The organism is Kitasatospora sp. SC0581, assembly GCF_048159585.1.
Taxonomy (GTDB): domain Bacteria; phylum Actinomycetota; class Actinomycetes; order Streptomycetales; family Streptomycetaceae; genus Kitasatospora.
The window spans coordinates 1-193,622 of record NZ_JBLRWA010000012.1 but is presented as its reverse complement, the minus strand read 5'-3'; the positions used below and the strand labels follow the sequence as shown (position 1 = coordinate 193,622).

Annotated in this window: 176 protein-coding genes, 2 tRNA genes, 2 rRNA genes, 1 other RNA gene, 1 pseudogene and 1 riboswitch; of the genes and pseudogenes, 59 read left to right on the top strand and 123 right to left on the bottom strand. The window is 73.3% G+C overall.

Features of this window, described 5'->3' with window-relative positions:
• Window positions 1–163: 163 nt before the first annotated feature.
• From ACLWS4_RS20685 to ACLWS4_RS20660, 6 genes are all read right to left on the bottom strand, one after another.
• Window positions 164–1,069: an alpha/beta fold hydrolase gene (locus tag ACLWS4_RS20685; RefSeq protein WP_416874860.1), complete on the bottom strand. Its 906-nt coding sequence runs from the start codon at window positions 1,067–1,069 to the stop codon at window positions 164–166.
• Complete coding sequence (locus tag ACLWS4_RS20680; protein WP_049649689.1) at window positions 1,066–2,193, bottom strand: branched-chain amino acid ABC transporter permease; 1,128 nt, start codon at window positions 2,191–2,193, stop codon at window positions 1,066–1,068. The genes ACLWS4_RS20685 and ACLWS4_RS20680 overlap by 4 nt, the downstream gene beginning before the upstream one ends.
• 209 nt (window positions 2,194–2,402) lie before the next feature.
• Window positions 2,403–3,269 carry a branched-chain amino acid ABC transporter permease gene (locus ACLWS4_RS20675; protein WP_074005092.1) on the bottom strand — a complete coding sequence of 289 codons (867 nt, stop codon included), beginning with the start codon at window positions 3,267–3,269 and terminating at the stop codon, window positions 2,403–2,405.
• A complete protein-coding gene (locus ACLWS4_RS20670; protein WP_416874869.1) occupies window positions 3,269–4,060 on the bottom strand; it encodes an ABC transporter ATP-binding protein in 792 nt (263 codons plus the stop codon). Before ACLWS4_RS20670 ends, ACLWS4_RS20675 begins: the two co-directional genes overlap by 1 nt.
• Window positions 4,061–4,173: 113 nt before the next feature.
• Window positions 4,174–4,914, bottom strand: coding sequence for an ABC transporter ATP-binding protein (locus ACLWS4_RS20665; RefSeq protein ID WP_074005091.1), 741 nt, complete (start codon window positions 4,912–4,914; stop codon window positions 4,174–4,176).
• Window positions 4,915–5,012: 98 nt separating this feature from the next.
• Entirely contained in the window at window positions 5,013–6,284 is a 1,272-nt protein-coding gene (locus ACLWS4_RS20660) for a substrate-binding domain-containing protein (RefSeq protein ID WP_416874859.1), read from the bottom strand.
• A gap of 479 nt (window positions 6,285–6,763) precedes the next feature.
• Here ACLWS4_RS20660 and ACLWS4_RS20655 point away from each other — a divergent pair, with 479 nt between their 5' ends.
• From ACLWS4_RS20655 to ACLWS4_RS20640, 4 genes are all read left to right on the top strand, one after another.
• Window positions 6,764–7,525: a CoA transferase subunit A gene (locus ACLWS4_RS20655; RefSeq protein ID WP_416874858.1), complete on the top strand. Its 762-nt coding sequence runs from the start codon at window positions 6,764–6,766 to the stop codon at window positions 7,523–7,525.
• Window positions 7,526–7,529: 4 nt separating this feature from the next.
• The gene (locus ACLWS4_RS20650) at window positions 7,530–8,249 is read left to right on the top strand and encodes a 3-oxoacid CoA-transferase subunit B (protein ID WP_416874857.1); all 720 of its coding nucleotides are present in this window, start codon (window positions 7,530–7,532) and stop codon (window positions 8,247–8,249) included.
• Window positions 8,250–8,892: 643 nt separating this feature from the next.
• The gene (locus ACLWS4_RS20645) at window positions 8,893–11,007 is read left to right on the top strand and encodes a glycosyltransferase family 2 protein (protein ID WP_416874856.1); all 2,115 of its coding nucleotides are present in this window, start codon (window positions 8,893–8,895) and stop codon (window positions 11,005–11,007) included.
• Window positions 11,008–11,149: 142 nt separating this feature from the next.
• Window positions 11,150–13,081: a kelch motif-containing protein gene (locus ACLWS4_RS20640; protein ID WP_074005088.1), complete on the top strand. Its 1,932-nt coding sequence runs from the start codon at window positions 11,150–11,152 to the stop codon at window positions 13,079–13,081.
• A gap of 57 nt (window positions 13,082–13,138) precedes the next feature.
• Here ACLWS4_RS20640 and ACLWS4_RS20635 read toward each other — a convergent pair whose 3' ends face one another.
• The 4 genes from ACLWS4_RS20635 to ACLWS4_RS20620 all read right to left on the bottom strand — a co-directional run bounded on the left by ACLWS4_RS20635 (window position 13,139) and on the right by ACLWS4_RS20620 (window position 17,441).
• A complete protein-coding gene (locus ACLWS4_RS20635) occupies window positions 13,139–14,239 on the bottom strand; it encodes a glycoside hydrolase family 6 protein (protein ID WP_387827468.1) in 1,101 nt (366 codons plus the stop codon).
• Window positions 14,240–14,399: 160 nt separating this feature from the next.
• Window positions 14,400–15,128: a uracil-DNA glycosylase gene (locus ACLWS4_RS20630; RefSeq protein WP_234348220.1), complete on the bottom strand. Its 729-nt coding sequence runs from the start codon at window positions 15,126–15,128 to the stop codon at window positions 14,400–14,402.
• Between the two features lie 192 nt (window positions 15,129–15,320).
• Window positions 15,321–16,100, bottom strand: a complete 780-nt coding sequence (locus tag ACLWS4_RS20625; protein WP_049649696.1) for an HAD-IIA family hydrolase — start codon at window positions 16,098–16,100, stop codon at window positions 15,321–15,323.
• A 225-nt stretch (window positions 16,101–16,325) separates the two neighbouring features.
• A complete protein-coding gene (locus tag ACLWS4_RS20620) occupies window positions 16,326–17,441 on the bottom strand; it encodes an oxygenase MpaB family protein (RefSeq protein WP_416874855.1) in 1,116 nt (371 codons plus the stop codon).
• 172 nt (window positions 17,442–17,613) lie between these two features.
• On the opposite strand from ACLWS4_RS20620, the gene ACLWS4_RS20615 reads away from it, so the two are divergent.
• Complete coding sequence (locus tag ACLWS4_RS20615; RefSeq protein ID WP_049649698.1) at window positions 17,614–18,690, top strand: Gfo/Idh/MocA family oxidoreductase; 1,077 nt, start codon at window positions 17,614–17,616, stop codon at window positions 18,688–18,690.
• A 54-nt stretch (window positions 18,691–18,744) separates the two neighbouring features.
• Window positions 18,745–19,269 carry a hypothetical protein gene (locus tag ACLWS4_RS20610; RefSeq protein ID WP_416874854.1) on the top strand — a complete coding sequence of 175 codons (525 nt, stop codon included), beginning with the start codon at window positions 18,745–18,747 and terminating at the stop codon, window positions 19,267–19,269.
• 39 nt (window positions 19,270–19,308) lie between these two features.
• On the opposite strand, the gene ACLWS4_RS20605 is transcribed toward ACLWS4_RS20610, so the two are convergent.
• Both ACLWS4_RS20605 and ACLWS4_RS20600 read right to left on the bottom strand, forming a co-directional pair.
• On the bottom strand, window positions 19,309–19,731 hold the full coding sequence (locus tag ACLWS4_RS20605) for a type II toxin-antitoxin system VapC family toxin (RefSeq protein WP_049649700.1): 423 nt from the start codon (window positions 19,729–19,731) through the stop codon (window positions 19,309–19,311).
• Entirely contained in the window at window positions 19,724–20,008 is a 285-nt protein-coding gene (locus ACLWS4_RS20600) for a type II toxin-antitoxin system Phd/YefM family antitoxin (RefSeq protein ID WP_049649701.1), read from the bottom strand. Before ACLWS4_RS20600 ends, ACLWS4_RS20605 begins: the two co-directional genes overlap by 8 nt.
• A 218-nt stretch (window positions 20,009–20,226) precedes the next feature.
• Here ACLWS4_RS20600 and ACLWS4_RS20595 point away from each other — a divergent pair, with 218 nt between their 5' ends.
• Both ACLWS4_RS20595 and ACLWS4_RS20590 read left to right on the top strand, forming a co-directional pair.
• Window positions 20,227–20,520 carry a DUF6412 domain-containing protein gene (locus ACLWS4_RS20595; protein WP_234348221.1) on the top strand — a complete coding sequence of 98 codons (294 nt, stop codon included), beginning with the start codon at window positions 20,227–20,229 and terminating at the stop codon, window positions 20,518–20,520.
• 123 nt (window positions 20,521–20,643) lie between these two features.
• Window positions 20,644–21,360, top strand: coding sequence for a YidC/Oxa1 family membrane protein insertase (locus ACLWS4_RS20590; RefSeq protein WP_388047462.1), 717 nt, complete (start codon window positions 20,644–20,646; stop codon window positions 21,358–21,360).
• A 16-nt stretch (window positions 21,361–21,376) separates the two neighbouring features.
• On the opposite strand, the gene ACLWS4_RS20585 is transcribed toward ACLWS4_RS20590, so the two are convergent.
• Both ACLWS4_RS20585 and ACLWS4_RS20580 read right to left on the bottom strand, forming a co-directional pair.
• Complete coding sequence (locus ACLWS4_RS20585; RefSeq protein WP_416874853.1) at window positions 21,377–22,060, bottom strand: HAD family hydrolase; 684 nt, start codon at window positions 22,058–22,060, stop codon at window positions 21,377–21,379.
• A gap of 22 nt (window positions 22,061–22,082) precedes the next feature.
• A complete protein-coding gene (locus ACLWS4_RS20580) occupies window positions 22,083–22,658 on the bottom strand; it encodes an NUDIX hydrolase (protein WP_416874852.1) in 576 nt (191 codons plus the stop codon).
• Window positions 22,659–22,969: 311 nt separating this feature from the next.
• Here ACLWS4_RS20580 and ACLWS4_RS20575 point away from each other — a divergent pair, with 311 nt between their 5' ends.
• The 5 genes from ACLWS4_RS20575 (at window position 22,970) to ACLWS4_RS20555 (ending at window position 27,936) form a co-directional block, all read left to right on the top strand.
• On the top strand, window positions 22,970–23,737 hold the full coding sequence (locus tag ACLWS4_RS20575; protein ID WP_388047458.1) for a CDP-alcohol phosphatidyltransferase family protein: 768 nt from the start codon (window positions 22,970–22,972) through the stop codon (window positions 23,735–23,737).
• 149 nt (window positions 23,738–23,886) lie between these two features.
• Window positions 23,887–24,441: a hypothetical protein gene (locus ACLWS4_RS20570; protein ID WP_416874851.1), complete on the top strand. Its 555-nt coding sequence runs from the start codon at window positions 23,887–23,889 to the stop codon at window positions 24,439–24,441.
• A gap of 66 nt (window positions 24,442–24,507) precedes the next feature.
• On the top strand, window positions 24,508–25,242 hold the full coding sequence (locus ACLWS4_RS20565) for an RNA polymerase sigma factor (protein WP_416874850.1): 735 nt from the start codon (window positions 24,508–24,510) through the stop codon (window positions 25,240–25,242).
• Window positions 25,239–25,994, top strand: coding sequence for a hypothetical protein (locus tag ACLWS4_RS20560; protein ID WP_416874849.1), 756 nt, complete (start codon window positions 25,239–25,241; stop codon window positions 25,992–25,994). The genes ACLWS4_RS20565 and ACLWS4_RS20560 overlap by 4 nt, the downstream gene beginning before the upstream one ends.
• Before the next feature lie 208 nt (window positions 25,995–26,202).
• Window positions 26,203–27,936 (top strand): hypothetical protein, encoded by a 1,734-nt coding sequence (locus tag ACLWS4_RS20555; RefSeq protein ID WP_416874848.1) that lies wholly within the window; start codon window positions 26,203–26,205, stop codon window positions 27,934–27,936.
• A gap of 15 nt (window positions 27,937–27,951) precedes the next feature.
• Here ACLWS4_RS20555 and ACLWS4_RS20550 read toward each other — a convergent pair whose 3' ends face one another.
• Window positions 27,952–28,305, bottom strand: coding sequence for an ArsR/SmtB family transcription factor (locus ACLWS4_RS20550; RefSeq protein ID WP_387968119.1), 354 nt, complete (start codon window positions 28,303–28,305; stop codon window positions 27,952–27,954).
• A 109-nt stretch (window positions 28,306–28,414) separates the two neighbouring features.
• On the opposite strand from ACLWS4_RS20550, the gene ACLWS4_RS20545 reads away from it, so the two are divergent.
• The gene (locus tag ACLWS4_RS20545) at window positions 28,415–29,470 is read left to right on the top strand and encodes a quinone oxidoreductase family protein (protein ID WP_416874847.1); all 1,056 of its coding nucleotides are present in this window, start codon (window positions 28,415–28,417) and stop codon (window positions 29,468–29,470) included.
• 261 nt (window positions 29,471–29,731) lie between these two features.
• Here ACLWS4_RS20545 and ACLWS4_RS20540 read toward each other — a convergent pair whose 3' ends face one another.
• Complete coding sequence (locus tag ACLWS4_RS20540) at window positions 29,732–29,929, bottom strand: hypothetical protein (protein ID WP_143204680.1); 198 nt, start codon at window positions 29,927–29,929, stop codon at window positions 29,732–29,734.
• 165 nt (window positions 29,930–30,094) lie between these two features.
• Here ACLWS4_RS20540 and ACLWS4_RS20535 point away from each other — a divergent pair, with 165 nt between their 5' ends.
• The gene (locus ACLWS4_RS20535) at window positions 30,095–31,381 is read left to right on the top strand and encodes a helix-turn-helix transcriptional regulator (protein ID WP_416874846.1); all 1,287 of its coding nucleotides are present in this window, start codon (window positions 30,095–30,097) and stop codon (window positions 31,379–31,381) included.
• 137 nt (window positions 31,382–31,518) lie between these two features.
• Window positions 31,519–32,355 (top strand): NAD(P)H-binding protein, encoded by an 837-nt coding sequence (locus tag ACLWS4_RS20530; protein WP_416874845.1) that lies wholly within the window; start codon window positions 31,519–31,521, stop codon window positions 32,353–32,355.
• Between the two features lie 8 nt (window positions 32,356–32,363).
• Here ACLWS4_RS20530 and ACLWS4_RS20525 read toward each other — a convergent pair whose 3' ends face one another.
• Window positions 32,364–33,026 carry a hypothetical protein gene (locus ACLWS4_RS20525; protein ID WP_416874844.1) on the bottom strand — a complete coding sequence of 221 codons (663 nt, stop codon included), beginning with the start codon at window positions 33,024–33,026 and terminating at the stop codon, window positions 32,364–32,366.
• 202 nt (window positions 33,027–33,228) lie between these two features.
• Window positions 33,229–34,710, bottom strand: a complete 1,482-nt coding sequence (locus tag ACLWS4_RS20520; protein WP_416874868.1) for an MFS transporter — start codon at window positions 34,708–34,710, stop codon at window positions 33,229–33,231.
• 220 nt (window positions 34,711–34,930) lie between these two features.
• Here ACLWS4_RS20520 and ACLWS4_RS20515 point away from each other — a divergent pair, with 220 nt between their 5' ends.
• Both ACLWS4_RS20515 and ACLWS4_RS20510 read left to right on the top strand, forming a co-directional pair.
• A complete protein-coding gene (locus tag ACLWS4_RS20515) occupies window positions 34,931–35,386 on the top strand; it encodes a MarR family winged helix-turn-helix transcriptional regulator (RefSeq protein ID WP_049650286.1) in 456 nt (151 codons plus the stop codon).
• 100 nt (window positions 35,387–35,486) lie between these two features.
• Window positions 35,487–36,131 (top strand): hypothetical protein, encoded by a 645-nt coding sequence (locus ACLWS4_RS20510; protein WP_416874843.1) that lies wholly within the window; start codon window positions 35,487–35,489, stop codon window positions 36,129–36,131.
• A 67-nt stretch (window positions 36,132–36,198) separates the two neighbouring features.
• On the opposite strand, the gene ACLWS4_RS20505 is transcribed toward ACLWS4_RS20510, so the two are convergent.
• The 6 genes from ACLWS4_RS20505 to ACLWS4_RS20480 are packed head-to-tail and all read right to left on the bottom strand — an operon-like array spanning window position 36,199 to window position 39,974.
• Window positions 36,199–36,936, bottom strand: coding sequence for a hypothetical protein (locus tag ACLWS4_RS20505; RefSeq protein WP_416874842.1), 738 nt, complete (start codon window positions 36,934–36,936; stop codon window positions 36,199–36,201).
• A gap of 34 nt (window positions 36,937–36,970) precedes the next feature.
• Window positions 36,971–38,005 (bottom strand): 2-dehydropantoate 2-reductase, encoded by a 1,035-nt coding sequence (locus tag ACLWS4_RS20500; protein WP_416874841.1) that lies wholly within the window; start codon window positions 38,003–38,005, stop codon window positions 36,971–36,973.
• Between the two features lie 45 nt (window positions 38,006–38,050).
• Complete coding sequence (locus ACLWS4_RS20495; RefSeq protein WP_416874840.1) at window positions 38,051–38,872, bottom strand: class II aldolase/adducin family protein; 822 nt, start codon at window positions 38,870–38,872, stop codon at window positions 38,051–38,053.
• Window positions 38,873–38,915: 43 nt separating this feature from the next.
• Window positions 38,916–39,302, bottom strand: a complete 387-nt coding sequence (locus ACLWS4_RS20490) for a hypothetical protein (protein WP_416874839.1) — start codon at window positions 39,300–39,302, stop codon at window positions 38,916–38,918.
• A gap of 43 nt (window positions 39,303–39,345) precedes the next feature.
• A complete protein-coding gene (locus tag ACLWS4_RS20485) occupies window positions 39,346–39,609 on the bottom strand; it encodes a hypothetical protein (RefSeq protein WP_074005068.1) in 264 nt (87 codons plus the stop codon).
• Entirely contained in the window at window positions 39,606–39,974 is a 369-nt protein-coding gene (locus ACLWS4_RS20480; protein WP_416874838.1) for an ATP-binding protein, read from the bottom strand. The genes ACLWS4_RS20485 and ACLWS4_RS20480 overlap by 4 nt, the downstream gene beginning before the upstream one ends.
• A 229-nt stretch (window positions 39,975–40,203) precedes the next feature.
• Between ACLWS4_RS20480 and ACLWS4_RS20475 the strand changes: the two genes are divergently transcribed.
• The 4 genes from ACLWS4_RS20475 (at window position 40,204) to ACLWS4_RS20460 (ending at window position 44,518) form a co-directional block, all read left to right on the top strand.
• Window positions 40,204–41,055 (top strand): helix-turn-helix domain-containing protein, encoded by an 852-nt coding sequence (locus ACLWS4_RS20475; RefSeq protein ID WP_416874837.1) that lies wholly within the window; start codon window positions 40,204–40,206, stop codon window positions 41,053–41,055.
• A gap of 3 nt (window positions 41,056–41,058) precedes the next feature.
• Entirely contained in the window at window positions 41,059–41,244 is a 186-nt protein-coding gene (locus tag ACLWS4_RS20470) for a DUF397 domain-containing protein (RefSeq protein ID WP_416874836.1), read from the top strand.
• Window positions 41,245–41,586: 342 nt separating this feature from the next.
• Window positions 41,587–42,351, top strand: coding sequence for a GNAT family N-acetyltransferase (locus ACLWS4_RS20465; RefSeq protein WP_416874867.1), 765 nt, complete (start codon window positions 41,587–41,589; stop codon window positions 42,349–42,351).
• A 631-nt stretch (window positions 42,352–42,982) separates the two neighbouring features.
• Window positions 42,983–44,518, top strand: a complete 1,536-nt coding sequence (locus tag ACLWS4_RS20460; protein WP_388047431.1) for a ricin-type beta-trefoil lectin domain protein — start codon at window positions 42,983–42,985, stop codon at window positions 44,516–44,518.
• A gap of 108 nt (window positions 44,519–44,626) precedes the next feature.
• On the opposite strand, the gene ACLWS4_RS20455 is transcribed toward ACLWS4_RS20460, so the two are convergent.
• On the bottom strand, window positions 44,627–45,127 hold the full coding sequence (locus tag ACLWS4_RS20455; RefSeq protein WP_416874835.1) for an RICIN domain-containing protein: 501 nt from the start codon (window positions 45,125–45,127) through the stop codon (window positions 44,627–44,629).
• Between the two features lie 388 nt (window positions 45,128–45,515).
• On the opposite strand from ACLWS4_RS20455, the gene ACLWS4_RS20450 reads away from it, so the two are divergent.
• Window positions 45,516–45,914, top strand: coding sequence for a hypothetical protein (locus ACLWS4_RS20450; RefSeq protein WP_198959475.1), 399 nt, complete (start codon window positions 45,516–45,518; stop codon window positions 45,912–45,914).
• A 65-nt stretch (window positions 45,915–45,979) separates the two neighbouring features.
• On the opposite strand, the gene ACLWS4_RS20445 is transcribed toward ACLWS4_RS20450, so the two are convergent.
• The 14 genes from ACLWS4_RS20445 to ACLWS4_RS20380 all read right to left on the bottom strand — a co-directional run bounded on the left by ACLWS4_RS20445 (window position 45,980) and on the right by ACLWS4_RS20380 (window position 59,379).
• Window positions 45,980–46,543, bottom strand: coding sequence for a hypothetical protein (locus ACLWS4_RS20445; RefSeq protein ID WP_049650297.1), 564 nt, complete (start codon window positions 46,541–46,543; stop codon window positions 45,980–45,982).
• 83 nt (window positions 46,544–46,626) lie between these two features.
• Window positions 46,627–47,172 carry a hypothetical protein gene (locus ACLWS4_RS20440; protein ID WP_416874834.1) on the bottom strand — a complete coding sequence of 182 codons (546 nt, stop codon included), beginning with the start codon at window positions 47,170–47,172 and terminating at the stop codon, window positions 46,627–46,629.
• A 101-nt stretch (window positions 47,173–47,273) separates the two neighbouring features.
• Window positions 47,274–47,864: a hypothetical protein gene (locus ACLWS4_RS20435; RefSeq protein ID WP_416874833.1), complete on the bottom strand. Its 591-nt coding sequence runs from the start codon at window positions 47,862–47,864 to the stop codon at window positions 47,274–47,276.
• 140 nt (window positions 47,865–48,004) lie between these two features.
• Window positions 48,005–48,796: an ABC transporter permease gene (locus tag ACLWS4_RS20430; RefSeq protein ID WP_416874832.1), complete on the bottom strand. Its 792-nt coding sequence runs from the start codon at window positions 48,794–48,796 to the stop codon at window positions 48,005–48,007.
• The gene (locus tag ACLWS4_RS20425; protein WP_416874866.1) at window positions 48,793–49,764 is read right to left on the bottom strand and encodes an ATP-binding cassette domain-containing protein; all 972 of its coding nucleotides are present in this window, start codon (window positions 49,762–49,764) and stop codon (window positions 48,793–48,795) included. The genes ACLWS4_RS20430 and ACLWS4_RS20425 overlap by 4 nt, the downstream gene beginning before the upstream one ends.
• Window positions 49,764–50,603, bottom strand: coding sequence for a DUF4097 family beta strand repeat-containing protein (locus tag ACLWS4_RS20420; RefSeq protein ID WP_049650301.1), 840 nt, complete (start codon window positions 50,601–50,603; stop codon window positions 49,764–49,766). Before ACLWS4_RS20420 ends, ACLWS4_RS20425 begins: the two co-directional genes overlap by 1 nt.
• 108 nt (window positions 50,604–50,711) lie before the next feature.
• Complete coding sequence (locus ACLWS4_RS20415) at window positions 50,712–51,284, bottom strand: toxin-antitoxin system HicB family antitoxin (RefSeq protein WP_416874831.1); 573 nt, start codon at window positions 51,282–51,284, stop codon at window positions 50,712–50,714.
• A gap of 178 nt (window positions 51,285–51,462) precedes the next feature.
• Window positions 51,463–52,503, bottom strand: coding sequence for an adenosine deaminase (locus tag ACLWS4_RS20410; RefSeq protein WP_375874793.1), 1,041 nt, complete (start codon window positions 52,501–52,503; stop codon window positions 51,463–51,465).
• A 135-nt stretch (window positions 52,504–52,638) separates the two neighbouring features.
• Complete coding sequence (locus ACLWS4_RS20405; RefSeq protein ID WP_259316613.1) at window positions 52,639–53,934, bottom strand: DUF445 domain-containing protein; 1,296 nt, start codon at window positions 53,932–53,934, stop codon at window positions 52,639–52,641.
• 91 nt (window positions 53,935–54,025) lie between these two features.
• Window positions 54,026–55,321, bottom strand: a complete 1,296-nt coding sequence (locus ACLWS4_RS20400; protein ID WP_049650311.1) for a nucleotide sugar dehydrogenase — start codon at window positions 55,319–55,321, stop codon at window positions 54,026–54,028.
• A 2-nt stretch (window positions 55,322–55,323) separates the two neighbouring features.
• Entirely contained in the window at window positions 55,324–56,562 is a 1,239-nt protein-coding gene (locus ACLWS4_RS20395; protein WP_053111993.1) for a glycosyltransferase family 2 protein, read from the bottom strand.
• A 169-nt stretch (window positions 56,563–56,731) separates the two neighbouring features.
• Entirely contained in the window at window positions 56,732–57,694 is a 963-nt protein-coding gene (locus ACLWS4_RS20390) for an ABC transporter ATP-binding protein (protein ID WP_049650304.1), read from the bottom strand.
• A 34-nt stretch (window positions 57,695–57,728) separates the two neighbouring features.
• Entirely contained in the window at window positions 57,729–58,589 is an 861-nt protein-coding gene (locus ACLWS4_RS20385) for an ABC transporter permease (RefSeq protein ID WP_380742002.1), read from the bottom strand.
• On the bottom strand, window positions 58,582–59,379 hold the full coding sequence (locus ACLWS4_RS20380) for an ABC transporter permease (RefSeq protein ID WP_074005053.1): 798 nt from the start codon (window positions 59,377–59,379) through the stop codon (window positions 58,582–58,584). The genes ACLWS4_RS20385 and ACLWS4_RS20380 overlap by 8 nt, the downstream gene beginning before the upstream one ends.
• A gap of 273 nt (window positions 59,380–59,652) precedes the next feature.
• Between ACLWS4_RS20380 and ACLWS4_RS20375 the strand changes: the two genes are divergently transcribed.
• Window positions 59,653–62,001, top strand: a complete 2,349-nt coding sequence (locus ACLWS4_RS20375) for a transglycosylase domain-containing protein (RefSeq protein WP_416874830.1) — start codon at window positions 59,653–59,655, stop codon at window positions 61,999–62,001.
• Window positions 62,002–62,020: 19 nt separating this feature from the next.
• Here the strand turns inward: ACLWS4_RS20375 and ACLWS4_RS20370 are convergent, their stop codons facing one another.
• From ACLWS4_RS20370 to ACLWS4_RS20360, 3 genes are all read right to left on the bottom strand, one after another.
• Window positions 62,021–63,190, bottom strand: a complete 1,170-nt coding sequence (locus ACLWS4_RS20370; RefSeq protein WP_387827385.1) for a winged helix DNA-binding domain-containing protein — start codon at window positions 63,188–63,190, stop codon at window positions 62,021–62,023.
• A gap of 137 nt (window positions 63,191–63,327) precedes the next feature.
• On the bottom strand, window positions 63,328–63,630 hold the full coding sequence (locus tag ACLWS4_RS20365; RefSeq protein WP_049655715.1) for a GroES family chaperonin: 303 nt from the start codon (window positions 63,628–63,630) through the stop codon (window positions 63,328–63,330).
• Window positions 63,631–63,865: 235 nt separating this feature from the next.
• Window positions 63,866–64,207 (bottom strand): DUF3618 domain-containing protein, encoded by a 342-nt coding sequence (locus ACLWS4_RS20360; RefSeq protein ID WP_049655697.1) that lies wholly within the window; start codon window positions 64,205–64,207, stop codon window positions 63,866–63,868.
• 166 nt (window positions 64,208–64,373) lie between these two features.
• On the opposite strand from ACLWS4_RS20360, the gene bcp reads away from it, so the two are divergent.
• On the top strand, window positions 64,374–64,847 hold the full coding sequence (gene bcp / locus ACLWS4_RS20355; RefSeq protein WP_049655699.1) for a thioredoxin-dependent thiol peroxidase: 474 nt from the start codon (window positions 64,374–64,376) through the stop codon (window positions 64,845–64,847).
• Between the two features lie 101 nt (window positions 64,848–64,948).
• Here the strand turns inward: bcp and ACLWS4_RS20350 are convergent, their stop codons facing one another.
• Window positions 64,949–67,306 (bottom strand): chitinase C-terminal domain-containing protein, encoded by a 2,358-nt coding sequence (locus ACLWS4_RS20350; protein ID WP_416874865.1) that lies wholly within the window; start codon window positions 67,304–67,306, stop codon window positions 64,949–64,951.
• A 431-nt stretch (window positions 67,307–67,737) separates the two neighbouring features.
• On the opposite strand from ACLWS4_RS20350, the gene ACLWS4_RS20345 reads away from it, so the two are divergent.
• A tRNA-Leu gene (locus tag ACLWS4_RS20345) sits at window positions 67,738–67,821 on the top strand.
• Window positions 67,822–67,895: 74 nt separating this feature from the next.
• Here ACLWS4_RS20345 and rdgB read toward each other — a convergent pair.
• The 4 genes from rdgB to ACLWS4_RS20325 all read right to left on the bottom strand — a co-directional run bounded on the left by rdgB (window position 67,896) and on the right by ACLWS4_RS20325 (window position 70,280).
• Complete coding sequence (gene rdgB, locus ACLWS4_RS20340; RefSeq protein WP_074005051.1) at window positions 67,896–68,501, bottom strand: RdgB/HAM1 family non-canonical purine NTP pyrophosphatase; 606 nt, start codon at window positions 68,499–68,501, stop codon at window positions 67,896–67,898.
• A gap of 31 nt (window positions 68,502–68,532) precedes the next feature.
• Complete coding sequence (locus ACLWS4_RS20335; protein WP_049655703.1) at window positions 68,533–68,922, bottom strand: hypothetical protein; 390 nt, start codon at window positions 68,920–68,922, stop codon at window positions 68,533–68,535.
• Between the two features lie 269 nt (window positions 68,923–69,191).
• The gene (gene rph / locus ACLWS4_RS20330; protein ID WP_049655704.1) at window positions 69,192–69,917 is read right to left on the bottom strand and encodes a ribonuclease PH; all 726 of its coding nucleotides are present in this window, start codon (window positions 69,915–69,917) and stop codon (window positions 69,192–69,194) included.
• 129 nt (window positions 69,918–70,046) lie between these two features.
• The gene (locus ACLWS4_RS20325; RefSeq protein ID WP_030060521.1) at window positions 70,047–70,280 is read right to left on the bottom strand and encodes a glucose PTS transporter subunit EIIB; all 234 of its coding nucleotides are present in this window, start codon (window positions 70,278–70,280) and stop codon (window positions 70,047–70,049) included.
• A gap of 397 nt (window positions 70,281–70,677) precedes the next feature.
• Here ACLWS4_RS20325 and ACLWS4_RS20320 point away from each other — a divergent pair, with 397 nt between their 5' ends.
• From ACLWS4_RS20320 to ACLWS4_RS20305, 4 genes are all read left to right on the top strand, one after another.
• Complete coding sequence (locus ACLWS4_RS20320) at window positions 70,678–71,967, top strand: PTS transporter subunit EIIC (RefSeq protein WP_049655706.1); 1,290 nt, start codon at window positions 70,678–70,680, stop codon at window positions 71,965–71,967.
• A gap of 386 nt (window positions 71,968–72,353) precedes the next feature.
• On the top strand, window positions 72,354–73,625 hold the full coding sequence (locus ACLWS4_RS20315) for a PTS transporter subunit EIIC (RefSeq protein WP_375874756.1): 1,272 nt from the start codon (window positions 72,354–72,356) through the stop codon (window positions 73,623–73,625).
• 455 nt (window positions 73,626–74,080) lie between these two features.
• Complete coding sequence (locus ACLWS4_RS20310; protein ID WP_416874829.1) at window positions 74,081–75,154, top strand: LLM class flavin-dependent oxidoreductase; 1,074 nt, start codon at window positions 74,081–74,083, stop codon at window positions 75,152–75,154.
• On the top strand, window positions 75,151–76,437 hold the full coding sequence (locus ACLWS4_RS20305) for an LLM class flavin-dependent oxidoreductase (protein ID WP_416874828.1): 1,287 nt from the start codon (window positions 75,151–75,153) through the stop codon (window positions 76,435–76,437). Before ACLWS4_RS20310 ends, ACLWS4_RS20305 begins: the two co-directional genes overlap by 4 nt.
• A 33-nt stretch (window positions 76,438–76,470) precedes the next feature.
• Here ACLWS4_RS20305 and ACLWS4_RS20300 read toward each other — a convergent pair whose 3' ends face one another.
• The 3 genes from ACLWS4_RS20300 to ACLWS4_RS20290 form a co-directional block, all read right to left on the bottom strand.
• Entirely contained in the window at window positions 76,471–77,793 is a 1,323-nt protein-coding gene (locus tag ACLWS4_RS20300) for an LAETG motif-containing sortase-dependent surface protein (protein ID WP_416874827.1), read from the bottom strand.
• A gap of 256 nt (window positions 77,794–78,049) precedes the next feature.
• A complete protein-coding gene (locus ACLWS4_RS20295) occupies window positions 78,050–78,796 on the bottom strand; it encodes an MBL fold metallo-hydrolase (RefSeq protein WP_074005047.1) in 747 nt (248 codons plus the stop codon).
• 246 nt (window positions 78,797–79,042) lie between these two features.
• Window positions 79,043–79,234 carry a MarR family transcriptional regulator gene (locus ACLWS4_RS20290; RefSeq protein ID WP_079272642.1) on the bottom strand — a complete coding sequence of 64 codons (192 nt, stop codon included), beginning with the start codon at window positions 79,232–79,234 and terminating at the stop codon, window positions 79,043–79,045.
• Between the two features lie 198 nt (window positions 79,235–79,432).
• Between ACLWS4_RS20290 and ACLWS4_RS20285 the strand changes: the two genes are divergently transcribed.
• Window positions 79,433–79,882 (top strand): type II toxin-antitoxin system PemK/MazF family toxin, encoded by a 450-nt coding sequence (locus tag ACLWS4_RS20285; protein WP_416874864.1) that lies wholly within the window; start codon window positions 79,433–79,435, stop codon window positions 79,880–79,882.
• Window positions 79,883–79,885: 3 nt separating this feature from the next.
• Here the strand turns inward: ACLWS4_RS20285 and ACLWS4_RS20280 are convergent, their stop codons facing one another.
• The 7 genes from ACLWS4_RS20280 to clpS form a co-directional block, all read right to left on the bottom strand.
• Window positions 79,886–80,854 carry a PLP-dependent cysteine synthase family protein gene (locus ACLWS4_RS20280; protein ID WP_049654320.1) on the bottom strand — a complete coding sequence of 323 codons (969 nt, stop codon included), beginning with the start codon at window positions 80,852–80,854 and terminating at the stop codon, window positions 79,886–79,888.
• A gap of 76 nt (window positions 80,855–80,930) precedes the next feature.
• A complete protein-coding gene (locus ACLWS4_RS20275) occupies window positions 80,931–81,209 on the bottom strand; it encodes a MoaD/ThiS family protein (protein ID WP_030242903.1) in 279 nt (92 codons plus the stop codon).
• A 118-nt stretch (window positions 81,210–81,327) separates the two neighbouring features.
• Window positions 81,328–81,447 (bottom strand): putative leader peptide, encoded by a 120-nt coding sequence (locus tag ACLWS4_RS20270; RefSeq protein ID WP_310593142.1) that lies wholly within the window; start codon window positions 81,445–81,447, stop codon window positions 81,328–81,330.
• A 138-nt stretch (window positions 81,448–81,585) separates the two neighbouring features.
• The gene (locus ACLWS4_RS20265; protein ID WP_074005046.1) at window positions 81,586–82,017 is read right to left on the bottom strand and encodes a Mov34/MPN/PAD-1 family protein; all 432 of its coding nucleotides are present in this window, start codon (window positions 82,015–82,017) and stop codon (window positions 81,586–81,588) included.
• A 53-nt stretch (window positions 82,018–82,070) separates the two neighbouring features.
• Entirely contained in the window at window positions 82,071–83,570 is a 1,500-nt protein-coding gene (locus ACLWS4_RS20260) for an amino acid permease (RefSeq protein ID WP_241853104.1), read from the bottom strand.
• Between the two features lie 255 nt (window positions 83,571–83,825).
• The gene (locus ACLWS4_RS20255; protein ID WP_375874761.1) at window positions 83,826–84,398 is read right to left on the bottom strand and encodes a DUF2017 domain-containing protein; all 573 of its coding nucleotides are present in this window, start codon (window positions 84,396–84,398) and stop codon (window positions 83,826–83,828) included.
• A gap of 92 nt (window positions 84,399–84,490) precedes the next feature.
• Complete coding sequence (gene clpS / locus ACLWS4_RS20250; protein ID WP_049654313.1) at window positions 84,491–84,784, bottom strand: ATP-dependent Clp protease adapter ClpS; 294 nt, start codon at window positions 84,782–84,784, stop codon at window positions 84,491–84,493.
• A 139-nt stretch (window positions 84,785–84,923) separates the two neighbouring features.
• Here clpS and ACLWS4_RS20245 point away from each other — a divergent pair, with 139 nt between their 5' ends.
• Together ACLWS4_RS20245 and ACLWS4_RS20240 are read left to right on the top strand one after the other, a co-directional pair.
• Window positions 84,924–86,258, top strand: coding sequence for a nicotinate phosphoribosyltransferase (locus tag ACLWS4_RS20245; protein ID WP_416874826.1), 1,335 nt, complete (start codon window positions 84,924–84,926; stop codon window positions 86,256–86,258).
• Window positions 86,259–86,506: 248 nt separating this feature from the next.
• Window positions 86,507–87,097 (top strand): isochorismatase family protein, encoded by a 591-nt coding sequence (locus ACLWS4_RS20240; protein WP_074005044.1) that lies wholly within the window; start codon window positions 86,507–86,509, stop codon window positions 87,095–87,097.
• Window positions 87,098–87,188: 91 nt separating this feature from the next.
• Here the strand turns inward: ACLWS4_RS20240 and ACLWS4_RS20235 are convergent, their stop codons facing one another.
• Window positions 87,189–88,193 carry a hypothetical protein gene (locus tag ACLWS4_RS20235; RefSeq protein ID WP_049654308.1) on the bottom strand — a complete coding sequence of 335 codons (1,005 nt, stop codon included), beginning with the start codon at window positions 88,191–88,193 and terminating at the stop codon, window positions 87,189–87,191.
• A gap of 256 nt (window positions 88,194–88,449) precedes the next feature.
• Here ACLWS4_RS20235 and ACLWS4_RS20230 point away from each other — a divergent pair, with 256 nt between their 5' ends.
• Complete coding sequence (locus ACLWS4_RS20230) at window positions 88,450–89,124, top strand: hypothetical protein (RefSeq protein WP_416874825.1); 675 nt, start codon at window positions 88,450–88,452, stop codon at window positions 89,122–89,124.
• 654 nt (window positions 89,125–89,778) lie between these two features.
• Complete coding sequence (locus ACLWS4_RS20225; RefSeq protein WP_049657761.1) at window positions 89,779–90,219, top strand: hypothetical protein; 441 nt, start codon at window positions 89,779–89,781, stop codon at window positions 90,217–90,219.
• A 102-nt stretch (window positions 90,220–90,321) separates the two neighbouring features.
• Here the strand turns inward: ACLWS4_RS20225 and ACLWS4_RS20220 are convergent, their stop codons facing one another.
• Entirely contained in the window at window positions 90,322–90,918 is a 597-nt protein-coding gene (locus tag ACLWS4_RS20220) for a DinB family protein (RefSeq protein WP_079272640.1), read from the bottom strand.
• Between the two features lie 205 nt (window positions 90,919–91,123).
• Here ACLWS4_RS20220 and ACLWS4_RS20215 point away from each other — a divergent pair, with 205 nt between their 5' ends.
• Entirely contained in the window at window positions 91,124–91,693 is a 570-nt protein-coding gene (locus ACLWS4_RS20215; RefSeq protein ID WP_416874824.1) for a GNAT family N-acetyltransferase, read from the top strand.
• On the opposite strand, the gene mycP is transcribed toward ACLWS4_RS20215, so the two are convergent.
• From mycP to ACLWS4_RS20195, 4 genes are all read right to left on the bottom strand, one after another.
• Window positions 91,687–92,889, bottom strand: a complete 1,203-nt coding sequence (gene mycP, locus ACLWS4_RS20210) for a type VII secretion-associated serine protease mycosin (protein WP_063780332.1) — start codon at window positions 92,887–92,889, stop codon at window positions 91,687–91,689. The genes ACLWS4_RS20215 and mycP overlap by 7 nt on opposite strands.
• Before the next feature lie 86 nt (window positions 92,890–92,975).
• Window positions 92,976–94,406, bottom strand: a complete 1,431-nt coding sequence (locus ACLWS4_RS20205; protein ID WP_375874767.1) for a WXG100 family type VII secretion target — start codon at window positions 94,404–94,406, stop codon at window positions 92,976–92,978.
• A gap of 37 nt (window positions 94,407–94,443) precedes the next feature.
• Entirely contained in the window at window positions 94,444–94,893 is a 450-nt protein-coding gene (locus tag ACLWS4_RS20200) for a hypothetical protein (protein ID WP_049657753.1), read from the bottom strand.
• Between the two features lie 99 nt (window positions 94,894–94,992).
• Complete coding sequence (locus ACLWS4_RS20195; protein WP_416874823.1) at window positions 94,993–95,706, bottom strand: endonuclease V; 714 nt, start codon at window positions 95,704–95,706, stop codon at window positions 94,993–94,995.
• A 233-nt stretch (window positions 95,707–95,939) separates the two neighbouring features.
• Between ACLWS4_RS20195 and ACLWS4_RS20190 the strand changes: the two genes are divergently transcribed.
• Window positions 95,940–96,212: a hypothetical protein gene (locus ACLWS4_RS20190; protein WP_074005038.1), complete on the top strand. Its 273-nt coding sequence runs from the start codon at window positions 95,940–95,942 to the stop codon at window positions 96,210–96,212.
• A 36-nt stretch (window positions 96,213–96,248) separates the two neighbouring features.
• Here ACLWS4_RS20190 and ACLWS4_RS20185 read toward each other — a convergent pair whose 3' ends face one another.
• Complete coding sequence (locus ACLWS4_RS20185; protein ID WP_416874822.1) at window positions 96,249–97,001, bottom strand: RDD family protein; 753 nt, start codon at window positions 96,999–97,001, stop codon at window positions 96,249–96,251.
• 74 nt (window positions 97,002–97,075) lie between these two features.
• Window positions 97,076–98,764: an RDD family protein gene (locus tag ACLWS4_RS20180; protein ID WP_416874821.1), complete on the bottom strand. Its 1,689-nt coding sequence runs from the start codon at window positions 98,762–98,764 to the stop codon at window positions 97,076–97,078.
• A gap of 406 nt (window positions 98,765–99,170) precedes the next feature.
• Here ACLWS4_RS20180 and ACLWS4_RS20175 point away from each other — a divergent pair, with 406 nt between their 5' ends.
• Window positions 99,171–99,587 (top strand): SsgA family sporulation/cell division regulator, encoded by a 417-nt coding sequence (locus tag ACLWS4_RS20175; protein WP_049658875.1) that lies wholly within the window; start codon window positions 99,171–99,173, stop codon window positions 99,585–99,587.
• Between the two features lie 158 nt (window positions 99,588–99,745).
• On the opposite strand, the gene ACLWS4_RS20170 is transcribed toward ACLWS4_RS20175, so the two are convergent.
• The 4 genes from ACLWS4_RS20170 to ACLWS4_RS20155 form a co-directional block, all read right to left on the bottom strand.
• Window positions 99,746–101,146, bottom strand: a complete 1,401-nt coding sequence (locus tag ACLWS4_RS20170; protein WP_107418900.1) for a glycosyltransferase 87 family protein — start codon at window positions 101,144–101,146, stop codon at window positions 99,746–99,748.
• Between the two features lie 174 nt (window positions 101,147–101,320).
• Complete coding sequence (locus ACLWS4_RS20165) at window positions 101,321–101,449, bottom strand: hypothetical protein (RefSeq protein WP_416874820.1); 129 nt, start codon at window positions 101,447–101,449, stop codon at window positions 101,321–101,323.
• A 238-nt stretch (window positions 101,450–101,687) separates the two neighbouring features.
• Window positions 101,688–103,220, bottom strand: a complete 1,533-nt coding sequence (locus ACLWS4_RS20160) for a sensor histidine kinase (RefSeq protein ID WP_416874819.1) — start codon at window positions 103,218–103,220, stop codon at window positions 101,688–101,690.
• Window positions 103,217–103,921, bottom strand: a complete 705-nt coding sequence (locus ACLWS4_RS20155) for a response regulator transcription factor (RefSeq protein WP_416874818.1) — start codon at window positions 103,919–103,921, stop codon at window positions 103,217–103,219. Before ACLWS4_RS20155 ends, ACLWS4_RS20160 begins: the two co-directional genes overlap by 4 nt.
• 134 nt (window positions 103,922–104,055) lie before the next feature.
• On the opposite strand from ACLWS4_RS20155, the gene ACLWS4_RS20150 reads away from it, so the two are divergent.
• Entirely contained in the window at window positions 104,056–104,613 is a 558-nt protein-coding gene (locus tag ACLWS4_RS20150; protein ID WP_416874817.1) for a hypothetical protein, read from the top strand.
• A 48-nt stretch (window positions 104,614–104,661) separates the two neighbouring features.
• Here the strand turns inward: ACLWS4_RS20150 and ACLWS4_RS20145 are convergent, their stop codons facing one another.
• The gene (locus ACLWS4_RS20145; RefSeq protein ID WP_416874816.1) at window positions 104,662–105,267 is read right to left on the bottom strand and encodes a VOC family protein; all 606 of its coding nucleotides are present in this window, start codon (window positions 105,265–105,267) and stop codon (window positions 104,662–104,664) included.
• A 273-nt stretch (window positions 105,268–105,540) separates the two neighbouring features.
• On the opposite strand from ACLWS4_RS20145, the gene ACLWS4_RS20140 reads away from it, so the two are divergent.
• The gene (locus ACLWS4_RS20140) at window positions 105,541–106,023 is read left to right on the top strand and encodes an Lrp/AsnC family transcriptional regulator (RefSeq protein ID WP_181970601.1); all 483 of its coding nucleotides are present in this window, start codon (window positions 105,541–105,543) and stop codon (window positions 106,021–106,023) included.
• A 152-nt stretch (window positions 106,024–106,175) separates the two neighbouring features.
• Window positions 106,176–106,946 carry a helix-turn-helix domain-containing protein gene (locus tag ACLWS4_RS20135; protein ID WP_049654774.1) on the top strand — a complete coding sequence of 257 codons (771 nt, stop codon included), beginning with the start codon at window positions 106,176–106,178 and terminating at the stop codon, window positions 106,944–106,946.
• Between the two features lie 73 nt (window positions 106,947–107,019).
• Here ACLWS4_RS20135 and ACLWS4_RS20130 read toward each other — a convergent pair whose 3' ends face one another.
• The 3 genes from ACLWS4_RS20130 to ACLWS4_RS20120 all read right to left on the bottom strand — a co-directional run bounded on the left by ACLWS4_RS20130 (window position 107,020) and on the right by ACLWS4_RS20120 (window position 110,715).
• Entirely contained in the window at window positions 107,020–107,826 is an 807-nt protein-coding gene (locus ACLWS4_RS20130; RefSeq protein WP_074005030.1) for a S16 family serine protease, read from the bottom strand.
• A 38-nt stretch (window positions 107,827–107,864) separates the two neighbouring features.
• Window positions 107,865–108,515: an IclR family transcriptional regulator gene (locus ACLWS4_RS20125; RefSeq protein ID WP_049654777.1), complete on the bottom strand. Its 651-nt coding sequence runs from the start codon at window positions 108,513–108,515 to the stop codon at window positions 107,865–107,867.
• A gap of 367 nt (window positions 108,516–108,882) precedes the next feature.
• Window positions 108,883–110,715: a DEAD/DEAH box helicase gene (locus tag ACLWS4_RS20120; RefSeq protein WP_074005029.1), complete on the bottom strand. Its 1,833-nt coding sequence runs from the start codon at window positions 110,713–110,715 to the stop codon at window positions 108,883–108,885.
• A gap of 312 nt (window positions 110,716–111,027) precedes the next feature.
• Here ACLWS4_RS20120 and ACLWS4_RS20115 point away from each other — a divergent pair, with 312 nt between their 5' ends.
• The gene (locus ACLWS4_RS20115; RefSeq protein WP_049654781.1) at window positions 111,028–111,453 is read left to right on the top strand and encodes an SsgA family sporulation/cell division regulator; all 426 of its coding nucleotides are present in this window, start codon (window positions 111,028–111,030) and stop codon (window positions 111,451–111,453) included.
• Window positions 111,454–111,598: 145 nt separating this feature from the next.
• Here ACLWS4_RS20115 and ACLWS4_RS20110 read toward each other — a convergent pair whose 3' ends face one another.
• Genes ACLWS4_RS20110 through ACLWS4_RS20100 form a run of 3 tightly spaced genes read right to left on the bottom strand, consistent with a single transcriptional unit; the run spans window position 111,599 to window position 116,141 of the window.
• Window positions 111,599–114,211 carry a rhomboid family intramembrane serine protease gene (locus ACLWS4_RS20110; protein ID WP_147409113.1) on the bottom strand — a complete coding sequence of 871 codons (2,613 nt, stop codon included), beginning with the start codon at window positions 114,209–114,211 and terminating at the stop codon, window positions 111,599–111,601.
• Entirely contained in the window at window positions 114,178–115,503 is a 1,326-nt protein-coding gene (locus tag ACLWS4_RS20105; protein ID WP_380740342.1) for an alpha/beta hydrolase, read from the bottom strand. Before ACLWS4_RS20105 ends, ACLWS4_RS20110 begins: the two co-directional genes overlap by 34 nt.
• The gene (locus ACLWS4_RS20100) at window positions 115,500–116,141 is read right to left on the bottom strand and encodes a class F sortase (RefSeq protein WP_049656930.1); all 642 of its coding nucleotides are present in this window, start codon (window positions 116,139–116,141) and stop codon (window positions 115,500–115,502) included. Before ACLWS4_RS20100 ends, ACLWS4_RS20105 begins: the two co-directional genes overlap by 4 nt.
• A 405-nt stretch (window positions 116,142–116,546) precedes the next feature.
• On the opposite strand from ACLWS4_RS20100, the gene ACLWS4_RS20095 reads away from it, so the two are divergent.
• On the top strand, window positions 116,547–117,836 hold the full coding sequence (locus ACLWS4_RS20095; RefSeq protein WP_416874815.1) for a hypothetical protein: 1,290 nt from the start codon (window positions 116,547–116,549) through the stop codon (window positions 117,834–117,836).
• A gap of 3 nt (window positions 117,837–117,839) precedes the next feature.
• Here the strand turns inward: ACLWS4_RS20095 and ACLWS4_RS20090 are convergent, their stop codons facing one another.
• Both ACLWS4_RS20090 and ACLWS4_RS20085 read right to left on the bottom strand, forming a co-directional pair.
• The gene (locus ACLWS4_RS20090) at window positions 117,840–119,279 is read right to left on the bottom strand and encodes an MFS transporter (RefSeq protein ID WP_380775127.1); all 1,440 of its coding nucleotides are present in this window, start codon (window positions 119,277–119,279) and stop codon (window positions 117,840–117,842) included.
• A 94-nt stretch (window positions 119,280–119,373) separates the two neighbouring features.
• Window positions 119,374–119,688: a DMT family transporter gene (locus ACLWS4_RS20085; protein ID WP_049656934.1), complete on the bottom strand. Its 315-nt coding sequence runs from the start codon at window positions 119,686–119,688 to the stop codon at window positions 119,374–119,376.
• A 44-nt stretch (window positions 119,689–119,732) separates the two neighbouring features.
• A riboswitch (guanidine-III (ykkC-III) riboswitch) is annotated at window positions 119,733–119,798 on the bottom strand.
• Between the two features lie 84 nt (window positions 119,799–119,882).
• On the opposite strand from ACLWS4_RS20085, the gene ACLWS4_RS20080 reads away from it, so the two are divergent.
• A tRNA-Cys gene (locus ACLWS4_RS20080) sits at window positions 119,883–119,954 on the top strand.
• 96 nt (window positions 119,955–120,050) lie between these two features.
• On the opposite strand, the gene ACLWS4_RS20075 is transcribed toward ACLWS4_RS20080, so the two are convergent.
• The 6 genes and pseudogenes from ACLWS4_RS20075 to ACLWS4_RS20050 all read right to left on the bottom strand — a co-directional run bounded on the left by ACLWS4_RS20075 (window position 120,051) and on the right by ACLWS4_RS20050 (window position 127,504).
• The gene (locus tag ACLWS4_RS20075) at window positions 120,051–122,378 is read right to left on the bottom strand and encodes a xanthine dehydrogenase family protein molybdopterin-binding subunit (RefSeq protein ID WP_079272634.1); all 2,328 of its coding nucleotides are present in this window, start codon (window positions 122,376–122,378) and stop codon (window positions 120,051–120,053) included.
• A 745-nt stretch (window positions 122,379–123,123) separates the two neighbouring features.
• Window positions 123,124–123,580 (bottom strand): annotated as a pseudogene (locus tag ACLWS4_RS20070) ((2Fe-2S)-binding protein); the annotation flags it as partial.
• A 71-nt stretch (window positions 123,581–123,651) separates the two neighbouring features.
• Window positions 123,652–124,518: an FAD binding domain-containing protein gene (locus ACLWS4_RS20065; protein ID WP_049659370.1), complete on the bottom strand. Its 867-nt coding sequence runs from the start codon at window positions 124,516–124,518 to the stop codon at window positions 123,652–123,654.
• Window positions 124,519–124,875: 357 nt separating this feature from the next.
• Window positions 124,876–126,486, bottom strand: coding sequence for a beta-N-acetylhexosaminidase (locus tag ACLWS4_RS20060; RefSeq protein ID WP_416874814.1), 1,611 nt, complete (start codon window positions 126,484–126,486; stop codon window positions 124,876–124,878).
• Window positions 126,487–126,577: 91 nt separating this feature from the next.
• Entirely contained in the window at window positions 126,578–126,856 is a 279-nt protein-coding gene (locus tag ACLWS4_RS20055) for a DUF3039 domain-containing protein (RefSeq protein ID WP_049653451.1), read from the bottom strand.
• Between the two features lie 63 nt (window positions 126,857–126,919).
• Complete coding sequence (locus ACLWS4_RS20050) at window positions 126,920–127,504, bottom strand: YqgE/AlgH family protein (RefSeq protein ID WP_049653449.1); 585 nt, start codon at window positions 127,502–127,504, stop codon at window positions 126,920–126,922.
• A 300-nt stretch (window positions 127,505–127,804) separates the two neighbouring features.
• On the opposite strand from ACLWS4_RS20050, the gene murA reads away from it, so the two are divergent.
• Window positions 127,805–129,145, top strand: coding sequence for a UDP-N-acetylglucosamine 1-carboxyvinyltransferase (gene murA, locus ACLWS4_RS20045; protein WP_049653446.1), 1,341 nt, complete (start codon window positions 127,805–127,807; stop codon window positions 129,143–129,145).
• Window positions 129,146–129,220: 75 nt separating this feature from the next.
• Here the strand turns inward: murA and ACLWS4_RS20040 are convergent, their stop codons facing one another.
• The 8 genes from ACLWS4_RS20040 to ftsE all read right to left on the bottom strand — a co-directional run bounded on the left by ACLWS4_RS20040 (window position 129,221) and on the right by ftsE (window position 138,220).
• Window positions 129,221–129,505 carry an HU family DNA-binding protein gene (locus ACLWS4_RS20040; protein WP_030242980.1) on the bottom strand — a complete coding sequence of 95 codons (285 nt, stop codon included), beginning with the start codon at window positions 129,503–129,505 and terminating at the stop codon, window positions 129,221–129,223.
• Between the two features lie 508 nt (window positions 129,506–130,013).
• Window positions 130,014–131,486 carry an NAD-dependent malic enzyme gene (locus ACLWS4_RS20035; protein WP_049653443.1) on the bottom strand — a complete coding sequence of 491 codons (1,473 nt, stop codon included), beginning with the start codon at window positions 131,484–131,486 and terminating at the stop codon, window positions 130,014–130,016.
• Window positions 131,487–131,847: 361 nt separating this feature from the next.
• Window positions 131,848–134,151 (bottom strand): HelD family protein, encoded by a 2,304-nt coding sequence (locus tag ACLWS4_RS20030; RefSeq protein WP_380745343.1) that lies wholly within the window; start codon window positions 134,149–134,151, stop codon window positions 131,848–131,850.
• Between the two features lie 150 nt (window positions 134,152–134,301).
• Window positions 134,302–134,683: a transfer-messenger RNA gene (gene ssrA, locus ACLWS4_RS20025) on the bottom strand.
• Window positions 134,684–134,769: 86 nt separating this feature from the next.
• Window positions 134,770–135,246 (bottom strand): SsrA-binding protein SmpB, encoded by a 477-nt coding sequence (gene smpB / locus ACLWS4_RS20020; RefSeq protein ID WP_049653438.1) that lies wholly within the window; start codon window positions 135,244–135,246, stop codon window positions 134,770–134,772.
• A gap of 44 nt (window positions 135,247–135,290) precedes the next feature.
• The gene (locus ACLWS4_RS20015) at window positions 135,291–136,427 is read right to left on the bottom strand and encodes a S41 family peptidase (protein WP_416874813.1); all 1,137 of its coding nucleotides are present in this window, start codon (window positions 136,425–136,427) and stop codon (window positions 135,291–135,293) included.
• Between the two features lie 112 nt (window positions 136,428–136,539).
• Window positions 136,540–137,451 (bottom strand): permease-like cell division protein FtsX, encoded by a 912-nt coding sequence (gene ftsX, locus ACLWS4_RS20010; protein ID WP_049653435.1) that lies wholly within the window; start codon window positions 137,449–137,451, stop codon window positions 136,540–136,542.
• A 79-nt stretch (window positions 137,452–137,530) separates the two neighbouring features.
• Window positions 137,531–138,220, bottom strand: a complete 690-nt coding sequence (gene ftsE, locus ACLWS4_RS20005) for a cell division ATP-binding protein FtsE (RefSeq protein ID WP_049653434.1) — start codon at window positions 138,218–138,220, stop codon at window positions 137,531–137,533.
• 351 nt (window positions 138,221–138,571) lie between these two features.
• Between ftsE and ACLWS4_RS20000 the strand changes: the two genes are divergently transcribed.
• Window positions 138,572–138,766, top strand: coding sequence for a hypothetical protein (locus tag ACLWS4_RS20000; RefSeq protein ID WP_049653432.1), 195 nt, complete (start codon window positions 138,572–138,574; stop codon window positions 138,764–138,766).
• Window positions 138,767–138,830: 64 nt separating this feature from the next.
• Here ACLWS4_RS20000 and prfB read toward each other — a convergent pair whose 3' ends face one another.
• From prfB to ACLWS4_RS19985, 3 genes are all read right to left on the bottom strand, one after another.
• Complete coding sequence (prfB, locus tag ACLWS4_RS19995) at window positions 138,831–139,943, bottom strand: peptide chain release factor 2 (protein WP_049653430.1); 1,113 nt, start codon at window positions 139,941–139,943, stop codon at window positions 138,831–138,833.
• An 81-nt stretch (window positions 139,944–140,024) separates the two neighbouring features.
• Window positions 140,025–141,278 carry a serine/threonine-protein kinase gene (locus ACLWS4_RS19990; protein WP_117488036.1) on the bottom strand — a complete coding sequence of 418 codons (1,254 nt, stop codon included), beginning with the start codon at window positions 141,276–141,278 and terminating at the stop codon, window positions 140,025–140,027.
• 253 nt (window positions 141,279–141,531) lie between these two features.
• Window positions 141,532–143,460, bottom strand: a complete 1,929-nt coding sequence (locus ACLWS4_RS19985) for a protein kinase domain-containing protein (RefSeq protein WP_416874812.1) — start codon at window positions 143,458–143,460, stop codon at window positions 141,532–141,534.
• A 380-nt stretch (window positions 143,461–143,840) separates the two neighbouring features.
• Here ACLWS4_RS19985 and ACLWS4_RS19980 point away from each other — a divergent pair, with 380 nt between their 5' ends.
• On the top strand, window positions 143,841–146,678 hold the full coding sequence (locus ACLWS4_RS19980) for an FHA domain-containing protein (protein ID WP_388047389.1): 2,838 nt from the start codon (window positions 143,841–143,843) through the stop codon (window positions 146,676–146,678).
• Between the two features lie 382 nt (window positions 146,679–147,060).
• Here the strand turns inward: ACLWS4_RS19980 and ACLWS4_RS19975 are convergent, their stop codons facing one another.
• Window positions 147,061–147,612, bottom strand: a complete 552-nt coding sequence (locus ACLWS4_RS19975; protein ID WP_049650826.1) for a hypothetical protein — start codon at window positions 147,610–147,612, stop codon at window positions 147,061–147,063.
• 14 nt (window positions 147,613–147,626) lie between these two features.
• The gene (locus tag ACLWS4_RS19970) at window positions 147,627–148,049 is read right to left on the bottom strand and encodes an ATP-binding protein (protein ID WP_416874811.1); all 423 of its coding nucleotides are present in this window, start codon (window positions 148,047–148,049) and stop codon (window positions 147,627–147,629) included.
• Window positions 148,050–148,248: 199 nt separating this feature from the next.
• Between ACLWS4_RS19970 and ACLWS4_RS19965 the strand changes: the two genes are divergently transcribed.
• The 3 genes from ACLWS4_RS19965 (at window position 148,249) to ACLWS4_RS19955 (ending at window position 151,213) form a co-directional block, all read left to right on the top strand.
• Window positions 148,249–149,574 carry a tetratricopeptide repeat protein gene (locus ACLWS4_RS19965; RefSeq protein WP_416874863.1) on the top strand — a complete coding sequence of 442 codons (1,326 nt, stop codon included), beginning with the start codon at window positions 148,249–148,251 and terminating at the stop codon, window positions 149,572–149,574.
• A gap of 88 nt (window positions 149,575–149,662) precedes the next feature.
• Window positions 149,663–150,208 (top strand): NUDIX hydrolase, encoded by a 546-nt coding sequence (locus ACLWS4_RS19960; protein WP_416874810.1) that lies wholly within the window; start codon window positions 149,663–149,665, stop codon window positions 150,206–150,208.
• A gap of 243 nt (window positions 150,209–150,451) precedes the next feature.
• Window positions 150,452–151,213, top strand: coding sequence for a hypothetical protein (locus ACLWS4_RS19955; protein WP_380782159.1), 762 nt, complete (start codon window positions 150,452–150,454; stop codon window positions 151,211–151,213).
• 42 nt (window positions 151,214–151,255) lie between these two features.
• Here the strand turns inward: ACLWS4_RS19955 and ACLWS4_RS19950 are convergent, their stop codons facing one another.
• From ACLWS4_RS19950 to ACLWS4_RS19875, 16 genes are all read right to left on the bottom strand, one after another.
• Window positions 151,256–152,194 carry a CU044_5270 family protein gene (locus tag ACLWS4_RS19950; protein ID WP_416874809.1) on the bottom strand — a complete coding sequence of 313 codons (939 nt, stop codon included), beginning with the start codon at window positions 152,192–152,194 and terminating at the stop codon, window positions 151,256–151,258.
• Complete coding sequence (locus ACLWS4_RS19945; RefSeq protein WP_380745455.1) at window positions 152,191–152,823, bottom strand: RNA polymerase sigma factor; 633 nt, start codon at window positions 152,821–152,823, stop codon at window positions 152,191–152,193. The genes ACLWS4_RS19950 and ACLWS4_RS19945 overlap by 4 nt, the downstream gene beginning before the upstream one ends.
• Window positions 152,824–152,934: 111 nt before the next feature.
• Window positions 152,935–153,768, bottom strand: a complete 834-nt coding sequence (locus ACLWS4_RS19940; protein ID WP_380780881.1) for a hypothetical protein — start codon at window positions 153,766–153,768, stop codon at window positions 152,935–152,937.
• Between the two features lie 71 nt (window positions 153,769–153,839).
• Window positions 153,840–154,646: a hypothetical protein gene (locus ACLWS4_RS19935; protein ID WP_416874808.1), complete on the bottom strand. Its 807-nt coding sequence runs from the start codon at window positions 154,644–154,646 to the stop codon at window positions 153,840–153,842.
• A gap of 122 nt (window positions 154,647–154,768) precedes the next feature.
• Window positions 154,769–155,743, bottom strand: coding sequence for an enoyl-CoA hydratase/isomerase family protein (locus ACLWS4_RS19930; protein WP_416874807.1), 975 nt, complete (start codon window positions 155,741–155,743; stop codon window positions 154,769–154,771).
• Entirely contained in the window at window positions 155,740–157,011 is a 1,272-nt protein-coding gene (locus ACLWS4_RS19925) for a cytochrome P450 (protein ID WP_416874862.1), read from the bottom strand. Before ACLWS4_RS19925 ends, ACLWS4_RS19930 begins: the two co-directional genes overlap by 4 nt.
• Window positions 157,012–157,321: 310 nt before the next feature.
• Entirely contained in the window at window positions 157,322–158,710 is a 1,389-nt protein-coding gene (locus ACLWS4_RS19920; protein ID WP_074005014.1) for a cytochrome P450, read from the bottom strand.
• A 91-nt stretch (window positions 158,711–158,801) separates the two neighbouring features.
• Entirely contained in the window at window positions 158,802–159,392 is a 591-nt protein-coding gene (locus ACLWS4_RS19915) for a GTP-binding protein (protein ID WP_074005013.1), read from the bottom strand.
• Window positions 159,367–159,741, bottom strand: coding sequence for a DUF742 domain-containing protein (locus ACLWS4_RS19910; RefSeq protein WP_049653843.1), 375 nt, complete (start codon window positions 159,739–159,741; stop codon window positions 159,367–159,369). Before ACLWS4_RS19910 ends, ACLWS4_RS19915 begins: the two co-directional genes overlap by 26 nt.
• A complete protein-coding gene (locus ACLWS4_RS19905; RefSeq protein WP_049653846.1) occupies window positions 159,738–160,139 on the bottom strand; it encodes a roadblock/LC7 domain-containing protein in 402 nt (133 codons plus the stop codon). Before ACLWS4_RS19905 ends, ACLWS4_RS19910 begins: the two co-directional genes overlap by 4 nt.
• The gene (locus ACLWS4_RS19900; protein ID WP_049653847.1) at window positions 160,136–161,419 is read right to left on the bottom strand and encodes an ATP-binding protein; all 1,284 of its coding nucleotides are present in this window, start codon (window positions 161,417–161,419) and stop codon (window positions 160,136–160,138) included. Before ACLWS4_RS19900 ends, ACLWS4_RS19905 begins: the two co-directional genes overlap by 4 nt.
• Before the next feature lie 467 nt (window positions 161,420–161,886).
• The gene (locus ACLWS4_RS19895; RefSeq protein ID WP_416874806.1) at window positions 161,887–166,833 is read right to left on the bottom strand and encodes an NAD-glutamate dehydrogenase; all 4,947 of its coding nucleotides are present in this window, start codon (window positions 166,831–166,833) and stop codon (window positions 161,887–161,889) included.
• 284 nt (window positions 166,834–167,117) lie between these two features.
• Window positions 167,118–168,743, bottom strand: a complete 1,626-nt coding sequence (gene pruA / locus ACLWS4_RS19890; protein ID WP_117491750.1) for an L-glutamate gamma-semialdehyde dehydrogenase — start codon at window positions 168,741–168,743, stop codon at window positions 167,118–167,120.
• 154 nt (window positions 168,744–168,897) lie between these two features.
• Entirely contained in the window at window positions 168,898–169,554 is a 657-nt protein-coding gene (locus ACLWS4_RS19885; protein ID WP_416874805.1) for an HAD family hydrolase, read from the bottom strand.
• Window positions 169,555–169,601: 47 nt separating this feature from the next.
• Window positions 169,602–170,111, bottom strand: a complete 510-nt coding sequence (locus ACLWS4_RS19880; RefSeq protein WP_049653861.1) for a DUF6912 family protein — start codon at window positions 170,109–170,111, stop codon at window positions 169,602–169,604.
• A gap of 175 nt (window positions 170,112–170,286) precedes the next feature.
• The gene (locus ACLWS4_RS19875) at window positions 170,287–171,417 is read right to left on the bottom strand and encodes a patatin-like phospholipase family protein (protein ID WP_416874804.1); all 1,131 of its coding nucleotides are present in this window, start codon (window positions 171,415–171,417) and stop codon (window positions 170,287–170,289) included.
• A 334-nt stretch (window positions 171,418–171,751) separates the two neighbouring features.
• On the opposite strand from ACLWS4_RS19875, the gene ACLWS4_RS19870 reads away from it, so the two are divergent.
• Complete coding sequence (locus tag ACLWS4_RS19870; protein WP_416874803.1) at window positions 171,752–172,228, top strand: Rv3235 family protein; 477 nt, start codon at window positions 171,752–171,754, stop codon at window positions 172,226–172,228.
• Between the two features lie 122 nt (window positions 172,229–172,350).
• Here the strand turns inward: ACLWS4_RS19870 and secA are convergent, their stop codons facing one another.
• Window positions 172,351–175,113, bottom strand: a complete 2,763-nt coding sequence (gene secA / locus ACLWS4_RS19865; RefSeq protein WP_049657305.1) for a preprotein translocase subunit SecA — start codon at window positions 175,111–175,113, stop codon at window positions 172,351–172,353.
• Between the two features lie 255 nt (window positions 175,114–175,368).
• Here secA and ACLWS4_RS19860 point away from each other — a divergent pair, with 255 nt between their 5' ends.
• Together ACLWS4_RS19860 and ACLWS4_RS19855 are read left to right on the top strand one after the other, a co-directional pair.
• Window positions 175,369–175,926, top strand: coding sequence for a GNAT family N-acetyltransferase (locus tag ACLWS4_RS19860; protein ID WP_416874802.1), 558 nt, complete (start codon window positions 175,369–175,371; stop codon window positions 175,924–175,926).
• Window positions 175,927–176,001: 75 nt separating this feature from the next.
• Window positions 176,002–177,210, top strand: coding sequence for a winged helix-turn-helix domain-containing protein (locus ACLWS4_RS19855; protein WP_416874801.1), 1,209 nt, complete (start codon window positions 176,002–176,004; stop codon window positions 177,208–177,210).
• Between the two features lie 12 nt (window positions 177,211–177,222).
• Here the strand turns inward: ACLWS4_RS19855 and ACLWS4_RS19850 are convergent, their stop codons facing one another.
• Both ACLWS4_RS19850 and hpf read right to left on the bottom strand, forming a co-directional pair.
• The gene (locus ACLWS4_RS19850; RefSeq protein ID WP_082346073.1) at window positions 177,223–177,975 is read right to left on the bottom strand and encodes a response regulator; all 753 of its coding nucleotides are present in this window, start codon (window positions 177,973–177,975) and stop codon (window positions 177,223–177,225) included.
• Window positions 177,976–178,245: 270 nt separating this feature from the next.
• Window positions 178,246–178,941: a ribosome hibernation-promoting factor, HPF/YfiA family gene (gene hpf / locus ACLWS4_RS19845; RefSeq protein WP_049657308.1), complete on the bottom strand. Its 696-nt coding sequence runs from the start codon at window positions 178,939–178,941 to the stop codon at window positions 178,246–178,248.
• A gap of 368 nt (window positions 178,942–179,309) precedes the next feature.
• On the opposite strand from hpf, the gene ACLWS4_RS19840 reads away from it, so the two are divergent.
• On the top strand, window positions 179,310–180,065 hold the full coding sequence (locus tag ACLWS4_RS19840; RefSeq protein ID WP_416874800.1) for a ComF family protein: 756 nt from the start codon (window positions 179,310–179,312) through the stop codon (window positions 180,063–180,065).
• A 67-nt stretch (window positions 180,066–180,132) separates the two neighbouring features.
• On the opposite strand, the gene ACLWS4_RS19835 is transcribed toward ACLWS4_RS19840, so the two are convergent.
• Genes ACLWS4_RS19835 through mtrA form a run of 3 tightly spaced genes read right to left on the bottom strand, consistent with a single transcriptional unit; the run spans window position 180,133 to window position 184,784 of the window.
• On the bottom strand, window positions 180,133–182,025 hold the full coding sequence (locus tag ACLWS4_RS19835; protein WP_416874799.1) for an LpqB family beta-propeller domain-containing protein: 1,893 nt from the start codon (window positions 182,023–182,025) through the stop codon (window positions 180,133–180,135).
• Entirely contained in the window at window positions 182,000–184,105 is a 2,106-nt protein-coding gene (gene mtrB / locus ACLWS4_RS19830; RefSeq protein ID WP_074005004.1) for an MtrAB system histidine kinase MtrB, read from the bottom strand. Before mtrB ends, ACLWS4_RS19835 begins: the two co-directional genes overlap by 26 nt.
• 1 nt (window position 184,106) lies before the next feature.
• Entirely contained in the window at window positions 184,107–184,784 is a 678-nt protein-coding gene (gene mtrA, locus ACLWS4_RS19825) for an MtrAB system response regulator MtrA (RefSeq protein ID WP_030247322.1), read from the bottom strand.
• 297 nt (window positions 184,785–185,081) lie between these two features.
• On the opposite strand from mtrA, the gene ACLWS4_RS19820 reads away from it, so the two are divergent.
• The 5 genes from ACLWS4_RS19820 to ACLWS4_RS19800 all read left to right on the top strand — a co-directional run bounded on the left by ACLWS4_RS19820 (window position 185,082) and on the right by ACLWS4_RS19800 (window position 190,602).
• Window positions 185,082–186,269 carry a hypothetical protein gene (locus tag ACLWS4_RS19820; protein ID WP_181970603.1) on the top strand — a complete coding sequence of 396 codons (1,188 nt, stop codon included), beginning with the start codon at window positions 185,082–185,084 and terminating at the stop codon, window positions 186,267–186,269.
• A gap of 5 nt (window positions 186,270–186,274) precedes the next feature.
• Window positions 186,275–186,967 (top strand): DUF4129 domain-containing protein, encoded by a 693-nt coding sequence (locus ACLWS4_RS19815; RefSeq protein WP_375877375.1) that lies wholly within the window; start codon window positions 186,275–186,277, stop codon window positions 186,965–186,967.
• Window positions 186,964–188,205 (top strand): DUF4350 domain-containing protein, encoded by a 1,242-nt coding sequence (locus ACLWS4_RS19810; protein WP_416874798.1) that lies wholly within the window; start codon window positions 186,964–186,966, stop codon window positions 188,203–188,205. Before ACLWS4_RS19815 ends, ACLWS4_RS19810 begins: the two co-directional genes overlap by 4 nt.
• The gene (locus ACLWS4_RS19805) at window positions 188,202–189,212 is read left to right on the top strand and encodes an AAA family ATPase (protein WP_049659237.1); all 1,011 of its coding nucleotides are present in this window, start codon (window positions 188,202–188,204) and stop codon (window positions 189,210–189,212) included. Before ACLWS4_RS19810 ends, ACLWS4_RS19805 begins: the two co-directional genes overlap by 4 nt.
• Window positions 189,213–189,291: 79 nt before the next feature.
• Window positions 189,292–190,602: a DUF58 domain-containing protein gene (locus tag ACLWS4_RS19800; RefSeq protein WP_416874797.1), complete on the top strand. Its 1,311-nt coding sequence runs from the start codon at window positions 189,292–189,294 to the stop codon at window positions 190,600–190,602.
• Window positions 190,603–190,623: 21 nt separating this feature from the next.
• Here the strand turns inward: ACLWS4_RS19800 and ACLWS4_RS19795 are convergent, their stop codons facing one another.
• From ACLWS4_RS19795 to ACLWS4_RS19780, 4 genes are all read right to left on the bottom strand, one after another.
• The gene (locus ACLWS4_RS19795; RefSeq protein ID WP_416874861.1) at window positions 190,624–191,781 is read right to left on the bottom strand and encodes an RNA polymerase sigma factor; all 1,158 of its coding nucleotides are present in this window, start codon (window positions 191,779–191,781) and stop codon (window positions 190,624–190,626) included.
• 8 nt (window positions 191,782–191,789) lie between these two features.
• Window positions 191,790–192,197 carry a YciI family protein gene (locus tag ACLWS4_RS19790; RefSeq protein ID WP_049659240.1) on the bottom strand — a complete coding sequence of 136 codons (408 nt, stop codon included), beginning with the start codon at window positions 192,195–192,197 and terminating at the stop codon, window positions 191,790–191,792.
• A 200-nt stretch (window positions 192,198–192,397) separates the two neighbouring features.
• Window positions 192,398–192,514, bottom strand: a 5S ribosomal RNA gene (gene rrf / locus ACLWS4_RS19785).
• 80 nt (window positions 192,515–192,594) lie between these two features.
• Window positions 192,595–193,622 (bottom strand): 23S ribosomal RNA (locus ACLWS4_RS19780); the annotation flags it as partial.

The following is a 193,622-nucleotide window of genomic DNA, read 5'->3' as shown; positions in this document are numbered from 1 at the left end:
ACGGCGGTGAGCAGCGCGGCGTCGTCGGTGCCCGGCTTGGACCTGACGTCCAGCTCGGCGTAGCGGCCCGGGGTCAGCCGGCGGGGGTGCGGGCCCCCGCCGGCCGCCGGCGTTCCGGTCTGCGTCCTGATCGGTTCCCGGTCGGCGTTCCGGGGCGGACCGGCTACCCGGCGGTGAGGGCGTCCGCGAGCAGGATGCGGACGATGCGGTCCGCCCCGGCCTCGCCCCAGAGGATCGAGTAGTGGTTGGTGTCCGGCACCGGCGAGGCCGGCACCCGCTCCCGGTCCAGCCCGGCCAGCCCGATCCGCTCGTGGTCGTAGAGGCCCTGCGGCTCGTCGAACAGGCCGCGCTCGGCCCAGATCAGGTCGGCCGGGCAGGGCAGCCGGTGCACGGCGGTAGCCGCGTCCTCGTCCAGCAGGACCTGGGCGCCGTCGGCCTGCACGGCCTCCAGCACGCAGGAGGAGCGCAGTTCGGGCTCCGCGCCGACCAGGTCGCGCTGGGTGTAGGCGTCGATCCCCTCGGTCCACTCGCCGGCGAAGGCGGGGTGCCCGCGCCAGAACTCCCGGTAGGCCTCCCGGTCCGGGAAGGTCGTGGACAGCCGGGCCAGCGCGGGGCCGAGCACCGCGGCCAGGGCGTCCTCCTCGCGGACGCCCTGCGGCAGCGGGAAGGTCACCGCCCCGTCGACCAGCAGGACGCGGCGGACCAGGTCGGGGTGCCGGACGGCGGCCAGGGCGGTGACCCAGGCCCCCATCGAGTGGCCGACCACCGTGACGGGCCCCGAGCCGAGCGCGCCGATCAGCGCGGCCACGTCGTCGGCGTGCCGGGCCAGGCCGTACGGTCCGGTGACCGAGCGGCTGGCGCCGCGGCCCCGCAGGTCGGGCGCGAGCAGGGTGACCCGGCCGGCGAGCCGGCGGGCGACCTCGTACCAGGCGAGGCCGTTGGCGGTGATGCCGTGCACCGCCACGACCGTCGGGGCCTGCGGGTCCTCGGCGGGCCAGCGCAGGACGGCCAGGTCCCCACCGGGCACGGGGACGGTCAACTCCTCGGGCTTCAGCGGCGACTGGCTCACGCGGGGGTACCTCCGGTGGGGTGGGCGGTTCCGGGGCCGGCCGGCGCCGGGGCGGAACGGCCGGTGCGGGCGGATCGGATGCGGGCAGGCAGTCTAGCCAGGCCGCCGGGCAGCAGGTAGACCACGGCGACGAACAGGGCGCCCAGCAGGAACAGGGGTTGGGAGAGCGGCACGCGCAGCACCGCCGGAAGGTCGGCGACGGCCGACGAGTTGGCGAGGTCGCCGAGCCGGTGGCTCGCCCAGGTGTAGAGGACACCGCCGAGCAGCGGCCCCCAGCGGGTGCCGGAGCCGCCGAGGACGACCATGACCAGGAGCGCGAGCGTGGCGTCCGAGGTGGCGGCCTGCGGGGTGGCGCCACCGGTCAGCAGCAGGTAGACCACCCCGCCCAGCCCCGCGAGTCCGCCGGCCAGCACGAAGGCGACCAACTTGTAGCCGTACGGCCGCAGTCCGAGCACCTCGACCCGGCGCTCGTTCTCCTTGATGCCCTCCCAGACCCGGCCGATCGGGGACTTGACGGCCCAGTGGACCGCGGCGACCGTCAGCACCAGGTAGCCGACGGCGATCCAGTAGAGGTTGGCGGTGTTCTCGATCCCGAGCAGGCCGGAGGGCAGCAGGTCGGCCGGGGCGGACCGGCCCTCCTCGCCACCGGTGGCGCCACCGGGGTTGCGCTGGACGAGGATCGAGCCGGCCTGGGCGAAGGCGAGGGTGACCATGGAGAAGCCGATGCCGGTGACGCGCAGGCTGACCGAGCCGAGCAGCAGGGCCAGCAGGACGGAGCAGGAGACGCCGAACACCGCGGCGGCGGCGAACGGCAGTCGCAGCTCCAGCATGCCGAGGTCGGTGGCGTAGAGGCCGGTCGCGAAGTAGAGCGCGTGGCCGAAGGAGAGCAGTCCGGTCCGACCGAGCAGGAGGTCGTAACCGGTGGCGAGCCCGCCGTAGAGGAGGCACAGGGCGAGCAGTTGGAGGCTTCCGGGGCTGCCGAGCGGGCCGTCGAGCAGTCCCGGGACGGGAAGCGCACTGTATGGGGCGACAAGGAGCGTGATCAGCAGAGCGATCGGCCACCAGCGTAGCGCTCTGTGCACGCCAGTCCAGCGATTAGTGACTGGATCACCCGTTCGAGGGATGGCGCCGGACTCGGCCCTGTGTTCACAATGGGTCTCGGCAAGGCCGGTGTCAGTCCCCCTTGCCACAGTGGCGGTGTCGGTGGAGCTGGTGTCAGTCCCCTCTGCTGACATGGTGGTCACGGCAGGGCTGGTGTCAGTCCCCCCTGCCAGAGCGGCGGCGCTGCGGCCGGCCGCGGGGCCACCGGTGCTCGTGATCGGTGTTTCGGCGCTCACGCGAGCCTCCCGGTGAGTCCACGGGGTCGGACGAGAAGCAGCACGGCGAGCAGGACGACGACCGAGAGGTCGCCGAGCCCGGCGCCGGTGTAGTAGTTGGCGAACTGCTGGACGAGGCCGACGCCCACCGAGGCGACGGCGGCTCCGGTCACGGAGCCCATGCCGCCCATCACCACGACGACGAAGGCGAAGATGAGCAGGCCGGTCCCCTGGCCGGGATTGACCGAACCGAAGTAGAGGCCGCCGAGGGCGCCACCGAGGGCGGCGGCCGCCCCGCCGAGGGCGAAGACGAGGGTGAACGCCTTCCGGACGTCGATGCCGAGCGCCGTGACCATCGCCCGGTCCTCGACGCCGGCCCGGACGATCAGCCCGTAGCGGGTGCGGGCGAGGAACAACCGAAGAGCGAGCAGCAGCAGGGCGGCGGCGGCCACCAGCACGAAGCGGTTGACCGGGACGGTCGCCCCGAGCACGTGCCAGGTGCCGGACAGCAGCTCCGGCTGCGGGAAGGGGCGGGAGTCCGCGCCCCAGATCCCCATCAGCAGGGCGGGTACGGCGAGCCCGACCCCGACGGTGGCAAGGATCTGGTCGCGCGGCCGGCTGTAGAGCGGCCGGATCAGGAAGAGCTCCAGCAGGACGGCGGCGGCCGTTCCGACCAGGGTGCCGAACGGCACCGCGAGCCAGAAGGAGAGACCAGCCTCGGCACCGGCCCACCAGGTGGCGTAGGCGCCGATCGAGAGCAGGGCGCCGTGCGCGAAGTTGAGCACGTCCATCAGACCGAAGATCAGCGACAGACCGGAGGCGACCAGGAAGTACAGCGCACCGAGACCGAGTCCGGTACAGAAAAGGAGGACGACAGTGTCCATCAGGGCTTCACCTCGGCGGTGACGACAGGGGCGGCCGGGGAGGCCGGGGCGGCGGCGGGCCGGGGCCCGCCGGCGAGCGGGTGACGGGAGCCGACGCCGAGCAGGCGGCGGGCAGCCTCCTCGTCGGCCAACAGCTCGGCGGTGTCTCCGCGGTGGGCGGTACGGCCGTCGGCCAGGACGGCGCAGGTGCCGGCCAGCCGGCGGACGAGGGCGAGGTTCTGCTCGACCAGGAGGACGGGCACGGCCTCGGCCGCACGCGCCAGCACCTCGGCCACCTCGGCGACGATCTTCGGGGCCAGGCCCTTGGTGGGCTCGTCGGCGATGATCAACCGGTTGCGGTTGAGCAGCGTCCGGCCGATCGCCACCATCTGCTGCTGGCCGCCGGAGAGCGTCCCGGCCAATTGCCCGGCCCGCTGCTTGAGTTCGGGGAAGAGCTCGTGGACGAGTGCGTAGTTGGGCTCACCGGCCTCGCCGCCACTCCCACTCCCGCTCCCGCTCCCGGCAGCGCGCTCGGCGAGGCGGAGGTTCTCGGCGACCGTGAGGCCGGCGAAGATCCCCCGGTCCTCGGGCGCGTAGCCGATGCCATGACGAACGACCAGATGCGTGGGAAGGGAGGAGAGTTCGGAGCCGGACAGCCGGATGCTTCCGGTGCGCGGCACCAGGCCCATGACGGCCCTGACGGTGGTGGTCTTCCCGGCGCCGTTGCGGCCGAGGAGCGCGGTCACCCCGACGGGGGCCACGTCGAAGTCGACGCCGTGCAGGATGTGCAGCCCGTCGATGACCACCCGCAGATCGCGGACGGAGAGGAGGGGTTCGGCAGCGGACGACGGCGAGGACGCGGACGACGGAGAGGAGGCGGAGTGCGCCGAAGGAACGGGGCGCTGAGCGGAGAACGGAAAGGAGGTCACAACGCCTCACCCAGGTAGGCCTGTTGCACGGTCGGGTCGGCCATCACGGCCTCGGGGGTGTCCAGGGCGAGCAGCGTGCCGTGGTGCATCACCGCGAGCCGGTCGGCGAGGCCGAGCAGGACGTCCATGTGGTGCTCGACCATCAGGACGGTCCGGCCCAGGTCACGGTGCACGGAACGGATCAGCTCGGTGAGGGCGGGCACCTCCTCCGCGCTGACTCCGGCCATCGGCTCGTCCAGCAGGATCAGCCGGGGCTCCGAGACCAGCAGGACGGCCAGCTCCAGCTTGCGCTTCTCCCCGTGCGAGAGCGCACTGGCCAGGGTGTCCGCGCGGTGGGTGAGATCGGTGCGTTCCAGGGTGTCGGCCAGCTGCTGCTCGTAGCGGTCGGCGCGGCGCCAGAGCCGGTACGAGGCACCCGGTCCGGCTGCCGCCTGAGCGGCCAGGCGGACGTGGTCGGCGACGGTCATCCCCGGCCAGAGCGAGGAGGTCTGGAAGGTGCGGCCGAGCCCGCGGCGGGCCCTGGCGTGCACCGTCTCGGCGGTGATGTCCGCGCCGTCGAGGTGGAGGCTGCCGTGGGTCGCCGGGTAGATGCCCGAGATCAGGTTGAAGAGGGAGGTCTTGCCGGCGCCGTTGGGCCCGATGAAGGCGATGAACTCGCCTTCGCCGACCGAGAAGGAGACGTCCTCGACGATCGGCACGCCGCGGACGGCCCAGCCGAGCCCGTCCAGACGCAGCACCGGAGAGGAGGACGCGGAGGACCGCGCGGACGAGGTGGACGCGGCGGAGGCAGCCGAGGAGGCGGAAGGAGTCGACGTGGTGCGGGCGGGCATCGGGATCAGCCCGCCATCGGGGTGACCGGGGGTGCCGCCTCGTCCGCGGTCAGGGTCTTCTCCACCGAGGGCTTGGCGGCGGCACCGCTGCCGGTCAGCCGCACCTGGAACATCGGCTGGAGCAGGGCGTGGTCCTCGGCGCGGACTGTGGTCTTCCCCTTCACCCCGTCGAAGCTCCAGCCCTCCAGGGCCTTGACCAGGGCCGAGGTGTCGTCGGCGGAGCCGTGGTTGGACTCGACGGCGTGCACGATCATCTGGGCGGCGGTGAAGCCGTCCGGGGTGAAGATGTCCGTCTTCCCTCCGGCGGCGGTGACGGCATCGGTCATGGCCTTCTCCACCGGGGTGCCGGCGGCGCCGTCGAAGTAGTGGTTCAGGAAGGAGATCTTCTCGGCGGCCGGGCCGAACAGCGGGTAGGAGGCGGCCAGGTCGAGGCCGGTCACGACCTTGGTGTCGGCGAACACGTCCTGCTGGTTGAGCGCGGTCCACAGGGCCGAGGCGGTGTCGCCGGCCCAGGCGACGAACAGCAGGTCGGGCTTGGCGGTCTTGGCCTGGGTGGCGAAGGGGGTGAGGTCGGTGGCGCTCGGCGGGGCGAGCACCTGGTCGACCGTCGCGCCCTCGGCGCCGAGCAGCGCCTTCACGGCGGCCACGTTGGCCTGGCCGAAGGCGTTGTCCTGGGCGAGCACGGTGACCTTCTTGCCCTTGGCGTCACCGATGAACGAGGCCGCGGTCTTGATGTCCTGGTAGGACTGGCGGCCGGAACGGAAGGTGTACTTGTTCAGACCGGTGGCCTTGTCGGCGGCGGCCGGGCCGCTGATGAAGAGCACCTTGTTCTGGGCGGCGATCGGACCGACCTGGAGGGCCACACCGGAGGCGGTGGAACCGGCCAGCACCTTGTAGCCCTTGCCGATCAGGTCCTTGGCGGCGGACACCGCCTTGGCCGGGTCGCCGGCGTCGTCCTGCTCCTCGAACTCGATCTTGTGCCCGTCGACCGCGCTGGTGCCCTTGGTCGCATAGCTCAGGCCGGCCTTGAAGCCCTCCAGGTACTGCTTGCCGTAGGCGGCCAGCGGCCCGGTCTTGGAGTACACCAGGCCGACCTTGATCGGGCCCTTCGATCCACCGTCCGCCGCGCTCGTCCCGGCCGTGCCGGCCTTGGCGCAGCCCGAGGCCAGCAGGACGCAGGCCGCGAGGGCGGCGAGCTTCCGGGCCGGGCCGCCGGTCAGGGAGTCGCCCAGGCGAACGCCGGAGGCGGTCCTGGAGGGGTTTGTCGAGCTGCGCATGGTGACCGACTCCTGAAGTGCGGCGGGTGGATGCGGGAACCGTAGGTGTGCGGTGGGAACGGCGACATGTGCCCGGTCGACGTATCAGCCGGTCGGGATGTGGCTCCGGTCGACATACCGTCGGCCCGCCGCCGTCCCCCGGGCGCCCGGGTGTGGCCCGCCGACACGGCTCCGCGCCCACCCATGGGGGTGGCCGCCATGGCTGCGCCCACCCCTGCCCGGTGACGGTGGAGGGGCGCGGAGCCCGTCCGACGGCAGCCAACCCCAGCGGCGTGCCCGACCCCGGTCCGGCCCAGGCAGGACCCCAGCCCGGCCTGGTACGGCCACGGGCTCCGCGCGGCGGCCGAGCCCGCCGGCCGCCCCTCCCACAAGCCCGTCCCACCTGCCCGTCCCACCTGCCCCGTCCGCTGCACCACCCCGGCCGCGCTCCGCCCCTTCCTCTTCCACCCCCTCCGCCCACTCCCTCACGAGGTGACCCCTTGGACAAGGTCCTGGACTCCCCCGCCGACGCCGTCGGGGACGTTCCCGACGGCGCGGTGCTGGCCGTCGGCGGCTTCGGCCTCTGCGGCATCCCCAGCACGCTGATCGGCACCCTGGTGGACTCCGGCGCCACCGGACTGCGGGTGGTCTCGAACAACTGCGGGGTGGACGACTGGGGGCTGGGCCTGCTGCTGCGGGCGGGCCGGATCGCCCGGATGACTTCCTCGTACGTCGGGGAGAACAAGGAGTTCGCCCGGCAGTACCTCTCCGGCGAGCTGGAGGTGGAGCTGACCCCGCAGGGCACGCTGGCCGAGCGGCTCCGGGCGGGCGGCGCCGGCATCCCGGCGTTCTTCACCCCGGCCGGGGTCGGCACCCAGGTCGAGGAGGGCGGGCTGCCGTGGCGCTACGCGGCCGACGGCTCGGTGGCCCTGGCCTCCCCGCCGAAGGAGGTCCGGGAGTTCGGCGGCCGTCGCTACCTGCTGGAGGAGGCGATCACGGCGGACTTCGCGCTGGTCCGGGCCGAGGTGGCGGACCGGCACGGCAACTGCGTGTTCCACGCCGCCGCCCGGAACTTCAACCCGCTCTGCGCGGCGGCGGGCCGGATCACCCTGGTCGAGGCGGACCGGATCGTCGAACCGGGCGAGCTCCCTCCGGACGCGGTGCACCTGCCCGGGGTGTACGTCGACCGGGTGGTGGCCGCCGACCCCGAGGACCGCCGCATCGAGCGCCGGACCGTCCGCCCCGCACTCCAGGAGGCCTGAGCCGATGCCCACCGAGACCGCAGTCCGCGCCACCACCGCCGCCACCGCCCTCGGCACCCCTGCCGCCCCCGTCACCGCCGCCGCCACCGCTCTCGATCCCCGCAACGCCCTGGCCGCCCGCGCCGCCCGCGAGTTGCGCGACGGCCAGTACGTGAACCTGGGCATCGGCCTGCCGACCCTGATCCCCAACCACCTCCCGCCGGGCGTCGAGGTGGTGCTCCACTCGGAGAACGGCATCCTCGGCGTCGGCCCGTACCCGGAGGAGGGCGCCGAGCACGCCGACCTGATCAACGCCGGGAAGGAGACGGTGACGGTCGCCCCCGGCGCCTCGTACTTCGACTCCGCCTTCTCCTTCGGCATGATCCGGGCCGGGCGGATCGACGTCTCGGTGCTCGGCGCGATGCAGGTGTCGGCCGCCGGGGACCTCGCCAACTGGATGATCCCCGGCAAGATGGTCAAGGGCATGGGCGGCGCGATGGACCTGGTGCACGGGGCCCGTCGGCTGATCGTGGTGATGGAGCACACCGCCCGGGACGGCTCGCCGAAGATCGTCGATGAGCTGTCACTTCCCGCAACTGGCCGGGGAGTTGTGGACCGAATCGTCACCGACCTCGCGGTAGTCGACGTGACCCCGGAGGGGCTGCGGGTGGTGGAGACGGCGCCGGGCGTGGACTTCGCCGAGGTCCAGGCCGCGACCGGCGCGCCCCTGCTGCCCCCGCTCTGACCAGCCCGCCTGACCAGCCCCGCCGACCAGCCTGCCTGACCAGCCCGGCCCCGTACGGACGGCCGGATCGCCCCGAGGGGCGGTCCGGCCGTTCCGCTGCCCCCGCCGGCACACGACAGCGACCCCGCGAACGGCTCCACGGGCAACTCCGCAACAGCCCTCCACCACCATCGAGTTCCATGGACCGCCCAGGCCGGAGCGAATTCACCGCATTAGCACCAACGCCCGCCGGATCGGCCGGAAACCGTGGCATCTTCATGCCTGGGCGACGGCGATCTCCCGGACTGGTTGCGATCACCGTTGCGCTCAGGGAGAGTTGAGGCGGCCAAGGATCCCGACGTACCCGGAGGGGAAGCTGGAAAGTGCATCGGGATCCCGGATTCGAGGCCGCCGTACCGACGCACAACCGAACCGGTCGCACACGCCGAATCTGCCGGACGGCCCGGGAACTGCCCGAGAACCGCAGTTCGCCGGGTCTCGTTCCAGCCGGTTCCGGCTGTTCCCAGCTGTTTCCAGCTGATTCCGGCCGGTTCCACCCTGTTCCACCCGGACGGCTCCGAGTCGAGGCAGACCCACGCAAGAGCCGAGCGAGCCGAGTGAACCGAGCGAGCCGCGCAAGGCGCGAACTCCGGGGGGAGCAGCTATGACCACGCCGCCGTTCTCACGACGCAAGGGCGTCGGAACGGCCCACGGGCGAGGTGCCGGGGAGTTGGACGAGGCCGCCCTGCGCGCCCTTCCCATACCCGAAGCCCCTTACGACTACGGCCACTTCAGCCGTCTCGCGGGCCCGGCGTACGACCCGGACGAGGACGACGACCTCGGCGGCGGCGTCTACTGGCCCGAACCGGTCGCACCGCACCCGCCCTCCCACGACGGACCGCACGACCCCACCGCATACAGCCCCACCGCATACAGCCCCGCCCCGTACGAGCCGCCCCCCGCGGCCCCCTACCGCGTCCGGTACCGCAGCCTGCTGCGCCGCGAGCCGCACCGGATCCGCGCCGCGCTGCTGCTGATGGCCGCCCCCGTGGTGGAGGCGGTGCTGCTGGTCTGGCTGCTGCTGCCGGAGCACTGGCCCGAGCGGCTGGACGAGACGAACTCCCTGGTGCTGCTCGGCGACAAGGTGATGATCGGCATCATCGCCGTCGTCGAGGTGTTCCGGCTGGTCAACGTCGTCTCCAACACCCACGCCACGCTGGTCGCCCGCGACCCGGTCCCGGTGACGCCGGAGCCCGGCACCCGGGTCGCCTTCCTCACCACCTGCGTGCCGGGCAAGGAGCCGCCGGAGATGGTCCGGGCCACGCTGACGGCGGCGCGGGCCGTCCGGCACAACGGACCGTACGACGTCTGGTTGTTGGACGAGGGAAACGATCCTGCAATGCGGGAGCTCTGCGCCGAGCTGGGCGTGCGCCACTTCACCCGCGCCGGCCGGCCGCACTGGAACCGGCCGAAGGGCCGGTTCCGCGCCGGGACCAAGCACGGCAACTACAACGCCTGGCTCCAGGCCCACGGCGACGACTACGAGTTCTGGGTGTCCGTGGACACCGACCACGTTCCGCTGCCGGACTTCTGCGAGCGGATGCTCGGCTACTTCCGCGACCCCGACGTGGCATTCGTGGTCGGCCCCCAGGTGTACGGGAACTACCGCAGCTCGGGATCGGCCGTCACCAAATTCTCCGAGAGCCAGCAGTACCTCTTCCACGCCCTCATCCAACGCGCCGGAAACCGTTACGGCGCGCCCATGTTCGTGGGCACCAACAACGCCGTCAGAATCAGCGCTCTCCAGTCGATCGGCGGGTTGTACGACTCCATCACCGAGGACATGGCGACCGGTCTGGAGTTCCACCGGAGCCGGAACCCGGAGACCGGAGAACGCTGGAAGTCCGTGTACACCCCGGACGTGCTCGCGGTCGGCGAAGGCCCGTCCTCCTGGACCGACTTCTTCTCCCAGCAACTGCGCTGGAGCCGCGGCACCTACGAGACCCTGTTCACCCAGTACTGGCGGGTGCTGTGGCGGCTGTCGCCCGGCCGGCTGCTCAACTACTCGCTGATGGTGGGCTTCTACCCGATGGCGGCGCTCACCTGGCTGCTCGGCGGCCTGTCCAGCGTGCTCTACCTGGGCTTCGGCGCCTCCGGCGTGCACGTCTCCTCGGAGATCTGGATGATGCTCTACAGCGACGCCGCCGCGCTCCAGCTCCTGCTCTACACCTGGAACCGCAAGCACAACGTGAGCCCGCACGAGCCGGCCGGCTCCTCCGGGGTCGCGGGCATGGTGATGTCGGCGCTCTGCGGTCCGGTCTACGCGGCCTCGCTGCTCCAGGCGCTGGTCCGCCGCCGCAGCCGCTTCGTGGTGACGCCCAAGGGCAGTTCGGCCAGCACCGACCGGCTCGGCACCTTCCGCTTCCACCTGTTCTGGACGCTGGTGTTCGGGGGCGCGATCGCCGCCTCCTACGTCACCGGCTACGACCACGTCGCGATGCGCACCTGGGCCTGGATCGCCCTGCTGCTCACCCTCCTGCCGGTCCTGATCAGCGCCGGCGACGCCGTACGCCGCCGCCGGACCCGCCCGACCGCCACCCTCACCGTCACCGGCGACCCGACGGCGGCCCCGCAGGTCGTCCTGGAGAAGCGCCGCCCGCGCCACGCCCGCGACCCCCGAGCCGCCCGGACCGCCGGACCGGCGCAGCCCGCACCTCCCGCCCCCCGCCCCGGACGAACCTCACCCGACCACGCCGACAGCGGCAGACCCTCCCACTGACCGGCACCCTCCCACTGACCAGCACCGCCGCCTGACCAGCACCACCCACCGACCAGCACCGCCCCGCCGAACAGCACCACCCACCGAACAGAGCCGCCCACCGACCAGAGCCCCCGACCGCCTCCCGAGGGGAGCACCCACCGTGAAGATCCACAAGGCCGGCCGCACCAAGCGCCTCGCCCTCGGCAGCACCGTCGCGCTGACCGTGGCCGGGATGAACGCGCCGGCCGTCCTCGGCTTCGCCTCCCAGCAGTACCACCACTACGTGATCAACCGCCCCGAGTACAAGGCGCAGTACGGCCACTGGCAGACCCTGTCGCTGCCCACCGAGTTCCGGGTCAACGCCGTGCACGCGACCGTGCTGCGCACGGGCAAGGTCCTGATCGTGGCCGGTTCCGGCAACGACGAGAAGCAGTTCAACGCGGGCACCTTCAAGAGCCTGCTCTGGGACCCGGCCCGGAACACCTACAAGCTGGTCCCCACCCCGGCCGACATGTTCTGCGGCGGCCACACCTCGCTGCCGGACGGCCGCGTCCTGGTGGCCGGCGGCACCCAGCGCTACGAGAAGCTGGCCGGCGCCGTGAAGAAGGCCGCCGGCATCATGCGGGTGCGCAACGAGAGCCCGGAGCGCGACCGGACCTTCCCCAAGGGCACCGTCTTCGTCTCCCCGAACGGCCACGAGTACGCCAGCACCGCCGCCGTGACGGTCCCGGCCGCGACCAAGACCGGCTCCGGCAAGCAGACCGTGGTCACCGCCGGCGAGCAGCACGTGTACGTGGAGGCGGTCGGCCCGGGCCAGGACTTCGTCTCCGACTCCCCCGCCCAGTACCGGATCAAGGGCCTGAGCGGCACCGACGCCCACAACCTGTACGGGCAGAGCGAGAAGCTGACCCTGGACAAGCAGGAGTACCAGGGCATCCGCTCCGCCTTCGAGTTCAACCCGGACACCGAGCTGTACGAGCCGGTCACCGACATGGCCCACGCCCGCTGGTACCCGACGCTGACCGGGCTGGGCGACGGCCGGGTGGTCACCGTCTCCGGGCTGGACGACACCGGGGAGATCCTCAGCGGCAACGACAACGAGATCTACGACCCGAGGACCAAGTCCTGGTCCAAGGGCCCCGACCACTACTTCCCGACCTACCCGGCGGTCTTCCTGACTGCCTCCGGCAAGCTCTTCTACTCCGGCTCCAACGGCGGCTACGGCCCCGGCGACAAGGGCCGCGAGCCCGGCGTGTGGGACCTGTCGAGCGGGGCCTTCCAGCCCGTCCCCGGCCTGCGCGACCCCGGCCTCACCGAGACCTCCTCCTCGGTGCTGCTGCCGCCCGCGCAGGCGCAGAAGGTGATGGTGCTCGGCGGCGGCGGTGTCGGGGAGTCGCCGCTGTCCACGGCCCGCACCGACATCGCGGACCTCTCCTCCGCCGCTCCCGCCTTCACCCCGGGCCCGGACCTGCCGGCCGGCGGCACCCGCTACCTCAACAGCGTGATCCTGCCGGACGACACCGTCTTCACCACCGGCGGCTCCAGCGGCTACCGCGGCCGCGGCGACAGCGACCTGCTCAAGGCGCAGGTGTACCACCCGGACACCAACGGCTTCACGACCGCCGCCGAGCCGACCGTCGGCCGCAACTACCACTCCGAGGCGCTGCTGCTGCCGGACGGCCGGGTCGCCGTGCTGGGCTCCAACCCGCTCTTCGCGGACAAGGCCGAGACCCAGCCGGGCGGCTTCGAGCAGCGCATCGAGATCTACACCCCGCCGTACCTGTACCACGGCGACCGTCCGGAGGTCGGCGCCGTTCCGCAGGCGGCCCGGCTCGGCGGCACCCTCGCCGTCGGGACGGCGCGCCCGGAGGCGGTGGCCACCGCCAAGCTGATCCGGCCGAGTTCGGTCACCCACGTGACGGACGTCGAGCAGCGCTCGGTGGCCCTGGACGTCGCCGGACGGACGGCGGACGGCGTCTCGCTCACCCTGCCCGCGAACCCCAACCTGCTGCCGCCGGGCTGGTACATGCTGTTCCTGACGGACGCCGCCGGCACCCCGTCGGTCGCCCGCTGGATCCAGATCACCGCGTAGACCGCGCGCCGTGTGAACCGCGCGACGCGCAGGGCCCGAGGTCAGGCGCAGGCGGCCTCAGCGCGCCGCCTGCGCCAGCCCGAGCGCGTACGGCAGCCAGAACTCGCCCGCCCGGGGCTCGCCCCGGCCGCAGTCGCCGTCCGACTCCCCCGGGTTCTTGATCCACAGGTAGGCGTCCACCCCGGGCCGGCCGGTCTCGGTGGTCGGCCGCTCGCCGAGCGCGCGCCCGGGCGGGTTGCACCAGGCGGCGCCGCCCAGCGCCCCGTTGCCGCTGCGGCTGGTGTCGATGACGTAGTTCTTCCCGCCGAGGGCCGCGGAGAGCCTGGCGCCGTAGGCCGCGTTCCGTTCGGTGTCGTAGAAGTTGGCGACGTTCACGGCGAAGCCGTCGGCCGCCGCGATGCCCGACTTGCGCAGGGCGGTGGCCATCTCCTCCGGGTCCTGTGCCCAGCCGGGGTTGCCCGCGTCCAGGTAGACCCGCGCGTTGGGGTTCTTCTTCAACTCCTGGACGGCGAAGGCCAGCAGGCCGTACCGCTCGGCGGCCAGGTCGCCCTTGATCCCGCAGGTGTCCAGGGTGTGCGCGACGGCGTCCGGCTCCAGCACCACCCAGGCCCTGCGGTCGCCGAGGGCCTGGGCGACGCCGGTGATCCAGGCCCTGTAGGCGGCCGCGTCGGGGGCGCCGCCGGCCGAGTACTGGCCGCAGTCGCGGTGCGGGATGTCGTACGCGACGAAGACCGCCGTGCGGCCGGCCTCGGCGGCCCGTCGGCTCACCTGCTCGGCGATCGTCTGGGCGCCCTGCTCGCCGAGCCACTGCGAGGAGGGCTGTCCGGCGATCCGCAGCAGCGCGTCGGCCTCCGCCGTCCGGCCCTGGCCGCGCAGCGCGGTCACCTGCTGGGCGGCGTTGGTGCGGTCGGAGACGTAGAAGGCCTGCCCGGGCAGTTGGGCGAAGCCCGCACCGGCACCCGCCCCCGCGCCCGCCCCGGCGGCGGAGGACACGGACCCGGCTCCCGGCTTCCCGCCGTCCGAACCGGTGCAGCCGGACCCGGCCGCCAGCACCACCCCGGCCAGCAGCGCCCCGACGGCGCCCCGCAACGTCCCTGTCCGCCCCAGCCCGTGCACGTACCGCCCCTCCCCGGCCCCGGTCCGGCGACCGGTCGGCACCAGCTAAGCACACCCGGCACCGGCCGACGGCCACCGGTGGTGAACGCCAAGTGGCCGTGGGCGGACGGGACATCGAACCCGTCCGAACCACGGCCACCACCGGCTGCCGGCGCCCGCCGACCGGCACCCCGGAACGCCAGCAGGCGCTCCGGGCGGAGGCTCAGGCCTCCTTCAGGTTCGGCACCTGCCAGTCGATCGCCTCGGCGCCGAAGGAGTCCAGCGCGGCGTTGATCTGCGAGAACGGACGGCTGCCGAAGAACAGCTTCGCCGACAGCGGCGACGGGTGCGCTCCCTGCACCACCACGTGCTTGGCGGTGTCGATCAGCGGCAGCTTCTTCTTCGCGTAGTTGCCCCACAGCACGAAGACCACCGGCTCGTCGCGGTCGCTCACCGCCTTGATCACCGCGTCGGTGAACTTCTCCCAGCCCTTCGCCTTGTGCGAGTTGGCCTCGTGCGCGCGGACCGTGAGCACCGCGTTGAGCAGCAGCACGCCCTGCTCGGCCCAGTGCATCAGGTAGCCGTTGTCCGGGGCGGGGACGCCCAGGTCGGCGTCCAGCTCCTTGAAGATGTTGCGCAGCGACGGCGGCGTCTTGGTGCCCGGCAGCACCGAGAAGCTCATGCCGTGGGCCTGGCCGTTGTCGTGGTACGGGTCCTGGCCGAGCACGAGCACCCGGACCTTGTCGTACGGGGTGGCCTCCAGTGCGGCGAACTCCTGGCCGCTCGGCGGGAACACCTCGTGCTCCGCGCGCTGGGCCGCCACGAAGGCCGCCAGCTCGGCGAAGTACGGCTTCTCCGTCTCGGCGCCCAGCACCCCGCGCCAGGACTCGGGCAGTTCCAGCCCGCCGCCCTCGCCGGCCTCGACCACGCCCGCCTCGACCGTGTCCGTCACGACATCTACCTCCCACACCGCGGCTGTTGCGCCGCACGCCCTCTTTCACCCCGAACGCTACACAGCCCCACCGACAACGGCCGCCTCCCCGCGGGCACCAGGCGGCCCCGCACCCCGGACACGGAGCGGCCCCGCCCCGGCGACCTGCCGGAACGGGGCCCACGACGAGAACGCGGGGGGAGAACCCAGCGGCTAGACCAGCTCGACCAGGTCCGCGATCGACTGGACCACGCGGGTCGGCCGGTACGGGAAGCGCTCCACGTCGGAGGCGGAGGTCAGGCCGGTGAGCACCAGGATGGTCTCCATGCCGGCCTCCATGCCCGCGACGATGTCGGTGTCCATCCGGTCGCCGATCATCACCGCCGTCTCGGAGTGGGCGCCGGCGGTGTTCAGCGCCTCGCGCATCATCAGCGGGTTGGGCTTGCCGACGAAGTACGGCTCGACCCCGGTCGCCTTGGTGATCAGGGCCGCGACCGAGCCGGTGGCCGGCAGCACGCCCTCGGTGGAGGGGCCGGTCTCGTCCGGGTTGGTGCAGATGAACCGGGCGCCCTGGTTGATCAGGCGGATCGCCTTGGTGAGCGCCTCGAAGGAGTAGGTGCGGGTCTCGCCGAGCACCACGTAGTCGGGGTTGTTGTCGGTCAGCACGTAACCGGCCTGGTACAGCGCGGTGGTGAGGCCGGCCTCGCCGATCACGTACGCGGTGCCCCCGGGGCGCTGGCCCGCGAGGAACTTGGCCGTCGCCAGGGCGGAGGTCCAGATGCACTCCTCCGGCACCTCCAGGCCCATGCCGGCCAGCCGGGCGCTGAGGTCGCGCGGGGTGTAGATGGAGTTGTTGGTGAGGACCAGGAAGGGCTTGCCGGACTCCCGCAGCTTGCGCAGGAACTCCTCCGCCCCGGGGATCGGCGTGCCCTCGTGGATGAGGACCCCGTCCATGTCGGTCAGCCAGGACTCGATGGGCTTGCGCTCTGCCACGTAGGTGTCTCCTCGGTCTTGCACAGGTCTGAACGTTCTCGCACATGCCCAGACCGGACACCCTCGGCCGGTCGGGCGCCACAGGCTGCCCCAACTCCGACCAGCGTAGTCGCCCGCACCGCCACCGCGCGGCCCCCGTCCGGCCGGTGGCCGCACGCCCCGGGGCCGGTAGCCGCACGGGCCGAGCCCGGTGACCGTACGGGCGGCCGCGCGGTGGCGCCCCGGTCAGGACGACGAGTCGGTCAGGCCGGTCGGGACCTGCCACTCCCGGCGGCGGCCCTTGTTGGTGAGCAGCAGCCCCTCCTTGAAGACCAGCAGCCCCAGTTGGCTCGCCAGTTCGGCGAGCGGCGGCAGGGTGTCGCCCGTCCTGCCGTACCCGAAGTTCGGCAGGGCGGCGGCGCTCAGCCCGAGCTTGGTGAGGCTGTCCGCCGGGGGCACCGCGATGACGTCGGCGGACCTGTCGCCGATCAGGCGCCGGATCAGGGTGGGGCCCGCACCCGAGGGGACCGGCAGCACCTCCCGGATGAAGTCCAGGACGCCCTTCGTCAGCACCCGCCCGGCTTCCGAGGGCCGCTGCTGGTGGCGGATGATGGCGTCCTTCAGGGCCGCGCCGTCGCCGAACTTGGCCGGGTTGAGCTGCTCGTCGACGCCCAGGACGTGGCCGACCACCCGCCAGATGTGGAAGTAGGCTTCCCGGTCCTCGGGCAGCAGGTCGACGCCCAGTTCGGCGAGGCCGAGCGGGATCAGCACCGAGAAGCTCATCAGCGTGCCGGCCAGGTCCTCCTGGTTGACCGGCACCCCCAGGGCGGCGGCGTCCCAGTCGCCCAGCTGGGAGACGTGGTAGCGCATGGTGGCGTGCAGCAGGCGGACCTTCTGGGCCGACCGGAGCCCGCGGCCGCCCGGCCCCAGGCCGTCGTTGTCGAGGACGTCGACGACGAACTGCGAGGTCTCCATCAGGCGCCGGTACACCCCGGAGGTCAGGCGCTGGGAGCGGACGAGCACCTCGGCGCCGTTGCCGCAGGTGTAGCAGAGCGGGAGCGAGCCGCAGAGCAGGATCGAGGCGATCAGCGGCTGGTAGCGGCCGAGCAGCTCGTGGCCGCGCGCCATCTGCGCCCGGTCCGCCCAGGACGGCAGGATGGCGGACTCCTCGAAGTACGCCTGGAGCCTGGGCGGCAGCCCGGCCGGGACGGCGTCGCTGTTGCGGCCGAAGCCGAGCAGGGTCTGTCGCACCTGGTCCTGCTGTCCGAGCTCGTACGTCTCGGCGATGGCGGCGTCCCCGAGCGGGTCGCCGACGGTGCGCATCCGGTCGAGCAGGTCGTCGGTCCAGCCGTTGGCGGCCATGTGATCCTCCGTCGCAGTCCGTGGGGTGATACGTGCACGTATCGCCGCGTACACGTATCACCGCGCTCCGGGCCCCGGCGGCAGCCTCACCCGTACGAGGGCGCGGCGGCGGCCCCGCCGTCCCGTCCGCCGAAACCGGGAGCAACCGGGCGCCTCGTGATTGAGTGGGCGCATGAACCCGCAGACGACTCCCGGTCCGTTCCGCGTCGGCCTGATCGGCTACGGCCTGGCCGGCTCCGCGTTCCACGCGCCGCTGATCGCCACCACACCGGGGCTGCGGCTGGACGCCGTGGTCACCGCCAACCCCGACCGGCGCGCCCAGCTGGCGCGCGAGCACCCCGGCGCCCGCGCCGTGGACACGCCCGAGCAGCTGCTCGCCGACCCGGACGCGCTGGACCTGGTCGTCATCGCCTCGCCCAACCGCACCCACGCCCCGCTCGCCCGCGCCGCCCTGCGGGCCGGCCTGGCCACCGTGGTGGACAAGCCGCTGGCCGGCACCGCCGCCCAGGCGCTGGAGCTGTGCCGGCTCGCCGAGGAGCAGGGCGTGCTGCTCTCGGTCTTCCACAACCGGCGCTGGGACGGCGACTTCCTCACCGCGAGCCGGCTGGTGCGCGGCGGCGCGCTCGGCCGGGTGCACCGCTTCGAGTCCCGCTTCGAGCGCTTCCGCCCCAAGCCCAAGCCGGGCTGGCGGGAGCTGGCCGACCCGGCCGAGGTCGGCGGCACCCTGTACGACCTGGGCAGCCACCTCGTCGACCAGGCGCTCACCCTGTTCGGGCCGGTCGAGACGGTGTACGCGGAGATCGACGTGCGGCGCGACGGCGCGGTGGTGGACGACGACGCCTTCCTCGCCCTCACCCACACCAGCGGCACCCGCTCGCACCTGTGGACCAGCGCCATCACCCCGCTGATCGGCCCCCGGCTGCGGGTGCTCGGCGACACCGCCGGCTACGTCAAGTCCGGCATGGACCCGCAGGAGGCCGACCTGCGGGCGGGCCTGCGCCCGGACGGCACCCGCCCCTGGGGCGCCGACCAGCCCGCGCACTACGGCACCCTCGGCACCGACGAGTCGGCGATCCGGCTGCCGACCGACCCGGGCGACTACCCCGCCTTCTACGCGGGCATCGCCGCCGCCCTGGCCACCCCGGGCACCCCGCCCCCGGTCGACCCGCGCGACGCGGTGGCCGCCCTGGCCGTCCTGGAGGCCGCCCGCACCTCCGCCGCCACCGGGACGGCGGTCCGCCCGGGCTGACGGCCGTACGGCCCGCTTTACCCTCCCTTGACCTCGTCTCCTACGATGGCCGCCATGAGCAACCGGGGGGAACGGCGGGCCGCACGCACCGCCGAGCACGAGGAGCGGATCCGGCAGGACCAGGAGCGGGACCGGCGGTTCCAGGAGCGCTCCAGCGCCGGGGCGATGGCGCTTCAGCGGAAGGCCTGGGCCCGCGGGGATCGGACCGTCTTCACCCATGTCGTGGACGTGACCGGTCCGGACGGCCGGCCGGTCACGGTCTCGCTCTCCTGGCTGGGCGAGTACCAGGGCCCCGAGGAGGGCAGCCGCAGCGAGAAGCTGCTGAACCTCCTCGCCCTCGTCCCCTTCATGGAGGTCGTCGCGGCGGCCGTCATCGGACTGACCCTGCTGTCCCGCTGGCTCTTCATCGAACTGACCGGCCGCCCGCACTTCGCGGTCACCGCCCGGATCGACGGAGCCGACGGGGCCGACTGGCAGGTCGTCGCCCGGACCAGGCGGCGCCCGGCCGCGATGAAGGCCGCGGCCGCCCTGGCCGACCGGGTCGAGCGGGACGGGGCCGCCGCCCTCGGGGCCTCCTGACCGCCACTCCCCGCCCGGCCCACGGGACCCGCCCGGACCTCACACCCCGATGACCTCCACCGCGGAGCCCAGCCCCCGGAAGTCCGCCACGTTGCGGGTGTACAGCGGCAGCCCGTGGGCCGAGGCGACCGCGGCGATCATCAGGTCGATCCGGCGCGGGCGCGGCTGCCGTCCGGCGGCGATGGTGAGGGTGACCAGCGTCCCGTAGCGGGCGGCGGCGGCCGCGTCGAAGGGCAGCGGGTCGAAGTCCGCCATCGCCGCGCCCAGCACCTCCAGCCGGGCGGCCCGGCTGGCCGGGTCGCGGGCCATCGACACGCCCTGCTGCAGTTCGGCGAAGGTGATCGCGGTCAGCTCGGGCACGGCCGGCAGGTCGGAGGGGCTGAGCAGCGCCAGGTCGATGTAGACGCAGGTGTCCAGCACCCCGGCCGGCCGCCGCCGGGGTGCTCTGCGGCGCTCAGCCACGCCGCCGCTCGAACGGGTCGTCGCCGTCGTCGCCCACCAGCTCCTCGGGGCCGAAGTCCTCCTCGGCCTCCTTGCGCATCTGCTGGTAGTCCACGCGCGGCAGCTTCACGTGCCGGGCCACCAGCTCCTCCGCCGTGAGCCGCCGACGCCCGGGCACCGGCCGCAGCTCCGCGACCTCGACCCCGTTCCTGGTGATGTGGAACGTCTCCCCCGCCTCCACCGCGTCCATCACGGCGGCGGAGTTGTTCCGGAACTCCCGCTGGGTAATCGTCTTCACCTCTCCACGGTAGCCCCGTGTAGCCCCGTCGGCTACACCCCGGACGGCCGCTTTTCGCCGCTCCGAGGAGGGGGCCTTCGGGCACGAACGGAATCGGGCGGGACCAGGTGGGAGCGCCGTAGGGGACGTCCCCGACACAGGCGGGAACCCGGGGGCTCGTAGGATCGTCCTGCTGGTACGTCAGGAAGCCGATGGGACACCGGGAGGGGGAGCGCGTCGTGGCCGTTGTGGCGATGTTGCTGGGCCTGCTCCGGGTGCTGACCGGGGAGCTGGTGGCCGACAGCGGGACGCTGGCGTCGGTGGCCGCCGTCGCGGCCGTGGCACTGGTGGCCGGGGCGGTCGCCGGGGCGCTGGCCGGGGCGCGGCTCCTGGGGGCGCGGGCGCCGGCGGCGGTGCGCAGCGGGGTGCTGCGGCGCCGGGCGTTCGGTACGGCGTTCCTTCCGCAGCGTGATCCGGACGCCCGGGGCAGGCGACGCCCCAGGGCGCCGGGAGCGGCCCCGGCGGCCGCGTAGTTCCGTCCGACGTCCTTCCAGGCGTTCTTCCGATCGTTCCTGCCGGACGTTCTTCCAGGCGTTCCCCGTGGCCGTCCTCCGCCGATCACTCATGTCCTGAGACCCCGGAGGGCTCGCTCCACCATGTCCGTACTCGCTGTTCTCGACCCTGCCGTCGCCGTGGCGCACGCCGTCGTCGCCGCCGTCGCCCACCTGGTGCCGACCGCCTTGGCCATCGTCCTGTTCACCGTCGCCGTCCGCTTGGCGCTGCACCCGCTGGCGCGGGCGGCGGCGCGCGGGGAGAGGGCCAGGGCGCGGCTGGCGCCGAAGGTCGCGGCGTTGCAGCGGAAGCACAGGGACCGCCCGGAGCGGCTGCGGGAGGCGCTGGCCGAGATGTACCGGAAGGAGCAGGTGTCGCCGTTCGCGGGGTGCCTGCCGGTGCTGGTGCAGATTCCGTTCTTCTCGGTGATGTACCGCCTGTTCACCACCCCGAACGACCTGCTGGACCACACCCTGTTCGGGGTGCCGCTGGGTCTGCACGTCACGGGCGCGCAGGGCGCCGGGCAGTGGGCGGTGTTCGGGGTGCTGTTCGCCGGACTGGCGGCGGTCGGGGTCGTCAACTTCCGCCGGGCCCGGCGCACGGCCGCGGCGGCGGCGGCTACAGCGGCGACGGCGCAGCCCGCCCCGCAGCCGGGGGCGGGACTGCTGCCGTACCTGTCGTTCGGGTCGGTGCTGTTCGCGGCGCTGGTCCCGGTGGCCGCCGTGCTCTACCTGCTGACGACCGGCGTCTGGTCGGCCGCCGAGCGGGCCTGGCTGTACCGGGACGGGACGCCGGTGCCGGCGGCCGCGATGATGGGCTGACGGCCCGGAGGGGCCGTCAGAAGTGGCGCAGCAGCTCGGGGAAGGCCCCGAGCAGCAGCGTCGCCTCGTCCGGGCCGAGTTCCGCGTGCTCCAGCACCCAGGTGTGCTCGTGCGGGATGAAGACGGTGCGCAGGCCGGCCCGGCGGGCGGGGGCGATGTCGGACTTGGGCGAGTTGCCGATCATCCAGGTCCGGCCCGGGTCGAGGCCGAGGTCGGCGGTGAGCTGCCGGTAGGTGTCGACCGACTTCTCGGCGACGATGTGGACGCCGCGAAAGTGGTGGTCGATGGTGGACGCCGTCACCTTGCGCTGTTGTTCGCCCTGGTCGCCCTTGGTGAGCAGGAGCAGCTGGTGGCGGTCGGCGAGGGCGGCCAGGGTGTCGGCGACGCCGGCGATCAGTTCGACGTCGCGGCTGGTCAGCGGGGTGAGCAGGTCGTCGATCCGGGCCTGCTCGGCGGCCGTGGGGGTGCGGTCGTTGAGCCGCTGGAGGCAGTCGGCGAGGCTCTGCCGGAAGACGGTGGCGCCGTAGCCGAGGGTGGCGGAGTTGACGGCCTCGATCTCGTTCAGCAGGGCCCGGATACGCTGCTGCTCCTGCGGGGCGGCGACCCAGTCCAGGAAGCCGTCGATGACCCGCTCGAAGAGGACGTTGTTCTCCCAGAGCGTGTCGTCGGCGTCGAAGATCAGGGTCTGGTCGGTGTGCATCCGGTCGCTCTCCAAGGGGTGTTCAGGCGGACGGCAGCAGGCGGGCCGCGCGGTCGAGGGTCTCACGGAGGTTGTCCTCGGTGGTCCGCCGCTTGGCCTCCTCGACGGTGAGCCACTCCAGCGGGGACGCCGGGTTCTCCGGCCGGGCCTGCTCCGGGGTGGCGGTGGCCAGCAGGAAGCGCAGGTCGGCGTGCTCGTGGGCGGGTTCGGCGGGCGAGGCGGGGACGGGCACCACGGCGAGGTGGACGAGGGCGGGGCCGGGCCAGGGGGTGAGGTCGGTCAGGCCGGTCTCCTCCAGGCCCTCGCGCAGGGCGATGTCCAGCGGCCGGGTCTCGCCCGGGTCGCCGTGGCCGCCAACGTGCAGCCAGGCCTGCTGGCGGACGTGCCAGCGCAGCAGGACGCGGCGGGTGGGCGGGTGGACGATCAGCGCGGAGGCGGTGAAGTGGAGCGGGAAGGTGCCCCTGTTCCAGGCGTCGGCGACGCCGAGGAGGCGGCGGGCGCGCTCGTGGTCGGCGGTCTCCACCGGGCCGCGCGGACGGTGGTCGGCCAGCAGTCGGGCCGGGTCGGGGCTCTGGGACGGGCCGCCCGTGGTCACCATGGGTCTGCGCTCCTCGTTCCGCTCCGGGACCGCGGACCGCGTCAACCGGCGTACGGGGGCGGGCAGTCGGGCCCGGGGCTTCGGGTTCCGGCGAACCCGCGCAGCCTAGCCCGGGGGCGCTCGGGCGGCCCACCGGTTTTCACCGCGGGCGCTCCGGCGGACGCCCGCGACGCTCGCGCGCGAATTGAGCACCGGACGTTCCGACGACGGACACCTCCCGTACCTCCGGCGGCATGCCGCCTGGTCCGGGCGTTCCCCCGGAGGCCGTAGCCTGTGGTGATCGTTTTCGGGACAGGTGGAGGGATGTCGTCATGGTGGCTGCTCCGGCGCTCGCCGAGCTGCGCGAGGTGTGCCAGCCGCAGGCCAAGCTTCAGAGCCGCAACGGCGAGCACTGGGCGGGCCGGATGTACATGCGGCGGATCTCGCTGCGGACCACCCGGCAGCTGGTGCGCACCTCGGTGTCGCCGAACACCCTCACCTGGGTGATGGTGGTGTGCGGGGTGGGCGGCGGCGCGGCCCTGCTGATCCCGGGCCCGGCCGGTGCGGTGCTGGCCGTCGTGCTGTTCCAGCTGTTCCTGCTGTTCGACTGCGTGGACGGCGAAGTGGCGCGCTGGAAGCGCCAGTTCAGCATGGCCGGGGTGTACGTGGACCGGCTCGGCGCCTATCTGGCGGACGCCGCGCTGATGATCGGCGCGGGTGTCCGGGCGGCGCGCGGCGGGTCGGAGCTGTGGGTGTCGGCAGGTCTGGCGGCCGCGCTGGGCGTGGTGCTGCTCAAGGCCTCGACGGACCTGGTGGACGTGGCCCGCGCCCGCAGCGGGCAACTGCCGGCGACCGAGGAGTCGACGCAGCCGCGTTCCCAGGGCATCGCGACGGCCCGCAAGGTCGCCTCGCTGTTCAAGATCCACCGGGTGACGAACGGCATCGAGGCCTCGCTGGTGCTGCTGGCGGCGGCCGCGGTGGACGCCGGGCTCGGGAACCTGGACGCCACCCGGTGGACGCTCGCGGGCATCACGGCGATCACCTGGGGCATGGTGGTCGCGCACCTGGCGTCGATCCTGTCCTCCTCGCGGCTGCGCTGATCCGGGCGGCGCCCCGGCCGCCGGGCGACGGGGCGAGGCGCCCTGCTCCCGGGGGCCGAGGCGCCCCTCCCCCGCCCGGGGGAGCCCTCGGCGCCGGGCCCGCCGCCGGGGGGACGCGGCGGGCCCGGGCCGCGCGGAAGGGTGGGGGAATGACGACGCCCCGGCCCGCTGCCGCCACCACCGCCGTTCCCGCCCCGCCCCGTTGGGCCGTGCGCGCCGCCCACCTCGCCGCCGTCACCGCGCTGCCGGCCGGACTGTGGCGGCTCGGGCTGGTGGCGGGCTGGCACGGCGGGTACACGGAGGCGGGCTACCGGGCGATGGGCTTCACCGGGTGGGGCGCGGTGTGGCCGGTCTTCCTGAGCCTGGTCACCGAGGCGCTGGCGCTGCTCACGATCGGGCTGGTCCGCCCGTGGGGCACGGTGCCGCCGCGCTGGGTGCCGTTCCTCGGCGGCCGCCCGGTTCGCCCGCGTGCGGTGGTGCTCGCGGCCTCGCTCGGCGCCGTCGGCCTGGCCCTGCTGTGGACGCCGTTCGCCGGCTGGTGGGCCCTGCCGGGTACGGGCATGACCCCGCTCGGCCACACCCTGGTCGGCTTCCTCTACCTGCCGACCGTCGCCTGGGCGCCGCTGCTGGCGGCCGTCACCGTGTCGTACCACCGCCGCCACCGGGCGCCGTCAGCGGCGATGACGCTCCCGCGGACGGCCTGAAGCACAGCCGGCGGGCGTGTGACGCGGATCATGGCAGCGCCCGGGGCCCGCCGGACAGGACCGGGTGTGGAGCAATCGATACGGGCGCGGATCCGCGCCGGGGACGCCGAGGCGTTCGGGCAGGTCTTCGAGGATCACGCCCGGGCGGTGTACCGGCACGCCGTACGGATGACCGGGGACCGGACCGTCGCCGAGGACGTGGTCTCGCTGACCTTCCTGGAGGCCTGGCGGCTGCGCGCCCGGATCGCCCCCGAGCGGGAGGACGGCGCGGAGAGCCTGGCGCCGTGGCTGCTGGGCATCGCCGGGAACGTCATCCGCAACACCCGCAGGGCGGCGCGCCGGCACCAGAAGGCGATGGCCAAGCTGCCGCCGCGCGAGGTGGTGCCGGACTTCTCCGGCGAGCTGGCGGGCCGGATCGCCGACGCCGAGGAACTGGCCGCCGCGAAGGCCGCGTTGGAGCGGCTGCGGCCGGCCGAGCGGGAGGTCTTCGCGCTGTACGTGTGGGAGGGGCTGGACCACGCGGCCGTCGCCGAGGCGCTCGGCCGCCCGGTGGGTACGGTCCGCTCCCGGCTCTCGCGTGCCCGCGCCCGGCTGCGGGAGCTGACCGAGCGGGAGCTGGCCGCGGCGCGTTCGGCGCGGGCGGAGCAGCGGGGCGCGCCGCCGGCGGAGCAGCCGGGCACGCCGCCGGGGCAGCGGGCGGGCCACCGGGCGGCGGAGACCGCGCAACGCCCGGGCAGCACCGGACAGGTACCAGGTGACCGCACCCCCGCGGTCCGGCCGACCAAGGAGACGATCCGATGAGCGCCACCCCCCGGCACCGGTCCGAACAGGCCGATCGGGAGGAGCTGGCCCGGCTGCTGCCGGCCCCGGCCGCTCCGGTCCTCCCCCGGAGCCGCCACCTCCTGCTCAAGGAGCACCTGTTGGACAGCATCACCGACCCGGACGGCACCCCCGACACCCCCCGGCGCACCGCCCCCCGGCGCACCACCCGTCGGCGCGGCCTGCTCCTGGGCGCCGCCCTCCCGCTGGGACTGGCCGCCGCGCTGACCGGGGTCCTGCTCACCACCGGCACCGACGGCTCCGCCCCCGGCGGCGACGACAGCGGACGGTCGCTGGGCAGCAGCAGCGGTGTCGCGTACACCCTGGAGAGCGAGGAGGAGGTGGTCCGGCTGACCATCCTCGAGGACTACAAGCCGGTGGACGTGGACCAGTTGCAGCGCGACATCGACCGGTTCGGGATCCGCGCCCGGGTCTACCCCGGCGAGCCGGGCTGCAAGGCGCGCGAGCCGAAGCAGCCCTCCCACGTGGACCTCAGCGCCGGGTGGGACATCGAGCACGGGCCCGGGGAGCCGCTCGTGCTGACCGTCCACCCCCGTCGGCTCCCGGCGGGCACGGAGATCTTCATCTACCTGCCGCTGGCCAGGACTTCGCCGGCCAACAGCTCCCGCGAGATGCAGGCCGGACTGATGAAGTCCCCGGGCCCTTCCTGCATGCCGGCCAAGGAGTACGTCAACCCGCTGGCGAGCCTGTACCCGACCCCGCCGGCGAAATGACCCGGCCCGGCCCGTAGGCGCCCGCCCCCTTCCGTGGAACCAGTCGGACTACATATGCAGTCCAACGACATATACAGTCGTCCGACAGTCGACAGAAGGGGGCGCGCCCATGCCACCCCGCACCACGACCCGGCCGAACCCGACCCGGCCCGACCCGACTCCGCTCGCCACCGGTCGAAGCACCGCCCGAAGCACCGCCCGAACCGCCGTGCGTGCCACGGCCGCCACCGTCCGCGCCGCCGTCGTCCGGACCGCCGCCACCCGGCCCGCCGTCGTGCTGCTCGTCGGCTACCTGGCCGAGCTGCTGTTCCGTCTCGTCCTCGTCCGGTCCATGGACTTCCCGTCCGTCCACCCCGACGAGGACTCCTACCTCGCCGAGGCCCGGGTGCTGGCCGGCGGCTCGCCGACCGAGATCCCGGTCGGCGTGGTCATCCCCGGCGGCTACCCCCTGCTGATCTCCCCCGCGCTGCGCCTGGCCGACGACCCGACGACCGCCTACCACCTGGTCATGGGCGTCAACGCCGCCGTCAACGCCCTGGTCTTCCCGCTCGCCCACGTCGCGCTGCGCCGCCTCGGCCTGGACCGCCGCCTCTCGTACGCCTTCGCCGCCGCGACCGCGCTGCTGCCGCCGGTGGTCTTCTACTCGCAGTTCGCGCTGACCGACGCCGTCCTGCCCGTCCTGGTGCTCGCCTGGCTGCTCTGCCTGCACGGCTGGCTCGCCGACGGCCCGCCGCGGCGCCGCACCTGGCACGCCGTCGGGGCGGGGGCGTCGGCCGGCTACGCGATGGCGGTGCACGACCGCGGCGGCGTGGTGGTGGCGCTGACCGCCGCCGTCCTGCTCGGCGTCCTGCTGCTGCGCCGGGCGCCGTGGCGCGCCACGGCGGCCGGGCTCGCGGCGCTCGGCCTCGGTGTGCTCGGCGCCGAGCTGCTGTCGGCCTGGCTGCACGCGCGGTTCACCGTCCCGGACAGCGACGTCGGCGGCTCGCTCTGGAAGGGTCTGACCGATCCGGGCGCCGCCGTGCAGACCCTCGCCCGGGCGGCCGGTCAGATCTGGTACTTCACCGTCTCCACCTGGGGTGTCGGCGGGCTCGCCGTCGTCGCCTGCCTGTGCGCGGTGTTCGACCGCCGCCGGCCGCCCGCCCTGCGGACCACCGGCGGCGTGCTGGTGGCCCTGCTGTTCGGCACGGCCGTGGCCTCCGCCGCCGCCCTGCCGCTGGACGGCCGGGTCGACGACTGGGTGTACGCCCGGTACACCTCCTACCTCGTCCCGTCGGCCTTCGTCGCGGGCGTCGCGGTGCTCGCGCGGTACGGTCGCCGCGCGCTGGTCCGGACGGCGGCGGTCGCGGCCGGGCTCGTCCTGCTGCTCGCCGGGGTCGTGGCGCTGGCGGCCGGCGAGCGGCTGCACACGTCGATGTTCATCCCCTGGACCCTGCCCGACGTCTCCTTCCTGGCCGCGGACTGGGGCCGGATCGACCTGCCCCGCACCTGCGCCGCCGTGCTGGTCCTGCTCGGTGCGGCGGTCCTGGTCCGCCACGCCGGGGGCCGCCGGGTGCTCGGGGCGCTCGGCGTCTCGCTGGCGCTGTTCGCCGCCTTCGCCACCACGACGATCACCGCACAGGTCGCCCGGCCGCACGCGGAGGGCCGCGAGGGCCTGGCGACCGGCTTCACCCGCGCCGCCGGGATCACGGCGGACGACAACGTGGTGTTCGCCTGGGACGTCGACTGGTCGCTGCGCGCCGCCCAGACCTTCGAGGTCTACCGGGGGCGGGTCTGGTCCCGCGACCCCCGCTGGCAGCCCGTCCCGGCGGAGGCGAACGTGATGGTCCTCCCGCTGCCCGGGGAGGGGAAACCGCCGGAGGCGTACTGGCCGGGCCACCCCGCCGACTGGTACGTCGAGCGCTTCGACGCCCGGCAGAACTGGGCGGTCTGGCACCGGCGTTGAGCGCCCCGGTGTCGCCTAACCCGCCGTACCGGCGTGGGCGACGGCGGCGGCGTGGGCGGCGAGGACGGTGTCGAGCAGCCCGGGGAAGCGCTGCTCCAGGTCGACGGTACGCAGGGCGGAGAAGCGCCGGTTGGCCTCCTCGCGCTGGACGATCAGGCCGGACTCGCGGAGCACCTTGAAGTGGTGGCTCAGGGTGGAGGGCGCGACGTCCACCGGGAAGGTGCCGCAGGCCCGTTCGGGCTCGGTGCGCAGAACGCGGACGATGGTCATCCGGGTGGGGTCGGAGAGCGCGTGCAGGACGTCGAAGAGGTCGATCTCCTCGGCCGCGGGGTGGGCGAGCGCCGGTCGTCGGCGGGTGCTGCGGGGCATGGGTCGACCTCCCTGATCTGCGATGTTCGACATCCATGGAAATGGCGTGGTACCACTGTCCCGCGCCAATTTCGTCGTTCGTCGAACATCGTAGTCGAGGGGGCCCGACATGCGTGCGCTGGTGATGACCGCACCCGGTGGAGCGGAGAACTCGGAGGTCCGGGAGATCCCGGTGCCGCACCCCGGACCGGGCCAGGTGGCGGTCGACGTCGCCCACGCCGGACTGAACTTCGTGGACGTGATGACCCGCCGCGGCGACGCCGCGTACGCCGCCGAGTGGCCGTACCGGCCCGGCAAGGAGGTGTCCGGTACGGTCCGCGAGCTCGGCGCCGGGGTCACCGGCCTGGCGGTGGGCGACCGGGTGGTCGCCGCGCCGGTCGGCGCCGGGCTGGCCGAGGTGGTGGTCGCGGAGGCCGCGCTCACCGTGCCGCTCCCGGACGGGGTGGCGCTGCGCGAAGCCGCCGCCGTCCCGCTGGGCCTGGCCACCTCGGTGCTGCTGCTGACCGACGCGGGCCGCTTCACCGCCGGGGACACCGTCCTGGTCCACTCGGCGGGCGGCGGGATCGGCAACGCCGTTGCCCGGCTCGTCCCGCTGCTCGGCGGCGGCCGGCTGATCGGCACGGTCGGCCGGCCGGAGAAGGCCGCGGCGGCGCTCGCCTCCGGCTACGACCACGTCTTCGCCCGCGGCGCGGCCGACGGACCGGGCGCCGACGGACCTGGCGCCGACGGAAGCGGTAGCGGCGAAAGCGGCAGCGGCGGCGGACCGGCCGAGGCGATCCGCGCCGCCACCGGCGGCCGGGGCGTCGACCTGGTGCTCGACCCGCTGGGCACCGCCGCCCTCGACCTCGACCTCGCCGTGGCGGCGCCCGGCGCGCGGATCGTGCTGTTCGGCAACGCGGGCGGCGGCGCCGTCGCCGACCTGCCCCCGCTCGGCCACCTGATGGCGGGCAACCTGACCGTCACCGGCTTCAGCCACCGCGGCCTGGCCGCCACCGCCCCCGAGCGGCTGGCCCGCGCCGTCCGCCGGGTCCTCGGCCTCCTCGCCGACGGCGGCCTGGACCTGCCGGTCACCGAACTGCCCGGCCTCGACGCCGTCCCGGCCGCCCACGACGCCATGCAGGAGGGCCGGGCGACCGGCAAGTACGTGGTGCGCGTCGGCGGTTGAGCCCCTCGCACCCGCGGGTACGGCAACGCGCCCTGCACGGGAAGTCGACTCCGCCGACTTCCCGTGCAGGGCGCGCTACGTCACGTCACCGGGCGGATCAGCTCGCGGACCCGGCGGAGGCCCCGGCGGAGGAGGCGGAGGACGCGGAGCCGGCCCGGCCGGTGGCGGTGGGCGCGGTACGGACGGAACGCTTCAGAGCCATGTGCATGACAGGACTTCCCTTTCGATGAGGAGGGGACGGGAGTCGCCCGCGACGACGCGTCAGCTCAGCGGCTTGCCCGGGCACCAGGCGTCGCCCCAGGCCGTCGTCTGGACGCAGTGGTGGCCGTCGTGCACGCCGCCGGGTTCCGTCAGCGTCGCGCCGTCGAACACGGAGGCGCCGGCCGGGGCCACCCCGCCCAACCAGGCGGCGGCACCCAGCGCGACCACGGCCAGTGTCCGCGTCACGATTCCTCGCATGACGACAACTCCCATCACTTCGGGGACGGTTCCACACGTTCCGGGCGTTTCCGCAGTTCCTGCCGCATCGCCCGGTCCGTGCTCGTCACCCTGCCAGGCGGCGGATGGCCACGGCATCCCCCGCAGGGGATCATGAGCCTGCCTGGCAGCTTTAGGAGGCATGCGATGCACCCCGTGACCGGCCCCGACCCGACCGGCCCCGACCCGACCGCCGACGTGCCCGCGCTCGACAGCGCGGCCGTCACGCTCTACCGGTGGACGGTGGTGCACGAGCGCCTCACCCCGGCGACCCTCGCCCAGGCGGCGTCGGAGACCGACCTGACCCTGCCGGAGTGCGAGGCGGCCGTCCGGCAGCTCACCGGGGCCTGCCTCCTCCAGGAACTGTTCCCCGACGACCGCCGCACGGACGGGACCCGTACGGACGCGCCCCCGGTCGCCTGGCAGCCCGTCAGCCCCCAGGCCGCGACCGCCCAGCTGCTCTCCGCCCGCGACACCGCCCTGCGCGCCCGGGAGGAGGCCCTGCGCGAGCAGCGGCGGATCGTCCAGCAGCAGCGCGACGGCCTCGCGGCGCTGGTGCCCGTCTACCTCCAGGCCCGTCAGCACGCCTTCCCCCAGGGCACCATCGACCGCCTGCCGGACAAGTTCGCGGTGCGCTCGCTGCTCGCCGACGTGATCGACTCCTGCCGCAGCGAGGTGCTGGTCTCCAAGCACGGCGGTTCGTTCTCCCCCGCCGCCCTGCGCGAGGCGCTGCCGCGCGACCTGGCGCTGCTCGACCGGGGCGTCCGGATGCGCAGCCTCTACCAGCACGCGACCCGCTTCGACCAGCCCACCCGGGTGCACGCCGAGCAGCTCATCGAGGCCGGCGCCGAGATCCGGACGCTGCCGGAGGTGCTGCCGCAACTGATCATCGTGGACGGCTCGCTGGCCCTGCTGCCCGCCAGCTCCGGCGGCGCCCTGATCATCCGCGAGCCCGACCTGCTCTCCTACCTGCTGACGGTCTTCGAACGGGACTGGGAGAACGCGGCCCCGTTCGCCAGCGGCCCGCAGGCCGCGCACGACGTCACCAAGACGATGAAGCAGAGCATCCTGGTGCTGCTCGCGAAGGGCCTCAAGGACGAGTCCATCGCCCGCCGCCTCGGCATCTCCCTGCGCACCTGCCGCCGCCACGTCTCGGACCTGCTGGACGGCCTCGGCGCGCACAGCCGCTTCCAGGCCGGCGTGGTCGCCGAACGGCTGGGCCTGACCTCGCACCCGGTCCCGGACGCCCCGGCCCCCGACGAGGAGCCCGAACCGGCCCCGGCCTGCCCCGCCTGCGGCGGCCCGCTGACGGCCACCGCCCCCTCCTCCGCCGGCCCGCGCCCCGGCGGCCGCCCGCCCCGCTACTGCTCGCCCCGCTGCCGCTCCCGCGCCTACCGCACCCGGCAGCGGGAACGCGCGGACGGCGTCACGTAACCCCCCGGCGGCGTGACGTAACCCGGGACGCGCCCGCGAACCGGGCCGGTGGAGTCGGGCCGGTGGAGTCGGGCCGGTGGAGTCGGGCTGGTAGCCGCCCGGGCATAGCCCCGGGCGCACCGGTGTCGGGGGCGGGCATGACCAAGGTTCTGGCGATCGGCGCAACCGGCAGTGTGGGCAGGCACGTTGTGGCCTCGCTGGTCGAAGGCGGCCACGAGGTGCGGGCGTTGGTGCGCGACGAGGCGGCGTCCCGGCTCCCGGCGGGCGTCGAGGCCGTCGAGGGCGACCTGACCCGGCCCGAGAGCCTGGAGCCGGCGCTGGCCGGCGGGGTGGAGGCGGTCTACCTGATGTGGCCCGGGCTGCCCGTGCGGCCCCGGGTGGTGGAGCTGATCGCCCGGCACACCCGGCGGGTCGTCTACCTGTCGACGGACGTGGCGGACCTCGCCGACGACGAGCCGGCCGTCGTCTTCCACCAGGAGATCGAGCGGCTGATCCGGCGCTCGGGCCTGGAGTGGACCTTCGTCCGGGCGATCGACTTCGCGGGCAACCTGCCGGCCTGGGCCGACCAGGTGCGGGAGGGCGTGGTCCGCTGGCCGTACGGGCGGGCGCGGCGATCACCGGTGCACGAGCGGGACATCGCGGACGTCGCGGTGCGGGCGCTCACCGAGGACGGGCACGGCGGCGCCGCGTACGTGCTCACCGGCCCGGAGTCGCTCTCGCACGCCGAGCCGGCCGGGATCATCGGCGAGGAGCTGGGCGTCGCGGTGCGGTGGGAGGAGCTGCCGCCGGAGACGGCCCGCGAGGAGCTGACGGCGGCCTGGGGGAACGCCGCGTTCGTGGCGGCCCGGCTGCGCGCCTGGGAGTCGTTCACCCGGGAGCCGGAGCGGGTGACCGGCACCGTGCGGGAGGTGCTCGGGCGTCCGCCGCGCGATGTCCGCAGCTGGGTGCGGGACCACGCGGCGGACTTCCGCTAGGGCGGGCGTCAGTACCGGACGGCCTTGACCACCACCGGCAGCAGCGTCCGGTCGGCCGGCTGCCTGCTGAAGGCGACGGGCTCGGCCGTGCCGTTCGCCGGGACGTTCTCGGCGCCGACGACGGCGCTGTCCACGGTCTTGCCGCTGGTGTCGGTGAAGTCGACCTGGACGGCGTAGGAGGCCGCTTCGAGCCCCCGGTTGCGGATCGTGACGACCACGGCGTGCAGGCCGCCGGTGTTCTGCCGGTTGATGCCGGTGATCGCGACGTCGTTCACCGCGTTGCCGCCGTCCGGCTCCCCGCTGAGCACCGAGGCGGCCTTCTCCCTGGTCGTCACCTGCTGCGCCGAGACGGAGGCCTCGAAGGCGGAGGCCGCCGCGGCCTTGGAGGCGACGGACGCCGCGGAGGCCTCCGAGGCCGCGGCGATGGCCGCGGACGCCGAGGCCAGCAGCGACTCGGCGGCGGAGGCGACGGCGGAGGGCGGCTCGCCGGAGAAGGCGCCCGCGTTGGGCGGGGTGGCCGTCGCCGAACCGGCCGCCGTGCCCGAGGAGCTGCTGCTGCAGGCCGCGAGCACGGCGACGCCGGAGGCCGCCACGATCAGCGCGACCGTCCGCTGCGGCGTCCACCTCCGGCCCGGTCGGCGGTGGCTGGGGGGACTGTGGAGTTCACGCACCGAGGGATCCCTCTCCTGGTCGGTGTTCGGCGGCCGAGGGGCCCGTACGTCCCCATGCTTGGCAACATCCCGCTCCACAGCGACAGCTCCTGACCCGTCCGAGTGGCCCGGGCTCCGGCGGAACGGCGGACCGGGAAAGACGGACCGCCCCGGGCGCGCGAGCACGGCGCGCCCGGGGCGGGGCTTCGAGGACCGGCGGAGCTCAGGCCTTGGCCTGGTCCGCCTCCTCGGCGCCGGCCCCCGCCGGCACGGGGACGGAGCGCAGCCGGGACGCGGGCGGCGCGGGGATGACGGCGGCGACGGCGGCCGCGATCAGCGCGACGGCGCAGCCGATCACCAGGCCGACCCGGAAGCCGCCCTCCGAGGGCAGGGTGTGGCCGCCCAGGGTGACGGTCATCTGCGACAGCACCACGCCCATCACGGCGGCGGACACCGAGGTGCCCAGCGAGCGCATCAGGGTGTTGAAGCTGTTCGCCGAGGCCGTCGCGGTCAGCGGCACCGCGCTCATGATCAGCGCGGGCATCGCACCGTAGGCCAGGCCCACGCCGCTGTTGCAGACGATCGTCACGATCAGCACGCCCCAGGTGGAGCCCATCAGGGGCAGCGCCAGCCCGTACCCGACGGCGATCGTCAGCGCCCCGGCGACCAGGGTGAACTTCGGTCCGCGCGCGGCCGACAGCTTGCCGCCGAACGGGGAGACGACCATCATCATCAGCCCGCCGGGCGCCATCCACAGGCCCATCGCCAGCATCGACTGCCCGAGCCCGTAGCCGGTGGCCTCCGGCAGCTGGAGCAGCTGCGGCACGATCAGCGCCTGGGCGTACATGCCGAAGCCGACCAGGACGGAGGCGGCGTTGGTCAGCAGCACCCGGGGGCGCGCGGTGACCCGCAGGTCCACCAGCGGCTCGGTAACACGCAGCTCCCAGCGGGCCCAGAGCAGCAGGATCGCGGCGGAGGCGGTGAACAGGCCGAGGGTCCGGGTGCTGCCCCAGCCCCAGTCGCCGCCCTTGGAGACGGGCAGCAGCAGGCAGACCAGGCCGACGCTGAGGCCGATCGCGCCGACGTAGTCGAAGCGCCCCCCGGCGGCGGGGCGGCCGCCCGAGGAAGCGGAAGCGGCCGGGGCCGGGATGATGACCCAGAGCAGGCCGATGATGACGACGGCCAGCACGGCGGTGCCCCAGAACAGCACGCGCCAGCTGGCGTAGTCGGCGACGCCGGCCGCGATCGGCAGGCCGAGGCCGCCGCCGATCCCCATGGAGGCGCTGACCAGGGCGATCGCCGAGCCGAGCCGCTCGGGCGGTAGCACGTCGCGCAGCAGGCTGATGCCGATCGGCACCAGGCCCATGCCCATGCCCTGCAGCGCCCGTCCGGCGATCATCGGCACCACGGAGTCGGCCACCGCGCACAGCACCGAGCCGAGCAGCAGCGGGACGCAGGAGGCGATGAGCATCGTCCGCTTGCCGAGGAGGTCGCCGAGGCGGCCGCTGATCGGGACGAAGACGGCGGCGGAGAGCAGGGTCGCGGTGATGACCCAGGAGGCGTTGGACGCGCTGGTGTGCAGGAGTTGCGGGAGCTGGCTGATCAGCGGGGTGACCAGGGTCTGCATGATCGCGGCGACGGTGCCGGTGAAGGCGAGCACCGCCACGATCGGACCGGTGCGGGGGGTGGGGGCGGGGCCGTTGATGACGGGCCTCCTCGGGCGGTCGAAGAGCAGTCGAAGAACGTTCGAAGAGCGTTCGAGAGCGGAAACATGCACAAAACACACGATGTGCATGAAACACAAGACGGTCAGCTTACACAGGATGTGCGCGATGCACATCATGTGTGCCGCGCATGCCTCTGGCATACTGAAGGGTGATCCACGGAGAACCCGCAGGTCGAAGCGGTGATGAAGGGACTTCGACATGACCAGCCCCACGCACGAGGTCGCCCTCGAGTTCCTGGTGTTCGCCCGGCACCGCGACCTCAGCCAGGTCAACGCCCGCCCCGAGGGCAGCCAGCTCGAACGCAGCGCCTACATCCTGCTCAGCCGGGTCGACGCCGAAGGGCCGATGTCCATCGGCCAGCTGAGCGACGCCTTCGCCCTGGACGTCTCCACCCTCAACCGGCAGACGGCGGCCCTGAAGAGCGCGGGACTGCTCGAACGCATCCCGGACCCGGACGGCGGCATCGCCCGCAAGTTCCGCCTCACCGAGGAGGGCCGCCGCCGGCTGGACGCGGAACGCGAGGCGCACGTACGGGCACTGAACCTCGTGATGACGGACTGGCCGGAGGAGGACATCGCCTCCTTCGCCGGCTTCCTGCGCCGCTTCAACACCGGCATCGAGCGGCTCGACGGCCGCCCCTGGCCGCGCGACTGAGCCGACGCGGGCGCCGCACGGGACGTCGGCCCGTCAGGGGAGCGCACGGGAAGTCGGCGGGGCCGACTTCTCGCGCGGGGCGGCCTGGAGAATGCCCGGCATGGGAACGGACATCAACGGATTCATCGAGTGCCGGGCATGGTTCCCGCGCGACGAGGACGGGAAGCCGACCTGGCAGGCCGCCGTCGCCCTCGACCTCCTCAACACCACCAGGAACTACGACGCCTTCGGCTGCCTCTTCGGGGTCCGCAACCACGCCAACTTCCGTCCGCTGGCCGCCGATCGCGGACTGCCGCCGGACGCCTCGCAGACCGTGCGGGCGGCGGTGGACACGTACGGGACCACCTTCTACGGCACCACCTGGATCACCTGGGCCGAGGTGAGGGCCGTGGACTGGGCCGAGGCGGCGGAGGCACCCGACAGCCGGCTCCACGAGTACCGGCGGACCCCCGACGGGCTCACGCTCGTCGGCAAGAGCGCCTGGAACCGGCGCTTCGGCGAGACCCTCGGCATTCCCGAACCGGTGCCGACACCGGGACCGGGGTCGGAGCCGGGCGAGGTGCGGACCTGGCCCGAGGGCAGCGAGTGGGTGGTCGACGACGTCGTCTACCGCTCCGAGCGGATGGACCGCCGCGACGCCGTCCGCGAGGACGGCGAGTGGAAGCCGGTCTGGACGGTCATGGAGGCCCTCGCCTCGCAGCACGGTGACGACAACGTCCGGCTGGTGGTCTGGTTCGACTACTGAGCGGCGCCCGCCCGCAAGCGGCGCCCGCCCGCAAGCGCCGCCCGCCGGCCGCAGCCCGGCGGCCGGCTCAGCCCTCGGCCCGGATCCGGTCGGCGACCGGGAAGTCGGTCCCGCAGTCGGGGCAGGTCGCACCGCCGAACACGTGGGTCAGCGCGTGCGCGACCTCGCGCTGTCCGTCGGCGAGCGCGAGGTCGTGGAGGCGCCGCCCGATGCCGTCCAGGTCCGCGGGGTCGGCCGGCCGCAGGGGCCGGGTCTCGATGTCCCCGCCGGTGAGCGCGTAGTCCTCGCCGGTGGAGAAGTGGCCGCGTTCGCCGAAGACGATGAACAGGCCCGCCCCGCAGCCCGGGCAGGAGACCTCGTACTCCTCGCTCCCGAGCCCCCAGGCCAGGTCCTCGCTCCACCCCGCGACGCCCTCGAAGCCCAGGACGGCTTCCAGGAGGTGGACGTACTCCCCGCGGTCCGTGGCCGTCCGCAGGTACCGGTTCGCGGCTTCCAGCAGTCCGGCGATCTCCGCCGCGTGCTCCGCGCGGACGTCGCCCGACTCGTGCGACTGGTCGGCGCCGGCCGTGATCGCGCCCGCCAGCACCACCGCGTTGACCGCCTGGTCCCGGTCCCCGCGCCCGGCCGTGCCCGCCAGCCAGGGCAGTGCCGCGAAGCTGGCCGGGTAGACGCTGCCCTGGTGGCACAGGGCGGACCACAGGTCGTTCCAGAGCTCGGCGCTGGGCTCCGCCGCGATCCGGTCCAGCAGGGCGGGTACGTCCTCGGCGGAGCCGTAGGCGTGGTGGAGGCGCGACCAGTCCGTCATGCGGCGATCCAACCAGGTCGACGGGCGCCAGCCGTCAGCGGGCCGGGGGGAGTTGGGCGAGGAGGGCGGGGCCGGTCCAGGCGGGGGTGGCGGCTGGGGCGGCGGCCTCGGCCCGGCGGACGAGGGTGATCAGGCGGGCGTTGGCGGGGGCGGTGAGGCCGTGGCGTTCGGCGAGGGCGACGATCTCGCCTTGGAGCGAGTCGATCTCGGTGGGGCGGCCGCGCTGGAGGTCCTCCCACATCGAGGAGCGGGCGGTGGCGTCGATCCGCAGGCTCGCCCCGGCCAGCCGCTGGAACAGGGCGTCCGGCAGGCCGAGCACCCAGGGCATCAGCCCCGGCGGCACCGGGCCGAGCCGCGCCGGGGTGACCCCGGCGGCCCGGAACGCCGCCAGCGCCTCCCGCTGGCAGCGCGCCACGCACCGCCGGTACGCCCGCTGCCCGACCTGCTCGCGCAGCGGAAGCCCGGAGAGCGCGTTGACGGCGTTGTTGAGGTTCAGCAGCAGCTTGGCCGCCTGGACGGCCGGCATGTCCGGCCGCAGGTCCAGCCGGAGCCCGCTCGCCCGGGCCGCCCCGGCGAGGGCGGCGGCGCCCTCCCCCGCCGCCAGCATCAGCGACCCGCCGCTGCCCTGGTGAACGGCGGCGGGCCCGGTCCGCACCACGTTGTACGGGACCATGCCGGCCAGCACCCGGTGGGCGGGCAGCGCGGCCGCGAGCGCCCGGGTGTTGCGCAGGCCGTTCTGGAAGCTCACCACCACCGTGTCCGGGCCGAGGTGCGGGGCGAGTTCGCGGGCGGCGGTCGCGGTGTCGGCGGACTTCACGGTGACCAGGATGTGGTCGGCGCCGGCCACGGCCGCCGGGTCGGTGGCGGCGGTCAGGTCCCGTACCTCGCGGCGGGCCCCGCCCGGGCCGGTGAGGGTCAGCCCGGCCGCGTCGATCGCCGCCATCGCCGCCGGCCGCCCGATCAGGGTGACGTCGGCGGTCGCGGCGAGCATGCCGCCGAGGTGGCAGCCGATGGAGCCGGCGCCGAACACGGCGATCCGGAGCCTGCGTTGGGCGGGGGTGGCGGGCACGGGGGGCTTCTCCGAGGGGTGGGCGGACGGGGAGGGCGGGGGCCGTCAGTCGAAGAGGTCGGGGTCCGAGGCGGTGATCTGGTCCCACAGCGGGCGGGCCTGGAACCAGCCGGCCAGCGGGGTCCCGACCTGGCCCCGGGTGATCAGCGCGGTCTCCCGGTCGATCGGCTTGGGGGTGCCGGCCGCCATCGCGAGCAGCTGCGCCTGGCAGGAGCGCTCCATGGTGACGAACCACCAGACCGCCTCGGCCACGGACTGGCCGACGGTCAACAGGCCGTGGTTCTGCAGGATGACGGCCTTGTGACTGCCGAGCGCGGCGGCAACCCTCTTGCCCTCCTCGGTGTCGGTCACGACGCCCCGGTAGTCGCTGTACAGGCCGTGGTCCTCGAAGAAGGCGCAGGCGTCCTGGGTCAGCGGGGCGAGCGGGATGCCGAGGCTGGAGAAGGCCTTGCCGTGGAGCGAGTGCGAGTGGGCGGCGGCGACCGCGTCGGGGCGGGCGGCGTGCACCTGGGAGTGGATGGCGAAGGCGGCCCGGTTCACCGGGCGGGTGCCGTGCAGCAGGGTGCCCTCGTGGTCGACCAGGATCAGGTCGGAGGCCTTGATCTGGCTGAAGCTCATACCGAACGGGTTCACCCAGAACCGGTCCGGGTGCTCCGGGTCGCGGACGGTGATGTGCCCGGCGACGCCCTCCGAGAAGCCGAACCGCCCGAACAGGCGGAAGCCCGCAGCGAGTTGCTCCTTGCGGTACCGGCGCTCCTCGTCCACCGAGTCGAACACCGGCGGCAACGGCAGGGTGACCCCTTCGGGGGCGGGGCCCACGACGCCGATCGCCGCGTACGGGTCGGCGGGCTGCTGCGGTACGGGCATGGCGGCTCCTCGGGGTGAGGTCGGTCCGGTCAGGGACGAGGTGTCACGCCGGATTTCCGGCGGACGTACGGAAGCGGTGGAGCAGTTCGCGGGCGGGCGGGCTGTCGGCGTCGAAGGCCTGCATGCCGTGGAGGTCGAACGGCACCCCGGGGCCGGCGAGCCAGACGCCGTGGCAGCTGAAGCAGAAGGAGACCTCGAAGAGGAGCCCGCCGGGGCCGTGCGCCCGGATCCCGTACCCGGGCGCGAAACAGCGGCGCAGTTCGCCCTCCGGCAGCTCGCCCATCAGGTCGAGGGCCTGCCGGAGGTGCTCGGAATCCCAGACGGTGAGGACCTCGCCGGTGACGGAGTCCGAGCCGTAGGCGCTCCTCGGATCCGCGATCCGGACCACTTCGATGAGGACGGTCTGCGAGGCGACGTCGGGGAGCAGCATGCGAACAGGATCACAGAGCGGGACTGTTCCCGGGAAGGTGTCGTCACTCCAGCCGGTGGCGGACGTCGCGGTTGCGCTTGTACTCGCGCATGAGCGCGAGGAGGTTGATCAGAGTGCTGGCCGGAACATTGCCGATGTCGACCAGGCGGCGGCCGTGGAGGTTGATGTCACCGGGGATGGCGGACGGCCAGAGGAGGCCGAACTCACGGCCCTCGGTGCGGAGTTCCACGATGAGTTCGGTGACCTGGCGCGAGGTGAGGTGGAGCAGGGCCGGGTCGGCGGGGTGGATCGGGTGGTGGGCGCTCACGCGGCACCGTCCTGCCGCAGCTCAAACCAGACGGTTTTGCCGAGATGCTGGGGGTCGACACCCCAGCGGTGGGTGAGGCCGGCGACGAGCTGGAGGCCCCGGCCGGTCTCGGAGAGGAGGGCGTGGGGGCCCAGGGTCGGGAGGAGTGGACTGCGGTCGGAGACGGCGACGCGGAGGGTGTCGACGCGGTGGTCGATGAGGATGACCGGGGAGGTCGTCTCGCCGTGGCGCCAGGCGTTGACGATGAGTTCGACCATGGCGAGCTCGGCGTCCGCGATGAGGGAGGGCGGCCAGCCGGCGCTGGCCATGCCGTCGCGGAGGGCGTCGCGGGAGAGGGTGAGGGAGGGGGAGTTGATGTTACGCACAGTTTCTCCCAGGGGGGATGGAAGGATGAACCGAGCGAGCTGTCACCGTGAGCCAGTCCGGGCATGGGTGCTCTGCGGTGCGAGGCAGCGTTACTGACGCCCGCATCGGTGGTCGGTGCGTCACCGACTGTAGGGCACGTGTGGCACATGTACCGGCACTTCTACCCAATCCTTCACTCGATCGATGGATTGCTGGACCCCTCGCGGGATCGCGATGGATGCTTGGGGCATGCCACCAGGAATCACCCCTTCTGCCCGGCAGGAACGAGTCGGCATCGAGCTGCGGAAGATGCGCGACTGCGCGGGACGCACAACGGCCCAGGCTGCCGCGCTGTTTGGGTTCTCTCGCACGAAGATCACACAGATCGAGAAGGCGCAGTACCCGATCAGCGCCGAGCGCGTGAGGATGCTCGCCTGCGACTTCCAGGAGAGCGACGCCGCTTACATCGAGGCGCTTGGCGCCATGGCCGAGGAGCGCCACAGAGGCTGGTGGGAGGAATTTCGCGGCTCCGTGCCAGTCGGCTTCCTCGACATTGCGGAGATGGAGTACTTCTCCAAGGGTTCTCGCTCGTACCAGGTCTCGCACGTTCCCGGCGTTATGCAGACGGAGGAGTACGGGCGGGCGATCTTCAAAGACGTCTACCCTCCGCTTTCACCGCGCCTGCTTGAAGCGCGCGTTGAACACCGAGTGCAACGTGCGGCAGTCTTGATGCGAGACGGAGCCGAGCCGTACTCGGCGTTGGTCCACGAAGCCGCTCTTCGCATGCTCTTCGGCGGCCGCGATGCCGCAAGGCGACAGCTGGACCAGCTGCTCGAGTACTCGGAACTGCCCCATGTGACACTCCGGGTGATCAGCTTCAGCACCAACGGCTTCATGGGTGCAGGTCAGGGGATCTGCTACGCGAGAGGCCCAGTCCCCCGCCTGGACACCGTTCAGCTCGATGCGGTTGGCGGCCCCGCGTTCCTGCACGAGCAGAAGCACCTGGAAAACTACCGACACATTATCGACGTGATGACTGAGCGGTCCCTGACCGAGAGCCAGTCTCGCGATGCCATCAGGCTAATCAAGAAAGAGCTCTGAGCCATGGAAAACCTTCACTGGAAGCGTCCTGAGGCCTGCCCGGACGGCAACTCCTGCCCGGAGGTGTCCATAGCCCCCGACGCCGTCTACGTCCGCAGCAGCCTCCTGCCCGACGCCATTGCCCAGCTCACCCCCACCGAGTGGCGCGACCTCGTCTCCGCCATCCGCGCGGGCGAGTTCGACGTCTGACGCCTCCCCCGCCGCACCGGCCGGCCCGCTCCACCCTCCGGCCGGTGCCCCGGCCGCCCCGATTCGGCGCACGGGCACTGAGCTGCTAATATTTCCTTCAGCGCGAGGGACATGAGCCCTCGTCAGGCGTCAGCGGTGCTACCAGAGCACGTCCTACTTTCAGTAGGAAGAGTCCGTGCAACCCGGGCCTGGCGCTCCATCACCGGAAGGGTCCGGCACCACACAGGTGCTGGACCCTTTCGCGTTCCCCCGGCACTTAATCACTCGGCATCCCCTCCCCTGGCTGGCATCGTGACGGGCATGAACCAGACGAAGCCACCCGTTCCCGACCTGCACAGCAGCATCGAACAGAACCTCGCCGAGCACGCCTGCCACCTGCACCGCCACCTGGAGCACGCGACCGTCACCGAGACCGCCGACCTCGTCGTCGCCGACAGCGGGCTCGACGACGACACCTTCAACATCGTTGCGGCGGCACGCTTCACCGCCGGCACCGCCCCCGCCCGGGTCGCGGAGACCGTCCGGACGCTCACCGCGACCGGCCGCCCCTTCTCCTGGTGGGTCGGCCCCGCCACCACTCCCCCAGATCTCCCCGCCCTCCTCTCCGCCGCCGGCCTCCAGGCCTCCGAGACCGAGACCGGGATGCGTCTGGACCTGCACACCGCCCCACCGGAGCCGTCCGCCGACGACCTGGACATCCGCCTCGCGACCACTCCCGAACAACTCGCCGACTACGCGACGATCGTGGCCGCGAACTGGGACCCGCCGGCCGCCACGGTCCGCCGCTTCTACGCCGACGCGACCGAGTACGCCCTCTCCCCCGACTGCCCCGCCCGCTACCTCGTCGGGTACGTGGCCGGGCGGCCGGTCTGCTCGGCCGAGGTCTTCCTCTTCGCCGGGGTCGCCGGGATCTACAACATCGCCACCCTTGCCTCCGAGCGCCGGCGCGGTTACGGCGGAGCCATCACCCTGGCCGCCCTGCGCACGGCTTACGACGCGGGCTACCGCACCGCCGTCCTCCAGGCCTCCTCCGACGGTGAGCCCGTCTACCGCCGCCTCGGATTCCGGCCCTGCGGCGGGTTCACCGAGTACGCCGTCGCCCCCTGAGCCCGAACCCCCGGCCTCGTGGCACCGCGATTCGGCACACCGGCACTGAACTGCTAATATTCCTGATGTCGCGAGGAACATGATTCCTCGTCAGGCGTCAGCGGTACTACCAGAGTACGTCCTACTTTCAGTAGGAAGAGTCCGTGCAACCCGGGCCTGGCGCTCCACAGTCGGAAGGGTCCGGCACCACACAGGTGCCGGACCCTTTCGCGTTCCCCGCTCCGGCGACAAGGGCCGCATCCGCCGGCCCGGTCGCCCCCGAACCACGATTCGGCACACCGGCGTTGAGCTGCTAATCTTTCTTCTGTCGCGAGGAACATGATTCCTCGCCAGGCGTCAGCGGTGCTACCAGAGCACGTCCTACTTTCAGTAGGAAGAGTCCGTGCAACCCGGGCCTGGCGCTCCACAGTCGGAAGGGTCCGGCACCACACAGGTGCCGGACCCTTTCGCGTTCCCCGCCCCGGCGAGGACGGCAACGGCCTCCCGTACCGGTGTTGATCTTTTGTCTACCAACTGGCGGTGCAATGACGCCACGGCCCGCGATCCGGCCGTGTCGAGCATCCAGTTCGGAGAACCCATGGAAAAGCGCCGCTCTCACCGCCGCTACCTGAGCGCCCTCCTAGCCTTATTCATGTCCCTGGGCCTCGTCGGCCTCCTCGCCCCGGCCGCGAGCGCCGAAGCGGACTCCTCGTGGCTGTCGTTCACCGCCGACAAGCGGCCGGACCTGTGCCTGGACGCGTCCAACGGCACCGGGCCCAAGGTGCAGCTGTGGACCTGCAACGGCTCCGACGCGCAGATCTGGTACTGGAACGGCGGCCTCTACCAGATCCGGAACAAGGCGACCGGCAAGTGCCTGTCCATGGAGGGCGGTCGGACGGACCAGCAGACGCCGCTGGTCCTCGACGCCTGCTCGAACCGGAAGAACCCCACGCAGAGCTGGTGGTACTACAACTCCAAGGGGACGCCGATCTACACCACCGAGGGCAACAAGCTCTGCGTGGACATCCCCAACGGCAACTTCGCCGAGGGCGTCCAGCCGTGGGCGTACGGGTGCAACAACTCCGACGCGCAGAAGTTCAACGCCGAGTGGCCCAAGGCCGTCAGCGACAAGGACTGGCTGCAGGCCTGCGCCCAGGGCTACTTCCCGGGTGACCCGAACAACACCGCCAACTGCACCTACCGGAGCGAGAGCTACACCCAGGGCTTCACCGACTACCAGCGCGGGGAGACCCACAGCAACTGCGCCCCGGGGAAGACCACGGCCGACACCATGTCCCTGAGCTTCCGGCAGTCGCGGACCTCCGAGGACAGCACGTCCGTCTCGGTGGGGCTGTCCACCTCGCCGGGGATCCTGGGCTCGCTCATCACCAAGGTGTCGCTGAGCATCGAGACCCAGTACGGGCACAAGTGGTCCTACACCAACGAGTACACCGGCACGCGCCAGGTGACCGTCAACCCCGGCCGGAAGGGCGCCCTCTACGTGCGGGTCGCGCACGCCGACAGCACCGGGACGTACACGGTGACGCTCAAGAACCCGGTCAACGGGGTCGCGAAGCGCGAACTGCGGAGCAGCGTCAAGCTCAACGCCCCGAGCGACGTCAACTGGTACGAGACCGCCTCGTACGAGGTCGGCTGCGGGCAGGAACTCCCCGCCACCGTCAACGACATCCCCAGCGGCGGCGGTGACCGCGGCACCCACGGCGCGGGCAACAACGGCCAGCGCGGCGGCCACCCCGACGGCTCCTGGGTCACCCTCGTCAACCAGGGCACCGGCCGGGCGGTCGACTCCGCCAACGGCGCCTTCGGCGACGGCAACAAGATCCAGGCCTGGAACCAGCACAACCCGAACGAGGCCTCCCAGGGCTGGCGGCTGGACCGCAAGGGGGACACCGGCGACGGCGTCCCGCAGTACGCGCTCACCAGCCGCCTCCGGGACGCGCAGGTCCTCAACCTCGCCGGCTCCAACAACCGCGACGTCCAGCTCTACCACTGGGACGCCACCGCCAACGGCATGTGGGCCTTCTTCGGCAAGGGAGACGGCTGGTACGAGGTCTACTCGGTGGCCGAGCGGAACAAGTGCCTGACCGACAACGGGTACGGCAACCAGATCACCATCGAACCGTGCACCGGGCGCGCCGAACAGCGTTGGGGCACCTACCTCTACTGACCCGGATCACCCGGCCCCGGCGTTCGCCGTCGTGGGCCGGAGCCCCCGGGACACGAACCCGCCCCCGCCGGATCCACCGGTGGGGGCGGGCGGCTCCCCGCCGGCCGATCAGTTCGGGGACACCACGTCCCAGAGCTGACGCGGGCTGTTGTCGCGGAGCGCCTTCACCACGGGACTGCCGTTGCTCTGCGCCGCGATGACGTAGTCCTCGTCCGTGGCCTCGGCGATGACGTACTTGTCGCCCGTCCGGTCGAGCTGCCAGTGCTGGGTCGGGACGTCGACGTTGCACGGGACGAGCGGGACCTCCGAGCCGGGCTTCATGATCGCCTGGAGGCACTTGTCCGGCTTGGCCTTGGCCTCGATCAGGTACCCGTTGGAGGTCGGACGGAGGATCCAGTCCTGCCACTCCGTGCCGTTGGCCTGCCAGGTGATGGCGACGGGCCCGTACTTGGCCGCGTCCAGGTAGCCGGTCACGGCCTCGTTGAAGAAGCGCACTTCCTGGCCCGCGTTGCGCACGTCGCCCGCCTTGACGGGCTCCGCCGCCGCCACCGAGCCGGCGACGGCCAGGGCGGCAGCCGCGACGACGACCGCCTTCTTGATGCTGAACAAGGATCTCTCCTTCTGCGAGGGTGATTCCTCGAATTCCGTGACCGCGTACAGGGCCACGGAGCCGAGGGAACCACCCGCACCGGGCCCCCGCAACGGCAAGTAACCCGGGTGGAGTCAACGCACGAATCGCATTGCCCCGTCTGCCGCAGCGCGAAGTTGCGCCCGGGCTCCCCCTCCCTCCGGCGCAGTCCCTCGGCTCACCATTACGCCAGTCCTATTTGCGCATCATCAGAAAAAGGCCTGATCTCATCCTCTGCGAATTCCCGGAACGGAAGCCGGTTTTCCGCCACCGGGGGCCGGGGTAGGGCCGAGACGTTCGCATCCCGACCGTTTCATCATCACGGCGGGCGCGAAATCCTTGATGCTTTCTTATCGGAAGGACACCCTCATGCACAGGACCCTCCGCAACGCCCTCGCCACCGTCATCGTGACGGGTGCGCTCACCACCGCCGCCGCCCCCGCCGCCCTGGCCGCCGAGCAGACGCCGCCGACCGCGGGGGTGCAGGCGGAGCTCCGCAACCCGAAGACGATCAAGGTGGCCGACTACAACCAGGCCCGCGGCACCCTGATCAACGCCGGCAGCAAGACGGCCGCCAAGTCCCACCCGGCGCACGGCACGAAGGACGTCCCGGTCTCCCACGGCGTCAGCCTGCTGGCGGAGGCCCGCGACGAGTTCCGCGCCGCCGACAAGAACCTGCCGGCGAGCCAGAAGAGGTCCGACATGTCGATCCCGCACTACAACGCCATCCACAACGCGGCCAACACGATGCACATCGACACGTGGTGACACCGCCCCGCTGAGCCCGAACGCCCCGGCCCTCCCCCGGACTTCGGAGGAGGGCCGGGCCGGCCTCAGCCCTCCGGGGGCTTGGGCTCCTCCCGGGGCGCGCTCAGGCTGCCGTCCGGGTGGACGTCGAAGACCGTGAGCTTCTTGCGGCCGGTGATGGTGATCCGGTCCGGGCCGGACCAGTCGGCGCGCACGAAGTCGCCGCCCCGGGTGTCCCAGATTCCCATGCTCCAGTGGCGGGCCGACCAGCCGCTGCCGGCCACCAGCTCCACCCGGTAGACCGGGTCGATCGAGGCCACGTTGGTCATGGTCAGCACCCGGTCCGGGTGGCCCGGGGCGGCCGTCCGCGCGGTCCGCCCCTCGCCGCTCACGAGCGCCAGGAACGCGATCAGCGGCCCACCGAAGACCAGTGCCACCATGGCGACGGCGCAGCCGATCTGCGACACCCAGGTCCGGAACTCCATCCCGATGTACAACGCGACGGCGGTCAGCACGACCGCCGTCCCGACCAGCAGGACCGGGTGGTCGAGCCAGCGCTCGACCACCACGAGCCCTCCCGACCGGGACTCGTACCGACCCACCGCGTAGGCCAGCAGCGCCAGGAGCGCGGCCCCTCCGAGCCCCCACACGATCCTTCTGCGGCGTACCGCTGTCACCTTCGCCCCCCGGCGGTTCTTGACCGAACTTTGGCGCGGACCCTACTACAGGCCCGCTACCGCGGCCGGGGCGTGGACGACGGGCCGGCCGGCGTCCCGTCCTCGCCCACGGTGAAGACCTCGATCTCCTTCTCCAAGGTCACCGTGATCCGGCCCGGGCCCGACCACTCGGCCCTGAGCAGGCGTTCGCCCGGCCCCCTGGCACCGAGGGACCAGTGGCGCGCCGACCAGCCGCTGCCGGTCAGCAGCTCCACCCGGCGGTCCGGCTCGAACGAGTCGGCGGCATCGGTGAAGACGAGCACCCGGTCCGGGTGGCCCGGGGCGGCCTCCCGCGCGGTCCGCACCCCGGAGTCCCCGGCCGCGAGCGTCGACAGCGCGAGCGGCACTCCGAGCAGGACCAGCGCCACCAGGCCGCCGGCCAGGCTGATCTGCGACTCCGGCGTACGGAAGTCCAGCTCGACGATCAGCGAGACCAGCACCAGCACGACCGTCGCCCCGACCAGCAGGACCGGCCGGTGGAACCAGAGTTCGAGCTCCACCAGCCCACCCGAACGGGAGGCGTGCCGGCCCACCAGGTAGGCCGACAGCGCCACGAGCGCCACGCCTCTGAGCCCCCACGCGATCCCTCTGCGGCGTACCGCTGTCACCTTCGCCCCCCGGCGGTTCTTGACCGAACTTTGGCGCGGACCCTACTACAGGCCCGCTACCGCGGCCGGGGCATGGACGACGGGCCGGCCGGCGTCCCGTCCTCGCCCACGGTGAAGACCTCGATCTCCTTCTCCAAGGTCACCGTGATCCGGCCCGGACCGGACCACTCGGCCCTGACGAAGCCGTCCTCCTCCTCCCAGGTGCCGAGGCCCCAGTGGCGGGCCGACCAGCCGCTGCCGGCCACCAGCTCCACCCGGTAGACCGGATCGATCGAGAAGGCGACGTCGGTGACGCTCAGTACGTGGTCGGAGCGGCTCGGGTCGGGCTTGCGGTCGACCAGCCGGCCGTCGCCGCCGAAGACGTACGCCAGGCCGCCGACCGCCGCCCCGATGACGAGCAGCGGCGACAGGACGGCCGCGAAACCGATCTGCGCCCACCTGGTGCGGAACTCGACCTGGGCCACCGCCGAGGCCATGGCCAGGGTGACGGCCGTGCCGAGCAACAGCACCGGGTGGTTCAGCCAGCGCTCGACCTCGACCAGCCCGCCCTGGCGGGAGGAGAAGTAGCCCGGCAGGTACACCAGGAAGGCCGCCAGCGCCGCGCCACGGAGCCACCAGACGACCTGCCCGCGGCGCGTCACCGTCATTTGCTCCCCCCGGAGTTGCCCTTTGCCGGGACTTTACTACGGGGGTGCCGGGCGGCCCGGACGGCGGGTGCTCCGCTGTCCGGGCCGCCCGGCCCCTGGTCACTGCGTACTGGTCACCCGCCTCGCCGGCGATACCCCCGTCACCGCCGGTAGAAGACGCTCCGCGACCAGAAGTAGCCGACCAGCGTCAGCACGGTGCACCAGACGAGGGCGATCCAGGCGCTGCTGCCGATCCCGGTGCCCAGCAGCAGCCCGCGCAGGGTCTCGATCATGGGTGTGAAGGGCTGGTATTCGGCGAACCAGCGCAGCGCCGTGGGCATGGAGTCCGTCGGCACGATGGCGCTGCCGATGAAGGGCAGGAACTGCAGCGGCATCGGCATGTTGCTGGCGCTCTCGACCGTCTTGGCCACCAGGCCGATGCCGGCCGATATCCAGGTCAGGGCGATGGTGAGGAAGAGCAGCAGCCCTGCCGCGGCCAGCCACTCCACCGGTCCGGCGTTGGGCCGGAAGCCCATCGCGAGGGCCGTGCCGACCACCAGCACCAGCCCGATCATGGTCTGGATGACGCTGCCGACCACGTGCCCCGCCAGGAAGGCGGAGCGCGATATCGCCATCGTGCGGAAGCGGTTGACGATGCCCTCGGTCATGTCGGTGCAGATGCCGATCGCGGTGACCAGCGCCCCGGACGTGGCCGCCATCAGCACGATGCCGGGCGTGACGTAGTCGATGTAGTGGCCGCCGCCGATGCCGGCGCCCAGCGTGCTGCCGTAGGCGTAGTTGAAGAGCAGCAGCATCATGACCGGCGTCACCACGACCGCGAAGGTCAGGGACGGGTACCGCAGCGCGTGCTTGAGGTTGCGGCGCAGCATGGTCAGCGAGTCGCCGAGCGCGTGGCCGGCGGTACTGGTGGCCATACGCGTGGCCGTGCTCATCGCGAGCCCTCCCCGGTCAGTTGCAGGAACACGTCGTCCAGGTCGGCCGTCTCCACGACCAGTGACTCGGCCTGCACGGACGCGTTGTCGAGGGCGTCCAGCACGGCCTTCACCGTGAGGACGGAGTTGTCCCCCGGGATCTCCAGCCGCAGCGCCTCGGTGTCGGCCGTGGCGTACGGGAACAGGGCGGCGGCGGTGGCCAGCGAGCCGGCGTCGGTGAACCGGAGCCGGATCCGCCCGCCGGGGGCGTACCGCTTCAGCTCCTCGGCCGTGCCCTCGGCGACGATCCGGCCGCCGTCCAGGACGGCTATCCGGTCGGCGAGTTGGTCGGCCTCCTCCAGGTACTGGGTGGTGAGGAAGATCGTCACCCCGTGGTCGGCGACCAGGCTCCGGATGATCTCCCACATGGTGCGTCGGCTGCGCGGGTCCAGCCCGGTGGTCGGCTCGTCCAGGAAGATCACCCTCGGGTCCCCGACCAGGGTCATCGCGAGGTCGAGCTTGCGCCGCATGCCGCCGGAGAAGGTGGCGACGGCCTCGCGGGAGGCCTCGGTGAGGTCGAAGCGCCGCAGCAGCTCCTCGGCCCGCCTCCGCCCCTCCCGACGGCGGAGGTGGTTGAGGTCGGCCATCAGCAGCAGGTTCTCCTCGGCGGTGAGCAGGTTGTCCACCGCGGAGAACTGGCCCGTCACCCCGATCGCCTTCCGCACCCCGTCGGCCTCGCGTTCCACGTCGTGCCCGGCCACCCGGGCCGAGCCGCCGTCGGCGGGGATCAGGGTGGAGAGGATCTGCACGGTGGTGGTCTTGCCGGCGCCGTTGGGCCCGAGCAGGGCGAACACGCTGCCCGCCGGGATCTCCAGGTCGATGCCCCGCAGGACCGCCTTGTCCCCGTAGGACTTGGTGAGCCCCGTCGCCGAGACCGCCGGGAGCGAACGGACCGCCGCGTCCGCCGGGGCCGCCGCGTTCGCCGCCATCACGCCCGCCGGACGATGACGTTGCCGACCTGGGTGCGGCCGCGGACCTCGACCGTCTCCACCGCGTCGCCCGGGCCCTTGGTGGGGCCGAGGTCGTTGCGGACGCCGCCGACCTTGCTGTGCACGTCGAGCCAGGCCGCCGTGCCCTCCGCGATGCCGACCTCCACGTCCCCCACGCTGGTCTGCAGGGTGACCTGGCCGCGGACCACCCGGCCGACCCGGATGTGGCCGTGCGCCGACTTGGCGGTCACGTTCCCCTCGGCCTGACCGACGTGGATCCGGCCGTTGGAGGCGTTGGCGTGCAGCTCGCCGCGGACCTCGTCGATCTCGGTGTCGCCGCTGCTGTTCTTGACCGTCAGCCGGCCGCCGACGGAGCCGATCTCGATCCGGCCGGCTCCGGAGACCTCGGCGTCCCAGGCTGTCCCGCCGAGCCGGATGTCCCCGAAGCCGCTGTCGAGCCGGGCGCTGTCGGCGTGCTCGACCTGGATCCGGCCGAGCGAGGTCTTCAGCCGGCAGGCGCCGAGCGCCCCCTCGGTGACGAACTCGGCCATCGGAGACTCGCTGTGGACCTCGGAGCCGACCGGCAGCTCGACCAGGATCTCGACCGCGCCCTTCTTGCCGCTGAAGACGGAGCGCTGCTTGGGGGCCTTGATGCCGAGCCGCCCACCCGAGAAGTCGACCTGGGTCTGCTCGGCGGCCTTGACGTCCGCCTCCTTGGCCGGGTTGGCGGGCCGGACCTCGACCACGGCGTCGGTGCGCTTGCTCGCCTTGATCCAGACCGAGCCGATGTCGAACTCGAGGATGGCGGAGATCGGTCCGTCGGTCTCGTACGTAGGCATGGCTGTCCCGTCCTCTTGACTCGTGTGGGTGTCCCCGCTGGTCGGAGCGGGGGTGACGTCGAAGGTGCAGAAGGTGGTGCGGGAGGTGCTGCGGGCGCTACGGAACTGTCAGTGGACCCAGCCGGTGAAGCCCTGGCCGCCCATGCTGCGCGGGACCCGGCTGCCCGGGTCGGCGACCGGCCGGCGGGCCGGCTCACCGCCCTCCAGGGCGCCGGCCAGGGCCCGGACCAGCCAGGCGTTGAGCGAGAGGCCGGCCTCGACGGCGGCCTCCTCCGCCCGGGCCTTGAGATGGGCGGGCAGCCGGAGGTTGATCCGGGCGGTGCCCGTCTCGTCCGACTCCGACGCCACCGGAGGCACCACCGGTGGCACCACGGGCGGCACGACTGGTGCCACCGGCGCCGACGGTGGTGCCATATCGCCGTGGAAGGCATCCGATCCGGGCGGCGCCGTCACCACGAACTCCGGGTCGAGTCCGCGCAGGCGCACGTCCACCGAGCCGGGGGCGAGGTCGCGGGTGACTTCTCCCATGGCCGCCGACAGCGCGTTGAGCAGGGTGAGCCGCACGGCCGACTCCAGCGGGAGCGTCAGCCGCTCGGCCAGCGCGCGGGCTTCGTCCCCGCCGGTGGCGGCGGCCACCGCGAGCTCGTTCCGGAGGTTTTCCACATATGGCGTGAGGTCCATGGCCGTAAGCATGGCACAGCGGTGGCGCCATGTCGAGCATTTATGGCACCACTGTGGCGCCATCACCCGAACGGCGGTGGCGCCGACCCGCACCGGAACACGGAACCGCCCCGCCGACCCCCGGGAACGAGGGGGTCGACGGGGCGGTTCACCAGGGGAAACGCGGACCGCGGGAAGGTCAGGCCTGCTGCCAGCCCGCCAGGTAGGCGTCGATCTCCCCGGTCAGCCGGGTCTTGCCCGCCCCGTCCAGGAAGGAGGCCTCGACGGCGTTGCGGGCCAGCCCCGCCACCCCGGCCTCGTCCAGGCCCAGCAGCCGCGCCGCCACCGCGTACTCGGTGTTGAGGTCGGTGCCGAACATCGGCGGGTCGTCGCTGTTGACCGTCACCAGCAGTCCGGCGTCCACCATCCGCTTGATCGGGTGGTCCTCGATCCGCTCCACGGCCCGGGTGGCGATGTTGGAGGTCGGGCAGACCTCCAGCGGGATGCGGTGCTCGCCCAGGTGATCGAGCAGCGCCGGGTCCTTCACCGCCTGGGTGCCGTGCCCGATGCGCTCGGCGCCGAGCATCCGGATCGCGTCCCAGACCGTCTCCGGCCCGGTGGTCTCGCCCGCGTGCGGCACGCTGTGCAGGCCGGCCGCCCGGGCCCGGTCGAAGTACGGCTTGAACTGCGGGCGCGGCACGCCGATCTCCGGGCCGCCCAGGCCGAAGCTGACCAGGCCCTCGGGGCCCAGCTCGGTGGCCAGCCGGGCGGTCTCCTCGGCGGACCGCAGCCCGGCCTCGCCCGGGATGTCGAAGCACCAGCGCAGCACCACGCCGAGCTCCTTCTCGGCGCGCAGCCGGGCGTCCTCGATCGCCTCCATGAAGGCGACCTCGGGGATGCCCCGGCGGACCGAGGAGTACGGGGTGATGGTCAGCTCGGCGTACCGGATGTTCTGCCGGGCCATGTCCTCGGCCACGCCGTAGGTGAGCGCGCGGACGTCCTCGGCGTCCCGGACCAGGTCCACCACGCTGAGGTAGACCTCGATGAAGTGCGCGAAGTCGGTGAAGGTGAAGTACTCGGCGAGCGCCGCCGGGTCGGTCGGCACCTTGGAGTTCCCGGCGTACCGGGCGGCCAGCTCCGCGACGACGCGCGGCGAGGCCGAGCCGACGTGGTGGACGTGCAGCTCCGCCTTGGGCATCCCGGCGATGAACGCCTCGATGCTCCGGTCGGTGGAGCCGATCCGGCTGGTGTGGGGGACGATCCGACTTCCGTCCGGCTGGACCACGGTGGTTCCCTTCTTCCTTCTCCGTGCTTCTACGCGCGTATCGCGAAGTTCGGCCCAGGATAGGCCCACGCCGGGGGCGCCGTCCCCGGTTCACCCCCCGAGCGCGACCGCCACGGTGTGGATCAGCAGCCCGGCCAGGGCGCCGACCACGGTGCCGTTGATCCGGATGAACTGGAGGTCGCGGCCGACGTTGGCCTCGATCTTGCGGGAGGCGTCGTCGGCGTCCCAACCCGCCACCGTCTCGGAGATCAGCGAGGTGATCTCGGTGCGGTAGGTGTCGACCAGGTACTGGGCGGCGTCCTGGAGCCAGCCGTCCACCTTGGCCTGGAGCTTGGGGTCGGTGGCCAGGCGCTCGCCGAAGCGCCGCACGCCGTCGCGGATGCGCCGGCGCAGTTCGCTGTCCTCGTCCTCGGCCGCGCCCATCACCAGGGTGCGCACGGCCGCCCAGGTGGAGTTGATCAGGTCCTGCACCTCGGGGCGGGCCAGCAGCTCGCCCTTGGCCCGCTCGACCCGGGCGATGGTCTCCGGGTCGGTCTGCAGCTCGGTCGCGAAGTCGGCGAGGAAGTTGTCGATCGCGCCGCGGGCCGGGTGGTCCGGGTCGTCCCGGATCTCGGTGACGAACCGCATCAGCTCCTTGTAGACCCGCTCGCCGACCTGGTGGTCGATGAACCTGGGCGTCCAGCCCGGGGTCTTCTGGGTGACCTTCTGGACCACCTCCTCGTGGTTGGTGGTCAGCCAGCCGTGCGCCCGGACGGCGACCAGGTCCACCACCCCGTGGTGCCCGCCGTCCGCGACCACCTTGCCGAGCATCCGGCCCATCGGCTCGGCCACCGAGGTGGCCGCGGCCCGCCTGGTCACCGCCTCGGCGACCACCGCCCGCACGTCGTCGTCGCGGAGCACCGCGAGCAGGCCGCGGAGCGCCGCCGAGGCCTCCTTGGTGACCCGCTCGGCGCTGCCCGGCGCGGCCAGCCACTCCCCCAGCCGGCGGCCGATGCCGAGCGCCGCCAGGCGGCCGCGGACCACGTGGCCGGAGAGGAAGTTCTCGCCGACGAAGTCGCCGAGCGAGCGGCCGAAGGCGTCCTTCTTGGTCGGGATGATCGCGGTGTGCGGGATCGGCAGGCCGAACGGCCGGCGGAACAGCGCGGTCACCGCGAACCAGTCGGCCAGCGCGCCGACCATGCCCGCTTCGGCGGCGGCCGCCACGTACCCGGCCCAGGGGCCGGCGCCGGCCGCCTTGGCCCAGGTGGCCAGGGCGAAGACCAGGGTCGCGAAGGCCAGCAGGCCGGTCGCGATGGTCTTCATCCGGCGGACGCCGCGTCTCTTCTCCTCGTCGGCCGCGGTGAACCGGACTCCGGGGCCGGTCCCGCTGAAGGCATCGTCACTCACCCCGCCAGTCTGCCCGTTGCCCGGCGCGGACGGGGGCGCGCATCGCGATCACGCGCCCCCGGGGACCTCACATGCCGGGCGAGGAGGGGCCTCACTCCCCGCCCAGCACCATCCGCCGCACCTCCGCGCCCGCCCAGCGCTTCGGGTCCGTGCACCGCCGCCCGTCCAGCAGCACCCGCACCCCCGGCAGGTCCACCGGCGCCAGGTCCCGGTACTCCGGGTGGTCCGCCTGCAGCACCGCCGCCACCACCGGCTCCCCGCCGTACGGCGGCAGCCCGAGCGCCGCCAGCTCCTCCGCCTCGTACAGCGGGTCGCTGACGTACGGCCGCGCGCCCGCCGACCGCACCGCCTCGACCAGCGGGAACACCCCGGAGTACGCCGTCTCCTTGACCCCGCCCCGGTACGAGGCGCCGAGCACCAGCACGCCCTGCCCGGCGATCCCGCCCGGCACCGCGCCCGCCAGCACGCCCACCGCGTACCCCGGCACCGCCAGGTTGGCCTCGCGCGCCGCCCGGACCACCGTCGCCCCCGGGTCGTTCCACAGGTACAGCCGCGGGTACACCGGGATGCAGTGCCCGCCGACCGCGATGCCCGGCCGGTGCAGGTGGCTGTACGGCTGCGAGTTGCAGGCGTCGGCGATCTCCGCGAAGTCCACCCCGACCTCGTCCGCGTAGCGGGCGAACTGGTTGGCCAGCGCGATGTTCACGTCCCGGTACGTCGTCTCGGCGAGCTTGCTGAACTCGGCCGCCTCCACCGAGGCCAGCTCCCAGACGCCGTTGGGCCGGGGCAGGTCGGGGCGCGGGTCGAAGTCCAGCACCGCCCGGTAGAACTCGGCGCCGCGCCGGGTGGAGGACGCGTCCAGGCCGCCGACCAGCTTGGGGTAGCGCCGCAGGTCCGCGAAGACCCGTCCGGTGCGGACCCGCTCCGGGCTGAACACCAGCGCGAAGTCCGTCCCGGCCGCGAGACCCGACCGGGCCGACAGCCGCGGCGCCCAGCGCTCCCTGGTGGTGCCGACCGGCAGGGTGGTCTCGTAGCTGACCAGGGTGCCCCGGCGCAGCCCGGCCGCGACGGCGTCGGTGGCCGCGTCCAGCAGGGCGAAGTCCGGGCTGCCGTCGGCGGCGGTGACCAGCGGGACGACCACGACGACGGCCTCGGCCCGGGCGACCGCGGCCGCAGTGTCGGTGGTGGCCCGCAGCAGGCCCTCGGCGACGACCCGCTTGAGCGCCTGGTCCAGGCCCGCCTCCCGGGGGAACGGCGGCACGCCCCGGTTGACGCTGTCCACCACGCCCGGCGCGATGTCCGCGCCGGTCACCCGGTGGCCCTTCAGCGCGAACTGCACCGCCAGTGGCAGGCCCAGCTTGCCCAGCCCGACCACGCAGACGTCCAGGCTCATCCCCGTCCTCCGTTCACCGAGTCGGCCAGCCGGCGCCACGCCGGGTTCCTCCGCAGCCCGCGCCGCACCTGCTCCGGGACGAGACCGCGCCACAGCTGCCGCGCCAGGTCCAGCGGCCCGGCGGCCGCCTCGACCTCCGCCACCGCCGCCTCCTCGCGCAGCAGGAACAGCTCGTCCGGCAGACCGAGCCGGGCGTCCCGGAACGCCGGGTAGCCCGCGTACTGCCGCCGTCCGTCCACCACCACCGGTGGATCGCCGTGCGCCGCCTCGTAGCGGACCTGGTCGCGCAGCGCCTCCGGCCGTACCGCGCAGGCGAGTTCGAGCCGCACCCGCTCGGCGACCGGCAGCCGGTGGTACACCTCGCGGGCACCGAACCGCTCGACCAGCCGGGCGGTCTCGACGCACACCCGCTCCTGCATGTCCGCGGTCAGCAGCAGGAAGCCCTCCCGCAGCAGCCGCGGCACGTCCCAGCCGAAGCTGCGGGCCCGGATGGCGTCCAACTCCTCGCCCGGCTCGGCCAGTTCGACGGCCACCTGCTGCAGCGCGGCGATCCCGCGCAGCCGGTCCAGCACCCCGGCCCGCTCGGTGACGTTGCCCCGGTCCTCGCGCAGCACCAGGAAGTAGCAGTCGTAGGAGGCGAGGACGGACACCCTGGCCGCCCGCAGGCAGGCCTCCAGGGTGAACGGCTGGTCCGAGAAGACCTTCAACCCCTCGTCGCGGCGCAGCCCGTGGCGCCGGACGAGGTCGAGCCGGAACAGCTTGGTGTCGGCCAGCGCCCAGGCCAGCGCGGAGTCGGCGAAGCCCACCGACTCGGCGTCGGCGTGGAAGATCCCCTGCGGCACCAGCCGCCCGTTCACCCCGACCTGCTTGGGCACCACCACGTCCGAGCCCCAGGCGTCGGCGGCCGTGACCAGCCGCTCCAGCGCCTCCTCGCCGAGCCAGTCGTCCGCGCCGAGGAACAGCACGTAGCGGCCGCGGGCCAGCTCCAGGCCGCGGTTGGTCGGGCCGGCCGGGCCGCCCGAGTTGGACTGGTGCACCACCGTGAACAGCCCGGGGTGGCGGGCGGCGTACTCGTCCAGCAGCTCCCCGCCGCCGTCCGTGGAGCCGTCGTCCACCGCCACCACCTCCAGCCGCCCCGGCGCCAGGGACTGCCCGACCAGCGAGTCCAGGCAGGCGGTGAGGTACGGCATGGTGTTGTAGACCGCGACCACCACGGTCACGTCGGGTACGGCCATCGGGTGGCGGGCCTCCGGTTCCGGACATCGGCGAGTGATGCCGGGTCAACTCACGGTGGGGGCCGGGGGTCACGACGATCACCCACACCGGTGACGAGGAACCGAACGCACCCCCGGCCGTCGCACGGGCGAGCGACGGCCGGGAAGGCGAACCAGGACCCGGCACCCGTCAGCCGATCGCGACCTCCGCGTACATCCGGGCGATCACGTCCTCGATGGCCGGCTCCCGCACCGACAGGTCCACCAGCGGGTAGCGCGCGGCGACCGCCGCCACGATCGGCGCGGCGCTCTCCTGGGCCGGGAAGGCCAGCCACTGGCGCGGCCCCTCGACCCTGGTGACCCGGGCCCCGGGCACCTCGACCGGGTGCCCGAGTTCCTGCGCGAGGTCCACCACCAGCGTCCGCTCGCTGCGGCCGGTGGCGTGCAGCCCCTCCAGCCCGCCGTCGTACACCAGCCGGCCGTGGTCGATCACCATCACCCGGCCGCAGAGCTGCTCGATGTCGGTCAGGTCGTGGGTGGTGAGCAGCACGGTGGTGCCCCGGTCCCGGTTGACCTCGCGCAGGAACTCCCGCACCCGGCCCTTGCTGACCACGTCCAGGCCGATGGTCGGCTCGTCCAGGTAGAGCACCCGGGGGTCGTGCAGCAGCGCCGCCGCGAGGTCGCCGCGCATCCGCTGGCCGAGCGAGAGCTGGCGCACCGGGGTGTCCAACAGCCCGCCGAGGTCGAGCAGTTCGACGCAGCGGTCGAGGTTCTCGCGGTACCGGGCGTCCGGGATCCGGTAGATCCGGCGGGCGAGCTCGAAGGAGTCGCGCAGCGGCAGGTCCCACCAGAGGGTGGTGCGCTGGCCGAAGACGACGCCGATCCGGCGGGCCAGCGCGACGCGCTCCCGGGCCGGGTCGACCCCGGCCACCCGCAGCCGTCCGGAGCTGGGGACGAGGATGCCGGTGAGCATCTTGATGGTGGTGGACTTGCCGGCCCCGTTGGGCCCGATGTAGCCGACGCACTCGCCGGCCTCGACGGTGAAGCCGAGCCCGTCCACCGCGCGGACCTCGCGCCTGGCCCGGCTGAACCGGCCGGTGCGGGTCCGCACGGTGAAGGTGCGGTGGACGTCCTGCAGTTCGATCAGTGCCATGGGGTTCCTCACGAAGCGAAGCGAAGCGGGGGGTTCAGCTGCCGGTGCCGCGGTAGGCGCGCAGCCCGGCCCGCCAGGCGAGTCCGGCGGCGAGGACGCAGACCGCGGCGGCCACCGGGGAGGCGAACTGGAAGGCGGTGGGCAGGCCGAGCGGGTCGGGCCGGTCGAGGATGCGCAGCGTGGGCAGCCAGTTGACGAAGGCCAGCGGGACGCCGAAGACCACCGCGGCGACCAGCTCCTTGGCGAAGATCGTCGGCGGGTAGTGCAGCAGGGTCGCGCCGCCGTAGGTGAAGGAGTTCTGGATCTCCTTGGACTCGCCCCACCAGAACTGGACGGTGGCGCCGCCGACGTAGACCGCGCCGAAGATGACGGTGCCGCAGAGCAGCAGGACGGGCACCAGCAGCACCCGGTCCCAGGTCCAGTGCACGTCCAGGGCGGTCAGCGACCAGACCAGCACGGCGACGGCCTGGAGCGGGCGGCCGAGCCGGCGCAGCGTGAAACGTTCCGCGCACAGCTGGGAGAGCGCGGGCGCGGGCCGGATCAGCATGGTGTCCAGCGAGCCGCTCCGGATCCGCGCGCCCAGGCCCTCGGCCGAGCCGACCAGCAGGTTGGCCGTGCCGAGCGAGAAGGCCGCGGTGGCGTAGAGGAAGGCCGTCTCCGGCAGGCTCCAGCCGCCGAGCCGGTCGGTGTGCCGGAACATGATCACCAGCACCACGAAGTCGAGGGAGTGGGTGACCAGGCTGGCCACCAGGTTCAGGGCGAAGGAGGCCCGGTAGGCCATCATCGAGCGCATCCACATCCGGGCGCAGAGCCACCAGGAGCGCAGCGCCCAGGCGGTGCGGGGCCCGAGGGAGTCGCGGGGCCCGAGGGGCTCCCGTACGAGCTGCTCAGCCACCCTGCACCACCACCCTGCGGGTGGCCAGCCACTGGGCGCCCCGCCCGGCGGCGAGCAGCACCGCCGCCCAGCCGAGCTGGAAGCCGAGCGCCCCGAGCAGCGCGGCGCCGCCGGTCCGCTCCAGGAAGACGTCGGTGGGGACGTTCACCAGCGCCGACCAGGGCAGCACCCGGCCGAGGTCGCCGAGCCAGCCGGGGAACAGCGCGACCGGCAGCAGCATCCCGGAGAAGAACATCGAGACCACCAGCATCACCGAGCGCACCCCCTCCGAGTCGTGCAGCCAGAAGCCGGTGATCGAGACCAGGAAGCGCAGCCCGAAGCTGACGATCACCGCGAGCAGCGCGGAGAGCAGGAAGAACGCCCAGGTCAGCGGGTGTTCGGGCAGCCGGATGCGGAACACCAGCGCGCCGATCAGCATCGGCACGGTGCCGCGCACCAGCGCCTGGAAGCCGGCCCGGCCGAGGTCGGAGGCCAGCCACCAGCCCTGGAAGTCGACCGGGCGGTAGAGGTCGACGGCGATGTCGCCGCTGCGGAAGCGGTCCTGGAGGTCGTCCTGGAAGCCGCCGCCCCACACCGCGACGGTGACCAGCAGGCTCTGGCTGACCCAGATGTACGTGACGGCCTGGCTCTGGTCGTAGCCGCCGAGGCCGGGGCGGGCCTGCCAGAGGGCGAGGAAGGAGGAGGCCAGGATGATGCCGAAGACGGTGTTGGTGAAGGTGCCGGCCACGGTGGCGGCCCGGTAGGTGGAGTAGCGGCGGAAGGCGCCGCGGGCGACGGCGGCGTAGAGCATATTGTCTCCTTGTCGACAAATGTGGGCAGAGGGAGGCGCCCCTCGACATCCGCGCACGCCCCAGCGGCTCCGACCGGCCGTACCCGGGGGGTGCCGGGCCTGGCGGGCGGAGCTGCGGAAGTCGGTGCGCCGGAAAGCCGGTGCACTGGAAGGCCAGTGCACCGAAAAGTCGGTGCGCTATGCGGTTTTCACCTTTCACCGTACCTCCGGCCCGCACCACCCGCACCCGGTTTTTCCGACCTGAGCCGACGTCAAATAGCAGATAATCTCGGCATGACCTTGAGCACCCGCCGCCAGGCCAAACGGGCCGCCCGCCGCGAGGCCCGCCGCGCCCTCCCGCTCTGGCGCCGGCTCCTGCCCACCTGGCGGATCACCCTCGGCACCCTCACCGCGCTGCTCCTGCTCGCCGCCGGCGGCTTCGCCGTGCTCTACGTCATCGTCCCGGTGCCCGACCCCAACGCCCACGCCGTCGCCCAGAACAACATCTACCTCTACGCCGACGGCACCACCGAGATCGCCCGCACCGGCGCCGTCAACCGCACCGACGTCACCATCGACCAGATCCCGCTCCCGACCCAGCAGGCCGTCGTCTCCGCCGAGGACCGCACCTTCTACCAGAACCGCGGCATCGACCTGAAGGGCATGCTCCGGGCCGGCTGGAACACCCTGCTCGGCAAGGGCATGCAGGGCGGCTCCACCATCACCCAGCAGTACGTCAAGAACTACTACCTCACCCAGGACCGCACCATCGAGCGCAAGGGCCGCGAACTGCTCATCGCCCTCAAGGTCGACCAGCAGCGCGACAAGCGCGAGATCCTCGCCGGCTACCTCAACAGCAGCTACTTCGGCCGCGGCGCCTACGGCATCCAGAGCGCCGCCCACGCCTACTACGGCGTCGACGTCTCCCAACTCACCCTCGGCCAGGGCGCCTACCTCGCCTCCCTGCTCCAGGCCCCCAGCCTCTACGACGTCAAGACCGCCACCCCCGCCAACCGCGAGAAGGCCGTCGCCCGCTGGAACTACGCCCTCGACGGCATGGTCCAACTCGGCTTCCTCACCCCCGCCGACCGCGCCGCCACCACCTTCCCCGACCCGATCGACCCCCAGCCCGCCACCGGCCTCGCCGGCCAGGCCGGCTACCTGGTCGGCGTCGCCGACGACTACCTCGTCTCCTCCGGCACCATCGACGCCGCCACCCTCAAGGCCGGCGGCTGGCGCATCACCACCACCTTCGACAAGCCCCGGCAGGACGCCTTCGCCAAGGCCGTCCAGGAGCAGCTCACCGGCGAACTCGACCCCCAGGCCCGCCCCACCACCGACACCGACGTCCGGGTCGCCGGCGCCTCCGTCGAACCCGCCACCGGCCGGGTCGTCGCCGTCTACGGCGGCCCCGACTACGCCAAGCAGCCCTACAACGACGCGCTGCGCCAGGACAACCAGATCGGCTCCACCTTCAAGCCCATCGACCTCGCCGCCGGCCTGGTCGCCCAGCACGACCTCGACGGCCGCCCGATCACCACCGAGTCCCGCTACGACGGCACCAGCGAACGCCCCGTCACCGGCGGCCCCACCCCCTACGCCCCGCCCAACGAGGACGGCGTCGACTACGGCAACATCACCCTGCGCTACGCCATGGTGAAGTCCGTCAACTCCGTGTACGCCCAGGAGGGTGTGGACGCCGGACTCGCCCGCGTCCGGGAGACCGCCGTCAGACTCGGCATCCCCGACAGCGTCCGCGGCATGGACCCGGCCAACACCTCGATGACCCTCGGCACCGCCACCCCCAGCGCCCTCGACCTGGCCGGCGCCTACGCCACCCTCGCCGACCACGGCCAGGCGCACACCCCCTGGTCCGTCCTCAAACTCGAACGCGTCAACCCCGGCGGCGCCGTCGACGTCCCCAGGATGCCCGAGCACAACCCCACCGACGCCCTCGACCGGGAGATCGCCGACTCCGTCACCGACGTGCTGCGCGACGTCATCAGCCCGCGCGGCACCGGCGCCGCCGCCCTCGACCTCGGCCGCCCCGCCGCCGGCAAGACCGGCACCACCGACTCCAACCTCTCCGCCTGGTTCGCCGGCTACACCCCCGAACTCGCCACCACCGTCGGCCTGTTCCGGGAGAACCCGAAGACCCACGCCAAGGAACCGCTGGCCGGCACCGCCGGACTCAGCCGGATCAACGGCGGCGCCTTCCCCACCCGGATCTGGACCGCCTACACCGCCGCCGCCCTCGACGGCACCCCCACCCAGGACTTCGACCTCCGGACCGGACACGGCGCCACCACCGCCACCCCCTGGCCCGGCGTGTCCGCTAGCAGCAGCCCCAGCGCCACCACCCCGACCACCGCCCCGGCCGCCGGCGGCGAACCCGCCACCACCGACCCGGCCCCCGGCACGCCCGCCGGCCACACGCCCAGCGCCCCCGCCGCCACCGGCCAGCCCCCCACCGGCCCCAACACCCCCAGCCCGCAGGCCACCAGGCCGACGACCACCGACCCGGAGCAGCCCAGCCCCACCCCGAAGCCCACCCTGGTCCAGCCGACCCGCCCCACGGCCCTGCCCAGCGCCACCGGCGGCCCCGCGAGCCACCCGGTACCACCGCCGCCCCCGACGCCCTGAGCCCCCGATCGGCTCCCGGTCAGCCCCTGAGCTCCTTCTCCAGCGGGGTACGGAACCGCGGCGTCACCCGCACCTCGCCCAGCCAGCCAGCCAAGCGCTCCGCCTCCGCCGCGACCGCCCGCTCCGCCTCCGCCCCGGCCCCCCGGAACAACCGCCACACCACCTCGCCGTCCGCGCGCTGCGTCCAGCCGCCCACCACCTCGCCGCACCACCACACCGTCGGCCCGGCGTTGCCCGCCCGGTCGAACAGCGCCGGCACGTCCTCCGGCCGCAGGTACCAGTCCCGCCCGCGCCAGCCCATCACCGCCGGGTCCAGCGCGGGCAGCAGCGCCGCCCACGGCTCCGGCTCCGCCACCGGCCCCTCGTCCCCCGGCAGCACCAGGGCCGGCGCCCCGTCGGCCAACGCCACGTCCAGCGCCCCGAGATCGGCCAGCGCCCGGCGGACGTCCCCCAGCGTCCAGCCCGTCCACCACTTCACGTCCTCGACCGTCGCCGGCCCGTACGCCGCCAGCCAGCGCCGCACCACCTCGGCCTTCGCCTCCCGCACCGGCACCTCCGGCCACTGCGGCACCAGCGCCCACGGGTAGCTGCTGCTCAGCCACGACCCGCGCGGACGGCAGCGGCGCACGTGCCCGTCCGAGGCCAGCAGCCGCAGCAGCCGGCTGCCCACGCTCTGCCGCGCCTCGTACGCCTTGCCCGCCGACATCAGCATCGTCTCGCGCAACTGCGGTACGTCCTCGGAGAGTTCCTTGGTCGTCGCCTCGCCGCGCCCGGCCAGCGCGGCCAGCACCTCGCGCTCCGCCTCCGCCAGCCGGGCCTCGTCCCAGCCCTCGGCGTGGTCCCGCAGGTGCTTCAGCAGCGTCGCCCGCTCCTTCGCCGCGATCGCCCGCGCCGCCGCCGAACTCACGTACGGGGCCAGGCCCTCCGTCACCGCGAAGATCGTCCGCCGCATCGACAGCAGCTTCACCAGCGAGACGTCCTCGTACAGCGCCCGGTCCACCTCCGCCGCCGAGGGCTCCGCCAGCCGCGCGCAGGCCGACAGGTACACCGTGGCCGCGTCCGTCGCGTGCAGCCCGACCACCGCGTCGGCCACGTCCTCCACCCGCGCCGCCCGCACCGACGGCGCCAGCAGCTGACGCCGCCCCAGCCTGGCCCGACGCTCCCCGTCCCCGATCACCGGCACACTCATGCCGGGACCCTAGCGCGCGGCACCGACAACGCCCCCGATCCCCGCGGCGGACCGCCATGTCGCGGACCCCCGCCGCGAAAGCACGGTGCCCCCGACCCGGGTCGGGGGCACCTCAGGGCACGGAGCGGATCAGACCGTCACAGGTACAGCCCGGTCGAGCCCTCCGTGTCGCCGAAGCGGGTGGCGGCGACGGCGTGCAGGTCGCGCTCGCGCAGCAGCACGTAGGTGGCGCCGCGGACCTCGACCTCCAGCTTGTCCTCCGGGTCGTACAGCACCCGGTCGCCGGGCTCCACCGAGCGCACGCTCTGGCCCACCGCGACGGCCTCCGCCCAGGTACAGCGCTTGGACAGCTCCGCCGTGGCCGGGATCAGGATGCCGCCGGTCGAACGGCGCTCGCCCTCGCCGCCCTCGATCCGCACCAGCACGCGGTCGTGCAGCATCCGGATCGGCAGCTTCTCGCCGAGCCGGTCGTGGCGGGCGGGCTCCTGCGCGTCGTCGGAGCGCGTCGGTTCGTGGTTCGTACTCACGGTCCCGAAGGTACCTCCCCCGGGCGCGGGGCGTGACGCTGGCCCGGTATCCGGAAGGCCCGGCAGGCGGAGCGCCGGGCGCGCGGAAGCCCGGGCACGCGAAAGGCCGGGCACCCGTCGCGCCCGGCCCCGCCGTCCCGCTGTGCGCTCAGCCCTTGCGGCGCTTGCGCGCCGAGGCGACCAGCAGCACCAGGCCCACGCCGACCAGCGCGGCCGGGACGATCCGCTCGCGGCGCGGCTGCCCCTTCTCGTCCACGAACTGCGCCCGGACCTTCTCCACCACGCCGCTGGCGGCCACGTACGCCCGGGCGGTCTTCTCCTCGACGGCGGCCACCGCCTTGGCCTTGACCTGGGCGGTCACCGTGCTCGGGTGGACGCGGACGGCCAGCTCGTCCAGGGTCGACGCCAGCCGGTCACGCGTCCGCTCGATGTCCGCCTCGATCTGGGCGGTCGTCCGCGCCGACTTGTCCTGCGTGCTCGCCTCGCCCACTCGGGCCACCCCATTCACTCGCCGATGTTGTTCCATCCGATCCCTGCGATCGGTGCGACTGACCCAGTGTGTCAGCTGCCGCACACGGTCGCGCGGCCCCACCCACCATCGGAGGTAAGTTTGCCGTGGTACGACCGCCCGTCCCAGCATCCAGGAGAGTACGACCGTGAGTGAGCGTCTCCAGCCCGGCGACACCGCGCCCGCCTTCAGCCTGTCCGACGCCGACGGCAACCAGGTGTCCCTCGCCGACCACGCGGGCCGCAAGGTCATCGTCTACTTCTACCCCGCCGCCCTGACCCCCGGCTGCACCAAGCAGGCCTGCGACTTCACCGACAACCTGGAGGTCCTCGCGGACGCCGGCTACGACGTCATCGGCATCTCCCCGGACAAGCCGGAGAAGCTCGGCAAGTTCCGCGAGGCCGAGAACCTCAAGGTCACCCTGCTGTCCGACCCGGACAAGGAGGTGCTGGAGGCGTACGCCGCCTTCGGCGAGAAGCAGAACTACGGCCGCACCTACCTGGGCGTCATCCGCTCCACGATCGTCGTGGACGAGCACGGCAAGGTCGAGCACGCGTTCTACAACGTGCGGGCCACCGGCCACGTCGCCAAGCTGCTGCGCGACCTCAAGGTCGGCGCGTAAGCGTCGGCGCGTAAGCACGGCCGGTACGACGAAGCGGTGGCGGCACACCCCCCGACCGGGTGCACCGCCACCGCCGTCCTCACCTCAGCGGACCGCCCTGATCAGCAGGTCCCGAGGTCGCTCCAGACGCCCCACGAGCCGCTGGCCGCGGGGTCGTCGCCCTTGGTCCACCACTTGTTCTGGTAGTAGTGGCCCTTCCACGAGACCTTGGTGGGCGTCGCGTAGGTGGTGCCGGCGTCCCAGCTCGGGGCGGCCGCGCAGGTGCCCGAGGTCGGGGTCGCGGTCGGCGTCGGCGTCCCGGTCGGGGTGGCCGTCGGCGTGCCGGTCGGCGTGCCCGTGGGGGTCGGCGTCGGGGTGGCCGTCTGCGACGGCGTCGGGGTCGGGGTCGGCGTGCCGCCGTCCACCGCGCCGCGGGTCAGGTCGCCCTTGATCCCGTACAGCGTGCCGCCCACGTTGACCGTCCAGTTCGACGGCGTGGACACCGGCAGGTAGTAGACGAAGTCCATGTCGATCGAGGCGCCCGGCGCCAGCGACTGCCAGCCCGGCAGCTTGACCGACACCCGGTTGTAGGTGCCCTTCAGGCCGCCCACGTTGCCCGGGCCCGGGTTGTCCTGCTTGATGACCTGGAGGCCGAAGCCGGACTGGTCCTTGGCGTTGCCCGGGGCCGAGTTGCCGTAGTCGAACTGGAACTCGGTGCCGCCCGGCAGGGTCAGCGTCGAGTTGTTGACGATGTGCAGCTTCGGGTTGATCGGGTAGTTCGAGTCGCCCAGCGCGAAGTTGGTGAACGACACGTCGATCGGCAGGGTCTGCTGCGGCAGCGCGGTCGTCGCGCGGACCGCGCCGTACGGGGCCGCCGACTTGAACTTGTCGTACATCAGCGAGGTCAGCGTCGAACCGGGCACGTACTCGCCCTTGCCGCCGTTGGCGGCCGCGTCCCACTTGTAGTCGCCCGCGAGCTCCCAGATCATCGCGCCGCCGGCGCCCTGGTTGACGATGTAGTCCGCCTTGGCGCCCACCGACTGCTCGTCCTCGGTGGAGAGGAACACCTTCTTGGCGTCGTTCCACAGCCACGGCGCCACCAGCGCGGAGCTGTAGTTGCGGGTGTAGGTGCCCTGCAGCGCGGTGTCGGAGACGCCGTACTTGGCCAGGTAGTCGGGCAGGATGCCCTTCTCCAGGTTCTTGGCGTGCCACATCGGGTTCGACCCGGCCGGGGACTCCTTGCCCGCGTCGTCCTTGTCGTTCCAGATGTTGTCGATGCCGACCGCGCCGTCACCGCAGGCCGTCAGGCCGGAGCCGGCCGGGCAGCTGGTCGCCGAGGCGGTGCCCCAGAGGCCGTTGGTGCCGCCCTGCACGTTCTTGAAGCCGCGGGTGTAGTACGGCAGGCCGACGTTGATCCGGCCGCCGGGCATCGAGCCGCGGAAGTAGTGGTACGACCAGTCGGCGTTCAGGTAGCCGATGCCGCCGTACTGCCCGGTGCCGTAGACGTTGGCGGCGGCCAGCTCGCCGTCCTTGCCGTCGTCGTACAGCGAGGCGTTCGGGCCCACGTACTTGTTCCAGGCGCCGTGCAGGTCGTACGACATGATGTTGACGTAGTCCAGGTACTTCGCCACCTGGAAGGTCTCCATGCCGCGCAGCAGGTAGCCGGAGGACGGGGCGGCGACCGACAGCAGGTAGTGCCTGCCGTCGGCGGCGCCGGCCTTGTCCAGGCTCTCGCGCAGGGTCTTCATCAGCGCCGCGTAGCCCTTGGCCAGCGAACCGCGCTTGCCGTTGGCGAGCTGCCAGTCCAGCGGGTTGCCGGCGTCCTTCATCGAGGTCGGGTACTCGTAGTCGACGTCGACGCCGTTGAAGCCGTACTTGCGGATGAAGTCGACCGAGGAGGCGGCGAAGGTGTCGATGCCGGCCTGGTTGACGCTGCCGTCCGGGTTGACGGTCATCGAGTAGAAGCCGCCGGAGTTGACGCGCTTGCCGTCGTCCCCGAAGTAGCCGCCGGTCTCGGTCCAACCGCCCACCGAGATCAGGGTCTTGACGTTCGGGTACTGCTTCTTGAACTTCGTCAGCAGGTTGAAGTGGCCCTTGTACGGCAGGCTCGGGTCCAGCTCGGCACCGGGGACGCCGGGGAAGGAGATCCCGGTGGCCTCGTTGGTCGGGCCGTCGGTGCCGACCGAGAGCTTGTTGTCGCCGCCGACGTGGCCGAAGGCGTAGTTGAGGTGGGTGACCTTGTCCCAGGGGATGTCGGTCGCCAGGTACGGGGCGTCGCCGTTCTTGCCGGTGCGCCAGCCGGTGAAGTAGCCGATGATGCGGCGCTGGTGGTCCGCGCCCATCTTCTCGCGCCCGCTGGTGTCGTAGACGGAGCAGTACGGGACGTCCACGCCGGGCGTCTGGTACAGGCCGTCGGGCCGACAGGCCGCGTTGTCGACGGCCGCCGACGCCTGCGAGGGCGCCGCACCCAGCGTCGCCATCAGCAGTCCGGCCAACGAGGCCGCCGCGAGCGAGGCCACACCGGCGCGGGCCGCCGGGCTCTTCCGGCGGTGCGCGGCGGTGGGACGCCGCTCCGCCGTGTTTCGGATCAACACTCGGTCCTCCAGGAGAGAGTGTCGGCGCGTGCCTGTGGGGGAGCACGCACGTGGGGGTTGCAATTGGCGGAGAAGCTATGTGGTCTGAACCACATAGGTCAATAGGTCTGTACCAATTGGTAATCAACAGCCAAACATCACAGGTCGGAAGCGCGCGACATCCAGTCAGCCCCCTGGCCGAAACCCACTCCCGGCACCACCGAGCCGACCCGACGGGCCCGGTGCCACCGCCGCCGCGGGGCCCGGACGCGGCACCGGCGGGGCGGCGGCGGAAGTCGCTGTCCCCACACTCGGCGAAGCCCTAGACTGGTCGCCATGCGGCCTTGGCGGAATTGGCAGACGCCTGGGTTTTAGGTGCCCATGGGAGAAATCCCGTGAGGGTTCGAGTCCCTCAGGCCGCACTAGCCTTAAATTCGAAGGCCCGCCCCGAGAGTGATCTCGGGGCGGGCCTTCGACGTGTCCGCCGGACGGGGCGTCAGGCGATGAGGTCCTTCACGACCGGGGCGAGGGCGCGGAAGGCCTTGCCGCGGTGGCTGATGGCGTTCTTCTCGTCGGCCGTGAGCTCCGCGCAGGTGCGGGTCTCGCCGAGGGGCTGGAGGATCGGGTCGTAGCCGAAGCCGCCGTCGCCGGCCGGGGCGGTGCGCAGGGTGCCGAGGAGGCGGCCCTCGACGACGCGCTCGGTGCCGTCGGGGAGGGCGAGGGCGGCGGCGCAGAAGAAGTGGGCGCCGCGGTGCGGCTCGGCGATGTCGGAGAGCTGGGCGAGCAGCAGGTCGAGGTTGGCGCGGTCGTCACCGTGCTTGCCGGACCAGCGCGCGGAGAAGATGCCGGGCGCGCCGTTCAGCACGTCCACGCAGAGGCCGGAGTCGTCGGCGACGGCGGGCAGGCCGGTGGCGCGGGCCAGGGCGTGGGCCTTGAGCAGGGCGTTCTCGGCGAAGGTGACGCCGGTCTCGGGGACGTCCGGGATCTCCGGGTAGGCGTCGGCGCCGACGAGTTCGACGTCCAGGCCGGCGTCCGCCAGGATGGCGCGGAGCTCGGTGACCTTGTGCTGGTTGCGGGTGGCGAGGATCAGGCGGGTGGACATATCGCCCACCCTACCGAGTGGCCGGAGGCGGTCAGCCGGTGCAGAGCGAGGTGAGGTTGCCGGCCGCGTTGCCGAGCGGCTTGAGGTCCGGGACCTCGTTCCTGTCCGCCGCCCGCTGCACGTTCTCGACCTGCTTCTGCAGATCGGTCACGGCCTTGGCGACGTCGGTGTTCTTGGAGTTCTTCCCGACCTGGTCGAGGTCGTTCTTGAGCTTCTGCAGGGCCTTCCCGGCGGCCGCCGAGTCGTTGCTCGCGTTGTCGTACGCCTGGGTGACGTCGGCGAGGTCGCCGGTGATCCTCACGGCGGTGTTGCCGCAGTCGAGCGCCTTCTGGGCGGCGGAGCAGCTCACCATGCTGAGCGGGAGGATCGCGATGAGTCCGGCCACGGCGAGGGCGGCGGGGCGGGCGATGCTCGACGGCATCCGATCCTCCTGGGGGGCGCGGGTTCCGTGGGGTGGGACGCGCGCAGAGGGGTGCGCGGTTCCCGCAGCGGGGGTGCTGCGGGAACCGTACGGTCTCCGGACCCGGCCTGTACAGCAGGCCGACCGTCAGGTCGACCCTTCGGCGGGCCGTTCGCCCCGCGGCCCCACCCGCGGCCCGTACGCGCGTCCGTACCGGTCCGAACGGCCGTCCCCACCCACGGGTTGACCGTCCGTCCGTTCCGCTCCACGGCCGCGGGGCCCTCGCCGGTTCAGCCTTCCAGGGCCTTGCGCTGGATCTCGTCGAGCTCCGCGCAGCCGAGGCTGCCGAGGTCGAGCAGCCGGTCGAGCAGCTCGCGGTCGAACGGGGCGCCCTCGGCGGTGCCCTGGACCTCGACGAAGCGTCCGTCGGAGGTGCAGACGATGTTCATGTCGGTCTCGGCGCGCACGTCCTCCTCGTACTGGAGGTCGAGCATCGGGACGCCGTCGATGATGCCGACGCTGACGGCGCTGACGCCGCCGGTGATCGGCTGGCCCTTGGCGCGCAGCAGCTTCTTGTCGCGGGCCCAGGCGACGGCGTCGACCAGGGCGACGTAGGCGCCGGTGATGGCGGCGGTGCGGGTGCCGCCGTCGGCCTGGAGGACGTCGCAGTCGAGGACGATGGTGTTCTCGGCGAGCGCGCGGTGGTCGACCACGGCGCGCAGCGAGCGGCCGATGAGCCGGCTGATCTCGTGGGTGCGGCCGCCGATGCGGCCCTTGACGGCCTCGCGGTCGCCGCGGGTGTTGGTGGCGCGCGGGAGCATGGAGTACTCGGCGGTGACCCAGCCCTCGCCGCTGCCCTTGCGCCAGCGGGGCACGCCCTCGGTGACGCTGGCGGTGCACAGCACCTTGGTGTCGCCGTAGGAGATGAGGACGGAGCCTTCGGCGTGCTTGCTCCAGCCCCGTTCGATGGTGATCGGGCGGAGCTGGTCGGGGGTGCGGCCGTCGATGCGTGACATAGGCACTGAGCGTAGTCGCTCCGGGGGGCCGCTTCCGGAGGCGAGCCGGAGAGGGCCGGGACGCGCCACGGCCCGCTGTCCCCCTGAGCGGGTCGGCGGGCCGGGCGGGCTGAACCTGGGTGGTTCAGCTCACATCATGTCCTCGATGTCGGCGGCGATCGGGTCGGCGTCGGTGCCGATGACGACCTGGATCGCGGTGCCCATCTTCACGACGCCGTGGGCGCCGGCGGCCTTGAGGGCGGCCTCGTCGACCAGGGAGGCGTCCTTGACCTCGGTGCGCAGGCGGGTGATGCAGCCCTCGACCTCTTCGATGTTGTCGATGCCGCCCAGACCGGCGACGATCTTCTCAGCCTTGCTGGCCATCTGGTTTCTCCCTCTGTCTCGGCCCTTCGGCGGCTCTGCCGGGTGCCGTCCTGCGCTGGTGCTGGGTGTCCCTCGACCGTCGTGCGGTGAGGTGCGTGCCGGTGGCTGACGCGGGTTCGGCTGCGGTCGGCCTGCGAGCGGCGCGACCAGCATCACCCGTGCCGGTCCGGTCCGCCACGTTAGTCCACTTTCGGCCCATTCCGGCGGGCAGGCTCCGGATCGCCGCCCGAGGATGACGATCAGCGGGGCTCGCGCCTCCGGAGTGCGACCTGCGTCAAGTGGTCTACACCAATATATGTGTACTCCGACGAACGCGGGAACGGCCCCGGGTGTTCCCGAGCCCTGCCCGAGGGTCCCGCCGGGCCCCCGGCAGGCAACTGCTCTCGGAGGGCGAAGGATGAGTTCGGCAGGCGCCACGGCCCCGCAGGCCAAACGATGGCACATCTTCTACGGCGGCCTCCAGAAGATGGGCCGCTCCCTGCAGCTCCCGGTGGCGGTGCTCCCCGCCGCGGGCATCCTCAACCGCCTCGGCCAGCCCGACGTGTTCGGCAAGGACGGCCTCGGCTGGGACAACGTCGCGAAGGTCTTCGCCTCCGCCGGCGGCGCGCTGCTCGACTCCTCCTTCGGTCTGCCGCTGCTGTTCTGCATCGGCGTCGCGATCGGCATGGCGAAGAAGGCGGACGGCTCGACGGCGCTCGCCGCCGTGGTCGGCTTCCTGGTGTACTACAAGGTCCTGCACGCCTTCCCGGAGAGCTGCAAGCCGCCGACGGTACTGGTCAGCGACCAGTGCGTGGACTACAGCTCGGCGAAGGCGGCGGCCGCGACGTTCCAGAACCCGGGGGTGCTCGGCGGCATCCTGATCGGCCTGATGTCGGCCTGGCTGTGGGTGCGGTTCCACCGCACCAAGCTGGTCGACTGGCTCGGCTTCTTCAACGGCCGCCGCCTGGTGCCGATGATCACCGCGCTGGTCGGCATGCTGACCGCCGTGGTGGCGCTCTGGGTCTGGCCGCCGATCGGCCGCGGCCTGAACGACTTCTCGCAGACCCTCTCCGACCTGGGCGCGGGCGGCGCCGGCATCTTCGGCCTGTTCAACCGGGCCCTGCTGCTGATCGGCATGCACCAGCTGCTGAACACCTTCGTCTGGTTCCAGTTCGGGGAGTTCACCAGGCCGGACGGCGCGATCGTGCACGGCGACATCCCGCGCTTCCTGGCGGGCGACCCGACGGCCGGCCAGTTCCAGTCCGGCTTCTTCCCGATCATGATGTTCGCGCTGCCGGCCGCCGCGCTCGCGATCGCGCACTCGGCGAAGCCGCACCGGCGCAAGGAGATCTACGGCCTGATGCTCTCGGTCGGCCTGACCTCCTTCGTGACGGGCGTCACCGAGCCGATCGAGTACTCCTTCGCCTACATCGCCCCGGCCCTGTACGCCGTGCACGCGCTGCTGACCGGCGCCTCGATGGCGGTGACCTGGGGGCTCGGGGTGCACGACGGGTTCAGCTTCTCGGCCGGCCTGATCGACTACGTGATCAACTGGGGACTGGCCACCAAACCGTGGCTGATCATCCCGATCGGCCTCTGCTTCGCCGTCGTGTACTACGCGCTCTTCCGGTTCATCATCGTCAAATTCAACCTGAAAACTCCCGGTCGGGAGGACGAGGCCGAGGTCGAGGACGTCACCAAGGCCTGAACCCGGGCGTCACCCGAGTTATCCCCGCAAAGGCCTCCGGACCACCGGCCCGGGGGCCTTCGGCATTTCCGAAAGCCCGGCCGACCGGGCCCAACGCGCCTGGCAGGGCCCACCGGAGCACGCTGTGCTTTTGTTGCGCGATTAGCCAAAATCGATTTTGTTGCGCAGTCGGCCAAAATCCCAATCGCGGTCGCTACCATGATCGCCATTCGGTAAGTAGGTTTCGATTTCATAGCGCTTCCCGGAGACACCGCTTTCCGGGGTTCCTCGACTTCTCCACCCGTGCTACAAAACTGGTCTACACCACGTGTGGTGTAGACCAGTTCGCGGTTCGGCCCCTGTGCCTTCCCCCCGACCGACCGCCATGCCGTTAGGAACCCACCCCCATGAGTCAGTCTGCGCAGGCACCGGCGCCCGCCACGGCTCCGGCCTCACCCAGCCCCGTCAAGAAGTTCGGCCAGGACCTCCTCCAGGGTCTGCAGAAGATCGGCCGCAGCCTCCAGCTGCCGGTCGCCGTCCTCCCGGCCGCGGGCATCCTGCTCCGGCTGGGCCAGCCCGACGTCTTCGGCAAGGACGGGCTCGGCTGGGGAAAGGTCGCCGAGGTCTTCGCCACCGCCGGTGACGCCGTCTTCAAGAACCTCGCGCTCCTCTTCTGCGTCGGCGTCGCGATCGGCTTCGCCAAGAAGGCAGACGGCTCCACCGCGCTGGCGGCCCTGGTCGGCTACCTGGTCTTCAAGAACGTGCTGACCGTCTTCCCGATGGACGGCACCGTCACCGAGGCGCTGCCGGCCGGAAAGCCGCAGGACCCGGGTGTCTTCGGCGGCATCATCGTCGGTCTGCTGAGCGCCGTGATCTGGCAGAGGTTCCACCGCACGAAGCTCGTCGACTGGCTCGGCTTCTTCAACGGCCGCCGTCTCGTGCCGATCATCATGGCCTTCGTCGGCACCCTGCTGGGCGTCGTCATGGGCCTGATCTGGGGCCCGATCGGCACCGGCCTGACCAACGCCAGCGACTGGCTGACCGGCCTCGGCTCCGGCGGCGCCGCCATCTACGGTGTCGCCAACCGCGGCCTCATCCCGGTCGGCATGCACCAGTTCCTCAACACCTTCTTCCAGCAGCAGGTCGGCAGCTTCACCGACGCCTCCGGCCACACCTGGACCGGCGACATCCCGCGCTTCTTCCACGGCGACCCGACCGCCGGCCAGTTCATGTCCGGCTTCTTCCCGATCATGATGTTCGGCCTGCCGGCCGCCGCCCTCGCGATCGCCCACACCGCGCGCCCCGAGCGCCGCAAGGCCGTCCTCGGCCTGATGATCTCGCTCGCGCTGACCAGCTTCGTGACCGGTGTCACCGAGCCGATCGAGTTCTCGTTCATGTTCATCGCCCCGGTGCTCTACCTGATCCACGCGGTGCTCACCGGCGTCTCGATGGCCGTGACCTGGGGCCTGGGCGTGCACGACGGCTTCGGCTTCTCCGCCGGTCTGATCGACTACGCGCTCAACTGGAACCTGGCCACCAAGCCGTGGCTGATCATCCCGATCGGCCTGGTCTTCGCCGCGATCTACTACTTCGCGTTCCGCTTCGCCATCGTCAAGTTCAACATCAAGACCCCCGGTCGCGAGGACGACGACGAGATCGAGGACGTCACCAAGGCCTGACGCCCGCGTCACCGCCCGCTCCCGAGGCCCCGTCCCGCCGCTGCTCCCCCAGCGGCGGGGCGGGGCCTTCGGCGTACCCGGGCGCGCCCACGCGGCTCCGGCGGGTCCCCGACCGGACTCCCACTGGACTCCCACGCGGCTCCGGCGGGCGGAAACGACGGTTGACGAACCGCCGGACGCCCTGGTCAACTGAAGCGGTGAACGCCTCGTGCCCGCTGGTCACCCGCAGCCACATCGACTTCGGTCGCGTGTGGTCCGCGGCGTGTCGCGGCTGAGCTGACCGTTCCCCCACCGCCGCCCGGCTGACGTCCCGCCCGGCGCCGGTCCTCCCTCCCCCGCCCGTACGGGCTCCGCCCGCGGGCCGCCACCGCGCTCCGGCGTGCCCCCGCGCACCCGTGTCCCCGTACGGGTGCGCCGGTGCCCGCACGCGTCCGCACGAGGAAGCCAGGCTCACCATGCCCCGCCAGTTGCACCTGTCCGCAGCCCTCGACAGCCCCGGCCGTCTCGACGCCGGGCACTACGCCGCCCTCGCCCGCCTCGCCGAGCGGGCCACCCTGGACTTCGTCACCCTCGACGACTCCTTCGCCGCCGAGCCGAGCCGCCCCGACGCGCTCGCCGCCCTCGCCCGGACCGCCCCGCTGACCGGCCGGGTCGGGCTGGTGCCGACCGTCACCACCACCCACACCGAGCCCTTCCACACCTCGATCTCGGTCAACACCCTGGACTGGGTGAGCGAGGGCCGGGCCGGCTGGCTGGTCGGCGTCTCCACGACCGAGGCCGAGGCGCGGGCCTTCGGCCGCCGCCCCGTCGCCGCCGAGGACGAGCTGTGGGCCGAGGCCGCCGACGCCGTCGAGGTGGCCGCCCGGCTCTGGGACAGCTGGGAGGACGACGCGGAGATCCGCGACACCGCCACCGGACGGTTCATCGACCGCGACAAGCTGCACTACATCGACTTCGAGGGCCCGCGCTTCTCCGTCCGCGGCCCGTCCATCACCCCGCGCCCGCCGCAGGGCCGCCCGGTGGTCGTGGTGCCCGTCGCCGCCGCCGACCTCGCGCCGGACGCCTCCCCCGGCGGGCGGGCCCGGGTCGACGCCGCGATCCGGCACGCCGACGTCGTCCTGCTCGACGCCCCCGACCGCGCCACCCGGCTGACCGCCGCCACCGAACTGCGGCTGCGGGCCGGCGAGAACCTGCGCGTCCTCGCCCGGCTCGACGCCGACCTGTCCGCCCTGCCCGACCGGGCCGCCGACGAGCGGCTGCTCGCCGAGCTCACCGCGCCCGGCACCGGCGTCGACGGCTTCCACCTCTCCCCCGCCGACCCGTCGCGCGACCTCGCCGCGCTGGCCGACCGGATCGCCCCCGCCCTGCGTGCCGCCGGACTGCTGCGCACCGGGTACACCGGCCGCACCCTGCGCGACCACCTCGGCCTGGCCCGCCCGGCCAGCCGCTACGCCGCCCGCCCCGCCGACGGCTCCCCTACCTCCCCCGCCTCCACCGCCGCTCCCGCCCTCGCCGAGGTGACCCGATGACGGACCGACCGCTCAAGCAGATCCACCTCGCCGCGCACTTCCCCGGCGTCAACAACACCACGGTGTGGAGCGACCCGGCCGCCGGCAGCCACATCGAGTTCTCCTCCTTCCGCCACCTCGCGCAGACCGCCGAGCGCGGGAAGTTCGACTTCTTCTTCCTCGCCGAGGGCCTGCGGCTGCGCGAGACCAAGGGCCTCATCCACGACCTCGACGTGGTCGGCCGCCCCGAGTCGATCACCGTGCTGAACGCGCTGGCCGCCGTCACCGAACGGCTCGGCCTGGCCGCCACCGTCAACGCGACCTTCAACGAGCCGTACGAACTGGCCCGCCGTTTCGCCTCGTTGGACCACCTCTCCGGCGGCCGCGCGGCCTGGAACGTGGTCACCTCCTCGGACGCCTTCACCGGGGAGAACTTCCGCCGCGGCGGGTACCTGGACCGCGCCGACCGCTACACCCGGGCCGCCGAATCCGTCCAGCTGGCACGGGAGTTCTGGGACGCCGGGGAGGAGCCCGTCCGGCACTCCGGCCCGCAGTTCGAGGTCGAGGGCCGGCTCTCGCTGCCGCGGCCGCCGCAGGGCCACCCGGTGGTGATCCAGGCCGGGGACTCCGACGAGGGGCGCGAGTTCGCGGCCGCCGCCGCCGACGTGGTCTTCTCCCGGCACTCCACCCTCGCCGACGGCCAGGCCTTCCACGCCGACGTCAAGCGCCGGCTCGCCGCGTACGGCCGCAAGCCGGACGAGCTGAAGATCATGCCCGGGGTCACCTTCGTCCTCGGCGACACCGACGCCGAGGCGGACGAACGGGCCCGGGAGATCCGCCGGGCCCAGGTGAGCCCGCAGACCGCGATCGCCTTCCTGGAGCAGGTCTGGGGCGTCGACCTGTCCGACCACGACCCGGACGGACCGCTGCCGGCCGTCGACCCCGACCCGGACAGCGGCCTGGTCCAGGGCCGGGTCCGGCACGCCGACCCGGTGGCCGTCGCCGAACGGTGGCGGGCGGTGGCCGCGGAGAAGAGGCTGACCAGCCGCGAACTGGTGATCGAGCTGACCGGTCGGCAGTCCTTCATCGGAGCGCCCGCCACCGTCGCCGCCGAGATCGACCGCTTCGTGCAGAGCGACGCGGCCGACGGCTTCATCCTCGTCCCGCACCTCACCCCGGGCGGCCTGGACGAGTTCGTCGACCGCGTGGTCCCGCTGCTCCAGGAGCGCGGGGTGTTCCGCACCGACTACACCGGCCCCACCCTGCGGGACCACCTCGGGCTGCCCGTCCCCGGCCGGCGCTAGCCGTCCGGCCGACGACGGCACTGCCGTGCGCGGTCAGCCGGTGCGGCGGCGGCGGATCAGCACGAAGGCCCCCGCGCCGGCGCCGACCAGCAGCGCGCCGACGCCCGCGATCAGGCCGGTCCGGTCGCTGTCCGCACCGGTGGACGCCAGGTGGGCGTCCACCGGCCGGGCGGCCGCGGCGGGGGCGTTGTCCGCGGACACGGCGCCGGGCTGCGGCGCGGCCGGAGCGGGGGCGGCCGGCGCCGTGGTGGTGTCGCCGGCCGGCTGGGCGACGCCCGCGCCGCCGTCCGGCCTCGGCTGCGAGCCGTCGGAGCCGGCCGGCCCGGTCGAGGGCTCGCCGGCCTTGTGGGTGCCGGTCGGTGAGGGCTTCGGCGCGGGGGCGACGACCTCGGTGGTGGCGCCCTGCGAGCACATGGTGGTGCCCCGGAAGGGCATCTCCTCGCCCTCGTTGACGAACACGCAGGGGTTCAGCGCCGTCCTGCCCAGCGGGCTGTCGGCGGGGTAGCTGACCCGGACCCGCCGGGTGGTCGAACTCTGGGGCGCCGCCGAGGAGTTGCGGCCGTCCAGGTAGTGGCCCGCCACGGGCTCCGCCGGGGCCGTGACGCCCGGCACGGTGGTCCACTTCCCGTCGGCGCCGCGGACCTCGACCTTGGCGAGGCGGTCGGTGAACAGCACGTTGCCGAGGTTGGTGTAGGCGGACGGCGTCGGGTTCGAGAGCACCGCGTCGAACTCGACGGGCTCGCCGCCCGCGACGACCTCGGCCGGGACCCCGGACACGCCGTTGCTGATCCCCTCCACCTTGACCACGTGGCTGTCGGTGAGCGGCGGCTCGACCGGGGAGTCCTGCGACCAGCCCTTGACGCCGGTGCGGAAGGTGAGGCTCGGGCCGGTGCCGCCGTTGGTGGCCCCGTCGTGGGGCCTGCCCATCGGCACGCCGAGCCGCAGCCGGACGTCGGTGCCGCCCGCCGGGACCACGACCTTGCCGGTGCCGCCCGCGTTGACCACCTTGTCCGCCCCGGGGCGCTCCGTCAGCTCCACCGGCAGCCAGCCGCCGGTCAGCTCGCTGAAGTAGTCGAGGCTCAGGGCGTTCGGCGGCGTCCCGAGGTCGCTCTCGATCTCGAAGTCCAGCACGACGGAGGTGCCCTGGTCACCCGGGTTGCCGAGGTGCTCGGTGAACTCGACCGGCCCGCCCGCGAAGCCGACCACCGCCGGGGTGTGCACGGTGAGGCTGAGCGGCCCGGCGGCGGCGAAGGCCGGGGCCGCGGTCACGGCGCCGCCGGCGAGCAGCGCGGCGGTCAGCGCCAGCGCCGGGGTGAGCCGGCGGGCCCGGTTCAGGGCACGGTCGGTCTTGCGCATGGGATTTCCCCCTGGATATCCGTCCCGGACCGGTACGACCGGATCCGGGCAGCACGAAGCGGGCCTGATGAGTAGTGTGATCGCGTCCGTGCCCGACGGGCCGGCCGTTCCGGCGGCGTTTCCCGCCGCTCACTCACAAGGACGTGCGGGGGGCGCGGAGGTTGCGGGTCGTCCCGAAGCTTTTTCCGGGAACCCCGCCCGACCTCGCCAGCCCACTCTCAGGCCCGGCCCGCTCTCAGGCCTCGCCGGTCCGCTCTCAGACCTCGTACACCGCGCCGGCCCGGGCGACCTCGACCGGCCCGGGGTAGGCGGCCGCGGCGTCCCGCCGGTTGTGCTCGGCGTCGGTCCACGGGGGGATGTGGGTCAGGACGAGCCGGCGGGCGCGGGCCGCGGCGGCGTGCTCGCCGGCCTCGCGGCCGTTGAGGTGGACGGCCTGGTAGGTGTCGCGCCCGTCGATGTACGCGGCCTCGCAGAGGAAGAGGTCGGTGTCGCGGGCGAGTTCGACGAGTTCGGCGCTCTCGCCGGTGTCCCCGCTGTAGACCAGCGAGCGGCCGTCGTGCTCCAGCCGGAAGGCGAAGGCGTCGACGGGGTGGTTGACCTGCGCGACGTCGATCCGGAACGGGCCGAGCCGGAAGCCGCCGGGGGTGAGGGTGCGGAACTCGAACACCTCCTTCATGCCGGGGTTCTCCGGCATGTCGTAGGCGCGGGCGAGCCGCTCGGCGGTGCCGGCCGGGCCGTACACGGGCAGCAGTTCGGGGCAGCCCTCGGCGCGGTAGTTGCGGGCCACCCAGTAGGCGCACAGGTCGACGCAGTGGTCGGCGTGCAGGTGGCTGAGCAGGACGGCGTCGACGTCGTAGAGGCCGGTGTACTTCTGGAGGGCGCCGAGGGCTCCGTTGCCGAGGTCGAGGACGACGCGGTAGCCCTCGGCCTCGACCAGGTAGCTGGAGCAGGGCGAGTCGGCGGCCGGGAAGCTCCCCGAGCACCCCACCACGGTCAGTTTCATCCGAGCCCCTCCGCCCCGACACATCCTGGCTGCTGCTGGAAAACGGCATCGCCGTCCTCCACGGGCACAGCGTGGAAAACAGCATGGAAAACGGCAGGCCGGGCCCGGTGGACCGGCCGGTAGCACTGCGTTGGTGTGTCGAGGGTAAGGGCGGAGCGGCACTTTGCCCCCGTCCCCGTGCCGGGCTGTGGGCGGAATCACCAGAACGCCCGGGGCAGGGGCGCGGGCGGTTGACGGGCCGGGGGATCAGCGGCGGCGGGGCCGGTTGCGGGCCCAGCTGCGGATGGTGAACGGGTACCACCGCGGGTGGCCGCTGCCGTCGATCACGTCCGGATCGGGCAGCAGCCGGTGCCTCCGGTAGCTGCGGACGGTCTCGCGCCGGACGTTGATGTGGCGGGCGATCTCGGCGTAGGACCACAGCTCGGGGCCACGGGCCACGGGGCACCTCCGGGGGACGGGGGCGGACGTTCGTGACGCAGCCTTGCCGGGACGGCCGGGGCTCCGGGCGCAGAACGGGCATTGTGGCAGTTCCGTGACGAACCGGGAGCAATGCGCGGACAAATGCCCGGACGGGTGTCCGGCCGTCGCGGTGGTGGCGTTCACCCCCGGCCCGGTACGGTTCGCCGCATGAACGGCATGACCGCTACCTGGCTCGTCCTGTCGCTGCTGGGCGTCGCGCTGCTGGCCGCCGCCGCGGCGGCGCTGGTGCGGCGCACCCGTCCGGCGCCGCGTCCGTCCGGGCCGGCCGGTCCGCGACCGCGGACGGGGGCCGGCCCGCGGCCGCAGGAGGTCTGGTGGGCGCTGGTGCCGTTCGAGGACGGCCCCGGTGCCAAGGACCGCCCGTGCCTGGTGCTGCGGGTGCGCGGCCGGACCGCCACCGTCGCGAAGATCACCAGCAAGCACCACGCGGAGCGCCCGGGCGTGCTGCCGCTGCCGCCCGGCGTGGTGGGCGACCGGCAGGGCCGGGCCAGCTGGCTGGAGACCGACGAGCTGCGCGAGGTGCCGCTGGCGGACTTCCGCCGCCGGGCCGGCACGGTGGACCGGCAGGTCTGGGCCCGGGCGCGGAAGGTGTTGCAGGGCGGATAGGCCCTACGCCCAGAGCTGGCCCTGCAGCGCCTCGACCGCGGCCTCGGTGGACTCGGCGGTGTAGATGCCGGTGGAGAGGTACTTCCAACCGCCGTCCGCGACCACGAAGACGATGTCCGCGCGCTCGCCGGCCGCCGCCGCCTTGCGGCCGACGCCGATCGCCGCGTGCAGGATGGCGCCGGTCGAGACGCCCGCGAAGATGCCCTCCTGCTGGAGGAGTTCACGGGTGCGGCGGACGGCGTCCGCGGAGCCGACCGAGAACCGGGTGGTGAGCACCTCGGCGTCGTACAGCTCGGGGACGAAGCCCTCGTCCAGGTTGCGCAGCCCGTACACGAGGTCGTCGTAGCGCGGCTCGGCGGCGACGATCCTCACGCCGGGGACCTTCTCGCGCAGGTAGCGGCCGACGCCCATCAGGGTGCCGGTGGTGCCGAGGCCGGCCACGAAGTGGGTGACGGTCGGCAGGTCGGCGAGGATCTCGGGGCCGGTGCCGGTGTAGTGGGCGCCGGCGTTGTCGGGGTTGCCGTACTGGTAGAGCATGACCCAGTCGGGGTGCTCGGCGGCGATCTCCTTGGCCATCCGGACGGCGGTGTTGGAGCCGCCGGCGGCCGGGGACGGGATGATCTCGGCGCCCCACATGCGCAGCAGCTCGCGCCGCTCCTCGCTGGTGTTCTCGGGCATCACGCAGACCATCCGGTAGCCCTTGAGCTTGGCGGCCATGGCCAGCGAGATGCCGGTGTTGCCGCTGGTGGGCTCCAGGACGGTGCAGCCGGGGGTGAGCCGGCCGTCGGCCTCGGCGCGCTCGATCATGTGCAGGGCCGGGCGGTCCTTGATCGAGCCGGTGGGGTTGCGGTCCTCCAGCTTGGCCCAGAGGGTCACCAGGCCGTCGGCGTTGCCGGGGACGGCGGCGGACAGCCGCGGCAGGCGGACCAGCGGGGTGTTGCCGACGGCTTCGAGCGGACTGTCGTAACGCAAGGGAGGCCTCCGGCCACGGCGGTGAGGGTGGAGAGGGATGGTTCCCCCGCCGTGGCGACGGGGGAACCGGTCAACGCTAGCGGGCGCCGCCGGCCACGGCGGGCAGGATGGTGACGCTGTCGCCGTCGGCGAGGGCGGTGGAGATGCCCTCCAGGAAGCGGACGTCCTCGTCGTTCAGGTAGACGTTGACGAAGCGGCGCAGCTCGCCGCCCTCGACCAGGCGGGCGGCGATGCCCGGGTGGCGGGCGTCGAGGTCGGTGAAGAGTTCCCCGAGGTTGCTGCCGTTGCCCTCGACGGCCTTGGCGCCGTCGGTGTAGGTGCGGAGGATGGTCGGGATGCGGACCTCGATGGCCATGGGTGCGCTCCTGTGCGAGTCGTGGAGTGGGTGGGCCGCGGCGGACGCGGCGGGGCGGGCGCCCGGGGCCCGGCGTCGCCGCGGGGCGGCGGGCCCGGGTGAGGTGGTGAAGCGGCTCTCAGCGCGAGCGCGCGGGCGTGCCGGGACAGATCGCACCGGCGTGCCGGCACAGGTCGATGTGCAGGCGCGCCACGAGGCGGGTGCCCGGGGCCTGGGTGCTCACATCGACGGAACGCATGGGCTCATCGTATAGATTCCCGGGCTCGCTTCGACATGCCCGTCTCGGGATCCGGATGTTCCCGTTCCCAGGACTGAGACGACGACGGCCCGCCGCCCCCTCGGAGGGGTCGGCGGGCCGGGTCCGCACCGGTACCGGTCACACCGGGTAGGCCTCGACGACCTGCACGTCTTCCTCTGTGATCTCGCCGTCCACGATGCGGAACGAGCGGAACTGGTAGGGGTCCTCCTCGCCGTTGCCCTCGGCGGTGGAGACCAGGACGTAGTGGGCGAACGGCTCGGAGGCGTAGCTCACGTCGGTGCGGGAGGGATAGGCCTCGGTGGCGGTGTGCGAGTGGTAGACGATCACCGGCTCCTCGTCCCGGTCGTCCATCTCGCGGTAGAGCTTGAGCAGGTCGCCCGAGTCGAACTCGTAGAAGGTGGGCGAGCGGGCCGCGTTGAGCATCGGGACGAACCGCTCGGGCCGGCCGCTGCCGGCCGGTCCGGCGACCACGCCGCAGGCCTCGTCCGGGTGGTCGGCGCGGGCGTGGGCCACGATCCGGTCGCGGAGTTCTCGGGTGATGGTCAGCATGCGGTCAGGATAGCCACGCCCCGGCGGCCGTCCGCCGGGTGTCCGAGGCTCGGTCAGCGGGCGTCCACGTTCCCGTCGAGGGCGTTCCCGTCGAGGGTGTTCCCGGTGGAGGCGTTCCCGGTGGGGGCGGGCGCCCCGTCCGGCGCGGCGCCGAGGACGGCCTGCGGGTCGCGGCGCTTGAGCACCTGGTAGCCGCCGACCAGCAGCAGGGCCCAGACCGGGAAGACGAACAGCGAGATCCGGTTGTCCCGGTCCAGCGCGATCAGCACCACGACCACCGCGAGGAAGGCGAGCGCGGCCCCGCTGACCCAGGTGCCGCCGGGCGCCTTGAAGGTGGGCGGCGGCAGGTGGCCGGCCCGCCAGGCCCGGCGGTAGCGGATCTGGGAGATCAGGATCATCGCCCAGGTCCACAGGCCGCAGACCGTGGCGACCGAGGTGATGTACTCGAACGCCCGCGCCGGGACGACGCCGTTGAGCACCACGCCGATGCCCATCAGCAGACAGGAGACGGTGATCGCGAAGGCCGGGGTGCGGCGGGAGTTGAGCCTGGTGAGCCGTCCCGGGGCCTGCCCGCGCAGCGCGAGGTCGCGCAGCATGCGGCCGGTGGAGTACATCCCGGAGTTGCAGGAGGAGAGCGCGGCGGTGAGCACCACGAAGTTGATGATGCCGGCCGCCGCCGGGATGCCGATCTTGCCGAAGGCGGCGACGAACGGGCTGACGCCGGGCCGGAATTCGGTCCACGGCACGAGCGAGAGGATGACCACCAGGGCGCCGATGTAGAACAGCATGATCCGCCAGGGCAGGGTGTTGATGGCCCGCGGCAGGGTCTTCTCGGGATTCTCGCTCTCGCCCGCGGTGACGCCGACGAGTTCGACGCCCAGATAGGCGAACATGACGATCTGAAGGGTCATCACGGTGGAGCCGATGCCCTCGGGGAAGAAGCCGCCGTCCTGCCAGAGGTGGCCGAGTGACGCGGTGTCACCGGCCTTGCTGAAGCCCAGGGTCAGCACGCCGACGCCGATCAGGATCATGCCGATGATGGCGGTGACCTTGACCATGGAGAACCAGAACTCGATCTCGCCGAACAGCTTCACCGAGATCAGGTTGGCCGCGTAGAGCAGGACCAGGAAGGTCAGCGCGCTGGCCCACTGCGGTATGCCGGGCGCCCAGAACCGCACGTAGACGGCGGCGGCGGTGGTCTCCGCCATGCCGGTGACGACCCAGAACAGCCAGTACGTCCAGCCGGTCACGTAGCCGGCGAAGGGACCGAGGAACTCCCGGGCGTACTCGGCGAAGCTGCCGGAGACCGGGCGGTAGGTGAGCAGTTCACCGAGCGCCCGCATGATCACGAAGATCACCAGGCCGGCGACGGCGTAGGAGAGGATCAGACTGGGACCGGAGCGGGAGATCGCGGTGCCCGCGCCGAGGAACAGACCGGTGCCGATCGCACCGCCGATCGCGATCATCTGGATCTGGCGGCTGCCGAGCCCGCGCTCGTAGCCCTCCGCATCCGGTGGAGTATCGACCCTTTCGTCGTACAACTTCTCGGCCACTGTGCACCGTCCTGGTCGGTCTCGGGGGTGGAGAAGTCGTACCACGCAGGGTTCGGATAGCGGCGTCCATCTGAGCGTTATTTGAGCATGACCTGGTATGTTCTGTCCCGTTTTGATGGGAAAAGCCCCGGCTGATCGTCCATATTCTGGACAAAACGGCCGGGGCTTGCCCGGAATCGGGCAGGATCGACCCCGCAGGGCGATCCGTGCGACACGGTGCGTATACGGCTACCCCCGCGGAGCGGTCCGCGCAGGTCAGTCCGCCATCGCCTCCAGCAGCGACTCCTGCAGCGCGCCCAGCCACAGGTACGCCATCACCAGCGGCTTGCGCTCGTCCTCATCGGGCAGCTCATAGAGGCCGTCCTCGTCGTCCTCGGTGACCTCCAGCCGGACGCCGACGGCCAGCCGCAGGTCGTTCAGCGCGCCCAGCCAGCGCAGGCAGTCCGGCGCGGCCAGCTTGAGCACCCCGCCGCCGCCGAGCCCGTCCAGCGCCCGGACGACGAACAGCGCGTCGTCCCGCTTGCGGGCCCGCAGGTCCAGCTCGGTGAAACGGCGGAACTCCCCGGACGCGACCTCGGCCTCCTCGTCCGCCGGCTCCTCCGGGTCGCTGTAGGCGTCCGGGAAGAACCGGGCCAGCACCGGGTCGGCGGGCGCCTCGGTCGGGCCCTCGGCGAACAGCGCGGCCAGCGGGTCGTCGCCCTCCCCGCCCGGACCGGGGCCGATCAGCTCCAGCACCTGCACTTCCAGCGAGCGCAGGATGGAGGCCTCCCACTCGTCCAGCGCGATCGCCGCGCCACCACTGCCGGCGCTCTCGAACAACCCAGCCATCTGTATCGGTCAGCCCGTCTTCGTCGTCTTCGGTCGTACGGCCGGCGCCGGTCGGCCCGGTGTCAGTCGGCTCGGCGTCAGTCAGCCCGGCATCAGTCGTGCTGCAGCGTCGCCCAGAGGCCGTAGCCGTGCATCGCCTGGACGTCGCGCTCCATCTCCTCGCGGGAACCGCTGGAGACCACCGCCCGGCCCTTGGTGTGGACGTCCATCATCAGCTTCCGAGCCTTGTCCTTCGGGTAGCCGAAGTAGGCCTGGAAGACGTACTGGACGTAGCTCATCAGATTGACCGGGTCGTTGTGCACGATGGTCACCCAGGGCGTGTCCGGCTCGGTCACCGGCACCCCCTCGACCTCCGGGCGCTCGATCTCCACGGGCGCGACGCTCACCCCGGTCCTCCTCGCTGCACAGTCGTCCGTAACCACTCATGCCCCATGCTGCCATCCGGGGGACACCCGGGCGATTCCGCCCCGGCACGCTCGACGAGAAATCGTCACTCTGACGCTAAGTGGTAGTAGCATCATCCGTATGGACGCCACTTCCGTGCGAGCGGCCGCTTCGACCGCCCTGCTCACCGACCGCTACGAGCTCACCATGCTGCAGGCCGCCCTGCGCAGCGGGGCCGCGCACCGCAGCTCCGTCTTCGAGGTGTTCACCCGCCGCCTGCCGAGCGGCCGCCGCTACGGCGTCATGGCCGGCACCGGCCGGGTGCTGGACGCCGTCGAGAACTTCCGCTTCACCTCGCCCCAGCTGGACTGGCTGGCCGACCAGGACGTGGTCGACGAGGAAACCCTGCGCTTCCTCGCCGACTACCGCTTCCGCGGCGACATCCACGGCTACCCCGAGGGCGAGGTCTACTTCCCCGGCTCCCCCCTGCTCACCGTCGAGGGCACCTTCGCCGAGGCCGTGATCCTGGAGACGGTGATCCTCTCGATCCTCAACCACGACTCGGCCATCGCCGCCGCCGCCTCCCGGATGACCGCCGCCGCCGGCGGCCGCCCGGTGATCGAGATGGGCGCCCGCCGGGCCCACGAGCACGCCGCCGTCTCCGCCGCCCGGGCCGCCTACGTGGCCGGCTTCGCCGCCACCTCCGACCTGGAGGCCGGCTTCACCCACGGCATCCCGACCACCGGCACCGCCGCCCACGCCTTCACCCTGGTGCACGACAGCGAGCGGGACGCCTTCAAGGCGCAGATCGCCTCCATGGGCAAGGGCACCACCCTGCTGGTCGACACCTTCGACCTGCGCGAGGCCGTGCGCACCGCGGTCGAGGTGGCCGGCCCCGACCTGGGCGCCGTCCGGATCGACTCCGGCGACCTCACCCTGCTGGCCCACCGGGTCCGCCGCCAGCTGGACGACCTCGGCGCCGACCGGACCAGGATCATCGTCACCTCGGACCTCGACGAGTACGCGATCGCCGCCCTGGCCGCCGCCCCGGTCGACGGCTACGGCGTCGGCACCAGCCTGGTCACCGGCAGCGGGCACCCGACCTGCGCGATGGTCTACAAGCTGGTCGCCCGGGCCGAGACCGACGGCGGGCCGCTGATCCCGGTCGCCAAGCGCGCGGCCGGCGGCAAGACCAGCATCGGCGGCCGCAAGTGGGCGGCCCGCCGGCCCGACGCCGACGGCGTCGCCGAGGCCGAGGTGGTCGGCACCGGCCCCGTCCCGGACTACCTGCGCCCGCACCTGACGCAGGTGCCGCTGGTCCTGGGCGGCGAGACCGTCGGCCGGGAACCGCTCAGCGCCGCCCGCGACCGGCACGTGCGCGCCCGCGCCGCGCTGCCGCTGTCGGCCACCCAGCTGTCCAAGGGCGACCCGGTGCTGCCGACCGAACTGGTCCTGCCGGCCGGCCCCGGCCGCTGACCGGAACCCGGGGCCGGACCACCGGACCGGCCCCGGGACTCCCGCCCCCGCGGACGGGATGTCCCGGACCGGCCCCGGGGCTTCCGCCCCCGGGCGCCACTCCCTAGAGTCAGCCGTAGAGTTCCCCGAGTTCCCCCGGAGCTCCCCGAGTACCCCCCGCGCCCGGCACGGCCGGGCCGCGTACTCCCGAGGGCTCCCCCACCGGGGCGCCGCCTCCCGCGGGCCCCCGAGATCCGAGGATGCGAGTCATGCACCGGGCACTGATCGTCGTCGACGTGCAGAACGACTTCTGCGAGGGCGGCAGCCTGGCCGTCGCCGGCGGCGCCGAGGTGGCCGCCGCCATCACCGACCTGATCACCGAGTCCTCCCCCGGCTACCGGCACATCCTCGCCACCCGCGACCACCACATCGACCCGGGCGACCACTTCTCCGCCGAGCCGGACTACGTCGACAGCTGGCCGCCGCACTGCGTGGCCGGCACCGAGGGCGTGGGCTTCCACCCCAACTTCGCGCCCGCCGTCATCTCCGGCGCGGTCGAGGCGGTCTTCGACAAGGGCGCCCACTCGGCGGCGTACAGCGGCTTCGAGGGGCTGGACGAGAACAACCGCGGTCCGGTGGAGTGGCTGCGCGAGCGGCAGGTCGACCAGGTCGACGTGGTCGGCATCGCCACCGACCACTGCGTCCGGGCGACCGCGCTGGACGCCGCCCGGGCGGGCTTCACCACCCGCGTGCTGCTGGACCTCACCGCCGGGGTGAACCCGGAGACCACCGCCGCCGCGCTGGCGGAGCTGCGGGCGGCCGGGGTCGAGCTGGTCGGCGCACCGGTGGTCCGTTCGTAACGGCGTTCGGGGGGCCTGCCGTGCGGGCGTGTTGTGCGGGCGTGTTGTGGGTGCGGCCGGCGTGTTCCGGTCGGCGGGCGGCGTCGCCCGCTCAGACCACCAGCAGCTCCACCACGTCCGTCCCGCCGACCCGGTACGCCTCGCGCAGTTCGCCGCCGACCGCGTCCGGGTCGGCGGCCAGCGCGGCCCCGCAGACGTACACCACCCGGATGCCCAGGTACTCCATCCGGTGCTGCCCGCCGCGCACCCAGGCGGCCTCGCCCTCGCTCACGCTGCGCAGCTCCGAGTCCACCTCCACCGCGACGCCCCGCTCCGGCCAGTAGAGGTCCGGGACGGCGATGTACGTGCCGCCGCGCATCCGCAGCTCGGGGGCGTTCAGCGGGGCGGGCAGCAGCCGCTCGTCCACCAGGCGGCCGATCCGCTCCAGCGCCAAGTCCCGCTCGACGGCCAGTAGTTCGTCCAGGGCGGCCCGCACCCGCGGCTCGCAGGTCAGCCCCGAGTCGGTCAGCTCGGACACCAACTCCCGTACCGTGCAGCGGTTCCCGGGCAGGGCGACGGCCTCCCGCAGCACCTCGCGCACCGGCGCCGCGCCACCCGGCTCCGCCGTCCACTCGACCAGCGCGTCGGCGACCGCCCGGGCCACCGGCGCACAGGCCAGGCCGTGCACCGAGCGGGCCACCAACTCCCGTTCGGTGCGCCGGATCCGCACCTCGCCGACGTCCTTCAGCCGGCGCTGCCGGGGCACCAGGACGTCCACCCCGGTCACCGCGGGCAGCCGGGGCACAACCGTGAAGCCGTACAGCGCCAGCGCGGCCGTACCGGTGATCACCGCCCCCTCCCGGCGGCCCTCCTCCCGGCCGTTCTGCGCGGCGTACAGCAGCGCGGCCCACATCCGCTGCTCCGGGGTGGGCTCGGCGGACTGCAACAGGTAGACCCGGGGCAGCACCCGCCGCCAGGGGCCGCCCCGGCGGCAGTGCTCGGTGATGATCCGGGCCGGCACGCCCCGGGCGCGCAGCTGGCTCGCGGTGACGACGTTCTGTTGACGCTTCGCCAGCTCCTCCAGGGACGGCGGCGGCGACGGAATCCGGTAGCTCATGCCGACACCATCCCCAACCGTCCGGACCCGCGACCGAGACCCTGACGCACTGTTACCCAACCGTCGCGAAACCGGGATCAGCCCGCACTAAAGTCCTCATACCCTCACTCATTTGGAGTAATTGACGCTCATCGGGTTGTCATATGTGATCGAAAACGATCGCCGACCTGGTCGCCTGACCCAGAGTGATCAAAGGCATACGGCGAGGGACCCCCAAGGCGTCAATCCCGCCCCGGGGATTGCCTAGGCTTACGTCATGTCACGTGACGAGACCGCCGGCCTCCGCGCGGCCCAGCTCCGCCTCGGCCGTCTGCCCGGATACGTCCGCCGCCCGGACCCCGCCCGCCGCAGCGGCGAGAAGGGGCATACGTACAAGAAGGGCTGGGAGGTCCGCTTCACCGCCCGCAGTGAGGCCGAGATAGCAGAGATCCGCGACCTCGTGGTCGCCGCCGGGTTCGCCCCGGCCAGGCCCTTCTTCAAGGGCCACCAGCTCATCCAGCCCGTCTACGGCATGGCGGCCGTACAGGCCTACCTGGCCGCTAGACAGGCCGCCGAGGAGCATGCCGCCCGGGCCGCGCTCGGCCGCCGACGACGGGCCACCGGACGCGCCCCCGGGGCGCTCACCGGGGGCGTGCACGCCCCCGCCGCGCACGCCACGGGTGTGCACGCGGCGAGCGCCCACGCCGCGGGTCCGCATGCCGCCGGCGCCCACGCCACGGGCGCGGCGCACACGGGCCCGGCGCACGCGGGCCCGGCGCACCGGTGCGAGCGCGAGGAGGCGGCCGCCGGGGCAGCTGCGGCGGCTGCGGCCGCGGCAGCCGCGGCGGCGCAGGCGGCCCGGCGACGGGCCGTCGAAGCCTTCCCGACCCAGGTCGAACGGGACACCGCCGTCGACCGGATCTCCCCCATGGAGGCCCGGACGACCTCCTGACGGACAGCCGGCCGCTCCGCCCGCCCTCCCGCCCCCGGCGTGCCGCCCGGCCCGACCCGGGCCGCCGGGGTGTGGCGGACGCGCCCGGCGGCACACCGGCGGTCGCGGGACCACCCCGTCCAACGGCCGCCCCACCAGCGCGCCCTCCGCCCCGGCGCGCGGCGGGCGCCGGGTCCACCGCGTCCACGGCGCACCCGTTCCGCGCACGCCGTCCGGCCCGCCCGCGCGGACGTCATCGCGGTGACGACCATGCCCTCTTCCGTGGCGATCTTCCCCACGATCGTGAGTGCGGTTGTGCGGGTGGTTGTGCGCACCCAGGTTCGCGCCCTGGGCGTGGACGCCAGCCTCCACAGGGCCTACGGTGGCACATCAACCGCCCTGCGGCCGCCGTCGCCCCACACCCTCTGACCAGCCGCGACACGCTCGCACCTACGAATCCCGCGCCACTGCGCAGCACCGCCCCACCGGCCCTCGCCGGCCCTCCGCCCGACCGTCCCGCCACCTCGCCGCACCCGGTCGCCACCGGAACCGGCCTGGCGGCGGCGGGTTCCGGGCATTCCATCGGATTGGTCACCCAGCGCACCGAGGGCCTACCGTAGAGTGAGCACAGATGATCGACCGTCAGAAACCCATCTCCCTTTCCGAGAAGCCGAGATGACCAACCGTCACGAGAGTTCAGCCGAGCCGCCCCCGAGGCCCGGCGAGCCGGCGGAGGTGCCCCTGGAGTTCACCGCGTTCTGCGAACTCCACCGCCCCCGGTACCTCAGCTACGCGCGCGTGTGGCTGACCGAGCACAGCGCCGCGGCCGTCGCCGTCCAACAGGCCTTCGCGGAAATCGCGGTGCACTGGCGGGAGTTGATGGGCAGCTCCAACCCCACCGCGCACGCCTGGGAGATCCTGCGCGGCACCGTCGCCGACCACACCCGCCAGGCGACCCCCGCCCCGGACCGCCACCCGGCCGACGACGACCTGGCGATCCTGCACTACGTCGTCGGCCTCGCCGCCCCCGAGATCGCCGACGTCATCGGCACCGACGCCGCCAGCGTGGCCGGACGGCTGCGCCGCACCATGCTGCGCGAGGCCTCCGGCTGGTGACCCCGCGCCCCGGCCGCCTCCGGTCCGGCCTCAGACCGGGCCTCGGCCCCGCTCCCGGGCCCGGCTCCAGGACCGGCTTCAGGACCGGCTTCAGGACCGGCTTCAGACCCGCTCGCCCGTCACGTCGAACAGGTGGTGCACCGGGTCGTGGATCAGGTACCGGGAGAACGACTCGACCGTGAACCGCGCCCCGTCGCTGCGGCTCCCGGTCCGCGCCCACTGCGCCCCCGCCACCCGCTCGAAAGCGGCGGCGAGCGTCTCCGCGGCCTCCGCCAGCTCCCCGGCCACCACCTTCGGGTCCTGCTCCCCGTAGCGCTCGGCGACGGCCGTCTCGTCCTGGTCCCAGTTGGGGAACAGCGGGTCCTCCAGGTCCAGCATCAGGTTCAGCCGGACCTCGAACAGCCGGAAGACGTCCCGGACGTGGCACGCGTACTCCAGGTCCGACCACACCCCCGGAGCCGGCCGCCTGCGCAGCCCGTCCACATCCCCCGCCAGCACCGCCAGCCAGCCCTCCGCATTGGCCCGGACCATCCCGGCGACGTCCTCCCGCACCACCCGCGGAGTCTCCAACCCGCAGTCGGGGCACGGGCGTTCCAGCACCCAGGTCCAGTCCTTGGTGTCGGGGACGATCCCGTCGTCGGCGGTGTTCGTGGCGGCGATCGACGTGCTCTCGACCCGCGTGCGCTCAGGAGTGCTCATGGGCCCAGCATCTCCGCCACCGGGGGAACCCCACCAGCGGCAATGACGCCAGCGGTCGCCGAAATACTGCCACCCCCGGCGCATTCACCCGGCGCGCCAGCCCGAAACACGCCCCCGTCCCCGCGCGCACCCCAACCGGTGCGCGCCCGCACGCCAGGACTAAACACGTGGACGAACCGGAAGCCGACCATCCATCCTGGCCGCCATGACCGCTCCCACCGATCTCGCCGCCCTCGCCGTGAAGCCCACCCTGCACGGCCCCACCATCCGACTCGTCCCCCTCGACGAACGGCACACCGACCCGATGTGGGAACTCTGCGCCGACGAGACCACCAGACGGCTCACCGGCACCCGCACCGCCTTCACCCGCGACCGGATCCACCAGTGGTGCACCACCCGCGCCCAACAGCCCGACCGCCTCGACCTCGCCGTCGAAGACCCCGCCACCGGCCGCTTCCTCGGCGAGGCCGCCCTCAACGACGTCGACCCCGACAACTCCTCCGCCGGCTACCGGATCGCCCTCACCCCGGACCACACCGGCCGCGGCATCGGCACCGAAACCACCCTCCTGGTCCTGCGCCACGCCTTCGAGACCATCCGCCTCCACCGCGTCCACCTCGAAGTCTTCGAGTACAACGAACGCGCCGCCCACTCCTACCGCAAGTCCGGCTTCACCCTCGAAGGCCGCTCCCGCCAAGCCCACCACTGGGACGACCGCTACTGGGACATCCTCCAGATGGCCGCCCTACGCGACGAATGGCTCGCCACTCACTGACCCGCCCCCCGCCGCCTCCGCACCACCAACACCCCGACGAGAGCAACCACCAACACCAACCCCCCGGCCGCCACCCCCACGACCACCCCGACCCCGTTCCCGCCGTTCCCCTTGTCCCCCTCGGGGACCATGGGCACGACGGCGGGCTCGTCGGTCTCCTCGTCCACCGGAGGCGGAGTGCCCTTCGCCTCCATCCGCCCGAGCAGGGGGTTCTCCCGGGGCCCGTTGTCCACGGCGGGATTCGCCTCCAGGGCCTTCGCCGGCGCGACGAGCCCGTAGCCGTAGTGGTTGTCGGGTACCGCCGTCCCGTTGGCCGGCGGCGTGGCCGTTTTGATCATGCGGTTGATCACCTGCCCGGCGGACAGGTCGGGGTACTTCGACCGAATCAGCGCGGCAGTGGCGGCGACGTAGGCCGTGGAATCGGAGGTGCCGTTCGCAACCAGGTAGCTCGTCGGTGACTTCGCCCCGGCGTGGTTGATCCCGACGCCTGGCGCGATGAGCGTGGTCTCGGGGCCGGACGTGGAATCGCCCCACACAACACCCTTGGAATCTGCCGCCCCCACGGCCACGACGCCGGGGAAGGCGGCCGGATACCCTACGCCGTTGCTTGAACCGTCGTTGCCCGTGCCCGCGATCAGAACGACGTCCTTCGACACCCCGTACGCAACCGCCTTTCGCGTCTGCGAGTCGAATCGCGAGCCCCCCCCGAGAGAGATGTTGACGACCTTCGCGCCCTTGTCCACCGCGAAGCGGATGCCCGCCGCCAGGTCGTTCTGCTCGGGGATGGGGCCTTCGTCGTTCGTCCGCACCTTCACCGGAAGGATCTTCGCCTTCGGAGCCAGGCCCATCACTCCGGCCTGAGTGCCGTGGCCGTGGCCGGCGATCAGACTCGCCATGCCCGTCCCGTGCCCGTTGGTGTCAACACGACCATCCGACTGGGTACCCGAGAAATCAGCCCCTGGAAGAACCTGCCCGGTCAGGTCCTGGTGGTCCGGGTTAACCCCGGTGTCGATCACCGCGACGACGACGCCCTCGCCCTGGCTGACCGGCCAGACCTTGGCCTCGGCCTCGAAGGTCTTCAAAGCCCATTGCTGGTCCCTGACCTGATCGGCCAAGGCCGCCGGCCCGGCAACACCCCAGACCAGTGCCCCGGCAGCAAGGACCGCCGTACCACGCGCCAACCAGCGGCTCGTCAAACCCGGTCACCCCACTCAGCGAGGCATCCCGCAGGCCACCGACCTGCGGGATGCGATCAGATCACCAGTCCGCCTACGGACCGGCCTCATTCCACCACGTTCGGGTTGGTCGGCTTGTCCGACGCCCAGGTCTCCTCGTCCTCGACGAGGTAGTCCGGCCGCTTGCCGTCCTTCTCCCGATCCTTCTTGCGTCCCTGGGTACCGGTCAGCGGGATACCAGGAGACATGCCGTTCGCACCTGCGACGCCGGACTCGCCCCTGAGGCGGTTCCGCACTCCCAGCCCGGACCCGCCTTCCGTGAACGCCTGCTTGCCGTGTGCCCCGGCATCGGGCGGCGTCGCCCCTCGGACGGAACCGCCTGGTCGGCCCTGAGTCGCACCGGTCTGCTTGCCTCCGGTGGCTCCACGGCCGCCGGCTCCGAAGCCCGGATTGACCTCACCGCCACCACCTGCGACAGCCCGGCCCGCCCGTGGGCTCACGCCCTGCACCGGTGTCTCGCCACCGGTGGACCCACTGCCTCCGTATCCGGGCCTGCCGTTCCCGATCCCGGGCAGGGCCACCGGATTCTGCGCGGTCGGTCCGGCCGGGCCGACGACCGTCTGCCCGCCTCCGGTCGGAGCCGGCCCGGTCACGGGGCCCGTGACCGGGCCGGTGCTCAGGCCGGAGGTCTGGGTGCCCGAAGTGGGGGGCGTCGGCACGCTACCGCTCGGACGGGACACCGGGGTGCCGGAAATACCCGCTTCGGGACCGCGACCCACCGTGCTCGACGGCTTCGACAGGGCTTGCGCCGTACCGCCCTTGATGCCGGAGTCGGTCGCGACAGCCGCGTTCCTGGCCGAGGAGCCGGCCGCCATCGGAGGCTGGGAGGACTTCGGACGCTGCGGCGCAGGGGCGGATGCGGTCCGCGCGGACGTTCCCCCGGCTCCGAGCGAGGTACCCGACATGACCGCCGCCGCCATCGCCGCAGCGCTGCCAGGGTCGTCCTGTGATCCCTGCTCAACGGGCTTGTCGACACGCTGGTTCGTCATCGGCGGGGGCTTCAGGGCCGGGGTGGCGACGCGGTAGTGCATGGCGAGGGTCTGCATGATGGCGGCCGCTTCGGCCTTCTTGCGGTCGGCGAGGGGGATGTGTTCGTCGTCGTCGCCGAAGAGGGCGTCGCCGACGGTGTCCTTGACCTTGTCCCAGTTGCCGGGTTCCTCGGGCATGTCGCGCTTGGCCTTGGCCATGGCTTCGGAGGTGTTGTGGAGGGTGTTGGCCGCGTCGTTGGCGTAGGCGGCGGCGTTGTTGATGCTGGCGGCCAGGGTGAGCATGCGGGTGTGGAAGGCGTCGCTGGTGGTGCCTTCCCAGGAGGTGGCGGCTTCGGTGCTGGCCTTGGTGAGGGTCTGGCGGATCTGCTTGAGGGTGTCGGCGGCCTTGCGCCAGGGGTCGCCGGCGGCCATCACCGCGCCGGGGTCGAGGGCCTGTGCCATGGTGCGGAGCTGGGCGTGGCTGTACTTGGTGAAGTCGGTGTAGACCACGGGCGGTCGGCCTCCGTTCGGGGCGGGCGGGCGGCGGTCAGACGGTGGCGTTGCCGCGGGTGGACGGGGTGCGGTTCTGCTGGGCCGCGGCCTGGCTGCTCGCGGAGGGCTGGGCGACGGACCAGCCGTCGTCGCCGAGCTTGAGCTTCGTGGCGGTGTGCTGGTCCTGCTCCTCGTAGTTGGTGGCGGTGAGGTCGGCCTTCTGCTGGGCCTCGTTCACGGCTTCCTGGAGCTGGTTGAGGACGTCGCGCAGCGCGTCCCGCATGGTGCCGTAGCGGCCGTGGATCTCGGCGGCCTCGGCGAAGGTCCCGAAGGCGGTCTTGCCGATGCCGCTGCGGCCGTGGGCGTCGGTGCCGTCGGCGTGTTTCTGGAAGTCGGCGAGCAGCAGCCGTACTTGGCCGGCGAAGGCGCGGAGCTGTTCGACCTCGACGCGGTAGCCCTGTCCGGCTCCGCCGGTCGATCCGGTTCCGGTGGTTCCTGTGCCCATGTCGGCGCCTCCCCCGTGCGTCCGTCCCCCTGGCGGCCGGGGCCGGGCCCCGGTGTCTCATGTCTAACACACCGGGCCCGAATCCCGCCCGGGGCATGGTCAGTTCGCGTTCGTCCCGGTGCGGCGGGCGTCGGCGAGGGCGCGGCGGCAGAGTGAGTCGGCGTGCCGGGTGGTTTCGGGGAGGCGGTAGTGGCGGGCGAGGTCGAGGGTGGTGCGGACGGCGGTGTCGAGGCCGGTGCGGTGGCCGACGGAGACGAAGACGGGTTTGACGCCGGCCCTGGTGCGGACGGCGCGGCCGACCTCCTCGCCGGTGGCGGGGTCGGTGAGGGGGGTCCAGGAGCCGCGTGGTGCGTCGGGTTCGTGGTGGTCGAAGGTGAAGGGGGTCTTGGCGACGCCGAGGGTGCGGAGTCCGGTGAGGATGCCGAGGTGGCTGGCGAGGCCGAGGCGGCGGGGGTGGGCGAGGCCGTAGCCGTCGCAGACGACGGTTTCGGGGGTGCGGGTGAGGGCGGCCAACGCGTCGAGGACGGCGGGGAGTTCGCGGAAGGCGAGCAGTCCGGGGACGTACGGGAAGGCGATCCGGCCGACGGCGGTGGCCTGTTCGACGACGTCCAGGGTGTCGCGGTCGAGCAGGACGGCCGCGGCGGCGACGAGGTCGTGTTCGTCGTCGTAGGCGACGTCCACGCCGGCGATCAGGGTGCCGGGGGCGGCGGGGTCCCGGCCCGGGTCGTCGTGGGGCTGGACGAGCGGGCGCAGCCGCTCCTGTTCGGCGAGTGCCTCGGCCTCGGTGGTGGGCCAGTCGGCGGGGATGGGCATGGTCGGTTCCCCCGGGTACGTGGTGCTCGGTGATACGTGCTCAGCGACAGTGCGTGGCAGGTGCCGGTCTCACCGTACCGAGCGGGCCGGACGACCCCGGGGTGAGCCCGTGCGCCCCCTGTGCCCCCGCCTCCGGGGGCTAGCCTGGACGTACCCGTCCTCCCCGCGGGGTAGCACCACTGGAACCGGCTCCACTCCCGCCCGTTTCCCCCGACGTGCGAAGGACCCCCGCCATGCCGCGCCCCTCCGTCGCCCAGGCCTGCCTCGGCTCGTTCACCGTCGTCGCCACCACGGTGGCACTGCTGGCCGTCTCGGGCGCCTCGGGCGTCCTGGCGGTCGTGGTGCTGGTGGGGTTCGCGCTGGCGCTCGGCACCGTGGTGACGGTGCTTTCGATGTCCGCCGCCGCGGCCAGGTCCGCCACCGTGGCGTCGGGCTCCGGGGCCCCGGCCGCCCCGCCGCGCCCCACCGCGACCGCTGCCGGGCACGCGTACGCCCGGCAGCGCTGATCCGCCGCCGGGCGCGGGCGCGTCCCGCCGCGCCGCTCAGACCTCCGTGGTGACCACCACGGTCTTCGCGGCCTTGTCGTGCAGGCACTGCCGGTAGGGCTTGTCGAAGACGCCGAAGAGGCCGTCGACGATCCACCAGAGCGCGGCGCAGCAGAGCACGGCCGGGAGGATGAAGACGGCGGCACGGGTCCAGGCGGCGGACTGGGTGGGCTTGTTCCCGTCGACGAGCATGGCGACGCGGATCTTCATCGCCTTCTTGCCGAGGGTCTGGCCGTCCCGGCTGAGCATCAGGGCCTCGTAGACGAGGTAGATGGCGCAGCCGAGCCAGAACGCCTCGGTGGAGCCGTTGCGCGTGCTGAGGTCGGTGAAGGGGCCCACGATGATCACGCCGACGGCCTGCATCAGGAGGTAGTCGATCAGCCGGGCGAGGAACCGCTTGGGCCAGGTGCCGATCGGCGGCATGCCGGGGACGGGGCCGGCGCCGGGGGTGCCGTACGCGCCGGGGCCGTAGCCGGTGCCGTGGCCGGGCGGCGGCTGGTCGTACGGGTTCTGGCCGTACGGGTTCTGACCGGGGGTCGGTTCGCCGTACGGGCTTCCGCCGTAGGTGCCCTGGTAGGCGCCGGGGCCGCCGGACCGGTCACCGGACGAGTCACCGGACGAGTCGTGGGACGGGGTCGGGCCCGGCGGCTCGCCTTCCGGCGTGCCGCCGCCCGGCTGCGGGGGCTGCTTGTCGAAGGAGGGCGTACCGCCCCCCTCCGGCTGGGGGCCTGAGGGGTCGTGGGTGCTCATGCCCCCGAGTAGAACATCACATATTCTCGATGTTCGGGACATTTTGTCCGTTTTGCACCGGGCCCTACCGGCCCTCAGCCGCGCACCACCCGGGTCCGGGCCGCGCGGTCCTGCCAGCCCCGCCGCGCCGTACGGTCGAACACCGGCCAGACCAGGCCGAGCAGCAGCACCGCGCCCAGCTGCCGCACGGCCCAGCGGAGCAGCGAGCGGCCGAGGCTCAGCCTGGTGCGGGCCGCGGGGGCGGCGGCGTCCACCACGCGGATCCGGACGATCCGCTTGCCGAAGGTCTGTCCGGTGCGGGCGACCGGCAGCACCTCGTAGAGCAGGCTGACGAACAGCAGGATGCCGATCAGCACGGCGATCTTGCCCAGCACCACGTCGTCCACCAGCCAGACCTGGACCTGGCGCCGGGTGAGGGCGCTGGCCATCCGGGCCTGGTCGACCTTCTGCCGGAGGTGGTCGGAGACCGAGTTGCCGAGCGGGATCCCGGCTGCGACCGCGACCACCAGCAGCACGGCGGTGTCCACCGTCCGCGCCGCCAGTCGGCGGCCGAGGCCGGCCGGCCCGGGGATCCGGGTGGTCCGGGCGTCCCGGGTGGTCCGGGCGGCCCGGGAGGGCGCGGGGACGGGGGTGGCGGCGGACGGGCGGGGCTGGACGGCGGTCTCCCGGACCGCCCGTACGGCGGGCAGCGGAGCGGCGTGGGCGGAGGCGGTCGCCGCCGCCGCGGCCAGGGGCTTCGAGGCGGCCGCGGTCGCGGCCGGAACCGGGACCGGGGCCTGAAGCGGGCTCCGGAGCATCTCCTCGCCGACCACCGGCACCGGGCCCGAGGCCAGGACGGCCGGCACCGGGGCCTCCCGCACCGCCACCGCCACGGCGGGAGAGCCGGCGGCGGCCAGTTCCGCGGCAATCGGAGCACGCTCGGGCTCCGCACGCCCCTGTTCCGCGTCGGGCGCCTCCGGAAGCACCCCCCAGGAGACCCAACGCGGCGCGTCGCCCGTCTCCATCAGGCCCCGCTGCGCCCGCGGATCGGCCTGCCAGCCGGACTCGAAATCCCCGGCGACCGGAGCGGCGGCCGGGGCCGGAGCCGGGCCCAGCCCCAGCCCCAGCCCCGGGACGGGGGCCGCCTCGGGCACCGCACCGAAGGCCACCGGCGCGTCCACGACCCCGGGCGGCTCGGCACCGGCGAAACCCGACGGCCCCCCGGACGGCGCCCCGGAGGGCACCCCGAACGGCACCCCCGGCGAAACCCCCGACAGCACCCCCGGCCCGTCGACCGTCCGGAACACCGGCCCGCCGATCACCTCCGCCACCCGCGGCCCGAGCACGAAGGACGCCCCGCCCGAGGTCTGGTCGAAGTACACCGGCCCGGTGTCGCCCCCGCCCGCCGGCAGCCCGCCCCGCACCTCCGCCACGGACCCCGGGGGCGCCACCCCGGAAGGCACCGCCCCCAGGGCCACCTGCTCCGGAGCCACCGGTTCCGGAGCCGCCGGCCCCGCACCCCCCGCCTCCGGCGCCACCGCCTCCAGCAGCACCACCGGCGGCGGCACCGCCCGCGCCGCCGGCCCGCCCGGGACGGGAGGGCGGGTCGCGTACCGGGGCGGCGCCGGCACCTCGCCCTCGGCGGGCGCGGGCCGGCTGGTGCCGGGCACCCAGGCCGAGCCGCCCCAGTACCGGATGAAGCCGGGGATGGAGGGGTCGGGGTAGTAGCCGGGCTCGGGTGCGACGGCCGGGTCGCCGGCGGCGGCGAAGGGGCGGTCCGTCATGGGGGTCTTCTTTCCTGGCAGGGCCTGACGAGGACGGTGCGGGCCGACCGGGCCCGACCACCGCAGACGCGTCCCCCCGCGCGCACGACCAGGCGCGCGCCCGGCGTTCGGCGCGCGTGGGGGAGCCACCGATGGGCGGACAGTCGCCGGGCAGTCACAAAGGGTAGTACCTCATCGAAGCCGTGGCGGAAAGTTCGCGAATCCCCGGACAGCGGAGGGTGGCTCAAGGTAAGGAACCCAGCGCACGACGATCGCCCGCGCGCCGTGCCACCCGCCGTTCACCACCCCTCACCAAACTTCCCGAAGAAATCCCGGAAACGTGTGTAAGAGCCGGTGCGGACCGCCCTCTCAAAGGTCACAGGGGCCCGGAACCGGGCACCGCCCGAAGGCAGAGAGGAAGACGATCATGGAGCGTCCCGTCAGCGTCGTCGAGCACGAGCTGGAGCTCAACCTGGTGCTCTCGCCGGAGCACAGCGTCCCCGTCCCGGCCCGACTGTCCTACGGCAGCCACGACCCGTACGCGGTGTACATCACCTTCCACCTGGACACCGGTTCCCCGGTGACCTGGGTGTTCGCCCGCGAGCTGCTGGTCGAGGGCACCTTCCGCCCGTGCGGCCAGGGCGACGTGCGGATCTGGCCGACCCGCTCGGGGCGGCGCAGCGTGCTCTGTCTGGCCCTGAGCTCGCCCGCCGGGGACGCCCTGCTGGAGGCCCCGCTGCCGATCGTCGCGGCCTGGCTGGAGCGGGCGCACCGGCTGGTCCCGCCGGGCAGCGAGCTGGCCGCGCTGGACATGGACGGCTCGCTCGCCGAGCTGCTCGCCTAGGCGTGCGCCGCAGCGTGCACCGGCACGGACAGCAGCAGGGACACGAACACGGACACCCGCGAGAGCACGGCCACGACCGCGACCACGAGCACGGGCAGCGGGCTCGGCAGGAACCGCGAGCGCGGGAACAGGGAAGCAGGAGCGGCGCCCCCGCCGGCTCAGCGGGCCGCGGGGGCCTGCTGACGACCGCGGGCGGCGTCCGGGCCGCCGGTCTCCCGCTGTCCGGGCAGCCGGACCAGCGGCGCGCCGGCCGAGCGCCGTCGGGCCCTTATCCGGACGGCGGCGGCGAGCAGGAAGCAGAGTCCGACCCACGGGTAGACGGAGGTCGGCAGCTGGCGCCACGGTGACATGTCGAGGACGGCCAGGCCGACCGGCTTCGCGGCCCACATCGCGAAGGACAGGAAGGCGACCAGCGTGGCCCAGAAGGCGGCCCGCCAGCGCAGTCGGCGGACGCCGGCCGGGCGGGCGTGCTCGACCGAGGCCTCGGCGGCGAGCAGGACGAGCATCGGCACGCACCAGACCCAGTGGTGGGTCCAGCTGATCGGCGAGATCAGGACGGCGGTGACGGCCGCGCAGCAGACGCCCCAGGCCTCGGCCCGGGGCAGCCAGCGGCCGCTGCGCGCGGCCCAGGCGGCGACGGCGAGGCCGGCCACCGCGACCAGGCCGGCGCCGAGGGTGGCGACGGTGCCGGGGTCGGCGCTGTGCAGCAGGCGGGCGAAGGCGCCGCGCATCGACTGGTTGTCGACGATCCAGGTCTTGCCGACCCGGGAGGAGTCGTAGAGGTACTTGGTCCAGAAGCCCCAGGTGGCGTCGGGCAGGACCAGGGCGCCGAGCAGGAAGGTGCCGAGGAAGGTGAGGCCGGCCACGAAGGCGGCCCGGATCCGTCCGGTGACCAGCAGGTAGACCGCGAACAGGCCGGGGGTGAGCTTGATGCCGGCGGCGATGCCGATCGCCACGCCCTTGCTCCGCCGCCCGTCCGGACGGGTGAGGTCCCAGAGGATCAGGCAGGCCAGCGCGAGGTTGATCTGGCCGTAACGGAGCGTGGTGAAGACCGGTTCGAGCCAGACCCCGAGGCCGGTCACCAGGATCACGCCGATCGGCCGCAGCTCGCGGCGCGGCCACCCGGCCAGCTTGAAGGACAGGTGGGTCAGCAGGGCGAGCAGCCCGATGTTGCCGAGAGTGATCGCCACCCGGAGGAAGGGGACCGGGAACCAGGTGGTCGGGACGAACAGCATCGCCGCGAACGGCGGGTAGGTCGCGGGCAGGTTCCACTCGGTGACGCGCAGCGCGTACAGGTCGGTGCCGTTGGCCACGGCGGCGCCCTCGGCCCGGTAGACGATCATGTCCACCATCGAGGTGTGCACGAAGTGGCGGACCACCGCGTACACCAGCAGGGACAGCAGCGCGACGGCGGAGGCCGCCAGCAGCGGGCGGCGGGGGGCCTCGCGCAGCGCCCGGACGGGGGCGCCGAGGGCCCGGCGCAGCCGGTCCGACAGGGGGGCGGGCGAGGGGTCGGGTGCGGTCCGCACCGGGCTGCGCTCGTCTTGCACCGCTGTCACTGTCCACTCCGTCCACGGCTGGGCCAACCAGCGACGATACCGGATGCCGCCCGGGCGGAACCGGACACGATCGACTACCCGGCGTGACGAACCGGCCCTGACCAGCCGTCCTCCGCCGCGAGCGGGGCACGGACGGCCAGGGCCGGGAATCAGGCGATCACGCAATCACAACCCTCAGCCCGTGTACGCCCCCAGGGCCCGGGTGAAGTCCACCTGCTGCTGGACGACGCTGGAGCACGTCGCGTCGGCATGGGCCTTGGCCCCTGCGACCAGGTCGTACGGCGGGTGGAGCGGGGTGTCCACGCACAGGTTGTGTCCGGCCCCGGCGCCGACCGGGGGAACGGGCACACCGGTCGCCGTGGGGGTGACGGCCGGGGTGGGGTCGGCGCCGGGGTGGAGGTCGGCGTGACCGACGCTAGCGGTGGGCCGGGGGCGCGGCGGGCGGGCTGAGCGAGCGGTAGAGGTCCCTTAGGCCGCCGTTAAGGAAGAGCGCGCGGCCGCCGTGCCGCCACACCTGGCGCCCGGCCACCCCGAGCCGCCGTCACTTCTGGAACAGCGCGCCCCGGCTCCGCCGCCGTCCGCCCCGCGCGGGCGCCGCCTCCTGCGGCCCGGTGCGCAGCCGCAGCCGGGTCTCGGCGCCGCCGAGCACCGCGGAGCGGCCGAGCGCGAGGTCCCCGCCGGTGGACTCGGCGAGCTTGCGGACGATGTCCAGGCCGAGGCCGGTGGAGCCCTCGCCGCCGTGCCCCTCGCCGCGTTTGAGGGCGGCGGCCGGGTCGCTGTACCCCGGTCCGGCGTCGCCGACCAGCACGATCACCGAGCAGTCGGTGGCCAGCACGTCCACCGAGAAGGCGGTGCCGACGGCGGTGTGCCGGAAGACGTTGCCGAGCAGCGCGTCGACGGCGGCCGCCAGGTCGCCGCGCTGGACGGGCACCGGCGCCGCCCGCTCGGCGCCGGCCAGCTGCCAGCGGCGCCCCTCGTCCTCGGCCAGCGCCGACCAGAAGGCGACCCGCTCCCGGATCACCTCGGCGGCGTCGCAGCCGACCGCGACGACGGGCGCGTCCTCGGGGGCGCGGCGGGCCGAGCGGATGATCTGGTCGACCTCGCGCTCCAGTTGGGCGACCGCGTGCCGGGTGGCGTCGGCCGCGTCGCCCTCGCCGAGCGAGGCGGCGTTGAGCCGCAGCACGGTCAGCGGGGTGCGCAGCCGGTGCGACAGGTCCGCGGCCAGTTCCCGTTCGGCGGCGAGGAGTTGGACCACCCGGTCGGCCATGGTGTTGAACGCCTGGCCGGCCTCGCGCAGTTCCTCCGGGCTGCCCGCGACCAGCCGGCCCTCCACCGGGACCCGCACCGCGAGGTTCCCGGCGCCGAGCGAGCGGGCGGCGGCGGCGAGCTTCCGCGCGGAGGCGACGATGCGGCTGCCCATCCGGTCGGCGACCAGCACCGAGATGGCGACCAGGCCGAGCGCCACGGCGGAGAGCACCTGCCAGGCGGTGGCCACGCCCCGGGTGAGGTCGCTCTCGGCCACGAACACCTCGACCACCGCGGTCCGCCCGGTGTCCACCGCGACCGGCTGGAGCAGGGCGTACCCGCCGGCCACCTTCACGGTGAAGGAGCGGCCCTTTCCGCCGGCCGTGGCCACGTCGGCCGCGGCGGCGCGCCCCTCCCCCAGCATCGGGCCCTCGGGCTCGCCGGTCCCGGCGGCCGCCACACCGGGGCCGCCCCCGCCCGTCCCCGCGGCCACCGTCCCGGGGCCGCCTCCGCCCGTCCCCGCGGTCGCCGCCTCGGCGCCGCCCGCTCCGGCGGGCTGCCCGGCCGCCGGAAGGTGCACCGCCATCCGCCCCTGCCCGCCCGCGTCCGTACTGGCCAGGGCCCGGTTGACCGCGTCCTCGTCGGTGGTGATGGCCAGGGCGGGCCCGAGCGCCGCGGCCTGGCGTTCGGCGGCGGTGAAGGCCCGGTCCCGCGCGGTCTGTTGGACCATCAGCCCGAGCGGGATCAGGAAGGCCAGCGCGACCATGGTGGTCCCGGCCACCGCGGCCTTGATCAGGGCCCAGCGCAGCGAGCGCCCGAACCGCCTCATGTCCGGTGCTCCGGCAGTCCTCCGGCGGCCTCCAGTCGGACCCCGACGCCCCGGACGGTGTGCAGGTAGCGGGGGTTGGAGGCGGTCTCGCCGAGCTTGCGGCGCAGCCAGGAGAGGTGGACGTCGATGGTCTGGTCGCCGCCGTAGGTCTGCTGCCAGACCTCGGCGAGGATCTCCTTGCGCGGCACCACCACGCCGGGCCGGGCGGCCAGGAAGGCCAGCAGGTCGAACTCACGGCGGGTCAGGTCGAGCGGCCGTCCGTCCAGCGCGGCCTCCCGCCGCTGGAGGTCGATGGCCAGTCCGCCGACCCGCAGCACCTGGGCGACGGGGGCCGCGCCGCTGCCGAAGCGGCGCAGCACGGCGGTCATCCGGGCGCTGAGGTGCTCCCCGGAGAAAGGTTTCACCAGGTAGTCGTCGGCGCCGTCGTTGAGCAGCCGGATGATCTCGGCCTCGTCGTCCCGGGCGGTGGAGATGATCACCGGCACGTTGGTCAGGCCCCGGAACATCTTGAGCGCCTCGCTGCCGTCCAGGTCCGGCAGGCCGAGGTCGAGGATCACCAGGTCACAGCCGACCTGGGCGACCTCCCGCAGCGCCTCCAGAGCCGTGCCCACACTGCGGACCGCGTGACCGGTGTCGGTCAGGTGCCGGATGAGGGCGGATCGTACGAAGGGGTCGTCCTCGACCACGAGCACTGTTGCCATGGGCCTGCACGGTACGCCATCGCCGGTCAATGGTCTGTACCTCGGGGGTGGGTCCGGACATTGTGCAACTGCCCTGCTGAATACCGGGGGTGCCGGTCTCCATCCGTATGGAAATACGGCAGGATGTGCGGACGATGCGGAACGGACTGGTACAGCTCGGCGCCTGGGCGGCGGCCACCGGGGCGGCGGTGGCGCTGTCCTGGCTCGGCGTGCACGCGGTGCTGACCGGCGCCGCGTTCGAACGGCCCACGGCGCTGCCGCTGCCCTCCCCGAAGGCCGACGGCACGCTGCACTCCGCGCCCGCCACCGCGGACCAGCCGCGCTCCGCCGCACAGTCCACGACCCCTTCCCCGGCGGCCTCCCCGACCACCGGCACCACCAACGCCGCCACCGCCCCGCACGGCCCGGCCCCCGCCACCACCGCCGCCGCGCCGCCCACCCGCCGGCCCGTCCCCACCGCCACCACGACGTCCACGGTGAAGAGCTACCCGATCCCGGGCGGCAAGGTCGCGCTGGACCTGAAGCCGGACCGGGCCACCCTGGTCTCCGCCACCCCGGACCCGGGCTGGCAGATGCAGGTGTGGACCGACGGCCAGTGGCTGCGGGTCGACTTCACCCGGGGCGACGAGGCCAACTCCGTCTTCGCCTCCTGGAACGGCCACCCGCCGATCGTGGAGACGGCGATCCGCTGAGGCGCTCCCGGCGGACCGTCAGGAACCGGTCCGCCGCACGACGCCCCGTCAGAGGCCGTCGCACGGCACGTACCCCGGCAGGTACGGCCCCACGTACCCCGCCCGGTCCACCAGCGTGTGCCTGGTCCCGCCCGGCACCCCGATGGTGGCCAGCAGCACCGCGCCGTAGTCGTCCCGCGCCTCGTACGGCTCGGCCAGCGACAGCGCGCCCCGGTCCACCGCGTAGTCGTAGGCGTAGTAGACGTCCGGCACGCTCACCGCGAGGTCCAGCACCCCGTCCCCGTACCGGTCCAGGTACGCGGTCAGCTCCCGGCCGCGCGGGCCGCCGGTCCGCACCCGGGAGGCGGTCCGGGAGGCGGTCCGCACCGGGGCGGCGGGCCCCGGCGGGGCGGCGGGCACCGGGGAGGTGAGCACGATCCGCGTGCCCGGAGCCGCGAGCACGTACGAGAGCAGCTCCGGCTCGCCGGTCTCCGGCCCGGCGTACGCGGTACATCGCAGCCCGAGCGCGGCGCAGTAGCGGCGGGCCGCCCGCTCGGCGTCGGCGACCGCGAAGACCACCGCGTCGGCGCGGCCCATCGGCAGCGGCCCCGCCTCCGCCGGGTCCACTGGGAGGTCTGCCCCGAACAGGGCGGGTTCGGCGGCGGTGTCGGTCATGACTGCCCTCCCGGTAGGCGTACGGACCATCGTGGCCGCCCCCGGCACCGGGGGTGGGGCCCTGCGCACGGGGGTGTGGCTGGAGGGTGTCGCCGGGCCGACCCGCGCGCAACTGTTCCGTTTCCTCCTGGTCAAGCTGTGCCCCGGAGCGGGAGAATCGGCCGCGCCGCTGTACAGAATGCCCACCACAGGACGGTGCCGCGAATGCCCCCCGCCCACTCGCCGAGCTCCCCCGGCTCCCCCAACTCCACTGCCCCTCAAGGGAATTCCATCGTGGGCAGTACGAACGACACGATCGACCCGCTGGACGGCCGGCTGATCCGGCTGCTCGCCGAGGAGCCCCGGATCGGGGTGCTGGAGTGCTCGCGCCGGCTGCAGGTCGCCCGGGGGACCGTCCAGGCCCGGCTGGACCGGCTCCAGGCCAAGGGCGTGATCGGCGGCTTCGGCCCGGAGGTGGACCCGGCGGCGATCGGCTACCCGGTGACGGCCTTCGCCACCCTGGAGATCTCCCAGGGGCAGGGCGCGGACGTGCGGGCGCACCTGGCGAGCGTGCCGGAGGTGCTGGAGCTGCACACCATCACCGGGATCGGGGACATGCTGGTGCGGATCGTGGCCCGGTCCAACGCCGATCTGCAGCGGGTGATCGACCGGGTGCTGGGCTTCGACGGGATCGTCCGCTCGTCCACCGCGATCGTGCTGGAGAACCCGGTGCCGTACCGGATCCTGCCGCTGGTGGACCAGGCCGCCGCCGAGTAGGAGGGTCCGCGCCACGCCACGCGCCGATTCGGCATAGGCAGGAGGCGTCGGGGGCCGCAAGATTTATGTATGAACGTTCTACAAATCCTGGCGCCGCTCTCCGGCCCGCTGATACCCGTGGCGGCCGCGCCCTCCCCCTGGTCGGCCCCCGCATGACGAACGCCGTCGCGGCCGACGGTACCGCCCCCACCCTCATCGCCTCCGCCCAGCGGGCCCTGCGCCTGCTGGCGGCGGCCGCCCGCTACCCCAAGGGCGCCACCGCCAAGCAGCTCGCCCGGGACACCGACCTCGCCCTGGGCACCGCCTACCACCTGCTGCGCACCCTGGTGCACGACCACTACCTGGAGCGCCACAGCGGCCGCTACCTGACCGGCCCCGCCGTCACCGGGCTGGTCCGGGACGACGGCCCGGCCACCGACCGGGCCCGGCTCAGGGCCCTGCTGGGCCTGCTCGCCGACGAGCTGTCCGCCGCCGTCTACTTCACCTGGTACCGGCACGGCGAGGTGGAGCTGATCGAGGCCGCCGAGGCCCCCGGCGCGCCGCTGATCGACCGGCACAGCTGGCGGGTCGGCGCGCACGCCCACGCGGCCGGGAAGACCCTGCTCGCCCTGATGACCGCCGAGGAGCGCCGGGCCCACCTGGCCCGCTACCCGATGGTGCCGTTCACCCCGTACACCCTGCGGGACCCGGCCTGCCTGCCGCTGCTGCCCCGCCAGGGCCCGCGGCGGGCCGTCCCGATCACCCAGTTCCAGGAGTACGCGCTCGGCTCGGCGGGTGCGGCGGTGCCGATCGTCGCGGGCAACGGCATCGGCGCGATCTCGGTCTCCCTGCCGATGGCCCAGGCCCACCGGCTGGCCGGGATCGCCGCCGAGCTGCGCACCCGGCTCGGCGAGGACTTCGCCGCGGTCGCCTTCGGAATCTGACCGCGCGGGCCGGGCCGACCCCGTGCGGGGGGACGCCCGGCCGGTCGGCGGCCCGCACGAGGCCGGCCGGGGGTCAGCAGGACGGGACGCTGCCGCCGCTCTTCAGCGCCTCCAGGGCGGAGACCGCCTCGCCGAGGGTGCCGACCGGCACCAGCCGCAGCGACTTCGGGGTGTTCACCTTGGCGTCCGAGCACTCGTCCTTGGGCAGCAGGAACACCGTCGCGCCGTCCCGGGCCGCCGCCTGCGTCTTCAGGGGGACGCCGCCGACCGGGCCGACGGTGCCGTCCGCCTCGATGGTGCCGGTGCCGGCGACGGTGAGCCCGCCGGTGAGGTCGCCGCCCTTGCCGTCGCCGGCCAGCTTGTCGACGATGCCCAGCGCCAGCATCTGGCCGGCGCTCGGGCCGCCGACCGCGCCTAGGTCGACCTTGACCTTCACCTGGTCCGGCGACAGGCGGAGGTAGTTCAGCGCGGCCGCGGTGGCGGCGTCCTGGGACTCGGCCATCTGCGCGGCGGTCGCCTCGTCGGCCTTCACCGGGTTGCTCTCCGGGTAGACCGTCTCGGTCGGGCGCACGGCCTCCTTCGGGTCGAACCAGGCCTGCATCGAGCGCCAGAAGGTGTTCTTCTGCCCCGGGTTGGTCGCCGTGATGGTGACCATCCGCAGCTCGCCCTCGGTGGTGCGCAGCGGCGCGCCCGTGATCGTGAGGACCGGCTTGTCCTCGTACGAGCCCAGGGTGTCCGCGGTCAGGCCCGGCCAGGTGATCGTGTACGGCAGCGGGACGAAGGCGGCCACCCCGAACAGCGCGGCGACCAGCACCCCGCACAGCGTGAGCGCGCGGGTCCGCGGGGAGGTGAGGGCCTTGGAGAGCTTGGTGTCGGACACAAGGGGAATCCAAACACACCCGACACCGGGTGCGGGCGCTACCTCAGGGCGTCGGCCACCTCGGTCGCCGCCTCCACCACCCGGGGGCCGACCCGCTCGGGCACCATGCCGTTCAGCATCACCACGCCGACGCTGCCCTCGATGCCGCTCAGTCCGACCAGCGCGGCGGCGGCCCCGCTCGCCCCGGACTGCTCCTCCGCCCGGGTGATGACGAAGCCCTGCTCGGGCCGGCGCTGGCTGGGGAAGGTGCGCGCCTCCAGGATCGCCCGGCCGGCCGCGCTCTCGGTGAGCGGGTGGCGCAGGCCGGTCCGGTAGGCGACGTGGAAGTCGGTCCAGCTGGGCTCGACCACGGCGACGGCCAGCGCCTCGTTGCCGTCCACCAGGGTCAGGTGGGCGGTGGCGCCGAGGTCCTCGGCGAGGCTGCGCAGGGCCGGCAGCGCGGCCTCGCGCAGCAGCGGGTGCACCCGGTGCGCGAGGCGCAGCACGCCGAGGCCGACCCGGGCGCGCCCGCCGATGTCCCGGCGGACCAGGCCGTGCTGCTCCAGGGTGGCCAGCAGCCGGTAGACCACGGTCCGGTTGACGGCCAGCCGGGCGGCCAGCTCGGTCACGGTGAGCCCGCGCTCGGAGTCGGCGAGGAGCTTGAGGACCCGGACGCCGCGGTCCAGGGTCTGGGAGGTCTCGGCTGTCACGACGGGCAATCCTTTCCGCGGCGCTCGCGGGGCGGGCGGCGCCGTTCCAAGGTCGGTGTCGCGCGCAGGTGGGGGTGGCCGCGCTCGGGCCGTACGGCGTCGTCGTTGACGTGCACGGCCCTGCGACGCCGTCCCGCGGGGGTTGCCCGACGGAAGAGCGTGGGGGAAAGGTAGTGAAGGAAATGACGCGACGGAAGTGGTTGTCCAAAATTCGGGCGTGATCAACTCCAACAGCGCCTCGGATTCGGGACGAACCCCCGCGATTCGCCGGGTGCGTCGGGCTCCGGACGCGCCCCCGGTCCGGTGACCGGACGCGCCGCCCTTCGAAGCCCCTCCGCCGACAGGCCCCGCCGGGCCGCCGCCCGGACTAGTTGGCCCACTCCCGGATCTTCACGATCCGCGCCTTGAGCTGGTTGGCGGTGGCCTGCGCGGTGAGCGGCCCGCCGCACTGGCGGCGCAGCTCGTTGTGGATGGTGCCGTGCGGCTGGTTGGTGCGGTGGTGCCAGGCGGCCACCAGCGCGTTCAGCTCCTTGCGCAGCTCCCGCAGCTCCTGGTGGGTGACCACCGGCCGCTGCTCGGCCGGCAGCTCCAGCAGGTCGGCCTCCTCGGCGGGCTTGGTCTTGCTGCGCTGGATCTGCCGGTGCTGGCGCTTCTGGAGCAGCATCTGCACCTGGTCCGGCTCCAGCAGGCCCGGGATGCCGAGGTAGTCCTCCTCCTCCTCGCTCCCCGGGTGGGCCTGCATGCCGAACTCCATGGCGTTGTACAGGACCCGGTCGAAGACCGCCTCGGAGCCCAGCGCCTCGTAGGAGAACTCGTCGCCGCCCGCGCCGTCCGGCCCGTCGTTGGCCCGCTCGGCCTCGGCGAGCAGCCGGTCCTCCTCGTCGAAGAGGCCGTCGCCCTCCTTCTTCGGCCGGTCCAGCACGTGGTCGCGCTGGAGCTCCATCTCGTTGGCGAAGCCCAGCAGCATCGGGATGGTCGGCAGGAACACCGAGGCCGTCTCGCCGCGCTTGCGGGCGCGCACGAAGCGGCCGACGGCCTGGGCGAAGAACAGCGGGGTGGAGATCGAGGTGGCGTAGACCCCGACGCACAGCCGGGGCACGTCGACGCCCTCGGACACCATGCGGACGGCGACCATCCAGCGCGAGGTCCCCTCCGCGTAGTCGGAGATCCGCTTGGAGGCCTCGGTCTCGTCGGAGAGGACCAGGGTGACCTTCTCGCCGCTGATCTCGCGCAGCATCTTGGCGTAGGCGCGGGCCACGTTCTGGTCGGTGGCGATGACCAGTCCGCCGGCGTCCGGGATCGCCTTGCGGACCTCGGTGAGGCGCCGGTCGGCGGCCTGGAGGACGGAGGGGATCCACTCGCCCTGCGGGGACAGCGCGGTGCGCCAGGCCTGGGCGATCAGGTCCTTGGTCATCGGCTCGCCGAGCCGGGCCTCCAGCTCGTCGCCGGACTTGGTGCGCCAGCGCATGTTGCCGCTGTAGCTGAGGAAGATCACCGGGCGGACGACGTGGTCGGCGAGCGCGTGCCCGTAGCCGTAGGTGTAGTCGGCGATGGACTTGCGGATGCCGTCGCTGCCCGCGTCGTAGGCCACGAACGGGATCGGGTTGGTGTCGGAGCGGAACGGCGTACCGGTCAGCGCCAGTCGGCGGGTGGCCGGTTCGAAGGCCTCGAAGCAGGCCTCGCCCCAGGACTTGGAGTCACCGGCGTGGTGGATCTCGTCCATGATCACGAGGGTCTTGCGGGCCTCGGTCCGGTTGCGGTGCAGCATCGGGTTGACCCCGACGCCCGCGTAGGTGACCACGATGCCGTGGTAGTCCCGGGAGAGCGGCCCGGAGGAGTACGCCGGGTCCAGCCGGATGCCTATCCGCGCGGCGGCCTCGGCCCACTGCTTCTTCAGGTGCTCGGTCGGTGCGACGACCGTCACCTGCTGCACCAGGTGGTTGTGCAGCAGGTACGAGGCCAGGGTGAGCGCGAAGGTGGTCTTGCCTGCGCCCGGGGTGGCGACCGCGAGGAAGTCGCGCGGCTGGGTCTCGATGTACTTGTCCAGCGCGCCCTGCTGCCAGGCCCGCAGCTTGCCGGCGGTGCCCCAGGGGGCGCGGCCGGGGAAGGCCGGGGAGAGGTGGTGCGAACCGGCGGGCGCGGCGTGGCCGACGGATCGGACGGGCGCCTGCGGCTCCGGTACGTCGGAGAACAGCGGCATCGAGGAGGCGGCGGCAGTACTCACGGTCTCCGAGGGGGATCATCGCAGGTCAGAGGCGGTTTTGCGGCCTCACCCCGCGGTCGGGCGGCAATCGGACAACCCGCCCAGCGTACCGGGTCCGGCGCCGTTCGGGCCTCCAGGCGGCGCTCCGCGCCGGGCCCGCGCGGCCGGAAATCGATGTGACCCGGATCACACCGATTGCCTCGTGGAACCCGGTAAGCACCACCGGTCCCGGGACTCTCACCAGGGTGAGGCCGCAGCAACCCTCACTGCTGTCACGCAGCCTCGCACCGAACCGAAGGGACCCCGCCCGTGCGCACCGTCGAAGAGACCGTCCAGGCCCGCCTGATCCTCTCCTCCCACCGCTCCGTCCGGCTGCGGGTGGGGCTCTCCTACCTGCCGGAGGACCCGCTGGCCGTCCGGATGGCCTTCCCCGCCGAGTTCTCGCTGGACGACCCGGCCGAGCGCCGGGGCTCCGAGGACATCGTCTGGGTCTTCGCGCGCCAGCTGCTCTCGGCCGGTCTGGAGCTGCCGTCCGGCGCCGGGGACGTCCACGTCCGGCCCGCGGTCGGCCGGCGCACCATGGTCGAGCTGCGGGCGCCCGAGGGCACCGCGCTGCTCCAGTTCGACGCCGCCGACCTGCGCCGCTTCCTGTGGCGCAGCCGGCTGGTCGTCCCGGAGGGCGAGGAGCACCTGCACCTGGACGCCGACCGCGCGCTCGCCCAGCTGCTCGGCTGACGGGGGCGCCGGCCCGCGGGAGCGCCCCCCGTGCTTCCGGGCCGTGACGCGCCCGCCCGCGTGGTGAACCGTCCGTCCGCGTCCGTCGCGCGGCGACCCGGGTCCGGGGCCCGGGAAGCCCGTACGGTCGCGCCCCCTGGGCGGGTCAGCCCGAGAGCTTGCGCATCAGCCGGACGCCCTGGGCCGCGGTCAGGTGCGGCAGGTACGCCTTGCCGATCGCCCTGGTGATGCCGGGCAGTGCGGCCGGGTCGGGGTACGCCATGTACATCGGCCGGTACTCCGGCTGGAACTTCGCCTTGAACGCCAGCAGCGAGCGGAAGCCGTACACCGGCTCCAGCACCTTGCCCATCCAGTCCAGCATCCGCTGCAGGCCGGTGGGCTCCTCGTCCTGCCCGGTCCGGGCCAGCGGCGCGCCCGACAGCGACAGGAAGCGCGCGCCCTCCTCCTTGAAGCCGAGCGCCGCCGAGGCGATCAGGAACTCGCTGACGCCGCGGAAGCCGTCCGAGCGCCGGCGCATGAAGTCCAGCGTCCAGCCGACCGGCACGCCGTTCTCGTACACCGGCATCCAGCTGGTCAGCCCGTGCACCACCCGCTGCTCGTCCACCGCGATCAGCACCCGCACGTCCGGGTCGTCCAGCTCCTCCAGCCCGCCGAGCGTGAAGCCCATCTCCGGCAGGCCCTTCTCGGAGACCCACTCCTCGGAGATCGCCCGGATCTGCTCCCGCAGCGCGAGCGGCGCCTCGTGGTACGCCCACCACTCCGCGGAGATGCCCTGCTTGCCGGCCTTGTTGAGGGCGGTGCGGATGTCCTGCCACTTGCGGCCGGTGAAGGCCAGCTCGGGCAGCGGCACCACGGTGTCCTCGGCGACCTGCACCGAGCGCCAGCCGAGCTGCGCGGTGGCGGCCCTGGTCTCGCCGCAGACGCTGTAGAAGCACGGCGTCCAGCCGCGCGCGTCGCAGTACCGGGCGAAGCCGGCCACCGCCCGGGCCCGGTCCTCCGGCGCGCCGAACGGGTCGCCGGTGGTCAGCGCGACGGTGCCCACCACCCGGTAGGCGACGGCCGCCCGGCCGCCCTCGTCGAACCAGTAGTGGTTGCCGTCCCAGGTGGCGATGAACGAGAGCGTCCCGCCGCCGTGCTCGGCCAGCAGCGCCCGCGCGCGGGCGGCCGCCGCCGCGTCGGTGTGCAGCACCGGCCGGCGGAAGACCGACAGCAGCACGGCCAGCGCGACCGCCCAGAACGCCAGCCCGCAGTACGTCTCCAGGAAGCGCGCCACCGGCCCGACCGCGATCGGGTAGTCCGGCAGCAGGTCGTTGTACGCGGGCGGCAGGAACTGGGCCGGCAGCCCGGCCACCAGCCGGCGGGCGGACGCCCCCGGCTCGAACTCCCCGGCCACCAGCCGCCCGACCCCCACGTAGGTGGCCGCGGAGGCGAGCGCCGCGCCGCCGAGCACCAGGGCCAGCCGGCGCACCGAGCGGCCGGACAGCCGCAGCAGGAACCGCTTGCGGGTGGCCACCAGCAGCGCGGTGGTCAGCAGCGGCAGCAGCAGCGCCTCGACGAAGTACTGCACCACGTCCCGGCTGACCGGCCCGGCGTCCAGGTAGAGCCAGCACAGCAGCGCCGCCCAGAGCAGCTCGGTGGCCACGGTGACCAGCCAGGCGAACCGCAGCCCCCGGCGCAGCCCCTCGGCGAGCACCAGCAGCAGCGCCGGGATCAGCGCGGCCATCATCCGGCCCGGGGTGTCGAAGATCCGGACGACGGCGTGCGCCCGGGCGCAGTCGTGCGCCGACTGCGCGCAGAAGTCGGCCACCTCGTCCGGGCTGAGCCGGTGCGAGAAGTACAGCTCGGAGAAGGTGTTGAACGGCCCGCTGGCGTTGTCGTACAGCGAGGCGAGCAGCGGCCCGAAGGCGGCCGCGACCAGGCAGAGCGCCACCAGCACCCGGGTCTCCGAGTGCGAGGAGCGGTGCGTGCGCAGGTGCGGGCGGCCCCGGCTGACCAGCGCGCCCAGGCCGAGCCCGGCCAGCGCGGCGGCGCACCGCTGGACGCTCTGCAGGTGGCCCACGTACAGCGTCATCACCAGCGGGACGAGCAGCACCAGCAGGTGCAGCCGGCGGCGCCAGAGCACGGTGAGCCGGTACCCGAGGACCCCGGCCAGCGCGAACACGCCGACGCCGGGGCCGACCGAGATCTGGTCGGCCACCGAGGCGGTCCACTGCTCCCCCGCCGAGGAGCCGAACGCGACCAGCCCGGTGCCCAGCAGGGTGCCGACCACCTGCCCGCCGACCAGCACCGCGAGGGTGCGCAGCCGCCCGAGCCGGTGCTCGGCGGCCGGGCCGACCAGGAGCAGCAGCAGGCTGGTGAACACGTACGAGCCGCGGCCCGAGCACCAGAACATCGAGGTGACCGGCGTCCACCAGTGGCCCTCGGCCAGCGTGGACAGGCCGATGCCGGCCCGCTCCAGCAGCCGGTCCGACGGGCCGTGGCCCAGGCTGCGGGTGGCCGCGCCGAGCAGCCAGAGCCCGGCCAGCAGGGCCAGCGTCAGCGGCGCCGAGCGCAGCCTGGCGCCGAGCACCCCGGCCGCCCGCCGGACCTTCTGCGGGCGCGGCTCCGGCGTCCGGGTGACCGGCGCCCGGTCGGCCCGGTCGGTGCCGCGCTCGGCCGAGCGCTCCGCGTCCGGCCCCGGCCCGCGCTGCTCGCCGACGGTGGCCAGCGCCGTCCCCGCCCCGGTCACCGGGTCAGCCCGGTCTGCTGGGCGAGCCACGGGAGCTGCTGGGCGATGCCGGGCCGGAAGACGACCCAGCCGTGGCCGCCCGGCATCAGTTCGAACTTGGACTTCATTCCGGCCGCCTGCGCGGCCTGGTAGACCTTCTCCATCTGCGGTCTGAACTCCTCGTCGGTCTCGCCGACGACCAACGCGACGTTGGTGTCCGGGAACTTCTTGCGGGCCATCACCTGGAGCGGATCGACCGCGTCGAACTTCTTCTCGTCACCACCGAAGGCGGCCTTGACGGTCTGTTCCCGACTGCCCAGGGTCGGTTCCTCCTGCCCGGACATGTCGAGGACGGTGCCGTACACGTCGGAGGCGTTGACGCCGAGCTGGAGGGCGCAGGTTCCACCCATCGAGGCGCCCCCGATCGCCCAGGACTTCCGGCCGGCCGCCGTCTGGAGATGCTGGTGCACCCACTCGGGGACGTCCACCGCCAGGTAGGTCTGGGTCTTGGCGATCTTGGAGTCGAGGCAGAGCGTGTTGGCCCAGGTGGAGCCGAGCTGGTCGGGCATCACCACGATCGGCGCGAGGCCGCCGTGGTCCGCGGCGTAGGCGTCCAGCGCCTCGTTGATCTGCGCGGAGAGCACCCAGTCCCCCGGGACGCCGGGCTGACCGGTGATCATCACGACCACCGGGAGCAGCGGCCGCGGGGTGGCCTGGTAGGCGGGCGGGAGGTAGACGTACGCGTCGCGGGCCTTGAAGCCCGACTTGGTGCCGGGGATCGGCACCACCGACACGGTGCCCTTCTCGGGCAGGTCCGCCGGGGGCTGCCAGACCTCCTCCAGCGTCCTGCCCGGCGGGGCGGCCACGGTCTGGCCCGCCTTGTCGGCGACCAGCCCGTCGGTCTTGGTCAGCCACGGCGCGAGCATCACGCGCCCGCTCGGGAACTGGCCGAAGCCGATGTTCACCTCGGAGGAGGCCATCAGCACCACCAGGCCGCACAGGCCCAGCGCGAGCCCCCGCCGCCGCCAGGTGAGCCGGCGCATCCGGTAGCCGGCCAGGCAGAGCCCGGTCAGGGCGATGGCTATCCACCAGGTGACGTACTTGGGCGTGCCCTCCGGGAAGGGGTGCCACCAGCCGTCGACCACGACGTCCAGCAGCCAGCTGAGCGCCGCGGCGGTGATCAGGGCGGCGGGCAGGCGGACCCGCCACCAGCTCCGGCCGCGGCCGACGGCGAGCGCGATCAGCGCCGCCCAGCCGGCCGCCAGCACGGCGTGCGGGATCAGGCCCTCGGTGAGCGGCCAGTCGATCGGGTTCCAGCGGGAGGCAAGGGTCAGCGTGCTCATGCGGCTTTGCCCGGCGGGGTGGTGTCGGCCAGGAAGCCGTAGGCGACGACGTTGCCGTCGTAGCCGTGCTCCTCGCTGTACGAGCCGCCGCAGGTGATCACCCGCAGCTGCGCGTCAGTGGCCTGACGGTAGACCCGATCGTCCGGGAAGTCCTTTCGGTCGTGCACTTCGATGGCGTAGAGCTGGTAGACGGCGGTGGCGCCGTCCGCCCGGGCGATCTCGATCCGGTCCCCCCGACGGAGCGCGCCCAGATGATAGAAGACCGCGGGGCCGGTCTTGTTGTCGACGTGTCCCGCCAGGATCGCGGTACCGCGCTGGCCGGGGCTGGCCCCGCCCCGGTACCAGCCCGCCAGGTTGCGGTCCGCCTCGGGCGGGGTCTGCAGGTGGCCGTCCGCGTCCAGTCCGAGCGCGGTGACCGGGGCGTCCAGGCGCACCGCCGGGATGCGGATCCGGGTCGGCGCGGACGGGCCCAGCGGAGGGACGACCGAGACCGGCGTGATCCCGGCCTGGGCCTGGCCGGCCCCCGGCGCGGGCGGCAGCGACGGGCCTCCGTCGTGCACGAGCCAGGCACCGAGCACCAGCGCGGCACCCGCCGCCAGGGTGCCCGGCCAGGGCCCCCTGCTCTGCTGGACGCCCACGGGCGCTCCCCTCTGCCGACGGAACCCCGCTTCCTGGGAGTTTCCTGGGAAACAATTCAACCGGAACGGACTGTAAGGCACGTCCATACGACGGTCGTACCGGCACCCGCCGATCGGCAGGGCTGACGCCCTCTTTCGTGCGCCCCGTGGGCACCCGGTCGCGGAGCGCGACGGCCGCCCCCCGCATACGATCGCCGCAGGAACACTCCCGACACGAGCTACCGACGGTTCTACGGACCCGATCGGTTGCGGCGTTCGGGCGATCGCTCCGGACGACGCGCTGCGCCTCTCCGACCGGCCCCGCCCCCGTGCCATGCTGACCCGGCCACGGGTTGTATCACCCACTTGTCCGACCGGACTCCGCACTCCCGCACGCCGCCCCACCGCCCCACGAACGGAGTGACCATGGAAGCCCTCTCACGCCGCACCCTGCTGGCGGCGGGCGCCGCCACCGCCGCCACCCTGGCGGCCGGCTGCGGCAGCGACCACGCCACCGGCGGAGTGCGGGTGCCCGGAGCCGTCGTCCCGGCCACCGGCACGGCCGACGAGCGGGGCGACACCCCCGCCCCGGCCCCGGCCCCCAAGCCGCAGGCCGTCCTGATCGGCGACGGCTCCACCTCGGACACCGGCGCCCAGCCGCACCAGCCGGTCCCCGACCGGCTGCAGCCCGGCCAGCGCCCGCCGCAGTTCGTGGTCTTCTCCTGGGACGGCGCCGGCGAGCTCGACAACGGCCTGTTCGCCCGCTTCCGCCGGCTGGCGCAGGAGCACGACGCGAAGATGACCTTCTTCCTCAGCGGCCTCTACCTGCTGCCGGAGTCCAAGAAGGACCTCTACCGCCCGCCGCAGCACAGGGCCGGCGCCTCCGACATCGGCTACCTGAGCGACCAGCACATCCGCGACACCCTGGAGAACGTGCACGCGGCCTGGCTGGAGGGCCACGAGATCGGGACCCACTTCAACGGCCACTTCTGCGGCTCCACCGGCGTCGGCAAATGGTCCCCCGAGGAGTGGGACAGCGAGATCCAGCAGGCGATGGACTTCGTGACGAACTGGCGCACCAACACCGGCTTCACCGACCTGCCGGCGCTGCCCTTCGACTACCGCAAGGAGCTGATCGGCAGCCGCACCCCCTGTCTGGAGGGCCAGCGCAACCTGCTGCCCACCGCGGTCAAGCGCGGCTGGCGCTACGACAGCAGCGGCAACGGCACCCAGGTGTGGCCGCAGAAGATCCAGGGCGGCGCCCTGTGGGACCTCCCGCTGCAGTCCATCCCGTTCCCCGGGCACACCTTCCAGGTGCTCTCGATGGACTACAACATCATGTACAACCAGTGCGGCCCCAACACCAAGGCCGACCCGGCGCTCCACCCCGGCTTCCAGACCCAGGCCCGCGACGCCTACCTGATGGGCTTCGACCGCACCTACAACGGCAACCGGGCGCCGTACGTCATCGGCAACCACTTCGAGGAGTGGAACGGCGGCATCTACATGAACGCCGTCGAGGACGTCCTCCGGACCATCGCGGGCAAGCCGGAGGTCCGGCTGGTCTCCTTCCGGCAGCTGGTCGACTGGCTGGACGCCCAGGACCCGGCGGTGCTGCGCAAGCTCCAGACCCTCGCCCCGGGCCAGGCCCCGGCCGGCGGCTGGGAGGCCTTCCTCGGCGCCCCGGCGGGGGCCGGAGCCCCCGCCGGGTCCTGACCGTCAGGCCTTCGCCCGCACCCGGCCGGCCAGCAGCGCGCCGAGCAGCGCCACCCCGGCCATCGACAGCAGGATCACCGCGAACGCGCCGGGCGAGCCGGCCGCCCCGCCGCCCTCGTGGGCGGCGGCGAGCGAGCCGCCGCCCAGCGCCGCGAACAGCACCCCGGCCATCCCGGTCAGCAGCACGTTGCCCAGCGCGTCGCTCATTTGCAGGGCGGCCGAGTTGGCCCCGGCGTCCTCCGGCGTGGAGAGCTTCATCATCAGCACGCTGACGCTCGCGATCGCCATCCCCATCCCGATGCCGCCGACGCCCCAGGCCACCGACGCGACCCAGGCCGGCACCGCCGGGAACAGCACCAGCGCGGCGCCCCCGATCGCCACCGCGGTCAGCAGCAGGCCGCCCCGGATCATCGCCTCGCGGTAGCGCTCCGCCCCGGGCCGGCCCTGGAGCCAGGAGCCGACCGCCCAGGTGAGGCCGCCGCTGGTCAGGGTCAGGCCGGCCAGCGTCGGCGAGAGGTCCCGCTGGGTGGTCATCATCAGCGGGACGAAGGCCTCGGCGCCGAGGAACGCCCCGGCCGCCATCCCGCGCAGCAGGATCACCGCCGGCAGCCCCCGCCCGGCCCGCAGGGTCCCGGTCGGCAGCAGCCCCAGGACCGCCGGCACCAGCAGCGCCGCCCCGGCGATCCCCGGGAGCAGCCCGATCAGGTCGCGCCGCTGGCCCGCGTACTGCAGCAGGCCGGCGCCGACCGCCGCCATCGCGGCCAGCAGGGTGCGACGGCGGTCGAAGGCCGCGCCCCGGACCACCGGGCGCTCCCGCTCCGAGCGGGCCAGCGCCGGGCCCATCACGGCCAGCGGCAGCAGGATCAGCGCCGGCACGGCCAGGAACACCCAGCGCCAGCCCAGGTGCTGGGTGACGGCCCCGGAGACCAGCGGGCCGACGATCGAGGGCAGCACCCAGGCGGAGGAGAAGGCCGCGAACACCGCGGGCCGCAGCCGCTCCGGGTAGGCCCGGCCGACGACCACGTACAGCGCGACGATCACCAGCCCGCCGCCCAGGCCCTGGATCGCCCGGCCGGCCACGAACACCCACATCCCGGGCGCCGTCCCGGCCACCACCAGCCCCACGCCGAACACCGCGATGCCGCTGAACAGCGGCCTCAGCGGGCCGCTCCGGTCGCACCACTGGCCGGAGACGACCAGGGCGAACAGGGTGGTGGTGAAGTAGCCGGAGAAGGCGAAGGCGTACAGCCCGAGCCCGTTCAGCTGGCGGGCCGCGGTCGGCATCGCGGTGTTGACGGCCGTCGCCTCGAAGGCGATCACCAGGACCACCGAGACGATCCCCAGGGTCAGCGCGCGGTAGCGGCCGCCGAGCACCCCGCCACCGGGGTCGTCGTCGAGGGGTATCGGAACAGGGTCGACCGAGGTGGGGGAGGCAGTGGTCATACGTAACATCGTAAGAGCCGTCCGCCCCGATGACCCCTGACCCCGGTCGGTGATCGACTCCGCCCCGGGACCTACGCCGCGGGCCCGCCGGGGCTCAGTGCAGCACCTTGAGGCCCACCACGCCGGAGACGATCAGCAGCAGGCAGCCGATCCGGGCCATGGTCACCGCGTCCCCCAGGACGGCCATGCCGTAGACCGCGGTGCCGACCGCGCCGATGCCGACCCAGACCGCGTAGCCGGTGCCGATCGGAATGGTGCGCATCGCGTACGCCAGCCCGCCCATGCTGAACAGCAGGGCCACGCCGAAGACGAGGCTGGGAACGAGGCGGGTGAAGCCCTTGGACGATTCCAGGGCGACCGCCCAGACGGTTTCGAGGAAACCCGAGAGGATCAGAACGAGCCAAGCCATGACGGTGGTGCCTCCGCAGTCCACAGCGGCCGGATTGCCGCTGAACTGCGCCGTCTTGTCGTCACCGGGTACGACGCGCTCGTCCGGGGTGGCGGAAATGCCGCCACCGGTCTCCGACGGTAGCACACACTGCCATACAGAATTTACAAAGGAGCGTTGACCGCTCTCCCCGGATCGGCCACTATGAATTCACTGGCCGTGTGCCCGAGTGGCTTAGGGAACCGTCTGCAAAGCGGTACACGCGGGTTCGATCCCCGCCATGGCCTCGTGGAGAAAGGAATTGCCGGTCGACCCGGAAAAGTCGGCCGGCAATTCCTTTCCGCTGTTTGCACCGCTTTCCGTCGCCTTTCCGAACCGGCCGGTCAGGCGGTGACGGCGTCCTCCGCCCGGATCGGCAGCCGGCCGACCGGCAGGCCGGTGGCGGCGCGCACCGCCGCGGCCACGGCCGCCGGGGCGACCACCGCGGGGACGGCGCCGACCGCCTTGGCGCCGAACGGGGCCACCACGTCGCGCTCCTCCAGCAGCGCGGCGATCCGCACCTCCGGGGTGTCCAGCGCGGTGGGCAGCCGGTAGCCGGTGAGCGAGGGGTTCTGCAGCACCCCGCCCTCCGTCCGCAGGTCCTCCAGCAGCGCCAGGCCGACGCCCTGGGCCACCCCCGCCTCGATCCGGTCCTCGATCTGGCGCGGGTTCAGCGCCCGGCCGACGTCCTGGGCGACGGTCATCTCGACCACCCGGACGGCGCCCAGCTCGATGTCCACGTCCACCACCGCGCGCATCGCGCAGAACGAGATGGAGACGAAGGCGTCGCCCTGCCCGGACTCGTCCAGCGGCTCGGTGGGGTGCGGGCGGCACTGCGCGGTCGCCCACAGCTCCTTGCCCTCCAGCGCCTCGGCGACCGGCATGCCGAGCACCCCGTCGTACGAGGTGATCTTGCCGTCGGCGATCTGGAGCAGCTCCGCCGACATCCCGAAGTTCGCCGCGATCGGCTGCAGCAGCTGGTGGCGGACCATCAGCGCGGCCCGCTCGACGGCGCCGCCGGAGACCCAGGTGTGCCGGCCGCGGGCGGACGGCCCGGCGATCGACTGGTCGCTGTCGGCCGGCGCGATGTAGACCTCGCTGACGCCCAGCACGGTCTGCACGATCTGCCGGGCCAGCGTGGCGAAGCCCTGCCCGGCGTCGACCGCCGCGCAGATCACCGTCGCGTGGTCGCCGCTGACCCGCACCGTCGCGGTGGAGACCTCGTCCTCGCCCTCGGCGCCCAGCATGTGCACCATGCCGACGGCGTAGCCGATGCCGCGCCGCACCGCCGCCGGGTCGCCCGCGCCGCCGGGCCCGCCGGGCAGCAGCCACTCGGCGTCCGGGTCGTCCACCGGCAGGGCCGGCAGCGGCTCGGCCGCGACCGCGTCCAGCAGGGCGCGCACCGGCGCCGGGCAGGTGACGGCCTGTCCGGTGGGCAGCGGGTCGCCGGTGGACATCGCGTTGCGGCGGCGGATCTCCACCGGGTCCACGCCGATCCGGGCGGCCAGCTGGTCCAGCTGGGACTCGTACGCGAAACAGGCCTGCAGGGCGCCCTCGCCGCGCATCCGGCCGGCCGGCGGGTTGTTGGTGCGCACCGCCCAGGCGTCCACGAAGACGTTCGGGCAGACGTACGGACCGGCCGAGAAGGCCGTCGCGGCGGCCAGCGCCTCGGCGGAGACGTCCGCGTAGGCGCCGCCGTCCAGCAGGATCTGCGCCTCGACCTTCACCAGCGTGCCCTCGGCGTCGGCGTGGTGGCGGTAGCGCAGCAGCGCGGGGTGGCGCGAGGTGTGGGTGTGGAAGGACTCCTCGCGGGTGAGCGTCATCTTCACCGGGCGGCCGGTGCGCAACGCCAGCAGGGCCAGGGTGACCTGGAACGAGAGGTCCTCGCGGTCGGTGGTGGCGCCGGGCACGCCGGTGGCCACCAGCCGGACCCGGTCCGGCTCCAGGCCGAGGCAGGCGGCGGTGCGGTCGCGGTCGCCGTGCGGGTCGGTGGAGGACAAGTGCAGTTCGACGCCGCCGTCCGGGCGCGGCACGGCCAGCCCGGCCTCGGCGCCGAGCGGGGCCGGGTCCTGCCGGCCGACCTGGTAGAGGCCCTCCACGATGATCTCGCCGACCGCGTCCGGGTCCCCGGTGCGCAGCGGCAGGTGGCGGAACAGGTTGCCGTCGGGGTGCAGCGGCGGCGCGGTGAAGGACTGCTCCGGGTCGGTGACGGCCTCCAGCGGCTCGTAGTCGACCGCGATCAGGCCGACCGCCAGCCGGGCGGTGTCCGGGTGGTCGGCGGCCACCGCGGCGATCGGCTCGCCGTGGTGGCGCACCACGCCGGCGGCCAGCACCGGCCGGTCGGAGACGATCGGCCCGGCCGGGGCGCCGTCGGGGGTGCCGTCCGGGCCGGGCGGCAGGTCGGCGGCGGTGACCACGGCGTGCACCCCGGGCAGCGCCAGCGCGGCCGAGGTGTCGATGCCGCGGATCCGGGCGTGCGGGTGCGGCGAGCGCAGCACCGCGCCCCACAGCAGGCCCTCGGCCCACAGGTCGGCCGCGTACGGGTAGATGCCGAGCGCCTTCGGCAGCGCGTCGCCGCGCAGCGGGGAGCTGCCCAGGCCGATCGGCTCCGGTGCGCCGCCCTCGCCGCCGTCCTGCTGGAGTGCTGCGCCGATGTCGGTAGGCGACGTCATGATGCGTGGTCGTCCTCGGGGAGCCGGATGCCGTGGGCGGGGGTGGCCCCGTACGGGACACCGGCCGGGGCGCCGCCCTCGGCCGGGGCACCGTGCGGGTGCGGAGCGGGGTACGGGGTGCCGTGCGGCGGGGTGCCGTCGTAAACGGTGCCGGGCAGCGGGGTGCCGTGCGCGGGGATGGGCTCGTAGACCGGGGCGTCGTACCCGGTGTCGTAGCCGTTCTGCTGCTGGTGGCCGTCCGGGTAGGGCAGGTAGGTGCCGTGCGCGGGGGTGGCCTGGTAGGGCTGCTCGGGGTAGCCCTGCGGCGGGTAGTACACCTGCTCGTCGGCGGCCTGGGCGGGGATGGCGTCCCGGATCGGGGCCAGCACGGTGGTGTCGTACACGCCGGTGTCGTAGCCGCCCTGGGGGTCGCCGTACGGCACTCCGGCCGGGGCCGGCCCGACGCCCGGCTGCCCGACGGCGTGCTGCGGGACGGCGTGCTGATCGACGGGCTGCTGCGGGACGGGCTGCTGCTCGACGGCCTGCTGCGGGACGTGCTCGATCCAGTCCCCGGCGTCGGCGTAGACCGGCGGCTCGACGGCCTGCCCGGGCTCGACCGGCGCCTCCGCCGGCCGTGCGGCGGGCGGCTCGGCGACGGGCTCGGCGACCGGCTCGGCCGGCGCCTCGGCGACGGGCCCGGCGGCGGCCTGCGCGGCGGCGGCCTCGGCGGCCTCCTCCGCCTGCTCGGCCTCCAGCGCGCGGGCGTCCGCGACGGTCTGGACGGCGGCCAGCACGCCCCGGTAGCCGGTGCAGCGGCAGAGGTTGCCGCACAGGGCCTGACGGGCCTCCACCTCGGTGGGCCGGTGGTTGCGTTGGAGCAGGTCGTGCACCGCCATCGCCATGCCGGGGGTGCAGTAGCCGCACTGGACGGCGCCGGAGGCGGCCAGCGCCTGCTGGACGGCGCTCGCGCCGCCGGCGGCCGACAGGCCCTCGACGGTGTTGATCTCGCTGTCGGCGGCCAGCGCGGCGGGCACCAGGCAGCCGGCCACCAGCTGGCCGTCCACCTGCACCGAGCAGGCCCCGCACTCGCCCTGCTCGCAGCCGTCCTTGGCGCCGGCCAGGCCGAGCCGCTCGCGCAGCACGTAGAGCAGGCTCTCGCCGATCCAGGCGTCGGTGACGGGCCGTTCGAAACCGTTGACCCGCAGCGTGTACGAGGCGCACGGGCGCAGCTCGCGGCTGACCTGCGGGGAGAGGCCGAGCGGGTCGGCGTCGAGGGTCTCGATGGGGTCTGTGGTCACTTCAGCACCCTTCCCAGCGCCCGTCGGGCCAGCACCGATACGGTACGCCGCAGCCGAACGGCGGCCGCTGTCGGCCCCTCGGTCACGGCCTCCCAGGCGCCCTCGGCGCCGTAGTCGTCGGGGACGCAGGCGGCGGCCACGTACTCGCCGAAGGCGGCGGTCGCGGCCGGGTCGATCTCCCGGCTGCCGTCCCAGTCGATGCAGCCGGCGACCCAGGCCTCGGCTTCCAGCGGGCGCAGCGGCACCGGCGCGACGGCCCCGACGGCGCAGCGCACCGAGCGCCTGGCCGGGTCGAGGACGAGGGCGACGGAGGCGGTGGCGCGGGCCGGGCCGCTGCGGCCGGTGGCCTTGAGGAAGACCTGCGGGGCGTGCAGCAGCGGGACGCGCACCCAGGTGAGCAGTTCGCCGGGGCGCACCGGGTCGAGTCCGGTGAGCAGGTGACTGACCGGCACCTCGCGGGTGCCCCCGGCCCGGGTCAGGGTGACGCCGGCCTCCAGCGCGGTGAGCACCGGGAGGGTGTCGCCGGCCGGGGCGGCGGTGACGATGTTCCCGCCGAGGGTGCCGACGTTGCGGACCTGCGGCGGGCCGGCGGTGCGGGCGGCGTCGGCGAGCGCGGGGATGAGCGCGGCGAAGTCGGGGCGGTCCATCCGGGCGTGGGTGAGTCCGGCGCCGAGTACGGCGGTGCCGCCGTCCTCGTAGCGCCAGCCCCGCAGTTCGGTGATCCGGCCGAGGCCGACCAGGGCGGCGGGGCGCAACCGGCCGGCGTTGACGGCCTCCATCAGGTCGGTAGCTCCGGCCACCGGTACCGCGGCCGGAGCGGCGGCCAGCGCGTCGACGGCCTCGTCGAGGGAGGCCGGCAGCATGATCGTCCGGTTCACCTGGGTCCCACCGTGCTCCACTTGCTCATCGATCGCCTGCCGCCCGCCGGCCTGCGGCCGTGCCGTCCTGCGTCAGCAGCCCGGCCTGGCCCGTAGGGTACGGGCGATCGGGCCGGGTTGGGCAACTCTGGCACACAATGCTCGATGATCATTTCGGGGCCGGTGAACGGGGCTGCCCGATTGGGACCGATACCGGGCGGTATCTGCCCCGACCCGCTCCGGGCCAGGGCAGATGTTCATCAGTTCTTGACGTCCGATGACCGCTCAGAAGTTCCCGGTCAGCACGACCGGGGCGTGTCACGGGGGTCCCGGCGGCCCCGGAAAGGGCCCCCGGGACACGCCCTAACGGACCGGCGGCGGGCCCTCGATCGGCCGGCCGGCCGGGGCGGGCCAGCGCTGCCACGGGTGCGGCCCGTCGGCCGGGCGGTACTCGACGCCGAGCGCCTCCAGCGCCTTCAGGTGGGTCGTCAGCCGCCGCTCGAAACCGGCGAAGTCCCGCTCGGCCGGCTCGGCGGGCAGCGCGGACCAGGCGACCTCGGCGAAGGCGACCAGCCGGGGGAAGGCCCGGTAGTCGATGTCCCGGGCGCTGTCCATGAACTCGCTCCACAGGTTGGCCTGGGTGCCGATCACGTGCCGGGCGGCGGCCTCGTCCAGCTGCTTCGGGACGGGCTCGAACCGGTAGACGTCCTCCAGCGTGCGCACGAAGCCGACCGGGATCGGCTCGTCCGGCCCGTCCGCCTGCCGGTGGTCGAAGTAGACGTGCTGCTCGGGGCACATCACCACGTCGTGCCCGGCCTTCGCGGCGGCGATCCCGCCGCCGAAGCCGCGCCAGGAGGAGACCGCGGCGCCGGGCGCGAGCCCGCCCTCCAGGATCTCGTCCCAGCCGATCAGCCGGCGGCCGCGCTCGGCGAGCCAGCGGTCGAAGTGCCGGATCAGGTGGCTCTGCAGTTCGTCCTCGTTGGCCAGGCCCAGCTCGCGGATCCGCGCCTGCGCGGCGGCGCTGTCCTTCCACTGCTCCTTGGGGCACTCGTCGCCGCCGAGGTGGACGAACTCGGACGGGAAGAGCTCCAGGACCTCCTCCAGCACGCCCTCGAAGAAGCGCAGGGTCTCCTCGGAGGCGTTGAGCACGTTGTGGCTCACCCCCCAGTCGGTCCACACCCCGAGCGCGGCGGTGTCCACCACGTCGGTGTTGCCCAGCTCGGGGTAGGCGGCGACGGCGGCCTGGGTGTGGCCGGGCAGGTCGATCTCCGGGACGACGGTGATCCCGCGGGCGGCCGCGTAGGCGACGATCTCGCGCAGGTCGTCCTGGGTGTAGAAGCCGCCGTGCGGGCGGTCGTCGCGGCGCTGTCCGGCCCGGTACCCGACCATCGAGCGGTCCCGCCAGGAACCGCGCGCGGTCAGCCTCGGGTAGCGCTTGATCTCGACCCGCCACCCCTGGTCGTCGGTCAGGTGCAGGTGCAGCACGTTGAGCTTGTGCGCGGCCAGCAGGTCGACGAAGCGCAGCACGTCCGCCTTGGGCAGGAAGTGCCGGGCGACGTCGAGCAGCGCGCCGCGCCAGCCGAACCGGGGGGCGTCCTCGATGTCGGCGCCGGGCAGCACCCAGCCCTCGTGGCGCAGCGGCGAGCGACGGTAGGCGTCCGGCCCGAGCAGCTGCCGCAGGGTCTGCGCGCCCCACAGCGCGCCGGCCGGGCCGCCCGCGGCGAGCAGGGCGTGGCCGGGGCGCACCGTGATCCGGTACGCCTCGGCGGCGAGCGTCCCGTCCTGGACCAGCTCGATGCCCGCGCCCGGCCGGCCCGGGCCGAGCGGCAGCCCGGTGGCGGCGGACAGCGTGGCCCGCAGCCAGCGCTCGGCGTCGGCCAGCGCGGGGGGTGCGGTCAGCGTGGTGGCGGCGTCGAGCGGATAGTCCTCGTCCGGGTGGCGGGCGGCACTCGAAGGTGCGGGAATGAGGTCCATTCCGACATCCTGCCCACGCCCCGACGATTGGCATAGACCACCAGGGGAACCCTGGTGCTATGCAAAACGGCGTTGTGCGGGGCGCCGCGGACTACTTCTTGTCGCCGTCGCCGCCCTGCGGCTTGCCGATGCCGTCGTAGATCTCCTTGCACATCGGGCAGACCGGGTACTTCTTCGGGTCGCGACCGGGCACCCACACCTTGCCGCAGAGCGCCACCACGGGGGACCCCGAGAGCGCGCTCTCCATGATCTTGTCCTTCTGGACGTAGTGCGCGAAGCGCTCGTGGTCGCCGTCCCCGTGGGACACCTGCGGGACGGGCTCGACCAGGGTGCCGGTGCCGAGGCCGCGCTCGGGCTCAAGAGTGCTCATGGGTGCCAAGTCTATGGGCGCCTCCGGAAACCCGGCCAGTGTCGCGGCTCCGGGCCGGTCGGCTCAGTTCATCGTCGGGTCGTCCGGGTAGGTCGCCAGCAGGGCGAGCGGGCCGCGCTGGCGGCGCAGCACCGAGCGCCACAGCCGCTCCGGCTCGGGGCTGGAGACGTCCCCCGGCTCGCAGTCCACCAGGTACCAGGCGCCGCTCTCCAGCTCCGCCTCCAGCTGACCGGGCGACCACCCGGCGTACCCGGCGAAGATCCGCAGGCTGCCCAGTTCGCCGGCCAGCACCTCGGGCGGCGCCTCCAGGTCCACCAGGCCGATCGCGCCGTGCACCCGGCGCCAGCCGAGCGGCTCGCCGGTGCCCGGCTCCCCCGGCGCCACCGCGAGGCCGAGCGCCGAGTCCAGCGCCACCGGGCCGCCCTGGAAGACCACGGCCGGCTGTCCGACGAGTCTGTTCCAGCCGTCCAGCACACTGCCCACCTCGACCGGCGTCGGCCGGTTCAGGACCACGCCGAGCGCCCCCTCGACGTCGTGGTCGAGGAGCAGCACCACCGCCCGCGCGAAGTTCGGGTCGGTGAGCAGGGGCGTCGCGACGAGCAGACGGCCGGTGTGGGACCGGCCTCCGTGCGAATGGGCCGCCGTCATGCCCACATGATCCCGCAGAACCGCACCGCTCGGACACCGCAACGCCCGGAAACGGCCACGCCCACGAACACCCGTACGGCCGTACCGGGGGGCGGGCCCGGGCCCGGAGAGAGCACCATCACGGGAGAGGCTCACGGGAACCAACGGCACGCCTACTACCATCTACGTCTGGTGGACGCCTTTATACGGTGCCGACTCGGTTTCGCCGGGGGCCCGAACGCGCCCGTACGACCGGTCCACCACCGGCTCTCTCCCGGAGCCCTCCCCCCGACTCCTCTGGCACCCCGGATTGCGAGAACGATGACCGACGACGTCCTGCTGGTCCACGGCGGAAACCCGCTCGAAGGCGAGATCCGCGTCCGCGGAGCGAAGAACCTGGTGCCCAAGGCCATGGTCGCCGCCCTCCTCGGGCAGGGCCCCAGCAGACTGCGCAACGTCCCGGACATCCGCGACGTCAAGGTGGTCCGCGGCCTGCTGCAGCTGCACGGCGTGACCGTGCGCACCGGTGACGAGGACGGCGAGCTGATCCTCGACCCCTCGCACGTCGAGAGCGCCAACGTCGCGGACATCGACGCGCACGCCGGCTCCTCGCGGATCCCGATCCTGTTCTGCGGCCCGCTGCTGCACCGCCTCGGCCACGCCTTCATCCCCGGCCTGGGCGGCTGCGACATCGGCGGCCGCCCGGTCGACTTCCACTTCGAGGTGCTGCGCCAGTTCGGCGCCAGCATCGAGAAGCACCCGCAGGGCACCTACCTGGTGGCCCCGCAGCGGCTGCGCGGCACCAAGATCGAGCTGCCCTACCCCTCGGTCGGCGCGACCGAGCAGGTGCTGCTCACGGCGGTGCTCGCCGAGGGCGTCACCGAGCTGCGCAACGCGGCCATCGAGCCGGAGATCGTCGACCTGATCTGCGTGCTGCAGAAGATGGGCGCGATCATCACCCTGGGCACCGACCGGACGATCCTGATCACCGGTGTGGACGAGCTGAACGGCTACAACCACCGCGCGCTGCCGGACCGCCTGGAGGCCGCCTCCTGGGCCTGCGCGGCGCTGGCGACCAAGGGCGACATCTACGTCCGCGGCGCCCGCCAGCTGGAGATGATGACCTTCCTGAACACCTTCCGGAAGGTCGGCGGCGCCTTCGAGGTGGACGACGAGGGCATCCGCTTCTGGCACCCCGGCGGCGAGCTCAAGGCGATCGCCCTGGAGACCGACGTGCACCCGGGCTTCCAGACCGACTGGCAGCAGCCGCTGGTGGTCGCGCTGACCCAGGCCACCGGCCTGTCCATCGTCCACGAGACGGTGTACGAGTCGCGGCTCGGCTTCACTGGCGCGCTGAACCAGATGGGCGCGCACATCCAGCTCTACCGCGAGTGCCTGGGCGGCACCCCGTGCCGCTTCGGGGCCCGCAACTTCCTGCACTCCGCGGTCGTCTCCGGCCCGTCCAAGCTGATCGGCTCCGAGCTGGTCATCCCGGACCTGCGCGGCGGCTTCTCGTACCTGATCGCGGCGCTGGCGGCCGAGGGCACCTCGACCGTGCACGGCATCGACCTGATCAACCGCGGCTACGAGAACTTCATGGACAAGCTGCGCGACCTGGGCGCCCACGTCGAGCTGCCCAGCGAGCAGCTGGTCGACGCCTGACGGTCCGAGCACACAACGGCGAGAGGCCGGGCTCCCCAGTGGGGAGCCCGGCCTCTCGGGCGTTCAAGGGGTGGCTCAGGCAGCGCCCTTGGCGGCTTCCTTCAGCTTGGAGCCGGCGCTCACCTTGGCGCTGTAACCCGCGGCGATCTGGATCGGCTCGCCGGTCTGCGGGTTGCGGGCGGTGCGGGCAGCGCGGTGGGTGCGCTCGAAGGTCAGGAAACCGGGAATGGTGACCTTCTCGTCGCCCTTGGCGACGACCTCGCCGACGATCTCGGCGAAGGCGGCCAGAACGGCGTCGGCGTCCTTGCGGGTCACCTCGGCGCGCTCGGACAGCGCGGCCACCAGCTCACTGCGGTTCATGTGTACTCCTGTGGTCTGTTCGCTTGCGGTGCGCGGGGGCCCATCGGTGCTCCCACCGGGGGGCACCCGGATAGGCCGCAGGTCCGCACACTGTGCTCATGCAGGCAATGCGTGGTCGCAGGCCGGGTCCGTACCCGATGCCGCGCGCCGGAGCCGTCGAAGGCCCGCCCGCCCGCCTGGGTACGAATCCTGCCCCGACCGGCCCCGAGAAAGCCAATCGGGCCCCGGCCGAGCCACCCGAACATCGCCCGCCCGTCGGAGGTGTGACGCTCCGTCGGCTCCGGCGGACCGGACCCGGGCGGCGGTCGGGACGACACGCCGGAAGACCAGGGGGACGTTCCGTACTTGTCGGACACGCCTGCCCCGTGCAGGGCTACGGTACGCCCTACGACTGACAAGCCCAAACACGCCCCTCGCCCTTGTGTCGCAAGGGTTCGGGGCGAGCTGGGCGGGTATGACCGCTATTCGCACATTTGAGCGATCTGCGACACGTCGCCCGAGCCGTCCGTCAGAGCTTGACGGTGGGGAACGCGGCGGTGTCGAGGGTGCCCACGATGCCGGGGGTCGGACGGGCCGGCGCGCGGTCCTCCTGGGCCCCCGCCAGGGCCGCCTCGCGCACCGCGGAGGCGACGGTCTTGGCCACGTCCTTGTGGAACACGCTCGGGATGATGTAGTTCGCGTTCAGCTCGTCGTCGGCCACGGTGGTGGCCAGCGCCCGGGCGGCGGCGATCATCATCTCGGTGTTGACGGTGCGGCTCTGGGCGTCCAGCAGGCCGCGGAAGACACCCGGGAAGACCAACACGTTGTTGATCTGGTTCGGGAAGTCGCTGCGGCCGGTGGCGACCACGGCGGCGGTCTGCCGGGCGATGGCCGGGTCGACCTCCGGGTCCGGGTTGGCCAGCGCGAAGACGATCGAGTCCTCGGCCATGGTGGCCAGGTCGTCGCCGTCCAGGACGTTCGGGGCCGAGACGCCGATGAAGACGTCGGCGCCCGCCACGGCCTCCTTGAGGCTGCCGGTGCGGCCCGAGCGGTTGGTGTGCTCGGCGATCCAGCGCAGGTTCTCGTTGAGGTCCCCGCGGCCCAGGTGGACCACGCCGTGCACGTCCGCCACGGTGGCGTGCTCGACGCCGGCCGCCATCAGCAGCTTGAGGATCGCGGTGCCGGCGGCGCCGGCGCCCGACATCACCACGCGGATGTCGCCGATCCGCTTGCCGACCACCTTCAGCGCGTTGGTGAGGGCGGCCAGCACCACGATCGCGGTGCCGTGCTGGTCGTCGTGGAAGACCGGGATGTCCAGGGCCTCGCGCAGCCGGGCCTCGATCTCGAAGCAGCGCGGCGCGGAGATGTCCTCCAGGTTGATCCCGGCGAAGCCCGGGGCGATCGCCTTGACGATGGCGACGATCTCGTCGGTGTCCTGGGTGTCCAGGCAGATCGGCCAGGCGTCGATCCCGGCGAAGCGCTTGAACAGGGCCGCCTTGCCCTCCATGACGGGCAGCGCGGCCTCCGGGCCGATGTTGCCCAGGCCCAGCACCGCGGAGCCGTCGGTGACCACGGCGACGCTGTTGCGCTTGATGGTCAGGCGGCGGGCGTCCTCGGGGTTCTCCGCGATCGCCATGCAGACCCGGGCGACACCCGGGGTGTAGATCATGCTGAGGTCGTCACGGTTGCGGATCGGCAGCTTGGAGGACATCTCGATCTTGCCGCCGAGGTGCATCAGGAAGGTGCGGTCCGAGACCTTGCCGATCGACACGCCGTCGATCGTGCGCAGCTTCTCGACGATCTCCTCGCCGTGCGCGACCGAGGCCGCCGCCACCGTGACGTCGATCCGCAGCGCCTCCAGCCCGGAGGCGGTGACGTCGAGACCGGTCACCGATCCGCCGGAGGACTCCACGGCCGTGGTGATCGCGCTGACGGCGTTGCCCCGGGCCGGGACCTCCAGCCGTACCGTGATCGAGTTGGAGACACTGGGCACCGTCGCCATCGACGCTTCCTTCTTCCGTCTGTCCCGCAGGCTCAACATTTTGTTGAAGGCATCGCCTGCGCATGCTAGACGTCGATCGTCGCACCTTCCAAGGGGTAGCCAGAAATAACGTTCATTGAGTGTGCGGACCCGACAATCCCACCCGATGGCCGTCCGGCTCCCGCCGCTCGCTCCTTGCCTCTCCCGGCCGATGCGTTACATTGGACGGGACACCGGCTCGATCCAAGCCCCCGGGCCCAACCTTCGTCCCTTCGAGGGACCACTTGCCGCGAGGCGAGCATGGCGGGTCGGTGTCGTAAACGTCTGAAGGCCCCTCACCACCCGGTGAGGGGCCTTCTTCCGTCGGATCCCGTAGGGTCCGTCAGCCGTGCAGCAGCGCGGGCACGCCGGCCGCGTCCGGCAGGTCGTCCGGACCGGAGAGCACGGTCAGCCGCTGGGTCGCGCGGGTCAGCGCCACGTACAGCACCCGCAGGCCGGCCTCCGACTCGCCGGCGATGCCGGTCGGGTCGGCCACCACGGTCGCGTCGTACTCCAGGCCCTTGGCCTCCAGGCTGCCCAGCACCACCACGCGCCCGCCCAGGCCCTCGGCCCAGCCGGCCGCCTCGCCCCGGCGGTCCATCGGCACCACGAGCGCCACGGTGCCGTCCACCTCGGCCAGCAGCCGCTCCAGCTCGGCCCGGGCGGCCTTGCCGAAGGCCTCCGGCGCGGGGTCGGTGGTGGCCGCGAAGCGCGGCTCCACGCCGACGTGGCGCACCGCGCTCGGCGACGGGGTGCCCGGCGCGGCCAGCGCCAGCACCTTGGCCGCCACCTCGGCGATCTCGGCCGGGTTGCGGTAGTTCACGGTCAGCATGAAGCGGCGGCGCGGCTTGCCGGAGAGCACCTCGTCCAGCGCGGCCTGGGCCTCCTGCGGGAACGGCCAGGAGGACTGCGCCGGGTCCCCGACGATCGTCCAGGTGGCCATCCGGGCCCGGCGGCCGATCATCCGCCACTGCATCGGGGTGAGGTCCTGCGCCTCGTCCACGATGATGTGCGCGTACTCCGTGCGCTCGACCGGCTGGCGGTCGCGCTGGCGGGCGCTGCGGTCGGCGAAGGTGGTGACCTCGTCCAGGCCGCTCAGCAGGTCCACCGCGTCCACCTCGCGGACCTTCGGGCGGGCCGGCTCGCCGAGCAGCACCTGGAGCTCGTCGATCAGCGCGACGTCGTGCGCGGACAGCGCGCCCTCGCCCCGCCCGGACAGGTGGCGCCAGGAGGCCGCCAGCAGCCTGGCCTCGTCCGGGGTGACGGCCCGGCGGGCGATCCGGTTGGTGTGCCGGTGCTGGCGCAGCGTGGCGAGCACCCGGCGCGGGGTCAGCGCCGGCCACCAGGCGTCCAGGAAGTCCAGGAACGACGCCTCGTCCGAGACGTACTCGTCGAAGGACTCCTTCTCCTCCTGGCGCTGCTCGCGGGCGTAGTGGTCGGCGGGCTTCGGCAGGTCCCTGGTGGCCTGCTGCCACAGGGCGTCCAGCAGCAGCCGGCGGGCGCGCGGGCGCAGCAGGTTCAGCGGGGTGCCGCCGGAGCCCACCACGTTGCCGCGCACGGCCTTCAGCCGGGAGGCGTCCAGCTTCAGCACCTCGCCCCGGGCGACCACCTTGAGCTCCTGCGGCGCGCCCAGCTCCAGCGCCGCGCGGGCGGCCCGGCGCAGCAGCTGGACCATCCTGGCCGAGCCCTTGACCCGGGCCGCCTCGGGCGTGTCGTAGGTGTCCGCCTCGATGCCGTCCACCAGCGAGCCGACCGCCCGGATGGCGACCTGGCCCTCCTCGCCCAGCGCGGGCAGCACGCCCTCGGTGTACGAGACCAGCAGCGCGGTCGGCGAGACCACCAGGATGCCCCCGGCGTAGCGGCGGCGGTCCTGGTAGAGCAGGTAGGCGGCCCGGTGCAGGGCGACGGCGGTCTTGCCGGTGCCGGGGCCGCCGGTGACCAGGGTGGCGCCCGCGGCGGCGGCGCGGATCACCTCGTCCTGCTCCTTCTGGATGGAGGAGACGATGTCGCGCATCGAGTGGCTGCGGGCGCGGCCCAGCGAGGCCATCAGCGCGCCGTCGCCGACCACCGCCAGCTCCTCGCCGTCCAGGGTCGGGGTGAGGTCGGGGCGCAGCAGGTCGTCCTCGACGCCGATCACCTTGCGGCCTTTGGAGCGGATCACCCGGCGGCGGATCACCCGGCCCGGTTCGACCGGGGTGGCGCGGTAGAAGGGGGCGGCGGCGGGCGCGCGCCAGTCGATCACTAGTGGGCCGTACTCGGCGTCCAGCACGCCCAGTCGGCCGATGTGGAGGGTCTCGGCGACGGCCGGGTCGGCCGGGTCGAGCGGAGTGTTCGACGGGATGCCGTGCTCCTCCGGGGCGTCGGCCCGCTGGAGGTCGATCCGGCCGAACAGGAAGTCCTCGAACTCGTTGTTCAGACGCTGGAGGTGGGCGCCGGCCCGGTAGACCTGGGCGTCGCGTTCGGCGAGCGCGCCGGGGGTGCCGACCTGGACCCGCTTGGCGGCGTCCTCCAGGATGTACTCGGCCTCGGCGAGCTTCTCCTCCAACCGGTGGTAGACGGTGTCGAGGTGCTGCTGCTCACCGGCGATCTCGCGTGCGCGGACGGTCTCGTGGTCGGTGGCGGGGGTGGTGGGCGTGTTGCTCTGCATGGCCTCGGTGGTAGCGGCGGAATCCGGCTCCGGAAAACGAGCGGACGGATGATCCTACGCCGCGACCCCCCGGCCGCGCTGCTCCGGAACGTACAAAAATCGAAGGCCGCCCTCCGCGGAGCGGAGGACGGCCTTCGTGTCAACATGGGGTGGTGGAGATGCCGGGAATCGAACCCGGGTCCAGTGGAGTTAATTCAGGGCTTCTCCGAGCGCAGTCCGCTGTGATTTTCTCGGCCCTGGCGGTCACACGGACAAGCCGCCAACAGGCCCAGCTGCTGTTTGATTTCCCATCCGCCCTCGCAGCCCGGGCGGACGGTTGAGTTCCCTAGATTATGCCAGGGTCCGGGTCGGGAACTCCCCGGTCTGACACCCAAGCGCTATCGGTGCTTATTAGGCAGCGAGAGCGAACTGCTGGGAATCGCGCTTAGAGTTGGCGATTATTTTTTTGCGACACGTGGTTAACGAGATCATTGCCGCGTTCCTCGGCTCGCTTCCCCTGTTTCAACATCCCCTGTCGAAACCGATCATCCCCATGTTTTGTTGAGAAACAGCTCGGACGGTCATCGTCCGTGTTGCTTGCGCCATAGTACGCGAGGCGACGGGCGAGGGTCCAGCGGATTAACCCTGGCGTCGGCGGGCCGCCGCCACCGCGCGGGCCGTCTCGCGGGTGTCCTGCTTCTCGCGCAGCGTCTGGCGCTTGTCGTAGAGCTTCTTGCCGACCGCGAGCGCCAGTTCGAGCTTCACCCGGCCGTCCTTGAAGTACAGCGAGAGCGGGACCAGGGTGTGGCCCGCGTCGCGGACCTTGCTCTCGATCTTGTGGATCTCCATCCTGTGCAGCAGCAGCTTCCGCTTGCGCCGGGCCGCGTGGTTGGTCCACGTCCCCTGGGTGTACTCGGGGATGAAGACGTTGTCGATCCACGCCTCGTGGTTCTGGATGTACGCGTAGCCGTCGACCAGGTTGGCCCGCCCCTCGCGCAGCGACTTGACCTCGGTTCCGGTGAGGACGAGGCCGCACTCGTAGGTGTCGAGGATCGTGTACTCGTGTCGCGCCTTCTTGTTCTGCGCGATCAGCTTCTGTCCGGTTTCCTTTGCCATAACGCGGCCATTCTCGCACTTCGAGGCCGGATCGGGCAGCTGCTTTAGGCGCGGGTGCCCAGCCCCGAGAGGACCCGCAGGGCGAGCTCGTCGGCCTCCTCGCCCGAGCCGGCCGGGACGTCGGGGGTGAGGCCGGTGCCGTCCGGGGAGCGGCCCGCCGGGGTGTAGTAGCGGCCGACGGTCAGCTCCAGCACGGCGCCGTCGGCGAGCCGGCTGGGCTGCTGGACGGTGCCCTTGCCGAAGGTCCGCGAGCCCACCACCACGGCGCGGCTGCGGTCCTGGAGGGCTCCGGCCAGCAGTTCGGCGGCGCTCATCGTGCCGCCGTCCACCAGCAGCACCAGCGGGGTGCGCTGGTCGCCGCCGGGCGGGGCGGTCAACTCCCTGGTCTCGCCGCGCTCCTGGTACGAGCCGACCGTTCCGCCGTCCAGGAAGATCCCGGCGGTGCCGGCCGCCTCGTCGACCAACCCGCCCGAGTTGCCGCGCAGATCGAGCACCACGCCGGCGTGCGGGGCGCGCAGCGCGGCGCGCACCTGGTCGGCCACGCCGCTGGTGAAGCCGCGCACGGTCACCCGCAGCACGCCCTTGCCCAGCTGCTCCGCGGTGACCTGCCGGCTGTCCAGCAGCACGCGCCGCAGCCGCAGTTCGCGCTCCTCCCCCTCGCCGCGCCGGACCGCCAGGGTGACCTCGGAGCCGGCCCGGCGCTCCTCACCCTGGCCGCGCAGCCGCGCGACCACCTCGGTGACCGGCAGGTGGTCGGCCTGGTCCTGGCCGATCCGTACGAGCCGGTCGCCGGGGGCGATCCCGGCCGCGGCGGCCGGGCCGCCGGGCGCGACCTGGGAGACCTCGGTGACGCCGTCCTGGCCGCGGCCGACCGAGAGGCCGACGCCCGGGTACCGGCCGTCCAGGCCCTGGCTGAACTCCGCGTACTCCTGGGCGCTGTAGTACGCGCCCCAGCGGTCGCCGCCGGCCGCCAGCAGGTGCTCGGCCTGCTGCTCGGACAGGGCGGCGCCGGCCGGGTCCGCCGGGAGCCCGCCGGCGGCCCGGGCGGTGTCGGCGGACGGGCTGTGCGGCGGCCCGCCCGGGTCGCCCCAGGCGCCGGTGGCCGCGCCGGCCAGCAGCACGGCGCCGAACACCAGGCTGAGCGCGGCCACCTGGCGGGCCCTGCGCGGAGTTTGCAGCATGGACCGGAGTGTAGACACCGCTCCGAGCGGGACGAACCGGAACGACGGGCCCCGGAACGCCGACGGCCCCGGACGGCGCAGTGCCGTCCGGGGCCGTCGGGGCGTCCGGGAATCAGACCTTGAGGTACTTGCGCAGCGTGAAGAACGCCGCCACACCGGCCATGCCCATACCCACCACGATCAGCAGCGGTATCACCGCCAGCACCGAGCCGAGGCCGATGAAGTGGATGAACTGCACCCGGTCGGCCAGCCAGTTCTGGACGAAGAAGTGCCCGCCGATCAGCAGTCCGGAGGCCATCATCGCGCCCAGCAGCGCCGAGAAGGCCGCCTCGGCGATGAACGGCATCTGGACGTAGAAGTTCGACGCACCGACCAGGCGCATGATCCCGGTTTCACGCCGTCGGCTGTACGCCGACACCCGGACGGTGTTGACGATCAGCAGCAGCGCGACGAACAGCATCAGCACCATGATCACGAAGGCCGCCGTCTGGAGGCCGTTCAGCAGGCCGAACAGGTTCTCCAGGATCTTCCGCTGGTCCTCGACCGACTTGACGCCGGGCTTGCCGGCGAAGGCGCTCTGGATCACGTCGTACTTGGTCGGGTCGTTGAGCTTGACCCGCCAGGACTGCGGCATGGCGTCCGCGCCCAGGACGGAGATGAGCGGGTTGTCCGGGTTCATCTCCTTCCAGTGCTTGTACGCGTCGGCGGAGCTCTCGTAGGTGGACGACTGGACCACCGAGGTCATCTTGTCCAGCTGGTCCTTGATGTCCTGGACCTGCTGGTCGGTGGCCGCACCCTTGTCGCACTGGGGCGAGTTCCGGGCGTCCGCCTTGGTGCAGAAGTAGATGCTCACCTCGACCTTGTCGTACCAGTACCCCTTCATGGAGTTCACCTGGTCGCGGACCAGGAGCGAGGAACCGGCGAGGGCGAGGGAGAGCGCGACACTGACCACGACCGCGATGGTCATGGTCAGGTTGCGTCGGAGACCCACACCGATCTCCGACAGGACGAACTGGGCACGCATGCGGGAAACAACTCCAGGGTCGGTACTGCTCCGGGACTGGCGGTTCGGGCCGGCGGCCCTACGGGTCAGCGCTGGTCGGTCAGTGCTGGTACCCGTAGACGCCGCGGGCCTGGTCGCGGACGAGCAGCCCCTTGTCGAGCTCGATGACGCGCTTGCGCATCTGGTCGACGATGGCCTGGTCGTGGGTGGCCATCAGCACCGTGGTGCCGGTGCGGTTGATGCGGTCGAGCAGCTTCATGATGCCGACCGAGTTCTGCGGGTCGAGGTTGCCGGTGGGCTCGTCCGCGATGAGCAGCATCGGACGGTTCACGAAGGCCCGGGCGATCGCCACGCGCTGCTGCTCACCACCGGACAGCTCGCCCGGCATGCGGTCCTCCTTGCCGCCGAGGCCGACCAGCTCCAGCACCTCGGGCACCACCTTGTTGATGGCGCTCTTGGGCTTGCCGATCACCTCCAGCGCGAAGGCGACGTTCTGCGCGACCGTCTTGTTCGGCAGCAGGCGGAAGTCCTGGAAGACGGTGCCCAGCTGGCGGCGCATGTGCGGCACCTTCCAGTTGGACAGCTTGCCGAGGTCCTTGCCCAGCACGTGCACCGCCCCCGTGGTGGGGCGCTCCTCGCGCAGGCACAGGCGCAGGAAGGTGGACTTGCCCGAGCCGGACGAGCCGACCAGGAAGACGAACTCACCCTTCTCGATCTCCAGCGAGACGTTGTCCAGGGCGGGACGGTTCTGCTTGGGATAGGTCTTGGAGACGTTGTCGAATCTGATCACGGCTGCATCACGGAGGCCATCCTAGGCGGCGCCAGTCCTTGGGTCGGTCCGCCCCTGGGGCCCGGCCCGGGGGCGGTCGAAGGGAGCGCGGAGGGCCGCTCCCGGACTCGGACCATACGCGAATCGGCATCCGGCCCGCAGGGGCCGCCCGCGACAACGCCCGCCCCTTGGGAGAGAATGTCCGTTTATGCCCCGAATATCGGGGGCCATCTCGCAGCCCGGGAGCCGGAACCGCCGGAACCTGGCAGAGTGGAGGGGGCGACCGCGTCACGGCCGCTCCCCCGTACAGGGCAGCACATGGAACCAAAGCCCCGTCCGGCGCGTTGGCTGTAGCAGCGAGGAGGAGATCGCATGACCTGCGACCATCTGGTGTGCGCCAACTGCAACGGCCGCGTCAGCGACGGGCGTTGCCCGGTGTGCCGGGCCAACCGGGCCCGGATCCAGGAGCAGCAGAGCCCGTTCGCCGCACTCTCCCCCGCGATGCTGCTGGCCCTGCTGGCCGGGCTGCTCGCGGTGGCGCTGATCGCGCGGCAGGCTCTGGCCTGACAACCCACGAGACGTACGACGAAGGCCCCCGACCACTGCGGTCGGGGGCCTTCGTCGTCTGCCGCTACTCGGCGCTGGTCTCGCGCTGCTTGCGCCAGCGGATCCCGGCCTCGATGAAGCCGTCGATGTCGCCGTCCAGCACGGCCTGCGGGTTGCCGGCCTCGTACGCGGTGCGGACGTCCTTCACCATCTGGTACGGGTGCAGCACGTAGGAGCGCATCTGGTTGCCCCAGGAGCTGCCGCTGTCCTTGAGCGCGTCCATCGCCGCCTTCTCCTCCTGGCGGCGCCGCTCCAGCAGCTTGGCCTGGAGGACGTTCATCGCGGACGCCTTGTTCTGGATCTGCGAGCGCTCGTTCTGGCAGGAGACCACGATGCCGGTCGGGATGTGCGTGATGCGCACCGCCGAGTCGGTGGTGTTGACGCCCTGACCGCCGGGGCCGGAGGCGCGGTAGACGTCCACCCGGAGCTCGCCCTCGTCGATGTCGACGTGGTCGGACTGCTCGACGACGGGGAGCACCTCGACACCGGCGAAGGAGGTCTGCCGGCGGCCCTGGTTGTCGAACGGCGAGATGCGGACCAGGCGGTGGGTGCCCTGCTCGACCGAGAGGGTGCCGTAGGCGTACGGGGCCTTCACGGTGAAGGTCGCGGACTTGATGCCGGCCTCTTCGGCGTACGAGGTGTCGTACACCTCGGTGGGGTACCCGTGCCGCTCGGCCCAGCGCAGGTACATGCGCATGAGCTGCTCGGCGAAGTCGGCGGCGTCCACGCCACCGGCCTCGGCGCGGATGTTGATCAGCGCCTCGCGGGCGTCGTACTCGCCGGACAGGAGGGTACGGACCTCCAGCTCCTCGACCGCCTTCTGGAGGGCGACGAGCTCGTTCTCGGCCTCGGTGCGGGTGTCCGCGTCGTCCTCGGCCTCGGCGAGCTCGAACAGCACGCCCAGGTCGTCGATACGGCTGCGCAGGCCCTCGACCCGGCGCAGTTCGCCCTGGAGGAAGGAGAGCCGGCTGGTCACCTTCTGCGCGTTCGCGACGTCGTCCCACAGGGTGGGGGCGGCTGCCTCCTCCTCCAGGACCGCGATGTCGGCCCGGATCTTGTCCAGGTCGATGACGGCCTCGATCGACCCCATGGTCGTATCGAGGTTCTTGAGCTCTTCGGAAGGATCGACGGCTGCCACGCCCCCAGGGTAATGGTTCCGGGAGTGGTCATGACGACACCCCCGGTCCCCCCGGCCTCACGACGGCGGCCACGGCCCCGGCTACGGCGCCCGCGGGGCCGTGCCGGACACCGCCGGACGGGCCGGGTGGCCGCCGTCCGGGACGGTGGCCGCGAAGGCCGTCCAGGCCGCGGCGGCGCCCGCCAGCAGCAGCACGGTGGCGATCAGCACGGCCAGCAGCCGGCGGCGGCGCAGCAGCGCCTGGCGGTCCCGGCGGTGGCCCGGGGCGGCGCGCTGGGCGCGGGACTCGAGCGCGTACGCGGCCAGCTCGTCGGCCGACGGGCGGCGCAGGCTGGTGTGGGTGTCCCGGGTGGAGTCCGGGGCGGCGCCGGGCACCAGCGGGACGGCCGGGCCGCGGCGGCGCTTGTGGATGCCGGGGCCGGCGTCGATCTCGGCGTAGACGGCCTCGCCGGGGGTCAGCTGCTCCTCGGCCGGGGCCCGGCCCTGGCCGGGCACGGCGAGCACCGGCAGGCCTGCCAGCGAGGGCAGCTGCTCGCGCAGCCGCGAGGCCAGCTCGGCGGCGCGCAGCCGGGAGGCCGGGGCCTTGGCCAGGCACTCGGAGATGATCCGCCACAGCCCGTCCGGCAGGCCGGGGATCGGCGGGACCTGCTCGGTGACGTGCCGGCGCAGCACCGCGCCGGTGTGGCCGCCGCCGAACGGGGTGAAGCCGGCCAGCAGCTCGTACAGCACGGTGGCGAGGGCGTAGATGTCGACGGCGGCGCGCGGCTCCAGGCCCTCGATGATCTCGGGGGCGAGGTAGTCCGGGGTGCCGATGATCCGGGTGGCCCGGGTGCGGCGCGGGGCGTCGACCAGGCGGGCCACCCCGAAGTCGGTGAGCTTGGCGCGCGGGGCGCCGCCGGGGCCGGGGGCGGCGGCGAGGTCGAGCAGGACGTTCTCCGGCTTGACGTCGCGGTGGACGATCCCGGCCGCGTGCGCGGCGGCCAGGCCGTCGGCGACGTCGGCGATGACCGAGGCGGCGGTCTGCGGGGGCAGCGCGCCGTCCCGCTCCAGCCGGGAGCGCAGGTCGGTGCCCTGGACCAGCTCCATCACCAGGGCGAGGTCGCTGCCGTCCACCACCATGTCGCGCACGCCGACCACCCGGGGGTGGTCGAGGCTGGTCAGCGCGGTGCGCTCCTGGACGAAGCGGCCGACCAGCACCTGGTCGGCGGCGAGGTCCTCGCGCAGCAGCTTGACCGCCACCGGGCCGTCGGGCCCTTCACCGAGCCAGACCGTCCCGGCCGAACCCCGGCCGATCACCTGGTGGACGGTGTACCGGCTGCCGATCTTGCGTGCCAATGCTGCTCCGTGGGCGGCGCGGGAGCGCTCCGGGGGTCCGGCGCGCTCGGTGGGGCGGGACAACAGCGACCAACCTACGCGCCCGGAGGGCCTGCGGGGGCCGCCCGAAGGGCCCGGAGCGGGAGTCCCGGCCGAGAAATCTCGATAATTGTCGACATAGCGTCAATGCAGCCGCCCGGGCGGGCCGGAGGCCGGAACGCCGTCCGGACCCGGACCGGTTCCGGCTCCGGATCGGCTCCGGCCTCGGGCGGCGCTACTTGCCGAAGAGGCTGTTCGCCCAGTCGCGCGCCGAGTCGAACCAGCCCACGACGTTGTCCCAGTAGTGCGGCAGCGGCGTGAAGTTCCACAGCGCCACCCCGGCCACGGCCAGCACCAGCAGCACCATCAGACAGCCCTTGAAGCAGCCGAGCCCCGGGATGTACATCCGGTTGCGGCTGCGCGGGCGCGGCTCGCGGGCCGGCCCGGGCTCGCGGCGGGCCGGGGCCGGCGGCTCCTCGCGGCGCTGCGGCGGGGCCTCCCGGTACTGCGGCGCGGGCGGCTCGGCCCGGCGCGGCACCGGGGTGGGCGCGGGCGGCGGCGGGTAGCCGCCCTGCGACTGGCCGTACCCGCCCGGGGCCTGCCGGTAGCCGCCGGGCGGCTGCGGACGGCCGCCCTGGCCCCGCTGGCCGCCCTGGCTTCCCGGGCCGGCCTGGCCCGCCTGGTAGGGCGGCGGGGCCACCGGCGGGCGCTGGGCGTAGCCGGGCGGGGGCGGGGCCTGGCGGTAGCCGCCGGGCTGCTGCCCGCCGGGGCGCCCGCCCGGGGCGCCCTGGCCCGGCCGGTGCCCCTGGCCGCCGTGGCCGCCCGGTCCGGCCGGGCCCCCCTGCCCGGCCTGGTAGGGCTGCGGGGCGACCTGCGGCTGCGGGAGGTCCTCGTAGTCCTCCGGGCCGAAGTAGCCGACCTGGGTCTGCTGGTTGCGGTCCCGCGCCGCGCGCAGCTGGGTCTGCCACGGGTGCGGCGCCTCCTCCTGCGGCGGCCCGGCGGGCGGGGGCGGCGGCACGGCGGCGGGCGGCATCACCCGGGTGCGGTCCGGGGCGCCCTGCGGGGGCGGCGGCTGGGTGCCCATCACCGCGGTCGCCGCGGCCGGGTCGTACTGCCCGCTGGTCGGCGGCAGCACCTGGGTGTGGTCCTCGGCGCCGGGGGCCGTACCGGGGACCATGAAGCCCGGGGCCAGGGCGCCCGGCACCATCGCGGGCGGCAGCGGCGGCATGCTGCCGGGGACGGCCGTCGGCTGCGGGTCCGGCAGCAGCAGGGCGCCGACCGCCAGCGCCTCGTCCACCGCCGCCGGGGAGGCGTGCACGCCGACCCCGGCCGCGACCACCCGCAGCGCGTGCGCCAGCGAGGTGGCACCGGGCCGCTGGGCCGGGTCCTTGCGCAGGCAGCGCTCGATCACCGTCCAGAGCGGCTCGGGCATGGTGCTGGGCCGCTGCGGCTCCTGGGCCAGGTGGGCCTGGAGCACGGCGAGGGCGCTGTCGCCCTGGAACGGCTGGCGGCCGGTGACCAGCTCGTACAGCATGATCCCGGCGCCGTACACGTCCACCGCGGAGGTCTGCGGACGGCCCTCGGCGGACTCCGGCGCGACGTAGGCGGGGGTGCCGACGAACTCGTGGGTGCGGGTGACGCCCGGGGAGTCGGCGAGCCGGGCGATGCCGAAGTCGGTCAGCAGCGGGTGCATCCGCTCGACGCCGTCCACCACGGTGGAGGCGAGCATCACGTTGGCCGGCTTGAGGTCGCGGTGGACGATCCCGTCCGCGTGGCTGGCCGCCAGCGCGTCCGCGACCTGGGCCATCAGCAGGGCGCCGGCGATCGGGCTGAACGGGCCGTTGGCACGCAGGTAGCGGGCCAGGTCGGGGCCGTCCACCAGGTCCATCACCAAGGCCAGCAGCTCGCCCTCGACGACCAGGTCGCGGACCCGGACGATGTTGGGGTGGGTCAGCCGCAGCAGCAGGGAGCGCTCGCGCAGGAAGCGCATCACCACGTCGGGGTCGGCGGCCAGCTCCTCGCGCAGCACCTTGATCGCCACCCGCTGCCCGGGCGGGCAGCCCGGCACCTGGACGTCCTCGCGCACCACGCCGCGCCAGACGGTGCCGGTCGCACCCCGCCCGAGGGTCTCATCCAGCAGATACTTGCTGCCGACTGGCCGCACCTGTCGCACTCCTCGCCGTGCCGCCCGCGCGGGGCGCTCCTCCGCCGGTGCGGTGAGCCTGCCGGGCCCGTGTCTGCGGCCACTCTAACGGTGACCGTACGGGTTTTTGAGGTGGTCGGTAGGCCATCCGCACGGTCTGGGGAAGGGTTGGGGGAGATCCCCTAGGGAAGGTCCCGGGCACCCCGCGAGAGGACCGTCGACCTGACTCTCCGTCGCCCCGGTCACGGCCACGATCGCAAGATCGTCAAATCCGGTACGGTGCGCGGACCGTCCACGACGGATGGCAGGATGGACACTCGCCACTCGTGTGGCCCAACGGTGCCCTTGGCACCGGGCAGCGGCACCAGGCTTCACATCAGCAGAAGGGACCCGCGGGCGAGATGCAGATCCGGCTGACCGTCCTCCGACCGCGCAGCGGCCCGTCCGCCGCCGGCTCCGCCATTCCCTACGTGGACGTGCTGGTGACCGCGCCCGTCGGCACCGCACTCGGCGCCATCGCGGGCGCGCTCGCGGGTGCCGTGGGCGTGCGCGGGCCGCGGGCCGCCACCCACGTACACCTGTACGCCGGGGCGCACCGGGTCGACGAGCACACCCTGCTCGGCCACCCCCCGCTGCTCGACGGCGCCGTCCTCAGCCTGAACGAGCCCGACCCGACCGCCGACGACCCCGACGACGCCCCCGCCGCCGCCGAACTGCGGGTGGTCGGCGGCCCCGACGCCGGCGGCGTGCACCGGCTGCACGGCCGGGAGATCCGGATCGGCCGCTCCGCCGAGGCCGACGTCCCGCTCGACGACCCGGACGTCTCCCGGCTGCACCTCTCCCTGCACCTCGCCGAGGACGGCCGGATCTCCGTACGCGACCTCGGCTCCACCAACGGCACCGCCCTGGACGGCCGGCTCGTCCCGCCCGTCCCGCCGGAGGCCGCCGTCCCGCTGGAGCCCGGCGCCGTGCTGCGGATCGGCGAGTCCACCCTCCAGGTGACCGCCCCCGACCCGGCCGAGGCCGCCGGAGCCGTCCGCGCCGCCCTGCCGGACGGCCACGGCCACCTCCAGCTCGCCGCCCCCGGGCCGGTCCGGCCCGCACCGCCCGTGGTCGAGCCGCCCGCCGCCCCCGAACCCGCGCCCGGCCGCGGCCGCGGCCTCTTCTCCCTGCTGCCCGGCCGCGCCGCCGAACCGCCCGGTCAGGAGAGCGCCGAGCGCCACCACGCCGCGGTCCGGCTGCGCCAGACCGCCGCCCAGCGCGAACGCTGGCCCGACCTCGCCACCCTGCTGCTCAACGCCGTCGGCCCCGGCCCCCGGCTCTGGGAGCGCGGCCCCGGCCACCCCGACGCGCTCACCCTGCGGCTCGGCACCGCCGACCGCCCCGGCGGCCCCGGCACCACGCCCGGCACCATGCTGCCCGCCGTCCCGGTCACCCTCGACCTGCAGACCGCCGGCAGCCTCGGCCTCAGCGGCCCGCGCGAGCGCCTGGACGCGCTCACCCGCGCCGTCGTCGCCCAGCTCGCCGCGCTGCACCCGCCGACCGGGCTGAGCCTGGTCGTGGTCGACGCCGACCCGGCCCGCGCCGCCGAGGACCGCGTCGACACCTGGGCCTGGGCCCTGTGGCTGCCCCACCTGCGCCCGGTCGACGGCCAGGACTGCCGGCTGCTGATCGGCCTCGACGACGAACAGGCCACCGCCCGGCTGACCGAGCTCACCGCCCGGCTCAGCGGCCCCAGCGGCCTCGGCGGCCACCCCGCCACCGTGGTCGTGGTCGACGGCCGCCCGGCCACCGAGGCCGCCCGGCAGGCGCTCGACCTGCTGCTGCGCCAGGGCCCGGCGGTCGGCATCTTCCCGATCTGCCTCGCCGAGCAGCCCGAACTGCTCCCCCGGGGCCTCGGCGCCACCGCCCTGATCACCGGCGAGGTCGGCACCCAGCTGTCGCTGTCCCGGCCGGTCGCCCGCGGCCGGGAGACCCTCCACGAGGTCTCGCTGGACGCCGTCTCGGACGCCTGGGCCGAACGGCTCGCCCGGGTCCTCGCCCCGCTGCGCGAGGCCACCCCGGCCGCCCGCGGCCCGCTGCCCGACGTGCTGCGGCTGCTCGACCTGCTGCAGCTCGACACCGTCACCCCGGCCAAGCTGTCCGCCCGCTGGGACGCCCACGCCGGCGGCATCGGCGCCGCCACCGCCCTGCTCGGCACCACCCGGGACGAGCTCTGCACCCTCGACCTCGCCGACCCCGAACTCACCGTCCCCTCCCCCGACCCGGGCGGCCCGCACCTGCTGATCGGCGGCGCCCGCGGCTCCGGCAAGACCGAGCTGCTGCGCACCCTGGTCGCCTCGCTCGCCGTCTCCGAGCGGCCCGGGCGGCTCGCCGTCACGATCATCGAGGGCCGGGCCACCGCGGACGGCCAGGACGGACTGGACGGCTGCACCGAGCTGCCGCACGTCAGCGGCCGGGTGAACGCCGCCGCCGACCCGCGCGCCGCGCTGCTCGCGGCCGAGGCACTGGAGGACGAACTCACCCTGCGGGAACGGCTGTTCGACGGGCTGGACTTCGCCTCCTGGCATGCCGCCCGCATCCTGGACGCGCAGAGCCTGGACGGGCCGGAGGCGGACGCCGAGCACCCCAAGGTCCCGGTGCCCGCCGCCGTCGGCGGCGGAGCGGCCACCACGCCCCGGATCATCCCGCCGCGCAGCGCGGAGGGCCCCCGCCCGACCGGCCCCGCCGCTCCCCCCGCCCGGCTGGTCGTCGTCGTCGACGACTACGACGCCCTGCTCTCCCCCACCTCCGCCGCCGGCCGCCCGCTCGCCCGCGCGCTGGCCGCCGTCGCCCGCCGCGGCGGACCGCTCGGCGTCCACCTCGCCGTCGCCACCGGCCGCCCGGAGGAGAGCGCCGGCACCGAGGTGGACGAGGCCGCGCTGCTGCGGATCGCCCTGCGCACCGAGGACCCGGCCGACTCCGACCTGCTGATCCACCTCGGCGACGCGGCCGCCCTGCCCGAGGACACCCCCGGCCGCGGCTACCTCCGCCTCCCGGACGGCGGCGTCACCGCCTTCCAGACCGCCCGGATCAGCGGCCGCATCCCGCGCACCGCCACCCTGCGGCCCACCGTCGTCGCGATAGACCCGCTCCAGCTCGGCGCCCCACCGGCCCGCCGGCCCGTCCGCGAACTCGGCAACGGCCCCACCGACCTCGCCCTCCTCGCCAGCGCCCTCCAACGCGCCGCCGCCCGCTGACCCCTCCGGGCGCCGCCTTGTGCGTGGGAAGTCGGCCCGGCCGACTTCCCACGCGGCCGGTGACCCCGGCCACCTCGCCTCGCACCCCGTTGCCGCTTCGGCCGACCCGAAGCGGCAACGGCATCAGGCACCACTCCCCGCACAGGAAGTCGTCAGGTCGACTTCCTGTGCGGGGAGAGCCACAACCGCCGCGCTCCTCGCCGCAGGTCGCCCGCCCGCCAGGACGACAAGGCCCAGGCGGTCCCGACCGAGAAGGGCCGGGCCGCCGGAACCGCCGCCGAGCAGCACTCCCTTCACCCCGTCATCCGCCGCCGCTTCGGCCTTGCCGAAGCGGCGCCGGGCCACTCCTGCGCGAGAAGTCGGCCGGGCCGACTTCCCGTGCTTACGGGTGGGTTGCGCGGGCGCGGCAGCGGGTGAGGGCGTAGGTGATGCGGCGGTCGGAGGGGAGCGTGGTGGCGAGGAGTTCGCCGGCCGTGACGAGGGTGGTCCAGTAGAGGGCGGGGTCGCCGGTGCGGGGAAGGGGATGCGCGGCGGCGAGGGAGAGGTACGCGGAGATGAGGTTGCCAGTGGTGAACCAGCGTTGGAGGCCGTGGTGGTGGCCCGGTCGGATGCCGCCCATGGCGTCGATGGCGACGAGGAAGTGTTCGACGACGGCGAGTTCGGTGTCGGTGAGCGACTTGGGGACGTCGAAGACGCCGAGGGCTTCGAGGAGTTCGCCGGTGTCGGTCTCGGTGTCGGGCCGGGGGTCGGCAAGGAGGGCGTCGTAGCACTCGGCCAGGCGGCGGGTGGTTTCGGCGTGGGGGATGTCGAGGGCGAGGCAGACGGCGCGCGCGACGGGCAGGGGCGGGTGGCCGAGGCGGGCCAGGAGGGCGTAGGTCGCGGCCGGGGTGGCCCCACGGGAGAGGGTGTGCCGGGCGAGGGTGACGAGGTTCATGGAAGAAGCGGCTCTCAGGCGAGGGTGGTGACGGGGGCGATATGGGCCCAGACGAACTTGCCGATACCACAAGGGCGGGGGGCGCAACCCCACCGTTCGGCAAGTTCGTCGACAAGGAACAGACCGCGCCCCTTCTCATCGTCGGGGACGGCGGTCCGGAGGATCGGCCGTCCGGTGCCCGCGTCGTGTACTTCGAGGCGCAAGCGGGAGCCGGTGAGAGCGAAGCGGACCTCGATGTGGCGGTCGTCGGGGGCGTCGGAATGCAGGACGGCATTGGCGAAGAGCTCGCCGAGGAGCAGTTCGGCGGTGTCGCGGTAGCGGTCCCCGGAGGGCAGCCCGGAGAGGTAGGCCCGGAGCAAGTACCGCGCGAGGGGCGTGGATTCGGTCCGCGCGTCGAGGCGTGCGACGAACATGCGGGGGCGGCGGGACATCAGCATGGGGGCACCTCGAAGGGGAACGCGGACGGGACCATTCGCACCACGGCTGGTGATTGGCCGATGACGAACAGTCAACATCCGTGCCCTGCGGTCGGCTATGGTCGGGGCGCGCCCGGACGTTGAAACCCTTGAAACCCACCTGCCAGGGGGAACTGTCGTGCGAACCGACCGTGGGCCGAACCACAGGCTCGCCTCACTGATGGCCGAAGCCGCCTGGGGCAACGGCGATTTGGCTCGGGCCGTCAACCGGACCGGCACCGAGACCGGGCAGCGGCTGAAGTACGACGCCTCGGCCGTCTCCCACTGGCTCAGCGGCACCTCGCCTACGGCGAAGGCCCTGCCGGTCGTCCTGGAGACACTGGCGCGGAGGCTCAAGCGGCCGATCACCGCCGTCGAGGCCGGATTCCGCGGGACACCTACCCCTGTTGACCAGCCGACGGATACGGTGTCAGGGCTGATCGACCTGGGGAGCCTCGATATGGACCCGTCCCGGCGCGGAATCCTCACGGCCGGCCTCTACTCGGTGGCCCTCACCATCCCCGGCTGGCCCGACGTGGTGGGCCGCTTCGAGAGACTGCGGACCGACCCCCACCTGCGGATCGGCATGGCGGAGGTCCAGGCGGTCGCGGCGATGACCGAGCGGATCAGCGACCTGGACGACCAGTTCGGCGGCCGGATGACCCGTCCGATGGCCGCCTCGTTCCTGGTCAACACGATCGCCCCGTACCTGCGGGCGGACGCCGGTGAGGACGTCCGCAAGGCCATGCTGTCGGCCGCCGCCGACCACTGCTACCTGACCGGCTACATGGCCGTGGACGAACGCCACGACTCCCTGGCCCAGCGCTACTACACGAAAGCGCTGGAGCTGGCCGGGCACGCGGACGACCACCTCACGTACTGCACCACCCTGCGCGGCATGAGCGTCCAGGCCGTCAATCTCGGCCACGGCAGCAGCGCCCTGCGGCTCGCGGACGCCGCCTCGGCCGCTTCCCCGGAGGCCGGTCCCCGCATGAGGGCCTTCCTCGCCGGCCAGCAGGCCCACGCCCTCGCCCAGACCGGGGACAGGATCGGAGCCCTGCTCCACCTGCGCACAGCGGAAGTCGCGATGGATCAGGCCGAGTCGAAGGCGAAGGTCGTCGGCCGCTACGATCCCGCCGCCCTCGCGTACCACGTCGCCCAGGTCAACTACGAGCTCGGCGACCGCGATGGCGCGATCCGCGCGCTCCAGCACTCCGAGAAGCTCCGACCCCCGGTGTACCGCGGGTCCCGCGTACGCGCTCTCGCCATGCTCGCCGAGTGGCAGCTCGGAGCCGGCCGACTGGAAGAGGCCGTCCAGAACTGGCACCTCGCCCTGGACGACTATCCGACCATCCAGTCCGGCCGGGCCGACGACCGCTTCCGCTCGATGCTCTCCGCGACCCGGCCGCACCGCCGCAACCCCCACGTGCGCGGGCTCCTCGAACGCGCCCGCCCCATGGCGGGCGGCCGAGGACCGGCCCGAACGGTACGGGAGACCAGGGCATGACCAGCGGCGAACCGGTCGTGCCCGTGCAGGCCACACGCGTGAGAGGGTCGGGAACGCAACTGGTGCGCGTGTGAGGGAGGGACCGCTCGTGGAGTGGGAGGTGTTCGGGCGTCGGCAGGTGTTCGGGAGTCCGTGGGTCGAGGTCTGGCTCGATGACGTCAACATCCCCGGTGTCGGCCGGATCGACCACCACGTCGTCCGCTACCCCCGCTCCTCGACCACCGCCGTCGTCACCAACGAGGCCGGCGAGTTCCTGCTTCTCTACCGGCACCGGTTCATCACCGGCCGCTGGGGCTGGGAGGTGCCGGCCGGTTGGGTCGAGCCCGGCGAGGAGCCGGCGGCGGCCGTCGTCCGCGAGGTCGAGGAGGAGACCGGCTGGCGTCCAGGCCGGGCCGAGCTGTTGACCGAGTACGACGCCATGGCCGGCATCGGCGACGCCCACTTCCACGCCTACCACGTCACCGACTGCATCCGGATCGGCGAGCCCGAGGACGTCTCCGAGGCGAGTCGCGTGGAGTGGGTCCCGGAGGGCGAGGTGGTGAAGCTGCTGACGAGCGGCGGGGTTCCGGACGGGCCGTCGCACGCCGCCCTGTCCTACTACCTCGGCCCGCATCGACTCGCTCGGTACTCCTGAACACCTCGCCCGGCGTGGGGGCGCACTCGGTGCGGGGGGCTTGGGCTTCACGCTCGAACGGTTCGCACTCTTCGTAGTGGCTGTGCTACTTTCCGCATCATCAACAGAACATAGGAGACCCCGGCGGTGGTGGAACACCCCGGGGTCAGGCACCAGGAGCAAGGACTCCAGATGCGGATTCATCGTAGCGTTCATTCGCGCGCGTTCAGCGTGCTTCCGAACGGCCTGTTGCAGGACCGGCGGTTGAGTTACACCGCTCGTGGCCTCCTCGCCGACCTGCTCTCCCGCCCCGACGGGTGGCGGGAGGACGGGCGGCAGATGGCGGACAGCAGTCCGCAGGGGCGGGGCGCCATCCGACGGGCCCTCAAGGAACTGAAGGACGCCGGGTACTACCGGGTCGACAGGGTCCGGATGGCCGACGGGACGGTCCGGTCCGAGGCCCACGTCTTCGACACCCCGCAGCCCGAACCGGCTGTCCCCCGCCCGGCCTCCGGTGGAGGGAGTTCCGGCCGCGCTGTCACCCCTCCCGTAAAGGACCCGGGACAAGAACCCACCCTCCCGGATGAACGGACGCGGGCCGCCGTGGCCACCCTGTTCCGGGTGATCCGGCCCGAACCCCGCCTGCGCCTCGGCGAGGCCGAGGCCCGCGCGTTGGCACCACTCGTCACACAATGGCTGGAACGGGGCTGCGACGAAGCCGAGTTGGCCCACGCCCTGCTCCCCGGACTGCCGCAGCCGATGCACTCCCCGGTGGCGATCCTCCGGGACCGCCTGCAACGGAAACTGCCGCCGGAACGAGCCGCGCCCCCGCCGACGCCGTACGCCGAGTGCGGCCGCTGCCACGACCCGGTACCCCGCCCCGGCATCTGCCGCGCCTGCGCGGGCCTCGGCACGAGAACCGTCGCCGTCGGCACCGGCGCGCCCGCCACCCCCGGAGGCGTCGCCCGCGCCCGCGCCGCCCTACGGGGGTGGCAGTCGCCGTCCGCCGTGGCGCTGGGCAGCTGACCTTCCATCGCACCATCGCCGCCCGCAGAAGCGCGCCTCTCCTCAGGGACGGGTGCCGGGCTGGTCGACGACGGCGCGGGCGAGGACGGCCATCTGGCTGGTGATGTCGCCCTTCCTGAAGGTCGCGCCGTCGGTGACGGCGACGCTGCGCTCGCCGAGGTAGGTGTAGTCGGTGCTGTCGAAGATCCACTGGACCTCGACCCTCGCACCGCTGTCCCGGCGCGCGACCGCGATGCCGGGGCGGCCTGCCGCGTCGGTCACCGAGTCGATCACCCTGACGCCGGGGATCTTCGCGGCCGCCCGGTAGAGCGCAGCGCTGACGGCCGGTGGGGCGATCTGGTCGCGCAGGAGGTCGCCGACGGTCCTGAACGCCTCCTCGTCGGGGCCGGGCCCGTGGCCTTCGGTGTCCGCGTGGATCCTGGCCAGCAGCGCATCCGGGTCGGTCGGCAGGGCGGCGACGTAGGCGTAGCTGCCGAACCTCCCGGCGTTCGGCACGGGTTCGGCCTCCCCGTGCTCGTCGCTTCCTCCGGGGTTCGGCAGGTGCCCGTCCACGAGCAGCAGTCCCCGCTTGCTGCCGTCAACGGACGTCCAGAGCTCCCGGGTCTGCGGCGCCTCGCCCTGCGACTTCGCCCAGTTGTCCAGGCTCTTCACGTAGACGAACTGGTCCCCGCGCGCCGCCGGGGCGGGCTGCTGTTCGGCGGCCCGCGCCGCGCGGTCCAGGACCACGGCCGCGACCGGCCGCGTGGGGTCGGCGCCCCGCTCGGTCGGCCCGCCGGCCAGCACCAGGGACAGCGCCAGGCCGCCCGCCAGCGCGGGCAGGGCCACCCAGCCGAGCCGCTTCCGCCGGGGCGCGGCCGCCGGCCCGCGCGCGAACTCGCTCATCAGGTGCCCCCGCAGCTGCCGCCGGCGGTCGGCGGGGAGCCCCGGCCCCGTGGGCGGTGGCAGCAGTTCGTCCTCGTTCATCGGATTCATCGGACTCATCGGGTCCTCCCCGGTGTCGTCGACCTGGCCGCTTCGGTGCGGCCACCCCGTACCTGTCCGGTGTCCGGAGCGGGTTCCCGCCCGCCCCGGAGCTCCTCGTCCACCAGCGCGCGCAGCTTGGTGCGGGCGCGCGAGAGCCGGGAGCGCACCGTGCCGATCGGCACCCCGAGTGCCTCGGCCGCGCTCACGTAGTCCAGGCCCGCCAGGACGCAGAGGCCGAACACCTCGCGCTCCGCCTTCCGCAGCCCGCCCAGCGCCCGCCGGACGGCGGCGAGCCGGGCGTCGTCGTCGAGCCGCCCGGCCAGCTCCTCGGCGAAGTCCGGCAGGACGCCCCGCTCGGGCAGCCGCGCCAGCGCCGCCCGGTGCCGCCGGGCCGCCCGGGTCGTGTTGCGCAGGACCTGGGCGGCTATCCCGAACAGCCAGGGCCGCACCGGCCCGTCGTCCTCCCGCAACCGGCCGCGCAGGCGCCACGCTTCGAGGAACGTCAGCTGGACGACGTCCTCCGCCGCGGCCCGGTCCCCCACCACCCGCACCGCGTACCGGTACAGATCGTCCGCCGTCTCATCGAACAGCTCCCCGAACGCCCACTGGTCGCCGCTCCTCAATCGCGCCCGCTGTGACAGTTCCACACCCCCACCTGTCCGCACGGGCCGCCGGGTTCCCGCCGGAGCACGGCAGAGGGCCCCGCCGAACCGGACGGTTCGGCGGGGCCCTCGTCGACCGGTCGGACGATCAGACGGTCAGGCGCACTTGATGTCGCGGTTCACCGCGGCCATCCCGGCGACCTTCCCGGCGTCCACCGTGAACTCGTACTGCCAGCCCGGCTGCCCCTCGACCGGCAGCACGTACCTGCCGCTCTTGTCCTGCTGGAGGCCCTTGGCGCCGTACGCCTGCTGGAGCGCCTCCAGGGTGGAGCCGGCGCCGATGCCCTCGGCCGTCCTCGCCTCCGCCGGGGCGGCCAGCTCGCGCAGGCCCGCCTCCGCGAAGGAGACCCGGCCGGTGGTCAGGTACGCCTTGTCCTTGGCCTCCTGCGCCACCCTCAGGTCGACCAGGGCCATCGTCGAGTCGGCGATCAGCTTGGCGGCGGCGGCCGAGTCCTTGGCCCCGGCGGCCGAGCCCGCGGCGGCGGCCGCCGCGTCCTTGGCGGAGGCGTTCGGCGGCAGGGTGCCCGCCGGGGCGGGCGCCTTCCCACTGGCCGCGTCGGCCTTGGCGCTGAGGTCCTTGTAGCGGGCCTCGGTGGCCGCCTCGGCGGCCATCCGGGCCTGGTCCGGCGCCGGTCCGCCCTTGTAGACGAAGTCCGTGCAGCCGCCGAGCAGCGAGACCGGTGACGCCTCCAGGGCGCCGGTGGCCAGCCCGGCGTCCTTGGCCATGCCCGGCTTGATCCCCTGGTACCCGGCCGCCGCGAAGGCCTCCGGGCCCTTCGTCGTGGGCGCCGCCGAGGGTGCCGCGGCGGCGCCCCCGGCCTTCGCCGAGTCCTTCTTGTCGTCGGACGAGCAGGCCGCCGCCGAGGCGGCCAGCAGTACTACCGAGATGCCCACGCCCACCGCGCGGACCGTGGCCCGGTTCTTCCCCATGTCACAAACCCCCACATGATCTTTCGAGGGTCACCGTACCGAGGGTGCGGCCACGATCCACAACCGGTTTCTCAGGCGCAGTAGGTGTTGTGCTTCACCAGGGCGAGCCCGGCGACCTTGCCGTCGGCCATGGTGAACTCGTAGAACCAGTCCGGGCCGCCGCTGCCGCTCTCGGACGGGAGCTCGTAACCGCCCTCCTTGATCGGCTTGAGGTCCCTGCCCTCGTAGGCGCGCTTGAGCTCCTCCTCCGTCGAGCCGGCGCCGATGCCCTCGGCGGTGCGGGCGCCCGCCGGGGCGACCAGCTGGCGCAGGCCCTCGGTGCCGAAGTTGACCCGGCCGGTGGCCAGGAAGGCCTGGTCCCGGTTCTTGCGGGCGGGCCCGAGGAGGTCCAGGTCCTTGTAGAGCACGGCCATCTCCCGCCGCCCCGCCTCGGTCTGGTCGAGCTGCTCCCGAAGGCCCGCGAGGTACTCCTGCAGCTCCTTCGACGAGGCCCCGGACGGCGGGGACGCGAGCGGCTTCCTGGCCGCCTTGATCTCGTCGATCCTGGCCAGGGCCTTGTCGGCCTTCGTACGGACCTCCGCCTCGGCCGCCATCCGGACCGGGTCCGGCGCCGGGCCGCCCTTGTACGCGTAGTCGGTGCAGCCGTTGAGCAGCGAGACCGGCGACGGCTCCAGGGCTCCGGAGGTGAGCGCCTCCTCCTTGGTCATCGAGAGCTGGAGCCCGCGGTAGCCGGCGGCGCCGAACGGCTGCGGCGGTGTACTGGCCGCCGCCTCGGCAGCGCCGCCCCCGTCTCCCCCGCAGGCCGCCGCTCCGGCCATGACCAGCGCCGTCGTCAGTACGGCCCCGGCCACGCGCCCGCCGCGCGTCGTCCCCACCATGATCATCTCTCCTTCGTCGACCGCACACGGTAGCGAACGTGCGGGCACGATCGACAACCGGCTCCCCCACGCACGGAAGGGGCCCGCGTCCGAGGACGCGGGCCCCTTCGCGCACGCACCGGTCAGGAGGCCGGCCCCCGGTCGGCCAGGCTCCGGGTGTAGTGGGCGGCGGCCAGGACGGAGGCCATCAGCTCGGAGTCCAGCACGGCGGCGTCGGCCAGCCGGGTGGCCGACGCGTGGGAGGCGAGCAGCGTCTTGGTGACCCGCAGGGCGGCCTCGGAGCGGCGCGTGATGGGCCGGGCCCACTCGGCCACCGCCTCGTCCAGCTCCTGCTCGGGGACGACCCGCTGCAGGATGGCGAGCTCCCGCGCCTCCACCGCGCCGACCGGGCGGCCGGTGAGGATGATCTCGCGGACCCGGGCCGCGCCGACCTCGTGCAGCAGCCGGGGCAGCAGGCCGCCCCAGGCGACGGGCAGGCCCAGGGCCAGTTCGGGCAGCCGGAAGACGGCGTTGTCGGCGCCGGCCCGCAGGTCGCAGGCGAGCGCCAGGGCGAAGCCGGCACCGGTCGCCCGGCCCTGGACCCGGGCGATGGTGACGGCGGGGCTGTTGACGAGGGCGTCGCAGACCCGGCGGGCCTTGTCCCCGTAGGCCCGTATGCGGCCGCCGGTCGGGTCCTCGTCCAGGCCCGCGAGGAGTTCGTCGCGGTCGCCGCCGAGGCAGAAGTCGCGGCCGGCCGCGGAGAGCACGATCACCCGCACGGCCGGGTCGGGGACGGCGAGGAGGGCGAGGAGTTCGTCCAGCATGGCCGAGGTGACGGCGTTCCCCGTCCCCGGGCTGTCCAGCTCGACGTGGAGCACCGCGCCCCGGAGCTCGGAACGGACCGTACGGGCGGGCGCGGGTTCGGGGACCACCGCGGCTTCGGGAGCGGGAGCGCCTTCGGGAGCGGGAGCGCCTTCGGGGACCGGCGGGGACTGCGGGACCGGCGCCGACTGAGGGGCCGGCGGGTACCATCCGGTCGTCGTCGAGGGGTGCGGGACGTACGGCGGCGGCTGCATCGCGTACGGGGGGTACTGGGGAGCCTGCGGGGAGACGTTCATGCGGACACTCTCAGGGACGTCACCCGGTGGAAGACCATCCGGGGCGCGTGCTCCGGCGGGCTCACCGCCCGCAGCGTCGGGAAGCGCTCCAGCAGTTGACCGATCAGGGCCCTCGCCTCCAGCCGGGCCAGGCCCGCGCCGAGGCAGTAGTGGGCGCCGCCGCCGAAGGTGAGGTGGGTGCCCCGGCGGAGCGGGTCGAAGGCGTGCGGGTCCGGGTTGCGTCGCGGGTCGCGGTTGGCCGCGCCGTACATCACGTGGACCATGGTGTCCTTGGGGAGGAACGTTCCGGCCAGCACGGTGTCCTCGCCCGCGACGCGGCTGTTGACGCGGATCGGCGGGTCGTAGCGCAGCGCCTCGTCGATCGCCTCGTCGATGTGCTCGGGCCGCTCCCGCAGCCACTCCCACGTCCCGGGCGACCGCAGCAGCTGCCACACCAGCGAGGAGAGCAGCGTCGCCGTGGTCTCCAGCGAGGCGATGGTGACGAACATGGTGAGCTGGTAGACCATCCGGTCGGTGGCCTCGGGGTCGGACTCCAGCGCGTCCCAGGTGCGGATCCAGCCGGCGATCACGTCGTCGCCGTCGTTGTCGCGGCGCTCCCGGACGAGCCGGGTGAAGTACTCGCGAAGGTCCATGGTGGCCTGCTCGGAGACCGCCAGCTGGCTCTTGGTGGGCAGCAGTTCCTGGGCGTGCACCTGGTTGTGGGTCATCGTCAGGATGTGCGGGTAGTCCGCGCGGGGGATGTCCAGCCAGCGCCCGATGGTGCCGATCGGCAGCTGCTCGCTGACCACGGAGGCGAAGTCCGCCTCGCCGTCCGCCTGTATTCGCTCGGCCAGGCGGTCGAGCAGTTCGCTGGCGTCGGCCTCGATCCGCGGCGTCATGTCCCGGAGGGTGTTGCGGTCGAAGAGGCTGCCGAGGCTGCGCCGCTGCCGGGTGTGCTCGGGGGCGTTGAGGCGGGAGAGGGTGCGGCTCATCTCCTGGGTGGCGACGGCCTCCCAGCGCTCCGTCCCGGTCTGCCGCTCCTGCCAGGCGAAGTCGGGGACGAGCCAGGTCCTGCCGCGCAGGACCTGGTCGCAGGCCTCGTAACCGGTGACCAGGTAGCCGCCCCAGGGCGCCGGGACGAGGTCCCCGAGCGCCCGCAGCCCGTCGTAGACCGGGCTCGGGTCGGCGAGCCCCTCGGCCGACCGCAGCCTCCGCAGCAGCGGGACGGCGGCACGGCGGTCGACCCTGCCGTCAGGGTGCTCCGACTCCGCGGGGCGGGCTTCCAACATGGCGGTCACACGGGCTCCTTCAACACGCGGGCGGGCAGTACGGCGGCGTACTACCCAGCACCAGCGCGCTCAAGCGTCGATCCGTGTTGCCCCCATCACGTACTGCACCGTCGTCGCACGCCGTTCACCTCGCGGTGACCGAACGTCCGGTGACCGAACGGCTGGTACCCGAACGGCCCGTGACCGGACGGCCCGTGACCGAACGGCCGGTGACCGAACGGCCGGTGACCGAACGGCCCGTGACCGAACAGCCGGTGGCCGGACGGCCCACGACGGCGGGTCGGGCCGGGAGCCCGGAGCCCGGGACGCCTCAGACCCGGAAGACGTCCAGGAAGGAGCTCCACCAGCCCTTCTTCTGCGGGGCCCGGGCCGGACCGGCGGCGGCCTGCGGGTACGCCTGCACCTGCTCGGCGGCGGCCTGCGCGGGTGCGGGAGCAGGGGCGGTGTCCGCGCCCACGGCCGGCCCCGCGGTGCGGGCGGCCACCGGGCTGAACCGCACCGGCAGCGAGACCAGGCCGCGCTGGAACGGGCCCGGCCGCCACTCGACGCTCTCCGCGGGCACCGCGAGCGTGACGTCCGGGAGCGCGTTGAGCAGGCACTCGATCGCGCTCAGGGCGATCAGCTGGGCCGGGGACTTGGCCGGGCAGGCGTGCGGGCCGGCGCCCCAGGCCAGGTGGGCCCCCTTGCTGAGGGTCAGTCGGGCGTCGGTCAGCACCGGGTCGCTGTTGGCGGCGGCGAAGCTGATCACCACCGGGCTGCCGGCGTCCATCGGGACGCCGCCCAGGTTGAGGTCCTGCATCGGGTAGTGCGTCGCGTAGTTGGCGATCGGCGGGTTGTTCCACAGCACGTCGTCGAGGGCGTCCTCGATGCGCAGTCCGGCACCGCCCTCGCCGGACAGCAGCAGGAGCAGCGCGTTGCCGATGAGGTTGCGCTCGGGCTCGACGCCGGCGCCCATCAGCATGACCAGCTGGTCCTTGAGCTCCTCGTCCCGCAGCCCGGCCGGGTGCTGGATGAGCCAGGAGGTGATGTCGTCGCCCGGCTGGCGGCGCTTCAGCGCGACCAGGTCCATCAGGCAGGAGGTCAGCTCCTCGTTGGCCTGGATCACGTCGAGGCCGTCGAAGAGCGCGGACATGCTGCGGGTCAGCCGGTCGCCGATGTCGGCCGGGCAGCCGAACAGCTGGTTGAACAGCAGCAGCGGCAGCAGCTTGGCGTAGTCGTTGAGCAGGTCGGCCCGGCCCAGCGCGCTGAACTGGTCGATCAGGTAGCCGGCGATCCGCTCGACGTGCCGGTTGAGCCGGTTGTCGTTGAGCCGGTCCAGGCTCTCGGTGACGGCCTTGCGCAGCCGCAGGTGCTCGGCGCCGTCCGTGAAGAGGCAGTTGGGCCGGTAGAACATCATCGGCAGGACGGGGCTGTCCATCGGCACCCGGCCCTCGTTCAGCGCCGCCCAGCGCCGCGAGTCCCGGGCGAACATGCCCGGGTTCTGCAGCACCCGCAGCGCGGCCTCGTGCGAGGTGACCAGGGTGGCGTCCACCCCCGGCGCCAACTCCACCGGCGCGGCCGGGCCGTTGGCGCGCAGCTTGTCGTAGACCGCGCCGGGGTCGGCCGAGAACATCTCCCCGTAGAGCGGCGTGCTCACGCCGGCGTGCATCGGGCAGCCCGGCGGAGGCGACTGCGGTACGGGTCGCTGCAGAGATTCCATGGGTCGTTCCTTGGAGGAGGCCCCGGGCGGGTGCGGGACCCGGGAGACGTGAGGGGAGGAAGGCGTGGGGGAGGGAGGAGCCGTGGGGAGGTCAGGAGGCGCGGTCGAGCAGGTGCCGGACGAGCGTCAGCAGGGCGTTGGCCGAGGAGCGCTGGTCCCGCGCGTCGCAGAACACCACCGGCGTGTGCGGCAGCAGGTCGAGCGCCTCGCGCAGCTGGTCCTCGGTGTACCCGCTCTCCCGGTCGAAGCTGTTGACCGCGACCGCGTACTCCAGGCCGTACTGCTCGATCAGGTCGATGACGGGGAAGGTGTCCGCGAGGCGGGTCGGGTCGGCCAGCAGCAGCGCCCCCAGCGCCCCCCGCGCCATGTCCTCCCAGAGCTGCATGAACCGCTGCTGGCCCGGCGTACCGAACAGGTACAGCACCAGGTCGTCGCCGAGCGTCAGCCGGCCGAAGTCCAGGGCGACGGTCGTGGTCTTCTTGTCCGGCGCCCCGCGGAGGTCGTCGACGCGGATGGACGCCTGCGTCATGCTCTCCTCGGTGCTCAGCGGGGCGATCTCCGACAGGGCCCCGATGAGCGTCGTCTTGCCGACCGCGAAGTGCCCCACGACCAGGATCTTGACAGCGGTCGTCACCGCGCCCGGGACGTAGATGTCCTCAGGCGAACCGGCGTTGAAGTCCATGCAGTACCTTCTCTAGAAGTCTCGGGTCCGGGGCCTGGGCCGGGGGCGGGGCCGACCGCCGCAGCAGCCGCCCCTCACGGATCAGGTCCGTCAGCAGCAGCCTCACGACCCCCACCGGCAGCTCCAGCCGGGCCGCGACCTCGGCCACCGAGAGGTAGCCGCCGGAGCACAGCTCCCAGATCGCCCGGGTCTCCGGGCTCGGCAGCGCGGGGAGGTCCTGCTCGGGCGCGATGGTGACCAGGGTGATCAGAGACAGGTCGTCCGCACTCGGTAACGCGCGCCCACCGGTGATGACGTAGGAGCGGATGAAGCCGCCGGAGACCCGCTGTTCCTCGCCGCCGGTCGTCATGAGCCGCTGAGCGTGCTCTGGCGCGGCGCCGCCGACATCGCCCGTCCGAGCGCGCCCACCTGCTGCTGCATCCGGAAGGACATCGCCTCCATGTCGACGTCGGGGGCGGTGGAGGCGGCCAGGTACGCGCCGCTGCCGGCCGCGATCAGGAAGATCCAGCCGTGGTCGTACTCCAGGAGGGTCTGGCGCCAGACCCCGGCGCCGCCGCCGACGAACGGGGCGACCGCGCGGCTCAGCGACTGCATCGAGCTCATCGCGGCGGCGTTGGTCTCCGCCTCGTCACGGCCGATCTCGCTGGACCGTTCGAGCAGGAGGCCGTCGGCGGAGACGAGGATAGCGTGCCGGGCGCCCGGTACCTGGAGTACGTCGTTGAGCACCCAGGAAAGATCGCGGCTCACTGGATCTCGGTTCCTTCCGTGGTCATGGTGTTGCGCCCGGACAGCGTGCCGCGCTGGAACGCGCCGAGGCGGGACGGCGTGTACTGGCCGGTGCCCCGCGGATCCTCGGCCCGACCGGGACCGGGCTCCTGCGGGGTGGGGACGACCGACACGGGACGCTGGCGGCGGCGCCGGGGCAGCAGTCCGTCCGCTGTCGTCTCCGGTCCCGCCGTCGCCGCGTACGGCGTCGGCACCGGGGCCAGGGGCGCCGTCGGCTCGGACAGCGACACGAGCCGCTGGCCGGCACCCGGCGCCCAGGCCTGCGCGGGCTGCTCCACCGGCGCGGCCTGGTAGTCGGGGTAGTCGGTGTGCTCGGCGACGGGCGGGGCCGCGACCTCGCTGCTCAGCAGCTCGGCCGGCAGCAGCACCACGGCCCGCACGCCCCCGTACGGGGAGACGGAGTCGACGGAGACCCGGAAGCCGTAGCGGGCGGCCAGCATGCCGGAGACGGCGAAGCCGAACTTCGGGGGGTTGCCCAGGCTGGTGAGGCTGATCGGCGCGCCCGGGTTCAGGAGCAGCGACGCGCGGTCCTTCTCCTCCTGGCCCATGCCGAGGCCGGCGTCGTCGATGATCAGGCAGACGCCGGTGGGGACGGCCTGGACGCTGACCTCCACCGGGGTGTCCGGGGCGGAGTAGTTGGTCGCGTTGGCGAGCAGCTCGGACAGCACGACGGCGACCGGCTCGACGACCTTGCTGGCGAGCGAGACGCTGACCCGGGAGTGGATCCGCACCCGGTCGAAGTGCCGGATCCGGCCCTGGGCGCTGCGGACCACGTCGAAGACCGAGGCGACGCTCTCACGGCGGCCCAACCAGCCGCCGCAGAGCACCGCGATGCCCTGGGCACGCCGACCGAACTGGCTGTTGGTGTGGTCGATCGTCATCAGGTCGGCGAGGATCTGCGGGCTGTCGCCGTACTTCCGCTGCACCTTGTCGATGACGATCTGCTGCTCGTCGGCCAAGCCCTGCAGCGTCCGCATCGCCGCCTTGAGGACGGCCTTGGTGTCCTCCTCGGCGTCCCGGCGGACGGCCGTCAGCTCGGAGGCGTGCTGGCCCTGCAGGCGGTCGTGCAGCACGGCGAGTTCCTCGCGCTGCCGCTGTGCCAGGGCGCTCTCCTCCTCCAGCGAGGCGTTGCGCCGTCGCAGGGCGAGGTTCGTCCGGCGGGCCTGGAGGGCCGCTCCGACGGATACGAGCATCACCACGATGAAGACCCAGAAAAAGGGTTCCTGCACAAATGACGTCATGAAACTCTCTTCAGGTGGCATCGCGTGGGGCCGGTCCGGGCCCCGGAACGCGAATGGGACTGGCGGCCTGAACCTCTCCGAAAGGCACCCGATGTCACACCACATCGAAGTGCGTTCCGGTACGAGACCTGCGGCGACGCCTATCGCGGAGTCAGCCTACTGCACCTCATGCCATGTCAGAACAGATAGCAAAAAGGGCAGTTGGGGCGAAATTCCACGACTTGCTGGGAACTCTGACAAGAAATGGCGGCATTCGTGACGCCGCGTTAACCATAGGGACACATCCCGACCACACTTCGATTCGCGCGCAGCGTGATTCCGCTGTCACGCTCCGGAATTGACGGACCTCAGGACGGACCTCCGGACGACTTCTCCGGTGGGCCGTCGGACGGCCCTCCGGGCGGGCGGCCGGACATGCGGAAGGGGCCCGCGTCCGTGGACGCGGGCCCCTCCGGTACAGCCGTCCGTCAGCGCATCGAACCGGTGCGCAGCAGGGTGCGGATGACGCGCATCGCGACCGAGAGGCTGGACAGCTCGTAGTTGTCCGAACCCCTTATGTCGTCGAGGGTGCTCTTGGCGCGGTTCAGCAGGGTCGCGTTGAGCTCGGCCCAGGCGGTGTACCGCTCCTCCGGGGTGGCGCCCTCGGGGCCGCAGGCCAGGATGTCGGCGGTCAGCGCCGCGTGCGCCGCGAAGAGGTCCTCGCGGATCGCGGCCCGGGCCATCGACGACCAGCGGTCGGTGCGGGGCAGCTCGATGATGCGGTCGAGCAGGTGCGAGATCTGGAGCCGGTCGCCCAGGTCGTAGTAGAGGTCGGCGACCTCGGCGACGTCCTTGCCGGAGCGGTCCGCGACCTCGGCGACGTCCAGGGTCGGGAAGACCGAGGAGAGGCCGGCGATCCGGGTGGCCAGCTCCTCCGGCACGCCGGCCGCGGCGAGCTCGCCGTAGATCGACTCGAACCAGGTCAGGTCCTCGCCACGGAGCGGCTTGGGCAGCGACGCCCAGACCTGGTTGACCCGGTCGTGGAAGAACTCGATGGTGCCGGCGATGTCGAGCGGCTGGCGGCGGTTGTTGAGCATCCACCGGGTGGCGCGCTCGACCAGGCGCCGCGAGTGCAGCCGCATCTTGGTCTGCACCCGGGCCGGGACCTTGTTGTCCAGGTCCTCGATCTCGGCCCAGATCGGCTCCAGGTCGAAGACGGCCCGCGCGGCGGTGTGCGTCCGGGCGATCTCCTCGTAGGTCGCGCCGGTCTCCTCCTTCAGGCGGAAGGCGAAGGTGCAGCCACCGCGGTTGATCGTGTCGTTGACGATCAGCGTGGTGATGATCTCGCGGCGCAGCGCGTGGTTGTCGATCGCGTCGGCGAACCTCGCCCGCAGCGCGGTCGGGAAGTACTCGTGCAGCGAGGTGCGGAAGAACGGGTCGTCCGGCAGCTCGGTGGCCAGCAGCTCCTCGGCCAGGATGATCTTGGTGTAGGCGAGCAGGACGGACATCTCGGGCTGCGAGAGGCCGCGGCCGTTCTGCTGGCGCTCACGGATCTGGCGCTCGGCGGGCAGGAACTCCAGCCCGCGGTCCAGCTGGCCGGCCGACTCGAAGCGGCTGATCATCCGGGCGTGCACGTTGACCATGCTGTGCGCCTGGGCGACGGCGTTGGCCAGCACCACGTTCTGCGCGTAGTTGTTGCGCAGCACCAGGTGGCCGACCTCGTCGGTCATCTCGGCCAGCAGGACGTTGCGCTGCTTGACCGTCATGTCGCCCTCGGCGACCACCTGGTTGAGCAGGATCTTGATGTTGACCTCGTGGTCCGAGGTGTCCACACCGGCCGAGTTGTCGATCGCGTCGGTGTCGATCCAGCCGCCGGTGCCCTCCGGGCCGCCGGTGGCCGCGTACTCGATGCGGCCGAGCTGGGTGCAGCCGAGGTTGCCGCCCTCGCCGATGACCCGGGCCCGGACCTGCTCGCCGTTGACCCGGATGGCGTCGTTGGACTTGTCGCCCACCTCGGCGTTGGTCTCGGTGGAGGCCTTGACGTAGGTGCCGATGCCGCCGTTCCAGAACAGGTCGACCGGGGCCTGGAGGACGGCCCGCATCAGCTCGGCCGGGGTCAGCTTGGTCGCCGACACGCCGAGGGCGGCGCGGACCTGCGGGGTCAGCTGGATCGACTTGGCGCTGCGCGGGAAGACCCCGCCGCCGGCCGAGATCAGCGACCGGTCGTAGTCGTCCCAGGAGCTGCGCGGCAGCTCGAACAGGCGGCGGCGCTCGGCGTACGAGGAGGCCGCCTCCGGGTTCGGGTCCAGGAAGATGTGGCGGTGGTCGAAGGCGGCGACCAGGCGGATGTGCTCGCTGAGCAGCATGCCGTTGCCGAAGACGTCGCCGGACATGTCGCCGATGCCGATGACGGTGAAGTCCTCGGTCTGGGTGTCGACGCCGAGCTCGCGGAAGTTGCGCTTGACCGATTCCCAGGCGCCGCGGGCGGTGATGCCCATGCCCTTGTGGTCGTAGCCGGCCGAGCCGCCGGAGGCGAACGCGTCGCCCAGCCAGAAGCCGTAGGACTCGGCGACGCCGTTGGCGATGTCCGAGAAGGTCGCGGTGCCCTTGTCGGCGGCGACGACCAGGTAGGTGTCGTCCTCGTCGTGGCGGACCACGTCGGCCGGGTGCACGACCTCGCCGCCGACCAGGTTGTCGGTGATGTCGAGCAGCGCCGAGATGAAGGTCTTGTACGAGGAGACGCCCTCGGCCAGCCAGGCGTCGCGGTCGACCGCCGGGTCCGGCAGCTGCTTGGCGACGAAGCCGCCCTTGGCGCCGACCGGGACGATGACGGTGTTCTTGACCATCTGCGCCTTGACCAGGCCCAGGATCTCGGTGCGGAAGTCCTCGCGCCGGTCGGACCAGCGCAGACCGCCGCGGGCGACCTTGCCGAAGCGCAGGTGGACGCCCTCGACCTGCGGCGAGTAGACCCAGATCTCGAACGCCGGGCGCGGGGCCGGCAGGTCCGGGATGGCCTTCGGGTCGAACTTCATCGACACGTAGGAGTGCCACTCGCCGGAGGCGGCGTGCTGGAAGAAGTTGGTCCGCAGGGTGGCCTTGATGAGGTTCAGGAAGGAGCGCAGGATGCGGTCCTCGTCCAGCGAGACGACCTCGTCGAGGGCGCCGGACAGCTCCTCCAGGATGCCCTCGGTCAGCTCCAGGGCGCCCGCGCGGTGGCTCGGGCTCAGCCGGGCCTCGAACAGGTTGACCAGCAGCCGGGTGGAGTGGGTGTTGTTGCGGAGCGCGTCCTCCATGTAGTCCTGGGAGAACGTGGAGCCCGCCTGGCGCAGGTACTTGGCGTACGCGCGCAGCATCATCGCCTGGCGCCAGGTCAGCCCGGCGGTCAGCACCAGCTCGTTGAAGCCGTCGTTCTCGGCCTTGCCGGTCCAGGTGGCGGCGAAGGTCTCCTGGAAGCGCTCGCGGGCCTCGTCGGTGAGCTCGGTGGCCTCGCGCAGCTTCAGGCCGAAGTCGTAGACCCACGCGGTGCTGCCGTCGGAGCGGCGCAGCGCGTACGGGTGCTCGTCCAGCACCTCGACGCCCAGGCGCTGGAGCACCGGCAGGACCTCGGTCAGCGAGATCGGGCCGCCGACCCGGTAGATCTTGAAGCGGCGCTCGTCGTCGCCGGCGCCGACCGGCTGGTACAGGTTCAGGCGGAAGTCGCCCTCGCCGTGCAGCGACTCGATCTGCTTGATGTCGGCGACGGCGGTGCGCGGCGGGAAGTCGGCGCGGTAGCCGTCGGGGAAGGCGTTGGCGTACTTGTGGCCGAGCTCGGCGGCCCGCTCCTCGCCCAGCTCGGTGTGCAGCTGGTCGTGGAAGCCGTCCATCCAGAACCGGGCGGCCTCGGCCAGCCGGTTCTCGATCCGCTCGATGTCCGTGTCGCTGAGGTGCGGCAGCGCGGTGCCCGGGGCGACCCGGACGACGAAGTGCAGACGGGTCAGCACCGACTCGGTGGCGTACACCGTGTAGTCGATGGTGGCGCCGTTCAGCTCCTCCTTGAGGATGTCGGTGATCAGCAGCCGGATGCGCGTGGTGTAGCGGTCGCGCGGCAGGTAGATGAACGCCGAGAAGTAGCGCCCGTACTCGTCCTGGCGCAGGAACAGCCGCAGCTTGCGGCGCTCCTGGAGGTAGAGCACGCTCGTCGCGATGGAGAGCAGCTCGGAGGCCGGGGTCTGGAAGATCTCGTCCCGCGGGAAGGTCTCCATGATCTGGAGCAGGTCGCGGCCGTCGTGGCTCTCGCTGGAGAAGCCGGAGTCCTCCAGCACCTCCTGGACCTTGCGGCGCACGACCGGGATGCGGGTGACCGACTCGGTGTAGGCGGCGGAGGAGAACAGGCCGAGGAAGCGGCGCTCGCCGACCGGCTCGCCGGCGGCGTTGAACTTCTTCACGCCGACGTAGTCCAGGTAGGCCGGGCGGTGCACGGTGGACCGGCTGTTGGCCTTGGTCAGGACGAGCAGCTTCTTCTCGTGGGCCTTGGCGCGCACCGGCGCGGAGAGCCGGCCGAAGGCCTCGCTGACGGCGTGGTGGGCGTCGTCGTGGCTGTGCGGGTCGGAGCGCAGGATGCCGAGGCCGGTCCCGGCGACGGCCTTGAGGACCTCCTCGCCCTCGTGCTCGACCAGGTCGTACTCGCGGTAGCCGAGGAAGGTGAAGTGGTCGTCGGCGAGCCAGCGCATCAGCTCCCAGGCCTCGCCGACCTCCTGCTCGGGCAGGCCGGCCGGGGGCTCCTCGGCCAGCTCGTCGGCCAGGCGCAGCGCGCTCTCGCGCATCTTGCCCCAGTCCTCGACGACCTCGCGGACGTCGCCGAGCACGCGGCGCAGGTCGGCCTCGATGGCGCGCAGGTCCTCGCGGTCGGTCTCGCGGTCGACCTCGATGTGCATCCACGACTCGACGGTCGCGTCGGCGGGCCACTCGGTGCCGGCGGCCTGGCTGCGGGAGCAGGCGTCGACGTCCAGGATCTCCAGCAGCTTGCCGGTGATGTCGCGGCGGACGACCAGCTGGGGGTGGATCACGACGTGGATCGCGCGGTCCTGGCGGGACAGCTCGTTGGTGACGGAGTCGACCAGGAAGGGCATGTCGTCCGTGACGACCTCGACCACGGTGTGGCCGCAGGACCAGCCGTTCTCCTCGACCGAGGGGGTGTGGACCCGCACCTCGGCGGTGCCCTGCGGGCGCTTGAGGCCCAGGCGGTAGTGGGAGGCGGCCGCGCCGTACACGTCGACCGGGTCTCTGTCGACCAGGTCGTCGGGCGCGGTGTGGAGGTAGTAGTGGTGCAGGTACGCGGTCAGAGCGCCGTTGCTCAGACCCTCCCCCGGCGCCGCTCCCCCCACCTGGCTGTTCTCAGCGGCTGCGGCTGCCTTCTTGAGCAGTTCGGCCTTGGCTGCGTCCAGCTTGGTCTGCATGACTTCTTGGCTCCTGTCGCGCGCCGTTGCGTGACTCGGTGGTGTGTGGATGTACACCGACGGGTCACCGCAATCCTGCCGCACCATCCGACTGAAAGGGGCTCATGGCACGCATGAAACGCCCTCCCAGCGGGTAGGACGTTCCGTTCGTCCTGCAGCCACCCGACGACGCCAGCCAGCCTAACCGGATCAATCGAAGGTGGACAGGGACAGGTCGGCGCAAACCCGCAGGAAGTCGGGTCCGTCCTGGACAGCATGTCCAAACCGGAGCCCGGTGTTCACTCTCAGCCCATGTGCGGGTGGCCGTGGTGGGTCGGCGGGACGAAGGTCTCCTTGATCGACCGGGCCGAGGTCCAGCGCAGCAGGTTCTGCGCGGCGCCCGCCTTGTCGTTGGTGCCGGAGGCCCGGCCGCCGCCGAAGGGCTGCTGGCCGACCACCGCGCCGGTCGGCTTGTCGTTGATGTAGAAGTTCCCCGCGGTGAACCGCAGCTCCTCGACGGCCTGCGCGATGGCGTAACGATCCTGCGCGATCACCGAGCCGGTCAGGCCGTACGGGGCGCCGGCGTCGACCCGGCGCAGCACGTCGTCCCAGCGGGAGTCCTCGTAGACGTGGACGGCGAGGATCGGACCGAAGTACTCGGTCCGGAAGATCTCGCCCCGGTGGTCGGAGGAGACCAGCACGGTCGGCCGGACGAACCAGCCGATCGCGTCGTCGTACTGTCCTCCGGCCGCCAGTTCGATCGTCGGATCGGCCTTCGCCCGATCGATGGCGTCCCGGTTCTTCTCGAAGGCGCGCCGGTCGATCAGGGCGCCCATGAAGTTGGACAGGTCGGTCACGTCGCCCACCGCGAGCGCGTCCACCTCGGCCAGGAAGTCGTCCTTGATCCGCTGCCAGAGGCTGCGCGGCAGGTAGGCGCGGGAGAGCGCCGAGCACTTCTGGCCCTGGTACTCGAAGGCGCCGCGGATCAGCGCGGTCCTCAGGATCTCCGGGTCGGCCGAGCGGTGGGCCAGCAGGAAGTCCTTGCCGCCGGTCTCGCCGACGATCCTCGGGTACGTGCGGTAGCCGCCGATGTTGGCGCCGACGGTCTGCCACAGGGAGCGGAAGGTGGCGGTGGAGCCGGTGAAGTGCAGCCCCGCGAACGCCGGGTCGGCGAGCACCACCGGGGAGACCTGGAGGCCGTCGCCGGTCACCAGGTTGATCACCCCGGGCGGCAGGCCGGCCGCCTCCAGCAGCCGCATCAGGTGGTACGCGGCCAGGGTCTGGGTCGGCGCGGGCTTCCAGACCACGGTGTTGCCCATCAGCGCGGGGGCGGTCGGCAGATTGCCGGCGATCGCGGTGAAGTTGAACGGGGTGACCGCGTAGACGAAACCTTCCAGCGGGCGGTGGTCGGTGCGGTTCCACACGCCGGGCGAGGAGATCGGCTGGTCCGCCAGGATCTGCCGGGCGAACCCCACGTTGAACCGCCAGAAATCGATCAGCTCGCAGGCGGAGTCGATCTCCGCCTGCTGCGCGGTCTTGGACTGGCCGAGCATGGTGGCCGCGTTGAGCGTCTCCCGCCAGGGACCGGCCAGCAGGTCGGCGGCGCGCAGGAAGACCGCCGCGCGGTCGTCGAAGGAGAGCGAGCGCCACTGCCGGCCGGCGGCCAGCGCCGCGTCCACCGCCGCCCGGGCGTCCTCCCGGGTGGCGTTGCCGAGCACGCCCAGCTTGGCGGCGTGGTGGTGCGGCTGCACCACCTCGATCCGCTCGCCGCCGCCGAAGCGCTGCTCGCCGCCGATCGTCATCGGCAGCGGGACCTGCTCGGCCGCCAGGTCGTCCAGCCGCCGCACCAGCCGGTCCCGCTCCGGGCTGCCGGGCGCGTACGCCCGCACCGGCTCGTTGACCGGGACCGGCACCTCGGTGACTGCGTCGATGGGCATGGCGGGCTCCGTCCTGGGGCTGGTCGGGTGTGACACCAGCCTGACCAGCCGGGGCGCGATCCGCCCGCTCAGACACGCGGACGGCGGACGTGGCGCCCGCCACGTCCGCCGGTATCCCGTCCCGCCCCTTCCGGGCGGGCCCCGGGGTTCAGCCCGTGATCCGGCCCGCCAGCTCGACCGCCTCGGCCAGGCTGTCCACCACCGGGACGCCGACCGGCTCCAGCTTCTCCCGGGTGTGCGAACCACCGGTGTAGAGCACCGCGTGGGCGCCCGCGCCCAGCGCCGCCAGGGCGTCGTCCGCGGCGTCGCCGATCAGCACCGTACGGGCCGGGTCCACCCGCTCGCCCAGCGCGGCCAGGTGCCGGGTCAGGTGCTCCGCCTTCTGTCCGCCGGACGGGCCGCTGCGGCCGTCCACCCGCAGGAAACCGCTGCTCAGGCCGAAGGTGTCGACCAGCGGCACCAGCTTGTCGTGCTCGTACATCGACAGCAGCGACTGGCTGTTCCCGGCCTCCCGCCAGCCGTCCAACAGCTCGCGCACGCCCTCGGTCAGCCCGCAGGACGGGCTGAGCTCCCGGTAGCGGTCGTGGAACGCGTCGTCGAGCCTCAGCCACTCCTCCGCGGAGGGCGTCCGGCCGAGCAGGCGCTGGTAGAAGCGGGGAATCGGGATCTCGTACTGCTCGCGGTACTCCTGGAGCGTCATCGGCCCGACGCCGATGGTCGCGAACGCGGCGTTGCTCGCCCCGAGCACGGCCTCCATGTCGTGGAAGAGCGTGCCGTTCCAGTCCCAAACGATGTGAGTGTGCACGGGGTGAAACGGTAACCCGGCCGGGTGACACGCCGGTAGGGCGGAACTCACCCGAGCAGGGAGGGGATCTCCTGGGTCGCGAACCAGAGCAGGTCATGGTCCTCGGCGCCGTCCACGGTGAACTGGGCGTCCTGGTCGCCGGCGTCGGCCGCGGCCACCGCCGCCACCGCCGCCGCGACGTCCGTGACCACCTCGTCGTCGGACACGTCGGCGTGCACCGCGGCCGCCTTGGCCAGCCGCACCGGGCCGGCCAGCACCACCCGGCCGAGCGAGGCCTGGTCCTGGTACTCGTCGCCGGGGAACGGCCGCACCGACCCGTCCGCCACGTCCAGCGCCACCACCACCCGGCGGCGCGGGGCCCCCGGGTCGGCGGCCAGCAGCCGCAGCGAGGACTGGGCGGCCCGGTTCAGCGCCGCGTACTCCAGCTCCTCCAGGTCGTCGCTGACGTACCACTCGCGCAGCGCGGGCGTCACCGCGTACGCGGCGGACTGGTCCAGGGCGCCGCCCTCGTGCGCCGCCGCCAGGCCGGCCAGGGTGGTGGGCACGTACACGCGCATCGGGGGCACTCTCCGGTTCGTCCAGCGGGGTTCGTCCAGCAGCACAGTCTCCAGCGCCCCAAGAATAAGCGCCGCCGGGCCGCCCGTGATCACCCCTGGTCCGGGGGCGGGCGCCCGCGGCCGGGGCCGTACGGTGCCCGCGCCGGGCCCACGTCGGCGCCGCGCCGGGCCCGCGCTAGGCCCGGAGCGCCTCCCGGCTGGTGCGCAGGGCGCTCTCCAGGACGGCGCCGCGGCGGGCCGGGTCCATCATGTTCGGGCCCATCACCGCGAGGTCCGCCAGGGTCGGCGCGAGCAGCCGCACCCGGACGCCCTCGGCCCGCAGCTGGGCGGCCTCGCGCAGCAGCTGCCGGGTGACGGCGTGGCGGTAGCGGCTCACCAGCTGGGCGAGCACTCCGCGCGGACGGTCCCGGGCGCGCCACTCGCGCAGGGCGGCCAGGGTGTCACGGCCGCCCCCGAGCCGGCCCTCCCGGCCGCCCTGCCCCTCCCGGTCCTCCCGGCCCCGCCGCCCGGCCCGCCCCGGCCTCGGGTCCAGCCGCAGGGCCATCGGGGCGAGCACGTACACCTCGTCCAGCCCCCGGCCGAGCATCAGGTCGGCGTTGGTGGCGGACCAGCAGCCGCCGTCCACGTACGCCGAGCCGTCCAGCCGCACCGGCGCGAACCAGCCGGGGATCGCGCAGGAGGCCATCACGGCGTCGGGCACCGGGACGGCCGGGGCGTCCGGGTCGCCGAAGACCACCCGGCGGCCGCTGCGGTAGTCCACGGCCACCACCCGCAGCGGCGATCCCCCGCCGCCGGGCTCCGGCCCTCCCCCGTCGCCGAGCAGGCCGCGCACCAGCTCGCCGACCGGCGCCAGCGAGCCGCGGCCGTGCGGCGCGATCGCCGAGACCATGGTCAGCAGCGGGTACTCGCGCGGGTGCCGGACGGCGTCCCGCAGCAGGCCGGGCGAGCCGATCCCGGCCCGGGGGCGGGGCGGCAGCGCGCCGCCGACGGCGGTGTCGTAGTCGAAGGCCGTCCCGGCCAGCGGCCCCTCGGTGATCGGCAGGCCGCGCTGGTGGTCGCGCAGCTGCTCGGGGCGGACGCCGCCGGCCAGCATCGCGGCGAGGATCGCGCCCGCCGAGGTGCCCAGCAGGACGGCCGCCCCGCCCGGCTGCCGCCCGGTGGCCTCCTCGACGGCGCACAGCGCGCCGACCGTCCAGGCCGCGCCGAGCATCCCGCCGCCGCCCAGCACCACGCCGTACCGCGGCACGCCTTCACCGGCGGGCGGGGCGGTGCCCGCGGCCGCCGGGGCCGCCACCCGTGTCGTCATACCGGCCGTCCCTCGTCGTGGGAGCCCGGCGGTCCGCTCCCGGTCAGGCTCCGATGGTGCGCGCCGCGCCCGTACGGCGCAATGCGGCGGCCGGGCGCCGCCACCCGGTCCGCCCAGCCGGAGCGTCCCCTTTTGGACCGTACGGCCCGTCCCCGCACGTCAACCGGGCGCCGTCGGACGGCCCCTCCGGCCCGGCGCCGCACAGGCCGGTTCCCCCGGATAGGTGAATTCGGCGGCCCGTCCCGGCCGCCCCGGAAACCCGTTGCCGCCCCGCGCGGGACGCCCCCAGCCTGGACCCGTCCGTACCCGCACCACCCAGCCGAGGAGCCACCCCGTGACCGTCCGGTACAGCGCCCACCCCGCCGCCCGCCCGTACCGCCGTCCGCGTGACGCCGGCGGCTGCGAGCCGGCCGGCCGCCGCCCGCGCCACCCGCGCGCCGCCTGCACCGGCGCCCCCGGGCCGGACTCGGGGCCGAACGCCGGGCCGGGCTCCGGAGCCTTGGCCGCCCGGTTCGCCCGCCAGCTGGTCGAGGTGCTCACCGGCGCCCGGCCCTCCGGCCAGCTGATGCGGCACACCAGCCTGGACGGCTACGGGCAGCTCGCCTCGCTGGTCCGGGCCGGCGCGCTGCGCCGCGGCGGCCCCGCCGACCGGCCCCGGCTCGGCCCGGTGCACGACCGCTCGCCCTCACCCGACGCGGTCGAGGCCTGCGTGCGGGTCGACCTCGGCCGGCGCCACCACATGGTGGCCTTCCGGCTGGAGCAGCGCGGCCCGGCCGGGCAGTGGCAGTGCACCGCCGTGGAGGCCCGGTGAGCGCCCCGCCGCGCGCCCGCCGGTACGGACCACACGCCCGGCGGTACGGAACGGCGCAGGGCGCCGTCCCGGTCCGGGAACGGCGCCCTGCGTGGCGTCCTGGCTGGTGGCCGGCGGCCGGCTCAGCCCTTGCGGCGGCGGCCCTTGGCCGACTTGGCGGCCTTGCGGCGCTCGGCGCGGGTCATCCCGTCGCCCTCGTCCTCCGGCGCGAGGTCGTCGAAGTCGCCCTCGATGACACCGCCGCCGACCTCGTCCGAGGGGGCCGTGTAGTGCAGCCGCTGCGGCTTCGGGGCCTCCAGGCCCTTGGCCTTGATCTCCGGGCGGGCGGCGTCCTTCTCCAGCTTGTCGAGCGCCACCTGGGCGTCCTCGACCGGGACCTCCTCGACCTGCTGCTCGACCTGGACCTCCAGGTTGAACAGGTAGCCGACGGACTCCTCCTTGATGCCCTCCATCATCGCGGTGAACATGTCGAAGCCCTCCCGCTGGTACTCGACCAGCGGGTCGCGCTGCGCCATGGCCCGCAGGCCGATGCCCTCCTGGAGGTAGTCCATCTCGTAGAGGTGCTCGCGCCAGCGGCGGTCCAGCACCGACAGCACGACCCGGCGCTCCAGCTCGCGCATGATCTCCGCGCCCAGCTGGTCCTCGCGGGCGCCGTACTGGCCCTGGATGTCCTCCTGAACGGACTTGATCAGGAACTCGGGGGTCAGCCCGGCCGGGCCGCCGGCCTCCTCCTCCAGCTCCTCCAGGTCCAGGGTGACCGGGTAGAGCTGCTTGAGCGCGGTCCAGAGCTTGTCCAGGTCCCAGTCGTCCTCGAAGCCCTCGCCGGTGGCCGCGCGGACGTACGCCTCGACGGTGTCGTCCATGAAGTGGCCGACCTGCTCCTGGAGGTCCTCGCCCTCCAGCACCCGGCGGCGCTCGCCGTAGATGACCTCGCGCTGGCGGTTGAGCACCTCGTCGTACTTGAGGACGTTCTTGCGGATCTCGAAGTTCTGCTGCTCGACCTGGGTCTGCGCGGAGGCGATGGCGCGGGTGACCATCTTGGACTCGATCGGCACGTCCTCGGGGACGTTGGCCATCGAGAGCACGCGCTCGACCATGCCGGCCTTGAACAGGCGCATCAGGTCGTCGCCCAGCGACAGGTAGAAGCGGGACTCGCCCGGGTCGCCCTGACGGCCGGAGCGGCCGCGCAGCTGGTTGTCGATCCGGCGGGACTCGTGCCGCTCGGTGCCGAGGACGTAGAGGCCGCCGGCCTCCTTGACCTCGTCCTGCTCGGCCTTCACCGAGGCCTTGGCCTTCTCCAGCGCGGCCGGGAAGGCGGCCTCGTACTCCTCCGGGGTGTCCGTCGGGGTGAGCCCGCGCTGCGCCAGCTCGGCCGCCGCGAGGTGGTCGGAGTTGCCGCCCAGCATGATGTCGGTGCCTCGGCCGGCCATGTTGGTGGCGACGGTGACGGCGCCCTTGCGGCCGGCCTGCGCGACGATCTGCGCCTCGCGCTCGTGGTGCTTGGCGTTCAGCACCTCGTGCGGGATGCCGCGCTTGCGCAGCTCCTGCGACAGGTACTCGGACTTCTCGACCGACACGGTGCCGACCAGCACCGGCTGGCCCTTCTCGTGCTTCTCGGCGATGTCCTCGACCACGGCGGCGAACTTGGCCGGCTCCGACTTGTAGATCAGGTCGGGCTGGTCGATGCGCAGCGGCGTCTTGTTGGTCGGGATCGGCACCACGCCGAGCTTGTAGATCTGGTGGAACTCGGCGGCCTCGGTGGTGCCGGTACCGGTCATGCCCGCGAGCTTGTCGTACAGGCGGAAGAAGTTCTGCAGGGTGATGGTGGCCAGGGTCTGGTTCTCGTTCTGGACCTCCACCCCCTCCTTGGCCTCGATCGCCTGGTGCATGCCCTCGTTGTAGCGGCGGCCGGCCAGGATGCGGCCGGTGTGCTCGTCGACGATCATGACCTCGCCGTTCATCACGACGTAGTCCTTGTCCCGCTTGTACAGCTCCTTCGCCTTGATGGCGTTGTTCAGGAAGCCGACCAGCGGGGTGTTCACCGACTCGTAGAGGTTGTCGATGCCCAGGTAGTCCTCGACCCGGCTGACGCCCTCCTCCAGGATGCCGACCGTGCGCTTCTTCTCGTCGACCTCGTAGTCCCGGTCGATCTTCAGGCGCAGCACCAGCTTGGAGAAGTCGGCGTACCACTTGGTCGCCTGGTCCGCCGGGCCGGAGATGATCAGCGGGGTACGGGCCTCGTCGATCAGGATCGAGTCGACCTCGTCGACGACCGCGAAGTAGTGGCCGCGCTGGACGAGTTCGTCCTGCGACCAGGCCATGTTGTCGCGCAGGTAGTCGAAGCCGAACTCGTTGTTCGTGCCGTACGTGATGTCCATCCCGTACTGGCGCTTGCGCTCGGCGGGCGTCATGTTGGCCAGGATCACGCCGACTTCGAGGCCGAGGAAGCGGTGCACCCGGCCCATCCACTCCGAGTCGCGCTCGGCGAGGTAGTCGTTGACGGTGATCAGGTGGACGCCCTTGCCCGTCAGCGCGTTCAGGTACGCGGGCAGCGTGCCGACGAGGGTCTTGCCCTCACCGGTGCGCATCTCGGCGACGTACCCGTGGTGCAGCGCGGCGCCGCCCATGAGCTGGACGTCGTAGTGCCGCTGGCCGAGCACGCGCTTGGCGGCCTCGCGGACGGTGGCGAACGCCTCGGGGAGGATGTCGTCCAGGGTCTCGCCGTCCGCGAGCCGCTGCTTGTACTCGTCGGTCAGTGCGCGCAGCTCGGCGTCGGTGAGGTTGACGAAGTCCTCTTCGATGGAGTTGACCTGGGCGGCAATCCGCTGCAGCTTGCGAAGGATCTTGCCCTCGCCGGCGCGCAGGATCTTGTCGAAGACGGACACGATGAGCGGGCTCCTTGCCTGTATTGGCACTGGACGACTGCACGGCGGGTCCACCCCACCGCACGGGCCATCGTATGCGAGGAGTCCAACCCCCCGGGAGGTGCGTCAGCACGGTATTCCCGTGTCACCCTGGCGAGCACATGGCCCGATAGCACCGTCCACCGGGACAAAACGGTCGGCGGGTCGTGGAGTTGGACGCCAAGGCGGGCGAATAATCGGATGCCCGCCTTCCTCCCCTGGCGGAATAATCCGTTCATGGACGAACTTCGCGCCGAACTTCCCAACCTCACCACCGACCGACTGGTCCTGCGCCCCCCGCAGGAGTCGGACATCGACGCGGTCTACGCCGCCTGCCAGGATCCGGAGATCCAGCGCTGGACGGTCGTCCCGTCGCCCTACCGCCGCGAGGACGCCGAGTTCTTCGTACGCGATCTCGCCATCGAGGGCCGGCGCACCGGGGCGAACCTGATCTGGTGCGTGTTCGAGCGCGAGTCCGGCACCCTGGTCGGCTCCCAGGGGCTCGTCCTGCGCCCCCAGGACCCGGGCTGCGCAGAGATCGGCTGGTGGGCCGTGAAGGAGTTCCGCGGCCGCGGCTACACCACCGAGGCCGCGCGCGCCGTCTCCCACTACGGCCTGCGCGAGCTGGGCCTGCGCCGCCTGGAGTGGCTGGCCTACGTCGGCAACGACGGCTCCCGCGCGGTCGCCGAGAAGGCCGGCTACCGCTTCGAGGGCACCCTGCGCTCGTACGCCGAGCAGCGCGGCGCCTTCCACGACTCCTGGATCGCCTCCCTGCTGCCCTCCGACCTGGCCTGAGCCCTCCGCCCCGCCCCGGGCGCTCCGCCCGGACCCGGGCCCGCGCTGTCGGTGCCCCGGACTACGCTCCCCGGCATGACCGCCGCTGCCGCCAGCCCCGCCCCCGCCGCCGTCCTCAGCGCGGACGACGCCCGCCGGATCGCCCTGCGCGCCCAGGGCCTGCTGGGCGCGCCGGACCGCCGCGGCGGGGTGCGCGGGGTGCTGCGGCACCTGGGCGCCGTCCAGCTGGACACCATCTCGGTGCTCGCCCGCTCGCACGAGCTGGTGCCGTACGCCCGCCTCGGCGCGGTCGGCCGCCCGGCCGTCGAGGCGGCGTACTGGGGCGGCGGCACGAGCTTCGAGTACTGGTCGCACGCGGCCTGCCTCCTGCCGGTCGAGGAGTGGCCGCTGTTCGCCTTCCGGCGCCGCCGCTACCGCGACCGCGGCCACCTCTGGGGCCACCAGGTCCCGCCCGAGACCTACCGCGCCGTGCTGGACAAGCTGCGGGCCGAGGGGCCGTTGACCTCCACCGAGCTGGGCGGCGCCAAGAAGACCGCCGAGTGGTGGGACTGGTCCGACACCAAGATCGCGGTCGAGCGGGCGCTGGCCTTCGGCGACGTGGTCTGCACCGAGCGCCGGAGCTGGAAGCGGGTCTACGCACTGGCCGAACAGGCCATCCCCGACGCCCTGTTGGGGCAGGAGCGGTCGGACGGGGAGTGCGTGCGCACCCTGGTCGCCCAGGCCGGAGCCGCGCTCGGCGTGGCCACCCGGGCCGACCTGCTGGACTACCACCGGCTGCGCGCCGAGCAGTTGGACCCGGTGCTCGCCGACTGCGGGCTCGTCCCGGTCGAGGTGGCCGGCTGGGGCCCGGACGGCGCCCCGGCCCCGGCCTGGGCCGACCCGGCCGCCCTCGCCACCACCCCGCGCGGGCGCCACCGCACCACACTGCTCTCGCCGTTCGACTCCCTGGTCTGGGACCGCGCCCGCACCGAGCGGATCTTCGGCATGACGCACCGGCTGGAGGCCTACACGCCCAAGCACAAGCGGGTGCACGGCTACTTCGCGATGCCGCTGCTGACCGGCGGCCGGCTGGTCGGCCGGGTCGACCCGGCCCGCGAGGGGCGCTCCCTGGTCGCCCGGCAGGTCTCCCTGGACGGTCCGGGGCGGGGCGCCCGGCACGTCGAGGCGCTGGCGACGGCGCTGCGCGAGGCGGCCGACTGGGTCGGCTGCGACGCGGTGCGGGTCGGGACGCTGCACGACGAGCGGCTGCGCCCGACCCTGGAGAAGCTGCTGGCGGACCGCTAAGTCCCGCCAGGCTCACCCTATTTCGAGGATCTTCTCCCGCATCGCGTACACCACCGCCTCCATCCGCGAGTGCAGCTGGAGCTTCTCCAAGATGTTGCGCACGTGGTTCTTCACGGTGTTCTCGCTGATGAAGAGCTCCTTGGCGATCTCCCGGTTGTTCATCCCGGTCGCCACCAGCTTGAGCACCTCCAGCTCCCGGTCGGTGAGCCGGGGCGCGGGCACCAGGTCCCGGTCGTCGGAGCGGCGCTGGATCATCGACTTGAACTCGGTGAGCAGCTTGGACGCCATCGAGGGGCTGATCTGCGACTGCCCGTCGGCGACCGCGCGGATCGCGGTGGCGACCTCGTCGGTGGAGATCTCCTTGAGCAGGTAGCCGGTGGCCCCCGCCTTGATCGCCTCGTAGAGGTCGGCCTCCTCGTCGCTTATCGTCAGCATGATGATCTTGGTGCTCGGTGCCACGTCCTTGATCGCCGTGCAGGCCTCGATCCCGCTGCGGCGCGGCATCCGGACGTCCATGAGGATGATGTCGGGCAGCAGGTCGGCGGCCTTCAGCACGGCCTCGGCGCCGTCCCCCGCCTCGCCGACGACCTTGATGTCCGGCTCCTCCGCGAGGACGATCTCCAGCCCCCGACGGAACAGCGCGTGGTCGTCCACCACCAACACGCGGATCGGTTCACCCCGGTGCGGCTCGTACGCGGGCTCATCCTCCGCCCCCAACGGCAGCCCTGGCCCGACCCCGGGCCCCAGCCCGAAGTGATCCCCCATCCGCTCCTCCCCCTTCGCGGGTCGTCGTGCGCCAATCATTCCACGCCCCGGCGCCGCCCCGGTCACGCTCCGATGCCGATTCCCCCGCAACGGGTGACCCGTCCGTCCGGGGCGCGAGACCGCCCTCGACGCACCGCCGTTGGAACCGCACCGCCCCCTCGACGCACCGCTGTTCGAACCGCGCCGCCGTTCGAACCCAACCGCCCCCGAACGCCGGTGACCCCGGCGGCCACGGCCGCCGGGGTCACCCCTCCATCGCTGTTCGGACGGTCAGTCCTCGTCGTCGGCCCCGCCGATCGCGCCGCCCGCCCCGCCACCCGGGCCGGCCGCGAGGTCGGTCTGCAGGTGGATGACGCCGTAGTGGTAACCGTGCCGGCGGTAGACCACGCTCGGCAGGCCACTGTCCTTCTCCACGAAGAGGTAGAAGTCGTGGCCGACCAGCTCCATCTCGTAGAGCGCCTGGTCCAGCGCCATGGGGGCGGCCGGGTGCGTCTTCTCCCGGACCACCAGCGGGCCTTCGCCCTCCACTTCCAGGGATCCCATCATGGTCTTGCGGACGGCGCCGTTCGTCTCGCCCTCCGGCGCCGTCGTCTCCGGCAGCGCGGCCAGGGCCGCGGTCGCCTCGGCGACGCTGATCGGGGTGCGGCCGTTCGCGCCGCCCTTGTGCACCCGACGCCGGTCCGCGGACTTGCGCAGCTGCGCGTCGAGCTTCGCGGAAGCCAGGTCGAGCGCCGCGTACGGGTCACCGGCGGCGGCTTCCGCCCGGATCACGGGGCCGCGGCTGCGGAGAGTGATCTCCACCCGGTCGGAGCGGTCGGCCTGCCGCGGGTTGTGTTCCTTGGACACCTCGACGTCGAGGCTGATGGCCTTGGCGTCGAACTTCTGGACCTTCTCCAGCTTCTCGGCCACGTGCTCGCGGAACCTCTTGGGCACCTCGGTCTTGCGGCCCTTGACGACGATGTCCACGCAGAACTCCGATCCCTCGTGCTGACGCCGATCCGGGTGCTACCGGACCGGACTGAGACCCAGCTGGACCAGCCCATCCACTGCCGGCCCCCCGTCCCCGCCGCCAGCGGCGGAAACGACTGGCCCTCACCTCACTTCCTCCCCACCAGGGACGTTTGAAACCCCCTGGGCCTTATCGAACACCTCACACGGGTTTTTCGCCTCCCCAGGCGATAAGGAGGGTATGACCCGATACTGCGGTCGGGCGGTCAAGCTGGTCCACCCTGTCTACCCTCTCGCGGGTGAAGTAAGGGTAAATACCTGGACAACGCCCCCCGTACGGCCGATTCTGTGCTGACTCTCCGTGCCTGCCGCCGCCAGGAGCAGCCGTGCCGCCGTTCCCCTCCCCCGCTCCTCCGCCGTCCGCCCAGGGGCCGTTCGGCCACGCACTGGCCGGGCTGCTGGACGTCCTGCTGCCCGCCGACTGCGCGGGCTGCGGCAGCGAGCGCACCCAGCTCTGCCCGGCCTGCCGGCACGCCCTGGCCACCGCACGGCCCGCCCCCACCCCGCTGCCCTGGACGCACGCCGCCGCGCCGTACACCGGTCCGGTCCGGCAGCTGCTGCTCGCCCACAAGGAGCGGGGCGCGCTGCGGCTGGCCGCGCCGCTCGGCGAGGCCCTCGGCCGGGCCGTGCGCTCCGCCCTGGGGGCGCGCGCCGGGGCCGCGCCACTGCTGCTGGTCCCGATGCCCTCGGCGCGCTCGGCCGTCCGCGCCCGCGGGCACGATCCGACGCTGCGGCTGGCCGGGGCGGCCGCCCGCTCGCTGCGCCGGGCCGGCCTGGACGTGCGGGCCGCGCCGCTGCTGCGGCACGCCCGGCCGGTCGCCGACCAGGCCGGGCTGAACGCGGCCGAACGGCGCCGCAACCTGCACGGCGCGCTCACCGTGCTGCCGCGTGCCCGGACCGGGCACGCGGGCCTGGCGGGACCGGGCGGCCAGGCGGGCCTGGCGGGCCGTCACCCGGTGCTGGTGGACGACCTGGTGACCACCGGGGCCAGCCTCGCCGAGGCCGCCCGGGCGCTGGCCGACGCCGGCCTCCCGGTCCGGGCGGGCGCCACCGTCGCGGCCACGGTGCGCCCGGCCGACTGACCGTCACCGCGGCCGCCGACACCCCGCCGGGCCGGCCCGGAGGCCCCGGGGAGGCTCGGACGCGGCGTCAGCCCGCGTAGAAGAAGGACCGCGGCTTGTCGATCAGCGAGGTCTCCCGCCACTGGTTGTTGACCAGGCGGAAGGCCTTGATCTCGCTCGGCTTGCCGTCCGTCTGCTTGACCTCGCCCATCGCGAGCACCGGCGGCGTCTGGGTCAGGCTGTCCCCGCGGGACTCCGAGGCCGAGACGGTCAGCATGCTCTCGGCGCTCTGCAGCTGGGTCTCGGTGCTCTGCGAGCCGTCCGTGCTGATGAAGTACAGCTGCTGGGTCCGGTCGGCCTCCTTGCCGAGCACCAGCAGCTGGTCGGTCTCCGCCCAGGACACCGAGGCGACGTCGGTGAGCGTGGGAGCGGCCCGGTGCAGCGCGGTGATCTTCACGGTCGGCGCCTGCGGGGTGCCGTCGTGCACGACCAGGCCGAACCACAGCGAGCGGACGGCCGAGCCCGGGGTCCTGGCCACCACGGCGACCCGGACGCCGTCCGAGGAGATCTTCAGCGCCTGCACGGTCTGGCCGGTCAGACCCTCGACCGGCACGGTGTACGACTTGGCACCGCGCACCATCACCACCCGCGGGGCCTGCTTGTTGCGGTCCACCACCCAGAGGTCGCCGCGGCCGTCCCAGGTGGGCGAGGCGAAGCCGTCCTCCTTGTCGCCGCCCTTGGCCGGCGAGGTGAGCACCGGCTCGCCCATGGCCACCGCGCTGTCCGACAGCGGCACCGACCAGACCTGGTGGCCGTCCTCGCTGATCGCGGCGGCCTGGGAGCCGGTGCGGCTGACCGCGAAGGCGCCGAGCGGCGGCTTGGTGTTCGACTGCGGCTTGCCGAGGACCCCGCGGACCGGATCGCCGGGGCGCACCTCGTCGGTCGCCACCAGGGCTCCGTCGGCACGCTGGTAGTACTGCGTCGCCGTCGTCGACCCGGCCAGGGCACCGGGGCCGGTGGACGGCGAGTCACCGCGGGCGGCCGTGCAGGAGCCGTGCGGCCCCTTCAGCTCCAGCCGCGTGATCTGGCCCTTGCCCTGGTCGGCGACGGTGTAGAAGAGCTGGGTCGCCATCCGCCGGCAGGCCATCGGCTCGCCGGTGTCCGCCTTGCCGAGCTGCACGTGGGCGACCCGGTTGTCGTCGATGCTCACCTTGTCGACCGTGGTGCCGGCCGGGAACGCCGTGCGGACCACCGGCGAGAGCCAGACGGAGGGGCCGTCGACGAGCGCCCGGACGGCCGAGGTGAGCGGGTCTATCCGGCGCCGCAGGTAGACCGGGTCGGCGAGCAGCACCTCCTGGCCGGCGCTCCCGGACACCACCGAGGACGGGTCGGGCGCGGTGTAGAAGAACCGCTCGACCTGCCGGAAGCTGTTCCGGAAGTTGGTCTCGTTCATGATCACGCCGGGCGCCAGCCTGTCGATCCGCCACTCGCCGTCCTTCTGCCGGACGAAGGTGAAGTCGGACGAGTCGTTGTTCTGCCCGGCGACCCGCGCGTACGAGTGCCGCTCGTCGACGCCGGCCACCAGCTGCCCGCTCACCTGCAACGACGCCGTGGTGTCCGCGTCGGTGACGTCCTGGCCGGGCGGGATGCCGGTGGCGGCGAGCACCTTCGTCGCGGCGTCCGGGTTCCAGGTGGCGGCGGCGCTCTCGGTGAGGTACTTGCGCGCCGTGTCGTACCCCTCGTCGGCGGTCACCGCGTCCAGGAACCCGTTCAGCAGCTCGCGCGGCTTGGCGCCCCGGGCGGGCGCCACCGGGTAGACCCGGGCCTGCAGGTCCTTGTCGGCCGAGCCCTGGGAGAGCTCCACCCTGGTGATGCCGCCGGAATCCGGCATGGCCGCGCAGCCGCTCGCCACCAGGGCGCCGAGCAGCCCGCCGACCACCGCGAGGAGCCGCGGCTCAGTCCTGTTGCTCGTCCTTCGCACGCTGCGACCCCTCCGCGTCCGTCGTCCCACCCGTCGCGTCCGGCTCCGCCGTCCGCTGTGCCACCGACGGCCGTCCCGGCGTCGGGTCCACCATCACCTGGGCGCCGGTGGCCCCGTACCCGGCGGCCGTCCACACGCCCGAGGGGTCCGCGCGCGGACCCTCCGGCAGCTTGCGCCGGCCCAGCCCGGGGCCGATGTTCAGCACCCCGCCGAGCCCGCTGCCGAGGCCGCCGCTCACCGTCTCCGGCGTCTCCGCCTGCTCCTCGACGGCGGCCGTCGCCGTCGAGCCGGCCGGGCTGATCGCCCGCCGGTACGGCGTGCCCTGCGCGCCCAGGCCCCGGTTGTTGCGGGAGTCCTCCGGCTCCAGCCGGAACGGCGCCCGGCTGATCTCGCCGCCGCGGGTGCGCGGCAGGGTGAGCCGGAAGTGCGAGCCGCCACCGGGCTCGCCCCAGGCCTGGAGCCAGCCGCCGTGCAGGTGGGCGTCCTCGACCGCGATGGACAGGCCGAGGCCGGTGCCGCCGGTGGTCCGCACCCGGGACGGGTCGGCCCGCCAGAAGCGGTGGAACACCCGGGACGCCTCGCCCGGCTTGAGCCCGATGCCGTAGTCGCGCACACCGACCGCGACCGCGCCGTCCGCCGAGCCCAGCCGGACCACCACGTCGCGGCCCTCGCCGTGCTCCAGCGCGTTGACCACCAGGTTGCGCAGGATGCGCTCGATCCGGCGGGAGTCCACCTCGGCCAGCACCGGCTCGCCGTCGCCGCGGATCACCACGGCGCTGCCCTTGGCCTCGGCGAGCGGTTCGGCGGCCTCCACCACCCGGGCGACGATCTCGCGCAGGTCGACCGGCTCGGCGTCCAGGATCGCGGCGCCGGCGTCGAAGCGGCTGATCTCCAGCAGGTCGGCGAGCAGCGACTCGAAGCGGTCCAGCTGGCCCTGCAGCAGCTCCGCCGAGCGGGCCGCCATCGGGTCCAGGTCCTCGCGGCTGTCGTAGATGAGGTCGGCGGCCATCCGGACCGTGGTCAGCGGGGTGCGCAGCTCGTGCGAGACGTCCGAGACGAAGCGCCGCTGCACCCGGGACAGCTCCTCCAGCTGGCGGATCTGCGCCTGGAGGGCGTTGGCCATCCGGTTGAAGGACTCCCCGAGCCGGGCGATGTCGTCCGTCCCGGTGACCTTCATCCGCTCTTCCAGGTGCCCGTCGGCGAGCCGCTCGGAGATCCCGGCGGCCATCCGGACCGGGGTGACCACCTGGCGCACCACGACCCAGGCGATGCCGCCCATGAGGATCACCACGAACACCCCGGCGGTCGCCAGGGTGCCGGTGACCAGGTTGAGGGTGTCGGTCTCCTGACCGAAGGAGAAGACGTAGAACAGCTGGTACGAGGTCTCCGCCGGGCCGCGGAACTGCATGCCGAGGGCCAGCCCTGGCTCGGACGTGACGCTGCTGCCGGGCGAGCGCTGGATTCGGGTCGGCTGGTCGAACATCTGGCCGGGCTCGGCGGCCAGCTTGGCCCGCAGGGTGTCCGGGATGCTGATCGGCTGGATGTCGCCCGAGTAGCGCGGCGCGAAGCCGCCCCCGTCGGGGACGACGGCGCCGGTGCCGGGGGACATCGCGATCACCGAGTAGACGGTCTGCCCGCTCCCGGCCAGGTCGTTGACCTGCCGCAGCAGCCAGGTGCCGATCTCGTCGACGGTCGGGTCGGCGGTGCCCCGTAGCTTCTGATCCCGGGCCTCGTCGATCTTCTTCTGCTCGACCTGGAAGCCGATCCGGGCCTGCGCGCGGGCGGCGTCCGTCTTGGTTCCGAGCAGGCCGGTGCGCACCTGCGCCACCACGACCACGCCCAGCACCAGGACGACCGCGATGGACGCCAGCAGCGACACCGCGACCACGCGCAGCTGGATCGACCGGCGGTACAGCGCGGCCACCCGGTGCGTGGGACGGCGCAGCTGACGCTTCACCAGCGCGAACACGCCGGAAGGGCCGCGTCGGCGACGGGTGGTCGAACTCAGCACGTCGCCGCGCACGGCCCCCGCCCCGTCGGTCGCGGAACCCGACGGGGTGTCGTCTGCCCGCTCCGTCACGTCAGCTGGGTCCCGCCTTGTAACCGACGCCGCGGACGGTCACCACGATCTCGGGGCGCTCCGGGTCCTTCTCGATCTTGGAACGCAGGCGCTGCACATGGACGTTGACCAGACGGGTGTCCGCCGCGTGGCGGTAGCCCCAGACCTGCTCCAGCAGCACCTCGCGGGTGAACACCTGCCAGGGCTTGCGGGCCAGCGCGACCAGCAGGTCGAACTCCAGCGGGGTCAGCGGGATGCCCCGGCCGTCCCGCTTCACGGAGTGGCCGGCCACGTCGATCACCAGGTCGCCGATGGTCAGCTGCTCGGGCGTCGGCTCCTCGGCGCGGCGCAGCCGGGCGCGAACCCGGGCCACCAGCTCCTTGGGCTTGAACGGCTTGGTGACGTAGTCGTCGGCCCCCGACTCCAGGCCCACCACCACGTCGACCGTGTCGGTCTTCGCGGTCAGCATCACGATCGGGATGCCGGACTCGGCCCGGATCTGCCGGCACACGTCGATGCCGTCCCGGCCGGGCAGCATCAGGTCGAGCAGGACCAGGTCCGGCTTGGTCTCCCGGAAGGCGGCTAGCGCCCTGTCCCCATCCGCGACGAAAAACGGCTCAAAACCCTCACCCCGCAGCACGATACCGAGCATCTCGGCCAGTGCGGAGTCGTCATCAACGACGAGGACGCGTCCCTTCATGCGTCCATCTTCTCATTACCGGATTGTGACCTGCCGCACAGCAGTGCCAATGCTCCAGAACGGCCAACTCCCCCACCGGTGCATTCCGGCCATACCGGGCGAATGCTCCCCCGGAAACGCCTCCGGACCCCCCGCGAACCCGCGCCGGACCACCGCCCGACCCGCCGCGGAGGACCGTTGCCGATCAGCAACCGGATCGCCATGGGGCCGGTTTCCGGCCCCATGGCACGATGGGCGCTGCGCGCGGGCGGAAGATCCGTTCGCAGTCGCGCCCGTGACGCCCTCCGAGGAGCAGTGATGACCGACACTCCGGGCTGGGCCTCGCCCAGCTCGTCCGAGCCGCCCCGCGACGACGCCCGGCCCCCGGCCGACGCGCCCGCCGCCGTGCCCGGGCCGTCGGCACCACCACAGGCCGCCCCCGGCTGGACCGGCCCGGCCGGCGCCCCCGGGAACGGACAGCAGTGGGGACAGCAGTGGGGCCAGCAGCCTCCCGGCGGCCACCGCCCGTACGGCTGGGGCGCCCCGGCGAGCCCCAAGCCGGGCGTCATCCCGCTGCGCCCGCTGAGCTTCGGCGAACTGCTCGACGGTGCCGTCACCACCGTCCGCCGGCACTGGCGCACCGTGCTCGCGCTCTCGCTCGGCCTCGCCGTGGTCGCCCAGGCCGGCAGCCTCCTGGTCAACCTGCTGGTCAAGGGCAAGACCGGCGAGGCCACCCAGACCCTGCGGATGCTGGCCGGACTGCCGCTCGAACTGCTGCTCAACGTGTTCGCCACCGCGCTGCTCACCATCGTGGTCAGCCGCGCCGTCCTCGGCCGGTCGGCGACCGCCGGGGAGGCCTGGCGCGACGCCCGCCCCCGGCTGCTGCAGCTGCTCGGGCTGACCCTGCTCACCGTCCTGCTCGGCCCCGGCGTGGTCCTGCTCGGCTTCACCCCGCTGATCGGCTACACCCTCGCCGGTCAGGGCTCCGTCGCCATCGCCGGCCTGCTCACCCTGGTCGGCCTGCTGACCGTGCCGGTCGCCGTCTGGCTGTGGATGCGCTTCAGCCTCGCCGCGCCCGCCCTGATGCTGGAGAAGCAGGGCGTGCTGACGGCGCTGTCGCGCTCTCGGCGGCTGGTCCGCGGCGCCTGGTGGCGGGTCTTCGGCATCAACCTGCTCGGCCACGTGCTGGCGCTCGTCGTCGCGATGGTCGTGGTCGTCCCGTTCCAGTTCCTCGGCCTGCTGCTCGGCTTCGAGAGCCTCGACGCCCAGGGCCTGCCCGACACCGCCGACCAGGGCGTGGCCATGCTGCTCCTGCTGGCGGTCGCCGGGATCATCGCCGGCACCTTCACCACCCCCTTCATCGCCGCCGTCGGCGTGCTGGTCTACATCGACCAGCGGATCCGCCGCGAGGCCCTGGACATCGAACTCGCCCGCGCGGCCGGCCTGCCCGAGCAGAGCGGCACCGGCTGGGGCGCGCAGGGCGACCCGGCACCGGCGAGGCGCTGAACCGGATGCCTAACTGGGGGGACAGGCTCCTCGCCGCGGGCGGCGCACCCGTCACCGTGCCGCGTGACCCGGCGCGCGAGGCCGCCCGCGACGAGCTGCTCGACGCGGAGTACCACAAGCACGACCCGTCCGTACTGCAACGCGTCACGGACTGGATCTACGACCACATCGCCAAGGCGCTCGACAGCATCTCCGGCGACGGCACCACCGGCACCACCGGGCTGGTCCTCTTCCTGATCGTCGCGGTGCTGATCGGCGGCGCGGTCTGGTGGCGCCTCGGCGCACCCCGCCGCGCCGCCCGCACCGTCCAGGACGTGTACGGCGCCGAGGGCCCGCGCAGCGCCGACCAGTACCGGACGGACGCCGCCGGGCACGCCGCCGCCGGACGCTGGACCGAAGCCGTCCGCGAACAGATGCGCGCCCTGGTGCGCGGCCTGGAGGAGCGCACCCTGCTCGACAACCGCCCCGGCCGCACCGCCGACGAGGCCGCCGCCGAGGCCGGCCGGGCGCTGCCCGAGCACGCCGCCGCACTGGCCGCGGCCGCCCGGACCTTCGACGACATCGCGTACGGCGAGCGCACCGCCGACCAGAGCGCGTACCGGCTGCTGCACGAACTCGACCGGACGCTGGAGCGCACCCGCCCGGTCCTCGCGCCCCCCGCACCGGCTCCGGCTCCGTCCTCGGGAGGAGCGGCATGACCGGTTCCGTCCCCACCCCCGCACCCGCGGCACCACCCGTCGCCGAGCCGCCCGCCGCCGCCGCCGCCGCGACCAGCCTCGCCCCGACCACCCGCGGCCTGTGGCGCCGCGCCCGCTGGTACCTGGCCGTCCTCGCCGCCCTGCTGATCGGCGCCGCCGCCGTGTCCGCCCTCGGCCAGGACCGCCGCTACCCACCGCTGGACCCGCGCTCGTACGACCGCGACGGCGCCCACGCCGTCGTCGCCCTGCTCGAACGCCAGGGCCTCAAGGCCGAGTTCACCACCGACCCGGCCACCACCGCGGCCGGCCCGGACACCCTCGTCCTGCCCGAACCCGACCTGCTCGACCCCGCCCAGCTGCGCGCCGTCGCCGCCGCCCGGCACCGGCGCCTGGTGCTGGTCGCCCCCGGCCCGGCCGCGCTCACCGCGCTCGCCCCCGGCATCCGGCTGTCCGACGACGCCGGCGGGCTCCCGTACGCCTCCGTCCGCTCCACCCCCGCGGAGTGCACCCTCACCGAGGCCGTCCGGGCCGGCAGCGCCCAGCAGGGCGGCATGCTCTACACCAGCGGCAGCCGCGGCACCGGCTGCTACCCGCGCGCCCACGGCTACCCGCTGGTCGTCCTCCCGGCCGGCGACGGCGACCGCGACGTCGTCGTGCTCGGCAGCGGCACCTTCCTGCACAACGGCGAACTCGCCAAGGACGGCGACGCCGCCCTCGCCCTCGGCCTGCTCGGCTCGCAGCCCCGCCTCACCTGGCACCTGCCCGACTACTCCGCCCCGCTCCCCGAGGGCGCCCGCACCAAGAGCTTCGGCGACTTCCTGCCGAGCGGCTGGCACTGGGCCGGCTACCAGCTCGCCGTCGCCGCCGTGCTCGCCGCCCTCTGGCGCGGCCGCCGGCTCGGCCCGGTGGTCAGCGAGAACCTGCCCGTGGTGGTCCGCGCCGCCGAGACCACCGAGGGCCGCGCCCGCCTCTACCGGCGCGCCAAGGCCCGCGGCCGCGCCGCCGAGGCCCTGCGCGGCGCCACCGCGCACCGCCTCGCCCCCGCCCTGGGCGTCCCGCTCCAGGCCGGCGCACCCGACCCCGACGCGCTCTGCGTCGCCCTGGCCGACCGGCTGTCCGAACGGCCCGCCGGGGACGTCCGGGCCCTGCTGTACGGCCCGCCCCCGACCGACGACGCCGCACTGCTGCGGCTCGCCGACGACCTCGACGCCCTCGAAAGGCAGGTACGGAACCCGTGACCGACCAGGCAACCGCCCAGCTCCGCCCCGTCCCCGGCACGGCGCCCGCCACCCCCGCCACCGACCCGCGCGCCGCGCTGACCGCCCTGCGCGCCGAGATCGGCAAGGCCGTGGTCGGCCAGGACGCGGCCGTCACCGGCCTGGTCGTCGCCCTGCTCTGCGGCGGCCACGTGCTGCTGGAGGGCGTCCCCGGCGTCGCCAAGACCCTGCTGGTGCGCACCCTGTCCACCGCGCTCAGCCTGGGCACCAAGCGCATCCAGTTCACCCCCGACCTGATGCCCGGCGACGTCACCGGCTCGCTCGTCTACGACGCCCGCACCGCCGAGTTCTCCTTCCAGCCCGGCCCGGTCTTCACCAACCTGCTGCTCGCCGACGAGATCAACCGCACCCCGCCGAAGACCCAGGCCGCCCTGCTGGAGGCCATGGAGGAGCACCAGGTCACGGTGGACGGCGAGGCGCGCCCGCTGCCCGTCCCGTTCCTGGTCGCCGCGACCCAGAACCCGGTCGAGTACGAGGGCACCTACCCGCTGCCCGAGGCCCAGCTGGACCGCTTCCTGCTCAAGCTGGTCCTGCCGCTGCCCGACCGCGACCAGGAGTTCCAGGTGCTCTCCCGGCACGCCGCCGGCTTCGACCCGCGCGACCTCGGCGCGGCCGGCGTCCGCCCGGTCGCCGGCCCCGAGCACGTCGCCGCCGCCCGCGAGCAGATCGCCAAGCTGACCGTCTCCCCCGAGGTCCTCGCCTACATCGTCGACCTCTGCCGGGCCACCCGGCAGTCCCCGTCGCTGTCCATCGGCGTCTCCCCGCGCGGCGCCACCGCCCTGCTCGCCGCCTCCCGCGCCTGGGCCTGGCTGGCCGGCCGCGACTACGTCACCCCGGACGACGTCAAGGCGCTCGCCCTGCCCACCCTGCGGCACCGGGTCGCGCTGCGCGCCGAGGCCGAGATGGAGGGCGTCACCGCCGACTCCGTCATCCAGGCCGTCCTCACCCAGACGCCCGCACCCCGCTGACCCCACCCCGCCGTACCGCCCCCGTTCCGGCCGCCGGCCCACGGGTTCCGACGCACGGGCTTCCGAAGGAGCGCACCGCATGGCCCTCACCGGGCGAACCGCCCTGCTCGCCGCACTCGGCGCGCTCGTCGTGGGCCTGCTGCTGCCGTCCTGGACCGGGATCGGCCTGGTCACCGGCGCGGTGCTGGTCGCCGTCGCGGTCGACCTGGTGCTCGCCGCCCCGGTCCGCGGCCTGCGGTTCGGGCGGGCCGGCGACACCACCGTCCGGCTCGGCGAGCCCGCCACCGTCGAACTGACCGTCACCAACCCGTCCGGCCGGCCGCTCCGCGGCCTGGTCCGCGACGCCTGGGCCCCGTCCGCCTGGCGCCCCGGCACCGCCGAGGCCGCCTCCCGGCACACCCTTGCCCTCCCCGGCGGCGAACGGCGCCGGATCACCACCGCGCTCACCCCCACCCGGCGCGGCGACCACCACGCCCACCGGGTGACGGTCCGCTCGCTCGGCCCGCTCGGCCTGGCCGCCCGCCAGGGCTCGCACCTCGTCCCCTGGACGGTCCGCGCGCTGCCCCCGTTCGCCAGCCGCAAGCACCTGCCCTCCCGGCTCGCCCGGCTGCGCGAACTCGACGGCCGCACCTCCGTCCTGACCCGCGGCCAGGGCACCGAGTTCGACTCCCTGCGCGAGTACCTGCCCGGCGACGACGTCCGCTCCATCGACTGGCGCGCCAGCGCCCGCCGCAACACCGTCGCCGTCCGCACCTGGCGCCCCGAACGCGACCGGCACATCCTCGTCGTCCTCGACACCGGCCGCACCTCGGCCGGCCGGGTCGGCGACGCGCCCCGCCTGGACGCCGCCCTCGACGCCGCGCTGCTGCTCACCGCCCTCGCCACCCGGGCCGGCGACCGGGTCGACCTGCTCGCCCACGACTCCCGCAAGCGCGTCGCGGTGGCCGGCAGCTCGGCCCACGAGGTGCTGCCCGCCTTCACCAACGCGATGGCCGGGCTGGAACCCGCGCTGCACGAGACCGACATGCGCTCACTGGTCGCCACCGCGCTCAAGATGGCGCCGCAGCGCTCGCTGATCGTGCTGCTCACCGGCCTCGACGCGGCCCCGGTCGAGGACGGCCTGCGTCCGCTGCTGCCGATGCTCACCAAGCGCCACGAGGTCGTCCTCGCCTCGGTCGCCGACCCGCAGCTGGACGCCCTCGCCGCCGGGCGGGGCACCCTGGAGGCCGTCTACGGCGCGGCCGCCGCCGAACAGACCCGGGCCGACCGCCGGGCCACCGCCGAGCACCTCACCCGCCACGGCGTCACCGTCCTGGACGCCCCGCCGACCCGGATCGCCCCGGCCCTCGCCGACACCTACCTGGCGCTGAAGGCCGCCGGCCGGCTCTGAGCCCCGCTCCCCCGGCCGGACTCAGTCCGTCCGACGACCCTTCAGAAGCGTGTTGAGCCGGGCCGCCTGACGGGTCAGATAGTCGCGCTCGGCAAGGTCGGGCGCCCGGTGCGCCGCCTCCGCGTACAACCGGGCCGCCGCCACCAGGTCCCCGTCGCGCTCGTGGAGGTACGCCGCCACCGCCGCGTACCTGGGCAGCGCGTCGTCCAGCTCCGCGAGCGCCGCCAGCCCCGCGCGCGGACCGTCGGCCTCGCCGACCGCCACCGCGCGGTTGAGCCGCACCACCGGGCTCGCGGTCAACCGGACGAGCTCGTCGTACCACTCGACGATCTGCACCCAGTCCGTCTCCCCGGCGGTGGGCGCGTCGGCGTGCAGCGCCGCGATGGCCGCCTGGGCCTGGAACTCGCCCAGCCGGTCCCGGGCCAGGGCCCCCTGGAGGATCCCGATGCCCTCGGCGATCAGCCCGGTGTCCCACCGGCCGCGGTCCTGCTCGGCCAGCGGCACCAGCGCGCCGTCGGGCGCGGTCCTGCCCGCCCGCCGGGCGTGGTGCAGCAGCATCAGGGCCAGTAGTCCGGCCACCTCGGGGTGGTCGATCACCGCGGCGAGCTGCCGGGTGAGCCGGATCGCCTCGGCCGCGAGGTCGAGATCGCCGGAGTACCCCTCGTTGAAGACCAGGTAGAGGACCCGGAGCACGGTCGCGACGTCCCCCGGCTGATCGAACCTGACGGCCGAGACGGTGCGCTTGGCCCGGCTGATCCGCTGCGCCATGGTCGCCTCGGGCACCAGGTAGGCCCGGGCGATCTGGCGGGTGGTCAGCCCGCCCACCGCCCGCAGCGTCAGCGCCACCGCCGACGAGGGCGTCAACGACGGGTGGGCGCACAGGAAGTAGAGCTGCAGCGTGTCGTCCACGGCGGCCGCGGGCCCCGGCTCCGGCTCCTGGTCGACCAGGTCCTCCCGGCGCCGGCGGGCGGCCTCCGACCGGGTCGCGTCCAGGAACTTGCGCCAGGCCACGGTGACCAGCCAGCCCTTGGGATCGCGCGGCCGCTCGGCCGGCCAGAGCCGGACCGCCTCGACCAGCGCCTCCTGCACCGCGTCCTCGGCCGCCGCGAAGTCAGCTCCGCGGCGGACGAGGACTCCGATGACGCTCGGCGTGAGACTCCTCAGCAGGGCCTCGTCCATCGGGGACGTCACTCGGTGATGGTCGCCGGCATCGCCAGGAACGGACGCAGCTCCAGCCACTCGTGGATCGGCTCGCCCCCGGCCCCGGGAGCGGCCGACAGCTCCCCGGCCAGCTCGACGGCCCGCTCGTAGCTGTCGACGTCGATCACCATCCAGCCGGCGATCAGGTCCTTGGTCTCGGCGAACGGACCGTCGGTGACCGGCGGACGCCCCTCGCCGTCGTACCGGACCCACGTCCCCTCGGGTGCGAGCGCCTGGCCGTCGACGAACTCGCCGGTCTTCTCCAGCCGGTCCGCGAACTCCTGCATGTACCGGATGTGCGCCGTGACCTCCTCCGGCGTCCACTGGTCCATCGGCACGCAGTTGACCGCGCTCGGGGCGCCCCGGTAGTGCTTCAGCAACAGGTACTTGGCCATCGTCTTCTCCTCGGATCCTCGGAGCTGGTGCGACCCATTGTGGCCGCGTCCACTCCGGGGACGGTGCCGGGCACGGGTTCTCGACACGGCCGGCCAAGATTCTTTCCGGCCCGCCCCGCAACCGGCCCACAACGCGAAGAGTCCCTGAAAACGCGAAGAACCCCCATCCGGGTCCCGGATGGGGGTTCTTCTGAAGAATTGTTCGGCGGCGTCCTACTCTCCCACAGGGTCCCCCCTGCAGTACCATCGGCGCTGTAAGGCTTAGCTTCCGGGTTCGGAATGTAACCGGGCGTTTCCCTCACGCTATGACCACCGAAACACTATGAAACTGTCAACCGCACGCCCTTCAAAAAGAGCGGGTCGTTGTTTCAGAACAACACAGTGGACGCGAGCAACTGAGGACAAGCCCTCGGCCTATTAGTACCGGTCAACTCCACCCCTCACAGGGCTTCCATATCCGGCCTATCAACCCAGTCGTCTACTGGGAGCCTTACCCTCTCAAGGAGGTGGGAGTGCTCATCTCGAAGCAGGCTTCCCGCTTAGATGCTTTCAGCGGTTATCCCTCCCGAACGTAGCCAACCAGCCATGCCCTTGGCAGGACAACTGGCACACCAGAGGTTCGTCCGTCCCGGTCCTCTCGTACTAGGGACAGCCCTTCTCAACACTCCTACGCGCACAGCGGATAGGGACCGAACTGTCTCACGACGTTCTAAACCCAGCTCGCGTACCGCTTTAATGGGCGAACAGCCCAACCCTTGGGACCTACTCCAGCCCCAGGATGCGACGAGCCGACATCGAGGTGCCAAACCATCCCGTCGATATGGACTCTTGGGGAAGATCAGCCTGTTATCCCCGGGGTACCTTTTATCCGTTGAGCGACGGCGCTTCCACAAGCCACCGCCGGATCACTAGTCCCTACTTTCGTACCTGCTCGACCCGTCAGTCTCACAGTCAAGCTCCCTTGTGCACTTACACTCAACACCTGATTGCCAACCAGGCTGAGGGAACCTTTGGGCGCCTCCGTTACCCTTTAGGAGGCAACCGCCCCAGTTAAACTACCCACCAGACACTGTCCCTGATCCGGATCACGGACCCAGGTTAGACATCCAGCACGACCAGAGTGGTATTTCAACGACGACTCCACAACAACTGGCGTTGCTGCTTCAAAGTCTCCCACCTATCCTACACAAGCCGAACCGAACACCAATATCAAGCTATAGTAAAGGTCCCGGGGTCTTTCCGTCCTGCTGCGCGAAACGAGCATCTTTACTCGTAATGCAATTTCACCGGGCCTATGGTTGAGACAGTCGAGAAGTCGTTACGCCATTCGTGCAGGTCGGAACTTACCCGACAAGGAATTTCGCTACCTTAGGATGGTTATAGTTACCACCGCCGTTTACTGGCGCTTAAGTTCTCAGCTTCGCC

Excerpts from the sequence above, each read along its gene's own strand:
- ACLWS4_RS20675 (WP_074005092.1), bottom strand. The coding sequence starts at position 3,269 with ATGGACACTGTCGTCCTCCTTTTCTGTACCGGACTCGGTCTCGGTGCG.
- ACLWS4_RS20660 (WP_416874859.1), bottom strand. The coding sequence starts at position 6,284 with ATGCGCAGCTCGACAAACCCCTCCAGGACCGCCTCCGGCGTTCGCCTG.
- ACLWS4_RS20650 (WP_416874857.1), top strand. The coding sequence starts at position 7,530 with ATGCCCACCGAGACCGCAGTCCGCGCCACCACCGCCGCCACCGCCCTC.
- ACLWS4_RS20645 (WP_416874856.1), top strand. The coding sequence starts at position 8,893 with ATGACCACGCCGCCGTTCTCACGACGCAAGGGCGTCGGAACGGCCCAC.
- ACLWS4_RS20620 (WP_416874855.1), bottom strand. The coding sequence starts at position 17,441 with ATGGCCGCCAACGGCTGGACCGACGACCTGCTCGACCGGATGCGCACC.
- ACLWS4_RS20615 (WP_049649698.1), top strand. The coding sequence starts at position 17,614 with ATGAACCCGCAGACGACTCCCGGTCCGTTCCGCGTCGGCCTGATCGGC.
- ACLWS4_RS20610 (WP_416874854.1), top strand. The coding sequence starts at position 18,745 with ATGAGCAACCGGGGGGAACGGCGGGCCGCACGCACCGCCGAGCACGAG.
- ACLWS4_RS20590 (WP_388047462.1), top strand. The coding sequence starts at position 20,644 with ATGTCCGTACTCGCTGTTCTCGACCCTGCCGTCGCCGTGGCGCACGCC.
- ACLWS4_RS20585 (WP_416874853.1), bottom strand. The coding sequence starts at position 22,060 with ATGCACACCGACCAGACCCTGATCTTCGACGCCGACGACACGCTCTGG.
- ACLWS4_RS20580 (WP_416874852.1), bottom strand. The coding sequence starts at position 22,658 with ATGGTGACCACGGGCGGCCCGTCCCAGAGCCCCGACCCGGCCCGACTG.
- ACLWS4_RS20575 (WP_388047458.1), top strand. The coding sequence starts at position 22,970 with ATGGTGGCTGCTCCGGCGCTCGCCGAGCTGCGCGAGGTGTGCCAGCCG.
- ACLWS4_RS20570 (WP_416874851.1), top strand. The coding sequence starts at position 23,887 with ATGACGACGCCCCGGCCCGCTGCCGCCACCACCGCCGTTCCCGCCCCG.
- ACLWS4_RS20560 (WP_416874849.1), top strand. The coding sequence starts at position 25,239 with ATGAGCGCCACCCCCCGGCACCGGTCCGAACAGGCCGATCGGGAGGAG.
- ACLWS4_RS20550 (WP_387968119.1), bottom strand. The coding sequence starts at position 28,305 with ATGCCCCGCAGCACCCGCCGACGACCGGCGCTCGCCCACCCCGCGGCC.
- ACLWS4_RS20545 (WP_416874847.1), top strand. The coding sequence starts at position 28,415 with ATGCGTGCGCTGGTGATGACCGCACCCGGTGGAGCGGAGAACTCGGAG.
- ACLWS4_RS20540 (WP_143204680.1), bottom strand. The coding sequence starts at position 29,929 with ATGCGAGGAATCGTGACGCGGACACTGGCCGTGGTCGCGCTGGGTGCC.
- ACLWS4_RS20535 (WP_416874846.1), top strand. The coding sequence starts at position 30,095 with ATGCACCCCGTGACCGGCCCCGACCCGACCGGCCCCGACCCGACCGCC.
- ACLWS4_RS20530 (WP_416874845.1), top strand. The coding sequence starts at position 31,519 with ATGACCAAGGTTCTGGCGATCGGCGCAACCGGCAGTGTGGGCAGGCAC.
- ACLWS4_RS20515 (WP_049650286.1), top strand. The coding sequence starts at position 34,931 with ATGACCAGCCCCACGCACGAGGTCGCCCTCGAGTTCCTGGTGTTCGCC.
- ACLWS4_RS20510 (WP_416874843.1), top strand. The coding sequence starts at position 35,487 with ATGGGAACGGACATCAACGGATTCATCGAGTGCCGGGCATGGTTCCCG.
- ACLWS4_RS20505 (WP_416874842.1), bottom strand. The coding sequence starts at position 36,936 with ATGACGGACTGGTCGCGCCTCCACCACGCCTACGGCTCCGCCGAGGAC.
- ACLWS4_RS20495 (WP_416874840.1), bottom strand. The coding sequence starts at position 38,872 with ATGCCCGTACCGCAGCAGCCCGCCGACCCGTACGCGGCGATCGGCGTC.
- ACLWS4_RS20490 (WP_416874839.1), bottom strand. The coding sequence starts at position 39,302 with ATGCTGCTCCCCGACGTCGCCTCGCAGACCGTCCTCATCGAAGTGGTC.
- ACLWS4_RS20475 (WP_416874837.1), top strand. The coding sequence starts at position 40,204 with ATGCCACCAGGAATCACCCCTTCTGCCCGGCAGGAACGAGTCGGCATC.
- ACLWS4_RS20470 (WP_416874836.1), top strand. The coding sequence starts at position 41,059 with ATGGAAAACCTTCACTGGAAGCGTCCTGAGGCCTGCCCGGACGGCAAC.
- ACLWS4_RS20460 (WP_388047431.1), top strand. The coding sequence starts at position 42,983 with ATGTCCCTGGGCCTCGTCGGCCTCCTCGCCCCGGCCGCGAGCGCCGAA.
- ACLWS4_RS20450 (WP_198959475.1), top strand. The coding sequence starts at position 45,516 with ATGCACAGGACCCTCCGCAACGCCCTCGCCACCGTCATCGTGACGGGT.
- ACLWS4_RS20435 (WP_416874833.1), bottom strand. The coding sequence starts at position 47,864 with ATGACGGTGACGCGCCGCGGGCAGGTCGTCTGGTGGCTCCGTGGCGCG.
- ACLWS4_RS20430 (WP_416874832.1), bottom strand. The coding sequence starts at position 48,796 with ATGAGCACGGCCACGCGTATGGCCACCAGTACCGCCGGCCACGCGCTC.
- ACLWS4_RS20425 (WP_416874866.1), bottom strand. The coding sequence starts at position 49,764 with ATGGCGGCGAACGCGGCGGCCCCGGCGGACGCGGCGGTCCGTTCGCTC.
- ACLWS4_RS20420 (WP_049650301.1), bottom strand. The coding sequence starts at position 50,603 with ATGCCTACGTACGAGACCGACGGACCGATCTCCGCCATCCTCGAGTTC.
- ACLWS4_RS20415 (WP_416874831.1), bottom strand. The coding sequence starts at position 51,284 with ATGGACCTCACGCCATATGTGGAAAACCTCCGGAACGAGCTCGCGGTG.
- ACLWS4_RS20395 (WP_053111993.1), bottom strand. The coding sequence starts at position 56,562 with ATGGCCGTACCCGACGTGACCGTGGTGGTCGCGGTCTACAACACCATG.
- ACLWS4_RS20390 (WP_049650304.1), bottom strand. The coding sequence starts at position 57,694 with ATGGCACTGATCGAACTGCAGGACGTCCACCGCACCTTCACCGTGCGG.
- ACLWS4_RS20380 (WP_074005053.1), bottom strand. The coding sequence starts at position 59,379 with ATGCTCTACGCCGCCGTCGCCCGCGGCGCCTTCCGCCGCTACTCCACC.
- ACLWS4_RS20375 (WP_416874830.1), top strand. The coding sequence starts at position 59,653 with ATGACCTTGAGCACCCGCCGCCAGGCCAAACGGGCCGCCCGCCGCGAG.
- ACLWS4_RS20370 (WP_387827385.1), bottom strand. The coding sequence starts at position 63,190 with ATGAGTGTGCCGGTGATCGGGGACGGGGAGCGTCGGGCCAGGCTGGGG.
- ACLWS4_RS20365 (WP_049655715.1), bottom strand. The coding sequence starts at position 63,630 with ATGCTGCACGACCGCGTGCTGGTGCGGATCGAGGGCGGCGAGGGCGAG.
- ACLWS4_RS20350 (WP_416874865.1), bottom strand. The coding sequence starts at position 67,306 with ATGGCGACGCTGGGTGCGGCGCCCTCGCAGGCGTCGGCGGCCGTCGAC.
- rdgB (WP_074005051.1), bottom strand. The coding sequence starts at position 68,501 with ATGTCCACCCGCCTGATCCTCGCCACCCGCAACCAGCACAAGGTCACC.
- ACLWS4_RS20335 (WP_049655703.1), bottom strand. The coding sequence starts at position 68,922 with ATGCCGTCGAGCATCGCCCGCCCCGCCGCCCTCGCCGTGGCCGGACTC.
- rph (WP_049655704.1), bottom strand. The coding sequence starts at position 69,917 with ATGTCACGCATCGACGGCCGCACCCCCGACCAGCTCCGCCCGATCACC.
- ACLWS4_RS20325 (WP_030060521.1), bottom strand. The coding sequence starts at position 70,280 with ATGGCCAGCAAGGCTGAGAAGATCGTCGCCGGTCTGGGCGGCATCGAC.
- ACLWS4_RS20320 (WP_049655706.1), top strand. The coding sequence starts at position 70,678 with ATGAGTTCGGCAGGCGCCACGGCCCCGCAGGCCAAACGATGGCACATC.
- ACLWS4_RS20315 (WP_375874756.1), top strand. The coding sequence starts at position 72,354 with ATGAGTCAGTCTGCGCAGGCACCGGCGCCCGCCACGGCTCCGGCCTCA.
- ACLWS4_RS20310 (WP_416874829.1), top strand. The coding sequence starts at position 74,081 with ATGCCCCGCCAGTTGCACCTGTCCGCAGCCCTCGACAGCCCCGGCCGT.
- ACLWS4_RS20305 (WP_416874828.1), top strand. The coding sequence starts at position 75,151 with ATGACGGACCGACCGCTCAAGCAGATCCACCTCGCCGCGCACTTCCCC.
- ACLWS4_RS20300 (WP_416874827.1), bottom strand. The coding sequence starts at position 77,793 with ATGCGCAAGACCGACCGTGCCCTGAACCGGGCCCGCCGGCTCACCCCG.
- ACLWS4_RS20295 (WP_074005047.1), bottom strand. The coding sequence starts at position 78,796 with ATGAAACTGACCGTGGTGGGGTGCTCGGGGAGCTTCCCGGCCGCCGAC.
- ACLWS4_RS20285 (WP_416874864.1), top strand. The coding sequence starts at position 79,433 with ATGACCGCTACCTGGCTCGTCCTGTCGCTGCTGGGCGTCGCGCTGCTG.
- ACLWS4_RS20275 (WP_030242903.1), bottom strand. The coding sequence starts at position 81,209 with ATGGCCATCGAGGTCCGCATCCCGACCATCCTCCGCACCTACACCGAC.
- ACLWS4_RS20270 (WP_310593142.1), bottom strand. The coding sequence starts at position 81,447 with ATGCGTTCCGTCGATGTGAGCACCCAGGCCCCGGGCACCCGCCTCGTG.
- ACLWS4_RS20265 (WP_074005046.1), bottom strand. The coding sequence starts at position 82,017 with ATGCTGACCATCACCCGAGAACTCCGCGACCGGATCGTGGCCCACGCC.
- ACLWS4_RS20255 (WP_375874761.1), bottom strand. The coding sequence starts at position 84,398 with ATGGCTGGGTTGTTCGAGAGCGCCGGCAGTGGTGGCGCGGCGATCGCG.
- ACLWS4_RS20245 (WP_416874826.1), top strand. The coding sequence starts at position 84,924 with ATGGACGCCACTTCCGTGCGAGCGGCCGCTTCGACCGCCCTGCTCACC.
- ACLWS4_RS20240 (WP_074005044.1), top strand. The coding sequence starts at position 86,507 with ATGCACCGGGCACTGATCGTCGTCGACGTGCAGAACGACTTCTGCGAG.
- ACLWS4_RS20235 (WP_049654308.1), bottom strand. The coding sequence starts at position 88,193 with ATGAGCTACCGGATTCCGTCGCCGCCGCCGTCCCTGGAGGAGCTGGCG.
- ACLWS4_RS20230 (WP_416874825.1), top strand. The coding sequence starts at position 88,450 with ATGTCACGTGACGAGACCGCCGGCCTCCGCGCGGCCCAGCTCCGCCTC.
- ACLWS4_RS20225 (WP_049657761.1), top strand. The coding sequence starts at position 89,779 with ATGACCAACCGTCACGAGAGTTCAGCCGAGCCGCCCCCGAGGCCCGGC.
- ACLWS4_RS20220 (WP_079272640.1), bottom strand. The coding sequence starts at position 90,918 with ATGAGCACTCCTGAGCGCACGCGGGTCGAGAGCACGTCGATCGCCGCC.
- ACLWS4_RS20215 (WP_416874824.1), top strand. The coding sequence starts at position 91,124 with ATGACCGCTCCCACCGATCTCGCCGCCCTCGCCGTGAAGCCCACCCTG.
- ACLWS4_RS20200 (WP_049657753.1), bottom strand. The coding sequence starts at position 94,893 with ATGGGCACAGGAACCACCGGAACCGGATCGACCGGCGGAGCCGGACAG.
- ACLWS4_RS20195 (WP_416874823.1), bottom strand. The coding sequence starts at position 95,706 with ATGCCCATCCCCGCCGACTGGCCCACCACCGAGGCCGAGGCACTCGCC.
- ACLWS4_RS20190 (WP_074005038.1), top strand. The coding sequence starts at position 95,940 with ATGCCGCGCCCCTCCGTCGCCCAGGCCTGCCTCGGCTCGTTCACCGTC.
- ACLWS4_RS20185 (WP_416874822.1), bottom strand. The coding sequence starts at position 97,001 with ATGAGCACCCACGACCCCTCAGGCCCCCAGCCGGAGGGGGGCGGTACG.
- ACLWS4_RS20180 (WP_416874821.1), bottom strand. The coding sequence starts at position 98,764 with ATGACGGACCGCCCCTTCGCCGCCGCCGGCGACCCGGCCGTCGCACCC.
- ACLWS4_RS20175 (WP_049658875.1), top strand. The coding sequence starts at position 99,171 with ATGGAGCGTCCCGTCAGCGTCGTCGAGCACGAGCTGGAGCTCAACCTG.
- ACLWS4_RS20160 (WP_416874819.1), bottom strand. The coding sequence starts at position 103,220 with ATGAGGCGGTTCGGGCGCTCGCTGCGCTGGGCCCTGATCAAGGCCGCG.
- ACLWS4_RS20155 (WP_416874818.1), bottom strand. The coding sequence starts at position 103,921 with ATGGCAACAGTGCTCGTGGTCGAGGACGACCCCTTCGTACGATCCGCC.
- ACLWS4_RS20150 (WP_416874817.1), top strand. The coding sequence starts at position 104,056 with ATGCGGAACGGACTGGTACAGCTCGGCGCCTGGGCGGCGGCCACCGGG.
- ACLWS4_RS20145 (WP_416874816.1), bottom strand. The coding sequence starts at position 105,267 with ATGACCGACACCGCCGCCGAACCCGCCCTGTTCGGGGCAGACCTCCCA.
- ACLWS4_RS20135 (WP_049654774.1), top strand. The coding sequence starts at position 106,176 with ATGACGAACGCCGTCGCGGCCGACGGTACCGCCCCCACCCTCATCGCC.
- ACLWS4_RS20120 (WP_074005029.1), bottom strand. The coding sequence starts at position 110,715 with ATGCCGCTGTTCTCCGACGTACCGGAGCCGCAGGCGCCCGTCCGATCC.
- ACLWS4_RS20105 (WP_380740342.1), bottom strand. The coding sequence starts at position 115,503 with ATGAGCACGCTGACCCTTGCCTCCCGCTGGAACCCGATCGACTGGCCG.
- ACLWS4_RS20095 (WP_416874815.1), top strand. The coding sequence starts at position 116,547 with ATGGAAGCCCTCTCACGCCGCACCCTGCTGGCGGCGGGCGCCGCCACC.
- ACLWS4_RS20090 (WP_380775127.1), bottom strand. The coding sequence starts at position 119,279 with ATGACCACTGCCTCCCCCACCTCGGTCGACCCTGTTCCGATACCCCTC.
- ACLWS4_RS20085 (WP_049656934.1), bottom strand. The coding sequence starts at position 119,688 with ATGGCTTGGCTCGTTCTGATCCTCTCGGGTTTCCTCGAAACCGTCTGG.
- ACLWS4_RS20075 (WP_079272634.1), bottom strand. The coding sequence starts at position 122,378 with ATGACGTCGCCTACCGACATCGGCGCAGCACTCCAGCAGGACGGCGGC.
- ACLWS4_RS20065 (WP_049659370.1), bottom strand. The coding sequence starts at position 124,518 with ATGCTGCCGGCCTCCCTCGACGAGGCCGTCGACGCGCTGGCCGCCGCT.
- ACLWS4_RS20060 (WP_416874814.1), bottom strand. The coding sequence starts at position 126,486 with ATGGACCTCATTCCCGCACCTTCGAGTGCCGCCCGCCACCCGGACGAG.
- ACLWS4_RS20055 (WP_049653451.1), bottom strand. The coding sequence starts at position 126,856 with ATGAGCACTCTTGAGCCCGAGCGCGGCCTCGGCACCGGCACCCTGGTC.
- ACLWS4_RS20050 (WP_049653449.1), bottom strand. The coding sequence starts at position 127,504 with ATGACGGCGGCCCATTCGCACGGAGGCCGGTCCCACACCGGCCGTCTG.
- murA (WP_049653446.1), top strand. The coding sequence starts at position 127,805 with ATGACCGACGACGTCCTGCTGGTCCACGGCGGAAACCCGCTCGAAGGC.
- ACLWS4_RS20040 (WP_030242980.1), bottom strand. The coding sequence starts at position 129,505 with ATGAACCGCAGTGAGCTGGTGGCCGCGCTGTCCGAGCGCGCCGAGGTG.
- ACLWS4_RS20035 (WP_049653443.1), bottom strand. The coding sequence starts at position 131,486 with ATGGCGACGGTGCCCAGTGTCTCCAACTCGATCACGGTACGGCTGGAG.
- ACLWS4_RS20030 (WP_380745343.1), bottom strand. The coding sequence starts at position 134,151 with ATGCAGAGCAACACGCCCACCACCCCCGCCACCGACCACGAGACCGTC.
- smpB (WP_049653438.1), bottom strand. The coding sequence starts at position 135,246 with ATGGCAAAGGAAACCGGACAGAAGCTGATCGCGCAGAACAAGAAGGCG.
- ACLWS4_RS20015 (WP_416874813.1), bottom strand. The coding sequence starts at position 136,427 with ATGCTGCAAACTCCGCGCAGGGCCCGCCAGGTGGCCGCGCTCAGCCTG.
- ftsX (WP_049653435.1), bottom strand. The coding sequence starts at position 137,451 with ATGCGTGCCCAGTTCGTCCTGTCGGAGATCGGTGTGGGTCTCCGACGC.
- ACLWS4_RS20000 (WP_049653432.1), top strand. The coding sequence starts at position 138,572 with ATGACCTGCGACCATCTGGTGTGCGCCAACTGCAACGGCCGCGTCAGC.
- ACLWS4_RS19980 (WP_388047389.1), top strand. The coding sequence starts at position 143,841 with ATGCAGATCCGGCTGACCGTCCTCCGACCGCGCAGCGGCCCGTCCGCC.
- ACLWS4_RS19975 (WP_049650826.1), bottom strand. The coding sequence starts at position 147,612 with ATGAACCTCGTCACCCTCGCCCGGCACACCCTCTCCCGTGGGGCCACC.
- ACLWS4_RS19970 (WP_416874811.1), bottom strand. The coding sequence starts at position 148,049 with ATGCTGATGTCCCGCCGCCCCCGCATGTTCGTCGCACGCCTCGACGCG.
- ACLWS4_RS19965 (WP_416874863.1), top strand. The coding sequence starts at position 148,249 with ATGGCCGAAGCCGCCTGGGGCAACGGCGATTTGGCTCGGGCCGTCAAC.
- ACLWS4_RS19950 (WP_416874809.1), bottom strand. The coding sequence starts at position 152,194 with ATGAGTCCGATGAATCCGATGAACGAGGACGAACTGCTGCCACCGCCC.
- ACLWS4_RS19940 (WP_380780881.1), bottom strand. The coding sequence starts at position 153,768 with ATGGGGAAGAACCGGGCCACGGTCCGCGCGGTGGGCGTGGGCATCTCG.
- ACLWS4_RS19935 (WP_416874808.1), bottom strand. The coding sequence starts at position 154,646 with ATGGTGGGGACGACGCGCGGCGGGCGCGTGGCCGGGGCCGTACTGACG.
- ACLWS4_RS19930 (WP_416874807.1), bottom strand. The coding sequence starts at position 155,743 with ATGAACGTCTCCCCGCAGGCTCCCCAGTACCCCCCGTACGCGATGCAG.
- ACLWS4_RS19925 (WP_416874862.1), bottom strand. The coding sequence starts at position 157,011 with ATGTTGGAAGCCCGCCCCGCGGAGTCGGAGCACCCTGACGGCAGGGTC.
- ACLWS4_RS19920 (WP_074005014.1), bottom strand. The coding sequence starts at position 158,710 with ATGGAATCTCTGCAGCGACCCGTACCGCAGTCGCCTCCGCCGGGCTGC.
- ACLWS4_RS19915 (WP_074005013.1), bottom strand. The coding sequence starts at position 159,392 with ATGGACTTCAACGCCGGTTCGCCTGAGGACATCTACGTCCCGGGCGCG.
- ACLWS4_RS19910 (WP_049653843.1), bottom strand. The coding sequence starts at position 159,741 with ATGACGACCGGCGGCGAGGAACAGCGGGTCTCCGGCGGCTTCATCCGC.
- ACLWS4_RS19900 (WP_049653847.1), bottom strand. The coding sequence starts at position 161,419 with ATGACGTCATTTGTGCAGGAACCCTTTTTCTGGGTCTTCATCGTGGTG.
- ACLWS4_RS19895 (WP_416874806.1), bottom strand. The coding sequence starts at position 166,833 with ATGCAGACCAAGCTGGACGCAGCCAAGGCCGAACTGCTCAAGAAGGCA.
- ACLWS4_RS19880 (WP_049653861.1), bottom strand. The coding sequence starts at position 170,111 with ATGCGCGTGTACGTGCCCACCACCCTGGCCGGCCTGGCGGCGGCGCAC.
- ACLWS4_RS19875 (WP_416874804.1), bottom strand. The coding sequence starts at position 171,417 with ATGACGACACGGGTGGCGGCCCCGGCGGCCGCGGGCACCGCCCCGCCC.
- ACLWS4_RS19860 (WP_416874802.1), top strand. The coding sequence starts at position 175,369 with ATGGACGAACTTCGCGCCGAACTTCCCAACCTCACCACCGACCGACTG.
- ACLWS4_RS19855 (WP_416874801.1), top strand. The coding sequence starts at position 176,002 with ATGACCGCCGCTGCCGCCAGCCCCGCCCCCGCCGCCGTCCTCAGCGCG.
- ACLWS4_RS19850 (WP_082346073.1), bottom strand. The coding sequence starts at position 177,975 with ATGGGGGATCACTTCGGGCTGGGGCCCGGGGTCGGGCCAGGGCTGCCG.
- mtrA (WP_030247322.1), bottom strand. The coding sequence starts at position 184,784 with ATGAAGGGACGCGTCCTCGTCGTTGATGACGACTCCGCACTGGCCGAG.
- ACLWS4_RS19820 (WP_181970603.1), top strand. The coding sequence starts at position 185,082 with ATGACCGACACTCCGGGCTGGGCCTCGCCCAGCTCGTCCGAGCCGCCC.
- ACLWS4_RS19815 (WP_375877375.1), top strand. The coding sequence starts at position 186,275 with ATGCCTAACTGGGGGGACAGGCTCCTCGCCGCGGGCGGCGCACCCGTC.
- ACLWS4_RS19810 (WP_416874798.1), top strand. The coding sequence starts at position 186,964 with ATGACCGGTTCCGTCCCCACCCCCGCACCCGCGGCACCACCCGTCGCC.
- ACLWS4_RS19800 (WP_416874797.1), top strand. The coding sequence starts at position 189,292 with ATGGCCCTCACCGGGCGAACCGCCCTGCTCGCCGCACTCGGCGCGCTC.
- ACLWS4_RS19795 (WP_416874861.1), bottom strand. The coding sequence starts at position 191,781 with ATGGACGAGGCCCTGCTGAGGAGTCTCACGCCGAGCGTCATCGGAGTC.
- ACLWS4_RS19790 (WP_049659240.1), bottom strand. The coding sequence starts at position 192,197 with ATGGCCAAGTACCTGTTGCTGAAGCACTACCGGGGCGCCCCGAGCGCG.